207 protein-coding genes, 1 tRNA gene and 3 pseudogenes (1 of these 211 cut by a window edge) are annotated in these 229,233 nt (G+C 63.3%); 84 read left to right on the top strand and 127 right to left on the bottom strand.

The window, feature by feature from the left end; translation table 11 throughout:
* The 3 genes from typA to FCS99_RS05510 form a co-directional block, all read right to left on the bottom strand.
* Window positions 1-1,549, bottom strand: the 5' portion of a protein-coding gene (typA, locus tag FCS99_RS05520) for a translational GTPase TypA (RefSeq protein ID WP_138511074.1). It extends 278 nt beyond the left edge of the window; 1,549 of the gene's 1,827 nt are visible here — the first part of the coding sequence; it begins with the start codon at window positions 1,547-1,549; its stop codon lies beyond the left edge, outside the window.
* Window positions 1,550-1,636: 87 nt separating this feature from the next.
* Window positions 1,637-2,812: a cache domain-containing protein gene (locus tag FCS99_RS05515; protein ID WP_138511073.1), complete on the bottom strand. Its 1,176-nt coding sequence runs from the start codon at window positions 2,810-2,812 to the stop codon at window positions 1,637-1,639.
* 70 nt (window positions 2,813-2,882) lie between these two features.
* Window positions 2,883-3,368: a MarR family winged helix-turn-helix transcriptional regulator gene (locus tag FCS99_RS05510; RefSeq protein WP_138511072.1), complete on the bottom strand. Its 486-nt coding sequence runs from the start codon at window positions 3,366-3,368 to the stop codon at window positions 2,883-2,885.
* A 123-nt stretch (window positions 3,369-3,491) separates the two neighbouring features.
* Here FCS99_RS05510 and hppD point away from each other — a divergent pair, with 123 nt between their 5' ends.
* The 10 genes from hppD (at window position 3,492) to FCS99_RS05460 (ending at window position 10,561) form a co-directional block, all read left to right on the top strand.
* A complete protein-coding gene (gene hppD / locus FCS99_RS05505; RefSeq protein WP_138511071.1) occupies window positions 3,492-4,571 on the top strand; it encodes a 4-hydroxyphenylpyruvate dioxygenase in 1,080 nt (359 codons plus the stop codon).
* A gap of 9 nt (window positions 4,572-4,580) precedes the next feature.
* Window positions 4,581-5,114, top strand: a complete 534-nt coding sequence (locus tag FCS99_RS05500; protein ID WP_138511070.1) for a VOC family protein — start codon at window positions 4,581-4,583, stop codon at window positions 5,112-5,114.
* Between the two features lie 155 nt (window positions 5,115-5,269).
* Window positions 5,270-6,013 (top strand): hypothetical protein, encoded by a 744-nt coding sequence (locus FCS99_RS05495; protein WP_138511069.1) that lies wholly within the window; start codon window positions 5,270-5,272, stop codon window positions 6,011-6,013.
* On the top strand, window positions 6,010-6,777 hold the full coding sequence (locus FCS99_RS05490; protein ID WP_138511068.1) for a hypothetical protein: 768 nt from the start codon (window positions 6,010-6,012) through the stop codon (window positions 6,775-6,777). Before FCS99_RS05495 ends, FCS99_RS05490 begins: the two co-directional genes overlap by 4 nt.
* The gene (locus tag FCS99_RS05485; protein ID WP_138511067.1) at window positions 6,774-7,520 is read left to right on the top strand and encodes a hypothetical protein; all 747 of its coding nucleotides are present in this window, start codon (window positions 6,774-6,776) and stop codon (window positions 7,518-7,520) included. Before FCS99_RS05490 ends, FCS99_RS05485 begins: the two co-directional genes overlap by 4 nt.
* Window positions 7,517-8,254 carry a hypothetical protein gene (locus tag FCS99_RS05480; RefSeq protein WP_138511066.1) on the top strand — a complete coding sequence of 246 codons (738 nt, stop codon included), beginning with the start codon at window positions 7,517-7,519 and terminating at the stop codon, window positions 8,252-8,254. Before FCS99_RS05485 ends, FCS99_RS05480 begins: the two co-directional genes overlap by 4 nt.
* A complete protein-coding gene (locus FCS99_RS05475) occupies window positions 8,251-8,967 on the top strand; it encodes a hypothetical protein (protein ID WP_138511065.1) in 717 nt (238 codons plus the stop codon). The genes FCS99_RS05480 and FCS99_RS05475 overlap by 4 nt, the downstream gene beginning before the upstream one ends.
* On the top strand, window positions 8,967-9,458 hold the full coding sequence (locus tag FCS99_RS05470) for a response regulator transcription factor (protein ID WP_138511064.1): 492 nt from the start codon (window positions 8,967-8,969) through the stop codon (window positions 9,456-9,458). The genes FCS99_RS05475 and FCS99_RS05470 overlap by 1 nt, the downstream gene beginning before the upstream one ends.
* Window positions 9,459-9,546: 88 nt before the next feature.
* Window positions 9,547-10,077 (top strand): DUF4199 domain-containing protein, encoded by a 531-nt coding sequence (locus FCS99_RS05465; protein WP_138511063.1) that lies wholly within the window; start codon window positions 9,547-9,549, stop codon window positions 10,075-10,077.
* Between the two features lie 124 nt (window positions 10,078-10,201).
* Window positions 10,202-10,561, top strand: coding sequence for a BlaI/MecI/CopY family transcriptional regulator (locus tag FCS99_RS05460; protein WP_171036247.1), 360 nt, complete (start codon window positions 10,202-10,204; stop codon window positions 10,559-10,561).
* Here the strand turns inward: FCS99_RS05460 and FCS99_RS05455 are convergent.
* The 3 genes from FCS99_RS05455 to FCS99_RS05445 form a co-directional block, all read right to left on the bottom strand.
* Window positions 10,558-11,499: an alpha/beta fold hydrolase gene (locus tag FCS99_RS05455; RefSeq protein ID WP_138511061.1), complete on the bottom strand. Its 942-nt coding sequence runs from the start codon at window positions 11,497-11,499 to the stop codon at window positions 10,558-10,560. The genes FCS99_RS05460 and FCS99_RS05455 overlap by 4 nt on opposite strands.
* A 114-nt stretch (window positions 11,500-11,613) precedes the next feature.
* Window positions 11,614-13,920, bottom strand: coding sequence for a TonB-dependent receptor (locus FCS99_RS05450; RefSeq protein ID WP_138511060.1), 2,307 nt, complete (start codon window positions 13,918-13,920; stop codon window positions 11,614-11,616).
* Window positions 13,917-14,822, bottom strand: a complete 906-nt coding sequence (locus FCS99_RS05445; RefSeq protein WP_138511059.1) for an alpha/beta fold hydrolase — start codon at window positions 14,820-14,822, stop codon at window positions 13,917-13,919. The genes FCS99_RS05450 and FCS99_RS05445 overlap by 4 nt, the downstream gene beginning before the upstream one ends.
* A gap of 82 nt (window positions 14,823-14,904) precedes the next feature.
* Between FCS99_RS05445 and FCS99_RS16240 the strand changes: the two are divergent.
* The 4 genes and pseudogenes from FCS99_RS16240 to FCS99_RS05430 all read left to right on the top strand — a co-directional run.
* Window positions 14,905-15,105: pseudogene (locus FCS99_RS16240) on the top strand (TetR/AcrR family transcriptional regulator); the annotation flags it as partial.
* Window positions 15,106-15,135: 30 nt separating this feature from the next.
* Complete coding sequence (locus FCS99_RS16235; protein ID WP_233352686.1) at window positions 15,136-15,513, top strand: hypothetical protein; 378 nt, start codon at window positions 15,136-15,138, stop codon at window positions 15,511-15,513.
* 18 nt (window positions 15,514-15,531) lie between these two features.
* On the top strand, window positions 15,532-17,043 hold the full coding sequence (locus FCS99_RS05435; protein WP_138511057.1) for an acyl-CoA synthetase: 1,512 nt from the start codon (window positions 15,532-15,534) through the stop codon (window positions 17,041-17,043).
* A gap of 59 nt (window positions 17,044-17,102) precedes the next feature.
* Entirely contained in the window at window positions 17,103-18,734 is a 1,632-nt protein-coding gene (locus tag FCS99_RS05430; RefSeq protein WP_138511056.1) for a phytoene desaturase family protein, read from the top strand.
* 56 nt (window positions 18,735-18,790) lie between these two features.
* Here FCS99_RS05430 and kduD read toward each other — a convergent pair whose 3' ends face one another.
* From kduD to FCS99_RS05410, 4 genes are all read right to left on the bottom strand, one after another.
* The gene (gene kduD, locus FCS99_RS05425; protein ID WP_138511055.1) at window positions 18,791-19,546 is read right to left on the bottom strand and encodes a 2-dehydro-3-deoxy-D-gluconate 5-dehydrogenase KduD; all 756 of its coding nucleotides are present in this window, start codon (window positions 19,544-19,546) and stop codon (window positions 18,791-18,793) included.
* 41 nt (window positions 19,547-19,587) lie between these two features.
* Entirely contained in the window at window positions 19,588-20,226 is a 639-nt protein-coding gene (locus tag FCS99_RS05420; RefSeq protein WP_138511054.1) for an RpiB/LacA/LacB family sugar-phosphate isomerase, read from the bottom strand.
* Window positions 20,227-20,240: 14 nt separating this feature from the next.
* A complete protein-coding gene (uxaC, locus tag FCS99_RS05415; protein ID WP_138511053.1) occupies window positions 20,241-21,665 on the bottom strand; it encodes a glucuronate isomerase in 1,425 nt (474 codons plus the stop codon).
* 106 nt (window positions 21,666-21,771) lie between these two features.
* Window positions 21,772-22,857: a LacI family DNA-binding transcriptional regulator gene (locus FCS99_RS05410; RefSeq protein WP_138511052.1), complete on the bottom strand. Its 1,086-nt coding sequence runs from the start codon at window positions 22,855-22,857 to the stop codon at window positions 21,772-21,774.
* Between the two features lie 161 nt (window positions 22,858-23,018).
* Between FCS99_RS05410 and FCS99_RS05405 the strand changes: the two genes are divergently transcribed.
* From FCS99_RS05405 to FCS99_RS05395, 3 genes are read left to right on the top strand one after another with little or no spacing between them, the layout of a single operon-like run.
* Window positions 23,019-24,527: a UxaA family hydrolase gene (locus FCS99_RS05405; protein WP_138511051.1), complete on the top strand. Its 1,509-nt coding sequence runs from the start codon at window positions 23,019-23,021 to the stop codon at window positions 24,525-24,527.
* A gap of 9 nt (window positions 24,528-24,536) precedes the next feature.
* Window positions 24,537-25,601: a sugar kinase gene (locus tag FCS99_RS05400; protein ID WP_138511050.1), complete on the top strand. Its 1,065-nt coding sequence runs from the start codon at window positions 24,537-24,539 to the stop codon at window positions 25,599-25,601.
* Window positions 25,598-27,151, top strand: a complete 1,554-nt coding sequence (locus FCS99_RS05395; protein ID WP_138511049.1) for a carboxylesterase/lipase family protein — start codon at window positions 25,598-25,600, stop codon at window positions 27,149-27,151. The genes FCS99_RS05400 and FCS99_RS05395 overlap by 4 nt, the downstream gene beginning before the upstream one ends.
* 9 nt (window positions 27,152-27,160) lie before the next feature.
* Here FCS99_RS05395 and FCS99_RS05390 read toward each other — a convergent pair whose 3' ends face one another.
* The 10 genes from FCS99_RS05390 to FCS99_RS05345 form a co-directional block, all read right to left on the bottom strand.
* A complete protein-coding gene (locus FCS99_RS05390) occupies window positions 27,161-28,321 on the bottom strand; it encodes a dipeptidase (protein WP_138511048.1) in 1,161 nt (386 codons plus the stop codon).
* Window positions 28,322-28,436: 115 nt separating this feature from the next.
* On the bottom strand, window positions 28,437-29,780 hold the full coding sequence (locus tag FCS99_RS16230; protein WP_233352668.1) for a hypothetical protein: 1,344 nt from the start codon (window positions 29,778-29,780) through the stop codon (window positions 28,437-28,439).
* A gap of 126 nt (window positions 29,781-29,906) precedes the next feature.
* Window positions 29,907-31,400: an alkaline phosphatase gene (locus tag FCS99_RS05380; RefSeq protein ID WP_138511047.1), complete on the bottom strand. Its 1,494-nt coding sequence runs from the start codon at window positions 31,398-31,400 to the stop codon at window positions 29,907-29,909.
* An 86-nt stretch (window positions 31,401-31,486) separates the two neighbouring features.
* Complete coding sequence (locus tag FCS99_RS05375; RefSeq protein WP_138511046.1) at window positions 31,487-32,338, bottom strand: ATP-binding protein; 852 nt, start codon at window positions 32,336-32,338, stop codon at window positions 31,487-31,489.
* The gene (locus FCS99_RS05370; protein WP_171036246.1) at window positions 32,335-33,519 is read right to left on the bottom strand and encodes a PP2C family protein-serine/threonine phosphatase; all 1,185 of its coding nucleotides are present in this window, start codon (window positions 33,517-33,519) and stop codon (window positions 32,335-32,337) included. Before FCS99_RS05370 ends, FCS99_RS05375 begins: the two co-directional genes overlap by 4 nt.
* Before the next feature lies 1 nt (window position 33,520).
* On the bottom strand, window positions 33,521-33,823 hold the full coding sequence (locus FCS99_RS05365) for an STAS domain-containing protein (protein ID WP_138511044.1): 303 nt from the start codon (window positions 33,821-33,823) through the stop codon (window positions 33,521-33,523).
* Window positions 33,824-33,850: 27 nt separating this feature from the next.
* Window positions 33,851-34,177 carry an Hpt domain-containing protein gene (locus FCS99_RS05360; RefSeq protein ID WP_138511043.1) on the bottom strand — a complete coding sequence of 109 codons (327 nt, stop codon included), beginning with the start codon at window positions 34,175-34,177 and terminating at the stop codon, window positions 33,851-33,853.
* A gap of 95 nt (window positions 34,178-34,272) precedes the next feature.
* Complete coding sequence (locus tag FCS99_RS05355; protein WP_138511042.1) at window positions 34,273-35,340, bottom strand: LacI family DNA-binding transcriptional regulator; 1,068 nt, start codon at window positions 35,338-35,340, stop codon at window positions 34,273-34,275.
* Between the two features lie 113 nt (window positions 35,341-35,453).
* Window positions 35,454-36,119, bottom strand: a complete 666-nt coding sequence (locus tag FCS99_RS05350) for a ChrR family anti-sigma-E factor (RefSeq protein ID WP_138511041.1) — start codon at window positions 36,117-36,119, stop codon at window positions 35,454-35,456.
* On the bottom strand, window positions 36,116-36,700 hold the full coding sequence (locus FCS99_RS05345; RefSeq protein ID WP_171036245.1) for a sigma-70 family RNA polymerase sigma factor: 585 nt from the start codon (window positions 36,698-36,700) through the stop codon (window positions 36,116-36,118). The genes FCS99_RS05350 and FCS99_RS05345 overlap by 4 nt, the downstream gene beginning before the upstream one ends.
* 192 nt (window positions 36,701-36,892) lie before the next feature.
* Between FCS99_RS05345 and FCS99_RS05340 the strand changes: the two genes are divergently transcribed.
* The 7 genes from FCS99_RS05340 (at window position 36,893) to modC (ending at window position 45,075) form a co-directional block, all read left to right on the top strand.
* Entirely contained in the window at window positions 36,893-38,248 is a 1,356-nt protein-coding gene (locus FCS99_RS05340) for an NAD(P)/FAD-dependent oxidoreductase (RefSeq protein ID WP_138511040.1), read from the top strand.
* Window positions 38,245-39,015, top strand: a complete 771-nt coding sequence (locus FCS99_RS05335) for a DUF1365 domain-containing protein (protein WP_138511039.1) — start codon at window positions 38,245-38,247, stop codon at window positions 39,013-39,015. Before FCS99_RS05340 ends, FCS99_RS05335 begins: the two co-directional genes overlap by 4 nt.
* Window positions 39,015-40,247, top strand: coding sequence for an SAM-dependent methyltransferase (locus FCS99_RS05330; RefSeq protein ID WP_138511038.1), 1,233 nt, complete (start codon window positions 39,015-39,017; stop codon window positions 40,245-40,247). Before FCS99_RS05335 ends, FCS99_RS05330 begins: the two co-directional genes overlap by 1 nt.
* Before the next feature lie 149 nt (window positions 40,248-40,396).
* Window positions 40,397-42,526, top strand: a complete 2,130-nt coding sequence (locus FCS99_RS05325) for a putative bifunctional diguanylate cyclase/phosphodiesterase (RefSeq protein ID WP_138511037.1) — start codon at window positions 40,397-40,399, stop codon at window positions 42,524-42,526.
* A 65-nt stretch (window positions 42,527-42,591) separates the two neighbouring features.
* Window positions 42,592-43,338, top strand: a complete 747-nt coding sequence (gene modA, locus FCS99_RS05320; RefSeq protein WP_138511036.1) for a molybdate ABC transporter substrate-binding protein — start codon at window positions 42,592-42,594, stop codon at window positions 43,336-43,338.
* On the top strand, window positions 43,335-44,009 hold the full coding sequence (modB, locus tag FCS99_RS05315; RefSeq protein WP_138511035.1) for a molybdate ABC transporter permease subunit: 675 nt from the start codon (window positions 43,335-43,337) through the stop codon (window positions 44,007-44,009). The genes modA and modB overlap by 4 nt, the downstream gene beginning before the upstream one ends.
* Window positions 43,999-45,075: a molybdenum ABC transporter ATP-binding protein gene (modC, locus tag FCS99_RS05310; protein WP_138511034.1), complete on the top strand. Its 1,077-nt coding sequence runs from the start codon at window positions 43,999-44,001 to the stop codon at window positions 45,073-45,075. Before modB ends, modC begins: the two co-directional genes overlap by 11 nt.
* Here the strand turns inward: modC and FCS99_RS05305 are convergent.
* The 6 genes from FCS99_RS05305 to glk all read right to left on the bottom strand — a co-directional run bounded on the left by FCS99_RS05305 (window position 45,041) and on the right by glk (window position 53,994).
* Window positions 45,041-46,438, bottom strand: a complete 1,398-nt coding sequence (locus tag FCS99_RS05305; protein ID WP_138511033.1) for an efflux transporter outer membrane subunit — start codon at window positions 46,436-46,438, stop codon at window positions 45,041-45,043. The two genes, modC and FCS99_RS05305, sit on opposite strands and share 35 nt — an antisense overlap.
* On the bottom strand, window positions 46,435-49,548 hold the full coding sequence (locus FCS99_RS05300) for an efflux RND transporter permease subunit (protein ID WP_138511032.1): 3,114 nt from the start codon (window positions 49,546-49,548) through the stop codon (window positions 46,435-46,437). Before FCS99_RS05300 ends, FCS99_RS05305 begins: the two co-directional genes overlap by 4 nt.
* Window positions 49,545-50,651: an efflux RND transporter periplasmic adaptor subunit gene (locus FCS99_RS05295; protein WP_171036244.1), complete on the bottom strand. Its 1,107-nt coding sequence runs from the start codon at window positions 50,649-50,651 to the stop codon at window positions 49,545-49,547. Before FCS99_RS05295 ends, FCS99_RS05300 begins: the two co-directional genes overlap by 4 nt.
* Window positions 50,652-50,766: 115 nt before the next feature.
* Window positions 50,767-52,263, bottom strand: coding sequence for an MFS transporter (locus tag FCS99_RS05290; protein WP_233352667.1), 1,497 nt, complete (start codon window positions 52,261-52,263; stop codon window positions 50,767-50,769).
* Between the two features lie 128 nt (window positions 52,264-52,391).
* Window positions 52,392-53,018, bottom strand: a complete 627-nt coding sequence (eda, locus tag FCS99_RS05285) for a bifunctional 4-hydroxy-2-oxoglutarate aldolase/2-dehydro-3-deoxy-phosphogluconate aldolase (protein WP_138511029.1) — start codon at window positions 53,016-53,018, stop codon at window positions 52,392-52,394.
* A 1-nt stretch (window position 53,019) separates the two neighbouring features.
* Window positions 53,020-53,994 carry a glucokinase gene (gene glk / locus FCS99_RS05280; RefSeq protein WP_138511028.1) on the bottom strand — a complete coding sequence of 325 codons (975 nt, stop codon included), beginning with the start codon at window positions 53,992-53,994 and terminating at the stop codon, window positions 53,020-53,022.
* Window positions 53,995-54,177: 183 nt separating this feature from the next.
* On the opposite strand from glk, the gene FCS99_RS05275 reads away from it, so the two are divergent.
* A complete protein-coding gene (locus tag FCS99_RS05275; protein WP_138511027.1) occupies window positions 54,178-54,870 on the top strand; it encodes a FadR/GntR family transcriptional regulator in 693 nt (230 codons plus the stop codon).
* Here FCS99_RS05275 and FCS99_RS05270 read toward each other — a convergent pair.
* A complete protein-coding gene (locus FCS99_RS05270) occupies window positions 54,852-56,381 on the bottom strand; it encodes a mannitol dehydrogenase family protein (protein WP_233352666.1) in 1,530 nt (509 codons plus the stop codon). The genes FCS99_RS05275 and FCS99_RS05270 overlap by 19 nt on opposite strands.
* Window positions 56,382-56,495: 114 nt before the next feature.
* Between FCS99_RS05270 and FCS99_RS05265 the strand changes: the two genes are divergently transcribed.
* Window positions 56,496-57,428: a sugar kinase gene (locus tag FCS99_RS05265; RefSeq protein WP_138511026.1), complete on the top strand. Its 933-nt coding sequence runs from the start codon at window positions 56,496-56,498 to the stop codon at window positions 57,426-57,428.
* Here FCS99_RS05265 and FCS99_RS05260 read toward each other — a convergent pair whose 3' ends face one another.
* From FCS99_RS05260 to FCS99_RS05250, 3 genes are all read right to left on the bottom strand, one after another.
* A complete protein-coding gene (locus FCS99_RS05260) occupies window positions 57,429-58,316 on the bottom strand; it encodes an alpha/beta fold hydrolase (RefSeq protein ID WP_138511025.1) in 888 nt (295 codons plus the stop codon).
* A 150-nt stretch (window positions 58,317-58,466) separates the two neighbouring features.
* On the bottom strand, window positions 58,467-59,408 hold the full coding sequence (locus tag FCS99_RS05255) for a proline racemase family protein (protein ID WP_138511024.1): 942 nt from the start codon (window positions 59,406-59,408) through the stop codon (window positions 58,467-58,469).
* A 9-nt stretch (window positions 59,409-59,417) separates the two neighbouring features.
* Window positions 59,418-60,359, bottom strand: a complete 942-nt coding sequence (locus tag FCS99_RS05250; protein ID WP_138511023.1) for a dihydrodipicolinate synthase family protein — start codon at window positions 60,357-60,359, stop codon at window positions 59,418-59,420.
* A 179-nt stretch (window positions 60,360-60,538) separates the two neighbouring features.
* Here FCS99_RS05250 and egtB point away from each other — a divergent pair, with 179 nt between their 5' ends.
* Together egtB and egtD are read left to right on the top strand one after the other, a co-directional pair.
* The gene (gene egtB, locus FCS99_RS05245) at window positions 60,539-61,792 is read left to right on the top strand and encodes an ergothioneine biosynthesis protein EgtB (RefSeq protein WP_138511022.1); all 1,254 of its coding nucleotides are present in this window, start codon (window positions 60,539-60,541) and stop codon (window positions 61,790-61,792) included.
* Between the two features lies 1 nt (window position 61,793).
* Window positions 61,794-62,738 (top strand): L-histidine N(alpha)-methyltransferase, encoded by a 945-nt coding sequence (gene egtD / locus FCS99_RS05240; RefSeq protein WP_138511021.1) that lies wholly within the window; start codon window positions 61,794-61,796, stop codon window positions 62,736-62,738.
* Window positions 62,739-62,742: 4 nt separating this feature from the next.
* On the opposite strand, the gene FCS99_RS05235 is transcribed toward egtD, so the two are convergent.
* The 4 genes from FCS99_RS05235 to FCS99_RS05220 are packed head-to-tail and all read right to left on the bottom strand — an operon-like array spanning window position 62,743 to window position 67,539.
* Complete coding sequence (locus FCS99_RS05235; protein WP_138511020.1) at window positions 62,743-62,949, bottom strand: YgaP family membrane protein; 207 nt, start codon at window positions 62,947-62,949, stop codon at window positions 62,743-62,745.
* Entirely contained in the window at window positions 62,946-66,215 is a 3,270-nt protein-coding gene (locus tag FCS99_RS05230) for an efflux RND transporter permease subunit (protein ID WP_138511019.1), read from the bottom strand. The genes FCS99_RS05235 and FCS99_RS05230 overlap by 4 nt, the downstream gene beginning before the upstream one ends.
* Complete coding sequence (locus FCS99_RS05225) at window positions 66,212-67,180, bottom strand: efflux RND transporter periplasmic adaptor subunit (protein WP_138511018.1); 969 nt, start codon at window positions 67,178-67,180, stop codon at window positions 66,212-66,214. Before FCS99_RS05225 ends, FCS99_RS05230 begins: the two co-directional genes overlap by 4 nt.
* An 8-nt stretch (window positions 67,181-67,188) precedes the next feature.
* Window positions 67,189-67,539 (bottom strand): rhodanese-like domain-containing protein, encoded by a 351-nt coding sequence (locus FCS99_RS05220; protein WP_138511017.1) that lies wholly within the window; start codon window positions 67,537-67,539, stop codon window positions 67,189-67,191.
* Between the two features lie 79 nt (window positions 67,540-67,618).
* Here FCS99_RS05220 and FCS99_RS05215 point away from each other — a divergent pair, with 79 nt between their 5' ends.
* Both FCS99_RS05215 and FCS99_RS05210 read left to right on the top strand, forming a co-directional pair.
* Complete coding sequence (locus tag FCS99_RS05215) at window positions 67,619-67,960, top strand: ArsR/SmtB family transcription factor (RefSeq protein WP_407658274.1); 342 nt, start codon at window positions 67,619-67,621, stop codon at window positions 67,958-67,960.
* 48 nt (window positions 67,961-68,008) lie between these two features.
* Entirely contained in the window at window positions 68,009-69,289 is a 1,281-nt protein-coding gene (locus tag FCS99_RS05210) for an NAD(P)/FAD-dependent oxidoreductase (RefSeq protein ID WP_138511015.1), read from the top strand.
* A gap of 12 nt (window positions 69,290-69,301) precedes the next feature.
* On the opposite strand, the gene FCS99_RS05205 is transcribed toward FCS99_RS05210, so the two are convergent.
* The 6 genes from FCS99_RS05205 to ligK all read right to left on the bottom strand — a co-directional run bounded on the left by FCS99_RS05205 (window position 69,302) and on the right by ligK (window position 75,637).
* Entirely contained in the window at window positions 69,302-70,861 is a 1,560-nt protein-coding gene (locus tag FCS99_RS05205) for a S10 family peptidase (RefSeq protein ID WP_138511014.1), read from the bottom strand.
* Window positions 70,862-71,083: 222 nt separating this feature from the next.
* Window positions 71,084-72,424, bottom strand: a complete 1,341-nt coding sequence (locus FCS99_RS05200) for an MFS transporter (protein ID WP_138511013.1) — start codon at window positions 72,422-72,424, stop codon at window positions 71,084-71,086.
* Between the two features lie 127 nt (window positions 72,425-72,551).
* A complete protein-coding gene (locus tag FCS99_RS05195) occupies window positions 72,552-72,893 on the bottom strand; it encodes a hypothetical protein (protein WP_138511012.1) in 342 nt (113 codons plus the stop codon).
* 140 nt (window positions 72,894-73,033) lie between these two features.
* Window positions 73,034-73,918 (bottom strand): amidohydrolase family protein, encoded by an 885-nt coding sequence (locus FCS99_RS05190; protein ID WP_138511011.1) that lies wholly within the window; start codon window positions 73,916-73,918, stop codon window positions 73,034-73,036.
* The gene (locus tag FCS99_RS05185) at window positions 73,915-74,970 is read right to left on the bottom strand and encodes a 4-oxalomesaconate tautomerase (RefSeq protein WP_138511010.1); all 1,056 of its coding nucleotides are present in this window, start codon (window positions 74,968-74,970) and stop codon (window positions 73,915-73,917) included. Before FCS99_RS05185 ends, FCS99_RS05190 begins: the two co-directional genes overlap by 4 nt.
* Window positions 74,963-75,637: a 4-carboxy-4-hydroxy-2-oxoadipate aldolase/oxaloacetate decarboxylase gene (ligK, locus tag FCS99_RS05180; RefSeq protein ID WP_138511009.1), complete on the bottom strand. Its 675-nt coding sequence runs from the start codon at window positions 75,635-75,637 to the stop codon at window positions 74,963-74,965. Before ligK ends, FCS99_RS05185 begins: the two co-directional genes overlap by 8 nt.
* A 101-nt stretch (window positions 75,638-75,738) precedes the next feature.
* Here ligK and FCS99_RS05175 point away from each other — a divergent pair, with 101 nt between their 5' ends.
* The 9 genes from FCS99_RS05175 (at window position 75,739) to FCS99_RS05135 (ending at window position 84,049) form a co-directional block, all read left to right on the top strand.
* Entirely contained in the window at window positions 75,739-76,893 is a 1,155-nt protein-coding gene (locus tag FCS99_RS05175) for a LysR family transcriptional regulator (RefSeq protein WP_138511008.1), read from the top strand.
* A gap of 83 nt (window positions 76,894-76,976) precedes the next feature.
* On the top strand, window positions 76,977-77,843 hold the full coding sequence (locus tag FCS99_RS05170) for a DUF1932 domain-containing protein (RefSeq protein ID WP_138511007.1): 867 nt from the start codon (window positions 76,977-76,979) through the stop codon (window positions 77,841-77,843).
* Complete coding sequence (locus tag FCS99_RS05165) at window positions 77,840-78,865, top strand: amidohydrolase family protein (RefSeq protein ID WP_138511006.1); 1,026 nt, start codon at window positions 77,840-77,842, stop codon at window positions 78,863-78,865. Before FCS99_RS05170 ends, FCS99_RS05165 begins: the two co-directional genes overlap by 4 nt.
* Window positions 78,862-79,266 (top strand): protocatechuate 4,5-dioxygenase subunit alpha, encoded by a 405-nt coding sequence (gene ligA / locus FCS99_RS05160; protein WP_138511005.1) that lies wholly within the window; start codon window positions 78,862-78,864, stop codon window positions 79,264-79,266. The genes FCS99_RS05165 and ligA overlap by 4 nt, the downstream gene beginning before the upstream one ends.
* Window positions 79,266-80,108, top strand: a complete 843-nt coding sequence (locus FCS99_RS05155) for a class III extradiol dioxygenase subunit beta (RefSeq protein WP_138511004.1) — start codon at window positions 79,266-79,268, stop codon at window positions 80,106-80,108. Before ligA ends, FCS99_RS05155 begins: the two co-directional genes overlap by 1 nt.
* Window positions 80,105-81,046 carry a Gfo/Idh/MocA family oxidoreductase gene (locus FCS99_RS05150; RefSeq protein ID WP_138511003.1) on the top strand — a complete coding sequence of 314 codons (942 nt, stop codon included), beginning with the start codon at window positions 80,105-80,107 and terminating at the stop codon, window positions 81,044-81,046. The genes FCS99_RS05155 and FCS99_RS05150 overlap by 4 nt, the downstream gene beginning before the upstream one ends.
* The gene (gene pobA, locus FCS99_RS05145; protein WP_138511002.1) at window positions 81,046-82,215 is read left to right on the top strand and encodes a 4-hydroxybenzoate 3-monooxygenase; all 1,170 of its coding nucleotides are present in this window, start codon (window positions 81,046-81,048) and stop codon (window positions 82,213-82,215) included. The genes FCS99_RS05150 and pobA overlap by 1 nt, the downstream gene beginning before the upstream one ends.
* The gene (locus tag FCS99_RS05140; protein WP_138511001.1) at window positions 82,212-83,201 is read left to right on the top strand and encodes an aldo/keto reductase; all 990 of its coding nucleotides are present in this window, start codon (window positions 82,212-82,214) and stop codon (window positions 83,199-83,201) included. Before pobA ends, FCS99_RS05140 begins: the two co-directional genes overlap by 4 nt.
* An 89-nt stretch (window positions 83,202-83,290) precedes the next feature.
* Window positions 83,291-84,049, top strand: coding sequence for a GntR family transcriptional regulator (locus tag FCS99_RS05135; protein WP_233352665.1), 759 nt, complete (start codon window positions 83,291-83,293; stop codon window positions 84,047-84,049).
* A 7-nt stretch (window positions 84,050-84,056) separates the two neighbouring features.
* Here FCS99_RS05135 and FCS99_RS05130 read toward each other — a convergent pair whose 3' ends face one another.
* Both FCS99_RS05130 and ligM read right to left on the bottom strand, forming a co-directional pair.
* Entirely contained in the window at window positions 84,057-84,929 is an 873-nt protein-coding gene (locus tag FCS99_RS05130) for a methylenetetrahydrofolate reductase (protein ID WP_138511000.1), read from the bottom strand.
* A gap of 67 nt (window positions 84,930-84,996) precedes the next feature.
* Window positions 84,997-86,394, bottom strand: a complete 1,398-nt coding sequence (gene ligM / locus FCS99_RS05125) for a vanillate/3-O-methylgallate O-demethylase (protein ID WP_138510999.1) — start codon at window positions 86,392-86,394, stop codon at window positions 84,997-84,999.
* Between the two features lie 176 nt (window positions 86,395-86,570).
* Here ligM and purU point away from each other — a divergent pair, with 176 nt between their 5' ends.
* Window positions 86,571-87,431, top strand: a complete 861-nt coding sequence (gene purU / locus FCS99_RS05120; protein ID WP_138510998.1) for a formyltetrahydrofolate deformylase — start codon at window positions 86,571-86,573, stop codon at window positions 87,429-87,431.
* A 108-nt stretch (window positions 87,432-87,539) separates the two neighbouring features.
* Here the strand turns inward: purU and FCS99_RS05115 are convergent, their stop codons facing one another.
* The 4 genes from FCS99_RS05115 to FCS99_RS05100 all read right to left on the bottom strand — a co-directional run bounded on the left by FCS99_RS05115 (window position 87,540) and on the right by FCS99_RS05100 (window position 93,830).
* The gene (locus tag FCS99_RS05115; protein ID WP_138510997.1) at window positions 87,540-89,888 is read right to left on the bottom strand and encodes a TonB-dependent receptor; all 2,349 of its coding nucleotides are present in this window, start codon (window positions 89,886-89,888) and stop codon (window positions 87,540-87,542) included.
* Between the two features lie 159 nt (window positions 89,889-90,047).
* Window positions 90,048-91,535 (bottom strand): AMP-binding protein, encoded by a 1,488-nt coding sequence (locus FCS99_RS05110; RefSeq protein ID WP_138510996.1) that lies wholly within the window; start codon window positions 91,533-91,535, stop codon window positions 90,048-90,050.
* Between the two features lie 2 nt (window positions 91,536-91,537).
* Complete coding sequence (locus FCS99_RS05105; RefSeq protein ID WP_138510995.1) at window positions 91,538-92,413, bottom strand: p-hydroxycinnamoyl CoA hydratase/lyase; 876 nt, start codon at window positions 92,411-92,413, stop codon at window positions 91,538-91,540.
* 19 nt (window positions 92,414-92,432) lie between these two features.
* A complete protein-coding gene (locus FCS99_RS05100) occupies window positions 92,433-93,830 on the bottom strand; it encodes an aldehyde dehydrogenase (RefSeq protein ID WP_138510994.1) in 1,398 nt (465 codons plus the stop codon).
* A 92-nt stretch (window positions 93,831-93,922) separates the two neighbouring features.
* Between FCS99_RS05100 and FCS99_RS05095 the strand changes: the two genes are divergently transcribed.
* Window positions 93,923-94,348 carry a MarR family winged helix-turn-helix transcriptional regulator gene (locus FCS99_RS05095; RefSeq protein ID WP_171036243.1) on the top strand — a complete coding sequence of 142 codons (426 nt, stop codon included), beginning with the start codon at window positions 93,923-93,925 and terminating at the stop codon, window positions 94,346-94,348.
* Here the strand turns inward: FCS99_RS05095 and FCS99_RS05090 are convergent, their stop codons facing one another.
* The 19 genes from FCS99_RS05090 to FCS99_RS05000 all read right to left on the bottom strand — a co-directional run bounded on the left by FCS99_RS05090 (window position 94,349) and on the right by FCS99_RS05000 (window position 124,717).
* Window positions 94,349-95,083, bottom strand: coding sequence for a TVP38/TMEM64 family protein (locus tag FCS99_RS05090; RefSeq protein ID WP_138510992.1), 735 nt, complete (start codon window positions 95,081-95,083; stop codon window positions 94,349-94,351). It abuts the gene before it with no gap.
* 13 nt (window positions 95,084-95,096) lie between these two features.
* A complete protein-coding gene (locus tag FCS99_RS05085) occupies window positions 95,097-95,867 on the bottom strand; it encodes an SDR family NAD(P)-dependent oxidoreductase (RefSeq protein ID WP_138510991.1) in 771 nt (256 codons plus the stop codon).
* Window positions 95,864-97,201 (bottom strand): FAD-binding oxidoreductase, encoded by a 1,338-nt coding sequence (locus FCS99_RS05080; protein WP_138510990.1) that lies wholly within the window; start codon window positions 97,199-97,201, stop codon window positions 95,864-95,866. The genes FCS99_RS05085 and FCS99_RS05080 overlap by 4 nt, the downstream gene beginning before the upstream one ends.
* Window positions 97,198-98,640 (bottom strand): UbiA family prenyltransferase, encoded by a 1,443-nt coding sequence (locus FCS99_RS05075; RefSeq protein ID WP_171036242.1) that lies wholly within the window; start codon window positions 98,638-98,640, stop codon window positions 97,198-97,200. The genes FCS99_RS05080 and FCS99_RS05075 overlap by 4 nt, the downstream gene beginning before the upstream one ends.
* Before the next feature lie 22 nt (window positions 98,641-98,662).
* Window positions 98,663-99,322 (bottom strand): class I SAM-dependent methyltransferase, encoded by a 660-nt coding sequence (locus tag FCS99_RS05070; RefSeq protein WP_138510988.1) that lies wholly within the window; start codon window positions 99,320-99,322, stop codon window positions 98,663-98,665.
* Window positions 99,323-99,334: 12 nt separating this feature from the next.
* A complete protein-coding gene (locus tag FCS99_RS05065) occupies window positions 99,335-99,763 on the bottom strand; it encodes a GtrA family protein (protein WP_138510987.1) in 429 nt (142 codons plus the stop codon).
* On the bottom strand, window positions 99,760-101,043 hold the full coding sequence (locus FCS99_RS05060) for an NAD(P)/FAD-dependent oxidoreductase (RefSeq protein WP_138510986.1): 1,284 nt from the start codon (window positions 101,041-101,043) through the stop codon (window positions 99,760-99,762). Before FCS99_RS05060 ends, FCS99_RS05065 begins: the two co-directional genes overlap by 4 nt.
* Window positions 101,044-101,061: 18 nt before the next feature.
* Complete coding sequence (locus tag FCS99_RS05055; protein ID WP_138510985.1) at window positions 101,062-101,994, bottom strand: NAD-dependent epimerase/dehydratase family protein; 933 nt, start codon at window positions 101,992-101,994, stop codon at window positions 101,062-101,064.
* A gap of 55 nt (window positions 101,995-102,049) precedes the next feature.
* Window positions 102,050-103,633: a hypothetical protein gene (locus tag FCS99_RS05050; protein ID WP_138510984.1), complete on the bottom strand. Its 1,584-nt coding sequence runs from the start codon at window positions 103,631-103,633 to the stop codon at window positions 102,050-102,052.
* Between the two features lie 410 nt (window positions 103,634-104,043).
* Complete coding sequence (locus tag FCS99_RS05045; RefSeq protein ID WP_138510983.1) at window positions 104,044-105,693, bottom strand: sodium/sugar symporter; 1,650 nt, start codon at window positions 105,691-105,693, stop codon at window positions 104,044-104,046.
* Window positions 105,694-105,738: 45 nt separating this feature from the next.
* Window positions 105,739-107,292, bottom strand: a complete 1,554-nt coding sequence (locus FCS99_RS05040; protein ID WP_233352664.1) for an MFS transporter — start codon at window positions 107,290-107,292, stop codon at window positions 105,739-105,741.
* Between the two features lie 39 nt (window positions 107,293-107,331).
* Entirely contained in the window at window positions 107,332-109,878 is a 2,547-nt protein-coding gene (locus FCS99_RS05035; RefSeq protein WP_138510981.1) for a glycoside hydrolase family 3 protein, read from the bottom strand.
* Between the two features lie 13 nt (window positions 109,879-109,891).
* Window positions 109,892-110,845 carry a glycoside hydrolase family 16 protein gene (locus FCS99_RS05030; RefSeq protein WP_138510980.1) on the bottom strand — a complete coding sequence of 318 codons (954 nt, stop codon included), beginning with the start codon at window positions 110,843-110,845 and terminating at the stop codon, window positions 109,892-109,894.
* Between the two features lie 2 nt (window positions 110,846-110,847).
* Window positions 110,848-112,350, bottom strand: coding sequence for a tryptophan halogenase family protein (locus FCS99_RS05025; protein WP_138510979.1), 1,503 nt, complete (start codon window positions 112,348-112,350; stop codon window positions 110,848-110,850).
* Window positions 112,347-113,375 carry a cupin-like domain-containing protein gene (locus FCS99_RS05020; protein WP_138510978.1) on the bottom strand — a complete coding sequence of 343 codons (1,029 nt, stop codon included), beginning with the start codon at window positions 113,373-113,375 and terminating at the stop codon, window positions 112,347-112,349. The genes FCS99_RS05025 and FCS99_RS05020 overlap by 4 nt, the downstream gene beginning before the upstream one ends.
* Window positions 113,368-114,084, bottom strand: coding sequence for a SapC family protein (locus tag FCS99_RS05015; RefSeq protein ID WP_138510977.1), 717 nt, complete (start codon window positions 114,082-114,084; stop codon window positions 113,368-113,370). Before FCS99_RS05015 ends, FCS99_RS05020 begins: the two co-directional genes overlap by 8 nt.
* 143 nt (window positions 114,085-114,227) lie before the next feature.
* Complete coding sequence (locus tag FCS99_RS05010) at window positions 114,228-117,188, bottom strand: TonB-dependent receptor (RefSeq protein ID WP_138510976.1); 2,961 nt, start codon at window positions 117,186-117,188, stop codon at window positions 114,228-114,230.
* Window positions 117,189-117,352: 164 nt separating this feature from the next.
* Window positions 117,353-118,363: a LacI family DNA-binding transcriptional regulator gene (locus FCS99_RS05005; RefSeq protein WP_171036241.1), complete on the bottom strand. Its 1,011-nt coding sequence runs from the start codon at window positions 118,361-118,363 to the stop codon at window positions 117,353-117,355.
* A 177-nt stretch (window positions 118,364-118,540) separates the two neighbouring features.
* A complete protein-coding gene (locus FCS99_RS05000) occupies window positions 118,541-124,717 on the bottom strand; it encodes an Ig-like domain-containing protein (RefSeq protein WP_138510974.1) in 6,177 nt (2,058 codons plus the stop codon).
* A 181-nt stretch (window positions 124,718-124,898) separates the two neighbouring features.
* Between FCS99_RS05000 and FCS99_RS04995 the strand changes: the two genes are divergently transcribed.
* The gene (locus tag FCS99_RS04995) at window positions 124,899-126,269 is read left to right on the top strand and encodes an MFS transporter (RefSeq protein ID WP_138510973.1); all 1,371 of its coding nucleotides are present in this window, start codon (window positions 124,899-124,901) and stop codon (window positions 126,267-126,269) included.
* The gene (locus FCS99_RS04990) at window positions 126,266-128,080 is read left to right on the top strand and encodes a hybrid sensor histidine kinase/response regulator (RefSeq protein WP_138510972.1); all 1,815 of its coding nucleotides are present in this window, start codon (window positions 126,266-126,268) and stop codon (window positions 128,078-128,080) included. Before FCS99_RS04995 ends, FCS99_RS04990 begins: the two co-directional genes overlap by 4 nt.
* Here FCS99_RS04990 and FCS99_RS04985 read toward each other — a convergent pair.
* Window positions 128,056-128,706, bottom strand: a complete 651-nt coding sequence (locus FCS99_RS04985) for a response regulator (protein WP_138510971.1) — start codon at window positions 128,704-128,706, stop codon at window positions 128,056-128,058. The genes FCS99_RS04990 and FCS99_RS04985 overlap by 25 nt on opposite strands.
* 121 nt (window positions 128,707-128,827) lie before the next feature.
* Window positions 128,828-128,917: transfer RNA gene (locus tag FCS99_RS04980), tRNA-Ser, on the bottom strand.
* A gap of 292 nt (window positions 128,918-129,209) precedes the next feature.
* Between FCS99_RS04980 and FCS99_RS04975 the strand changes: the two genes are divergently transcribed.
* The 12 genes from FCS99_RS04975 (at window position 129,210) to FCS99_RS04920 (ending at window position 139,214) form a co-directional block, all read left to right on the top strand.
* Complete coding sequence (locus FCS99_RS04975; RefSeq protein WP_138510970.1) at window positions 129,210-129,878, top strand: 50S ribosomal protein L21; 669 nt, start codon at window positions 129,210-129,212, stop codon at window positions 129,876-129,878.
* A 16-nt stretch (window positions 129,879-129,894) separates the two neighbouring features.
* Complete coding sequence (gene rpmA, locus FCS99_RS04970; RefSeq protein ID WP_138510969.1) at window positions 129,895-130,164, top strand: 50S ribosomal protein L27; 270 nt, start codon at window positions 129,895-129,897, stop codon at window positions 130,162-130,164.
* Between the two features lie 120 nt (window positions 130,165-130,284).
* Window positions 130,285-130,809 carry a GNAT family N-acetyltransferase gene (locus FCS99_RS04965; RefSeq protein ID WP_138510968.1) on the top strand — a complete coding sequence of 175 codons (525 nt, stop codon included), beginning with the start codon at window positions 130,285-130,287 and terminating at the stop codon, window positions 130,807-130,809.
* Window positions 130,810-130,915: 106 nt separating this feature from the next.
* Window positions 130,916-131,962 (top strand): GTPase ObgE, encoded by a 1,047-nt coding sequence (gene obgE, locus FCS99_RS04960; RefSeq protein WP_138510967.1) that lies wholly within the window; start codon window positions 130,916-130,918, stop codon window positions 131,960-131,962.
* Window positions 131,959-133,068, top strand: coding sequence for a glutamate 5-kinase (gene proB, locus FCS99_RS04955; RefSeq protein WP_138510966.1), 1,110 nt, complete (start codon window positions 131,959-131,961; stop codon window positions 133,066-133,068). Before obgE ends, proB begins: the two co-directional genes overlap by 4 nt.
* A 1-nt stretch (window position 133,069) precedes the next feature.
* A complete protein-coding gene (locus FCS99_RS04950; RefSeq protein WP_138510965.1) occupies window positions 133,070-133,681 on the top strand; it encodes a nicotinate-nucleotide adenylyltransferase in 612 nt (203 codons plus the stop codon).
* 52 nt (window positions 133,682-133,733) lie between these two features.
* Window positions 133,734-134,165 (top strand): ribosome silencing factor, encoded by a 432-nt coding sequence (gene rsfS / locus FCS99_RS04945; protein WP_138510964.1) that lies wholly within the window; start codon window positions 133,734-133,736, stop codon window positions 134,163-134,165.
* Between the two features lie 22 nt (window positions 134,166-134,187).
* Entirely contained in the window at window positions 134,188-134,658 is a 471-nt protein-coding gene (gene rlmH / locus FCS99_RS04940; RefSeq protein WP_138510963.1) for a 23S rRNA (pseudouridine(1915)-N(3))-methyltransferase RlmH, read from the top strand.
* A 31-nt stretch (window positions 134,659-134,689) separates the two neighbouring features.
* Window positions 134,690-135,910: a murein hydrolase activator EnvC family protein gene (locus tag FCS99_RS04935; RefSeq protein WP_138510962.1), complete on the top strand. Its 1,221-nt coding sequence runs from the start codon at window positions 134,690-134,692 to the stop codon at window positions 135,908-135,910.
* 30 nt (window positions 135,911-135,940) lie between these two features.
* Window positions 135,941-137,254, top strand: a complete 1,314-nt coding sequence (locus tag FCS99_RS04930; protein WP_138510961.1) for a S41 family peptidase — start codon at window positions 135,941-135,943, stop codon at window positions 137,252-137,254.
* 119 nt (window positions 137,255-137,373) lie between these two features.
* Entirely contained in the window at window positions 137,374-138,717 is a 1,344-nt protein-coding gene (locus FCS99_RS04925) for a divergent polysaccharide deacetylase family protein (RefSeq protein WP_138510960.1), read from the top strand.
* Window positions 138,717-139,214 (top strand): RNA pyrophosphohydrolase, encoded by a 498-nt coding sequence (locus FCS99_RS04920; protein WP_138510959.1) that lies wholly within the window; start codon window positions 138,717-138,719, stop codon window positions 139,212-139,214. The genes FCS99_RS04925 and FCS99_RS04920 overlap by 1 nt, the downstream gene beginning before the upstream one ends.
* 57 nt (window positions 139,215-139,271) lie before the next feature.
* Here the strand turns inward: FCS99_RS04920 and FCS99_RS04915 are convergent, their stop codons facing one another.
* From FCS99_RS04915 to FCS99_RS04895, 5 genes are read right to left on the bottom strand one after another with little or no spacing between them, the layout of a single operon-like run.
* Window positions 139,272-139,673 (bottom strand): F0F1 ATP synthase subunit epsilon, encoded by a 402-nt coding sequence (locus FCS99_RS04915; RefSeq protein ID WP_138510958.1) that lies wholly within the window; start codon window positions 139,671-139,673, stop codon window positions 139,272-139,274.
* A 31-nt stretch (window positions 139,674-139,704) separates the two neighbouring features.
* On the bottom strand, window positions 139,705-141,144 hold the full coding sequence (gene atpD, locus FCS99_RS04910; RefSeq protein WP_138510957.1) for a F0F1 ATP synthase subunit beta: 1,440 nt from the start codon (window positions 141,142-141,144) through the stop codon (window positions 139,705-139,707).
* A 19-nt stretch (window positions 141,145-141,163) separates the two neighbouring features.
* Window positions 141,164-142,051, bottom strand: a complete 888-nt coding sequence (locus FCS99_RS04905) for a F0F1 ATP synthase subunit gamma (RefSeq protein WP_138510956.1) — start codon at window positions 142,049-142,051, stop codon at window positions 141,164-141,166.
* 33 nt (window positions 142,052-142,084) lie between these two features.
* Entirely contained in the window at window positions 142,085-143,617 is a 1,533-nt protein-coding gene (atpA, locus tag FCS99_RS04900; protein ID WP_138510955.1) for a F0F1 ATP synthase subunit alpha, read from the bottom strand.
* A 4-nt stretch (window positions 143,618-143,621) separates the two neighbouring features.
* Window positions 143,622-144,161, bottom strand: a complete 540-nt coding sequence (locus FCS99_RS04895; RefSeq protein ID WP_138510954.1) for a F0F1 ATP synthase subunit delta — start codon at window positions 144,159-144,161, stop codon at window positions 143,622-143,624.
* A 303-nt stretch (window positions 144,162-144,464) separates the two neighbouring features.
* Between FCS99_RS04895 and FCS99_RS04890 the strand changes: the two genes are divergently transcribed.
* Window positions 144,465-145,184: an NUDIX hydrolase gene (locus FCS99_RS04890; protein WP_138510953.1), complete on the top strand. Its 720-nt coding sequence runs from the start codon at window positions 144,465-144,467 to the stop codon at window positions 145,182-145,184.
* On the opposite strand, the gene FCS99_RS04885 is transcribed toward FCS99_RS04890, so the two are convergent.
* Both FCS99_RS04885 and FCS99_RS04880 read right to left on the bottom strand, forming a co-directional pair.
* The gene (locus FCS99_RS04885) at window positions 145,181-145,906 is read right to left on the bottom strand and encodes a TerC family protein (protein WP_138510952.1); all 726 of its coding nucleotides are present in this window, start codon (window positions 145,904-145,906) and stop codon (window positions 145,181-145,183) included. The genes FCS99_RS04890 and FCS99_RS04885 overlap by 4 nt on opposite strands.
* A 17-nt stretch (window positions 145,907-145,923) precedes the next feature.
* A complete protein-coding gene (locus FCS99_RS04880) occupies window positions 145,924-148,092 on the bottom strand; it encodes a primosomal protein N' (RefSeq protein ID WP_138510951.1) in 2,169 nt (722 codons plus the stop codon).
* A gap of 145 nt (window positions 148,093-148,237) precedes the next feature.
* Here FCS99_RS04880 and FCS99_RS04875 point away from each other — a divergent pair, with 145 nt between their 5' ends.
* The 4 genes from FCS99_RS04875 to FCS99_RS04860 all read left to right on the top strand — a co-directional run bounded on the left by FCS99_RS04875 (window position 148,238) and on the right by FCS99_RS04860 (window position 150,838).
* Window positions 148,238-148,897, top strand: coding sequence for a DUF484 family protein (locus FCS99_RS04875; RefSeq protein WP_171036240.1), 660 nt, complete (start codon window positions 148,238-148,240; stop codon window positions 148,895-148,897).
* A complete protein-coding gene (locus FCS99_RS04870; RefSeq protein ID WP_138510949.1) occupies window positions 148,879-149,814 on the top strand; it encodes a tyrosine recombinase XerC in 936 nt (311 codons plus the stop codon). Before FCS99_RS04875 ends, FCS99_RS04870 begins: the two co-directional genes overlap by 19 nt.
* 98 nt (window positions 149,815-149,912) lie before the next feature.
* On the top strand, window positions 149,913-150,527 hold the full coding sequence (locus tag FCS99_RS04865) for a hypothetical protein (RefSeq protein ID WP_138510948.1): 615 nt from the start codon (window positions 149,913-149,915) through the stop codon (window positions 150,525-150,527).
* On the top strand, window positions 150,524-150,838 hold the full coding sequence (locus FCS99_RS04860; protein ID WP_138510947.1) for a winged helix-turn-helix domain-containing protein: 315 nt from the start codon (window positions 150,524-150,526) through the stop codon (window positions 150,836-150,838). Before FCS99_RS04865 ends, FCS99_RS04860 begins: the two co-directional genes overlap by 4 nt.
* Window positions 150,839-150,842: 4 nt before the next feature.
* On the opposite strand, the gene FCS99_RS04855 is transcribed toward FCS99_RS04860, so the two are convergent.
* The 9 genes from FCS99_RS04855 to truB form a co-directional block, all read right to left on the bottom strand.
* On the bottom strand, window positions 150,843-151,397 hold the full coding sequence (locus FCS99_RS04855; RefSeq protein ID WP_171036239.1) for a GNAT family N-acetyltransferase: 555 nt from the start codon (window positions 151,395-151,397) through the stop codon (window positions 150,843-150,845).
* Between the two features lie 219 nt (window positions 151,398-151,616).
* Window positions 151,617-153,017: a dihydrolipoyl dehydrogenase gene (gene lpdA, locus FCS99_RS04850; RefSeq protein ID WP_138510945.1), complete on the bottom strand. Its 1,401-nt coding sequence runs from the start codon at window positions 153,015-153,017 to the stop codon at window positions 151,617-151,619.
* Window positions 153,018-153,162: 145 nt separating this feature from the next.
* A complete protein-coding gene (locus FCS99_RS04845) occupies window positions 153,163-153,606 on the bottom strand; it encodes a hypothetical protein (protein WP_138510944.1) in 444 nt (147 codons plus the stop codon).
* A gap of 72 nt (window positions 153,607-153,678) precedes the next feature.
* Window positions 153,679-154,119: a hypothetical protein gene (locus tag FCS99_RS04840; protein WP_138510943.1), complete on the bottom strand. Its 441-nt coding sequence runs from the start codon at window positions 154,117-154,119 to the stop codon at window positions 153,679-153,681.
* 139 nt (window positions 154,120-154,258) lie between these two features.
* Window positions 154,259-155,800 (bottom strand): 2-oxoglutarate dehydrogenase complex dihydrolipoyllysine-residue succinyltransferase, encoded by a 1,542-nt coding sequence (gene odhB / locus FCS99_RS04835; RefSeq protein WP_138510942.1) that lies wholly within the window; start codon window positions 155,798-155,800, stop codon window positions 154,259-154,261.
* 34 nt (window positions 155,801-155,834) lie between these two features.
* The gene (locus FCS99_RS04830) at window positions 155,835-158,810 is read right to left on the bottom strand and encodes a 2-oxoglutarate dehydrogenase E1 component (RefSeq protein ID WP_138510941.1); all 2,976 of its coding nucleotides are present in this window, start codon (window positions 158,808-158,810) and stop codon (window positions 155,835-155,837) included.
* A gap of 232 nt (window positions 158,811-159,042) precedes the next feature.
* Complete coding sequence (pnp, locus tag FCS99_RS04825) at window positions 159,043-161,178, bottom strand: polyribonucleotide nucleotidyltransferase (protein ID WP_138510940.1); 2,136 nt, start codon at window positions 161,176-161,178, stop codon at window positions 159,043-159,045.
* A gap of 29 nt (window positions 161,179-161,207) precedes the next feature.
* Window positions 161,208-161,477, bottom strand: coding sequence for a 30S ribosomal protein S15 (rpsO, locus tag FCS99_RS04820; RefSeq protein ID WP_138510939.1), 270 nt, complete (start codon window positions 161,475-161,477; stop codon window positions 161,208-161,210).
* Window positions 161,478-161,506: 29 nt separating this feature from the next.
* Window positions 161,507-162,463 carry a tRNA pseudouridine(55) synthase TruB gene (gene truB, locus FCS99_RS04815; RefSeq protein ID WP_138510938.1) on the bottom strand — a complete coding sequence of 319 codons (957 nt, stop codon included), beginning with the start codon at window positions 162,461-162,463 and terminating at the stop codon, window positions 161,507-161,509.
* Window positions 162,464-162,648: 185 nt separating this feature from the next.
* Between truB and FCS99_RS04810 the strand changes: the two genes are divergently transcribed.
* Window positions 162,649-163,962, top strand: coding sequence for a serine hydrolase domain-containing protein (locus FCS99_RS04810; protein WP_138510937.1), 1,314 nt, complete (start codon window positions 162,649-162,651; stop codon window positions 163,960-163,962).
* 6 nt (window positions 163,963-163,968) lie between these two features.
* On the opposite strand, the gene rbfA is transcribed toward FCS99_RS04810, so the two are convergent.
* The gene (gene rbfA, locus FCS99_RS04805; protein ID WP_138510936.1) at window positions 163,969-164,382 is read right to left on the bottom strand and encodes a 30S ribosome-binding factor RbfA; all 414 of its coding nucleotides are present in this window, start codon (window positions 164,380-164,382) and stop codon (window positions 163,969-163,971) included.
* A gap of 137 nt (window positions 164,383-164,519) precedes the next feature.
* On the opposite strand from rbfA, the gene FCS99_RS04800 reads away from it, so the two are divergent.
* Entirely contained in the window at window positions 164,520-164,987 is a 468-nt protein-coding gene (locus FCS99_RS04800; protein WP_138510935.1) for a nuclear transport factor 2 family protein, read from the top strand.
* A gap of 71 nt (window positions 164,988-165,058) precedes the next feature.
* Here FCS99_RS04800 and infB read toward each other — a convergent pair whose 3' ends face one another.
* The 4 genes from infB to rimP all read right to left on the bottom strand — a co-directional run bounded on the left by infB (window position 165,059) and on the right by rimP (window position 170,692).
* The gene (gene infB / locus FCS99_RS04795) at window positions 165,059-167,635 is read right to left on the bottom strand and encodes a translation initiation factor IF-2 (protein ID WP_138510934.1); all 2,577 of its coding nucleotides are present in this window, start codon (window positions 167,633-167,635) and stop codon (window positions 165,059-165,061) included.
* A gap of 139 nt (window positions 167,636-167,774) precedes the next feature.
* On the bottom strand, window positions 167,775-168,506 hold the full coding sequence (locus tag FCS99_RS04790) for an RNA-binding protein (RefSeq protein ID WP_267899608.1): 732 nt from the start codon (window positions 168,504-168,506) through the stop codon (window positions 167,775-167,777).
* The gene (gene nusA / locus FCS99_RS04785; protein WP_138510932.1) at window positions 168,409-170,121 is read right to left on the bottom strand and encodes a transcription termination factor NusA; all 1,713 of its coding nucleotides are present in this window, start codon (window positions 170,119-170,121) and stop codon (window positions 168,409-168,411) included. The genes FCS99_RS04790 and nusA overlap by 98 nt, the downstream gene beginning before the upstream one ends.
* 31 nt (window positions 170,122-170,152) lie before the next feature.
* The gene (gene rimP, locus FCS99_RS04780) at window positions 170,153-170,692 is read right to left on the bottom strand and encodes a ribosome maturation factor RimP (RefSeq protein WP_138510931.1); all 540 of its coding nucleotides are present in this window, start codon (window positions 170,690-170,692) and stop codon (window positions 170,153-170,155) included.
* A gap of 211 nt (window positions 170,693-170,903) precedes the next feature.
* On the opposite strand from rimP, the gene FCS99_RS04775 reads away from it, so the two are divergent.
* Window positions 170,904-171,584 (top strand): hypothetical protein, encoded by a 681-nt coding sequence (locus FCS99_RS04775; protein WP_138510930.1) that lies wholly within the window; start codon window positions 170,904-170,906, stop codon window positions 171,582-171,584.
* Here the strand turns inward: FCS99_RS04775 and trmB are convergent.
* The 14 genes from trmB to FCS99_RS04705 all read right to left on the bottom strand — a co-directional run bounded on the left by trmB (window position 171,581) and on the right by FCS99_RS04705 (window position 183,057).
* On the bottom strand, window positions 171,581-172,267 hold the full coding sequence (gene trmB, locus FCS99_RS04770; protein WP_138510929.1) for a tRNA (guanosine(46)-N7)-methyltransferase TrmB: 687 nt from the start codon (window positions 172,265-172,267) through the stop codon (window positions 171,581-171,583). The genes FCS99_RS04775 and trmB overlap by 4 nt on opposite strands.
* Before the next feature lie 54 nt (window positions 172,268-172,321).
* Window positions 172,322-172,747 carry a helix-turn-helix domain-containing protein gene (locus tag FCS99_RS04765; RefSeq protein WP_138510928.1) on the bottom strand — a complete coding sequence of 142 codons (426 nt, stop codon included), beginning with the start codon at window positions 172,745-172,747 and terminating at the stop codon, window positions 172,322-172,324.
* A gap of 87 nt (window positions 172,748-172,834) precedes the next feature.
* On the bottom strand, window positions 172,835-174,439 hold the full coding sequence (gene lnt / locus FCS99_RS04760; RefSeq protein ID WP_138510927.1) for an apolipoprotein N-acyltransferase: 1,605 nt from the start codon (window positions 174,437-174,439) through the stop codon (window positions 172,835-172,837).
* On the bottom strand, window positions 174,436-175,326 hold the full coding sequence (locus tag FCS99_RS04755; protein WP_138510926.1) for a transporter associated domain-containing protein: 891 nt from the start codon (window positions 175,324-175,326) through the stop codon (window positions 174,436-174,438). The genes lnt and FCS99_RS04755 overlap by 4 nt, the downstream gene beginning before the upstream one ends.
* A gap of 26 nt (window positions 175,327-175,352) precedes the next feature.
* Window positions 175,353-175,805, bottom strand: coding sequence for an rRNA maturation RNase YbeY (gene ybeY / locus FCS99_RS04750; RefSeq protein WP_138510925.1), 453 nt, complete (start codon window positions 175,803-175,805; stop codon window positions 175,353-175,355).
* Window positions 175,802-176,839 carry a PhoH family protein gene (locus FCS99_RS04745; protein ID WP_138510924.1) on the bottom strand — a complete coding sequence of 346 codons (1,038 nt, stop codon included), beginning with the start codon at window positions 176,837-176,839 and terminating at the stop codon, window positions 175,802-175,804. The genes ybeY and FCS99_RS04745 overlap by 4 nt, the downstream gene beginning before the upstream one ends.
* The gene (gene miaB, locus FCS99_RS04740) at window positions 176,836-178,206 is read right to left on the bottom strand and encodes a tRNA (N6-isopentenyl adenosine(37)-C2)-methylthiotransferase MiaB (protein WP_138510923.1); all 1,371 of its coding nucleotides are present in this window, start codon (window positions 178,204-178,206) and stop codon (window positions 176,836-176,838) included. Before miaB ends, FCS99_RS04745 begins: the two co-directional genes overlap by 4 nt.
* A gap of 109 nt (window positions 178,207-178,315) precedes the next feature.
* Window positions 178,316-179,602 (bottom strand): TCR/Tet family MFS transporter, encoded by a 1,287-nt coding sequence (locus tag FCS99_RS04735; RefSeq protein WP_138510922.1) that lies wholly within the window; start codon window positions 179,600-179,602, stop codon window positions 178,316-178,318.
* A 28-nt stretch (window positions 179,603-179,630) separates the two neighbouring features.
* Window positions 179,631-180,050, bottom strand: a complete 420-nt coding sequence (locus FCS99_RS04730; protein ID WP_138510921.1) for a Fur family transcriptional regulator — start codon at window positions 180,048-180,050, stop codon at window positions 179,631-179,633.
* 37 nt (window positions 180,051-180,087) lie between these two features.
* The gene (rimI, locus tag FCS99_RS04725) at window positions 180,088-180,549 is read right to left on the bottom strand and encodes a ribosomal protein S18-alanine N-acetyltransferase (protein ID WP_233352663.1); all 462 of its coding nucleotides are present in this window, start codon (window positions 180,547-180,549) and stop codon (window positions 180,088-180,090) included.
* Window positions 180,546-181,196, bottom strand: a complete 651-nt coding sequence (gene tsaB, locus FCS99_RS04720) for a tRNA (adenosine(37)-N6)-threonylcarbamoyltransferase complex dimerization subunit type 1 TsaB (RefSeq protein WP_138510920.1) — start codon at window positions 181,194-181,196, stop codon at window positions 180,546-180,548. Before tsaB ends, rimI begins: the two co-directional genes overlap by 4 nt.
* Before the next feature lie 9 nt (window positions 181,197-181,205).
* Entirely contained in the window at window positions 181,206-181,838 is a 633-nt protein-coding gene (locus FCS99_RS04715; RefSeq protein ID WP_138510919.1) for a malonic semialdehyde reductase, read from the bottom strand.
* A 102-nt stretch (window positions 181,839-181,940) separates the two neighbouring features.
* Window positions 181,941-182,510, bottom strand: a complete 570-nt coding sequence (locus FCS99_RS04710; protein ID WP_138510918.1) for a NifU family protein — start codon at window positions 182,508-182,510, stop codon at window positions 181,941-181,943.
* 70 nt (window positions 182,511-182,580) lie between these two features.
* Complete coding sequence (locus tag FCS99_RS04705) at window positions 182,581-183,057, bottom strand: universal stress protein (RefSeq protein ID WP_138510917.1); 477 nt, start codon at window positions 183,055-183,057, stop codon at window positions 182,581-182,583.
* Window positions 183,058-183,134: 77 nt separating this feature from the next.
* On the opposite strand from FCS99_RS04705, the gene FCS99_RS04700 reads away from it, so the two are divergent.
* Window positions 183,135-183,707, top strand: a complete 573-nt coding sequence (locus FCS99_RS04700; RefSeq protein WP_138510916.1) for a hypothetical protein — start codon at window positions 183,135-183,137, stop codon at window positions 183,705-183,707.
* Here the strand turns inward: FCS99_RS04700 and FCS99_RS04695 are convergent.
* The 5 genes from FCS99_RS04695 to mutS form a co-directional block, all read right to left on the bottom strand.
* Window positions 183,704-184,246 carry a copper chaperone PCu(A)C gene (locus FCS99_RS04695; protein ID WP_171036238.1) on the bottom strand — a complete coding sequence of 181 codons (543 nt, stop codon included), beginning with the start codon at window positions 184,244-184,246 and terminating at the stop codon, window positions 183,704-183,706. The genes FCS99_RS04700 and FCS99_RS04695 overlap by 4 nt on opposite strands.
* Window positions 184,247-184,312: 66 nt before the next feature.
* The gene (trpS, locus tag FCS99_RS04690; RefSeq protein ID WP_138510914.1) at window positions 184,313-185,353 is read right to left on the bottom strand and encodes a tryptophan--tRNA ligase; all 1,041 of its coding nucleotides are present in this window, start codon (window positions 185,351-185,353) and stop codon (window positions 184,313-184,315) included.
* A 58-nt stretch (window positions 185,354-185,411) separates the two neighbouring features.
* Window positions 185,412-186,956: a murein biosynthesis integral membrane protein MurJ gene (gene murJ, locus FCS99_RS04685; protein WP_138510913.1), complete on the bottom strand. Its 1,545-nt coding sequence runs from the start codon at window positions 186,954-186,956 to the stop codon at window positions 185,412-185,414.
* A gap of 2 nt (window positions 186,957-186,958) precedes the next feature.
* The gene (gene glnD, locus FCS99_RS04680) at window positions 186,959-189,769 is read right to left on the bottom strand and encodes a [protein-PII] uridylyltransferase (protein WP_138510912.1); all 2,811 of its coding nucleotides are present in this window, start codon (window positions 189,767-189,769) and stop codon (window positions 186,959-186,961) included.
* A 34-nt stretch (window positions 189,770-189,803) separates the two neighbouring features.
* Window positions 189,804-192,497 (bottom strand): DNA mismatch repair protein MutS, encoded by a 2,694-nt coding sequence (mutS, locus tag FCS99_RS04675; RefSeq protein ID WP_138510911.1) that lies wholly within the window; start codon window positions 192,495-192,497, stop codon window positions 189,804-189,806.
* 99 nt (window positions 192,498-192,596) lie between these two features.
* Here mutS and FCS99_RS04670 point away from each other — a divergent pair, with 99 nt between their 5' ends.
* A complete protein-coding gene (locus FCS99_RS04670) occupies window positions 192,597-194,885 on the top strand; it encodes an NADP-dependent malic enzyme (protein WP_138510910.1) in 2,289 nt (762 codons plus the stop codon).
* Between the two features lie 29 nt (window positions 194,886-194,914).
* On the opposite strand, the gene FCS99_RS04665 is transcribed toward FCS99_RS04670, so the two are convergent.
* The 3 genes and pseudogenes from FCS99_RS04665 to FCS99_RS04655 form a co-directional block, all read right to left on the bottom strand.
* Window positions 194,915-196,525, bottom strand: a complete 1,611-nt coding sequence (locus FCS99_RS04665; protein WP_138510909.1) for an MFS transporter — start codon at window positions 196,523-196,525, stop codon at window positions 194,915-194,917.
* A gap of 24 nt (window positions 196,526-196,549) precedes the next feature.
* On the bottom strand, window positions 196,550-198,412 hold the full coding sequence (locus FCS99_RS04660) for an ATP-binding protein (RefSeq protein WP_233352661.1): 1,863 nt from the start codon (window positions 198,410-198,412) through the stop codon (window positions 196,550-196,552).
* 192 nt (window positions 198,413-198,604) lie between these two features.
* Window positions 198,605-199,225, bottom strand: a pseudogene (locus FCS99_RS04655) (ATP-binding protein); the annotation flags it as partial.
* A gap of 62 nt (window positions 199,226-199,287) precedes the next feature.
* On the opposite strand from FCS99_RS04655, the gene FCS99_RS04650 reads away from it, so the two are divergent.
* On the top strand, window positions 199,288-199,752 hold the full coding sequence (locus FCS99_RS04650; RefSeq protein WP_138510907.1) for a hypothetical protein: 465 nt from the start codon (window positions 199,288-199,290) through the stop codon (window positions 199,750-199,752).
* Between the two features lie 5 nt (window positions 199,753-199,757).
* Here FCS99_RS04650 and FCS99_RS04645 read toward each other — a convergent pair whose 3' ends face one another.
* From FCS99_RS04645 to FCS99_RS04635, 3 genes are all read right to left on the bottom strand, one after another.
* Window positions 199,758-200,249, bottom strand: a complete 492-nt coding sequence (locus tag FCS99_RS04645) for a GIY-YIG nuclease family protein (RefSeq protein WP_138510906.1) — start codon at window positions 200,247-200,249, stop codon at window positions 199,758-199,760.
* A complete protein-coding gene (locus FCS99_RS04640; protein ID WP_233352659.1) occupies window positions 200,246-201,154 on the bottom strand; it encodes an IS1595 family transposase in 909 nt (302 codons plus the stop codon). Before FCS99_RS04640 ends, FCS99_RS04645 begins: the two co-directional genes overlap by 4 nt.
* Before the next feature lie 207 nt (window positions 201,155-201,361).
* Window positions 201,362-201,796 carry a hypothetical protein gene (locus tag FCS99_RS04635; protein WP_138510904.1) on the bottom strand — a complete coding sequence of 145 codons (435 nt, stop codon included), beginning with the start codon at window positions 201,794-201,796 and terminating at the stop codon, window positions 201,362-201,364.
* Between the two features lie 27 nt (window positions 201,797-201,823).
* Between FCS99_RS04635 and FCS99_RS04630 the strand changes: the two genes are divergently transcribed.
* Together FCS99_RS04630 and FCS99_RS04625 are read left to right on the top strand one after the other, a co-directional pair.
* Window positions 201,824-202,129 carry a hypothetical protein gene (locus FCS99_RS04630; RefSeq protein ID WP_138510903.1) on the top strand — a complete coding sequence of 102 codons (306 nt, stop codon included), beginning with the start codon at window positions 201,824-201,826 and terminating at the stop codon, window positions 202,127-202,129.
* The gene (locus FCS99_RS04625; protein ID WP_138510902.1) at window positions 202,122-202,331 is read left to right on the top strand and encodes a hypothetical protein; all 210 of its coding nucleotides are present in this window, start codon (window positions 202,122-202,124) and stop codon (window positions 202,329-202,331) included. Before FCS99_RS04630 ends, FCS99_RS04625 begins: the two co-directional genes overlap by 8 nt.
* 150 nt (window positions 202,332-202,481) lie before the next feature.
* Here the strand turns inward: FCS99_RS04625 and FCS99_RS04620 are convergent, their stop codons facing one another.
* Entirely contained in the window at window positions 202,482-203,231 is a 750-nt protein-coding gene (locus FCS99_RS04620) for a hypothetical protein (protein ID WP_138510901.1), read from the bottom strand.
* 12 nt (window positions 203,232-203,243) lie between these two features.
* The gene (locus tag FCS99_RS16385; protein WP_171036237.1) at window positions 203,244-203,501 is read right to left on the bottom strand and encodes a helix-turn-helix domain-containing protein; all 258 of its coding nucleotides are present in this window, start codon (window positions 203,499-203,501) and stop codon (window positions 203,244-203,246) included.
* A gap of 81 nt (window positions 203,502-203,582) precedes the next feature.
* On the opposite strand from FCS99_RS16385, the gene FCS99_RS16085 reads away from it, so the two are divergent.
* Window positions 203,583-203,882 (top strand): hypothetical protein, encoded by a 300-nt coding sequence (locus tag FCS99_RS16085; protein WP_171036236.1) that lies wholly within the window; start codon window positions 203,583-203,585, stop codon window positions 203,880-203,882.
* A 580-nt stretch (window positions 203,883-204,462) separates the two neighbouring features.
* Here the strand turns inward: FCS99_RS16085 and FCS99_RS04610 are convergent.
* Complete coding sequence (locus FCS99_RS04610) at window positions 204,463-204,801, bottom strand: hypothetical protein (protein WP_138510900.1); 339 nt, start codon at window positions 204,799-204,801, stop codon at window positions 204,463-204,465.
* Window positions 204,802-204,901: 100 nt separating this feature from the next.
* Here FCS99_RS04610 and FCS99_RS04605 point away from each other — a divergent pair, with 100 nt between their 5' ends.
* A complete protein-coding gene (locus FCS99_RS04605; RefSeq protein WP_138510899.1) occupies window positions 204,902-205,411 on the top strand; it encodes an SLATT domain-containing protein in 510 nt (169 codons plus the stop codon).
* Entirely contained in the window at window positions 205,408-206,175 is a 768-nt protein-coding gene (locus tag FCS99_RS04600; protein ID WP_138510898.1) for an SMODS domain-containing nucleotidyltransferase, read from the top strand. Before FCS99_RS04605 ends, FCS99_RS04600 begins: the two co-directional genes overlap by 4 nt.
* A 46-nt stretch (window positions 206,176-206,221) precedes the next feature.
* Here FCS99_RS04600 and FCS99_RS04595 read toward each other — a convergent pair whose 3' ends face one another.
* The 6 genes and pseudogenes from FCS99_RS04595 to rsmI form a co-directional block, all read right to left on the bottom strand.
* The gene (locus tag FCS99_RS04595) at window positions 206,222-206,476 is read right to left on the bottom strand and encodes a hypothetical protein (RefSeq protein WP_138510897.1); all 255 of its coding nucleotides are present in this window, start codon (window positions 206,474-206,476) and stop codon (window positions 206,222-206,224) included.
* An 878-nt stretch (window positions 206,477-207,354) separates the two neighbouring features.
* Window positions 207,355-208,275, bottom strand: a pseudogene (locus FCS99_RS04590) (YifB family Mg chelatase-like AAA ATPase); the annotation flags it as partial.
* A 207-nt stretch (window positions 208,276-208,482) separates the two neighbouring features.
* Window positions 208,483-209,430, bottom strand: coding sequence for a glutathione synthase (gene gshB, locus FCS99_RS04585; RefSeq protein WP_138510896.1), 948 nt, complete (start codon window positions 209,428-209,430; stop codon window positions 208,483-208,485).
* Complete coding sequence (locus tag FCS99_RS04580) at window positions 209,427-210,092, bottom strand: BON domain-containing protein (RefSeq protein ID WP_138510895.1); 666 nt, start codon at window positions 210,090-210,092, stop codon at window positions 209,427-209,429. The genes gshB and FCS99_RS04580 overlap by 4 nt, the downstream gene beginning before the upstream one ends.
* A gap of 32 nt (window positions 210,093-210,124) precedes the next feature.
* Window positions 210,125-210,508, bottom strand: a complete 384-nt coding sequence (locus tag FCS99_RS04575) for a YraN family protein (protein ID WP_138510894.1) — start codon at window positions 210,506-210,508, stop codon at window positions 210,125-210,127.
* A complete protein-coding gene (rsmI, locus tag FCS99_RS04570) occupies window positions 210,505-211,413 on the bottom strand; it encodes a 16S rRNA (cytidine(1402)-2'-O)-methyltransferase (protein ID WP_233352657.1) in 909 nt (302 codons plus the stop codon). The genes FCS99_RS04575 and rsmI overlap by 4 nt, the downstream gene beginning before the upstream one ends.
* Here rsmI and FCS99_RS04565 point away from each other — a divergent pair.
* The gene (locus FCS99_RS04565) at window positions 211,400-212,752 is read left to right on the top strand and encodes a penicillin-binding protein activator (protein WP_138510893.1); all 1,353 of its coding nucleotides are present in this window, start codon (window positions 211,400-211,402) and stop codon (window positions 212,750-212,752) included. The two genes, rsmI and FCS99_RS04565, sit on opposite strands and share 14 nt — an antisense overlap.
* Window positions 212,753-212,755: 3 nt before the next feature.
* Here FCS99_RS04565 and hemW read toward each other — a convergent pair whose 3' ends face one another.
* Together hemW and rdgB are read right to left on the bottom strand one after the other, a co-directional pair.
* Entirely contained in the window at window positions 212,756-213,910 is a 1,155-nt protein-coding gene (gene hemW, locus FCS99_RS04560; RefSeq protein ID WP_138510892.1) for a radical SAM family heme chaperone HemW, read from the bottom strand.
* Entirely contained in the window at window positions 213,910-214,500 is a 591-nt protein-coding gene (gene rdgB / locus FCS99_RS04555; RefSeq protein WP_138510891.1) for an RdgB/HAM1 family non-canonical purine NTP pyrophosphatase, read from the bottom strand. Before rdgB ends, hemW begins: the two co-directional genes overlap by 1 nt.
* 371 nt (window positions 214,501-214,871) lie before the next feature.
* Here rdgB and FCS99_RS04550 point away from each other — a divergent pair, with 371 nt between their 5' ends.
* Both FCS99_RS04550 and FCS99_RS04545 read left to right on the top strand, forming a co-directional pair.
* Window positions 214,872-215,420 carry a DUF2975 domain-containing protein gene (locus FCS99_RS04550; RefSeq protein ID WP_138510890.1) on the top strand — a complete coding sequence of 183 codons (549 nt, stop codon included), beginning with the start codon at window positions 214,872-214,874 and terminating at the stop codon, window positions 215,418-215,420.
* A 12-nt stretch (window positions 215,421-215,432) separates the two neighbouring features.
* Window positions 215,433-215,666 carry a helix-turn-helix domain-containing protein gene (locus FCS99_RS04545; RefSeq protein WP_138510889.1) on the top strand — a complete coding sequence of 78 codons (234 nt, stop codon included), beginning with the start codon at window positions 215,433-215,435 and terminating at the stop codon, window positions 215,664-215,666.
* Window positions 215,667-215,835: 169 nt separating this feature from the next.
* Here the strand turns inward: FCS99_RS04545 and rph are convergent, their stop codons facing one another.
* Entirely contained in the window at window positions 215,836-216,552 is a 717-nt protein-coding gene (gene rph / locus FCS99_RS04540) for a ribonuclease PH (protein WP_138510888.1), read from the bottom strand.
* 127 nt (window positions 216,553-216,679) lie between these two features.
* On the opposite strand from rph, the gene hrcA reads away from it, so the two are divergent.
* From hrcA to FCS99_RS04515, 5 genes are all read left to right on the top strand, one after another.
* On the top strand, window positions 216,680-217,753 hold the full coding sequence (gene hrcA / locus FCS99_RS04535) for a heat-inducible transcriptional repressor HrcA (protein WP_138510887.1): 1,074 nt from the start codon (window positions 216,680-216,682) through the stop codon (window positions 217,751-217,753).
* 8 nt (window positions 217,754-217,761) lie between these two features.
* The gene (locus tag FCS99_RS04530) at window positions 217,762-218,361 is read left to right on the top strand and encodes a nucleotide exchange factor GrpE (protein ID WP_138510886.1); all 600 of its coding nucleotides are present in this window, start codon (window positions 217,762-217,764) and stop codon (window positions 218,359-218,361) included.
* A 90-nt stretch (window positions 218,362-218,451) separates the two neighbouring features.
* The gene (locus tag FCS99_RS04525) at window positions 218,452-219,750 is read left to right on the top strand and encodes a M48 family metallopeptidase (protein WP_233352655.1); all 1,299 of its coding nucleotides are present in this window, start codon (window positions 218,452-218,454) and stop codon (window positions 219,748-219,750) included.
* Window positions 219,751-219,838: 88 nt separating this feature from the next.
* Window positions 219,839-221,362 (top strand): FMN-binding glutamate synthase family protein, encoded by a 1,524-nt coding sequence (locus FCS99_RS04520; protein ID WP_138510885.1) that lies wholly within the window; start codon window positions 219,839-219,841, stop codon window positions 221,360-221,362.
* The gene (locus FCS99_RS04515; RefSeq protein ID WP_138510884.1) at window positions 221,363-221,704 is read left to right on the top strand and encodes a hypothetical protein; all 342 of its coding nucleotides are present in this window, start codon (window positions 221,363-221,365) and stop codon (window positions 221,702-221,704) included. It begins immediately after the preceding gene.
* A 7-nt stretch (window positions 221,705-221,711) separates the two neighbouring features.
* Here FCS99_RS04515 and FCS99_RS04510 read toward each other — a convergent pair whose 3' ends face one another.
* Together FCS99_RS04510 and FCS99_RS04505 are read right to left on the bottom strand one after the other, a co-directional pair.
* The gene (locus tag FCS99_RS04510; protein WP_138510883.1) at window positions 221,712-222,059 is read right to left on the bottom strand and encodes a YMGG-like glycine zipper-containing protein; all 348 of its coding nucleotides are present in this window, start codon (window positions 222,057-222,059) and stop codon (window positions 221,712-221,714) included.
* A gap of 147 nt (window positions 222,060-222,206) precedes the next feature.
* Window positions 222,207-222,848 (bottom strand): alpha-ketoglutarate-dependent dioxygenase AlkB, encoded by a 642-nt coding sequence (locus tag FCS99_RS04505; protein ID WP_138510882.1) that lies wholly within the window; start codon window positions 222,846-222,848, stop codon window positions 222,207-222,209.
* Window positions 222,849-223,180: 332 nt separating this feature from the next.
* Between FCS99_RS04505 and dnaK the strand changes: the two genes are divergently transcribed.
* From dnaK to dapB, 5 genes are all read left to right on the top strand, one after another.
* Window positions 223,181-225,091, top strand: a complete 1,911-nt coding sequence (gene dnaK, locus FCS99_RS04500; RefSeq protein ID WP_138510881.1) for a molecular chaperone DnaK — start codon at window positions 223,181-223,183, stop codon at window positions 225,089-225,091.
* 64 nt (window positions 225,092-225,155) lie between these two features.
* Entirely contained in the window at window positions 225,156-226,019 is an 864-nt protein-coding gene (locus tag FCS99_RS04495) for an FkbM family methyltransferase (RefSeq protein ID WP_138510880.1), read from the top strand.
* Entirely contained in the window at window positions 226,019-227,200 is a 1,182-nt protein-coding gene (dnaJ, locus tag FCS99_RS04490) for a molecular chaperone DnaJ (RefSeq protein WP_138510879.1), read from the top strand. The genes FCS99_RS04495 and dnaJ overlap by 1 nt, the downstream gene beginning before the upstream one ends.
* Before the next feature lie 154 nt (window positions 227,201-227,354).
* A complete protein-coding gene (locus tag FCS99_RS04485) occupies window positions 227,355-228,407 on the top strand; it encodes a hypothetical protein (RefSeq protein ID WP_138510878.1) in 1,053 nt (350 codons plus the stop codon).
* Window positions 228,404-229,228: a 4-hydroxy-tetrahydrodipicolinate reductase gene (dapB, locus tag FCS99_RS04480; protein ID WP_138510877.1), complete on the top strand. Its 825-nt coding sequence runs from the start codon at window positions 228,404-228,406 to the stop codon at window positions 229,226-229,228. Before FCS99_RS04485 ends, dapB begins: the two co-directional genes overlap by 4 nt.
* Window positions 229,229-229,233: the final 5 nt, after the last annotated feature.

Raw genomic sequence — 229,233 nt, 5'->3', positions numbered from 1 at the left:
GACCGATGAAGAGCTTGCCGCGTTCCTGCAGGTTGAACAGGGCAAAGCCCAGCGCCTTGCCGTCGATCATGGAGATGATCGCGCCATTGTGGCGCTGGCCGATCTCGCCGGTCGTGCGCGGACCATAGTGGTCGAAGGTGTGGAACATCAGGCCCGTGCCCGAGGTCAGGGTCAGGAATTCGGAGCGGAAGCCGATCAGGCCGCGGGTCGGGATGACATAGTCGATCCGCACCCGGCCATGCCCGTCCGGCACCATGTTCTTCATCTCGGCCTTGCGCAGGCCGAGCTTTTCCATGACGCCGCCCTGGTGTTCCTCTTCCAGGTCCACGGTCAGGCTTTCAAACGGTTCCAGGATCTCGCCGTTTTCCTCTTTCAGGACCACGCGCGGACGGCCAACAGCCAGCTCGAAACCCTCGCGGCGCATGTTCTCGATCAGGATGGACAGGTGCAGCTCGCCGCGTCCGGAGACGGTGAACTTGTCCGCATCATCCTGCTGTTCCACGCGCAGGGCGACATTGTGGATCAGCTCGCGGTCGAGACGGTCCTTGATATTGCGCGAGGTGACGAACTTGCCCTCACGGCCGGCAAACGGGCTGTCATTGACCTGGAAGGTCATGGACAGGGTCGGTTCATCGACGGAGAGCGGCGGCAGGGCCTCGACATGATCCGGGTCGCAGACCGTGTCGGAAATCTTGAGATCCTCAATGCCAGTGAAGGTGATGATGTCACCGGCCTGGGCGCTGTCACGCTCGACCTTTTCCAGGCCATGGAAGCCGAAGATCTGAAGGATTTTGCCCTTCACCTTGCGGCCATCGGCCTTGGCGACGGTGACGGCCTGGTTCTTCTTCAGCTTGCCACGCGCGACCCGGCCAATGCCGATCACGCCGGTGAAGGAAGAATAGTCCAGCGCCGAGACCTGCAGCTGCAGCGGACCATCCCGGTCCACCGCCGGCTCCGGCGTGTGCTTCGTGATCATCTCGAAGAGCGGCTGCATGTCGGTGCCGATCTCGCCCGCCTCATTGGCCGCCCAGCCCTGAAGGGCGGAAGCATAAACGACCGGGAAGTCGAGCTGTTCCTCATTGGCGCCAAGTCGGTCGAACAGGTCAAAGGTCTGGTCCACCACCCAGTCCGGGCGGGCGGAGGGACGGTCAGCCTTGTTGATCACCACGATCGGCTTCAGCCCGCGCGCCAGCGCCTTCTTGGTCACGAAGGAGGTCTGCGGCATCGGGCCGTCGACCGCATCGACCAGGAGAAGAACGCCATCGACCATGGACAGGACCCGTTCCACCTCACCACCAAAGTCGGCGTGGCCGGGCGTATCGACGATATTGATCGCCCAGTCATTCCAGGTCACTGCCGTATTCTTGGCGAGAATGGTGATGCCGCGCTCTTTCTCCAGATCATTGGAGTCCATCATGCGCTCGGAGACATTGGCGCGCTCGCCGAGCGTACCGGATTGCTGCAGCAGCTGATCGACCAGTGTCGTCTTGCCGTGGTCGACGTGGGCCACAATGGCGATATTGCGCAGCTTATCGAGGGACGCGCTCATGGGCATGGATTCCTGTGGTGAAAGGGCGCGCCCTCATACGCTGCATGAGACGGCGTGGCCAGTGCTTATTCTGTGTGTGTTGCGGGCCTAGTCCGAGCCGGGAGCCTTGCGGGCCTCAAGAAACCGGCTCACCGGCTTCCAGCGGCGGATGCCGCCGCGCAGGGCCGCGCCGGCCAGGGTCACCAAGAAGGCCAGGATGAAGAGCTTGGCCGCCTGGTGCTGGGCGGACGCTTCCAGATCCGCCAGCGGCACCACGGACACGAAATACCAGTCCGGCCCCGCCACCCGGCTGAAGGCGATCAGATGCATGCGGTCGGGCGTTTCCACAATGCCGCGCGGACGCGGATCATCGGCCAGCAAATCCATGATCTCGGTCGGGCTGACATGGGTCCGGTCGCCGGACAGGCTGGTCGAGCCGCGGGCAATCACCGAGCCGTCACGGTCGAACATCATGTTGAGCCCCCCGGCCGGCGGGTTCTCCAGCGTCCCGGCGAGATAATCATTCATCATGATCGAAGTGCCGAAAGCGCCCAGAAGCGTATCTCCGTCCCGCACCGGACGGCGGCAGGCCGTGGCCGCACGCTCGCCACTGTCATTGTAGACAAAGCGCGACAGCCGGGTGCACTGCATCTCGGCATTGGGATTGGTGACCTCGGAAAAGAGGCGCGGGTCCTCGTCGGCCTGCAATTGGAAATCCGCGGGGGCCTCGCGCCGGTAGAACATCAACCGGTCTTCCCGCTCCGGCGCAAAGATCAGAACACGGCGGTCCGGGGTAAAATAATACAGGCTGGAGAACTCACCCAGATGCGCCTCACCGACCGCCCTCACGGCATGGAAGCTCGCCATGTAGCGGCGCTTTTCTTCCAGCGTCATCGCCTCGGAATCCGCGAGAAAGGCGCCCAGCCCGAACACATAATCCCCGCTGGCCAGCAGGGTACCGTCAAAGAGAGCGTCCACACTACGCCGGGTCCCGTCACCGTGTTCGGGGAAGAAGCGATCAAACTCCGCCTCGACCTGTTCCTGGGAAATCTGGTCCAGGCGGCGGCGGAAGGCTTGCTCGGCCGCATCGATGAACCCGCGCGCTTCATTGAACAGGTTTTGTTCGCGGTCAGCCCGGACACGGATATAGGATTGCAGGGTCTCGGCGCGGGCCGTGCGCAAGGAATGGTCCATGACTCCATAGGCCGACATCGCGACCACGGCAGCCACGAGCCCCGCGATCACGACATGCCATGTCGCGACGAACCAATAGTGCATCTTCACTGCGCACCCTCCAGCATTCCTCTTTGCACAAAGGGCCGCGAAACGCGCGTGATATTTGATGAATCCCGGCTCAGCCGTTCAGTTCGGTATCCGGCAAGGCGTCGGCCAGCTGTTTCAGGCGCGTGCAGAACGCGGCCTGGTCGGGGTCTGACAAGTGCAAATTCGCGCCCCTGGCCACCGCCTCGACCGAAGGTTTCAGCGCCGAATAAAGGTCGGCCCCGGCCTGGGTCAGGAAGAGATGGCTCACCCGTCCGTCCTGCTGAGAGGCCTCGCGCACCAGATAACCCCCTGACAGAAGCGCCTTGGTCGCACGGCTCACAATCCCCTTGTCCATCGGCGTCATCATCACCACTTCTGCAGCCGTCCGCCCGGGACATTCCGCGATTGCGGCGAGCACCCGCCATTGCGACAGGTTGAGCCCGGCCTCGCGCTTCACGATCGCCGCCGTGCGCCGGGAAATCCGGTCGGCCAGGACGGTCACCTGGTAAGGCCAGTATTCATCGAGACGAATGGCGTCGGGCGGCGTCTGCGCCGTGATGGATTTCGGTTCGGTCATGACGCCATAATAGTTGCAATCACAACTTGACGCAATAGCAACCAATATGATAGCGAAGCGTCAAAATCGGGGTCGTGCCCCCGCTGTCCGGGCGGCACTTCGAGACAATCCAGGAGACGAGACATGGCAGATCTGTTTGAAAATCCGATGGGCCTGTGCGGCTTTGAATTCGTGGAATTCGCCGCCCCGGAACGCGGCGTCATTGAACCCGTCTTCCAGACCATGGGCTTCACCCACATCGCCAACCACCGCTCCAAGGACATCGAGCTGTGGCGCCAGGGCGATATCAACTTCCTGATCAATTACGAGCCGGGCACGCCCGCCGCCTTCTTCGCCGCCGAACACGGCCCGTCCGCGTCGGGCATGGGCTTCCGCGTGAAGAATGCCAAACAGGCCTATTCCCTCGCCTTGGAAAAAGGCGCCCAGCCGGTCGAAACGGAAACCGGCGTCTCCGAACTGCGCCTGCCGGCCATCAAGGGCATTGGCGGCGCCACGGTCTATCTGATCGACCGTTTCGAGGACGGCCAGTCCATCTATGACATCGATTTCGAATATCTCGACGGTGTCGAGCGCCATCCGGAAGGCTGCGGCTTCAAGGTGATCGATCACCTGACGCACAATGTCTACAAGGGCCGCATGGACTATTGGGCCAAGTATTACGAGGACCTCTTCAACTTCCGTGAGATCCGCTATTTCGACATCAAGGGCGAGTATACCGGCCTTCTGTCGCGCGCCATGACGGCGCCGGACGGTCTGATCCGCATCCCGCTGAATGAAGAGAAATCCGACGGCGTCGGCCAGATCGAAGAATATCTGCGCGAGTACAAGGGCGAAGGCATCCAGCACATCGCCTTCTCCTGCGACAATCTCATCGAGTGCTGGGACCGGCTCAAGGAATGCGGCGTGAAATTCATGACCGCCCCGCCGGAAACCTATTACGAGATGCTGGACGAGCGTCTGCCGGGCCATGGTGAGCCGGTCGAGGAATTCCAGAAGCGTGGCATCCTGCTCGACGGCACAACCGAAGGCGGCCAGCCGCGTCTCCTGCTGCAGATCTTCGGCGAAAAGGCGATCGGTCCGATCTTCTTCGAATTCATTCAGCGCAAGGAAGACGAGGGCTTCGGCGAGGGCAATTTCAAGGCTCTGTTCGAAAGCATCGAACGCGACCAGATCAATCGCGGTGTCATCCAGGCAGCGGAATAAGAGGTCACCATGTCGGTCAATCTCAAGCGCATCCACCACGTCGCCTACCGGTGCAAGGACGCCAAGGAGACGGTCGATTTCTACAAGCGCGTGATGAACATGGACCTGGTCCTGGCCATCGCCGAAGACGAGGTGCCCTCAACCAAGGAACCGGATCCCTACATGCACATCTTCCTGGATGCAGGGATGGGCAATGTGCTGGCCTTCTTCGAACTGCCGAACTCGCCGGAAATGGGTCGCGACCCGCAAACCCCGGCCTGGGTTCAGCACATCGCCTTCGAGGTTGAAGACCTTGAAGCCCTAGAGAAGGCCAAGGCCCATATCGAAGGCGAAGGCCTCGATGTGCTCGGCCCGGTCAATCACGGCATCTTCAAGTCGATCTATTTCTTCGACCCGAATGGTCACCGTCTCGAACTGGCGGCCAATACGGGAACCCCGGATCAGATGAAGCAGCTCAATGAAGTTGCGCCTCTGATGATCGAAGAGTGGAGCCAGACCAAGCGTGCGCCCAAGCACGCCGCCTGGCTGCACGAACAGGACTGACGCATCTCCCCCAACCGGCCTCAGTTCCTGATCGCCCCGGCACCTCCCTGCCGGGGCGTTTTTCTTGGGCGGGACGCAGACTGACCGCTTTCCCCTTTTGCGACCTGCCGTTTTGTTGAACAGTGTCGCTCAACCGGCTGGGGAGGCGGTGATTCATGATCTTGGCCCGCATTTCAAAGGCCCTGCGCGAGCAGAACTGGCTCGCCATCGCGATCGAGTTCCTGATTGTCATCCTCGGTGTTCTGCTCGCTTTCCAGATCTCGCAATATGCCGAGAACCGGACGGAAATCCGGCGTGCCGAGGATCTTCTACAGCTGGTCGAAGCTGAAATGACCGAGAGCCTGTCCGATATTCGCCGGCATGCAGAAAGCCTGGAACGCCAGAGCGCCGAACTGCTCGAACTCCGCCAATCACTGGCCGGGTTTGGTCCGGACACCGATACGGCCCGTCTGGACTATCTGGCCACCCAGGCGTTCTCGGCACCAGAGCTCGAACTTTACCGGTCCGCGTCCCTGCAGCTGGACAACGCCGTGGTCCAGCGCCTGATCCAGGGCACGGAAGTCGACCAGGCCCTGCGCCTTTGGCAGCGGGAGTTGGCCAATCTGCGTGACACCGAACACAATATCGAAGCCGCCATGGGCGATGGGGATGGCCAGGTCCTGTTCCCGGGCCTGTCAAAAGAAAGCCTGGTCGCGGCCTTTCCCGATATCGGCTTGCTGGAAGACGTCCCCGTCCGCTTCCCGTCCGACTGGGAGGCCTTGTCCGAGGACGGGAATTTCGCCGGCCTCCTGGCGCTGGTTTCACTGAATATCGAATACGCCTGGTTTGTCACCAACCGGCTGGAAGCGCGGACACAAACCGTGGTGCAGGCCCTGCAAGACCGGGGGGCGTCACAATGATCCTGTCCCGCATCTCCCGCGCCCTGAAAGACCAGAACTGGCTCGCCGTCGGCATCGAATTCGTGATTGTCATTCTGGGTGTCGTGATCGGTTTCCAGATCAGCAACTGGAACCAGGTGCAAAGCGACCGGCGCGGCGAGACGGAGCTCTTGCGCCGGCTGCACAATGACCTTCTGGTGCTCGATGAGGGCCGTGACCAACTCAGCCCGCTCTATGCCAATCTTCTGGACCGGGTCCTGACGGCGCGGCGGGCCTTGCTCAGCGAGACACCCCCGCCCGGGCTGGAGACGCAGATCTGCGCAGGGCTCGCGGCGTCGCATGATTTTGATCAGCCGCCGGACTCGCTGCCAACCATCGAGGAATTGATCGCGACAGGTCGCATGGACCTGATCCGCGATAACGTGGTGCGGGAACAGGCCCTGTCCACCCTGCAGCTTCGCGACTTTGCCCGCAGCGTGCGCCAGAACCTGTTCGAGGCCCAGGTTTCGCTGATGAGCGCCCACCCGGAGCATTTCACACTGTCGCTCGAGACCCGGCCGGATGGTCGAGAAAGCGTACGGATCGAGTGCGACCTGGACAGCATGCGCGCTGACCCGGCCTTCCTCGCTGACACCGTCCTGAACACGCGCGGCCTGACGGATTTCGTGTCCTTCCCGCTCAGCTTCGTGGACACCCATCTGGACCGGCTGCATGCGGAAGTGGATGAAGCCCTGGGTCTGGAGACCGGTCATCCCGCCCGGAGCGAAGCGGAGACCCCGTCATGATCCTGTCCCGCCTCATGAAAGCCGTGCGCGAACAGAACTGGTTCGCCGTCGCGCTGGAATTCCTGATCGTGATCCTGGGGGTGGTGATCGGTTTCCAGGTCACCACCTGGAACGCGGAACGCACGGACCGGGAAACCGAGCAAATCTACCTCACGCGTCTACACCGGGACATGCAATTGTCGGTCTGCCGCATCCAGCGGGAGCGAGACAATGTCGCGGAATGGAATAATCGGGCCCAGTCCACGCTCGACGCCCTTCTGCTCCGGGATCCCGACGCCGTGACCGATAGCGGGTTTGAGCTGGTTGCATCCACCCGGGTCCAGACCGGCTCTCCGTTTCGGGCCACCCTGAACGAGCTGATCAATGGCGGCCGCGCCAATATCATCACCAATGAAACCCTGCGCGCCCAGATTGCCGAAACGGATGCTGAACTGACGTCCTATGACGAATACATCCAGATCCTGGTGAACGCCCAGGGATCCTTCCTCAACGAGGTCCATTCGCGCCTGCGTCCATCGCCCGGCTCGGTCTATCGCATCACCTATGATTTCGAAGCCCTGGCCGACGATGATGTCTTCCTCAATTCCCTCGGCCACGCCCTGCGCATCACCGACGCCAATTTGGCCTGGCTGGGTGACATGGCGGACGTGGCGGACAATCTGAGGATCGCCGTGGGCACGGAATTGGGCCTCGATGTGCCGGACGAGCTCGATTGCGGCACCCTCAGTGGAGGCACGGAATGATCCTGTCGCGTATCCGCAAGGCTTTGGCAGACCAGAACTGGCTCTCGGTGGGGATCGAATTTGTCATCGTGGTGGCCGGCGTTCTTCTGGCTTTCCAGGTCTCTGCCTGGAATGAGCGACGCATCGATACCGCCCGCGTCGGTCAGGCACTGGAACGCCTACAGCTGGAAAGCGAGCAGACCATCCAGGCCCTTCGCGGGCGGATTGCGACCGATGCCGAACGCCAGGCAGAACGGGCCTTGCTCGTCGAGATCGCCATGGGCGCAGCGCTGACAGAGAGAAACCAGCCGGACTTCGATCGCGCCGTCGCCCAACTCATGTATTTCACCCTGCCGCCCTTCCGGCAGAACACCTATGACGCGCTGGAGCAATCGGGTGATCTCGCCCTGATCAATGACCCCGATCTCATCACCGAACTGACCCGCTATCAGGGCCACATCGGTTGGGTCGAAAGCCAGCATGCGAGCTTTCGCAGCGGTTTGACGGAATTCTCCGAGCGCTTGAGCGAATTCGTCGCCCACCGCCCGACAGACGACCCGCGCGTGACCCGGGTCGAGGTGGACCTGGAACGCCTGCGCAGCGAGCCCCGGCTGACGAGCGCTGTCGTCCAGATCGCTCGCATGCATGCCATCTTCGCTCACTACATCGTCCAGCTGGAAGCCCACACGGTCGCGTTCTGCCAGCGCCTGTCCGAGGAAACCGGGCGCCCCTGTGACACGGGAGAGACGGAATGATCCTGGCCCGCATCACCCGAGCCCTGAAGGAACAAAACTGGTTCGCCGTCACGCTGGAATTCCTGATCGTGCTGGCCGGCGTGGGCATCGGTTTCCAGGTGTCCGCCTGGAATGAGGCCCGTCTGGACCGTGAGCGTGAAGCCCTAATTGTACAGCGGTTGCAGGCCGACTTCACGGACATCAGCCATCAGACGGCCCTGACAATTGAACAGTTGGAAGCCCGGATCACGGCAGGTGACGCCTTCGCGCGCTTCCTGCAGGACACACCCGACGGCACGGATACCGAGGCCTTCTTCGCAAGCCTCAACCAGGCTGTCGGCACACCCGTTCCCTTGGGACGCTCCGCCACCTATGCCGAACTCCTGGCCTCCGGCGAAATGCGGCTGATCCGGTCGGAAAGCCTGCGAACGGCTCTGGTCGAGTTCGATGAACAGGTGCGGCGGCAGGAGCTGGCCTATGCCTCGCTCGCCCGCCTGATCACGGACAATGCGGGCATTCTTGTCCAGGCACAGTCCTTCTCGCTCGACAGTCGCGGAGACCTGCCGCCCCACCTGTCCGACGCGATCGCCGAGATCCGGCGCTCACCGGACACGTTTGCTGCAGCGCGGCTCACCCAGAGGGTCAACCAGGTCAATCTATACTGGCATCGCGGCACGCTGGAGCGGGCAGAGAACGTGCTCGATGCCCTGCCGGCGTCCGGGGATGCAGCGTGATGGCCCGGTCCGCTCGCCCAGCCTGGCCGCGGTCCGGCTGGATTGCCATAACCGGCTTCGCCCTGGCGCTCGCCGCCGGGGTCTTCCTCCTGGAATGGCTGGAATACCGTTTCTGGGCCCGCACGCTGGGCCTGGAAGTCTTCGCGGGCCTGCTTGCCGTGCCCTTTGCCGGACTGGGCCTCTGGCTGGGCCTTCATCTGACCCGGCGCCAGGCCGCACCGGACGTCTTCGTCCGCAATGTCGCGGCCATCCGCGCGCTGGGCATTACACCGCGCGAATTGACGGTTCTGGAAGCCCTGGCAAGCGGCGGTTCCAACAGGGAGATCGCCGAGCAGCTCAGCGTCTCGGCCAACACGATCAAGACCCATATCGCCCGCATTTACGACAAGCTGGACGTCTCGGGCCGGGTCGCAGCCATTGAGCAGGCCCGGCACCTCCGACTGATCCCGACCCCCGGCTTGAACCGCGGTGGAGCGGACAATCGGGTGTGATTTCACGAAAATCACCTGATCGGGTGACGCCGAAATCGCAATCCGACGCCCCTCTGTGAGCCCTCACAACACGAAAAGGTGCCTCATCATGTCCCGCATCATCCTCATCTTCGGCAGCCTGTCCGGGCTGACCGTGTCTGCCCTCATGCTTCTGGGCTTCACTCTGATCCGTTCCGAGCATGGAAGCGGGTCCGAAGCCTTCGGCTATCTGACCATGCTGCTGGCCCTGTCCTTCATATTTCTGGCCATCAAACGCCATCGGGACATCAATCTGGGCGGCGTGATCAAGTTCTGGCAGGCGTTGGTTCTGGGTGCCGGCGTCGCAGCCCTGGCCGGCCTCTTTTACACGCTGACCTGGGAGATCTATTTCAACCTGTCTGGCGGGGGTTTCATGGACGCCTATATGGCCGGCCAGATCGAAGCCCAGCGCGAAGCCGGGGCCAGCGAGGCCGAGATTGAGGCTTTTCGCGAGCAGATGCACGGCTTTGCCGATCTGTATGCGAACTGGTGGTTCCGCCTGCCCATGACCTTCTCGGAGATTTTCCCGGTCGGGCTCCTGGTCAGTCTGGTTTCGGCCGCCCTGCTGCGGAATCCGCGCCTGCTGCCTCGCACAGCCTGATCTGGCCGGAAGGCTTGTCGCGGCGACGGTCGCCCCGTCGGCGCGACATTTGCTAATCATCTGTTAACAACAGACGTCTGTTGCAAAACGAGGCAATCGGATCAAGGCTGGGGAAATGGCAGACATGTCCGCACATCATTCGCTGACGGAAGACGAAAACAACGCCATGCGCATCCTGTGGGATCGCGGCGGGGCTTCCGTGGGCGAATTGGCCATGGCCACCCAGCGGCCGGCCGGCGAACTGCTCAACCTGTTGCGCCGCCTGCGAAACAAGGGTGCCGTTTCCCGGCACCAAACTGGCCGGGACGTGGTGTATCGCCCGCGTCTCAACCGCGAAACCGCCCGCACCCATACGCTGGGCCGCCTCCTCGCCGGAGACAGCCCGACGGGTGGGGCCGGTGTCGTGGTCCTGCGCGAGAGCGATGTCGACCCGCAGGACTGGGCCGACCTTCAGGCCGAGATCGCCGAACGCCGCAAGGGCTAGCGCTCCGCCAGGAAAGCCCTGACATCCTCCAGCGTCCGCGCCGGATCCTCCTCATGGGCGACATGGCCCAGATCCGGATAGGTCACGAGCCGCGCATCGCGCAGCGCCGTCTCGAAACGGGCCGCGTGTTCGACCGGCACCATGCTGTCCGCTTCCCCCCACAAGATCAGGACCGGAGCCTCGACCCGCGCCAGGTCCGCATCCGGGTCCGGCAGGGTGAACACTTCCAGCCGCTCCACCATGGCCTGGCCGACGCCCTCCCGGCGCATCAGCGCATGGACGCGTTCCGGCACGGCCGGATCAAGACGGGACGCATCGCCATAGAGCGCACCGGTCGCCGCGGCGACCATCGCTTGCGGCGCCTGAGTGAGATAGAAGCTCACGCCCACCGGCACCGGCACCGGATCTTCCGTCACCCCGTTGATGGAATAACCGCCCGGTGAGACCAGGACGAGGCTGTCCACGCGGTCGCCATGGTCGGCGGCATAGCGCCAGGCCACCAGCCCGCCCAGGGAATTGCCCGCCAGATGTGCCTGCTCGATATCCAGCGCGTCCATCAGCCCGGCCAGGAATTCGACGGTTTGCGGCACGGAATAGCGCTGCTGCGGGTCCGGACCGGTCAGGCCGTGCCCCGGCAAATCTATCCGGATCACGCGATAGTCCGATGACAGGTCTGCTGCCCAGCCATCCCAGCTTTCCAGCGAGTGGGAGAAGCCATGGACCAGGACCACGACCGGTGCATCCTGCGGTCCCTCGACCCGGACCCGGGCGAGGACGCCATCAATATCGATGCGCTGATCGGTTTCGCTGTTCCAATAAGGGGAGTCGACGGCGTCGACCGCCTCCTGGCCCGCATCATCGCCCGACCCGAAGACCAGCCAGGCGACCACACCGGCAACCAGGAGTACCAGGGCCAGAAGGCCGGCAAAAAACTTCATCGTTCAATCCTCAAGCATGGACCTGTCATGAAAAGACCGGCGCTTCATGACAAAGCGCCGGTCCAGTGTAGCCGTTTCGGGCGAGCCAGGGAGGGCCGGCTCGCCCGGGGCTGATCAGTAGCGGAACGCCGCCGTTGCCGTGATGGTGCGCGGATTGCCGTAATAGGCGACCAGCGTGCCTTCCAGGCCCAGCTCAGGCGCCAGGGTCTGGTTGTTCACGAAGTCATAGCCGGAGACCTTGTACTCGCGGTCCGTCAGGTTGCGGCCGTGCACGCCGAATTCCCAGCGATCATCCTCGCTGCTCCAGACAACCGACGCATTCCACAGCGTGTAGGCCGACTGGTCGAGCAGCGGGAAGGGGAATTCGAACTGGCTGGAGTCGCCGCGATAGCTGAGCGTGTTGAGCACGCGCAGATCACCGCCGGCCAGACCGGTCGAGTAGACCGCCGTCAGCGAGCCCGTCGCGTCCGGCGTGTTCTGGATCACGACATCATTGGAGACATCGACACCGAAGGCGTTGATGAACTGGTCGTACTCGCCGTCCAGCAGGCCAACGGCCCAGGAGAAGGACAGGTTGTCGGTGTCGTTGAAGAGACCGCTGACCAGGTCGAGATTACCTTCATACTCGATACCGCGAATGGTGGCGGCACCGGCATTGGTCGTGACACCGGTGAAGGTGTCATTGATGCCGTCATTGTCGGTATCCACACCCACGGAACCCGGCACCTGGATGTCGGTGTAATCCATGGCGAAGATCGCCAGGGCGTGACGGTAGCGGCCATTCTGGTAACGCCAGCCCAGCTCGAAGCTGTCCACCGTTTCCGGGTTGAACGCCATGAAGTTGAAGACGTCATCCGCGTCCACGGTGCCCGAACCGTCCAGGTCCGGGGCCGCGGAAGTCTGGCCGCGCGGGTCGAAACCGCCGCCCTTGAAGCCCTGGCTGAAGGTTGCATAGAAGTTGTGCTGGTCGCTCGGCTGCCAGGCCAGGGTCACCGTCGGGGAGAAGTCATCCCAGGAATTGGTGCCGTTGAAGTCCGACGTCGTCGCGATCGGGACACCCGCACCGCCGAAGAATTCCGAGAAGCCGCCGACATAAGTGCGGCGCAGGACCTGCGAGGTCCGCTCGTCTTCGGTGTAGCGGCCACCCAGGGTGATGCTCCACTCATCGGTCAGGTCATAGGTGAAGTTGGCAAAGACCGACCAGGTCTTGGTGTCGACATCACCGTAGGTCTGGGCGTTCAGGCCCGGCAGGCTGAGCAGGGCGCCGGTGTTTTCCAGCAGCACGTCAAACACCGTCAGGGCGTTCGCGTCCATGTAGAAATAGCCCATCACACCGCTCAGGCGGTCGCCGGTGTAGAGCAGCTGGAATTCTTCGGAGAACTGCTCGTTCTCGTAGATCGCCGGCACGTCCAGGTCGCCGGACGGCAGGTTGTCGAAGTCGATCGGCGTCACCGAGGTGTCGCTGCGGTCCGACAGGATGTTGCGGATCGTCCAGTTTTCGTTGAGCTGCCATTCGGCCATCAGCGACAGGCCTTCGGCCTCGATTTCCTGGTCGACCACATTCAGGCCGGCTCGGGTGTCGAAGACGTTGTCCAGGACCGGAGCGCCGGACAGGGCACCCGGGGTCAGACGATGGCCGCCGCGGGCCGTCGAGTCGTCCTGGATATTGTCATAGGACAAGCGGAAGAAGAGACCGTCGGTCGGCTCCCACTCGGCCGAAACGCGATAGCCCAGCAGGTCCTTGTTGGCATTGTCTTCGCCGGTGAAGAGATTGTCGCCGAAGCCATCGCGCTGCAGGTTCGCCACAGCGCCGCCAATGCGGAAGCTGTCGGTCACCGGCATGGAGCCGGAGACGATCTGGTCGAACTGGCCGTAGGAGCCGACATTGACCCGGGCGTTGAAGGTCGGCGCATCCGGGTCGAGGCGGCGGGTGACGTACTTCACGGCGCCACCGATCGTGTTCCGACCGTACAGCGTGCCTTGCGGGCCACGCAGGACTTCGATGCGCTCGACATCATAGATGTCCAGGACAGCAGCCTGCGGACGGTTGAGATAGACGTCATCGACATAGATGCCGACACCGGCTTCGAAACCAGCGACCGGATCCTGCTGGCCGACGCCACGGATGAAGGCGGACAGCGTGGAATTGGTGCCGCGCGAGACTTCCAGCGTCACGTTCGGCGTGGTCTCGGCGATGGCCGTGATGTCGACGGCGCCCATGTCTTCCAGCATGTCGCCAGACATGGCCGTCACCGACATCGGGACGTCCTGGATGGTTTCTTCGCGGCGGCGGGCCGTGACGGTGATGACGTCACGGGTTTCGTTGACGCCCTCGTCCTGAGCAAGAGCCGGCGCAGCGACAAGCGCCGTGCTGGCGACCGTGCTCAGAAGGAGCGCGGTTTTGGTCATGGTGCGGATCATGGTGAGAAACTCCCCTCGGTGTTTTGTTGTGGTTCCGCTCCGGCACACTGGCGGGAGACGAACTGGTCGACCGCACGGGCAAAGTCTTCAGCTTGCTCGAGGTGCGGCGTGTGCCCGGAATGGGCAAACTCTAGGCGGTCTGCCTGAGGCAGGGTGTCGACGAGATACCGGCTCGTCTCCGGTCCGTAAGCGGCGCTCTCGGCGCCATGGGCCACCAGGATGGGCAGGCGCATCTCGCCCAGCACCGGTCGCATGTCCTGTGATGTCATCGAGGTCCAAAGGGCCGCCATCGCCTCGCCATCGCGGCGCGACAATTCCTCGGCCGCTTCGCGGACCAGGGCGTGGTCGGCATGACGGGCCGCAAACAGGCGCGGCGCAAAGCCCGCGGCATAGGCGGGCCAGTCGGCCCGCATCAAATCCGTCGCGCGCACGCTGGAGGTTTCCGTCAGCCCGCGTGACATGCCCAGATCCCAATCGGCGTCATTGAGTACGCGCGGGGTCATGTCCTCGACCACCAGCCCGCTCAACCGGTCCGTCCCGTTCTGGCGGATCATGGCCCAGGCGACCATCGCGCCCATCGACCAGCCGATCAGCACCACCGGGTCCAGGTCGAGCTTGTCCATCAATTCGGTGATGTCGTCCGCCAGCGTATCCATGTCGAGCGGCAGGCTGCCGGCCGGCGTATCCCCGTGGGCGCGCAGGTCCGGTATGATCACTCGGTAGCGATCACCGAGCCGGTCCGCCAGGTCCGTAAAGAAGCCGCGGCTCGCGGCCCAACCGTGAATGGCCAGGATGACAGGACCGGCACCAGTGTCCGAAAAGGCCATGGGGGTTCCATCGCGAAGGACGACCTGTCCGACGCTGTCACGCTCCATCGCTCGGTCCTGTCGGACGTGCAACACGTGCTCTCTCCCCGATGGCCGTTTGTTTTCGGCCTTAGTGTGTCATATTGCTTTGACGGCAATCTTGTGAAAACTGAATCATATGTCAACTTTGGAAACACAACCGGCGTCTAAAAAGCCGAAAACGGCTCGTGGGGAGCGAACGCGGAACAAACTGCTGGAGGCGGCAGAAGGGGCGTTCGGCGAGAACGGATTCCACACCACTTCCATCGGCGATATTACCCGCCGCGCGTCTGTCGCTCTGGGCACATTCTACGTCTATTTCGATTCGAAAGATGAAATATTCCGGGCCCTTGTGGCCCATATGGGGGAGATGACCCGAAGCTGGATCGCGGACCGGGTCAAGACGGCAAACGACCGGCTGGATGCCGAATATCTCGGCCTTCTTGCCTATATCGAATTTGCCCGCGCCCACCCCAATCTCTACCGCATCATCGAGGAGTCGCAATTCGTGGCACCTGATGCGTATCGGCTACACTATGACAGTTTCGCCGCCCGTTATGAGCGCAATCTGTCCGATGCGGCCGGACGCGGCGAGATCAGCGAAGGCGACCAGTCGACCCGGGCCTGGGCCCTGATCGGGATGAGCGTCTTCCTGGGTCTTCGCTATGGCATCTGGGATCAGGAACGCAGTGCGGAAGAAGTGGCCCGAACCGCTGCCGACCTGATCGCCCGCGGCCTCAACCACTAGCGCGCGAACGGCAAGGCGATGGACATCATCACCGACATTACCGCGCGCCGAGCGGTGCTGACCCCCCGGCGGACCGCCTTGCACGATGTGCCAACCGGGCGGGCCCTGACCTATGCCCAACTGGACGAAAACAGCCGCAAGGCGGCCGGCTTCCTGGCCAGCGAGGGCATCCGCCCCGGCGACCGGATCGGGGTCCTGTGCCGGAACCGGATCGAGTTTTTCGAGCTTCTCTTCGCCTGCGCCAAGCTGGGCGCCATCCTGGTGCCTCTGAACTGGCGGATGACCGGCCGCGAGCTGCGAGAGCTGATTGAGGACTGCACGCCCCGCCTTTGCCTGACCGGCCAGGAGGATCGCGCCCTGGCCGAACAGGCCGTAGCCGGCAGTGAAACCCGGCTGGTCGACCTGGAAGAAGCCTACCCGACCGGTCGCGATACTGCCGATCCACACCCCGGCCGCCCGGCCTGGCCCGGGGACGAGACCTGGTATCTCATCTACACATCCGGCACGACGGGCCGCCCCAAGGGCGTGATCCAGACCTACCGCATGGCGATGGTGAACTATCTCAACATCACCCAGGCGACCGGTCTGTCCGCCCACGATTCCACGCTGAACTTCCTGCCGCTCTTCCATACGGCCGGCATCAATCTGCACACCCTGCCGACCCTGATCGCCGGCGGACGGGTGCACATTCTCCCCGGCTTCGACCCGGGCCCGCTTCTCGCCCTGGTCCAGTCCGGCGAGCTCGACATCCTTCTCGCCGTACCCTCCGTGTTCCGCGAACTGATCCTGCACCCGGACTTTGCCGCGACCGATCTGAACCGGACCCGCCACTGGGCCAGCGGCGGGGCGCCCTTGCCGGATGCCATCGTGACCGCCTTTGCGGAACGTGGCGCCCGGCTGTGCAATGGGTTCGGCATGACGGAAACCGGCCCCACGGCCTTTCTCGCCGATCCGGCAGACGCGCTCGACCATATCGGCTCGGTCGGCAAGACCCAGCTCCTTGTCGATGCCCGCATCGCCGCACCGGACGGCACCATCCTCCCGCCGGGCGAAGTTGGGGAAGTCCAGTTCTTCGGCCCCGGCCTGACGCCGGGCTATTGGCAACGCCCGGCCGAAACCGCCGCCCTCTTCACCCAGGATGGCTGGCTGCGCAGCGGCGATCTCGGCCGTATCGACGCCGACGGGCACGGCTATGTCGTAGGCCGGATCAAGGAGATGTACATCTCCGGTGGCGAGAATGTGTATCCGATCGAGGTCGAACAGGTTCTCGAATCCCATCCCGACATTCTGGAAGCCGCCGTGCGCGGGATCGAAGACGCCAAATGGGGTGAGGTCGGCTGTGCCTATCTCCGTATCCGGCCCGGCTCCGGTCTGACCAGCGACCAGGTCACGCGCTGGTGTCGCGACCGATTGGCGAGCTACAAGATTCCGCGGCACGTGCTGATCTGTGACGACCTGCCCCGCACTTCGGCCGGCAAGGTCCGCAAACACCTTCTGCCCTTGCCCCAAACGGCCAGCCGGTCGGAGTAGCGGCGCCCAAACGCTTGGGTTGATTGCCTTATTCGCGCTCCTGTGGACACTGGGAGACCATGACAACCCCGTTCAGGACCGCCCGTCAGGCGGTCGACACCGACATCATCCTCATCGGCGGCGGCCATAATGGCCTCGTCTGCGCGGCCTATCTGGCCAAGGCCGGCCTCTCGGTCACGCTGCTGGAAAAGCGACCGGTTCTCGGCGGCGCCGCCGTGACCGAGGAATTCCATCCCGGCTTCAGAAACTCCGTCGCCGCCTACACGGTTTCCCTGCTCAATCCGCAAGTCATCGCCGATCTCGATCTGGCCCGGCACGGGCTGAAAATCGTGGAGCGAAAGGTCGGCAATTTCCTGCCGCTGGAGGAGGATTACCTGCTGGCTGGCGAGGGACTGACCCGGTCGGAAGTGGCCCGCTTTTCAGCCCGCGACGCCGAACGCCTGGCCGACTATGAGGCACGCCTTGAGGCCGTTGCGGACACGCTGCGCCGCCTCGTCCTGGAGAGCCCGCCCAATCTGCACGAAGGCGGATGGGCCCGCGCCCTGCCCGACCTGCTCAAGACCGCCGGGCTGGGCTCGAAACTGGGCGGCCTCTCCATGACCGCCAAGCGCGACCTGCTGGACCTGTTCTCCAAATCCGCCGGCGACTGGCTGGACGGCTGGTTCGAGAGCGCGCCCATCAAGGCCCTGTTCGGCTTTGACAGTATCGTCGGCAATTATGCGAGCCCCTACACGCCCGGCAGCGCCTATGTCCTGCTGCACCATCTGTTTGGTGAGGTGAATGGCAAGAAGGGCGCCTGGGGACATGCCATCGGCGGAATGGGTGCCGTTACCCAGGCCATGGCTGCCGCCTGCCGCGAGGCTGGCGTCACTCTCAGGACCGACGCCCCTGTGCGTGAAGTCCTGACCGAAAAAGGGCGCGCCTGCGGCGTCACTCTGGAAGACGGCTCCACGCTGTCCGCACGGGCGGTCGTGTCCAACCTGAATCCGAAACTCCTCTTTTCCGGCCTGGTGGACCCGGGCGACCTGCCGGAGGATTTCCGCGAACGGATCGACCACTACCGTTGCGGGTCCGGTACTTTCCGGATGAATCTCGCCCTCAGGGACCTGCCCCGCTTCACCTGCAAGCCGGAACCGGGAGACCACCTCACTGCCGGCATCATCATCGGGCCCAGCCTTGACTATATGGACCGCGCCTGGCTCGACGCGCGGCGCGATGGCTGGTCGCGCGAGCCCATCATCGAAATGCTCATCCCCTCGACCCTGGACGACACCCTCGCCCCGCCAGGGCAGCACGTCGCCAGCCTGTTCTGCCAGCATGTCGCGCCAGAACTGCCCGATGGCCGGGATTGGGATGATCATCGCGAAGAGGTGGCCGACCTGATGATCGACACGGTGGATCATTGGGCGCCGGGCTTCCGGGACCTGGTTCTGGGCCGCCAGATCCACTCGCCCAAGGACTTGGAACGCAAATTTGGCCTGGTCGGCGGGGACATTTTCCACGGGGCTCTCAGCCTGGACCAGCTCTTCTCGGCCCGCCCCGTGCTCGGCCATGCCGACCACCGCTCGCCCATCAAGGGGCTCTACCAATGCGGTGCCGGCACCCATCCCGGCGGTGGGGTGACGGGCGCGCCCGGCCACAATGCCGCGCGGGAAATCCTGCGTGATTTCGGAAAGCGCTGGCGCCGGTAAAAAGAGGCCGGACAGGAAACCTGCCCGGCCATCAGGGGAAAGAAAGCTGTTTGCGTCTAGCGGGCCAGCCAGCCGCCATCGACGGCCAGAACCGTGCCCTGGACATAATCGGCAGCCGAAGACGCCAGGAAGACGGCAGCGCCGCCCAGATCCTTGGGATCGCCCCAGCGCCCGGCCGGGATTCGCTCTAGGATTTGCTTGTTGCGATCCTCATCCGCCTGCAGGGCCGCCGTGTTGTTGGTGGCGAAATAGCCGGGCGCAATGGCATTCACATTGATGCCCTTGGCGGCCCACTCATTCGCCAGCAGCTTGGTCAGACCGGCGATCGCGCTCTTGGACGAGGTGTAGGAGGCCACCCGGATACCGCCCTGGAAGGACAGCATGGACGCGATATTGATGATCTTGCCGCCGCCGGCCGGGATCATCCGCTTGGCCGCGGCCTGGCACAGGAAGAAGGCCGACTTGATATTCACGTCCATGACGCTGTCCCAGTCGTCTTCGGTGAAATCGATCGCGTCATTGCGGCGGATGATGCCGGCATTGTTGACGAGAATGTCGATGGAGCCCGCCTTCTCGACCGTCTCCGCGACCACACCGTCGACGCAGGACGGATCGGAAAAGTCAGCCTTCACTTCGAAGAAGCGACGGCCCAACGCCTCGACAGCCTTGCCCGTGTCAGCCGCGCTGGAGCGACCGGCCACGACGATGTCGGCACCGGCTTCCGCCAGCGCCACAGCCATGCCCTGGCCCAGCCCCGTATTGCCGCCAGTCACCAGGGCCACCTTGCCTTCAAGGTTGAATGGATTGCTCATGAATGTCTCCGTTTCAGCCTCTCGGCGCCTGTTCGTGCCGCTTAAGCCAGCACGCCGCGGATATAGTCGGCGATCGCCTCGTCCTGGCAGTTGGCGAAGAAGTATTCCTGGAACTTCTCACCCGCGATGGAGGCCTTGAGCAGGTCCTGGTCGACCGTCTTGAGGACCGTCAGCATGTCATGGCAGGTCACAGCCTTGAGCTCGGAAAGGATGCCGCGGTTCTTCGCCATGATCTCGGCGCGCTCCTTGGGATAGCCTTCGCCGGCCTTGTATTCGAAGATCTTGCGGTAGCAGTCCTGCAGGTTCAGCTCGGCAGCCCAGCCGAAGCCCTTGGCGTAGGGCATGGAGATGGCATTGCCGGCATTGATCTGGCCGAACAGGAAAGCATCGGTCGGATCGATGACGAGGCCGCAGAACACGTTCGGCATGGAGTTGGCGGCGAGGTTGGAACCCATCCCCGTGCCACAGCCCGTGACCACGAAATCGGCAGCCTTGGAATTGATCAGGAGGCCGGTCAGCAGGCCGTTCATGACATAGGTCAGGGAGGCTTTGTCGTCCGGCGTGTACATGCCGTAGTGGTGGACTTCATGGCCCAGCGGTTCGACCACGGTTTTCAGGGCGTCATGGACGATGTCGCTTTTGGCGGCCTGGCTGTTTTCGATGATGAGCGCGATCTTCATGGGAGTATCCTGTCTCAGTTTGCAGCGTCGAGTTTGTAGGCTTTTTTCGCCAGAGTGTAGGCGAGGTCGGTGGCGAGGTCGGCGGCTTCGTCTTCGGTAAGACGGTGCTCCGCGACCAGTCCGGCCAGGAAGGCGCAATCCACCCTCCGGGCCATGTCGTGCCGGGCCGGAATTGATAGGAAGGCGCGGGTGTCATCATTGAACCCGACCGTGTTGTAGAAGCCGGCTGTTTCCGTGGTCTGCTTGCGGAAACGCATCATGCCTTCCGGACTGTCATGGAACCACCAGGCCGGGCCCAGTTTCAGGACCGGGTAGTGACCCGCCAGCGGCGCGAGTTCACGCGTGTAGCTGGTCTCGTCCAGGGTGAAGAGGATGATATCGAGACCGCGTTCATTGCCGAACCGGTTCAGCAAGGGTTTCAGTGCATGGACATAGTCCGTGCGCGCCGGAATGTCGGCGCCCTTGTCGCGGCCGTGGGAGGCGAACAGGGCGGCATTGTGATTGCGGAAGGAGCCGGGATGGATCTGCATGACCAACCCGTCTTCCAGGCTCATCGCCGCCATTTCGGTCAACATTTGGGCCCGGAACAACTCCGCATCCCCCGCCCCGGCCTTGCCTGACACGATGCGGTCGAACAGAACTTCTGCCTCGCCCGGATCCAGGTCCGCCGTCGCCGCCGTGGGATGACCATGGTCCGTCGAAGTGGCCCCGGCGGCCATGAAGTCGACCCGGCGTTGACGGTGCGCGGCCAGATAGCCCCGCCAAGTGAAGGTGTCTTCGCCCGTCACATCGCCGAACTGTTCCAGCGCCGCGCGGAAATCCTCGTGATCCGCATCCACGACCGGGTCCGGCCGATAGGCCGTGACCACACGCCCCGACCAACCGCTGCTCGCAATGGCATGATGGTGGTCAAGTGTGTCGGTCGGCGATTCCGTTGTCGCCAACAGCTCAATATTGAACCGGTCAAACAGGGCGCGCGGACGGAAGCCCTCGGTCTTCAGTGCCGCATCGATGGCATCATAGATGGCGTCTGCCGTGTCTTCATTGAGCCGCTCGCCAATTCCGAACACATCGCCCAGCACGTGATTCATCCACATGGCAGAGGGGGTTCCGCGGAACAGGTAGAAATGCCGGGCGAACAGGCGCCAGGCCTCGCGAGGGTCGCAATCCGGCTTGCCGGCCTTGGATGGAACCCCCAGCGCATCGAGGCTTATCCCCTGGCTGTAAAGCATGCGGTACAAATAATGGTCCGGGGCCAGAAACAGATCGGCGGGACTGTCGAAGGCTTCATTCCCGGAGAACCAGCGCGGGTCCGTATGACCATGGGGCGAAATGATCGGCAGGGATTTCACGCCCGCATACAGGCTCCGCGCAATGGCACGGGTCGCCGGGTCGGCCGGGAATAACCGGTCTTCATGAAGCTGCGGGGTTGCAGGCATTGAAACGGACCGTTTCTGGCTAAATCCTGGCCGGAAGGTAACCGGTGTCATTTCGAACATCAACCGGTCCCGTCATGAATCCGGACCGGCTGTCCGATCTAAGGGTTCAGGAAACGGCGGGAGGCGGCGCGGAACTTTCCCGGATCACCAGGCTGGGCTTGGCGCGATCATCATCCGTGTCGATCTCGGCCGCATTGAACTGGTTGATCAGCTTTGTCGACGCCCGGCGCCCGACTTCCCGCGTCGGCGTGTTCACCGTGGTCAGTCGCGGCCAGAGACGCTCCGCCAGCTGGAAATTGTCATAACCCACAACGGAGAGTTCCGCAGGGACCGGGATATCCAGCGACCGAGCCGCCTGCAGGACGCCGGCCGCCATTTCATCATTGGCCGCAAAAATGCCCGTCGGCCGGTCCACCCGGCTCAGCAGTTCCCGTGCGCAGTCATATCCGGACTCGAACGTGTAGGCGCCCTGGGCCACATTGGCCTCGTCCAGCGTCACACCGGCACTGGCCAAACCGGCCTCGAAACCGCGCCGGCGTTCATGCGAGGACCGGAAGGTTGGTCGACCGGAAATGAAGCCGACCCGCTTGTGTCCCAACTCCGCCAGATGACGCCCGGCCGCTTCACCGCCCAAATGGTCGCGCGTGACAATCATGTGCTCGGGCTCGTCCAGCGAGACCGAGGCAATGCGGATGAATTCGCAACCGATCTCTCGCAGGACCGGCGGGATGCGCTCATCTTCCGATACGGACGGAGTCAGCACGACGCCATAGAGTTTCTGGCGTTCCACGAAATTGCGCAGATCGGTGAGGAAGGTCTCGCTGGCCCGGTCGCACGGATGCACCACCAGCTCGAACCCGGTGCCACGTATACCGTCCAGCAGGCCCTGCTGCATGTTCACGACATATTGCGGGTTGGGGTTGTCATAGATCATGCCGACCAGGAAGGACCGGCGGAAGGCCAGACCACGCGCCTGCGGATCCGGTGCATAGCCTATTTCGTGCATCACGCGGAGAATGGCTTCGCGCGTGTCTTCGCGCACCGCCGGCGATTTGTTGATCACCCGGGACACCGTCTTCTTGGAGACCCCGGTCAGGCGAGCGACATCATTGATCGTGGGGCGGCGGTTTCGGAACTCGTCGCGCAGAGACGATTTCGGCTCCGACTGTTCCGGATTTTCCTCGTCCGACATCCGCGACCATCCCCCGTTCGCGTTAACACGAAAAATGTCTCCTATAGGACATTTCCTTGCTTGTCATGCTTTTAGAGCGCTTGGACCCTGCGCGTGAATTTTCCCACTTGTCCAAAAAATGACACCGGTTACCATCAAGGCCAGAAAGACGAAGAGACCCCATGACCGTAGCCGAGAAAACGGCCGTCCAATCGGCCCTCATGCTTCACCCCGACGATGATGTCGCCGTGGCGCTGGCCCCCCTGACCGCCGGCACAATTCCCGGTCCCGGCTTTCCGGCCGTGCGATCCGACATCCCGCGTGGCCACAAGTTCGCGCTTTCGATCGTGTCGGCTGGCGCCCCTGTGACCAAGTACGGCGCACCGATTGGCCGGGCCCTGGCCCGTATCCAACCGGGCGATCATGTCCACAGCCACAATCTCGCCTCTGCACTGTCCGGTGAGGTCGACTATGCCGTGGCCCTGGACACGCCCACCCGCAACACCAAGCCGGGCCGGGCCGATGAATTCATGGGATATCGCCGCTTCAACGGCCGCGTCGGCATCCGCAATGAAATCTGGGTCGTGGCGACAGTGGGTTGCGTCAACCGGATCGCCGAGCGGATTGCCCGCATGGCCAGCAACCAGGTCCGGGGCCGGGTCGATGGAGTCCATGCCGTCACCCACCCGTTTGGTTGTTCGCAGCTGGGTGATGATCTGGAACGGACCCGGGCCATTCTGGCCGGCCTCGCCCAGAACCCGAATGCGGGCGGCGTCCTACTGGTCGGCTTGGGGTGTGAGTCCAACCAGTACCGCGCCCTGCTCGACGCCATGCCGGACACCGACCCGCTGCGCGTGCGTGCCTTTGCTTGCCAGGACATGGGTGATGAACTGGATGCCGGCATCGCTGCCGTGTCCGACATTGCCAGCCACATGGCCGACATGGACCGCCGCGAAGCCTGCCCGGTCTCCGATCTGGTCATCGGCCTGAAATGCGGCGGGTCCGACGCGTTCTCCGGCCTCACCGCCAACCCGCTGCTCGGCCGCATCACCGACCGTCTGACGGCGATGGGCGGCAGCGCCATTCTCACGGAAGTGCCGGAAATGTTCGGCGCCGAACATCTGCTCATGCAGCGGGCGGCCAATGAGGATGTCCAGTCCCGCATCGGTGTGATGATGAACCGGTTCAAGCGCTATTTCCTGGACCATGGCGAAGTCGTCCACGCCAATCCCTCACCCGGCAATATCACCGGCGGCATCACGACGCTGGAGGAGAAATCCCTCGGCGCCGTCCAAAAAGCAGGAACAGCTACGGTCACCGATGTGCTCAACTACGGTGACCGGGTCCGCACGACGGGGGTGAGCCTGCTGGAAGCACCTGGCAATGACGCCGTCTCGACAACAGCCATGGCAGCGGCAGGCACCCAGATGGTCCTTTTCACGACCGGACGCGGCACGCCCCTTGGGACCAGTGTGCCCACGCTGAAACTCTCGACCCATTCCGATCTGGCGAATCGCAAGCCGCACTGGATCGATTTCGATGCCGGCCCAGTGGCCGAAGGCGAAAGCCTGGATGCCGCGGCCGAGCGGCTCTGGCGCCTGATCCTGGACACGGCCTCGGGCCGCCATGCCCGCAACGAGCTTTATGATGAGCGTGAAATTGCCCTGTGGAAGGGCGGCGTGACGCTTTAGGCCGGTTTGATGAGCGAGACCCCACTCCCCTTCCGCCCGGAAGCCGACTGCCAATGGGATATCCTGGCCCTTGGTGAAGTCATGCTGCGCTTCGATCCCGGCGAGGGCCGGATCCGCAACAGCCGGACTTTCCAGGTCTGGGAGGGCGGCGGCGAATACAATCTCGCCCGGGCGGCCCGGAAATGCTTCGGCTTGCGCGCCAGTATCGCAACGGCTCTGCCGCGCAATGATATCGGTGCCCTGACCGAGGACCTGATCCTGCAGGGCGGGGTCGATACATCCAATATTCTCTGGCGGGAGTTCGACGGCATCGGACGCAATACCCGCGTCGGGCTGAATTTCGTGGAACGCGGCTTTGGCATCCGGCCGGCCCTGGGCGTGTCAGACCGGGGCCATTCAGCCGCCTCCCAAATGCGACCGGGTGACATCAACTGGGACCATGTTTTCGGCACCTGCGGTGTGCGCTGGTTCCACACCGGCGGGATTTTCGCGGCGCTGTCCGACAGCACCACCGAAATGACTCTCAACGCCATCGAAGCCGCCCGGCGACACGGAACGCTGGTGTCCTATGACCTCAATTACCGCCCCTCACTGTGGGCCGAGCGGGGCGGATCAGAGGGCGCGCGCGCGCTGAACCGGCGCATTGCCGCCCATGTCGACATCCTGTTCGGCGCCGACGGGCTGGGCACACCGGCACTGACCGGCACCCCGAAAGACGTCATCGAGAGTGTCCGGAACGATTTTCCCAATCTGAAAGTCATCGCGACCACGACCCGCAAGGCGCACACGGCCAACATCAATGACTGGCAAGGCTTTCTCTGGGCGGGCGGTGACCGCGTTCATGCCTCGCGGGCCTTTGACGGTCTCGATATCCTCGACCGTGTCGGAGGCGGCGACGCCTTCGCGTCGGGCATTGCCTACGGGCTCCTGACCGGCAAACCCCACTCTGCCACCGTGGAATACGGCACGGTGCATGGCGCGCTCGCCATGTCGACACCCGGCGACGCGTCCATGGCGTCGCTGGCCGAAGTCGAGCGGGCTCTCGAGAACCAGGACGCAGGAGTGATCCGATGACCCCAACCCGTCGCACCCTTCTCGCCGGCACAGGCGCCGCCTTGCTGGCCAGCTCCACGGCCCAGGCCCGCACGCAGGGATCTGACCCCGTGGTGCAGACGTCCAACGGACCGGTCAGTGGTGTCGTCGAAGGCGGCATCCATCGCTTCCTGGGTGTGCGCTTTGGCGCCGATACCGGCCGTGCCCGCTTCCGGGCCCCGCGGCGACCAGACGCCTGGACGGAGACACGCCCGGCGGTGGAATACGGTGCGGCCTGCCCGCAACGCGGCAGCGAGCCCAACACGTCGGAAGACTGCCTGTTTCTCAATGTCTGGACACCGGGCCTGGAGGAAGCGGCCCGCCGTCCGGTCATGGTCTATTTCCACGGCGGGGCCTATGCGACCGGCTCGGGTTCGCACCCCCTGTATGACGGGACGCGCCTGGCGACGCGGGGCGATGTCGTCGTCATCACGGTCAATCACCGGCTCAATGCCTTCGGCTATCTCTATCTGCAGCGCCTGCTCGGCCCGGACTTTGCCCAGTCGGGCAATGCCGGTCAGCTCGACCTCATCCTCGCCCTGCAATGGGTGCAGGAGAATGCCGCGCGCTTTGGCGGCGATCCGGACCGGGTCATGGTGTTCGGCCAGTCCGGCGGCGGCGCCAAGATCGCCAGCCTGATGGCCACGCCGGCCGCGGCGGGTCTCTTCCACCGCGCTGCCAGCATGAGCGGCCAGCAGGTCACCGCCTCCGGCCCGGCCAACGCCACCGCCCGCTCCCGCGCCTATCTCGCCGAACTGGGTCTGGATGATAGCCATGCCGCTTCCGTGCTCGACATGCCGGCTGAGACCCTGGTCGAGGCCTTGTCCGCCCCGGATCCGGTCCTGCCCTTTGGCTCGGTCTATTTCGGGCCGGTGAAGGATGATGCGGTGATGATGCGGCATCCGTTTTATCCGGATGCGGCGCCGCAATCGCTGCATATTCCGATGATTATCGGCAATACGCATGACGAAACCCGCGCCTTCCTGCGCGGCGAGCGGTATGAAAATATCAGCTGGGACAACCTGCCGGACCTGCTGATCCCCAACATGCGGGTCGATATCCGCCCGGAAACGGTCATCGCGCGCTATCGCGAACTCCATCCCGAGCGCTCGCCGGAAGAGGTTTTCTACACGGCGACCACGGCCGCGCGGTCCTGGCGGGCAGCGGTGATCGAGGCGGAGGAGCGGGCCAAGGCCGGAGCTCCGGCCTATGTCTACCAGATGGATTGGGGCAATCCTTACGCCCCGCATACCTTTGATATCCCGCTGGCTTTCGACAATACCGCCGTCGAGGGCAGCCTGACCGGCAATAGCGAGACGGCAAGGAACATGGCGGCCCTGCTGAGCGAAGCCTTCATCGCCCTGGCGCGGACCGGCACACCGCAGCACACGGCCCTGCCGGACTGGCAGCCCTATACGATGGAGAACCGGGAGACGATGGTCTTCGACTGGCCGCCGCGCCTGGAGAATGATCCGCGCGGCGAGGAGCGGGCCCTGTTCGCCACCGTGCCCTACGTCCAGCCAGGCACCTGACCGGAAAGACTATTCCGGCAGGTTCTCGCGAAAGAAGGTGATCAGGTTCTCGCCCATGACGGCGCGGATATCGGCTTCGCCGAGCCCGGCGTCGAGCAGGCGGTCCGTCAGCACGGCATATTCCGACGCATCGAACGTGGTCGTGATCGTGCCGTCATAGTCCGAACCCAGCGCCACATGTTCGACGCCGACCAGATCAATCGCCGCCAGGATGGCTGCGGCGACGCCTTCCGGACTGTCGTCGCAGGTGACGTCTTCCCAGAAGCCGATCCCGATCAATCCGCCTTCTGCGGCAATGGCTTGCATCAATTCGTCGGGAATATTGCGGGTCACCGGACAGTGCGAATGGATACCGGTATGGGACACGATGAGCGGCCGGTCCGTCATCGCCAGCACATCCCGCACGACTTGCGGCGAGGAGTGGGCGACATCGATGATGAAGCCCTGCTCGATCAGGGCCGGCACCGCTTCACGACCGAAGTCGGACAGGCCCGCCCCGCTGAGGCCATGAAGCGATCCACCGAGTTCATTGTCGAAGAAGTGCTGCAAACCGACCATGCGATATCCCGCATCCCACAGGGGGGCAATATTCGCGATATCCCCTTCCAGAGGGTGTGCGCCTTCGGTCGCCAACAGGCCCGCCAGGGCATCAGGATCGGACTCCCGTGCGGTCAGAACAGCATCAAGATCGGCCCGTGAGCGTATCACGGTGAAAGCATCGTCGCGCTGCGCCAACCGATTGAGACGATCCGCATGGTACAGCGCCCGGTTCCGGATCGATCCCCAGGTGTCGATCGGCCAGCGCTGCGCAATGGCAAGCGGGGTGATGTTGTCACTATCCGCCGAGTTGGCCTCGTAATTCATCGAAGACGGTGTCTTGGTTACGCTGGCGAACACCTGGAGCGCGACCCGGCCTTCGCGCAGGCGCGGCAGGTCGGTGTGCCCCCGGTCATTCCGGTGCGCCGGATTGCGCATCCAGAGCAGCATGTCGGAATGCAGATCACCGACGCGCAGATCATCGTGCAGGGCCCGGGCTTCAGCGGAGATCGCATAAGGCGCGTGCTCGACAACGACATTGCGTCCGGCATCGACGCGAACCGGGATGATGTAGAAGAAGGCGAGACCGGCGAGGGCCAGAACCGCCGCCAGGATACCCAGGAAAATTCGCATGTGACCGTCCCCGAAATCTTGTGATTATGCCAACAGGCTTAGCGCGCTTTCCGTCCATGAAAAAGGACCGCCGGCGCAAACCGGCGGTCCCGTTTCCTGTCAGGCCTGTGTCAGCCTATTCGCTGTAGATCTCGGAGATCGACAGGGTGGCACTTGGATTCTGGCCCTGGCGATAGGAACCGATCCAGATGTCATACGTACCCGAGGCCGGATTGTTGAAGGTCAGCGCCGGGTTCAGACCCGCATTGCCGCCATCATCATTGCAGTGCCAGTTGCCATTCGGGTCATTGACCAGAATGGTCGTGTCACTGCTGGACGCGGCCGAGAGGATTAGCGGCAGCGAGCCGGCGGTGAAGCTGAGTTCGAAGTCCGGGGCGGCCGACACCCAGCCAGCGCAACCACTGCGCACTTCGGAGGCCCGGTGGGTGCCCCCGGACACGATATCCACGCGATACGGGTCCGGCGTGAAGCCGCCGCGCAGGGAGACGCTGCCGAAATTGGCGGGCAGGGACCAGTCGATCTGGCCATAGGAGCCGCCGCCCCCGCCACCACCGCTGCTGCCGGCCGTGAGGCCCAGCTCGGAGAAGGACAAGGTGGCATTGATGTTTCGGCCTTCGCTGTAGGACCCGACCCAGATGTCATAGGTGCCCGAACGCGGATTGGAGAAGGTCAGCAGCGGGTTGAGCCCCTCACCGCCATCATCATTGCAATACCAGTTGCCGTTCGGGTCATTGACCAGAAGCGTGGTGTCACCACTGGCGACGGCTGCGATCGTCAGCGGCAAGGAACCCGCGGAGAAGCTCAACTCGAAGTCCGGAGCCCCCGAAACATAGCCCCGGCAGCTGCTGTCGACACTCGACGCCGCATACGCACCGCCGGACACGACATCAACCGTATAGGGATCCGGCGAGAAACCGCCGCGCAGGGAGGTGCTGCCAAAATTGGCCGGCAGGGACCAGTCGATCCCGCCATAGGAGCCACCGCCCCCGCCGCCGCTGGTCAGGCCCAGCTCGGAAATCGCCAGCGTGGCCGAAGCGTAATCGCCTTCGCGATAGGAGCCGACCCAAATGTCGTAACGGCCCGAGCTCGGATTGGCGAAGGTCAGAGAGGGATTGAGACCCTCACCGCTGTCATCATCGCAATACCAGCGGCCGGTCGGACCGTTCACCACGAGCGTGGTGTCGCTGTCCGACACGGCTCCGATGGTCAGGTCGAAAGTGGAGCCGGCCGAATAGGTCACCGAGAAATCGGGCGCATTGGCGATCCACCCCCGGCAGGACGAGGAGACATTGCTGGCGGGACGGGCCCCGCCCGAGGTCAGCTGGACCGTGTAGGGGTCCGGCGTGAAACCGGCATTGAGATTGACGCTGCCATAGGTTGGCGGGGCACTGTAATCCTGCGCCATGGCCGGCACGGACACGGCGGCCACAGACACCAGAGCTGCGAGTAGAGTTTTCATTTTCAGGACCCCTCCCAGAGCCTGCCTGGCCGGTCGGGAACGCCCCCTGCGCTCCCTCATTTCCGGTCAGTTTCCAGAAGATTAGACGAAGGGGCCGCTGAACCCTAGCTGAACAGCATAATAATTCTATTCCTGCGACGATCCGCCCCGACCTTCGGCATCATCCTCCCACCCCAGGGCAGCGGTGATCAGATGGAAGATCGTGTTCTGCTCCAGCGAGCCTGAAAACCAGTGCGCCCGGGGACCGGTTGCGTAAAGCGCGACATCGGCGCCGGAATGGGTCTCATCCTCCAGTTCGACCAGGACTTCCTGACGGTAATCAGGGTCCAGCGTGTCGGCCTCATCCAAGGCCGGACTGTCGGGCGTGCGCACATTTTGGCCATTGCGATAGCCGAGCGTCGTATAGGGGCGGCCGCTCTCGTCCAGGGTGAGGCTGGGGGCGCTGCCGGGCCGATAGGGGTCGGACCGGCGCACCAGGCCCAGAATCGGATTGCCACGGGCCGGATAGCCCGCAAAGGTCATGACGTGCCCGTGATCGGCCGTCACGATCACCAGAGTATTGTCCAGATCGACGCGGGCCAGAGCCGTTTCGATCGCGGCATCAAACGCCTCCATGTCGGTCAACGCCCGATAGGCATTGGTCGAGTGGTGGGCATGATCCACGCGCCCGGCCTCCACCATCAGCACATAACCGCCCTCATGGCGCGACAGACGGTCAATGGCAAAGCCCGTCATCTCGGCCAGGGACGGCTCATCCGTACCGGCCCGGTCCGCCTCATAGGACATATGGTCGTCATTGAAGAGGCCCAGAACAGGTTCCGGACCGTCAGCCGGCAGGGCGAGCAGGCTCGTCCGGTCCTGCACCACGACACCTTGCCACTCGGCCGTCAGGTCGCGGCCATCGGCTCGCTCACCCCCGGCGCCGTCCGGCAGGAAATTGCGGCGGCCGCCCCCCATGGCCAGGTCGATTCCCTCGTCCTGCGCAAAACTGATGAGCTGGGCGGCAATGTCCCGACAGCCGGCCGCCCGGGCCATGTCGGGCAGGTCCGCATCGCTTTCCCAATTCCGGCTGAGCGAATGGGCGTACATTGTTGCCGGCGTGGCGTGGGTCAGGCGGGCCGTGCTGACAATACCGGTCGCCTGTCCGTTGCGCCCGGCCAGTTCAGCCAGGGTCGCCGGAAACGTCGCGTCCGCCGCGCATGCTTCGAACCCCTGATTGGCCGCCACACTGATCGCACCGGTCCGCGTCTTGTAACCCGTGACCAGGGCGGTGGCCGTGCTGGCCGAGTCCGCAACCTGCGCATCGGTATTGTAGGTGCGCACCAGGGCGGTCTGGTCAAACCCTTCGAAGACATAGGTCTCGGTTTCACCTGCACCGGTCTGTTCGCCCTGGAAAATACGGCCCGCGGAAATGGTGGGGATGCTCATCCCGTCGGCAATGAAAAGGATGACATTGCGCGCCTCCTGAGGCCGCACTTCGACGGCCTGACGGCGAGCCGCCTCGGCCCGGGCCCGCGTCCAGCTGTCCTGGCTGGCCACCATCGGGTCCGGCTGGGCCAGCGCGGACGGAGACAGCAGCAATACGGTCAGGGCGGAAGTCAGGACAGACAGGGTTTTCATCGGGCGGATCCTCTTTGCAGTCAGCCTGCATGGCCTAATGGCGGCCGTTCGGGATTGCCAATGAAAGTTTCGCGTCGCCTGTCGGCTTATGCAGCCGCCGGGTCGAGCAGTAGGGTTGCCTCCACCAGATTGCCAGATCCCAGAAAGGTCACAGAGGCAAAGGACAGGGAGCGCGCCAGCGCGACGCCCCGCCCCCGATACCCGCTTCCGCCGCTGTCGTCCACGTCCAGGGCCGCATGGTCGAAACCGGCCCCGTCATCCTGGACCGTCAGGGAAATCATCCGGCGTCCGCGCTTGAAATTGACGATCACGCGGCGTTCGGAATAGCGCGGATCCTGCAGGCGTTTTTCGATCTCGGCCCGCCACTGGCCCGACAGGAGCAGGTCCTGCTTTTCCTGCGCGCCGATCTCCAGATTGCCGTGCTCCACCGCATTGACGAGCAATTCCTGCAGACCCACGGCCACGAGATCGGAATTGGGGCAGGCCAGGGCGAGCATGGTGGCGAGGTTTCGGGCCTCGTCCAGCGTCCGGAACTCGAACTGTCCCGACATGATCGTGCCGACCGCGGACCGGCGCGACGCCACATCGGCCCGCAAGCTGGCGACTTCCTCCTGGAAATCCCGGGCGATCCGGACAACCGCGACCAGCGTAGCCGTATCGGTATCGGGAGACAGGACATAGTCTGCCGGCTCCGCCTCATCCGGGCGATCGCCCAGCAGGACCGACTGAAAGGCATCGGAGGCGCGCGTCCGGGCCAGGGCAATGGCGTGGGCATGAGCCTGATCGGCCACAACAATCCCGATATCCCCCTCGACCGGCAGATCGGGGCCGCAGACCAGACGGTCTCCCGCCTCCAGCTCGAAGGCCGCGACCAGCGCGTCGGTCAGGCGACCGGGTGCCAGGGCCAGCCAGATCCTGTCCTTCTTGCGGCGGTTCATTCGCCCGCCTCCAGCATCACCCAGGTCAGGTCATCATGCGGATGCGCCTGGTCGGGACCGAAGACCCGGGACAGGAGCGCGGCCTGGAAATCATCCCGGGATTGCAGGGCAGCCTGGACATGGGCCGCCAGGTCCGGGGTCTCCAAGGACGCCTCCGGATCCCGGAAATTCTCGTACAGCGCATCACTGTAAATAAAGACCCGGTCTCCCGCCCCCAGCGGGCAGGTGCGGACCGGGTAGTCCGCCGCGGCATTGCAGCCCAGAAGCACGCCAGAGCCATCGAGGGCCGACCAGCTTCCATCAGCCCGGAAATGCAAGGGCGGCGGCGTGGCGGCTGACGCGTAGGTCAGCGTGCCCGCCGCCCGGTCGACCAGACCGTAGAAACCGGTGGCGAATTGCTCGACCGGCAACATGTCCACGAGGGCGCGATTGAGCGCCTGCATCCAGACACCGGGACGATCCGCCAGCGCCGTCATCCCGGTGACCAGCATGTGGACCCGAAAGGCGTTGATCGCCGCAGAAACGCCGTGCCCGGACAAATCCACCATGAAAATCCCGAACCGGGTCTCGTCGACGGCGAAGACCTGCCAGAGGTCTCCCCCCAGCGTGTTGGAGGCTTGGTAGAAAGTCGAAAGACGGGCCCCGCGCGGGCCGGCAATCGCGTCCACCTGCTCCGCGGACATCAGCAGGGAGTGCTGCATGGCCTGCGCCACGCGCAAATCCTCTTCCATGCGCTGCCGGTAGATCTGCAGGCTGGACATGAGCCGACGGCGTTCAAGGTGCAGGCGAACCCGTGACACCAGCTCGCCGGCATCGATGGGCTTGGAGACGATATCCGACGCGCCAGCGCGGAAGGCCCGCAGCCGGTAGTCATCCTCCTGCATGCCGGTCTGCATGAGGACCGGGACATCCGGGCTGAATTCGCTCCGGATCCGCTCGCAGACCTTGAACCCGTCCGGGCCGGGCATGACAATGTCGAGCACAACCATGTCCGGCTTGCAGGCCATGCGGGCCAGCGCGGCCTCACCGTCCGCCGCAAAGTCCAGATTGGTGAAGCCGGCGCTTTCCAGAACAGTCCCGATCAGGCGACGCGACGATTCCAGATCGTCCACGATCAGGATGCGGGCGGATGCGATACCCGCCTCGGGCGCCAGGTCCGCGACATGTGCCGGAGACATCATCTCAATCGATCGGGATGAGTTGTTCCAGCCGGGACAATTCCACGACCTTGGCCACATGACCGGTCACACCGCGGAGGCGCAATTGCTTGCCCTGTTTGGACGCCCGGTCATTGGCCAGCAGCAACATGCCGATTCCGGCACTGTCGATCATGGTCAGACCGGACAGGTCGAGCACCGTGGTAGGGGCCGGGCTGTCGACGATCGAGGTAACGACGCTGCGAAAGGTTTCGTGGTCGTCGAAAGTCAGCATGCCGGAGAATGACAATGTCAGCCGGTCGGCATCCTCATGCGTCTTGAATTCCATGGTCTTCTCCTGCCGGCCTGTCGGGGTTCAAGCGGCCTGCAAATGACGGACAGAGACATCCAGAACATCCGGCAGCGCGTCGGCATCGCCCAATTCGCCGCGCTCCAGATCCGCGGCCAGGGCTGACAGGCGCTTCAGGCCGATATTGGAGGCGGCCCCTTTCAGGGCGTGGGCCAGGGCCTTGGCTTCCTCGGAATCATTGCGGGCGCGCGCCTCACCATATTCGCTCACAAGGCGTTCCAGGTCGGACACGAACTGGCCCTTCATGTCGTCAAAAACCGGCTTGCCGACAGCGGCCACCAAAGTGGAAACCGCCACCATGTCCAGTTCAGGCTGACCTTGCCAATCGCTCATGCCCTCTCATCCCCGTCTGACGCGCATTCCCTGCGCGGATATTCTGATGGATGCCAATCTAGTCGTGCCCTTCGCACGGCGGCAAGGGCGGTCTGCTAGCGCCCTGCAGGCCCCGGCGCGGCCGAAGAATCCCGGACAATGATCTCCGAACCGATTTCCTGGCAGAGGCTGGCTTCGCCCGCCTCGCCCGTGCGGATCCGGTCGAGCCGGTCGGCCAGCATGTCGACCGCCTGTGCCGCCATGGTCGCGATCGGCTGGCGCACCGTGGTCAGTTGCGGCCAGATGGCCGTGGCGGTCTGGGTGTCATCGAAGCCGACGACGGTCAGATCGGTGGGAATATCGAGATGGTGGCGGTGTCCCATGGCAATGGCGGCCACGGCCATGTCATCATTGGAGGCGAAGATCGCCGTCGGACGCGGATCCGATTTCAGCAGGGTGTCGGCTGCCTCCAGGCCGGACCGGTAGGTGAATTCGCCCTCGGCGATCAGGTCAGGGTCCCGCGCCAGCCCGGCTGCCTCCATCGCCTGGCAATAGCCTTCGAAGCGCTTGCGGCTGGCTCCGTGGGATTCCGGGCCGCGGATGAAGGCGATGCGGCGATGCCCCAGTTCCAGCAGATATTCCGTCATCCGGCGCGCCGCTGCCCGGTCATCGGTCTCGATCCGCGGTGAGCCCGCCTTCTCCAGATCCGGAGAAATTCGCACATGCGGAAGGCTGGCCGCTTCGACCGCAGCCAGAACGGCTGCATTGTCACAGACTGGAGGCGGGATGATCACGCCGTCGAAATTCGACGTGCGCAGCATGTCGCCGATCGCGCTTTCCCAGTCCTGTTCGGCCGCGCCACAGCTTTCCACCACGAGATGGTAGCCCGCCTTGCGACAGCGATTGAGGGCCCCGATCAGGAGCTCGCTGATATAGCCCGCACTGGGATTATCGTAGAGCAGTCCGATGAAATACGTGTTGGCGCGCGCCAAGCTGCGGGCCGACAGGTTGGGCCGGTAGTTCAGCTCGCGGATCGCCGCCTGCACGCGTTCGCGGGTTTCCTCGCGGACATTCGGCTCGGCATTGAGCACCCGGGACACGGTCATCGCCGACACGCCAGCATGCTGGGCGACGTCCTTGATGGTGGCGCCTGTTTGCTTGTTGGCCCGTGTCTTCACACTCATGTCGAGGGGCGATCCGGTTGTTGACGACGCTTGGCTGCCGCGATGGTAGCGCAAACGCAGAATAGACGCATGGCGCTAGGGCACAACTGCGTCATGTCGCACCGGTCGGGATTCTACAGGCCTGTGAACAGCTGGAAGACCCTCAAGAGCGGATTATCGAAGCGCAACTTGCCTTCGGTCAGGGCCAGGCAGACACACTCCCCGGCCTCATCGATCCGGATGTCATGCGCCACACCGGCGTGGGCCTCTTCCAGATCGCCGGGCTTGTATTGCGTCTCACCGTCCCAGAAGGACCCTTTGAGTACGAGCGTCAGTTCGGAGCCGTTATGGCCGTGATGCGGGATCGACACGCCGGGCTGGGCCCGCAGCAGCCAGAGGCGCTGGCCGCGCGGACCGCGCCACAGGACGGCCTTGGACAGGCCCGGGCCGAGGAAGCTCCACTTCACCTTCGTTCCGGTCTCGCCCATCCAGTCGGTGAGCGGCGCCGGCAGCGGCAGGTCCGGGTCGGTGTCATTGGCCGGCACCGGCACAGCGTCCACGACCTCTTCCCAGTCCCGACGCAGAATGTCGTCCACGTCGAAGCCCAAGGTCTCGCCGGACGCGGTCTTCTGGCCCATCAGGGCAGCCCCGACGCGTTCAAGCGTGTCGACGCGCTGACGTGCCTCGTCAGACAATTCCACATGCGACGCCATGATCACATCATGCGCCTTGCTTTCCAGATTGCCGGCCGCGTAGTCCAGATACCAACTATCGTCCAGCACGTTTCCACGCCGGGTCATGCGTCATCTCCAAGGGATAGTCTCAGCTTGGTCATGGCCAGCCGGACACGGGATTTCACCGTGCCCAGTGGCAGATCCAAACGGGTTGATATTTCGCTGTGGGACAGGCCTTCCACGAAGGCCAATTCCAGCACGGATTTCTGATCGGCCGGCAAGCCGGCCAGCGCCCGGGCGACGGTGTCGACGTCTTCCGAACGGCTGACCAATTCCTCGGCTTCCGGGGCCGGTTCCGGCTGCAGGTAGGGATCCTGCTCATCCATCTTGCCGGCCCGCACCTGTTTGCGGAAATGGTCGATATGGAGGTTGCGGGCGATCGTGTAGACCCAGGTCGAAACGGCCGCCTTGGCCGGGTCGAAACTCGCCGCCCGGCGCCAGACTGCCAGCATCACATCCTGGGTGAGATCATCCGCAAGCGCCGGCGGAACCCGCCTGTTGATCAGGAAGGACCGGATGCGCGGCGCAAAATGCTCGAACAGGGCTGCAAAAGCCTCACGGTCGCGGTCAGCCCCGACCCGCCCCATCAGCGTGGCGAAGAGCCGGGCCTGTGTGTTCGGCCGTGCGCGCTCGCTGTCATGCGTCATTCGAGCCCTTCTGTTCTCGAGCAAATCCTCGCGGGCCCTAACGGGCAGGATGGAAGCGGCAGCGTACATGTTTGCTCCTACGACGCCAGTACCGGTCCGGATCAGTACACAGGTGAAATAAGTCTTGGGTGATCCGGCCCCGGCCCAGGGGCGTATCCCGTCCACAAGCCCACCATCCGGATCGGAGCCGCCATGTCACCTCTCGCCGTCCAGAAGATCGCCGTCATCGGCTCCGGCATCGCTGGCCTGTCAGCAGCCTGGCGCCTGTCCCAGACGCATGATGTGACGCTCTATGAAGCCGCACCGCGATTGGGCGGGCACGCCAATACGGTCTCGACCCGGATCGGTGGAACAGACGTCGATGTTGACACCGGCTTCATCGTCTTCAACCCGCCCAACTATCCCAATTTCACGCCCATGCTGGCGCATCTCGGTGTCGCCAGTGCGCCGTCGGACATGTCCTTCTCGGCCTCCCTGGATGGCGGCGCCTTCGAATACTCCTCCAATCCAAACGGCCTGTTCGCCCAGAAGCGCAATTTCGTCCGCCCCCGCATGTGGCGCATGCTCAGCGACCTTCTGCGCCTGCATGAGCAGGCCCGGCGCCTCGACCCGGAGACCGAGGTCCGCTCGCTCGACGAATTCCTGCGCGCCGAAGGCTATTCGGCGAGCTTCCGGGAAGACCATATCCTGCCGATGTGCGCCGCGATCTGGTCATCCCCCGTGGAACAGATGCGTGCCTATCCGGCCCGCGCCTTCTTCCGCTTCTTCGTCAATCACGGCCTGCTCCAGCTGACCAACCGCCCGCTCTGGCGCACCGTGCAGGGTGGCAGCCAGACCTATGTGAAGGCCCTCGCCGACCAGATCCGCGGCGAGATCCGGACCGGCACGCCAATCCGCAAGATCCGCCGCGACGACAGCGGCGCCACCGTTTTCACTGACCAGGATGAGACCAGGTTCGACCAGGTCGTGCTCGCCTGCCACAGCGATCAGGCCCTGGGATTGCTGGAGGATGCGGACGGGCTTGAGACCAGTCTGCTGGGCGCCATCCGCTATCGGCCGAACACGGCCGTGCTGCACACGGATACCCGTCTCATGCCCCGCCGCCGCAAGGCCTGGGCCGCCTGGAATTATCTGGAAGCCCGGCGCGAAGCCGACAAGACGGCCCGGATCAGCCTGACCTACTGGATGAATGTCCTCCAGCCGCTTCCGACGACGACCCCGGTCCTGGTGACCCTCAATCCGGAGGTCGAACCGGATCCGGCGCTGGTCCTGAAGACCGACCATTATGATCACCCGGTCTTCGACGCCGCCGCCGTGCAGGCGCAGCAGGAATTCGGCGCGCTGCAGGGTCATCGCAACACCTGGTATGCCGGGGCCTGGCTCGGGTCCGGCTTCCATGAAGACGGCATCCAGTCCGGCCTGGCCGTGGCTGAAGCCCTGGGCGCCCCGGAACGCCCCTGGGGCCGCGACGGGGCCACCGGCCGCATTCCTTGGTGCGATGAAGCCGCCGCCCCCCTGGTGAATTCGCTGCGCGTGGCGGCGGAATGACGCCACTTCCCGCCTCCCTTTATGTCGGTGATGTCGCTCACATGCGGCATCATCCGGTCCGCCATGCCCTGCGCTACCGCGTGATGAGCATCCTGGCTGACATTGACGGGCCTGCCCGCTTGGCGAAGGACAGTCGCCTGTTCGCCTTCGACCGGTTCAACCTGCTCAGCCATCATGTCCGCGACCATGGTGCCCGAAGCAATGACCTGCGCGCCTGGGTGAAAACCATCCTGGAGCGGGACGGGATCGCGCTGAATCCGGGCCGGATCCAGCTGCTGGCCGCGCCGCGCTGGCTCGGCCTCGTCTTCAATCCGGTCTGTGTCTATTTCTGCCATGACAGCGAAGACCGCCTGGCCGCCGTCCTGTTTGAAGTGTCCAATTTCCACAGCGGTCGCCACACCTACGCCTTTGCCGTTGATCCGGACGAGACCGGACCCTTGCGCTTTCGCTGCCCCAAAGCGTTTTTTGTCTCGCCCTTCAATCCGGTCGAGGGGGAGTATCGTTTCCGCCTGGAGCGCGACGAAACCCGCCTGCGGTTGGGCATCCAGCTCTACCGTGACGGTCAGTGCGTGATGGGCGCCGTTCACCTGGCCGAGGCCAAACCCTTGACCACGCAGGCCACATGTCAGGCCCTGCAAGCCATCCCGGCGAATACAATCAGTACAATTGGTGGTATACTCTTTGAGGCTATGCGCCTTCGACTGAAGGGCTTGCCCACATTCGCACCGCGCCGGGGAATTCCAGATACGATGCCGGAGAGTTTGTGATGACATACCAGTCCGGGGGGACGACCTCCATCCAGACAACGCCCAGCCGGCTGCAACGGTTCGCGGGTGACCGCCTGCGCTCTGCGCTAGCCTCGCTCACCCAGAGCCATTTGCGCATCACCCTGCCGGGAGGCTACCGGATCGAGTGCGGTCCGCGCGATGCGGAGCTTCGGGCCGACTGGACGATCCACAAATGGAATGCCCTGCTCCGGATCGCGAGTTCCGGCGCGCTCGGCTTTGCGGAGGGCTTTATCCACGCCGAATGGGACACCAAGGATCTTCGCACCCTGCTGACCGCACTGGCCCATGAACTGGACGATATCGATGCCGCCACTTCCAATCGCGGCCCCAGCCGGATCCTGGGCCGCGTCCAGCACTGGATGAACGCCAACACCCGCAAGGGAAGCAGGCGCAACATCGCCTTCCACTACGACTTGGGCAATGAGTTCTATGCCCAGTGGCTCGATCGCTCGATGACGTATTCGTCGGGCATTTTCGACCAGGCCGATGATGCGCTGGACGCCGCACAGAACCGCAAATACCGGCGCATTTGCGAGAATCTCGGCCTCAAACCGGGTGATCATGTGCTGGAAATCGGCTGCGGATGGGGCGGATTCGCGGAAATCGCCATCCGGGAATATGGCTGCCGCGTGACAGGCCTGACCCTGTCCCAGGAACAGCATGATTTCGCGGTCGAGCGTCTGCGCCGCGCCGGCCTTGCGGACCAAGCCGATATCCGGCTTCAGGACTATCGCGATGTGCGGGAAGAGTTCGATGCGATCGCCTCGATCGAGATGTTCGAGGCCGTGGGTGAGGCGCACTGGTCGATCTATTTCGACCAGCTCATGGCCTGCCTGAAACCGGGGGGGCGGGCTTCGCTCCAGGTCATCACCATTCGCGAGGATATTTTCGACCAGTATTACCGCTCCGTCGACTTCATCCAGAAATACGTTTTCCCGGGCGGAATCCTGCCGCCCCCCAGCCGTCTGGAGGCCGAAGCCCGGCGCGCCGGGCTGACACCGGCGGGCGTGCACATGTTCGGCAAGAGCTATGCCCGAACGCTGGAGGCCTGGCATGCCCGCTATGCCCGAGCCTGGCCAACCATCGAGCCCCTCGGTTTCGACAATCGTTTCGACCGGACCTGGCGCTTCTATCTGGCCTATTGCGAAGCCGGATTTGATACCGGCCGCATCGATGTAGGCCAATTCACCTATCAAAAGCCGGAAAGCTGACACCCAGTAAAATTCTATCCCATTGATTTAATTGGATACACAAGAAGAATTCCGTCTTCCATAAATTTTATACAGGCTTGCTGACGGCCTCTTTACCAACGTCTGCCATCGTCCCGGTTCGATCGAATTGAACCGGGACGACTGGCAGGATGCGTCGTACGCTCGACACACAATTGGGACGCTTCATCAATGTGGCAGCGCTGGTCAGCCTGATCGCGTCTGTCCTGATGATCTATTTCTTTGTCGGCGCCCTGAATCGCAATGCCGCGCAGAATGACCGCCAACTCCTGTCGGCCGGCATCGAGACCGCCATCCACCACAACGAAACCTGGGTCACCGACTATGGCTGGTGGGGCTATGCCCGGGACCTGCTGGAAGAGCGCGCTGTGGACGAGCTTTCGGTCAGCATGGCGTCTTCCTTCTCTGACCATCTGGGCTTCGACTTTGTTGTCATGGTGTCAAAGGACGATGCCTACTCCATCTCCTGGCACCGGGATAATGGGGAAACCCCCATCCCCAAGCTTCTGACGGAAGAGCAATTGCTCGCCATCCGGTCCGACCTCGCTTCGGCCTATGAGAATTCAGAATTCATCGGCAGCCACATGCTCGAACACAACGGATTTGCCTATATCGCCTCCGGCACGGTTGTCGGTGAATACGATGACCGAGCCGCGACAGATCCGATGAATGACCCACTCCTGATCATCGGCACACGGCTTGACCAAGCCTTCATGGATGACATGTCGTCCCGTTTTCTGGTCGATGCCATTACGCTCGTCGACGATAGTCACGAGTTCAGCGGACCGATCATGGAAGTGGGCGACCATTTCGGACACTCCGTTGCTGCCGTGACCTGGACGCCTTCTAGACCCGGCATGGATACGCTGCGCTTCACCTTCTTGCCGCTCATCCTTTACATCGCCGCCTTTTTCATCGCGGCACAGTTCATCGTCCACAAGGCGCGCTCTCTGGCGCGACGGGCAGAACGCAATGAGCAGCGGGCGGTGCATGCGGCCACGACGGACAGTCTGAGCGGCCTGCCCAACCGTTTGGGCTTCACGCGCTACACCGAAAGCCCGGCGGCCCGGCAGGCCGCCGACGAGGGCGCGGCCGCCATCATCTATATCGATCTGAACGGCTTCAAATCGGTCAATGACAAGGCCGGACATGATGCCGGGGATGCCGTGATCCGTGGGGTCGCCGAGAAATTCCAGGCCGCGCTGCCGGACGGTGTTCACATCGCCCGCATTGGCGGTGACGAGTTCGCCTGTGCCCTCATCGGACAGGCGCATGCCAGCCAGGCCCTGCCGATTGCGCGCGCCCTGACGGACAGTCTGGAAGAGCGGTTCGAATTCAATGGCCGCCAGTTCGAAATCGGCGCGGCGATCGGCATCGCCTGGTCACGGCCCGACGCCATCAAACCCTTCAGCGAACTAATCCGCGATGCCGACTTGGCCATGTACCGCGCCAAGTCCGATCAGCTCGATCACCCGCTGTGCTATGACGCCAGCCTGGGCCTGGAACAGGCCGAACACCAGGCGCTGGAAGCTGATATCGAAGCCGGGCTGGAACGCCGGGAATTCCGCGTTGTCTACCAGCCGATCGTCCGCGCCAACGATGGCAGTATCGCATCGGTCGAAGCCCTGCTGCGTTGGGAGCACCCGTCCCGCGGTGCTGTTCCGCCGGACGTCTTCATCAAAGTGGCCGAACGCTCCCACCTGATCCGGTCGCTTGGTGACTTCGTGGTTGAATCCGTGTGTGCCGATATCGGCCCAAGCGCGGACTATTCCGTCTCGATCAACCTGTCCCCGGTGCAATTGCATGATCCGGAATTGTGCGCGCGCTATCTGGAGAGCTTTGCCGCCGCCGGCATGAGCTCCAGCCAGATCGAACTGGAACTGACCGAAACCGTTCTGGTGGATGATTTCGAACAGGCCAAGCAGCGCCTGATGGAATTCCACGAGGCCGGCTTCCGCGTCAATCTGGATGATTTCGGGACCGGTTTCGCCTCCATGGGCTATCTGCACATGCTGCCCTTCTCCAAGATCAAGGTGGACCGGACCTTCGTCGCGTCGATCGGCAAGGGCGACGGCCCGAACAAGATGCTGCAGGCCCTCGCCCTTCTGGGCGATGCCCTCAATCTCGACATGGTCGCTGAGGGCGTGGAAACGGAGACCCAGGCCTCCATGCTCTGCCTGCTCGGCTTCGACTATCTGCAGGGCTGGTATTACGGGCCACCCATGACCGCCCGCGCCCTGCAAGACCGGATGGCCGCCTGACCCATCACATTTCCCGCACGATGTCGGGACTTGCACCGGTCTGACGACTGGGCTCATCTGCCCGCATGATCGCGCTTGCCCGCCTCCTTCTCGCCGCCGGCCTTGGCCTGACGGCTCCGGCCTCTGCAGCCGCAGAGGAGGCCCTCATCGCCGTGGCCGCGAACTTCACCCGTCCGGCCGAGGATCTGGCCGCAGCGTTCCAGGCCGAGACCGGTCACACAATCCGCATCGCCACCGGTTCCACGGGCGCCCTCTATGCCCAGATCCGGCAGGGCGCGCCCTATGATGTCTTTCTCGCCGCCGATACCGAGCGACCGGCCCGGCTTGTCGCGGATGGACTGGCCGATGCAGATACGCTGACCCCCTATGCCATGGGCCGGCTGGTCCTGGTTGGAGCCGACACCGCAGACCTGCCGCCATTGGACAGACTGCGCGCCGGCGATGTGCAAAGACTGGCGCTCGCCAATGCCGACCTGGCCCCTTATGGCCGCGCGGCAGAGCAGGTTCTGGACCGGCTCGATGTATGTCTGCCCGAACGCCAGCGCCTGCGCGGCCAGAATGTGGCGCAGACACTGGCCATGTTCACCACCGGCAATGCCGACCTCGCCTTCATTGCCCGCGCCCAACTCGGCGGGATCGGACCGTCCTCTGCGTCCTTGATCCCCGCTGACTGGCACGACCCGATCCGGCAGGATGCTGTGCTTCTGCTTCAGGCCCGGGACAATGAGGCGGCGCGGGCCTGGATGGATTTTCTGATCAGCCCGACAGCCACCGACATCCTCGACGCTTATGGCTATGGGGCGGCGGAATGAGCGGATCCGTTCCGGCCATTCTCCTCACCCTGAACCTGGCGGCCGTCACAACCCTGATCCTGTTTGTGCTGGGCACGCCGCTTGCCTGGTGGCTGGCCAATACGCGCAGCCGGGTCCGGCCTTTCATCGAGGCCATCACGGCCCTGCCCCTGATCCTGCCGCCAACCGTGATCGGTTTCTATCTTCTCATTCTGCTCAACCCGACCGCCCCGATCGGGCGGTTCTGGGTGACGGTGACCGGCGACACGCTGACCTTCTCCTTCGCGGGGCTCGTGATCGCTTCCATCCTCTATTCCCTGCCCTTCATGGTGCAGCCGCTCCAGACGGCCTTTGACCGGATCGGCCGGGACCAGATCGAGGCCGCGGCCAGTCTTGGCGCCTCGCCCCTGGACCGGTTCTTCAGCCTGGTCCTGCCACTGTCCGCGCGCGGCTTTCTGACGGCGGGCATTCTCACCTTCATCCACACGATCGGCGAGTTCGGCGTGGTCCTGATGGTCGGAGGCAATATTCCCGGCCGGACCCGAACCCTCTCCATCGCGCTCTACGACCATGTCGAGGCGCTGCGCTATGACCAGGCCCACGCCCTCGCCGCCGGACTGGTCATTCTCTCCCTCATCGTGCTCAGCCTGGTTTACTGGCTGAATCGCCGGAGCCCGCGCCATGACGGATAGCGGCCTGGAATTCGACCTCACGCGCCGGATCGGGGGCTTCATCCTGCGCGGCCGGGCCAGCCTCCCGGCCTGCGGCATTGTTTCGGTCAGCGGGTCATCCGGTGCCGGCAAGACCTCGCTCCTGCGGGCGATCGCAGGGCTGGATTCCGGCCTGTCCGGCCAGGTTCGTTTCGCTGGCGAAACCTGGCATGACGGGACCTGCCGCATGCCGGTGCACCGCCGCCGCATCGGCATCGCCTTCCAGGACACCCGGCTTTTCCCGCATCAAAGCGTCGCCGGCAATCTGGCCTATGGTGCGGCGCGGGCACCGGCCGGAACGCCCGGGCCGGACCGGGCCGAAATCATCGCGCTTCTGGACCTTCACCCCCTGCTCAAACGGGCGGTGGCGGGACTGTCCGGCGGTGAGCGCCAGCGGGTGTCTCTGGGGCGGGCTCTGTTGTCACGACCGCGCCTTCTCCTGCTGGACGAGCCCCTGTCGGCCGTCGATACAGCACGGCGAAACCGGCTTCTGCCTGACCTGCGCCAGCTCTTGCTGGACCACGGCATTCCCGCCCTGCATGTCAGTCATTCCAGGGCCGAGATCGCACAGCTTGCCGATCACGTCCTGCCGGTCCGGGACGGTCAATGCGGCGCGTGCCACCCCTTGAATGACTGGCTCGCGGCACAGGATGCGAGCCATCCGTTTTCGCTGCTGGAAGGACACCTGGCCGGCCATGACACGGAGAACGGGCTCAGCACGGTCCGACTGGGCGAAGCCAGCCTGGTTCTGCCTGGACTGGGTGAAGTGCCGGCGGGGGCGTCCCTTCGCCTGATCGTTCGGGCCCGCGATGTCGCCCTGGCCCTCGACCCCGTGCCCGGCCTGTCGATCCGCAACCAGATCCCGGTCCGGATCAAAGGGATCCGCCCGCAGCCCGGCACGGCCTATTGCGATCTGGATCTGGCTCTGGATGGGCAAGTCCTCACCGCACGGATCACCCGGGCCGCAGCCGACAGCCTGTCACTGGAGACGGGGCAGTCCGTGATCGCGCTGATCAAGTCGGCGACGCTGGATCCGGCGCAGGAGTGACCGGAGCGCCGAGCGCCCGGTACAGACCGATGATCGCCTTGGCATGATTGGCCCGGCTTTCCAGCTGCGATTGGCGACTGGAGATCAGGGTGCGTTGGGCGTCCAGGATGTCGATGAAGCTCGCCAGGCCTTCGCGGTACAGCGCGTTGAGCTGGTCAAAGGCCTGTTCCGACGCGGTGACGGCGGTCTGTAATTCAATGGATTGCGCTTCGATGGCGTCGATCGTGACCAGGGCGGTCTCGACCTCGCCCAGCGCATCCAGAAGCACGCCCTGATAGACGAGGGCGGCCTGACGGGCCCGGGCCTCGGCGGCCCGCACATTGGCGCGGCGTTCCCCGCCATCGGTGAGGCTCAGCGACAGGGCGATACCGAGCTGGTCCACGACATCGTCCACGATCCGGTCCGCCGCACCGATATCCCCGGTCAACCGTCCCGGGATGGAGAGCGCCGGATAGAGGTCCGCTTCCGCGACACCAATCCCGGCCGACGCCGCGGCCAGATCACGCTCGGCGGCCCGAAGATCCGCCCGCTGACGCACCAGGTCCGCCGGCACACCGCTCGCCGGTCCGCCCCTGAAATCTGGCAAGAGGACCGGTACGTCGTCCAGCGCCGCAAACCCGGTCGGGGCCTGTCCAGTCAGAATGGCGAGGTCGTGCCGGGCTGACGCCAGGGCGATGTCCAGATTGCCCTTCTGGGCACGCGTCGTTGCCAGATCGGCGGCGGCCCGCTGCACGTCCAGATCCGCCGACAGACCGGCTTCGGCCCGGCGCTCGACGATATCCAGTGTCTGCTGCTGCAGGGCCAGGGATGTATCCAGCAATTCGAGGCGGGCGCGGCTGCGCTGCCAGTCGATATAGCGTTCGGCAATCGTGGCGACGGTGGTGCGGCGGATATCGGTCTCGTCGAAAGCCACCGCGTCACGCTGCGCCTCGGCCCGCTCGATCCGGCGTCGCTGGCCACCGAAGAGATCCGGCACGAAGCCGAAGACCAGACCGGCCGAGGCCCCGGTTCCGGCATTGCCACTGCCGGAGATCACGCTGGTGCCGCTGGCGTCCAGCTCGGCACCCACCGAAGGACGCAGACCCGCCGCCTCTGCCTCGACCAGTGCATTCGCCTCGACCAGGCGTTCACGGGCAACCGCCAGATCGATGTTTCCGGAGAGCGCCTCGCCGATCAACCCGTCCAGCGCGGCATCCTCGAACCCCTGCCACCACAGCCCGCCTGAGACAGGCAGCGGCGAAGCCGGCGCGGAATAGGCGGCCGGAAGTACCGGGTCCGGAGCCACATGATCCGGACCGACCACACAGGCACCCAAGGCCAACAGGGGCAGGGCCAGACAGACACGCTTCATCATCGCACTCATTCCGCCGGATGTCCGGTTTCGGGATCGGCCTCGGCCCGCGCCAGCTCCGCTTCCAGCTCGGCCAGATTGACCGAGCGCGGCTTGCCGAAGCGGGCGATGCCCAAATAGATGACCGGCGTCAGGAACAGTGTGAACAGGCCCGACAGGGCCAGCCCGCCGAACACGGTCCAGCCAATCGAAGAGCGCGCCTCTGCCCCGGCACCGGAAGACAGGATCAGCGGCAAGGCGCCGAGAATGGTCGAGATCAGCGTCATCGTGATCGGGCGAAGGCGGATGATGGCCGCTTCCTCGATCGCCTGGCGTACCGACTTGCCCTCAGCCCGCAATTGGTCGGCGAACTCGACCACCAGGATCCCGTTCTTGGCCATCAGGCCGATCAGCATGACAAGGCCGATCTGGGAGAAGATGTTCAGCGACACACCCGTCAGGAAGAGCGCATAGACCGCCGCGGCCAGGCCGAAGGGAACGGTCAGCATGACCACGACCGGACTGGTCACACTCTCGAACTGGGCCGCCAGAACCAGGAAGACGATCACCAGGGCGAAGAGATAGGTGATGGTCATGTCTCGCGAGGTTTCGTTCAGCGTGCGGGCCTCGCCCTGCATGATGATCTCGATCCCCTCGGGCAGGATTTCATCCGCCAGTCTTTCCATCTCGAGCACGGCATCGGCCAGGGCCACATCCGGCGCGATATCGGCCTCCAACTCGATGGCCCGACGCTGTTCGGTCCGGTTCAGCTCCGCAGCGACACCTTCCTCGACAATCGTGGTCAGGGCGGACATCGGAATGAGTTCGCCATCATTCGACCGGACATAGAGGTTTTGCAGATCGGCCGGATCGGCGATCGCATCATTCATCGACTCAAGAAAGATCGGGATCGAGCGGTCCCCGACATTCAAATCAACCAGTTCATCCCCGCCGACCATCACCCGCAACGTCATCGACAGCTCGCTGAGCGGTACGCCCAAGTCGGCGGCACGGCGCCGGTCAATGCGGATCGACAATTGCGGCTGGGTCGGCTGGTAGGAGATTTCCGGATTCGCAAACACACGGGAATTCATGTCGATTTCCCGCTCCATCAGAAGCGCCGCCTCATAGATTTCCGAATAGTCCCGACCGGTCAGAGCGACCTGGATGCCCCCGCGGCTGCGACCGCGCATATTGAGGCTGCCGCGCCCGAACACCGAGGCGCGCACCCCGGGAATGTCCGACAGGGGGCCCCGCAATTCATTGATGATGTCCTGCTGGCTGCGCTCGCGTTCGGACCAGTCCGCCAGGGTCGCGGTCACGAAGATGCGGTTCGGATCCCAGCGCCCGACAATCGTTTCCAGCGAGGTGATCTCGCCACTATCCCGATAGGGCTGTAGCACGGCTTCGATATAGTCCGCCTGACGCTCCATGAAGTCGATGCCGACCCCGTCCGGTCCCGTGGCGAAAATGAGAACCCGGCCGCGGTCTTCCTGCGGCACCAATTCCTGTTCCAGCGCGGTGAAAGCCGCCACCGCGCCCAAAGCCGACAGGGCCATCAGGCCAGCCGATATCCAGGGATGGTTCAACGCCCAGCGCAAGGCCCCGGCATAAAGTGACGAAACGACCTTGCCGAACCGCTCCAGCGGTCCCGGCGCGGCGCCGTCATTATGCAGCCAGAGCCGCGCGGCCAGGGCCGGCACGATGGACAGCGCCACGAAGGACGAGATCACGACCGCCAGAGCCAGCACAAAGCCGAATTCCCGGAACAGACGGCCCGCCGTGGAGGGCAGGAAGGAGATCGGCACGAAGACCGAGACCAGAACCGCCGTGGTCGCCACAACGGCGAAGAAAACCTGCCGCGTTCCCAGAACGGCGGCGGCCCGACGACCCAAACCCTTCTTCTGCAGGCGCTGGATGTTCTCGATCACCACAATCGCGTCATCAACGATGAGGCCGGTGGCCAGGACCAGCGCCAGGAGGGTCAGGAGATTGATGGAAAATCCCAGAATCCAGATGCCGGCCAGAGCGCCGATCAGGGCGGCCGGAATGGCCGTGGACGGGATCAGCGAAGCGCGGAAACGGGCGAAGAACAGCCAGATCGTCGCGACCACGATGATCACGGTGATCATCAGGCTGGTCAGGACCTCCCGCACCGATCCCTGGATGAAGACGGCGTCGTCCGAGGTGATCCGGATTTCCAGATCATCGAACCGGTTGTTCAGTCGCTCCACCACTGCGCCGACACCGTCAGAGATCGACATCGTGTTGGACTGGGCCTGGCGGACAATGCCCAGCCCGATGATGGGCTGGCCGTCCAGCCGGACGAAACTCGTGGCATCCGCGGGCGCGAAATAGGCCTCGGCCACATCACCGACCCGGGTCGTGCCCGAGATGATCACGTCTTTCACGCCGTCCGGTGTCGCCGCCGTCGCTTCAGCACGCACGATCAATTGCTGCTCGTCGGAGCGGAAACTGCCGACCGGGACATCAAAGGGCGCCTGCGTGAGGGCATCGGCGACATCGCCGACCGTGAGACCGAACCGGCTCAGGCGGAGCGGGTCGATGACCACGCGCAAGAGGCGCTGACGCTCGCCGGACACATCGACACTGGCCACTCCGTCAATGGAGAGGAATTCGGGAATGATGTCATTTTCAACCCGCGCCGTGAGGCTTTCCTCGTCGAGCGTTTCGGACAGAACGGCCAGGCGGACGATCGGATCGGCATTGTCATCCGCCTTGACCACACGGACCTGCTCGACCCGGTCGGGCAGTTCCCGGGTGACCCGGCTGACGGCCTCGCGGACATCGGCTGCGGCGGAATCCAGATCGGTGCCCGGATTGAACTCGATCCGGACGCGCGAACCGTTTTCCTCGCTTTGCGCATCGATTTCCCGAACGCCTGAGACGCGGGCGACAGCGCCTTCTAGGATGGCGGTGACCTCCGCATCGACGGTTTCCGGCGCCGCGCCCGGGAATTGCGCGGTCACGGAGACGACCGGTCGGTCGACATCGGGCAGTTCGCGCACTTCGACCCCGAACAGGGCCGCCAGTCCACCGATAATGATAAGCAGGTTGAGCACGGCCACCAGGACCGGCCGTTTTACCGCCAGAGCCGGAAGGTCATTGCGCTCCAGGCTCATCGCGTTTCATCCGCCGAGATCGGTCCGCCGCCGGCACCGACCGAGGTCCGGTCCGATGACAGGTCCTGAAGCAGGCTGCCTTCGCGCACCTTCTGCACGCCTTCGGTGATGATGCGATCATCCGCATCGATCTCGGCACGGACCAGGACATGCCCGTCGACGCGGGAAATGATGTTGACCGGGACGCGGACAGCCCGATCATCGACGGCCGACCAGATATAGGAGCCAGACGACCCCCAAATGATCGCGGATTCCGGGATGCGCGGATAGGACTGGCCCTGCAGGGTGAAATTCACCCGGAAGCTCATGCCCGGACGCAACATGTCGGCCGCATTGTCCAGCTGGGCCCGCACGGTAAAGGTCCGGCGCGTCGGATTGATGTGACTGTCGACGGCGACGACTTCTGCCTCGACGGCGGCATCGGGATTGGCAAAGGGAGCTGCGAAAATCGTGTCGCCCTCGCGCAGGAAACCGAACACCTGTTCGGCGGCCTCGAAATCGACGTACAGCACGCTGCGATCATCGATCTGGGTAATGACGGTGGAGGCGGTGACGCGGGAGCCCGGATCGACATCCGTCAGACCGACATTGCCGGCGAAAGGCGCCCGCACGGCACGTTCTTCCAGGGCGATCTCGGCCTGTTCCAGCTGAATGCGCGCAGAGTCCAGGGCGGTCCGGGCCTCATCGATCTGGCTGGCGGAAATGGCCCCCGTATCCTCGATGCGGCGATAGCGGGCCAGCAATTGCTCGGCTTCCTGCACGGCGACCCGCGCCAGATTGACGGCCAGACGCTCTTCGCGGTCTTCCAACTGCAAAAGAAGGTCGCCTTCCTCAACTGCCTGTCCGGCGCTGAACGGAACGGCCGTAACGACACCGCCCGATTCCGGGAAAACCTGGGCTGTCGCGCGGGCCCGGGCCGTGCCGACGGATTCCACATCCGTGCGCTCGCGCTCGAACCGGACGGACTGGGTGACGACGCGGATCCGGTCTTCTCCGCCACGGGCACCCGCCCCCGATGCGGCCTCATCCGACCCGCAAGCAGACAGGACCAGAGCACAGGCACAGGTGAGCACGGCACCCCATTTGGACAATCGCAGCGTCACACAAGCCTCCCAGCGCACGGAAACACGGCGTTTCTAGCGTTTCCGTATCTTGCTTGCACGACTTAGGACAGAAAATCCGTCTTTCCAGACTGCGATAAATTCTCAATCACTTTTGTCAGGTTACCGGATGCCCGGCTTCGTCCTGTCCGGCCCGGGCCAGGCGGGCATTTTTCCGCTCCAGACGCTCATGCAGCCGGGCATGACGCAGGGGTGTCAGCGGGTAGGACCAGATCAGGGGGGCCGCGAGGCCGTAGAAGACAATCGGACCCAGACAATAGACCAGGCGAAGGGACAGAACCCCGATCTCGGTGGACCCGTCGACACCAGCCGATGCGTGATAACCGAGCAGGCCGACAATATTCAGGGCCACGCCCGTGAAGATCGCGACGGCGAGCTTTTCGGCCAGACCCAGAACCGCAAAATACGTCCCGGCCCGGCGCCCGCCGGACCGCGCACTGTCGATGTCCACCACATCAGCCAACATGGCCAGGGGCAGGAATTGCAGACCGCCGAAGGCAAAGCCCTTGAGCAGGAAAAGGCAGAAAAAGGCCAGATAATCCCCCCGGCCCAGAAGCAAATTGCAGGCGCTGACCAGGCTGACAAACCCCAGCGTCACCATGAAGGCGCGATGCTTGCCGACCTTTCGACCCAGCCAGAGCCAGAAGGGGATCGCGGCAATGCCGGAGATGAAATACAGGAAATAGGCCGCGCCAATGGTCGGTATGCCGATAATGTCGCGGATGAAGAAGAGAGACACGGCGTTGCGCAAACTCTCCCCGCCGATCACCAGAAAGGCGATGATCAGGACACGCCGCATCGGGCCATTGCGCCAGAGGTGCCGGAAACCCTCGATCATCGGCACCCGTTCACGCCGGGCGGGCGGCGGTTCCGAGACGCAGGTCACGATCAGGATGGTCAGCAAGGGCACGAGGACAGCGATCGTTACGGCCAGCCCCATCATGACCGGCCCCGTCAGCGCCGCCCGGTTGGACGGTGTCCGGTCCATGATGCCGCCGGTAAAGGCACCCGTTATATCGCGCCACATGGACGCGAATATCTGGCTGACCGCCCCGCCATCGGCGAGAATTTCGATCGCCATGGGGACGGCCGCAGCCAACAGGAGGCCGGCGAGATAGTAGAGCTCGCGCGCGGCCGTCACCTGACTGCGGGCGTGATAGTCGGACGACAATTCCGCGCCCCAGGCCCGGAACGGGATCTGGATCATGGTGGCGCTGGCAAAGAAGAGGGTCAGCCAGATCAGGAAATAGACCAGACCGGCGCCTTCCGGCGGCACGAACAGGAACCAGGTGGACGCCATCAAACAAGGCGCCCCGAGAACGATATAGGGTTTGCGACGGCCGAACCGGGTCCGGCCCCGGTCAGAGATTTCCCCCATCAGCGGGTCGGTAAACACGTCGGTGAAGCGGGCCAGCATGATGATCAGGCCGATCACCGACAGGGAGAGCCCCAGATGACCGGCGTAGTGGGCGGGCAGCCAGATCGCGAGAGGATAGCCGTACACGGCCAGCGGCAAGGCCAGGGATCCATGCAGGAAAATGGTCGACTGTTTCAGGCGCGGCGCCGTTGGCGCCACGTTCGCATCTGTCTGCAAGCTGTCCTCCCAGTATGGTTGCGCCAATTATTTTTGTGGGCGCGTTTCCAATACTGGGTATGCCGACTCAAGACTGTCAAATTAAACCGGTGGAAGAGTGACCGAAGCTCCGGTTCGAATTGAGCCGGTCAGCCCATGGCCGCGGCAAGCCGGGCATTTGCCTCAATCGTCGCCCAGTCACCCTCCTCGACCATGGCCTTGGTCGCGATCCAGGACCCGCCGACACAGACCACATTGGGCAGGGCCAGATAGTCCGTCGCCATTTCTGCCGAGATCGAGCCGGTCGGGCAGAACCGGATATCCGGTAGCGGGCCGTAGAGGGACTTCAGATAGGAGCGCCCGCCCGCCTGTTCGGCCGGGAAGAATTTCAGCACTTCGAAGCCGGCCTCCACCGCGGACATGGCTTCGCCGGCGGTCGCGACGCCCGGCAGGACCGGGACGCCACAGCTCGGCAGAAAGCTGGACAGGCTCGGCGTGAGGCCGGGCGAGACAAGGAAGTCCGCCCCGGCATCCATGCTGGCCCGGGCCTGGTCCGGCGTGCGGATTGTGCCCATGCCCACAATCAGGTCGGGCTCGGCCGATTTCATGGCCTGCATGACCTCCAGCGCCGCCTCGGTGCGCCAGGTCATTTCGACCACACGCAGACCGCCCGCCTTCAGCGCCTTGGCCAGCGGCGCCGCCTGGGAGACTTCGCCCACAGTGAGAACCGGGATCACGCTGGCCGCCTCGACCAGTTCCGTCATGCTAACAGCCATCTTACAGATATCCTTGTTCAGCCAGCGCGGCAGCCCCGCGCAGGGCAGCGCCATCGCTGCAGATGAGATGGACCGGAATCTTCCGGACATAGTCCGACATGGGTTCCCGGTCGGCAAACCGCTCCAGGAAACCGCTTTGCTCCAGCATGGGGCGGATTTTCGGCAGAATACCGCCGCCCAGATAGATTCCGCCGCGCGAACCGGTCAGCACGGCGACATCCCCGGCATAACCGCCCAGCAGCGTGCAGAAGAGTTCCACCACGCGGGCCGAAAGGGAGTCGGGGTTTTCGAGGGCGGTCTGGGTGATGTGTTCGGGACGTTCGCCGGTCCACTCCACACCCTCGATCCGGCACACGGCCCGGTGCAGGTTCAGCAGCCCCCGCCCGGACAGCAGACGCTCCCAGGACACGAAACCGTATTCGCGCTGGAGCTCTCGCAGGATCTCGATCTCCAGCGCCGTGCGCGGCGCAAAGCCGGCATGACCACCCTCAGTCGCCACGACCCGCAAGCGTTCGCCATCGGGCACCAGCAGTCCGAGCCCCAGCCCGGTTCCGGGCCCGAGCACTGCCTGGGGGGTTCCCGGCCGCGCATCGCCATCATTGATCAGGACCAGGTCTTCGGCCGGGGTCAAAGGCGCCCCCCGGGCCTGGGCCGCGAAATCATTCACGGCGAGCAGATCGTCCAGACCGAGAACGCCGGACAGGGTTTCCGGACTGAAACTCCAGGCCGAATTGGTCAGCTGGATCCGCCCAGGCGTGATCGGCGAGGCAATCGCGAAACAGGCCCGTTGCGGCGGGTTGGACGGGCAGGTTTCCAGATAGGCCAGGGCGGCATCGCGCAGCTGGTCGAAGTCCTCATTCCGGAAGCGGCGGACATGTTCCAGACGGAATCCCTCCGTCACCGATCCGCACGCCATCGCGAAACGGGCATTCGTGCCGCCAATGTCGGCGACCAGATAGCGCGGCGCGTCTGTCATGGCTCCCCATTCCCCGGCGGCCACCTGTTTGGCAGCCCTCACGGTTGTTTCATGTTACCCCTAACATGGATCGGAAATCCACCCCGTACGCCAGTCACGGCCTCACCTCAAGTGGACAGGCCTGTGCCCGGCCAGTAAACCCGGCCGATCAGCCGGATGAGGCTGGCTGTCCGGGAAGATTTCATGGCGCCCACGCCTCCAGCATCGCCGTCCGACACGTCGCAGCCGCATGGAACAAGGCGGCGCCAGACCGGTCTGGCGCGCGATCTGGGTCTCGCGATTGTCTCCGGCCGGTATCGACCCGGCGACCTCCTGCCCAATGAAATCGATCTGTCGCGCCGGCTCGATGTGTCGCGCAGCGCCCTGCGCGAAGCCATTCACACACTGTCCGCCAAGGGGCTGGTCGATGCCCGCCCCCGTGCTGGCACCCGGGTGCTGGAACCGCGCCACTGGACCCTGACAGATCCGGATGTGCTGGACTGGTGCCTGGAGGCGGGAGACGCCTCATCGGACCTGTTGCAGGCCCTGCAGTCTTTGCGGCTGATCATCGAACCGGCCGCCGCCGCCCTGGCCGCCGAACACCGCACTCCGGCCGATCTGACAGCGCTTCGGGAAGCCCTGATGGCCTCGGAGCGGGCCGGTGATGATGACGCCTTGCGGCTGACCGCGATCGGGCGCTTCCGGAGCACGCTGCTGGCCGCGACGCGCAATCCGGCCCTGGAGAGTCTGACAGCCTTGTGCGGCCTGTCCGACCGGTCACGACCGCTACCGGACTACTGGCCGGTCTTCGACGCCATCGCCGCCGGAGGCCCGGACGCTGCCCGCGAAGCGATGGGTCAGCTCATCCGTGAGACACTTCATCCGTCTTCGCGCTGACCGAAACGCCGCGCCAGGCAATTGCGTGCGCCGTTCTGCATCAAATCAGTCAGGTTCAGGGTCAGGCCCTCCACGATGGCCGGGTCGGCTTTCAGGTCCCGGCCGAATATGGCCTCGATCGACAAAAGTGCATTGACCCGATCCCCCGGTTTCGGCCCGGCATCGCGCAGCGCCGACGCGGTCATTTCGGCCAACGGGTCATCCACCGTGAAAGCCTCGCCCTGTTCGCTCTCTCCAAACTGCCAGCGTATCCAGGCGGCCACGGCCAGCAGGGTCGCGTCCATCGGCCGGCGGGCAGCCCGCTGGGCCCGCAAGCTGGCGAGCAGGCGTTGCGGCAGCTTCTGGGAGCCATCCATGGCGATCTGGACCAGGGAATGATTGAGCGCGGAATTGGCGTAGCGCCCTGTCAGAGCTCGCCGGTAGGCCTTGGCGTCAAACCCTGCCGGTGCCTCGATCACGGGCTCGACCTCATCCCAGAGCTGTTCGACAAATCCCGCATAGACCGGGTCGGCAATAGCTTCGTGGACATAGGCATAGCCGCCCAGCGCGCCCAGATAGGCCAGTGCCGAATGGGAGCCGTTGAGCAGGCGCAGCTTGGCCCGTTCCCAGCCGGCGACATCATCCGTCATCTGCACGCCGACCGTCTCCAGCGAAGGGCGGCGATGGCAGAAATGGTCCTCCACGACCCATTGCGTGAAGGGTTCGGTCTTGACCATGGCGGCGTCCCGATAGCCCGCCATTTCGGCCAGCGCGTCCACATCCTCCGGCGTGGTCGCCGGTACGATCCGGTCGACCATGGAGGCCGGGAAAGCCACACTGGCCTCGATCCAGTCGGCCAGGTCCGGATTGACCTCACGCGCAAAGCCCAGGACCGCCGCCCGCGTCCTTGGTCCATTGTCGGGAAGATTGTCACAGGACAGGACGGTGAAGGGTGGCAGTCCGGCCGCGCGCCGGGCCGCCAGACCGGCCACCAGGAAGCCCGGTGCCGTCGCCGGACGGGACGGATGCTGCAGATCGTCCGCAATGGCAGGATCATCCAGACGCAGGGCGCCCGTATCCGGATCGAGATGATAACCCTTTTCCGTGATGGTCAGCGTGACCACGGCGACCGAGGGCTCGGCCAATGCTTCGATGAGAGCCTGCGGATCTTCCGGCGCGACCAGCACATCGCACAGCGACCCGATCACCCGCAAATGCGTCGACGGCCCGTCGCGCTCCACCACGGTATAGAGCCCGCCCTGCGGATTGAGCTGCTCCGCCACGCGGGGGGATCGCAGGGACGCACCGCGGATCTGCCAGCCGGCCTCGCCCTGCGCCATGAGCTGGTCGAAATAGACCGCTTGGTGCGCCCGATGGAAGGCTCCCACGCCGAGATGGACAATCCCCGCCGCTGCGTCACGGGCATAGGCCGGACGCTGGATCGATGCGTCGAGCGCTTCAAGACAATCGGGAGACAGGCGGGGCAAGCTCATCGGGGCCATCACAAACACGAAGCAGATGCGGCGCAGCATGACATGGACGGCAGGCGAGTGAAGTCTTCACCTGCAATCACTGTCAGCCCGCTTCACGCCGGACGCGAAACCCGCCTAAAGTCCGCGCCGATCTGAAAACTGGAGCCACGCCCCATGTCCGGACCCCGTATCGTCATCCTCGGCGAAGCCATGCTGGAACTCTCCGGCCAGTCCGGAGTGTCGGCGCTCGGCTCCAGCTTCACGCTCCGCCAGGGCGGCGACACGCTGAATACGGCGGTCTATCTGAGCCGTCTGGGTCACGCACCGGCCTATTTCACCGCTCTGGGTCAGGATCCCTATTCCGAGGCGATGATCGAAGCCTGGCAGGCGGAAGGGATGAAAACAGACCTCGTCCTGCGCCACCCGGTGCGCATCCCCGGCCTCTACGCCATCGAGACCGATGCCAGCGGCGAGCGCAGCTTCCAGTATTGGCGCGGCGAATCCGCAGCGCGCGACATGTTCGCCCTGCCGGAAAGCGACGCCGCGATCGAGGCCGCCGCGTCCGCAGACTGGCTCTATTTCTCGGGGATCACCCTGTCGATCCTGGATGCCGCAGGGCGAGGCCGTCTGATCGATCTCATCGGCACCGTCCGGGCCCGGGGCGGCCAGATCGTGTTCGATCCCAATTTCCGCCCGCGCGGCTGGCCGGATCGCGACGAGGCCCGCCAGCTCTTCACCGCGCTCGCGCGCCAGATCGATCTCGTCCTGCCCTCGCTGGACGATGAAGATCTTCTGTTCGGCGCGGCGGAGCCTGAGGCGCATATCTCACGCTGGCACGAAGCCGGAACGCCGCATGTCATCGCCAAGCAGGGCGCGAAAGGCGGCTGGATTTCAAACGGCGAGACCTGCCAGGCCTTTCCGGTCACACCCGCCGAGCGGGTCGTCGACACGACCGGGGCGGGCGACAGTTTCAATGCCGGCGCCCTGGCGGGCCTGATCGAAGGGGCAAGCCTGGATGAAGCCGCGCGGCGGGGCGGCGAACTGGCGCGTCTCGTGGTCGGCCATCACGGCGCGATCATGCCGGCCGAGGCCATGCCGGAGGTTTAGCTAGAGCCCTGCAACCTGCGCAATGGCTGACGCGACCCGGTCATGCACTTGCGGCGGCAGGTCGTGCCCCATGCCCTCGATGATTTCCAGCGTGGATCCCGGGATCGAGGCAGCCGTGTCTTTTCCGCCCTCCACTGTGACCAGCGGATCATCCGCACCGTGCACAACCATCACCGGACAGGCGATGCCGGCCAGCTTCTTCCGGCGATCCGGCGCGGCCAGTATGGCGGCGTACTGCCGGGCAAAGCCGGCGGGATTGTAGCAGCGGTCTGCATCAGCCGCGGCGCGGGCCTTCAGGGTGTCCGCATCAATCGGATAGGCGGGCGATCCGATCACGCGGCTCGACTCCACCGCCCGTTCCAGGAAGGCCTCGCGGTCCGACACCGGATCCGGGGTCGGCGTGGCCAGCATGGCCTGGGCTTCCGGGGTGGAGCGCGGCAGGTCGGGATTGCCCGTCGTCGACATGATCGAGGTGAGGGACAGGGCCCGATGGCCATGATCCGCCGCGACGAGCTGACCGATCATGCCGCCCATGGAGGCTCCGGCCAGATGCGCCTTTTCCAGCCCCAGCGCATCCATCAAGCCCACGACATCCGCGGCCATGTCATCCAACCGGTAAGGCACGTCAGGCGTCTGCCCGCCGGCCGCCGTTTTCACGACCGCCTTGAAGTCGGGGATGCCCGCGGAGGTGAAATGCGTCGACAGCCCCATGTCGCGATTGTCGAAATAGACAATCCGGAAACCACGCTCTGCCAGTGCATCGAGAAAACTCAGGGGCCAGCGCGTCATTTGCGATCCCAGCCCGGTGATCAGAACCAGCGGAGCCCCATTGTCCGGCCCGTGAATGTCGTACTCGATCGTGATCCCGTTGGCGCTCGCCTGCGGCATACCCTGTCTCCCCGGCTTGTTTTATGGCGCGGATGATGCGCGTCCGCCGACCGGATTGGCAAGCCTCTTGAGCGGCCTTCCGCAATCCGGGTTCGCCCCGACGTCTCGCGATAGAGCCAACTTTCCTCGATTTTACGGTAGTCGGTATGGCTAGAGCGCCGGAATGCCCAGGCCGAAGGGGTCCGCAGGGTCCGACAGGATGTGCGCGTCGGCGAAGACATGGGCCCGCCCCGTAATGCTGGGAATGATCCCGCTCGCACCCGGCCGGTAGCGGGCCTGGAAACGGCTGCCGATTACGCTTTCCTGCACCCAGTCCTGGCCCGGTGCCAGCTGTCCCCGCGCGGCCAGGCAGGCCAGTTTGGCACTGGTGCCCGTGCCGCAGGGCGAGCGATCATAGGCCCCGCCCGGGCACAGGACGAAGTTCCGGCTGTTCGCCCCCGATCCAGCTCGCGCCGTGGTGATTTCGATATGATCGATCTCGGCCCCGTCACGCCCCGTGAAGCCCTGTTCAGCCAAAGCCCTGCGGATCGCCCAGCTCTTGCGGGCCAGGATGTCGATACGGGCCGGGTCCAGCCCGTCCTCGCCCAATTGGGCGGCGTCCACGAGAAAGAACCAGTTGCCGCCCCAGGCGATATCACCGATGACCCGCCCCAGATCCGGGACTTCCAGCGCCACATCGAGGGCCAGGCAGTCACTTGGAATATTCTCAAAGCGGACCGTGTTGGCATCCAGCAGGTCGAGGGCAACGGCCCCCACCGGTGTTTCCAGGACATGCGCGCCGGGTTTCATCAAGCCCAGCCACGCCAGCGTGACCCCCAGTCCGATCGTGCCGTGTCCACACATGCCCAGATAGCCGGACGTGTTGAAAAAGATGACGGCTGCTGCCGCCTCCGGATCGTCCGGCTCGCACAGAAGGGCCCCCACCATGGCGTCCGAGCATTTCGGCTCCAGAACACAGCGGCGTCGATAGGCATCAAAGCGTTCGGCAAAGATCCGGCGGCGCTCCCACAGGGGGCCGCGCCCCAGATCCGGACCGCCCTCTATGATCACCCGTGTCGGTTGGCCACCCGTATGGCTGTCGATGACCCGCATGACCGGGCCCTAGTCCTGCGCACCGGGCCAGCTGTCCCACCAGGCACGGAAGCGCCTCCAACTGTCATCCACGAAGGCCTGTTGGGACGGGGTCAGCGCATCGCTGGCGTAGAGCTGGTGGCGATAGGCCTCATGCCCTTCCAACACCATGAGCCGCTTGTAGTAGAGGACCAGGTCCGGGCCTTCATCGAAGGTCGCCAGCACCATCATCGCCTCACTCAGCTCCAGGGCCAGGCGCCGGGCCCCGGCATCGCCCGCCGCTGCCCGCTTTGACAATTCGACCAAGCGCAGGACTTCCCGCGGCAGGGCGTTTCCGACGCCGGTGATCGCGCCGGTCGCGCCGCAATTCACATAGCCATGGAAGACCTGGGTATCGACGCCCACCATGAGGGTCAGATTATCATCGCCACTGGTGATATGTTCGGCGGCATAGCTGAGCGACGAAGCGCCACCGAATTCCTTGAAACCGATCAGGTTGGGATGGTCCTTGCGCAGGTCGAAAAAGAGATCGGCCCGGGTCTCGAACCCGTAATAGGGCGAGTTGTAGATCACGGCCGGCAGGTCCGGCGCTGCACCGAGTACCGCGGCAAAATGGGCACGCTGGGCCGCCGGGGAAATCCCGCGCGACAGGACGCGGGGGATGACCATGAGACCGGCCGCACCGGCGCGGGCGGCATGCTCCACGATCGCCACAGCCCGCTGCGTGTTCTGGGCCCCGGTTCCCACCACGACCGGAATCCCGGCCGCACACAGGCGCGCCGTGCCTTCACATCGCTGCTCATCACTCAGGAGCGGCCAATCTCCCATGGACCCGCAATAGACAACGGCATCCATGCCGGCCGCAATGAGCGCTTGTGCGGTCTTCACCAATTGATCGAAGTCCGGCTTCCCGTCCGCATCGCAGGGCGTCATCAGGGCCGGCATGCAGCCGGAAAACACAGATCGGGTCATCGCGCCCTCCTCACACGGAGTTGAAACCGTTGCCCTGCATCTCAGGTCGACACACCGCCTGTGGCAAGCCATCTACTCAGACACTTGTCTCTTTTTTTGGTGAGAGAGGTTTCCCTCGGCAACGTTTCGCGTTGGAATGGGACTCCACCCTCTCATGGCAGCGACCCCGAGGATGATCCATGAGCTTGGCCGCCAGCCCCACCAGCCCGGCCCCGCAGGATGTCATTCCGCTTTTCCAGAACGTGCGTTCCAGAACCCTGGAGCTCGTGGCACCGCTGAACGCGGAAGACATGATGCTTCAGTCGATGGAGGATGCGAGCCCGGCCAAATGGCATCTGGCCCACACGACCTGGTTTTTCGAGGAGTTCATCCTGCGCCCGCATCAGCCGGGCTATGTCTCGCCGGATGAGCGCTTCGCCATCCTGTTCAACTCCTATTATGTCCAGGCCGGCCCCCGCCATGCCCGGGACAAGCGGGGCCTGATCTCCCGGCCGGACCTTCAGGCCGTACTGGATTACCGGCACCATGTGGAAGACGCGCTGATGGCGCTGCTGGATCAAACTCCGGCCAATCTGGACACCATCACCGCCCTGGTCGAACTGGGCTGTCACCACGAGATGCAGCACCAGGAACTCCTGGTGACCGACCTCCTGCACGGCCTGTCCTTCAATCCGCTCCTGCCAGCTTACAAGGACCCGGAACCGCTCCGGGTCACGCGCGCGCCGGAGCTGGACTTCGTCCGGCATGACGAACAACTCACCGAAATCGGCCATGACGGGCGCGGTTTTGCCTTCGATTGCGAGACGCCCCGGCACCGGGTCTTCCAGCCAGCCTTCCGGATGGCCAATCGGGCGGTGACCAATCGCGACTGGATCGAGTTCATGCGCGATGGCGGGTATGCCACGCCGGAGCTCTGGCTGATGGACGGGTGGGCCGTGCGCGAACGCGAAGCCTGGGACAGCCCGCTCTACTGGTGGCAACAGGATGACGAATACTGGTCCTATACGCTGCGCGGACCGCAACCGGTGGCGCTGGACGCGCCGGTGGTGCATGTCAGCTATTACGAGGCCGACGCCTATGCCCGCTGGGCGGGGGCCCGCCTGCCGACCGAAGCCGAGAACGAGATCGCTTTCCGCGATACGCCAATGTCCGGGAACTTTGCCGATAACGGCATGTTCCGGCCCTTGCCCGGCACGGGGGCTTGGGGCGATGTCTGGGAATGGACGCAGAGCGCCTATTCGCCCTATCCCGGCTTCCGGCCGAGCGCCGGTGCGATCGGCGAGTACAATGGCAAATTCATGATCAACCAGATGGTGCTGCGCGGGGGATCCTGCGCCACGCCGCAGGCGCAGATGCGCCCGAGCTACCGCACCTTCTTCTATCCCCACCAACGCTGGCAAATGCTGGGCCTTCGCCTGGCAAAGGATGTCTGAGATGGACAGCGCAATCATCCGCGACCGGGATTTTGCCGCCTCGGCCCTGGAGGGCCTGCAGGCCGACCCGAAATGGCTGGACAGCAAATGGCTCTATGATGCCGAAGGCAGCGCGATCTTCGAACAGATCACGCAATTGCCCGAATACTACCCGACCCGAACCGAGACCCGCATCCTCAAGGACGAGATCAGCGCGCTGAGCCAGGTTCTGGATCCCGGCACGGTTCTGGTGGAGCTGGGAAGTGGTGCCAGTGTGAAAACCCGCATCCTGCTGGATGCCGCCTCACAGCTGGGGGCCTATGTCCCGGTTGATATTTCTGCCGATTTCCTCGAGGAGACGGCCAAGGGACTCCGCGAGGCCTATCCCGGCACGCCGATCCGGCCGGTCGTCGGGGATTTCACGCAGGACATCCGCCTGCCGGCCGCACTTGATGCAGAGCCCAAGACGGCATTTTTCCCGGGGTCGACGATCGGCAACCTGCCGCATGACACGGCGGCGGCCATGCTGGACCGGCTGCGCCACTGGCCGGGGATCAAGGCGCTGATCCTGGGTCTGGATCTGGTCAAGGACACAACGACCCTGGTCGAGGCCTATGATGATGCTGCGGGGGTCACCGCCAACTTCAATCTCAACCTCCTGCGCCGGATGAATCGGGAAATCGGCGCGGATTTCGACCTGTCAGCCTTCCATCACGAGGCGCGCTGGAATGCCGAACTCAGCCGGATCGAGATGCATCTGGTCAGTGACAAGGACCAGACCGTGACCGTGGCGGGCACGCCCATCGCGTTTGCGGCGGGTGAGAGCATCCACACCGAGAACAGCCGCAAATACACGCGCGAAGCCTTTGCCGCGATCGCCGACCGGGGCGGGTGGGAAATCGCCGATTTCCTTACCGATGCCGGTCAGCTTTTCGCCGTCGCCGTGCTCAAACCCAAACAGGATTGAACGGTTAGCGGAAGTCGCAACGGCCTTCCTGCAGCCCCATCGCCTTGAAAATCATCGCGGCCGGACAGAAGCCGGTCACGCTGGTCTGCATCAGGTTGAGACCGACAAAGCCGGTCAGCAGCAGGAACCAGGGGCTCACGAGCCAGGCCAGGACCGCCGACAACATGGCCATGAAACCGGCAAACATCATTACAGCACGTCCGAGGGTCATGAGGGGTCTCCTTGCTCGGCTCCACCGGACGCCGTTTCGGTGTCCGAGGATTTGGGTTGATAAGGGGCATCACCGTCCTTGAAGACGATGTAGATGGCCGGGATGACGAGCACGGTCAGCAGGGTGGACGAGGCCAGCCCGAACAGGAGCGAGATGGCCAGCCCCTGGAAGATCGGGTCGCCCAGGATCACCGCCGCACCGATCATGGCCGCCAGGGCGGTCAGCAGGATCGGCTTGAAACGGATCGCCCCGGCATTCAGCAGGGTTTCCCGCAGGGGCTCGCCCGGACCGGCGCTGTGCCGGATGAAGTCCACCAGGAGGATGGAGTTCCGCACGATGATGCCGGCGAGGGCGATGAAGCCGATCATGGAGGTCGCCGTGAAGGCGGCCCCGAACATCCAGTGCCCCAGCATGATGCCGATGAAGGTCAGCGGGATCGGCGTCAGGATGATCAGCGGCACCCGGAAGGATCCGAACTGGGCCACGACCAGGACATAGATGCCCAACAGGGCCACCATGAAGGCGGCACCCATGTCACGGAACGTCACATAGGTGATCTCCCACTCGCCGTCCCAGAGCAGGGTGACATCTTCATCGCTCTCAGGCTGGCCATACATGCGGATCTGCGGCTGGGGCAGGTCACCCCAGTCATGCCCGGCAATGGCATCCTGGACAGCGAACATGCCATAGATCGGGGCTTCGAAGGCGCCCGCCAGTTCGCCCATCACCATTTCCAGTGAGCGGCCATCCCGGCGGAAGATCGGATAGGAGCCCGGCTCCTCGCTGACCGAGACAACATCGCCCAATTCGACCACGGTCCGGTTGCCCGGCAGCGTGTTCGCCGGCACCGGGGTCGAGGCCAGACGTTCGGTCCAGTTGCGGTCCCCGCGCGGCAGGGCCACGGCGATTTCGACCGGGTTACGGCCTTCACCGCGATGGGAATAGCCCACCGGCATGCCGCCGATCAGGGCCGCGATCGTGTCATAGACATCCGATTGCTGGACGCCGAAATATTCCAGACTGTCCTGGTCGATCGCGATCCGCAGGCGCGGACGTGGCTCGCCGAAACTGTCGTCAGTGTCGACGATGTAGTCGATCTCGTTGAACACGCCGCGCACTTCGCGGGCCACAGCCCGGCGGGTTTCCGCATCGGGACCATAGATTTCGGCGAGCAGGGTCGCGATCACGGGCGGGCCCGGCGGGATTTCCGCAATCCGGATACTGGTGCCCGCGGGCAGGTCGAGGTCGGCCAGCAGCTCGCGGGCTTCCAGCGCAATCTCGTGCGAGGACCGGTCCCGATGGTGCTTGGCCTCCAGATTGACCTGGAGATCGCCCTGTTCCGGGCGGCTGCGCAGATAATAGTGGCGCACCAGACCGTTGAAATTGAACGGGGCGGAGGTGCCGGAATAGGCTTGGATATGCGTGGCCTCGGGCAGTTCTGCCAGGCGGTCGGCGGCGGCCATCAGCACGCGCTCCGTCCGCTCCAGCGTGGCACCTTCCGGCAGGTCCACAATGACCTGGAATTCCGACTTGTTGTCGAACGGCAGGAGTTTCACCGTCACGGCCTGGAAGCCGAACAGGGACATGGATCCCAGGGTCAGCACCCCCACGCTCAGCAGCAGGATCCAGGCATTGCGCCGGGACTTCACGACCCAGCCAGCGACCTTGCGATAGGCCCTGCCCAAAGGACCCTCATGGCCCTCGGCATGGCCATGAACATCACCCTTGCGGCGTCCGGCAATGACCAGCATCAGCCAGGGCGTCAGCACCATGGCGACGAAGAAGGAAAAGATCATCGCGGCCGACGCATTGACCGGGATCGGCGCCATGTAGGGGCCCATCAGACCGGACACGAAAAGCATGGGCAGGAGGGCCGCCACCACAGTCAGCGTCGCAACAATGGTGGGATTGCCCACTTCGGCCACCGCCTCCACAGCTGCCTGCACGCGCGGGCGGCCATCCTTCATGCCCCAGTGGCGGGCAATATTCTCGATCACCACGATCGCGTCATCGACCAGGATACCGATCGAGAAGATCAGGGCGAACAGCGAGACCCGGTTGATCGTGTAGCCCATCAGATTGGAGGCAAACAGGGTCAGGAGAATGGTCGTGGGAATGACCACGAACACCACAAGGCCTTCCCGCCAACCGATCACGAAAGTGACCAGGAGAACGATCGACACGGTCGCCAGGGCGAGGTGGAAGAGAAGCTCATTGGCCTTCTCGTTCGCGGTCTCGCCGTAATTGCGCGTCACGGTCACATCGATCCCCTCCGGGATCAGGCCGCCGCGCAAGAGTTCGAGGCGTTCGATGATGTGCTCCGAAACGACGACCGCATTGGCCCCTTCGCGCTTGGCAATGGCAAGGGTCACGGCCGGGGTCCGCGTCCAGGCGCCTTCATGACCGTCACGGGTCAGCATCCAGGCGCGCGAGTCGGCCGGTTCCGGACCGATCACGACATCGGCCACATCCCGGACATAGACCGGCCGGCCATCGCGCGCGGTCAGCAGGAGAAGGCCTATATCAGGCTGGCCCTGAAGGGTCTGGCCGGCGACGACAGTCCGGGTCTGGTCGACCGCGGAAACACGCCCGGCCGGGAAGGCGCGGTTGGCCTCGGCAATGCGTCCGGCCAATTGCTGCAGGGTCACGCCATAAAGCGAAAGGCGCTCCGGATCCGGCTCGACGCGGATCTGGTCCGCCCGGCCGCCGGTGAGATAGGTCAGGCCGACATCCTCGACCGACATCAGCGCAGTCCGCAACTCCTCGGCGATATTGTAGAGCGCATTGTCATCCCAGCGGTCCGCCAGTTCGGGGCGCGGTGACAGGGTCAGGGCAACGATCGCCACATCATTGATACCCCGGCCGACGACCAGGGGTTCCGGAATACCCAGCGGCATCCGGTCCATATTGGCGCGAAGACGTTCATGCACGCGCAGGATCGCATCATCGGCATCCGTGCCGACCTCGAACCGCGCGGTGACCATGACCTGGTCATCCTCGGTCTGGGAATAGACATGTTCGACGGCGTTGATGGAGCGGACAATGGCTTCCAGCGGTTCCGTGATCAGCTCGACCGCATCCGTGGCGCGCAGGCCATCGGCCCGCACCATGACATCCACCATCGGCACGGAGATTTGCGGCTCTTCCTCACGCGGGATCACCATCAGGGCCAGGAAACCCATGGCCAGGGCAGCCATCAGGATGAGAGGCGTCAGCGGCGACCTGATGAAGGCGCGAGCGAGATTTCCCGACAGACCGAGCTTCATGGCTGCACCAGGACATCACCGGCGGAGAGGCCGGAAAGGATTTCCACGCCCCGCGCGGTTTCAAGGCCCCGCTGGACGACAATTTCCGTCACATGACCATTGCCCAGCTGAAGGCGGACATAGTCGACGCCATAGCGCGTATCGATGAAGTCGGCGGGGATCAGGATGGCATGGCGGGCATCCACGGTGACATGCACCCGCACACGCTCGCCCACGAAGAAATCACCCAGACCGTCCACAACGGCATCGGCCACAACCCGACCGTCCTCGATCCGCGGGTAGACCTGGCGGATCCGGCCCGTTGACGCGACTTCATTGCCAAGCGCGGACATGCCGATCTCGACCGGATCACCTTCGGAAATGCTCCGGGCATGGCGTTCGGGCAGGCGCAGGCGAAGCAGGTACAGCTCCGACGCGATTGTTGCGACGGCCTCACCCGGCATGATGACGCTGCCGGAGGTCACCGGTACGGCGAGAACGCGACCGCTGGCCGGCGCCAGCACATCGCCTTCCCGCGACTGCTGGACCAGCACGTCGCGGGACCGCCGGGCAGCGGCGAGCTGGCCTTCAACGACATCCACCTGCGTGCGCGCCTGATCGAGGCGGGCCTGCGGGTAAATCCCGCGCTCATAAAGGTCTTCAGCCCGCTCCAGGTCGGTTTCGGCCTGGGCATACTGGGCCGCCAGCGCATTGGCGGTGGCATTGGCCGCCGCAATCTGCGGGGCGAGACGGTCGTCCACGACAACGGCGAGGACATCACCGGCCTCAACGGAATCGCCCTCATCGACCTGCAATTGACCGATGGTGCCACCAATCCGTGCCCGCGCCGTGATCGTGTCGACACTTTCGACAGTCGCGAACACGGCCTTGCGGTCGGAAATTTCGGTCTGCTCTACCGTGTGGGTCTCGGCAGATTGCAGACTGGCCGTGGCCAGGACGAGGCTGAGGATGAGACCGGTCGCCATGAGATCACCTATTTCGGGTCAATGACCTGACCCGTTGCCGGGTCGATCGTGACGGTGGGAAGGCCGGCCGCTTTCCAAGCCATGAGTCCGCCCTTGAGATGGGCTGTGATCGCGACACCGGCCGCTTCACAACGCTGCAGGGCGTCCATGGAACGCTTGCCGGAGCCGCATTGCAAGATCACGTCTCGCGTCTTGTCGACGGGGATGGATTGGGGATCGAAGGTGGACAAGGGATGCAAAGACGCCCCGTGCAGCCGCTCTGTTGCAAACTCGCGCGGCTCACGCACGTCGATGATAACAGCACTCCCGGCCTGAACGGCGTCATGCACGGTTTTCGGATCAAGTTCGCGAAGGCTCATGGCTGGCTCCTGCCGTGTTCAACAATATGATTGACACCTAATATAGTAGAGACTAATTTAGTGTCAACTAATTCAGGAGGTGCGTTTGACCTCGCCCGACCCGCAAATCCAGGACCTCCAGTCCCAGGCTGGCGAAGCCGCCGGCTTTCTCAAACAGCTGGCGAATGAAAAACGCCTGCTCATCCTGTGCCGTCTCGCCATGGGCGAAACCACGGTGAGCGAATTGTGCGAGATTGCGGACCTGTCCCAGTCGGCGATGTCCCAGCACCTGGCCAAGATGCGGACCGAAGGCCTGGTCTCCGGCCGCAAGGATGGGCTCCAGGTCCACTATTCCATCGCGGACCCGCGCTGTGTCGGCATCCTGCATCACCTGAAATCGCAATTCTGTACGGCCGCTGATGCCCTGGAGGGCAAGGCCTGAACACAATCGGCGCCATCAGGAGACGCCGGACATAACGGGAGGAATGAAATGGCCCATATTGTTGTCCTCGGTGCCGGTCTCGGCGGCGTCCCCATGGCCCTTGAGGCCCGCAAGGAACTCCGGAAGGAAGACCGCATCACGGTCGTCTCGGATTCTGCGACTTTCCACTTCACCCCTTCCAACCCCTGGGTCGCGGTGGACTGGCGCAAGCCGGAGCAGATCAAGGTCGAACTGGCCCCGATGTTCAAGAAGAAGGGCATCGATTTCATCCACGCGGCTGCCACGAAAGTGGTGCCACAGGACAATGCCCTGGAACTCGATAACGGCGAGCGCCTGACCTATGACTATCTGGTCATCGCTACCGGCCCCCAACTCGCCTTTGACGAGATCGAGGGTCTCGGCCCGCATGGCGGCTTCACCGAATCCATCTGCCATGTCGACCATGCGGCCGACTCCAATACGCGCTGGCAGGACTTTGTGAAAAACCCGGGCCCGATCGTAGTCGGCGCCGTTCAGGGGGCGTCCTGTTTCGGTCCCGCCTACGAGTTCGCGATGATCCTGGAGACCGATCTGCGCAAGCGGAAAATCCGCGACAAGGTGCCGATGACCTTTGTCACGTCCGAACCCTATATCGGCCATCTGGGCCTGGATGGTGTGGGTGACACCAAGGGCTTGCTTGAAAGCGAAATGCGCAACCGGCACATCAAGTGGATCACCTCCGCCCGTGTCACCAAGGTCGAAGACGGGGTGATGCATGTCGAGGAAGTCGCCGAGGACGGTTCGGTCAAGAAGACCCATGAACTCCCCTTCGGCTATTCCATGATGCTGCCGGCCTTCCGGGGCATTGATGCCGTCCGTGACGTCGAAGGCCTGGTCAATCCGCGGGGCTTCATCCTGGTCGATGAGTACCAGCGCAATCCGAATTGGAAGAACATTTTCGGGATCGGCGTTTGTGTCGCCATTCCGCCGGTCGGGAATTACCCGGTCCCGGTGGGTGTGCCGAAAACCGGCTTCATGATCGAATCCATGGTGGTCGCCACGGCCCGCAATCTGCGTGCCGACTTCGATGGCAAGCCGGCGGAAAACCTGGCGACCTGGAACGCCGTCTGCCTGGCCGATTTCGGCGATGGCGGCGTGGCCTTCGTAGCCATGCCGCAAATCCCGCCCCGCAATGTGAACTGGTCCGCCGATGGCGGCTGGGTCCACATGGCGAAGGGGGCCTTCGAAAGCTATTTCCTCGGCAAGATCAAACGCGGTGTCGGCGAACCCTTCTACGAGAAGGCCGTTTTTGACATGCTCGGCATCCACAAGGTCAAAGCCAAGACCTGATCCGGACGGCCCTCAATCTTCTGTCAGGAATGCGCGCAGGTCGTCTGCAAAGGCCTGCGCCGTTCCGCCGAGATAGAGCATGTGCCCGGACGGGTAGTTCTCGAACCGGATCCGGTCTGCGGGCAGGCCCGCTGCTTCGATCTCCGCGCGCGCGTCAGCGGGCGTCGTGACGAGATCATAATAACCCGACGCCACAAAGACCCGCAGATCCCGGTTCCGGCGCATTGTCCAAGCCAGGTCGACAGCATAGGACTGGCCCGGTGCCACGCCCCGCCGCGCCCAGTTCCAACTGGCCAGGAGGTCACGCCAGCGGATCGCGGTATAGGCCCGGCCGGTCTCCACCCCCAGATCCTCGGACAGCATCCGGTTGAAGGCCGCCACGAAACCCGGGACATACTGCGCCATGGCCGGATCATCCGCGACCGGATCGCGGCCCGAGCCATCCAGCGGCAGGGTATAGCGGCTGTCATAGAGACCGGCTTCCAGCCCATCCGACGCCAGGAGTGCACGGGCCAGTTCGCGCTCGGAAACAAACAGGTCCCCGCCGATGGTTTCGGCATCCAGCCCCGTGAAAGCTTCCAATTGCGCCATGACCGCTGACCGGTCGGCGGCAGACAGCCGGCCCGCCTGCAAGGCCATCAATGCCTCACGATAGGGGCCCGCAGCATAGTCCGAAGCCGCCGCATAGGCCGCAACCGGGTCTGTCGCATCCGTGCGGCCCCGACCATGATAGGCGGCCGTAACGGCCAGTCCGGGCAGGCTGCGCGCCTGCGCTGCCGCAATGTCGGCGGCCGGGATTTCACCGCCCGCTCCACGACTGCCCAGTGTCGTGCCCAACAGGACGACCCCGTCCAGCGTGATGCCCCGCATTACCCCATTATAGATCGGACTGCCCATCAGGGCGCGCGGCAGCACCGCCGCCCGCACCGATCCATAGCTTTCACCCAGCACGTATTTCGGCGCATTCCAGCGCCCATGCTCGCTGAGCCAGAGCTCGATGAATTGCGCGATCGACTCGGCATCTTCATCCACCCCCCAGAAGCGGGCCGGATCGATACCGGGCGCAGGCCGGCTGAACCCGGTGCCCACCGGATCGATGAAGACCAGGTCGGCGACATCAAGAACGGAAAAAGGATTATCCGTGAGACCGAAGGGCGGCACGCTGGACGGGTTCACTTCCTGGTCGAGCACCAGGCGACGCGGACCGATCACACCCATATGCAGCCAGAGCGACGCCGAACCCGGCCCGCCATTGAACACAAACAGGACCGGGCGCTCCGGATCGCTGACATCACTGCGCAGATAGGAAAAGGCAAAGATCCGGCCGGTCTCGGCCCCGTCCATGTCACGCAGGACAGTTTCACCAGCGACCACCCGATAGCGGACGCGCTCACCGCGAATACGAACCTGATGCTCGGTTTCCTGCCGGTAGGCGGGCCCGACCGGACCGGTCGCCTGTACAAGTGAGGCGACAGAAGTGTCGGGAACCTGCGCCTGGGCCACACCGCCTGCCAGACTGCCCAGCGACAAGAGGGCGACCACCCATTTCAGCACTGTCCGCGACTGACCCATCACCGGCCTCCCTGAATCATGAGGGCCAGTCTAGGGGGTGGCGGCTTTCGGCTTTATGCGTTTTCAACGAAGACGGCGCATCACCCGCCCCCGCCACCGGCCGGCCGACAGCATTTCCGGCATGCCTATGCACCCGAAAAGGCCGTCCGGACCCGAACAGAAGAGCGGCCTGGCTCCACTGCCCAAGTCCGGAACGGCACGTCCCGATAGTCGGGATGACGATCAGGCCGCGTTCTTGTCGGCCTCGGAGGGAACCGCATCCGGCGCCCGATTGAGCCGCAGGAACAGCAGCGCGATGGCCGCCATCAGCGAGCCGGAGCCCATGATGATGGCCACGACCTGAAGGCCGGCGCCGGCTTCGAAGAGCAGTCCGGCAATGATCGGCCCCAGCGCAGCCCCGCCCCGGCCGACGCCGATGGCAAAACCTGTCCCGCCGGCCCGGACCTCGGTCGGAAAGCCTTGGGCAAAGAGGGCATAGAGTCCGACCACACCGGCATTGGTACAGAAGCCGGCGACAGCCGCGATCAGGGATAATTGCTGAAGGTCTTCCTGCCCGCGTCCGAACACGGCCACCATGATCGCCCCCAGCACCATGGCACCGATTACCAGCCCCTTCACGCCAAAGCGTTGGGACAGGATGCCGAGCAGGACCGCCCCCATGGCGCCGCCGACATTCGCCCAGACCAGGACACCACCGGCAAGCGGTGCGGCAAAGCCCATGTCGACGACGATTTTGGGGATCCATTTCAGGATGAAGTAGAAAGTCATGATATGGAAGAAATAGGCTAGGGTCAGGATCAGGGTGATCGAGATCAGGCGCGGCCCGAACAGGGTGCTCAACCCGGCCTTCGGCGCATTGTCCGCCGTCAGGTCCGGCAGGACCGAAACGGCTTCGCGGCCGAGGCGTTTGAGCACGGCATTGATCTTGTCCAGCGCCTTTTTGGGGCGGCGCGCCTCCAGGAAATAGACGGACTCAGGCAGCAGGGCGAGCACCAGCGGGATGCTGAGTGCCGTGACGGCACCGCCGAAGATGAAGATGGCGCGCCAGTGAAATTCGGTGAGCAGGAGCGAAGCGATGGAGCCGCCGACAATGGCGCCCATCGGATAGCCTGCCGCCATGATGGTGACGCACAGGGACCGGTTCTTCAGGTTGGAGAATTCGGCAACCATCGCATTGGTCGCGGCCAGCATGCCGCCAATGCCGAGGCCGGTGCCGAAACGAAAGGCCAGAAGCGTGTTCATGTCATGCGCGAAGGCCGCGGCGAACATGCCGGCCGCCATGATGACCAGACAGCCCAGAATGACCGGACGGCGTCCGATCCGGTCGGCCAGATTGCCGATGATGATGGAGCCGATCGCCATGCCGACAAGTTCCATGGCGAGCACCACGCCCAGCGCGGCCCGGTCGATACCCCAGTCAGCCGCAATTCCCGGTGACGCGAAGCTGATCGACAAGACGTCGAACCCGTCCAAAGCGTTCAGGAAGACGCACATGCTCACGGCGATGATCTGGGCCGTCACCATGGGTGACTGCTCGATCAGTTCTTTGGGATTCTGACTCATTTCTAGACCTCTCCATCAGCAGGACCACCACGCGCCGGCGTCCATGCATCTCCCCATTTTCAAGACAGGGCGCGCCCGGCGATGGATGTCACCGCCGGGCGCGCCGCGTCAGAGTTTGCCGCGACCGCTAGAAGTCGGTCTCCAGACCGATATACCAGGTCCGGCCGCGGTCGTAGGCGATTTCCGCGTAACCGCTACCGGTTCCAAGCGAGGAGTTACCCGCAATCGGATAGACCTCGTCCGTCGCATTATTAAAGATCTGCGCTTCTTCCAGCATGTCGCCGGTGAAGGCTGTCACGGATACCGGGGTATCCTGCAGGTTTTCCTCACGGCGACGCGCCGTAACGGTGATGACATCGGTGGACGCGGAGGCGCCCGTTTCAGACTGCGCATGAGCGGCCGTATTGATGCACAAGGCACCCATCATGGCCGCCCCACAGAGCAGCCAGATCTTGGTGGTTCTGGTCATTTTCACTCCCCTTGGCAAAAACCGGCCTTTGCCGGCCCGGTCTCTCATTATTCACTCCGGCTCTCTGGCCGGATTCAGGTGTCAGAGTTGAAGGAACCGCCTGTCGGGACTCTCTCCGGTCGCCGGTCAGGCAGCGGGTATCAGCCATCAACCTCCTCGGGCCAGTACAGCCGCACGGGATTGTCGATCAGCAGTTTGCGCAGCAGGTCATCGCCCGGCGCGAGCCGGGGCAGGATGTCGACCAGGCGGCCGTCATCGGGAATGTCATGCTGCATGTTCGGGTGGGGCCAATCCGTGCCCCACAGAACGCGGTCGGGATAACGCGCAACGATCGGTGCGATCACGGCGACGAAATCATCAAACGGAGGCCCCTGAAGGGAAAGCCGCTCTGCGCCTGACACCTTGGTCCAGAAATTCGGGTGGGCATCCATCAATGCCTTGAAGGCCGTGATGTCTGCCCCGTCGGGGCCCTGGCCGATATCGGGCCGGCCCAGATGATCGATGACGACCGTGGTCGGAATGGCCTCCAGGAAGGGTGTGAGTTCCTCCAGGAGGTCCGCCTCGAAATAGACGACCACATGCCAGCCCAGCGGTGCGATACGCTCCGCGATCTCGAGAAACTTGTCCTTCGGCGCATGGTCAACCAGGCGTTTGAGGAAATTGAACCGAACGCCGCGCATCCCACCTTGATGCAGGGCCTTGAGTTCGGCATCGGAAATATCCGGATCGACCACTGCCACACCGCGGGCGCGATCCTGGCCACAGGCCGCGATCGCCGCCAGGGTCGCGGAATTGTCGAAGCCGTGACAGCTGGCCTGGACAATGACATTGCGGGACAGGCCGAGATGGTCGCGCAGCGTGATGAGATCGTCCGCGCCCGCATCCTCGGGAATGTATTTCGCCTTCGGACTGAACGGGTAGAGCGCCTGGGGGCCGAACACATGACAGTGGGAATCCACGGCGCCCTGCGGCGGCACGAAGTGGGGCTTGCTCGGCGTGTCGGTCCAGCTCTTGATCCGGCTCATGCGAACACCTCGCCATCCATCAGCTTGCGCGCCGTGCGGATCAGGGCCGCACTGGCCACGGCGCCGGACTCATCCAGCTCCATGTCGCAGCTGATCGCTCCGGTCGGGTGTTCGATATCCAGCCGCTTGCGGTCCCCGGCCGGAACCCGGGCAAAGCGATGGGCCACGGACCCCTCCAGCAGGGCGGCCGTGGCGACGGTCACCGCACCCAGCACCCCGATCGAGGCGTGCGCCCGGTGCGGAATGAAACTCCGAACACAAATCGCGCCCTCGGCCTGCGGCATTGCGACCAGCATCATCTTGGGCACGGATTTCTCGCGCACATCGCCCAGATTCATCACCGGTCCCGCCTGCAGGCGGATGGATTCCAACCGCGCCTTCAGCTCGGTATCAGCGTCCAGCGTTTCACGATCCTCATAGCCTGTGATGCCGACATCCTCTGCCGCGAGCACCACGCAGGGCATGCCATTATCGATCAGGGTGACGGACACACCGTCAATCTCGTCCAATACCCGCTGGGTCGGCAGGAGCGCACCGCAACTGGAGCCGGCCGTATCGCGAAACTCGATCGGGATCGGCGCATGGCTTCCCGGCACGCCGTCAATCCGGGCCTCACCTGTGTAACTCACCTGCCCGCCCGGAGTCTGGATCCGGACAATGGCAATCTGGCGGGTGTTTTCCATGAAGATGGAGACGCGTGTCTCATCGTCCTCGGCGGCGACCAGGCCCCGCTCGATGGCAAACGGGCCGACGCCGGCCAGCATGTTTCCACAATTCTGGCTGTCCGAGACGATCGCCTCGTCTACGAAGACCTGCAGAAAAAGGTAGTCGACATCCACGCCGGGCCGGGATGAGGCTGAAACCACTGCCACCTTGCTGGTCAGCGGGTCGGCGCCGCCCATGCCGTCGATCTGGCGGTCATCGGGCGATCCCATGACCCGCAGCAGGAAATCATCGCGGGCCTGGGCCGCTTCCGGCAGGTCATCCCGCAGGAAGAACGCCCCCTTGGACGTTCCGCCGCGCATCCACATGCAGGGGGTCCCGTCAGACATAGCGCAATCCCATCTCCTTGAGACGGTCACGCATCTTGTAGATATCCAGTCCCAGCTCGCCGGAGGCCAAGCGTTCCCGCTTTTCGGTTTCTGCCGCTTCGCGGGCTTTTGCCTTTTCCAGAACGGCTTCCGCCTCGTCGCGCGCGACAACGCAGACGCCATCATCATCGGCGACGATGATGTCACCCGGATTGACGGCCGCACCGGCGCAGACGATCGGTACATTCACCGAACCGAGCGTGTTCTTCACCGTTCCCTGGGCGCAGATGGCGCGGGACCAGACCGGAAAGTCCATCTCCTTGAGGTCGGCCACATCGCGGACCCCGGCGTCAATAATCAGGCCCCGGCAACCACGAGCCTGGGCCGAAGTCGCGAGCAAGTCGCCAAAATACCCGTCCGTGCAGGGTGAGGTCGGTGCCAGGACGAGAATGTCACCCGCCTTCAACTGCTCGATCGCGACGTGCAGCATCCAGTTGTCGCCGGGCGGCGAGGAGATCGTGACAGCCGAAGCGCCTATTCGGGATCCCGAATAGATCGGGCGCATGTAGGAGGCCAGCAGGCCCTTGCGGCCCTGGGCTTCGTGGACCGTCGCAACGCCGCACGCACCGAGGGCTTCCACCACATCGGGATTGGCACGCTGGATATTCTGTACGACGACGCCGGTCATGAATCGGTCCTGATTTTTCGTGCCTAGAGCGGTAGGGCTTGCCTTCGCCATAACAAAATTCAAACTGTGGCCACGCTATAAGTTTAAGCTGACTGTGATCAATGGAACCCTGGGACCTCAACATCCGTCATTTGCGGGCTTTCATCCGCACGTTTGACCTTGGCACGGTAGCCGCCGCGGCCTCCGCTATTAATTTGTCGCAGCCCGCGGTGACGCAGGCGATCAACCGGCTGGAGAACCAGCTGGATGAAGTCCTGTTTGAAAGACAGTCCACCGGCATGCGGCCAACCGCTGCCGCCCAACTCATTTACCCCCGGATCTCGGCCGCACTGGAACGCCTGCAATCCCCGCATCTGACCAATGCACGGGCGCGGGCCTTCATCGCGCTGTCCACGACGGGCGGGTATGGATCGGCGGCCGCCCGTCTGGGCGTCTCCAAGGCCTCCCTGCACCGCGCCGTGAGTGATCTGGAATTGTCTTTGGGCCAATCCCTGGTGGCGCGGCGCGGTCGCGGGCTTGAGATCACCCGGCGCGGCCGCCTTCTGGCCCGAGCCCTGCGCTTGGCCCAGATCGAGATCGAATCCGCCCTCGTCGAACTTGCCGCCCTGCGCGGTCTGAGCCGCGGCAAAATCCGCGTGGGCTCCATGCCCCTGTCTCGGGCCCGCATCCTGCCAGACGCGGCTGTCGCGTTTCATGCCAGAGATCCGGATGTGGAGATTGCCATTACCGACGGGTCGCATGCCGAACTGATCGAACCCTTGCGCGATGGGGATCTGGACATGCTGCTCGGCGCCCTGCGTGACCCCGCTCCCGGTCCGGACGTGGCGCAACTTCCCCTGTTCGTCGACCGCCCGGTGGTCATGGCCCGCAGCGCGCACCCGATCTTTCACCTGGACAGGGCCATCACGGTCGCCGATCTCACGCCCTATCCCTGGGCCGCCCCCGGCCCGGGCATCCCCCTGCGGGAACAATTGGAGCTGTTTTTCGGGGAGGCCGGTCTCGAACCGCCCCGCGTCCCGGTGGAATGCGGATCCGTTATCACGATCCGGAACATGCTGCTCTCCACCGACTATCTCAGCCTGCTCTCGCCGGACCAGGTCAGCGTCGAGTTGGAAACCAATCGCCTGCGGATCGTCTGTACCGGACCGGAATGGATGAGCCGAACCATTGGCCTGACCCATCGAAAGGACTGGCGTCCGACGGCCATGGAAGCCCGCTTCATCGATTTGCTGAAGCGTGTCGCACCGACCCGGTAAAAATCACCAAAGTTCGAATTCACTTATGGAAGTACCGCGTTTCCGATTAGCGGCCTTCCGTCAAACCCACTAGCGAGGACGCCATGACTGCACAGATTGCTTTCATCGGATTTGGCGAGGCGGCCCGGGCTTTCACCGGCGCTTCGACCTGGACCGCAGCCAGCCGGGCTTATGACCGGCTGGTCGATACCGACGCGACCCGCGTCGGGCTGGAAGCTGCGTGTGAAACCCATTCCGTCACCTGCAGCCCGACGCTGGACGACGCCCTGACCCAGGCCGAAGCGGCGATCAGCGTGGTTACAGCCGACCAGGCGCTGACGGCCGCGATCAACGCCACCCAATACCTGAGCGCCGGAACGCTCTATCTCGATTTCAACTCGGTGGCCCCGGACACCAAGCGTGCGGCGGCACAAAAAATCGATGCATGCGGGGCCCACTATGTCGATGTCGCCGTGATGTCTCCCGTCCTGCCAAAGCGTCTGTCCACGCCGCTTCTGGTCAGTGGGCCACAGGCTGACCCCGCCGTGACCCTCCTCCGCTCGGCCGGCTTCACCGATGTGCGAAGCGTCGGAACCGAAGTCGGCCGGGCTTCCGCCATCAAGATGATCCGCTCGATCATGGTCAAAGGCCGCGAGGCGTTGAGCGCCTGCTGCGCCATGGCCGCCCACCAGGCCGGTGTCATGGACGAAATCCGCGCCTCGCTCGGCGAAGAGTGGGCCGAGCAGGCCGACTATAATCTCGACCGCATGCTGACGCATGGCAAACGCCGCGCGGCGGAGATGGACGAGGTCGCGGCCATGCTGACCGCCATGTCGATCAATCCGCTCCTCGCCAGCGCGACGGCCAGTTGGCAGCGCACGCTGGGAGAAAATCCGCCGGCCCATCTGCCGGACACGCTCGATGAAAAGCTCGACCTCATCGCTCAAGCCAGCAAGGCAGCCGCCGAATGACCCTGATCATTGATTGTCACGGCCACTACACGACCGCGCCCGCACCACACAATGACTGGCGGGAGGCCCAGAAAGCCGCCTTTGCAAAGGGCGAGGCACCACCGCCCTATCCGGACATCCCCGATGAGCTGATCCGGGAATCCGTCGAGGCGAACCAGTTGCGCCTGGTCCGCGAGCGCGGGGCCGACATGACCATTTTTTCGCCACGCGCGTCCGCCATGGCCCACCATGTCGGAGACCAGACGGTATCCCTGGAGTGGTCGCGCCGCTGCAATGACCTGATCAAGCGCGTGATCGACCTCTATCCCGAGACCTTCATCGGGGTCTGCCAGCTGCCGCAATCGCCGGAAGCCGACCTGAAAGCCTCGGTGGCCGAACTGGAGCGCTGCGTCACCGAGCTGGGCTTCGTCGGATGCAATCTCAATCCGGATCCCGGCGGTGGCCATTTCAAGCACCCGCCGCTGACGGACAAGTACTGGTATCCGATGTTCGAGAAGATGTGCGAGCTGGACGTTCCGGCCATGATCCACGTCTCGGGATCCTGCAATCCGGGCCTGCACGCGACGGGCGCCTTCTACATCGCGGCCGACACGATTGCCTTCATGCAATTCCTGCAAGGCGACCTGTTCCGGGATTTCCCGGATTTGCGACTGATCATTCCGCATGGCGGGGGCGGTGTGCCCTATCATTGGGGCCGGTATCGCGGCCTGGCGGACATGTTGTCCAAACCGCCGCTGGATGAACATGTCATGCGCAATGTCTATTTCGACACCTGCGTCTACCACCAGCCCGGCATCGATCTCCTGTTCGACGTGATCGATCACAAGAACATCCTGTTCGGGTCGGAAATGGTCGGAGCCGTACGCGGTATCGATCCGACCACGGGCCAGTATTTCGACGACACGAAACGCTATGTCGAAGCCCTCGATCTCTCACCGGAGACCCGGCACGCCATTTTCGAAGGCAATGCCCGCCGCGTCTATCCGCGTCTGGACGCACAATTGAAGGAGCGTGGCCTGTGACCCAGGACATCCATGAATACCTTGCCGAGTTTGACGACATCCCCGGCACGCGCGTCTACACGACCAAACGGGCCCGCGCCGGCTACTGGCTGAACCAGTTCGCGATGAGCCTGATGAAAGCGGAAAACCGCGAGAAATGGCTCGCCGACGAAAAGGCCTATCTTGAAGACTGGCCGATGACGGACGAGCAGAAACAGGCCGTCCTCGACCGCGACTATAACCGCCTGCTCGATCTGGGCGGCAATATCTATTTCCTCGCCAAGATCTTCTCCACCGATGGTCTCTCCTTCGTCCAGGCCGTGTCGACCATGAGCGGGATGAGTGAGGAAGACTACAAGGCCATGATGATGGCCGGCGGCCGGTCTCCCGAGGGCATGCGTTCGATCAAGGAGGGTCGCTGATGGCCAGAATTACCGCAGGCGTCGCCACCAGCCACGTCCCGCTGCTTGGGGTCGGGATCGACCAGGGCAAGATGGACGACCCGTATTTCAAGCCGATCTATGAAGGCTATGAATGGTCGAAAAAATGGATCGCCGAGGAAAAGCCCGACGTGATCATTCTGGTCTATAATGACCACGCCTCGGCCTTCGACATGAATCTGATCCCGACCTTCGCGATCGGTTGCGCGGACGAGTTCCAGCCCGCCGATGAAGGTTGGGGACCGCGCCCGGTTCCCCCGGTCAACAATCACGCGGACATGGCCTGGCACATTGCCCAGAGCCTGATCCTCGACGAATTCGACATGACCATCATCAACAAGATGGATGTCGATCACGGCCTGACGGTTCCCCTGTCCCTGCTCTTCGGTCAACCCGACGCCTGGCCGGTCAAGGTGATCCCGCTCGCGGTCAATGTCGTCACCTATCCGCCCCCCTCCGGCAATCGCTGCTGGATGCTGGGTGAAGCCATCGCGCGGGCCGTTGAGAGCTTTGATGAAGACCTCAACGTCCAGATCTGGGGCACGGGCGGCATGAGCCACCAGCTCCAGGGACCGCGGGCCGGCCTGATCAATGCCGAGTGGGACCAGAAATTCCTCGATGACCTGACCGCCGATCCGGAACGTCTGCGGCACATACCGCACATCGAATACCTGCGGGAAACCGGGTCGGAAGGCATCGAAATGGTGATGTGGCTGATCATGCGTGGCGCCCTGGGCCCGATGATCAAGGAACGTCACCGCCACTTCCATGTTCCCGCATCCAACACAGCAGTCGGACACATTGTCCTGGAGAAAGAGACATGAAAATCGCACTCGTCGGTGCCGGCGCATTCGGTGAAAAGCACCTGGACGGCCTCGCGAAGATTGATGGCGTTGAGGTGACCTGGGTCATCGGTCGCGAACTGGAACGCACCAAGGCCACCGCGGACAAGCATGGCGTTGCCAATGTCGGCACGGACCTGGCCGACGCACTGGCCGATCCGGACGTCGATGCCGCCATCCTGTGCACGCCCACGCAGATCCACGCCGAACAGGCCATAGCCTGCATGGATGCCGGAAAGCATGTCCAGGTGGAGATTCCGCTGGCTGACAGCTGGGCCGATGCCCAGGCCGTGATGGCCAAGCAGAAGGAAACCGGACTGGTCTGCATGGTCGGCCATACGCGGCGCTTCAACCCGTCGCACCAGTATGTGCACAACAAGATCAAGGCGGGCGAGCTGAACATCCAGCAGATGGACGTCCAGACCTATTTCTTCCGCCGCAAGAACATCAATGCCAAGGGCGAGCCGCGCTCCTGGACCGACCATCTTCTCTGGCACCACGCGGCCCACACGGTGGACCTGTTCCAGTACCAGACCGGCGAAAAAGTGGTTGTGGCCCAAGCCGTCGAAGGCCCGGAACATCCCGAACTCGGGATCGCCATGGACATGTCGATCCAGCTGAAGACGGAAACCGGGAAGATCTGCACGCTGTCCCTCAGCTTCAACAATGACGGACCGCTCGGCACCTTCTTCCGCTACATCTGCGACAACGGCACCTATATCGCCCGCTATGACGATCTCGTCACCGGCAAGGAAGAGCCGATCGACGTGTCCAAGGTCGATGTTTCCATGAACGGGATCGAGCTTCAGGACCGCGAATTCATTGCGGCCATCCGCGAAGGTCGCGAACCCAATTCCTCCGTTGCCCAGGTCCTGCCCTGTTACGATGTGCTCGGCCAACTGGAAAAAGGCATGCGCTGATGAAATGCGATGTTGCCATTGTCGGCGCCGGACCATCCGGCCTCATCCTGGCGCACTTGCTGCGCCAGGCCGGACTGGAACCGGTCGTTCTGGAACGCCGCTCCAAGGACTACGTGCTCAGCCGTATCCGGGCCGGGGTCCTGGAAAAGACCACGACCAATCTTCTGGAACGGCTGAACCTGGCCGACCGCATGCATGCGGAAGGCCTGGTCCACGAAGGCTTCCATCTGGCCGATGGCGAAAAACTGATCCGCATCGATTTGGCGGAGCTCACCGGCAGCAGCGTCATGGTCTACGGGCAGAGCGAGGTCCAGCGCGACCTGATCGATGCCATTCCCGCCCGAGGCGTGGAAGTCGTCTGGGAAGCCGATGATGTGGCGCTTCACGATGTCGACAGCGATGCACCGCGCATCACCTATTCCAAAAACGGGACGTCCCACACGCTGGAAGCGCGTTTCATTGCGGGCTGTGACGGGTTTCACGGCCCCTGTCGCAAGGCCATCCCGGAAACGGTTGGCGTGACGCACGAGCGCGTTTATCCGTTCGGCTGGCTCGGCATTCTGGCCGACGTCCCGCCCTGTGATGACGAGCTGATCTATGCCAACCATGCCAACGGGTTCGCCCTCGCCTCGATGCGCTCGGCGACCCGCAGCCGCTACTACATCCAGGCGCCGGTCGACACCAATCTCGATGAGTGGCCGGATGAGCGCATCTGGGATGAGCTGGCGGTCCGTCTGGGACCGGAGGCCGGTGGCCGCATCACGCGCGGAGCGTCGATCGAAAAGTCCATTGCGCCTCTGCGCTCCTTCGTGTTCGAGCCGATGCGTCATGGCTCGCTTTTCCTGGCTGGCGACAGCGCGCATATCGTTCCGCCAACCGGCGCGAAGGGCCTGAACCTCGCCGCTTCCGACGTAACCTATCTGTCCGATGCTCTCATCGCCTGGTTCAAGCAGGGCGACCAGAACGCGCTGGACGGCTATTCCAGCCGCGCGCTCGCCCGGATCTGGAAGTCGGAGCGGTTCAGCTGGTATCTCACCAGCCTGATGCATCAATTCCCGGAGCATTCCAGCTTTGAACGGGAGATGCAGCGGGCCGAACTCGACTACATTGCCAATTCCCGGGCGGCCCGCGAAAGTATCGCTGAGAACTATATAGGACTCCCGCTTTGACCTTACGCAGTATCGGTGACCGCCAGCTCAAACCCATCGGCCTGGGGTGTATGAGCCTGTCGCACGGCTATGGAACACCGCCGTCAGAGGCGGACAGCACGGCCCTGCTCAACCGGGCGCTGGATCTGGGCCATGACCATCTCGATACCGCCCGCCTCTACGGTCTGGGCCGCAATGAAACCCTCATCGGCAAGGCGCTGAAGCACCGACGCCAGGAATTCTTCCTGGCCTCCAAATGCGGCATCATCATTGACGGTCCGAAACGGCGGATCGATTGCCGGCCGGAGACGATACGGGACGCGGTCGAAACCTCGCTGACGCAGCTCCAGACGGATTTCATCGACCTCTACTATCTCCACCGGCGCGACTTCGAAACACCGATCGAGGACTCCGTGGGGGCTCTGGCGGACCTGATCAAGGCAGGCAAGATCGGTGCGATCGGCCTGTCCGAAATGTCGGCGGATACGCTGCGCCGCGCCCATGCGGAGCACCCGGTTGCAGCGATGCAGACCGAGTATTCCCTGTGGACCCGCAATGCAGAAATCGCGGTTCTGGACACTTGCCGCGAGCTGGGTGTTGCCTTTGTCGCCTTCTCTCCGGTCGGCCGGGGCGTCTTCGCGAACGGGCTGCGAGATCCGGAAACGCTGGAAGAGGGCGACCTTCGCCGGACCCAGCTGCGCTTCACACCGGAGCACTGGCCGGCCAATCTGGCCCTGGTGGACCAGTTCAACGCGATCGCGGCCGAGCTCGGCCTGCCGCCGGCACAGCTGGCGCTGGCTTGGGTCCTGTCGCGCGGGGATCATGTCCACGCCATTCCGGGTACGACCTCCATCGCGCACATGGAAGAGAATTTCGGTTCCCGCGACGTGACCGTCCCGCAAGCGGTGCTCGACCGCCTGGACGCGCTGATCAACCAGAACACCGTATCCGGTCCGCGCTATGGCGCTGCCATGCAGAAGACAATCGACACCGAGGAATTTGCCTGAGCCGCCGCATCGCTCCGGCTTCACGCGATTGTATACAATTTAGGCTCACCTCCATATCCTGACACGCGTCATCGTCAGGAGGACCGGGTTTGACCCTCGCACCACGTTCGAAACAGCAGATTCACGCCCTGATGAAACTGCGGGAGATGATCCTGGCAGGAGAGTTTGCGCCGGGCGAACGCGTGTCCGAACTAGCTGTGGTGGAGAAGCTGGGCATATCGCGGACCCCGGTTCGCCTTGCCCTCAATATTCTCCAACATGAAGGCTTCCTGCAGGGTCAGACGGGCGGTGGCTACCGGGTCCGTGAATTCTCCCAGCAGGATGTGCTCGACGCGATCGAAATCCGCGGTGTCCTCGAAGGCGCAGCCGCCCGCCTGGCGGCTGAGCGGCGCCCGTCCGAGGAGGAGTTGGACGCGCTGCGCCAGACCTGTCGGGAACTCGACACGGTCGTGAAACAGGACATGTCGCCGGACGTATTGCAGCGCTATTCCGACCTGAACGGACAGTTCCACGACCAATTGCTGGCCCTGAGCCGCAGCCCGATGCTCGCCCGCTCCCTGTCCCATGTGGAAGCCCTGCCCTTTGCCTCGCCCAACGCCTTCGTCTTTGTCGGGTTTGCGGACAATGAGCGGTCCGACATTCTGAAATTCGCCCAGCATCAGCATGCCGACATTGTCGAGGCGATCAGTCTGGGTGAAGGCGGGCGCGCGGAAGCGCTGACCCGGGAACATGCGCGCCTGGCCCGGCGCAACCTGGCCACGGCACAACAGCGCGTGGACCTGCTCAAGGAAGTTCCCGGCTCCTTCCTGTTCGCTGCGGATGCGGGCCCGGAAGAGGGCCGCGACTGACCCCGGCTCAGATCCGGGCGCCGGCCACCCAGTCGGCCGTCTGGCGCAGCGAGCTGAAGGTGAAGAAATGGATGCCGCTGATCCCCAGGCCGGGACGGTCATTGAGGCCGTCGGCCAGGTCCTGCAGCAGGCCCTGCGGGGTTTCACCGGACATGACATTTCGCGCCAGATCCTGTCGCTCCTTGAGGGCGCGCAAGGATGGTCCGACGCCGCAAATCATGGCGTATTTCAGAAGTGTCTTGCGATCCGCAGGACCGGCCACACCCACCCGGAATGGCGCAGTGACCCCCGCAGCCCGCAAAGCTTCGGCATAGTCGAGAACGGGTTGGGCTTCGAAACAGAACTGGCTCACCAATTCCACCTCAAGACCAGCCGCCTCCGCCGCCGCCAGCTTGTCGGCGCGGGCCTTGGTCAGAGCTTCGTCTGAAATGCGCGGATGTCCTTCCGGATAGGCCGACAGGCGGATCGAGCGGAGGCCATGCTCCTGGAAGCAGCCGCTTTGCAGCAGGTCCAGCGCGGCACTGTATTCACCCGCCGGGTCATCCCTGTCCCCGGCCAGAACGAGCGCCTGCGTTACACCGGCGCGCCGCACCAGATCTCCCAGCAGACTGTCCAGCGCAGCGCGGTCAGTGAGGTTCCGGGCCACGATATGCGGAACGGGGACCATGCCGGCATCGGCCAGCCGGACCGCAGCCTCGACCTGGCGCTCTGCCTTGTCCTTGGGAAGGGATGCGATGAAGACGTGCGAGCCCGGCTCCAGCGTCTTCGCGATGTCGCGAATGGATGCGTCGTCCCGGGTTGTCACCTCCGTCGTGAACCCGTCGAGCAGGCCGGAGAGGGTCAATCGGGGGGGGTGGGAACTGTTCACCGTGTCGAGCATGGACCGGTCTCCGCCTGCGCTTGAAGGATTGAGCGGCCCGGCCATCACAGCCGGGCCGCCGGGAGGATCAGGCCAGTTCCGTACGCCAGCCCTTGGCATAGGTCTCGCGAGCCACACGGGAGAAAGGCGCCGGGCTGACAATCGCTCGGATATCCATCTGCTTGTGGCGCTCGACCGTGGTCTTGCGGGTACCGCCGCCCGGCTCACCCCAGGTCACGGTCACTTCCTGACCGATCTCGACCCGCGGATCGATTGTCGCGAGGGACAGGGCGCAGCGCTCATTGAAGCTGTAGCCCGTGAACATGGAGAAGCCGACGGTTTCTCCGTCATAATTCACGGCGTCATAATTCGACGAGGCGTAGTTGGCGAGCGGCAGGTCAAAGAACTTGCCGGCTTCATCGCCCTGGAAGTAGGAGGCGAACAGCTTGGCCATGTCTTCGCCGTTCCAGGCGAGCGTCACCTTGCGGCGCTGGGTCTTCGGATCGATCTTCTCCAGCGCTTCGCGGCCGATGAAGTCATGGTCGAACTTGATGAAGGGTCCATAGCCCAGTTCGAACGGCGTGACGTAGTAGTCCTCGATATCGCGGGAGACAAAGCTACCCCCGAGCGATCCGGTCGCTTCATAGCCATTGGCCGGCAGCCATTCCCGGAAGGCCTTCATCTTCTCGCCGGTATAGACAGCCGGGAGCGGGGATGGAATCCAGCCGGATTCCAGCGTGTTGGTGGCATAGGTCCGCGATCCGACGGGAACGATGCCGAAATCGGCGCCCGCCTCCAGAATGGCCTCGCGGATTTCCGGGCCTTCCTCATAGGGCCCCCAGATTTCAAGTCCCGGGGCACCCGCCATACCGTGCCGCAGGGCCCGGACCTGACGGCCCTTGATATTGATATAGCCCATGTTGAAGAACTTGATATCCGGCATGGGTTCACCGGTCAGCTTCTCGATCACCTGCTGGGCGTTGGGCCCCTGGATCTGGTAGCGATAATGCTCGCGGCGAACGGCGCGGCCCATCGGCGCACCCGGCGAACGGTCATCCTTGCGCACCTGAACGTCATAGCCGCCGGTCTCCGCATGGAACATCAGCCAGTTGGCCGACGGGGCCCGTCCCACGAAGACGAAGCTGTTCTCGGCCAGATAGAACAGAATGCCGTCGCCAATGACATGACCACCATAGGAGCAGGGCACGTACTGCTTGGCGGTGTCGACCCGGAAATTCTTGAACGAGTTGATCGCCGTGTCCGACAGGAGCTTCAGCGCATCCGGACCCTCAATGAAGAGATCGACCATGTGATGGGACTGGTCGAACAGGACCGCGGTCTCGCGCCAGGCGCGTTGCTCGTCGCGCCAGTTGGAGAACTCGGTCGGCACGACCGGATAGACATAGGCGCCGATCTGGGAATTGCGGAGCAGCGATACCGTATTACCCGCATTCGAGAGTACGTCTTCGAGACTTTTCATCGTCATGGCTATTCCTCCGCCAATTGAATGTATGCAGTTTGAACCCAATCGGGCCCGTTCCTATTGCTTTTCGCATTTTTTGTATGCAATTTGGCAAAAGTCAATGCCCCAACCGGCCGGCAGCGACCCGCAGAGAGCCCATCCCTCTCCTGCAGGACCGCCCCAACAAGGAGCCCCCGAACATGTCCGATGTTTTTGTCCTGACCCTGACATGCGAGGACCGGCCCGGAATCGTGGCCGCGGTCAGCTCAACCCTGTGTGATGCCGGCGCGAACATCATGGCCGCGAGGCAATTCGAGGATTCCGAAAGTGGTCGCTTTTTCATGCGCTTGGAGTATGAGGCTGAAAAAGGCGACGCGCTGGAGACCCCGGTTCGCGCGGCGGTCGAGAGCTTGAACGGGATCGAGCCCTATGAGTTGCGGCTCCGGCGCAAGGACCAGCGCAAGCGGGTCCTGCTCCTGGTCTCCAAGTTCGACCATTGCCTGGGCGACCTTCTCTACCGTCACCGCATCGGCGAACTACCCATGGATGTGGTCGGAATTGTATCCAATCATCCGGCCGAGGCCCTGAACCTCACCCTGATCGGTGACATCCCCTATCATCACCTGCCGATCACGAAAGAAACCAAGCCCCGTCAGGAAGCCGCCATTCGCGCCCTGATCGAGGAGAATGACGTCGAGCTGGTGGTCCTGGCGCGCTACATGCAAATCCTGTCGGACGAGATGTCGGCCTTCCTGTCCGGCCGCTGCATCAATATCCACCACAGTTTCCTGCCTGGCTTCAAGGGGGCCAAACCCTACCATCAGGCCTTCGAACGCGGCGTGAAAATGATCGGGGCCACCGCCCACTATGTCACGGCCGACCTCGATGAGGGCCCGATCATTGTCCAGGATGTCGAGCCGATCAGCCATAGTGACAGGCCTGATGATCTCGTGCGCAAGGGCCGCGACATCGAGCGCCGTGTCCTGGCCCGCGCTGTCCACTATCAGCTGGAAGACCGGATCCTGCTGAACGGTTCCAAGACGGTCGTCTTCGTCGATTGACGAAAAAAGGCTCTCCGGACGGAGGGGTCCGGAGAGCCTGCAAAGACGACCATCTGATCAGGGGAGTTCGCAATGACTTGCGGACACGATCTCTCTGGTCGGAGAAGCCTAGAAGTCCTTCGTGAAGACGAGGCTGAAGCTGCGCGGGCGGGCATAGATCCCTTCCGAATACCCCGTGGCCGTGGAGGCCGACGTGGTACCCGAAACGAGATAGAGCTCGTCCGTGAGGTTGTCGCCGCGCAGGCTCAGACGCCAATCCTGGACAATATTGTCCAGCGTCAGCGATCCGTTCACGAGGGTCACAGCGCTTTCACCGATATCGTTCGACGCATCGAAGAAGATGGAGTCACGCCAGGTCACATCGATCCGAGGCGTCAGCTGGTAGTCATTGCTGATCTCAGCGATATAGGACACGCCGATATGGGCTTCCAGCTCAGGCGCGCGCGGCAGGCGGTCACCCGGAGCCGTCGTGGCCGTCGGGGTCTGTGACCCCAGATTGGGCACACTGCGAACGGTTTCGATCTCCGCGTCGAGATAGCCCAGGCTGGCATCGATGATCAGCTGGTCGCTCGGCGTATAGAACAGCTCGAGCTCGGCGCCATTGATGGTGGCTTCGCCCGCATTGAACAGCAGCGGGGCCGGCCCCACACGATAGGTGAGCTGGATGTCATCATAGGCGTTCGAGAAGATCGCACCGTTCAGACGCAGCGTCCGGTTGGGATTGTACTTGAAGCCGAGTTCAAAGGATTGCGCGGTTTCTTCGTCGAAGGACAACGGGCTGCCATCCGCATTCAGAAGCGCATTGTAACGTTGGTTGAAGCCACCCGACTTGAAGCCCTGGGCGAAGGAGCCATAGACCATGAGCGCATCATTGATGCGATAGGACAAATTGGCCGAAGCGGTCAGCGAGTCGAACGTCTCGCGATGCGTGTCCCGCGTCACGAAGAGGCAGCCGGGCACCGGCGCACCAACAACTGAGCAAAGCGAAGTAGGAATGGCCGGTTCAGGGCTGCCCGCAACAGGGACATTGAACCAGGCGCCCTGGATGCTCTTGTCTTCTTCTGTGTAGCGAAGACCGCCGGACAGGCTCACCGCATCGGTCAGGTCATAGGTCCACTCGGTGAAGAGCGCGATGGCCTCCGTGGTCATCTCGACACGGTTGGTGTCGTATGATGTTCCCGGCGTGCCAAGGTTGACAATCACGCGGTCATTGCTGGTCTCGTCGAAATAGTAGGCGCCGACGACACCGCTCAGACGCTCTCCGGAATACTGCATCTGGAATTCTTGCGAGAACTGATCGCTCTCCGATGCGTAATTCGTATAGAGAATCAAAAGCGGGGTGTTGTCCGCGTCACGGGCACCGGTCCATTGCAGGTTCCGGCCCGAAGTGATGGATTTCAGCGTGATGGTCTCGTTGACATCCCAGTTGGCGATCAGGGACAGACCGCGGGTCTGCGTGGTCGAGAACACCTCGCCGGTACCCCCGTTCCGGAACTCCCCTTCATACTGGAAGTCGTTGGCGCAACGCGGATCATCCACATTCGGCACCGGCACCGGCGGCGGGAAGGACGAGCCCGGACATCCGGCAAAGGCACTGGCGATCATCGGGAAAGCCGAGGTCTCATTGATGTCCAGAAAGACGAAGGGCGAGCCGTTTTCGTCTTCGTCGGAGAAGTCGGCACGCAGCAGAAGATTCACATCCGGCGTCGGGTCCAGCTCCAGCGAGATCTGGCCGGTCAGGCTGTTCTCATCACCCAGATCGGCGCCATCCACGACGCGCGTGACATAGCCGTCCCGCTGGCGCGCACCGAGAGAGGCACGCAGGCCGACCGTGTCCTCATTGACGACATCAAGCGCGACGAAACCTTCAAACAGATTGTCCTCACCCACACCCAGACGCAGCGTATTGCCCGCACCCGGACGGTTCGTGGTCAGGAGAACGGCACCGCCGATCGTGTTGCGGCCGAACAGCGTGCCTTGCGGGCCGCGAATGACCTGGGTCGACGCAATGTCCCGGAAGTCCATCGCCCCGCCGACCGAGCGGCCCATATAGACCTCATCGATATAGACGCCGACACCCGGATCAACGCCCGGCGTGGCATCCGTCTGGCCAATCCCGCGAATGAAGACCTGGGCAGCCGAGTTGTTCCCCGTCAGCGTGCCATAGGTCGCGAACTGAAGGTTCGGGACAATATTGGTGAGTTCAGTGGTCGCGGAAATGCCCTGGCGTTCCAGGTCCGCCGACGTTGCAACGCTGACGGAAACCGGTACGTCCTGGAGACTTTCCTCACGCCGGCGCGCCGTGACCACAATCACGTCCTCGGACGCGCTGGTCTGCCCGTCGGACGCTTGCTGCGCCACAACCGGTGTCGTGATCAGTGCCGCCGTTGCCAGAAGCCCTGCCTTGATAACAGGCGCGCCCCAGGCGCACCCCCCCTGATTGAAGAGTCGGACCATATTTACCTCCCTTGGACTGCCGGTCTTCTCCGAGACCGTGTCAGCGTGAATTGGCCATAATAGCTATAGCGTATAGTTATTAAACGCTATCGTATATAGCTTTATGCGAACTTTCGTTGTTGCGTCGCAGCAAAACCGGGGCGCGGCCCTCCCAAATGGTCAGCGACTGGCCCCGGGGATCGGGTAGGTCTGCAGTTCGCGCTTGAGGATTTTCCCCGCTCCATTGCGCGGCAGAGCCTCCAGAATGCTGACGTGGCGGGGTAATTTGTATCGGGCGATGCGGCCATCCAGCCAGGCGAGAACTGAGTCCGCATCGCAACCGCTTTCCGGGCGAAGCACCAGAAAGGCGTGCCCGACCTCGCCCCAGCGCTCATCCCCGACACCGACAATCGCGCATTCGGCGATGTCCGGATGCGCGACAAGCACCGACTCGACCTCGGCCGGGAAGACATTTTCACCCCCGGAAATATACATGTCCTTCTTGCGGTCCACGAGCCAGTGAAAGCCCTGGGCGTCGGCCCGGGCTATATCTCCGGTCCGGAACCAGCCATCGACGAAAGCCTCGGCATTGGCATCCGGCCGCTGCCAATAGCCGGAAAAAACGCCGGGCCCTTTGAGCCAAAGCTCTCCCGCCTCACCGACCGGGCAGTCCGCACCATCAGCACCCACAATCCGGCTGCGAATTCGCGGCGTGCCCTGACCGGCCGAGCCGGCCCGTTGCCGGATCAGTTCACGGTCGATCGGCATTCCGAACACTGTACCGGTCTCACTCATCCCGAAACCGTCCACGATGGAAATTCCGTCATCCAGCCAGGCTTCGATATTCGGGGCCGGGTGTGGCGCCCCGCCGGTGAACAGGCCGGTCAGCTTGCGAAGGGATGCCGGGTTGAAGTCCGGTTCGGCCCTCAGGGCGGCTGCCATCTGGGGAACGCAGAAATAGTGGGTCACCCCCAGATCGGGATCCCCCAACCGGGACAGGGTGCGAGCAGGGATGAAGGCATCAGAAACAAGGCAACATCCCCCTCGCATGAGGACCGGGCGGACATTGGTCACGAGACCGATGACATGGAACATTGGCGCGTCGCACAGGAAGACACTCGATGCGGTGACATCCCCGAGAATGGAAAAATTGATGGCTGTCTCAGTGAGGTTGGCCTCGGACAGCATCGCCCCCTTGGGGCGCCCCGACGTCCCCGACGTGTAGAGGATGAGGGAGACCCGGTCAGGGTCCGCCTCGCCACCGGCGACCGGAGCGAGTTCGGCGGAAGCCGCGATGAAATCGGCCAGATCACCGCCCTCCAGCCCCGCCGCGGCCAGCTGGTCATCGCCCAGCAAAAGGCCGGGCTGACAGTCCTCCACGAGGTCGGCCAATTCCGGTGCAGACAGGCGCCAGTTCAGCGGAACATAAATAACCCCGGTGCGCGCGCAGGCATGCTGGAGCGCGACCAGCTCGCCGCGGTTCCTGGCCAGCACGGCCAAACGGTCACCTGGCTCCAGTCCCCGGTCCAGGAGGGCTTGCGCGAGCTGTCCCGTCAAACGGTCCAGCCCCGCATAGGTCCAGGATTTCCCGCTTGCGAGGTCAGCGACAGCCGGTACATCCGGCCGCCGCATCGCCTGCAGCGCGATGAAGTCACTGATCGCCGTCATGGTCAGGACTGGCGGGACTTGTCATAGGCCCCCAGACCCGGCTTGTAGGACTTCTCGTCAATGAATTGACGGATGCCTTCCTTGCGACCGTCATTGTCGAAGGAATTGGCGGCTTCCTGTGCCCGGACCAGGAAGTCCTCAGCATTGTCATAGGTCATTTCGCGGACACGCCGGATGGCATCCTTGGTCGCCTTGAGCGCGACCGGATTTTTCTCCAGCAGGACCTTTGCAACTTCGGTCACGCGGGCTTCCAGCTGGTCGGCCGGAAGGGCTTCATTGACCAGCCCCCATTCGGCAGCCGTCTTGCCGTCCACATTCTCACCCATCATGGCGTGATACATGGCCTTGCGGAACGGCATCAGATCGGTGGCGACCTTGGTTGCGCCACCACCGGGGAGAATACCCCAATTGATCTCGGACAGTCCGAACTGCGCAGACTCGTCGGCAAACGCCAGGTCACAGGCATAGAGCGGACCATAGCCGCCGCCGAAACACCAGCCATTGACCATGGCGATCGTCGGTTTCTGGTACCAGCGAAGCGCACGCCACCAGCCATAGGATTCCCGCTGCGACTGACGAACAGCGCCCAGGCCCTTGGCTTCGTTCTCGCGGAAATATTCCTTGAGATCCATGCCGGCCGACCAGGCCGAGCCTTCGCCCGTCAGGACCAGAACCCCGACATCATCCCGGAATTCCAGAGCTTCCAGCACGCGCATCATCTGGCGGTTGAGCTTGGGGCTCATGCAGTTGCGCTTCTCAGGACGATTGAACTTCACCCAGGCAATCCCGTCACGGACGTCATAGGCAACGGTGTCTTCCTCGGCACGTTCCGCACCGGTATTGGCGGCTTTGGCGGCCGTCGCGGATTGTTTGCTCATTATCTTGTCCTTCTTGAAATCAGATCGGGAAGTGGCCGGGCTGGGTCTCGATGGTGATCCAGCGCAGCTCGGTGAAGGCATCGATGCCGGCCTTGCCGCCAAAGCGGCCATAGCCGGACGCCCGGACTCCCCCGAACGGCATTTGCGGCTCGTCGTGCACGGTCGGTCCGTTCACATGGCAGATGCCGGACTGGATCTGCCGGGCAACACCCAGACCGCGCGTCGCATCCCGCGTGAAAACGGCCGCCGAAAGGCCATACTCGCTGTCATTCGCGATCCGGATGGCATCGGCCTCGTCACGGGCACGGATCAGGGCCACCACCGGCCCGAAACTCTCATCGCGATACAGCGACATCGCGTCCGTGATGCCATCTACAATCGTCGCCGGCATGACAACACTGTCGGCGGGACCACCGGCAATGACCTTTGCGCCCTTGCCCGTTGCATCCGCGATCAGCCCGTTGACCTTGTCGACTGTCTTGGAGTCCACAACGGCGCCGAGGGGCGTGTTGCCATCCCGTGGATCGCCCGCCGCCATCGTCTTGGCCTTGGCGGCGAACTTCTCGGCGAAGGCGTCCGCCACGGCATCCACAACAATGATACGCTCGGTCGACATGCAGATCTGGCCCTGGTTCATGAAAGCACCGAAGGCGGCAGCCTTCACGGCCTCGTCCAGATCGGCATCTTCCAGCACCAGGAAGGGCGCCTTGCCCCCGAGTTCCAGCAGCACGGGTTTGAGATGTTCGGCCGCGCGCTTGGCGATGATCCGGCCCACAGCGGTCGAGCCGGTGAAATTGATGCGGCGGATGGACGGATGGTCGATCAGCGCCCCGACGATTTCGGCGGCATCCTCCGGCGCATTCGTCACCACGCTCAGCGTGCCCTCCGGCATGCCGGAGGCCGCGAAGGCCTCGACAATCAGCTCATGCGTGCGCGGGCAGGTTTCGGAGGCCTTGAGCACTACGGAATTACCGCAAGCCAAAGGCACGGCCACGGCGCGCACACCCAGAATGATGGGCGCATTCCAGGGCGCGATTCCAAGCAGAACACCCACTGGCTCGCGCAGGGCCATGGCGACGCAGCCCGGCTTGTCCGAAGGAATGACCTGGCCTTCGATCTGGGTGGTCAGGGCGGCTGCTTCACGGACCATGCCGGTTGCGAGCATCAGGTTGAAGCGCGCCCAGCCTTCCGTGGCCCCGATTTCACCCATCATGGCGGCAACGAAATCATCCGCGCGGGCATCCAGCTCGTCGGCCGCTTTCATCAGGACGGCGCGCCGCGCATTCGGCCCCATGGCGGACCAGGTCGGGAAGGCAGCCTGTGCCCGGTCAACGGCCTGACAGGCCTCTTCGACACTCATCGCCTTGGCCGAACTTGCGATTTCGCCAGTAATCGGATTGACGCGCTGAAAATTCATCGCCTATTTCCTCCCTGTCCGCTCTGGACTAATTGCTATATTATATAGCTGTTTATTCTTTAATGCCATATCTCAGTGTGGGAGCGCAAGGCTTGAAAGCGGACCCGTTCAAGAACAATCTCGGCTACAATCTCCGGCGCGCCTCCACGGCCGGCATGTCCCGGCTCGCCGGGCAGTTCGCCGCGCTGGACCTGCGGCCGACCGAAGCCTCCGTGCTTCTGGTGATCGAAGCCAATCCGGGCATTCGCCAAAGCGAGGTGGGCCGCATGCTCGACATCCGCAGCGCCAATATGGCCCCCCTGATCGGACGGCTTGATGACCGCGGGCTGATCGAGCGAGAGCCCGTGGACGGCCGGTCACACGGTCTGAGCGTGAACGCTTCGGGCGCTGAGACCGTTGCGGCGATCAAGACGGAGATCGAGTCTCACGAAGCCTTGATACGCAACGCGCTCGGGGATCTGCCCGAAGAGGTTTTCATGGCCGTGATGAAACGCATCTGGAAACAGCTGGAAGAATAATCAGCGGGATGGCGGTTCACGCTGCGGAAGCGGGCGCACGATGAGGTAGGCAGCAAGCGAGCTGAGACCCAGCGAAACCAGGGCCACCCACAGAACCGGCTGCGCCACTTCAGACATCAGACGCTCAGGCGCCAGTAGGGCGTGCCCGGCAGCCTGCCCGACCAAAGCAATCGAAACGGGCCGGGCCCAACCTGACAGCAGGGTCCCCACCGCCAGACGGCCGGACGCTCCCCCAATGGATCCCACAATCAGCGGGCTGATGGCCGACGGCGCGATTGGCAGGAGGCGTAGCATGACGGTGGTAGCGATGCCGCGGCGCTCTGCGCGCTCCATCAGACGCCACAACACACCGTGACGCAGCTTTTCCGGCAGCGCCCGGGCGAGGGCCTGGCGCGCGGCACCGCGGTCCTGCCGCGCCAGAAGATGGAGCAGCTGGCCGGAGAGGAACATGGCGACATAGTAAAGAAGCCCGACCCACCAGCCGAAAAGAGCGCCCGTCATCAGGATGGACAGGGTTCCTGAAGGCAGGATTACCAGTTGCGACACGAAGAACCAGACGAACACCGCAAGCAGCAGGACCGGATCCGGCGTTGCTTCGGCCCAGCCGCCAAGCAGATGGCCCGCGATCCAGTCACGGCGGACAAATCCGGCAAGGGCCACAAATATCAGGGTGCCCCAAAGGATCCAGACCTTGTTGCGTTCGAACCAGGTGAGCCAGTGATGTGCCCGCGCCATGCTGCCAACCGGCCTAGAGATTGACCTTGTTGAACACGAAGAACGGCGTCACGCGGATGGCCAACATGATGAAACGCCAGAACCAGGGTGCGTAGACATTCGGCCCACCCTTCACCAGGGCCCGCTCGGCGATGGCCGCGATATCGTCCGGCTTGGCCCAGAGCGGACCGCCCTTCTCGATCCCGTCCGTCATCGGCGTATCAACAAAACCCAGCTTCAGATTGACCGCACGCGGTGCGTTGTCCTGTGCCGCCCATTTGTGCGCCAACCCCTGCATCAGCACGGACAGGCCCGCCTTGGCCGAGCCATAGACGAAATTGGAACGTCGGCCGCGATCACCCGCCACCGAACTCGCCGTCAACAGCACGCCGGAAGACCCCGCATGAGCCTCGAGGGCCCGGGCGGCCGCCATGACCCAGTGTACCGCACTGGAATAATTCACGGCGATGATCCGCTCGGCTTCCTGCGGATCGGTCTCCGCCTGGGCCTGGTCGCCCAGAATGCCGTAGAAGACGAGGACCGTGTCCAGCCCCCCCATCGCCTCGACGGCCAGATCCATCACCGCATCACAGCGCGATGTCTCCAGCAGATCGATCACCTGGATGGACACGGACCCGGCACCGCGTGCCTTGAGATCATTTGCTTCACGTTCAAGGGCATCGGCCTTGCGACCCGTGAGGACAAATTCAGCGCCCTGGGCGGCCAGGCGCCGCGCCGTGGCCGCCGCCATCGCCGACAGGGCCCCCAGGATCAGAACTTTGCGGGGCGAACGGGTTTCGGTCATGAAGTCACTCTCCGCCAGAAGGCTGATGAAAGGGCCGGGTCACGCAGCGTCTCCACGCGCTCCCATTCGGGATAGCCCTGCTGGAACATGTCGGCCGATATCCGGCCATCCTTGGCCGGATAAAGCCGGCCGCCGGACGATTTCACGAGGGCGTCGAGCTCGGCCATCAATTGAAGCGTCTTGGTGCCGGCATTGGCAAAATCCAGCGCCAATGTCACCCCCGGCATGGGGAAGGACATCAGGCCCGGAGACGGACGATCGCCCAGGGTTTTCAGGACCGCAAGGAAGGACCCCTGTCCGGACCGGGCAATCCGGTCCAGCATTTCGCGCGTGGCCTCGCGGGCCGTGTCGAACGGGATCACGGATTGATACTGGTAGAAGCCGCGCGCGCCATAGAGCCGGTTCCAATCGCGGATGGAATCCAGCGGATGGAAGAAGCCGGCATAGTGGACCCGGGAATTTTGCGGTTTGAGCAATTGAACGCGCCGGTACACCATGTTGAACGCCCGCAGCGTCAGCGGATTGAGCGCAAACCCCGGGGCATCCACCGGCAGGGCCGGCCCGGCCTTGGCCGCATGCGGCTCCAGCCCGCCACTGGCCGCCCAGTTGCCGCTGGAAAACACGCCCTGGCCCAGGCGGTCGCCACGCGCCGTGCAATCGATCCAGGCAACCGTGTGCTCATAATCGGTCGCCCGGGCTTCGGCGATATCGAAGAAGGCGTCGACATTGCGCAAGGGCTCGACATGCTGGTCGATACAGGCCGAACGGATCGGCACGAGCTGGAGTTCCACATCCAGGATGAGGCCGGTCAGTCCGAGACCGCCGATCGTGGCGGCAAACAGGTCCGGTTCGCTGTCCGGCCTAATGTCCAACACGCCCCGATCCGAACGGGCCAGAGTAAAGCGGCGCAAATGACAGCCGAAACTGCCGGCCAGATGGTGGTTCTTGCCGTGAACGTCGTTGGCAATCGCACCGCCCAGCGTGACGTAGCGCGTGCCCGGTGTGGTCGGCAGGAACCAGCCCCGCGGCACGATAAGGCGCAGAATATCATCCAGGGACACGCCGGCCTCGGCCCGCAACACGCCGGCATCCGGATCGAATTCGATATAATGATCGAGCCGCGCGGTTTCGATCAGCGCACCGTCGGGATTGAGATTGCTGTCGCCATAGGAGCGGCCCAACCCGATCGGCAGCCCGGTCTCGCCCCTATCCTGGAGCACCGGCAAAAGCGCTGCAGCGGCCTCCGGCGACCCTGGTCGCGCGACATCATGATGCGCTTCGACCACGCGCCCCCAGGACCGTTTGGCGGTTTGAGGGTGGAAGTCAGACGTCATAGAAAACTCGCGGCCGCAAACATGGCCACCAGTATAACACCCAGACCGAGGCTGATCTTGTCCTTCACGGCAAAGCTCACCGGATCATCATCCAGCTCGCCACGATGCGCGAGCAGCCAGATGCGCAAGGTCCAGATGCCGATCATGGCCGGGGCCGCCATCAGGAATTCCGGAGCGCCGTAACGCCCGTCCGGGAAGGCATCCTCGATCACGTAGAGGCAGATGATGACAATGGCCGCCATGGCGCTGGACACGCCCAGTGATAGGGTCAGGGGCGCATCATCAGCCCGATAGCCCCGGCCCCGGATCGGTTGCCCGGGTTCGGCCGCGGCCACTTCCACATGCCGCTTCGCCAGCGACAGGGAGAGGAAGAAAAACATGGAGAAGGTGAAGAGCCAGTAGGAGGTCTCCGCCCCGATCGCCACGGCGCCGATGACCAGGCGCAGGGTGAACAGAACCGCCAGCAGGACAACGTCGAGCAGGGGTTTGCGCTTCAGGGAGAAGGAATAGGACAGGGTGACGGCCAGATAGCAGGCCAGGGCTGCAGCAGCCAAAGGACTGGCCAGAGCCGCCAGAACCAGTCCCAGAATGATCAGGACGGGGGCCACGAGAAGGCCGAGTTCGACACCCAGACGTCCCGACGCAAATGGCCGGAAACACTTCGACCGGTGGCAACGGTCCGCCGGCAGATCCGACAGATCGTTGAGGATATAAGTCCCCGACGCCGCCAGACCGAGCCCCACGAAGGCTTCGGCCGCCGCAATAATGGTCCGGGGATCGACATAGAGGCCGCTCAGCAGCAGCGGCACGAATACCAGGAGGTTCTTGGCCCACTGGTGCAGGCGCAAGGCCTTCACCCAAGCCCGCAGGACATTTCCGGCCTCGGAAAACTCGGCCAGGACCGGCGCGTCGAGTTTCTCGACCGACCGCCGTGTTGATGCCGAGACCCCCGCCAGAATGATCCCGTCCGCGTCCTTCCAGACGGGCAGGTCCGCCGAACTGTCGCCCGCATAGATATATCCGTCCGGAAAGCGCGCCTTCAGCCAGTCTCGCTTGTGGTCGCTCTTGAGGTTCTGCCCCGGCTCCGAGCCCTTGGCCTCGGCGAACAGCCCAAAACGTTGCGCCACGGCGTCCGCGATCGACTGATCCGCCGCCGTGACCAGATAGGTGGCTTGCCCCTCCGCCTTGGCAGTCTCCAGGAAGGCCATGAGGTCGGCCCGCACAGGCAGAGTGTCGACATCAAGCGTGACGGCCCGGGTCATGGCCTGCTTGAAATGGCTCCTCCCCTTGAACAGGGCAAACAGGGTAACCACCAGCTGCAGGGGAGACCGGAACAGCAAGGTGATCAGGCTTTCCACCAGCGTGTCCGTTTTCAGCAGCGTGTTGTCGAGATCGACAACAAGCGGATGAGACCGGAGATTGGCCGGTATCCTGTTCATGTCAGACGCCCCTGATGCCATCTCAGCTCGGCTTGCGCGCCGTGACCAGGAATTGCTTGCCGAAAAGCGGCCAGGCGAAGGGCAGCTTCAGATAAAGAGAAATGATCCAGCTCGCCTTCGGCAGGGCCGAACGCGTGCTGTAGGGCAAGAAGCGGCCGATGATGGTCTCGGTCTCGAAACCCGCCACGTTCAGCGCTTCGTCAATCGTCACATGCGACAGCGGCAAGTGGTGGTCCAGGAAATCCCAGTACTTGTCGTACACATAGCGGATGTTCGGACCCATGATGATGAAACGGCCACCCGGCTTGAGTACCCGCTTGATCTCCTTGAACGTTGCCATCAGCGCCGCTTTGGATTCCAGATGTTCCAGAAAGTTGGAGGTGAATACGACATCGACGCTGTCATCGGCCACACCGTCCAACTCGTCGGACCGGGCCCGCACGAAGGTGACGTCCTCATTGAGAAAGCCGGGACTGTCGGGATTGATGTCCACGCCCAGCTTTTTCTTCGCCTTGATATTGTTGATGAACTCGCCAAAACCGCAGGCAAGGTCGAGCACCGTATCATCCGGACCGACCAGTTTGTTGAAATATGAGCTGCACAGGACCGACCAGATCTTGTTCTTTTCCGGCAGATCGCTTTCCGCAAACCGGTGCCGGTACAAAATATCCAAATTTTCCATAGTCGTGATTTCCTAGTCGGACTTGAACGTAATCAATTTGTGCACGGCGAAATTCACCAGAACCGGGGACAGAACACCAATGCCATGACCGATGGCATGGGCCCACTCCGGTGGCAGAAACCCGGTCAGTACATACCGCCCCAATACAATCGAAATGACAATCACGAAGGGAAAGGCCGCGATGTTCACGATCGTGAACAGGGTCAGCTCCTGATGCATCGGACGGCTTGATTGGGGGAAGACGAAGAGGCGGTTCAGGGTGAAAGCCACCAGGATCCCGACCGCGTAGGCCAGAACAACGGCGATGGTGAAGCTGAAATAGACGTTGAATGCAAACCGGGCGAGCCAGTGCAACAAGGCGGCGATGCCGCCCACCGCCAGAAACTGCACGAACTGCCAGCTGACGTAGAGTTTTCGCAAACTGACAAACAGCTCGGTCATAGGACGTCGACCATCTTCTTCGCGAGTTTCGCGCTTTCCGACACGCCCCGATCTTCAGGATAATAGAAGCAGGTATCCGCGATCTGCAGGCCGGCGACCGGCGTGACATGATCCGGGATCATGTCCGCAAAGCCGACCTCGCAAACCGGCTGGGCATAGCGCAGCCGCGCGACATGAGAGGCCAGGAGATCATCCCGCTCAATCTCGGGATTGAGCGACTGCAGATATCCGAAACTCTGATTGATGAAGGCCTCGTCCGACCAACCGAACTTCTCGTTCGTTTGCGGCATGTAGTAGGGCACGTACACCACATGATCCTCGAGCGGCCGCAAATTGGAAAACTCGACGATCCCCGGGATCTCGAAATTCGCATCCGAGATGTTGACCCAGAAATTGTCGGTCACAGGCTTCTTCAGCTTGTGAAGCACACAGACCACGCCGACATTCCGGATCGCCTCATAAGGCGCGGCCAGATCGGCATGCGCCTCGCCGAACAGAGCCGGGACATAGGGCGTTGGGATGGTGGAGATCACATTCTCCGCCTCGAACACTTCGCCATCGGCAGCACGAACACCCTTGATGGCACCATCTTCGATGATGAATTCGGCTGCCGGCTTGGAATAGCGGATCGTGCCACCCTTTTCTTCGATCGCCGCGGCCAGGGCATTCATCAGGGTTTCCGTTCCACCCTCGATATAGCCCAGCTGCTCCTCGAAAAGGCTCTTGCGCGAATTGCCGATGCGTTTGATGCGCTGCCAAATCCAGGCCGCTGACACCTCGTCGGACAGTTCGTAGAATTTCAGCTCCATCAGACGCCGCCACAGACGGTCATAGGCCTTTTCGCCCGACCATCCGGTGAACCAGTCACGCGCGCTGATCTTGTCCAGGCGTTCCCAGTCCGACCGCTTGGTCGAGGTGAACATCTGGATGCCATAGCGCACCTTGGTCACGATATCGATGCCCGGGGCCAACAGGAGCGAGACCGGATCGCCCCAACGGATCAGGCGGCCGTCGAGATAATAGCCCATTTTGGTGGAGACCCATTTCATGGCCCCGTTCATGCCGAGCTCGTCCAGCAGCTCCAGCGTGTCCGTGTCGGACAGGCAGCAGAAATGGTAGAAGCGCTCCAGCGACAGACCGTCGAAGTCGAAATGCGCCGCCATGCCGCCGGGACGGTCATCGGCTTCAAGGACTTCGACCTGGTAGCCCTTCTTCACCGCCTGATAGGCTGCCGCCAGACCCATGGGGCCGGCTCCGAGGACAAGAAGTTTCTGGGTCATGAGCGGATTTGTCCGGGTCTAGAAGTCCAGTTCCACCTTGGAATAGGTGGGATCGAGGAAGGTTTCAGTGAGCGCGTCCTCGAGTGTGGTCGCCGGCACATTGAACAGGGTCGGCCAGTCGATCACTTCAAACACGTCCGGCGTCACCAAGGCTTCCAGCTGACTGGTCGTGAAGGGCGGATTCTTCGAGAACAGGGCATAGGTCTTCAGCAGGAGCCAGAAAACACCATAGGGGATTTTCAGGATCAGGGCGCCGGCGCCGGTGACCCGTTTGATCGCCCGGATCAGGTCGATGTAATCCACCGTTTCCTGTCCGGAAATATTGAACGCCCCGGTTTTCTGGGACGCAATGCTCGACGCAATGATGGCCGAAAAATCACCGGCATAGAGCGGCTGGCGCAGATATTTTCCATCCCCCGGGATCGGGAAAACCGGCATGCGCTCCATGAAGCGCTTCAGCCAGCCCAGATGCTTGCGGTCAAACCAGCCGAACATCAGCGTCGGACGCAGGATGATGTGCGGAATATCGGTCTTCGCCACGACCGCTTCCTGGGCCGTCTTGCTGCGCGTGTAGAAATCATCGGCCATCGAGTTCACAACCGATGAGGAGATATGGACCAGGTAACGTGTCTTGCCGGATTCCATGGCCGACAGACAGAGCTCGGTCGCCGTGACATTGTTGCGAATGAACTCGGCTTCATCCAGTCCGCCAATCTGGGCATGGAGGAAGACCGCCATGTCGCTGTCAGCCAGACGGGCCTGCCAGTCACCGGGCTCGGCCAGATCAGCCTGGATCACCTCGATATCGGGATGAAGCTCGGCCAGCTTCGCGGTATTGGTCGGGTGTTTGTCTGCGGCGACAATTTTGAGATCCGGATTGCGCTTGAGCACCGGGATCAGGTTTTGACCGACCAGGCCGGCCGCACCGGTAATGAAGACTTGCTGGCTCACTTCAGGCGTCTTTCTGTTCCGCAGGGGCGCAACACCCCGACGGGTTCAAGCGGATTTATGCGCCTTCGGGCGCATAGAAATTGCAGAAATTTACTCGTTCGAACTGGGCATAACCGCGCTCGGCAAATGCCGGATTCGCCAGGATTTCGGCCTCACGGTCACGTTCGCCCCGGCAGATCACCAGCAAGCCCGGTGCCGGTCCGTCGGTCTCGGCATAATCCAGGGCGATACTCCGCTGGTACCCCATCACCATCGGACGGTCAGACAAATACTGTACCACGGAATTCCAGCCGACACCGAAGATGTAGACGACATCGTCGGGCTCGGAATACTCGGCCACGGCGGCGCTGACCCGTTCCATCGCCGGCCAGCCCTGAAGGGATCGCTGGAAGAAGAAGGACTGCCAGGTCCAGGCGGCTCCACCCAGCAGCGCAACGGACACGACGACCGGCACGGCCCATGTCGTCAGCTTGACCGGAACACCCTTGCGGCCCGCCAACCAGGCAATGACCGCTTCCAGAGAGGCACTGATGCCAATCGCCAGAATGCCAAGCAGGAAGACGACATTGGCCACCCAGTAATAGTAGTGGTGCTCGTAGACGTTCGCGAAAATCATGAAGCCGCAGACGAAACCCGCAACGAGTGCGACCATCAGCCAGCCACGCCGACGCACTTCCAGCGCCAGCCCGGGCAGGGCCAGCACGACCGCCAGCCACCACATCTGACCGAGGGCCTGGGTCAGGATGGACGGGTTGTCGCCGCGGAACGGCATCAGGATGTAGGAGAAGGACTGGACGCGTTCGACATTCGAGCCGTAATTCCAATCATGCAGACGCTCGGACGTCAGGAATTCCGTGAGCGGATGCGCCGCTTTAATCGTGTCTGAAAAATCCACCCAGACGAATGTGATCAGGAGCGCCGGCCCCAGCAGGGCCAGACCATAGCTCATCCACTGCAGGCCCCGCTCGACCACGGCCCCGGGCTGGGTCCGCTTTTCCCAGGCGAAGCGCAGATAATGCAGGCCGAAACCCACAATGATGGCGACCGCAAACACCACAAAAGTAGTCGTCTTGGCGAGGGCCGCCAAAATGGCCAGAACCACACCCAGGCCGAGCGGCCACAAGCGGTCACGCTGAATGAATTCCAAAGCGCAAAGAGCCATACCCATCGCCAGGGCGAGACTGAACATCTCGATCATGACCGTATGCGACCAGTAGAAATACATCGGCGATGCCGCGAGGATCGCGACCAGTGCAATCTGCTGCAGCTTGGTGAAGTTCAGCAAAATCGTCGCGCGCCATGCCGCCACTAGCACTGCAATCCCCGACAGGACACTGACAACCCGGCCGCTGAGCTCCAGGGGCATGCCCGTCACGCCTGACAGTTTCGCAATGGCAATCTGGTAGAGCGGGAATTCCAGCGGTGCCGTCCACGGCGGGCCGAAAATCGGCATGCGGTAGTCCAGCCAAGGTCCACCGCGCGCAATTTCCCGAGCCACTGTTGCGACCTGGGTCTGCCGGAAAAGGTAGTGGTCCAGGATGGGCAGGTCGGCATAAACACCGAAGACAAGCCCGAAACTGATCACACTCCAGACAGCGATTATGGCGACGCAGACCGCCGGGCTCGTTAGATAGCGCATCGATTGTGGGCCGAAACCGGCCCTTCCCCCATGAAAGTCGACTGAAATTCCGCGCCAGGCGCGACCCGTGTCAGACGTCCGGATCATAGGAGGGGAAGGGTCAAAGTCAACGCAGAGCCACTCCTGCGCAGAGCCCTTCCAGGTCTTGGAATTTCACCGGTTTGCAGCGCAGATGTCCGGAGGTTTGCTGCAGCGCACGCAAGGGGCGCGCCACAGGCGGCTGCACGCAGCTTGCCACCCAATTCACGCCACCCTGAATGTGATCAGTTGAAACGGCTGCCGGTCTCGATCCGGGCCGACCCTATCTCGAACAACGAGACCCCCGGCACATCATCGCGCCGGGGGTCTGCTTGTCCACTCAGTTGGGCGGAGACGATCCGTCTGGTTGCCATCGCCCCCGGCGGCCGCCCTTACCAGAAGACCACATAGATCCCGACCAGGATCACGATGATCACGCCGGCGGCGATATTGAATCCGGTCCGGGTGGCAAAGCGCAGACCGGAGAGCTCCACCGGGCGCCCTTCCGCCGGCGGTGGCGTCAGCAGCGACACGACGACGCCGACGACCAGACAGGCCAGGAAGACAATCCAGATCCGTACCACGAAGGGCATGTCGAGCGCGTCGAGGCCAAGGGCCGCCAGCAAGCCGCCGCCTGCTCCGCCCAAGGCCGCCGGATTGGCCAGCAGCCAGAAGAAGAAGGACAGGCCGACCGAGGCAATCAGCAAGGCGAAGGCGCCCGGCGTATTGGCCCGTTTCCAGAAGAAGCCGAGCAGGAAGATCGCGACAATGCCCGGCGCGATGAAGCCGGTATATTCCTGGATCGTCTGAAAGGCGCTTTCAAACCCGCCCAGGAAGGGCTGGGCCAGCAGCAGGGCCGCGATCATCGCCGTCAGGGCCGTGATCCGACCGACGGTCACATAATGCCCGGTCTCGCCATCGGGTTTGATGAAGGTGCGATAGATGTCCATCGTGAAAATGGTCGAGATGGAGTTCACCATGGACGCCAGCGAAGAGACGATCGCCGCCACCAGGGCCGCGAAGACCAGACCGCGTGCGCCGGTCGGAACCAGGGTCATCAGGACGCCATAGGTGCTGTCAGCCCGGTCCGCGAGCTGGCTGCCATCCAGCAGACCATTCTGTGCCAGATAGAGTGCGGCAATACCCGGCACCACCACGATGACCGGGATCAGGAGTTTCAGCCCGGCGGCAAAGGCCAGGCCTTTCTGGGCCTCGGCCAGGTCTTTCGAGCCCAGGGCCCGCTGGATGATGTACTGGTTGAAACCCCAATAGGAGAAATGGAGGACCCAAAGTCCGCCCAGCAGGGTCCAGATGCCCGGCAGATCGCCATAGCTGGGATGGTCCGACGGCAGGATCATGTCGAAATGCCCCGGAATGTCCTGCATCAGGATGCCGAAGCCGGCGAGCGCACCCTCACCCTGCCCCACAAGATTCAAGGCCACGAAGGTGATCAACAGGCCACCGGCAATCAGGATCACGACCTGGATGATATCGGTCAGCGCCACAGCCTTCAGACCGCCATAGAGCGAATACAGGATGGCAAAGACGGCGAGCAGCGCCATGGCCGGCCAGACCGCCAGCCCCGTCACGGCCGCGATGGCCAGACCGCCGAGCCACAGCACGGCCGTCAGATTGACCGTGGTGTAGAGGGCAATCCAGAACAGGGCCATGATCGTCTTGACCCCGCCGCCGAAACGCTGGTCCAGGAATTGCGGCATCGTGTAGACACCGGACTTCAGGAAGATCGGCAGGAAATACTTGGCCACGAGCAGGAGCACGATGGCGGCCTGCCATTCATAGGCGGCAATCGCCAGGCCCACGACATAGCCCTGGGCCGATTGGCCGATGATCTGTTCGGCAGAAATGTTCGCGGCGATCAGCGAGGCGCCAACCGCCCACCAAGGCAGGGCCTTGCCGGCGAGGAAATAATCCTCGGCATCCTTCTTGTGACCCGCCTTGTCGCGGCTCACCAGATTGGCAACCGCGATCAGGGCGATCGCGTAGCCGATGACGATCACGAGATCGATTGTCGTCAGATTCATGGTCCTACCCCTGTGTCACGCGGCCTTCTGCGAGTGCTCGCGCGGTTACCCCTCATTGATGGATTCGAGATTCCGGCCCCGGGTTTCCGGGACAAGGACCGCGACGAGGATGAAGAAGAAAAGCGCGGCCGCCCCGTAGAAGAGAAAAGTCACGGACGCGCCGAATGTGGCCAGCTCGGCCGGAAAGACGAGCTGGACAGAAAAACTCACCAGCCCGTTCACGAAAGCGACCAGGGCGATGGCCGTGCCGCGAACGGCATTCGGGAAGATCTCGGACAGGAAGACCCAGGTGACAGGCCCCAGAGAGACCGCAAAACTGGCAACGAAGACGAGAATACCGGTCAGGATCAGGCCGGCATTCATCTCGATCCCGATGCGGAGCAGTTCGGACTGATGGGTCCGGTAAAGCTCGGCCCCCATCTCGCCGATCAGGGCATTCTTGAAATCGACATCGGACTGGAAATACTCGCCGTGCAAGGCGGACAGGTCGATGGCCTGCAAAGCCGGGCTGGCCCCCGCCAGGATCCCTGCATCGATATGGTAGGTGGCAAAGCTGAAGGCGAGCGCCACGATCGTTGTACTCAGCCCGACCCCGGCCAGCCCCAGTAGAAGCAACGGCTTGCGACCGATCCGGTCGACCAGGCTCATCGCGATAATGGTGAAGACCACATTGGTCAGGCCGATCAGGGCCGCCTGGAAAAGGGCGGCATTGGCGCCAACGCCGGTCTGTTCGAACACGACCGGGGCGTAGAAATAGATCGCGTTGACGCCCGTGATCTGCTGCGCGATCCCGACAATGAGGCCGATCAACAACGCCTTGCGCATGAGCGGCGAAGCCAGCCAGACCAGGCTGTTGCGCAGACGGGTCCGCGTCGTCACGGCCACATCATTGACCCGGTTGAGGATCTCGTCCGCCCGCTCGGATGGGTAAAGCCGGGACAGCACCCGCCGCGCTGCATCCGTGCGACCGGTCTGGACCAGCCAGCGCGGGCTCTCCGGCACCCAAAGCGACAGGGCCAGCAGCCAGGATACGGCCGGGATCAGTTCGATACCCAGCATCCAGCGCCAAGCCTCCCGGTCGATTCCGGCCCAAGCCACCCAGGCCTGATCGGACTCGCTGAGCGCCTGCAGGGATACATTGGAGAAATAGGCCGCCGACAGCCCCAACACGATCGCCAACTGGTGCATGGACACCACACGCCCGCGCGCTGCCGAGGGCGAGATTTCAGCCAGATAGACCGGCGCGATCACTAAAGAAGAAAAGGCAATTCCACCGATCGCACGCGCGATCGACAGGGACAGGAAACCACTCGCCAGCGCCGACAGGCAGGATGAAACGATGTAGAGCGCCGCCGCAAAGCGCAGCATGGTCCGGCGTCCGAACCGGTCACTGAGATAGCCCGCGGCGAGGCTGGCGAACATGGCCGAGAGCGTCGGCGCACTGACGATCCAGCCCATCTGCCAGTCGGTCAGACCGAACTGCGCAACCACGGCCGGCGCCGCGCCGGAGATCACCACGGCGTCGTATCCGAAGACAAACCCGCCCAGAGAGACGAGTGCGGCAAGCCGGAATACGGCATTGCTTTCGGCTCCGATCAAGCGTGCGCCTCCTGCCGCGAGTTCCATCCTGCGCCCCGACTAGAATTCGCAACCGGCACCGGGCGGCGCATCAACGATACGCACATCCGACAGGGAGAGCGAGGCCGGTCCGTCGGACTCGATCGACAGCGGCAGGCTGATCTGGCTCAGATCCGCACCGGCATCAGCAAAACAGCTGAGCGGCACGGACGCCTCCCGCCATCCCTTGCCCTCGGCCACGCGGAGCGACGCCGTGACATCCAGGCGGCCTTCACAGGCCTCACCGCAGCCCATCACGAAGGCGACTTCGCCTTGAGGGGCAAGCGGGACGGCGTAGACCAGGTGCAACGCCAGGCCGTCTGCGCTCAGATCCCGCAGACCTTCGCTGGCCAGTTCGAGGCGAACACTCCCTTCAGCACTCCACTCAAAGCGCTTGGTGTCTTCCTGGGCAAAACGGTCCTCGGCAACGGCCGACAGCGTCCCGTCACGGGTCTGCGTGCGCGGCCCTGAAACATCGACCGGTCCGGCGCCCGGGGTGGTCAGCACAAGACCGTATCCCGTGGCTGCGCGTCCTGAATTGATCAGCGTACTGCTGCCGGCGGCGGCCGCACCTACGGCCAGCGTCTCATCCAGCTCGCCCAGATCCGCCGGCGGTTCGGCATAGCTGCCGCCATAACCCATGGCGAAGAGCGGCGCATAGTCGGCATCACCCCAATTGAGCGGACTCTGGTCCGGGCGGGCCGGCCAGGAGAAGGACAGACGGCCGGTGAAATCATGACGCGGCGCGCCGGACGCATCGCCCACCAGGACATCCGCCACACCATTGCCTTCGGAACCCGGCAGCCAGGCCGCCACGAAGGCGTCGGCTGCATTGAGTTCCGGATTCATCCACATCGGCCGGCCGGACAGGAAAACCGCCACGGTCGGAATGCCGCGCGCCGACAGGCTGCGCAGCAGGTTGAGCCCGGTTTCATCGGCGAAATCGAGATGCGGGACATCGCCCTGGAATTCAGCGTAGGGCGTCTCACCGAACACGACGACGGCGACATCGAATTCGCCTTCGGCAGCCCCATCAGCCTGGTATGTGACGGTTCCGCCATCGGCTTCGACGGCTTCGCGGATGCCATCGAGAATGCTCGTCCCGTCGCCGAAGTGGGAATTCTCATTCCCCTCGCCCTGCCAGTTGATGGTCCAGCCACCTGATTGCTGGCCGATATGGTCGGCCGCTTCACCAGCGACGAGGACGCGGGCCGTGGACGCGATGGGCAGAACACCATTTCGGTTCTGCAGCAGAACCAGCGATTCCCGGACAGCCTGACGCGCCACAGCGCGGTGTTCCGGTGCGCCCAGCTGCGCGAACTCGCCAGTCAGCGGACGCTCGGACGGACGCGCCGCCTCCATCAGACCCATGCGGATTTTCACACGCAGGATGCGGGACACCGCCTCATCCAGGCGCTCCATCGACACCTCGCCGCTACGCACCTGTTCCAGCAGGGCGGCGTACAGATCCCGCCAGCTGTCCGGCGCCATATACATGTCGACACCGGCATTGAAGGCCTGGGCACAGGATGTGGATGTGCAACCTTCAATTTGGCCGTGACCATTCCAGTCACCCACGACAAAGCCGGTGAAGTCCAGACGCTCGACGAGGATGTCGGTCAGCAGGCCCTCATGCCCATGCAGTTTTTCGCCATGCCAGGAATTGAAGCTGGCCATGACCGAGAGCGCGCCGGCTTCGATCGCCGGCGGATAACCGCCGCCATGGATGCGGGCCAGTTCGGCCTCGCTGGCACGATTATCGCCCTGGTCAACACCACGATGCGTGCCGCCATCGCCAATGAAGTGCTTGGCGGTTGCCAAGACATGCTCGCCCTGCAGGAAGTCGGCATCACCGACTTCGCCCTGAAGACCTTGCATCATGGCCGTCGCATACGCCGCCACGATGGCCGGATCTTCCGAATAGCTCTCATAGGTCCGGCCCCAGCGGTCATCGCGGACCACGGCCAGGGTTGGCGCAAAGGTCCAGTCCTGCCCGGTGACACGGATTTCGCGGGCCGTGATCTCGCCGATCTGGCGGATCAGGTCCGGATTGTCGGCGGCGCCCAGGCCGATATTGTGCGGAAAGATGGTCGCGGTGCCGATATTATTGTGCCCGTGGACGGCATCCGTTCCCCACATGACCGGAATGCCAACCCCGCCATCCGACGTGTCCGTCGAGGCGTCCCAGAAGGCGTCGGCCAGTTCAACCCAGCCCGAGGGCGGGCCGTAATTGTCATTGCCCGGCGCGGAATTGCCGCCATTCAGCACGGAACCGAGATTGTATTCGCGCACCTCGTCCGGCGTGACCGATGCGATATCGGCCTGGATGACCTGGCCGACCTTCTCTTCCAGGGTCATGCGCGACAACAGCTCGGCCACACGGGCTTCGAGGGCATCATCCTGGACAAAGGGCGACTGAACGTCCGGCCAGACGTCCGGATTGACGCCAGACCCGGCTTCCTGGACAGGCTGAGCCGTTTCGACCGCCACCGGTGCCGGTTCGGTTTCACAGCCCGACACCAGGACAGACACAAGGCCAAGAAGAGAAAAAGCGTGCGTGAACTTCATGGTCCGTCTGCCCTCACTGACTGTCGGGGGAGCCGCCGGCAGGGCAGGTCCCGTCTGATTGAAATCCGTCGGCGCAGGCATAAACCCGCACCCAATCCACCCGCATCACCTTGGGAAATCCTTCATTGGACACACCGCCGAGATTGTTGTCCTCGGACAGGTGGCCGCCGATGGCGATGTTGAGAATGAGATGAAAGGCCTGGTCGAAAGGCGCTGCCGGCGTGGCCGTGGGCGCCTCGCCCCGGGTATGCCAGTCATCCGGCGTCTGGCGGGCGTAGGCCTCGCCATCGACAAACCAGGTGATCGCCGCCGGCGACCATTCAATGCCATAGATGTGGAAGCCTTCCGCGGCATTGGCGACGGAAACCGAACTGCCCGAATGGGCATTGTCCGGCCAGGCGCCGCCATAATGGAGCGTTCCCAGAACCCGGTCCTCGACCCCGCTGGCGCATTCTTCGCATGGCGTGCCCAGATTGACCGCTTCCATGATGTCGATTTCGCCGGACAGGGCCCAGCCGCCATAGACATTGTCTTCCGGCAGCATCCAGATCGCCGGCCAGACACCCTGACCGCGCGGCAGCTCGGCCCGGACTTCGATCCGGCCATAGCGCCAGGCAGCACGGTCGCGCGTGACCAGCCGAGCGGAGGAGTACTCGCGACGCACGATCTCCGGCTCTTCGCCATCGGCCAGCTGATCGGCCGGTCGGTCCGGCCCTTCAACAGTCTCGTGCCGGGCCGTAAGGACAAGGTTGCCGTCTTCGACCGAGGAATTCTCCGGCCAGGGCGTGTAGCACTGGCGCTCGGCATTGCCGCCACCCCAGCAATCCACGTCATGGCCCCAGCGCGACGGATCGATCGCCTCTCCGTCGAACTCGTCCTGCCAGACCAGTTGCCAACCGGTCTCCGGGCCAGCATCGCCCTGCGAAGCCTGCAGGGCTCCGGCCAGAATGAAGACGGAGAGAAACATCGTCAGACCGTCTCCCCGGCATCGCAATACTGGCGGACATAGTCCTCGTGCAGCGGCAGGCCGTCGACGGTCTGGCTGACGGATTGCCGGATCTGCTCGAGGAAGCGCTGGAGCTCCTCACGCGGCATCTTGTCCGCGATCGGGTGGTAGAAGTCCGGTTCCAGGCCCTGACCCAGCATCACCTGCAGCCAGGAGTTTTCGCGGAACAATTCATCCCCGGCGCAGTGGATCCGGCCGGTCTTCGAGAAGAGTTCAATCCGGTGGGCGAGACTGTCCGGGATCGGCAGGCGCCGGCACTGCCGCCAGAAGGCACTGTCGGTGCGCTCGGTGACATTGTAGTGCAGCACGAGAAAGTCGCGGATCGTGACGAAATCCTCGACCGTCTGCTCATTGAAGGCGTCCCGGTCGCACGCCATCACCCCGGCTACCGGGAACATCCGCAACAGACGCAGGACGGACCTCTGGATCAGGTGGATACTGGTGGATTCGAGCGGCTCCATGAAGCCACTGGCCAGTCCCACGGCAATGCAATTACGCTCCCAATGCTTGCGCCGCATCCCGGTGCGGAAGCGCAATTGATTGGGCTCGGTCAGGGTTTCGCCCTCGACCGTGGACAGGAGCCGTTCGCGTGCCGCGTCATCAGACAGGTGCTGACTGCAATAGACGATGCCATTGCCCATGCGGTGCTGCAGCGGAATGCGCCACTGCCAGCCGGCATCATGGGCGATGGAGCGTGTATAGGGTGCCGCGGCTCCCACGGCCCGGGTTTGGACCGCGATCGCGCGATCGCAGGGCAATAGATGCGTCCAGTCGTCATAGCCCGCCTGAAGCGCGCCCTCGATCAGAAGCGCCCGGAAGCCGGTACAATCGATGAAGAGGTCGCCCTCGACCCTCTGACCATTGTCCAGATCCAGGGCGGTGATGTCGCCGCTCTCCGGATCCAGCACGACTTCGTTGATCTTGCCCTCGATCCGGACGGCCCCGTGCTGTTCGGCGAAACCGCGCAGATATTTGGCATAAAGCGCAGAGTCCAAGTGATAGGCGTAATTCATGCCGTCATTGGGTAGCCGGGCGAATTTGCCTTCCAAAGCGGCCTTGTACTCCAGGCAATAATCGCTCAGCGGACCGGCCATGCCCTCGACCCGGCCGCGCTTCCAGAAATGCTGGAAGCCGCTGGTCCAGTGATCGCGGCCCGTCGTGCCGAAGGAGTGGATGTATCGGTCGGACCCGTCCGTCCAGCCTTCGAACTGGATGCCCAGTTTGAAGGTGGCCTTGGTCTCCCGCATGAACACGTCTTCGGGAATGTCCAGCAGGCGGTTGAAGGTGCGCAGCGGCGGAATGGTGGCCTCGCCGACCCCCACCGTGCCGATCATCTCGGACTCGACCAGGGTCAGATCGACGGTCGGGCCCATCGTCTTGGCGATCGCAGCGGCCGTCATCCAGCCCGCGGTTCCGCCCCCGGCAATCACGACGCGCCGAACGGCGCTCTGGCTCGCCTGCGTCATTGGTTCAGGATCCTCAGTAAATAGGCCCGGATGCGCCCCGCCATCTCCCGCGTCATCGGACCGAGAATGCCCCGGCCCTGTTCGGGAATGTGGGCCGTCACGGTCTCGTCAGCCTCGAAGACATAATGGTCGAACAAATCCCGCCAGAGCTGGCGGTCCGCGTCTGGCAGGTCCCGGATCGACATCATGGCCAGATTCAGCGCGTCCTGGGGCAGGCCCAGATGGGCCGGCGTGTCGCGCCACCAGAAATTCACCAGGATGTTGAACGCATCCAGCGCCTCGACATGGTGCCACCACATGGAGGGGATGAAGATCGCATCGCCCGGCCCCAGCTCTGCGACCTGCGCGGTTTCCAAAGCCTCCCGGAATTTGGAAAACCGGTCGAAGTCAGGCCTGTGGAAGTCGACCAGGCTGATCGGACGTCCCGCCGGCGTGTTATCGATGGGGCCGATATAGAGATTGCGGAACTGGTCCGGCGGAAACAGGACAAAGCGGCGGCGACCACCGACCACGCACGCCATGTTGTCCGGGAAATCATTGTGGGCGCTGACACGGGTCCGCGTACCGATCCAGATGCTCGCCAGCGGATCGCGATCGCCCAGGTCGAGCGAATGGTCGTCCGCCAGACCCCTGAAATAGGTGTGCATGTCCGTGGAGCTCAGATAGACCGTCGGCGACGGCGTCTCGGCCTCCGCCCGGGCCATGCGCTCCAGGCAGGCGTCCAGCGGGAGGCGCTCCGTGGTGATATTCACCGCCATGTTCTCGTCGTAGAAAATGTGGCCGGCCATGGAGGCCGGCCCCAGTGTCACAACGAAGGGGCGCTGCGTTTGCCGTTCGGACAGATAGGCCCTTGCGGCGGAGGAAGAGGTTTGGGCAGCCCGGGTCAGCGGCCAATCGGCGGCCAAACCCCGGACAATGAAAGGCTTGCGCGTGGCAAATCCGGCTTCAAGCGCGGACAGGTCACCGGCATCGCGCTCTGCGATGGGTTCCATCTCCGCGAATATGCCGGCGGCCTGATCAAGCATGGACCAGGCTCTCATTCTTGCGGCCGACCAGGTCGGCAAGGTTCGACAGGGAGGCGACCGCCATGAAGATCGGCATCAGATAGCCGGTTGCATGCAATTCGGCTGTCGCGGCCGCATCCAGTGACTGGAGGCGGGTTTCATTGATGGTCTGGAAGCCAACGAGCTGGTTCTGGCTGCCATCATCTAGGGAAATCTCGAGCGAGAAAGGCTCCAGCAACTCGTGGCGTTCCAGAGCGTCGAAGAAACCGCGGCTGGCCTGATAGCCTTCATGGAGGCGGCCCAGCTTGCCGGTCATCGCCTGCAGGAAGGGCGTGGGTTCGCCGGCTTCATCGAACACGCGCTCACCCGTTTTCGCCTCAGCGCGCGGATGGTCCAGGTCGATATGGACATGCGCCCCGGATCCACCGTCCCGGTCCAGTCCGACCAGGAAGGGACGGGTGTCCATGGCCAGCGGGACATAGCGGGCATCCCAGCCTCGGGCATTGAGAAAAAGGTTTTCACCCCGAGTGAAGCCGAACAGGGCGACGGCATTCATGCTGCCCTGGGACGGGTCTTTCTGGAAGACGATCGGATAGTGCGCCTGGACCTCCCGGAACTCCGCGGGAACAACGAGGCAGCACATCTCGGCATCACCCAATTCGGCCTTGCGGGCGCGGCTGACGCGGAGGGTTTTGTGCGTGTCGCTGGAGAGGGGGCTGTGGCGGCTCATCTTGATCGCTCCTGTGGCTGTCCAACCCGCAAAATAGCCGATTTTGGCCAGTTCCGGGGGCCGACAGGCCGGAAGGCGTCGTCCGGAAGAGGTCCGGGGGTTCAAAAAACCCCCGGACCCCGGAACAGACACCGGTCTCGGTGCTAGTATGTGTAGCGCGCACCGAACATGTAACGCGCACCACCCTGGGCCGCGAAGAAGGCGGTGTTCGGGTGACGGCGATGGCCACGCGTGGCCTCATCGGTCACATTGATGCCTTCCACGAAGACGGTCAGACCGTCGCGGATTTCATAACTGGCATTCATGTCGATCTGGCCATAGGCCTCGCGGTAGAAGGGATTGATCCCGTTACCGGCCAGGTATTCGTCACGCCAATTGTAGGCGATCCGGGCCTGGATACCGTCCTTGTCGTAAAAACCGATCAGGTTGGCGCTGTCACTCAGCCCCGTCAGCGTGAACTGGGTCACATTGTACGGCAGCGTATTGTCGTACTCCACGTCGCCCTCGACGATCGTGTAGTTGGCAATCATGCCGAACCCGCTATCCCCGAACGTATGCTGGAGCGCGATTTCCCAACCGGAAAGCTCGGCGGTTTCATCGCTGTTCACCGGCACATTCACTTCGAAGTTCACGAAGGGATCTTCGCCGTCCACGCCATAGATATTACCCGTGGTGTAGCCGAGGCTGTTCGTGCCCGTGACCATGAAGGTCGACGGATCCGCATTGTCGAAAATCCACTGGCGGATATCCGTGCTGGTCGCATTCGGACCCAGCGCGGCAATGGCAGCGGCTACACGATCGCCCTGGCCCGGGTGGGGCAGGTTGAAGGCAGTGACATCGACCACGTCGGAACTGATGAAGTTCTCGACGTTCTTGCGGAAGTAGCCGATCGAGAAATAGCTATCGTCGGCATAATACCATTCAGCCGAGAGATCGAAATTCTCGGACTCGAAGGGCAGAAGCCCCGGATCGCCCTGGCTGCCCGTACCGCCGGCAATGCGGAAGAGCTGATCCACGGTCTGACCACCTTGCAGCAGGTTGTAGGCCGGACGCGTGATGGACTGGCTGTAGGACGCCCGCAGCACCACATCGTCACGAACATCGACCCGGAAGTCGACAGCCGGCAGGAAGTGGTCGTACTCGCCCGTCAGTGTGGTGAAGTCCTGCGATCCGTCGAAGATCAGACCGTACTCATTGTCGGCGACCCATTGCGTCCCGATCGGGATCGGCACCAGGGCGGACGAGTCGATGCTGGTCTCTTCATAGCGCAGACCCATGACGAGCTGGGCCGGGCGCTGGAAGACGTCGAAGGCCATGTCGGCCTGGACATAGGCCGCGAGGCTTTCCTCACTGATCCGGCGGTCGGTCGTGTAGTCGGCCAGGCAATTGCCGTTACCGCCACAGGCGCCGTACAGACCATCGATCAGACCCACCATGCGCTCGAAATCGAACGTATAGAAGTTCTGGATCATGTTCGGATTGTCGCTGCCCGACAGGGTGTCGAAATGGTTCGGCAGGGAGCGCTGGACGAAGATGTCATCCGGAATGTCCGAGGCCGGACCGATACCGCCCCACCAGTCATTCTGCAGGAAGCCATAGGCCGAGCGGACGCGGTTCTCGGTGGCGCTGACGCCGAAGTCGAGGCTCTCCACGAAATCGATCTCGGGACGATAGCTGCCCCGCAGCTGGAACTGCTCGATGTCCGAACGCTGATAGGCGTTCCGGAAGGCGTTACCGGTCGCGAAAATGTTCGATGCATCGGCCGGGTCCATGCCCGGTGCCGCATCATAATAGAGGACCGGCAGCTCTTCGCTGAAGTCGAGACCCTGCATGGCCACACCGAAGACGGCGGTGCCGACAGACACGCTGGTGCCGTACGGGTTGGTCGGCTTCGATTCCGCTGAGGAGTCGTGATAGTCGAGCTCCAGGGACAGAGTGTCCGAGACATCCCATTCGACATTGAAACCGAGGCTGCGATTGATCGAGGCATTCTCGGTCAGGGCGCCGGAATAGGACAGGTCCGAATAGGCGGTGCCGAAGTCTTCGGAATAGAAGATCGGCCCGGCAACCGGTCCGTCCGTCCAGGCGCTGGACGTATCGGCATGGTTGAACCAGATGCCGACCATGCCCGTACGCACGGAGGATTCATTGCGCGAATAGGTGTAGTCCATCGTCGCGGTGACGGAATCGACCGGGCGGAATTGCAGGGTCAGCTGACCATTGATCCGCTCCCGCTGAATTTCCGACAGGGCGTATTCACCGTTCTGCGGAACCGCATAGACATCATCCGGCCCCGGGCGGTTGGTAATGTTGGCGAAGCCGGGCGTACCGGGCTGGGCCAGGGAGCCCCAATTGTTTTCCGAGCCCAGATAGCCGTCACGCCAGCCGACATTGGCCTGGGCATGACCGAATTGGCGGTCCTGATAGCTGGCAGACACCGCGACACCGACGCGGTCATCCGCGAAGGTGTTGGAATAGATGCCGGAGATCTCCGGCGTGATGCTGTCGCTGTAAAGCTCGGTCGAGTCGATGACGCCCTTGCCGCCGACCACGAACCGCATGCCCGGCGCTTCGAGCGGGCGCGTCGTGCGGATATTGATCACCGAGCCGATGCCGCCAGTGGGAACCGAGGCGCGGGACGTCTTGTAGACCTCGACCCCGGCAATGCCCTCGGAGGCCAGATTGCCGAAATCGAAGGAGCGGGAAGAGGGCGGGCTGGCGCCGTCGCCGAGCGACGAGGTCGGCATTTGCCGGCCATTGAGCGTCACCAGGTTGAATTCCGGACCAAAGCCGCGAACCGTGACGGTCGCGCCTTCACCATTATTGCGCTCGATCGAGACGCCGGTGATGCGCTGCAGGGATTCTGCGAGGTTGGTATCGGGGAAGTTACCGATATCGACGGCAGAAATGGCATCCACCACACCCTGGCCATCCCGCTTGATGTCCATGGATGCGGCCAGACTCTGGCGGATACCGCTGATGGTGATGACGTCGACATCATCGTTCTCGGCACCGTCCTGCGCGAAGGACGGGCTTGTCCCAGCGGACAAGGCCAAGATCGACGCGCCGAGCATGAGCACGCGCGAACGTAATTTCGTAGGCATTTTCTCTCCCCTGAACACCCCGGTTTTGACCGGGTTTGTCCGCTTATGCTCCACAAATTGTCTCTTTGTGTCAACTTTTGTCTTGTTTTCGCCCCATTATTGGGACAATTTTGGGACAATACTGTATTCTGAAGACGGCGGCATTCCCTGCAATGCTTGGCGATTCAGGCCTTTTCCGCGGTTGACCCCCGAACCACCAGTGTGTGGGGCAGAACCTGGATCCCGGCCGCCTGCCCGGCCTCCGAATCCGGCCTGGAAACCAGTTCGACCGCCATCCGGGCCATCGCCTCATAAGGCTGCCGCACCGTCGTGAGTTCCGGCCAGATCGTCTGGGAAATCTGCGACCCGTCGAAGCCGGCCACGGAAATGTCCGCCGGAATGGACAGGCCCAGATCATTGGCCACCATGATCACCGCAGCCGCCATCTCGTCATTGGAGGCAAATATGGCCGTCGGACGATCCGGCAAGGTCAGCAAGGAGCGCGCCGCGTCCATGGCGGGGTGGAAGGAAAAGTCCGCCGACCGGATCAGGCTTTCTTCCGGCAGGGGCAGACCCGCCAGGCCGAAGGCCTCGTCAAAACCCTGCCGGCGCAAGAGCGTCGCGACATGGCCCGGACGGCCACTAAGAAAACCGATCCGCCGATGCCCCAAACCAATGAGATGTTGAGTCATTTCCATCGCCGCCAGGCGATCGTCCATGGCGATGGAGTCCGCGCCGGACACCGGGCGTGACGGCGATATCAGGGCAAAGTGAACGCCCATCTGCTTGAGCAGGTTCTGGATTTCGAAGGAGTCGCAAAGCGGTGGCACCAGGATGACCCGGCGCACACCGGACCGTTCGATAAAGCCCCGGACCTGATCACCCCAGTCCTTGGCCGTCTCGTCAAACGCCTCGACCGCGAGGAAATACCCGCTGTCGCGGCAGGCGTCGAGCAAGGCCTGGTAGACACTGATCTGGTAGCCCGCATCCGGATCCCCGAACAGGACACCGATTCCGCGATGCCCGGCCCCGTTGAAACCGGCGGACGCAGCCCGCGGCTCATAGCCCAGCGCGGTGATGGCCTCTTCCACCTTGCGGCGGGTTTTCTCGCTGATATTGGGATGCCCGTTGAGGATCCGCGACACGGTCTTGGACGACACACCCGCCCGTTCCGCAATATCCGAAATCTTCCCCATGGCGCTCCCCGGCAAATCAGGACCCAAAATTGTCCTGTCCTGTTGGGACATTTGTCCCACACGGGACAATTGAGAGCAAGAGGGTTAGGAGCGCTGCCGCAGCGCGCGCTTGCGAGGCCATCGCGGAGGCCTTGCGGGACAGGTGTGGGCGGCGGGACCTGCCCGCCGCCAGCAAGCCTATTGCAGACCGATCCGGATTTCCAGACGGGCAGAATGCGCGTCAAAATCGCCGGTCCCGAGACCGGACACATCCGCGGTGAAGCGCAGGATGGCGCCGCCCCAGAATTCGCCCTGAACCCCGAGTCGGGCATCGGCCCGGACATCGCCAGTGCCCACGAGCCCGCCATTCTCGTCCAGAAGCGTGGCCGGATTATAGTCCCAGACCCCGGTCAGGCCGACCATGGGCTCCCACCAGCCGTCTGTGCCTCGATCGAACCGGTAAGCGACTTCCGGACCGGCCTCGAAACGGCCGACCGATACAGTCTGCTCCGGAATCACGATACCGAGACTGTCCGTGTAGGACGCCTGGGTTTCCTCGAAATGCGCGAGGCTGGCGGACGGGCGGACGCGCCAGCCTTCATGACTCCATTCTCCGGTCAGATTGACCCGCAGCATGTAACGCTCGGTCTCGAACTCGTCCTCGTAGAGCCCCAGCGGATCCACCGTATTGGTGGACGTCCCGTAGAGCGCCATGGCATCCAGCCAGACACCGTCACGGACCTGCTGGACCAGGTAGGGACCGGCCATCCAGCCAGACCCACTGACCCGGGCACCCCGGATGCCGCCGGCCCGGGCGGCGATGTCCTCGGACACATCATCCATCCAGTCCCGCTGAAGCATGATGCCAAAGAGACGGCCTTCTGAGGCCTGCCAGTCCGCGCCCATCTGCACGATGCCGAATGTGCTTTCGGACAGATCACCGGCCCGGTCATCACTCACTGCGCTGTAATTGGCCGAAAGCCAGGCATCCCAGTCCGTTGCCGTGTCCGTGTTCTGCGTATCCGGCATTTGCGGACGGCCCTGCTTGGCATGGTTGCGCAGGCCCGACAGGCTGGTGGACAGGCTCGCCAGACGGCTGTTGCGGGTGATGTCGACCGCCACATGTCCCGGCGACGTCGTGACGCGGTCCGTAAACCGGCGGGACAGATCGGGGCTCGCATCCAGGATCCGGTCAGCCCGGCGCACCATGAAGTTCCGGATCGCGCGCTGGGTGGCCAGCCGGATTTCCGCCTCATCACGCGTGTTGGCAAAGGTGCAGACAATGTCCTCTTCCGGGTCCAGGTCGATATCCACCCGGCCGGCCGCGACATCAATGACACTGCCACCATCCAGATCGCCGGAGCATTCCAGGCTGTCCAATCGCCAGCCCTGCGGCAGGGCCTGGGTGATGTCATAAGTGCCAAAAAGCTTGCGAACCGGTGCACTGGACGCCAGGCCGCCGGATGTCGTCAGGCTGAGCCCGTCGAGGTCGGGATCACCAGACTCGTAGGTGAAACTTTCATCCCGCTGCAGACCCCCCGGCGTGGTCGCCACAAGCTGGATCGTACCCCGGCGCTCGGCAATCGTGATGGTAAGCGGGATGGAGACCACAATGGATTCGCCTTCCGCGCCCAAGACACCGCGCTGACCGGCTGGAGCCGCACCGAGATTCACGACGGTGATCCGCCCGGTATAGGAGCCGGCGGCCAGGGCCTCGGCCTGGTCGTTGACGGCAATGACCAGATCGAGCGTATCCAGCCCCGCAATCGTGCCGGAGCGCGGCGTCACGTCGAACCAGTCCACATCCACATCAACGCGAAACTCGATCGCCTCACTGCCCGGATTGGAAATGCTCGCCGTGGTGACAATCTGCGTCACGTCGGCGACATCATCGCCGACCGTCAGATTCACCTCGACCGGCGGCGCGACGGCTTCAACCTCACCATTGGCCGGCTCGGACGGATTGCCCGCTTCGTCAGACGCGGCGCCTTCAGCAATGCTGATGCCGACCGTGCCCAGGGTCCGGGGCGTGATCGTGGCTGTGAATTGCGATGCGGATACGCTTGTAAAAGCGGACACATCACCATTGGACACACCGACATCCTCGATCGAGAAGCCGGTCACCGGTTCGGAGAAATCAAATGTCGCTTCGAACGGCCCTTCCACATCCGCACTCGGTAGACCGAGGGTCAGAACCGGCGGCACCGCATCGGTTTCCACCTCGAAAGTCTCGGCCGCGAGGCTGAAATTGCCCGCGCCATCAAGGGCGGCACCGGCCGCCAGCGCAATCGTCAGCGGATTGCCGCCCGTCGGCGTGACGGTCAGCGTGTAGACCGAGCCGCTTCCCGACAGCCCGGACGCCTCACCATTGGTGATGTCCAGGTCGTCAAGCGCAAAGCCCGTGACGTCCTCGGAGAAGGTCACCGTCAGGATGAAAGCGTCAACGGCCGCACCCTCCAGCGAGGTGCTGAGAACCACGCTCGGCGCTGTCAGGTCGGCGTCAACGCTCAGCGCCTCCGCCGCCGTGCTGGCATTGCCGGCCGCATCTTCAGCCGCGCCGCCCGGCAGTTCGATCGTGACCGGGCCATCATCAGCCGGCGTCACCAGGAAGCTGTAGTCCGCGCCGGATCCGCTGAGATCAGCGGCCGAACCATTGCCGATCACCAGATCATCCAGACCGAAACCTGTGACATCGCTGTCAAAAGCCGCATTCACACGGAAAGCACCGGAGACCGGACCGCCCGCAGCCGTTGTGAGGGCCACGGCCGGCGCAGTGAGATCCGCTTCACGCACCAGATCGCTGGCGGCCACACTGGCATTGCCGGCAGCATCCTCAGCGCCCCCGGCATCCAGGCTGACCGTGACAGTCCCGTCATCGGAGGGCGTGATGGTGGCCGTGTAGTCAGTCCCGGAGCCGGTGAAACTGGAGATCGATCCATTGGTCACGGACAGGTCGGCGACCGTGAAGCCTGTCACGGCCTCGTCGAAAACGATCGTGACCGGGAAGGCCGCCGAAACCGGACCGGCCGTGCTGCTTGCCAGAACGGGCGTTGGGGCGGTGAAGTCGGCAGAGCGCGTCAGCTCGGTCGAGACTTCATTGCCGTTGCCGGCCGCATCAGAGGCCGCGTCAGCCAAAAGGAGCACCGTGACATCGCCGTCCGAAGCCGGGGTGATGGTCACCGAATAGGCCGCCCCCGAACCGGTCAGATTCGTGGCCGCACCATTGGTCACGCTGAAACCGCCGATCGTCAGTCCGGCCACGGCCTCACTGAAGTCGACACCCACATCGAAGGCTCCGGCCACCGGCCCGCTCACCGAACTGCTCAGCGTCACGGTCGGTGCATCGACATCAACGTCTACCTCCAAAGAGGACGCTGCGAGACTTTCATTGCCCGCGACATCTGCCGCGGCGCCGGCAGCCAGCGCGATGCTGACCGTTCCACTGCCTGTAGGCGTAACATCGACCGTGTAGCTGGCCCCGGACCCCTGCAGGTTCGACGCGGTCGCGCCGTTCAGCGCCAGATCATCAATCGTGAAGCCTGTGACCGTCTCACTGAAGGTGACGTCCACACCGAAGGCACCGGACTCGGGTTCGCTGCCTTCATAGGCCAGGCTCGCCGTGGGCGCGGTGTTGTCGAGGACGAATGTATTGTCATTGGCCCCGCTCGGCGTGGTGCTGACCAGTGTATTCCCGATCTCGTCCGTCAGCGCGGCATTGGAAACCGTCAGCGCGATCTCACCATCCAGAGACGCCAGATCGCCGCCGGAAGCCGTGACGTTGAACCCGATGGAGAAACGCTCAACCGTCAGATCCGCTGTCGTGCCTGTGAGGGTGAAGTCTTCGGGTGCCATGCTGAAAGCCGGCGAGATTCGTGAAAACTGCACGGACCAGGTCACACTGTCGGCATTGGTCGTTTCATCACCCGGCGTCGAGCGCGTGATCGAGGCAATCTGGGGTCCGCCATTCTGGACGTCGTAGAATTCGTGCTCGCCCGTCGGGGACGTGGAGGCCAGCGCATTGCCGTGCAAGTCCCGGATGACCTCGCTGGAGGGATCAACGAAGAGTTCCACGCGCTCGGGAGCATCAAGGCCCAGATCGGCGAGATCGCCGCCGGATACGGTCACGATATAGCCAGGCGGGATACGGCCGGCACTCAGGGATGAATCATCCTTGTCGTTCGCGTCGCCAAAACCGCCCCCGGTGACACTGGTCACGGTCGCGGTTGTCCCGCTGACACCGAAATGGGCAGGCGTGACGTCTTGGATGGGCTCGTTGATCGAGACGATCCAGGTCAGGCTGTCGGCATTCGTGGCCTGGTCGGTCGGGTCGTAGCGGCGGATCGACTGGAGCACCGGGCTCGTATGATCGACGCCATAGCTGGACTCCCAAGTTCCGGACGGGGAGGTGGAACTCAGCGCGTTGCCCAGCACATCCGTGATCCCGTTTGTGCGGCTGATTTCCAGCCGCACACCGGCATTGTTGAGCGTGGAGAAATCGCCGCCGGAAACGGAAACCCGAACTTCATTGCCCTGGACATTCGGAGAGGCGCTGGCCGTGGTCCCGAACACGTCAAAATCCGATGCCGTCACATTGGACACGGGCTCGTCGAAGGTCAGAAGCCACTCAACCTGGGTGCCATTCGTGTAGTAACCGGTCGGGTCGGAGCGCTCGATCGACAGCAGGACCGGTCCTGCATTGTCGAGAACGACAGACCGCTCATCGAGGCGGGCTGGAACCAGGCTGGTGAGCCGATTGCCCGCCGCATCCACAATGTTCGAGGTTCCGGCTAGCGCGAGGGTCACGGTCCCGGTTGCGTCCGGAAGAAGGCCAGTATCCGTGGTCACCCGGTAGACGCTGGTGCTGAGCGCTGTCGCACTGGCGATCCCCAGCGAACTGCCTGTCAGCTCAAAATCATCCGCCGAGACATTGCTCACCGCTTCGGAGAAAATCACGTTCCAGGTGACCGCGTCCGCTTGTGCGGGGCTGGCGGATGGCGAAGTCCGATCGACATCGGATACGACAGGCGCGGTGCCATCGATTTCCAGGCTGAATTGGCTGGCAGCCGTATTTCCATTGCCGGCAGCATCCTGGACTTGATCAGCCGCCATGTTGACGGTCAGCGTGCCGGCTTGGGTCGTCAGAATGGTGGCGGTCGCCGTGTTGGTGCCGGTATTGACGGACTGAACGCTGCCACCGACCACCACAAGGTCCGAAGCCTCGAACCCGGAAACGGTCTCGGAAAATTGCAGATTCAGGTCGAAGGTCGCATTCAGGGCATAAGGGCTGCTGGCAGCGCTTGAAAAACTGACCGTGGGCGCGGAGCCGTCGTAGGTCATTTCGAAGGCTTCAGGTGCCAGATTGCCGTATCCGTCGGTATCGTTGGCTGCATTCGCCGCGACGCCGACATAGTGCGTCCCGTTTCCGGCCGGAGTGATCAAGACGCTGTAAGAGCTCGCGGACAGCACGGTGAAATCGGACACAAAAGCACCCGCCGCACCAATCGCACTCGCGGAGAAACCGGTCACATCCTCGCTGAAATTGATGATCAGCGTGTAGGGCGCATTCACCGGCGAAGAAGCGGTCGAGCTGAAGCTGATTTCCGGCTCGCCGGCCTCTGCCTGGATCGAGAATTCGGTGGACTCGGTATTGGGGTTGGACGCCTCGTCAAACAGACTGTTGGCAGGCAGGTTGACCGTGATCTCGCCCGATGCCTGCGGGCGGAGCGTGACCGAGCCCGGCGCTCCATTCAACGGGACGCTGAAGCTTTCGATCGACGCATTGGTCACATTCAAATCACTGCTGCTGAAGGAGTAGGTGGCAATGTAGTCCGCAAAACCATCCTGCGGCAGACAGGTGATATCGACCACGAACTCGCCGGAAACCGGAGCCGGCTCTGTCGTCGAAAAGGCGCAATTCGGCGGCGTATTGTTGACGACTGTCGGGTCACTCACCCCCGGGTCGAACGGGCCAAGGGGCGTACCGAGGAGGTTCTGGATATCGTTACTGTCGGCAATGCCGAGGCGAACCTCCCCGTTCAGGTCGGCCAGATCGCCGCCGGACACCGTCACAAGGAAGCCGCCACTCCCGGCGGGAATTATTGACGTGACGCCCGCCGTTGTGCCGGACACTTCAAAGTCCCCTGCATCAACATTGACCACCATTTGCGAGAAGTAGATCGTGAACTGGAGACTGTCGAGATTGGTGTAGGTGGCGCCGTTGATGTACTGGACGACCGGGGCCGGTGTGTCTGCCCGGGCCGGCTGGGCGAGCCCGCCCATACTCATCGCGGCCACAACCAGAACCGCCGCCCCCCGGCAGACAGCCGCCCTCACCGACGCCGCACTCGACGCCAAGTCCCGAACCCAAACACGCATGTCACTGTCCCCCTCGCCCTTTCCCGTCACGCAACAGGCACGAGCGCACGCTGCGCGCGCACGGCAAAAAGGCGTTAATTTTCAAGTTGATTGGGGTTCGTTTTAACGCAAGTATCAATCACCCGAATGGGTGGGTCGCGCAGATTTCATAAGAGCCGGCACAGGGTAGGGGGAAGGCCGAATGGCCAGTCACGAGCCGGAAAAGCCAGTCGCCAAGGTCAACACAAAGACCCGTCTGGGTTTCGGCCTGGGCGATTTCGGCTTTGTCATGCTGTGGCAGGGCTGCGCGCTTTTCTTGCTGTATTTCTATACGGAAATCGTGGGCCTTCCGGCGCTGCTTGCCGGTGGCATCTACATGGCCGGAATGATCTGGGATGCGATCTCCGACCCGTTCATTGCGACCTGGACGGAACGCAAGGCGCGAAAAATCGGACGCTATGGCGGGCTGGTCGGCGCGGCGGCGTTACCGCTGGCCCTTGCCTATCCACTTCTCTTCACCCAACCCTTTGATGGTCTTCTGCCCGCAGCCCTCTGGGCGCTGGCCACCCATGTCGGTTTCCGGACGGCCTACACATTTGCCAGCATGCCCTACAACACCATGCCGGCCCGGCTGACCCGGAACCCCGGAACCCGAAACACCCTGGCCGCCCTGCGCGTCATCGGGGCCGCCGCGGGCGGACTGATGGCGGCCTTGGCCACACCGGTCATGATCGACGTGCTCAACCTTCAAATGGAGGAGGGACCGGCCTACCTCATCGCCGCCCTGACGCTCGGCGCACTGGCGGGTTTCAGCCTCTGGTCCTGCTCCGGCCTCATGGCCGAACCCGCGCAGGAACCGGCCGGGGACGACAACAGCCAGGGCACGACGGGCTTTCACGCCGACCTGCTTCTCGCTCTGCGCCGCGCGGTGTCCGATCCACGCTTCTCGCGCCTCATGATCATCATGGCTCTGGCGACCCTCAGCTTTGGTCTCTACACCCAGACCGTGCTCTACCTCGTGTCCTATCATTTCCAGCGGCCAGACCTGACCCCGCTGGCCCTGGGCCTTCCCGCACTGATCATGATCCCGCTGGCCCCTGCCTGGGCGGCGCTGGCCCATCGCCTTTCCAAGCCCGCCACGCTCGCGGCCGGATTATTGCTGGCCGCACTCGGCTATGCCGGCCTGGGCCTCGTTCCGCGGGACGCCATCCCGATGGCGCTGGGTTTCATCGCCCTCGCCGCGGCGGGCAATGCCTGTCTGCCCGTCATGTTCTGGTCGCTCCTGCCTGACGCGATCGATGCCCATTCGGACAGGACCGGAACCCGGATCGAGGCCCGCATGTTCGGACTGGCGACCTTCGTCCAGAAAACCGTGTCCGGACTGACAGGACTCCTCATCGGCCTGGCCCTCTACCTTGCAGGACATGAAGCGGGCGGCAGCGAAAGCGTCTCCGAACCGGTCCGACACACCATCCGCCTTCTGTGCAGCGCCGGTCCCGCACTCTGCCTTCTGGCCCTCATCGGCGTGACCTATCGCTATGGGCGCATCCGCGACACGGTCGCCTCACAATGACGGCCGCCGGGACACAAGACCCTGCCGAGCACACATCGCGAGGCTTTGCCCCCGAAGACCTGGCCCAGGTCCGGCTGAGCCAGGCCCAGCTGCTGCGACGGCGGACCGGACAATCCTGCCTGATCATCCAGATCGTCATCATCTATCTGACCGCCCTGATCGCCCTGTCCGGCCAGCCGGGTTTCGCCCTGGTCTGGCTGTTGGTGACATCCGCAATGGTGGGCGTTGTCTACATCTATCCGCGCATCATGGTCCCCGAGGGTGTGACACCGGACCGGCTCAAACGATATCTGACCGGCCATGTCATTATTTCCGGGATCACCGGACTGATCTGGTCCGGTCTGGCGATCCGCTTTCTGGACACCAGCTCCGTCCTCAACCTATTCATCGCCATCAACATGGTCTTCTCGATCTCGGTCGGCGGCATGATGCCCAGTTCGGAATACCGGCCCAGCTTCGTCAGCCTGGCGACCGCGACCCTGGTCCCGTTCAGTGCCTATTGGCTGGTGGAAGTGGATGGCGGTATCCGCCTTATCGGGCTGGGCCTGTTGATCTATTACGGTTTCGGTCTTCTGGTCAGCGCCCGGGCCGAAGTGCAGACACTGGAAAGCCTGGCCGCCGAGCGCAATCGCCGCCTGTCCGAACAGCTGAAGGAACAGGCGGAGAAGCTCGCCCGGGTCAGCGCGGAAAAGACCCGCTTCCTGGCGGCCGCCAGCCATGACATGTCCCAGCCGCTGCAGGCCCAGGGATTTCTGATCGGGGCCCTGCGCAGCCAATTGTCCCAACCGGACCAGCGCGAACTGCTCGACCGGATCGAGGCCTGCTGGCGCAGTCAGCAAAGCCTGCTCCAGGGCTTGGTCGAAGCCGCCCGGATCGAAAGCGGTGGCATTGTGGTGAAACCCGCCATTTTCGATGTTGGCGAAACCCTGTCGCGCCTGGCCGCCGAGGTTTCCAAGACCGCGTCGAACCACCAGATCGATATTTCCGTGGAAGCCGAACCGGCAGCCGTCCGGGGCGATCCACTCCTGGTGGGCCGCATCCTGCGCAATTTCCTGTCCAACGCACTCAAATTCACGCCCGCTGGCGGGCAGATCAAACTCTGTGCCCGACCGTTTGAGCCCGACAGAATGCGCATCGAGATTACCGATACCGGCCCGGGCATCCCGCTCGAGGCCCAGGAGCGGATTTTCGAGGAATACGTCCAGCTCGACCCCGATGCCAGCGACACGCGGGGTCTGGGGCTGGGCCTGTCCATTGTCCGGCAGCTCGCTGACCGGATGGGCGTGGAGATCCTGTTCGACAGCCGGCCCGGAGCGGGGACGACTGCCGGCGTCATCCTGCCCACCGCCGACGCCGAGGCCCTGCCCGTGTCCGATGAGCAGGGCTTTGATGCCTTCCCCGCCCCTCCCTTCATCGTTCTGGTCGAGGATGACAAGGCCGTACGGGAAAGCCTCTCCATCCTGCTGACCGGTTGGTCCTGCCGGGTGATCGCGGCGGATTCCGGACGCGAGGCCCTGGAAGCCCTGTCCTGGGCGCCGGACACGCCCGACATCCTTCTGGTCGACAAACGCCTGAAACAGGGCGAGGACGGGCTCACCGTGATCGAGACCCTGCGGGCTGAAGTCGCCGAAACCGTGCCGGCCATTTTGATGTCCGGTGATATCGACCGGTTCAAGGGCCTGCCGGAGATGGAGGCCCTGGCCCTCCTGTCCAAGCCGGCCGATCCGTTCCAGCTGCGGCGCACCATGCTGGACCTGATGGATTCAGGGCGTGACGCCGCGCCGGATCAGCCGATCAGTCCGAGCGTCTGAGCCGTTCGCACACAGCCGGTCCGGGTGCGCTCGCCCAGGGCTTCGAAGATCGCCTTGAGGTGGGATTTGACGGTGTTTTCGGAGATCTGTAGCCGGTCCGCAATCGCCTTGTTGGTCTCTCCATTGGCGATCAGGTTGAGCACTTCCAGCTGACGGGGGGCCAGGCCCGGCAGGGTCCGGTCCGACGGCGTCAGATAGACCCTTTCCTCATCTGCATCCTCCGGATCCGCATCCAGACTGGGAAAACAGGTCTTGCCCGCGAGGATCGCATCAATGGCACCCAGCAGGACCTCGGAGTCATCGGACTTGTGGACGAACCCCTTGGCTCCCAGCCGCCGCATGTCCGAGATCGGTGGCTCCGTGCCCACACCGGACAGCATGAGCACCCGGCAGCGCGGCGCCTGTTGCCGCAGGCTCGCCAACAGGCTGAGCCCGTTCATGCGCTGCATCACCAGGTCCAGGATGAACAAATCATAGTCAGACGGATGGGCGTCCGATTTCAGGAAGGCAATCGGATCGTCGAACACATCGATCCGGCAATCCGGCCGCAACTGGCCCATCAGCGTCCCGAAAGCCGCCGAGAACAGCGTGTGGTCGTCGATCAAGGCAATGCGGCAAAGGCTCATTCCATCCCCCCGCTTCGTTCATAGCGCCAGCGTCCGGACATGGCCACTCGGCAAACACGCCCGGCCCGAACCAGCCAAGGATGACCAGCCGATCGGATCGCGCGAATTCCTGAAGGGGAAATGGCGGAGAGAGAGGGATTCGAACCCTCGGTACCCGTAAAGGTACAACGGTTTTCGAGACCGCCCCGTTCGACCACTCCGGCACCTCTCCGCACGGGGAAGCGGGGTTTTGGCCGAGGCCTGCGATAAAATCAAGGGGCGAACGCTGTACGACACCGCCGACCGGACAGCTGCCAAAACTCCCGCGCGACCCGCCTGGACAGGCCTGATCGCATTGACTCTGGCTCGCGCATGCGTATAACGCCCGCTCCTGCTCGCGCGGCTTGCCCGTGCGGGCCCATAATTGATGAACAACGCTCCGGGCATACGGAGTGAAGAAAAAGGACCTCGCCAAGCCTGTAAAACAAGGGCTGGACGGGATCGCAAAAAAGGATCGGACGATCATGTTTGCAGTGATCAAGACCGGCGGCAAGCAGTACCGCGTAGCCGCTGGCGACGAAATTCGGATTGAAAAGCTCGAAGGGGCTGCCGGCGACACGCTGGCCCTCGGCGATGTCCTCATGCTTGGCTCCGACGCCGGCGTCACGGTCGGTTCCCCGATCGTTGACGGCGCCCAGGTGATCGGCGAGCTGGTCGACACCAATCGCGCCAAGAAGGTCATCGTCTTCAAGAAGCGCCGCCGCCAGAACTACCGCCGCACCAAGGGCCACCGTCAGTGGGGTTCCCTGGTTCGCATCGCGGAGATCGTGGCCCCGGGCGAAACCGCCAAGACCAAGCTGAAGTCGACCACGGCCGCGCCGAAGTCGGACGCCAAGACCGAAGCCAAGAAGGCTCCGGCCAAGAAGGCCGCCGCTCCGAAGGCCGAGGCCAAGGCCGCGGCGCCGAAAAAGGCTGCTGCCCCGAAGGCCGCGTCGAATGACGACCTGACCCAGCTGACGGGTGTTGGCCCGGCGCTGGCGACCAAGCTGAACGAAGCCGGCATCACGTCCTTCGCCCAGATCGCGGCGTGGTCGGATGCTGACATGGAGACCCTCTCCGAGACCATTACCGGTCTCAAGGCCAAGGCCGAGAAGGGTGACTGGATCAACGCCGCGAAAGCGCTGGCGTCGTAATCGGAGGGCTTAACTCATGGCTCACAAAAAAGCAGGCGGTTCATCCCGTAACGGTCGCGACTCTGAAGGCCGGCGCCTTGGCGTCAAGAAGTTCGGCGGCCAGACGGTCATTCCGGGCAACATCATCGTGCGTCAGCGCGGCACCAAGGTGAATCCGGGTGCCAATGTCGGCATGGGCAAGGACCACACCCTCTTCGCCCTTACCGAAGGCCGCGTGAAGTTTGCCAAGAAATCTGGCGGCAAGGCATTCGTATCGGTCGAACCGATCGCCGACGCAGCCGAATAGGGCAGTCCATGATAGCCGGACTGCCCGCCTAGCGGGGTCCGGAGCGCATGATGCGTGAAAAGGGGAGACGGACCGCCGCCTCCCCTTTTTCTATGCCTTCTCCCCCGAAGGAGCCGGACCATGGGTCCCCGGATCGAGACTGAACGCTGCCTGTTGCGCCTGCCTGACATGGAAGATGCCCCGGCCGTCGCCCGCTATTGCGGAGATTACGATGTCGCCAAAAACACGGCCCGCATTCCCCACCCCTATCCCACGCTGGGCGCGGAAATGTGGGTGCTGATGACGCGGGCGAGCTGGAAACCGCAAGGCAATCAGTCCCTCACCGTGGAGCATGCGGGTGAGGTCATCGGCGGCGGCGGCGTATTCAAGCGTTCAGCAGCGGCCGAATGGGAAATCGGCTACTGGATCGGCAAGCCCTGGTGGGGCCAGGGATTCGCGACCGAGATCGGCCAGGCCCTGGTCGATCTGGGCACGAAAACCCTCGGCGCGACCACGCTGACCGCCGCCCATGCCGACGACAATCCGGCCTCCGGTCGTGTGCTGGAAAAGCTGGGCTTCGCCTATACCGGCAAGACCGGAGAACACTTTTCCATGGCCCGCATGGGGCCGACCCGCTGTTTGGACATGGTGTGGGGTGGGGTCTAAAACATCCCCGGCTCACAAGACCGAATAAACACACTGAACTTTGGCGCCATTCCCTGTATAGACAGGCGCTTCTTCTTGACGCACGCCTTTTGAAAAGACCGCAACGATGAAATTTCTCGACCAGGCCAAAGTCTATGTCCGCTCCGGAAACGGGGGAGGCGGCTGTGTCTCCTTCCGGCGCGAGGCCTATGTGGAATATGGCGGTCCCGATGGCGGCGATGGCGGCAAGGGCGGTGATGTCTGGGTGGAGGCCGTGGAAGGCCTCAACACGCTGATCGACTATCGCTACAAGCAGCACTTCAAAGCCCAGACCGGTCACCACGGCATGGGCCAGAACCGCACCGGTGCCGGTGGCGAGGACGTGACCCTGCTGGTGCCCGCCGGCACGCAAATCCTGGATGAGGACAAGGAAGAAGTCCTCGCCGACATGACCGAGATCGGCCAACGCGTCCTGCTGGCGCGCGGCGGCGATGGCGGCAAGGGCAATACCCGCTACAAATCCTCCACCAACCAGGCACCCCGCAAATCCACGCCGGGCTTTCCGGGCGAAGAACGCTGGATCTGGCTGCGCCTGAAACTGATCGCCGATGTCGGCCTGGTGGGCCTGCCGAACGCCGGCAAGTCGACCTTCCTGTCCGTCGTGTCGCGCGCCCACCCCAAGATCGCGGCCTATCCCTTCACCACGCTCTATCCCAATCTCGGCGTGGTCGATCTGGGTCCGGGATCACGCTTCATTGTGGCCGACATTCCCGGCCTGATCGAAGGCGCCCATGAAGGCGCCGGGATCGGGGACCGTTTCCTGGGCCATGTCGAACGCTGCGCCTCGCTGATCCATCTCGTGGACGGTACGCAGGAAGACGTCGCCGCCGCTTACCGGACGGTTCGCACTGAACTGGAAGCCTATGGCGCCGGGCTCGACACGAAGACCGAAATCCTCGCCCTCAACAAGACCGATGCGATGACCGAAGACGACATCGCCGAGAAGAAGGCCGCACTGGAAGCCGCGTCCGGCAAACCGGTCCGCCTCCTGTCCGGCGTGTCCGGTGACGGGATCAAGGATTTGTGCCGCGAAGCCTGGGATGTCGTCCTGGAGGACCGCGCCGCAGAAAAAGCCGCCGCAGAGGCGGAGGAAAACGGCGGCTGGACCCCGTGACACGCCCCGCCCTGGCCTCGCTGACATCCATTGTGATCAAGGCGGGCTCGGCGCTGGTGCAGGCCGGGCCGGAGGTGCTGTCAGCGATTGCCGCCGACATTGCCCATCTCCGCCAGGCCGGCGTGAATGTGGTTCTGGTCTCGTCCGGCGCCGTCGCCCTGGGCCGGGAAAGACTGGGGCTGACCCAACCCGTGCTCAGCCTGGAACAGAAACAGGCCGCCGCCGCGGCCGGACAACCCCGCCTGGCCGCCGCCTGGGAGGCGGCGTTCGAGCCACATGGGCTGGCCACCGCGCAGGCCCTGCTCACCCTGGATGTGACCGAAAACCGTCGATCCTGGCTCAATGCCCGCGCCACACTGCAAACCCTGGCCGAGCTGGGCGCCATCGCCATCGTCAATGAGAATGACACGATCGCCACCGACGAGATCCGCTATGGCGACAATGACCGCCTGGCCGCCCGCGTCGCCCAACTGATCGGCGCCGACCTCCTGGTCTTGCTGTCAGACATTGATGGCCTGTACGAGCAGGACCCGCGCCTGCATCCCGACGCCCGGTTCATTGCCGACATTCCGCGTATTGATGAGCGCATCCACGCCATGGCAGGCACCGCCAACGCGGCCGCAGCCGTGGGAACAGGTGGCATGCGGACCAAGATCCTTGCCGCCGAGCTGGCCGGCCGGTCGGGCTGCGCCACGGCCATCGCCTTGGGTCTGGCCCCCGAGCCGATCCTCAGCCTGGAAGATTTCGCGCACGGCTCCTGGTTCCACCCGGCCCGATCATCCGCCCGCGCCCGCGAAGCCTGGATCTCCGGATCGGTCAGTCCGGACGCTGCGGTCCGGATTGATGCGGGGGCCGTCTCTGCCCTTCGCGCCGGCAAATCCCTGCTTCCCGTCGGACTGACCGGTATCGAGGGCCGTTTCGAGCGCGGTGACACGATCCGCATTCTGGATTCCGACGGCCGGACCATCGGCCGCGGCGTCACGGCCTACGCTTCTGGCGATGCCGCCCGGATCGCCGGAGCCCGCACCGAAGACATTGAATCCCTTCTGGGATATCGTCGATCCAGCGCGCTGATCCATGTCGACGACCTGGTGCTGGATGACTAACATGCCTTCCTCTGTTCTGCACTCGGAAGCCTTGGCACCGGGACTGCGCGTCGGCCTGCTGGGGGGGACGTTCGATCCGCCGCACCACGGCCATCTCCACGCGGCCCGGACCGCCATGCGCCGGCTGAAACTGGACCGGGTCTGGTGGCTGGTCTCGCCGCAGAACCCGCTCAAGGCCCGTCAGGCGAGCGACCTGGACCGCCGCATGACGCTTGTGTCCGAACTGGCCCGCGATCCCGGCATGGTCGTCTCCGATATCGAGGCGCGGATCGGAACAACCCGGACCATCGACCTTCTGCACCATTTGCGAACCCGCAAGCCGGACGTGAAATTCGTCTGGCTGATGGGCGCGGACAATCTGTCCGGCATCCATCGCTGGGCGCATTGGCAGGGCGTGTTCGCATCATGCCCGGTCGCCGTGATTGCCCGCCCCACGGACGCTGTTCGCGCCCGCCTGTCCCCGGCAGCCCGCTATTTTGCCCATGCCCGCATCCCGGAGAGCGCGGCCGCCACCCTGGCAGACCAGGAGGCCCCGGCCTGGACCTATCTGACGGGACGCTTGCATCCCCATGCCTCATCCGATATTCGCCGGGCCCGCCAGCAAACCCGCTGAACATGTCTCGTCGAGAGACGCAAAGCGTGCTATGAATGGCGTATTGTTTTGGATGTCAGAGAGGACACCAGCCCTGTCTACGGAATTATCGCCCCGCAAGGAGCAGGAGTCGGCCGCCGCCGTTCGCGTCACCGGTGATGATACGCATGTCGAAGAACTGGAGACCCTGGTTCTCGATTCACTGGAAGACGACAAGGCCGAAGACATCGTCGCGATTGATCTGCGCGGCAAATCTTCCGTCACCGATATCATGATCGTCGCCTCCGGGCGGTCGGCCCGGCACGTGAACGCGCTGGCCGATCATCTTGTGCGCAAGCTCAAGGAACACGGTACCGGCAAGGCCCGGGTCGAAGGCATGCAGACCTGTGACTGGGTGCTGATCGATGCCGGTGATGTCATCGTCCACCTGTTCCGTCCGGAAGTGCGCGGTTTCTACAATCTGGAAAAGATGTGGTCGGTCGAGCCGGAAGCCACGGCGTCCTGACGCCGGCTTCGGGACCTGCCGCGTGAAACTGCGTATCGCCGCGCTCAGCCGGATCAAGTCCGGCCCCGAGCGCGAGCTCGTCGACACCTATATGGATCGCTGCACCGCCACCGGGCGCCCCATCGGGCTGGGCCCGCTCAGCGAGACCGAGATCGACAATCGCGCCCTCAAAACGTCCAGCGATGAAAGCCGGGCCCTGGCCCAGACCCTGGAGCCGGGCGCCAAGCTGATCCTGCTGGATGAGCGCGGCAAGGCCCTGTCCTCCCGCCAATTCGCCAGCCAGATCGAACGCTGGCGGGATGAGGGTGCACGCGAAGCCGTCTTCTGCATCGGGGGCGCTGACGGCCATGACCGCACTGCCCTGCCGCAACCGGATCTCATGCTGGCCTTCGGCCCTGCGGTCTGGCCGCACAAGCTGGTTCGGGTCATGCTGGCCGAACAACTCTATCGCGCCGTCTCGATATTGGCAGGCTCGCCCTATCATCGTGATTGAGCGTTAACCCACGCCGCTCTAGCTTGCCGTCATGCTCAGCCTGATCGCTGCCCTTGCCCTGGTTCAGACCCAGCCGGCTCCGCCTCCGGACCCGGAGGAAGCGGCGCGTCTGGAGCGCGAGGAACAGCAGGCCGCGGAACGCGCCGCCGCCATGCGCCGCCAGGCTGAGGAAATGGCACAGGAAATTGCGCTCATGCAGCGCCAGCTTGTCGAACTGGGCCAGCGGGTGGGGGCCAGTGAAAATGCCGCCCTTGAAACCGAACAGCGCTTGGCCGAACTGGGCCGCGAGGAAAACGAACTCCTGTCGCGCCTCAATGAGGACCGCGAGGCCCTGATGGCCTTGCTGGCGGCAATCCAGCGAATTGAAAGCCAGGCACCTCCGGCCATTCTGGCAGCCCCCGGCGATGCCGCCGATGCTGCCCGGGCCGCCGCGTTGATGGCCGATGTCGCGCCCGCCCTGCGCGAACGGGCCGATGCCCTGGCGGAACAATTAGCCCAATTGCGTACCCTGCGCGCCGACATCGAGGCCGAGCAGGCCAGACTGGCCTCCACCGAGGACACGCTGGCCGCCCAGCGGCTGGAGCTGGAAGTCCTGATCGCGGAACGCCGCGGGCTGGAGGCGCGTCGCCGCAATGAAGCCGTGGAATTGCTGGCCGTCGCCTCGTCAGCCGGAGAGCGCGCCCGCTCCATCCGCAGCCTGATCGGCGAATTGTCCCGCATGGCCGAGGTGACGCCCAATCTCAGTCCGCGCCGCCTGGAAGTCACCGATGCCATCCCGGCCCCGCGCATGCGGCCGCCGCGTGACATGGTCGCAGCACGGGCACCAACAGCGCCGCTGCAGACTTTGCGCTTTGCCGATGCGCGCGGCCGGCTCCAGGCTCCGGCGCGCGGGGAAATCACCCGGCGTTTCGGGCATGTGGCCGAAGATGGCACACGGTCTGACGGAATTTTCATTCGGACACGGCCCAGAGCGCAGGTAGTCTCGCCTTTCGATGCCCGCGTGGAGTTCGCGGGACCGTTCAACACCTACGGCGGTCTCTTGATACTGAATGTCGGGGATGACTACTATATCGTGCTGGCTGGCATGGCGGTGACCTATGCCTCTGTCGGTCAGAGCGTTTTGGCAGGGGAACCTGTCGGTGCCATGCCGGATCAGTCTCAACCGGCACCGGATTTGTATCTGGAACTGCGACGAGACGGCGATGCGATCGATCCGGCCCCTTGGATCCGGACAGGCGCAGAGGCCGGTTAAGGATATCGCGCTCAAAGGACGCGAGTACGCATGCGTATCAATGTCTTCGCTTCCATGGTCGCCTTTGCTGTCGGCGCCGTGGCCATTGCGGTGTCAGCCGAGGGTAGCCAGGAAGACCGGACGGAAACCTTCCGTCAGCTGGAACTCTTCGGCGATGTGCTCAGCCGGATCGAGTCGGACTATGTCACCGACACCGACCAGGCCGAGCTGATCGAAGCCGCGATCGAAGGCATGTTGACCTCGCTGGATCCGCACTCCGTCTACCACAATCCCGACAGCTACGAGGATCTGCGCGTCTCCACCCGCGGTGAATATGGCGGCCTGGGCATGGAAGTGACCCGCCGGGAAGACTTCATCACCGTCGTCTCCCCGATCAGCGAGACTCCGGCCGAGCGCGCCGGCCTGCGCACCAATGACCGCATCATCGCCGTCGATGGCGAGAGCATTATCGGCGTGTCCGTCGACGAAGCCGTGGAAATGATGCGCGGGGCCGTCGGCGAGCCGGTCACCATCACGATTTCCCGCTCTGACGAGGATCCGTTCGACGTCACCCTGGTCCGCGACACGATTCCGCTGCGCACCGTGGCCACCCGTATCGATGAGGGCGTGCCTTATATGCGGATCGCCGGCTTCAATGAGCGCACCACGGAAATGGTCCATGAAGGCATTACCGAGCTGCAGGAAGAATACGGCGCGGAGCTGCCGGGCCTGATCATCGACATGCGCTATAATCCGGGCGGTCTACTGGACCAGGCCATCGGAGTGACCGATGTCTTCCTGGATGGCGGCGAAGTCGTCTCCACCCGCACCCGCGATCCGCGCGAGACCCAGCGTTACAATGCCCGTCCGGGTGACCGGCTGAACGGCGCGCCGATCGTGATCCTGATCAATGAGGGCTCTGCCAGTGCGGCCGAGATCGTGGCCGGTGCCCTGCAGGACCGCGAGCGGGCCGAACTGGTCGGCATGACGAGTTTCGGCAAGGGCTCGGTCCAGACCATCATCCCGCTGCGCGGCGGCCGTGACGGCGCGCTGCGCCTGACCACGGGCCGCTACTACACGCCGGCCGGCCGCTCCATCCAGGCCACGGGCATCATCCCGGACCTGCAGATCTCGTCCTGGGAGCTGGAAGACAGCGATCCCGAGCACAGCGCACCGCAAGTCTCCTCCGAGGCCGACCTGCCGGGCGCTCTGGAGAATGAGAATGGCGAACATCGGGCGGATACGGATGTGGCCGCTGTGGAACAGCCGCCAGCCGACTGGCCCGAGGATGAGGATTACCAGCTCAGCCGGGCCCGGGAGGTCCTTCGCTCGATGATGGAGAGCCAGCAGGCCGCCCTGCAGTAAGGCGACAAATCGACAAACGGCGTTAACCGTTTCTTTCAGGGGTTTCGGCATGCTGGGGCGTGAGAGGGTGTGCCCGGACGGGCGCACCGACACGCCAATTGCCACAGGCCTGCGCCGCAATGCCCACCGCTGTCCTTCGACACGCCCAGCCGCTGCTGACCGTTCGCGCCCCGATTTTCGCCGGGATCGCGACCGCTGGCGTTCTGGCACTGATCCTGGCCGGTGTAGCCGTTTTTGGTGAAGCCAATACGGAATTGCCGGCAGCGCGCGGCCGTTTTGACCCGACGCCGATCATCACGGCAGAGGCCGGCCACGACACCGGCACCGGTCACGAAACCGCAGGCGCCCCGATCCGCTTCCTCGAACCGGACGAAGCCGACGACATCACGCTGGACGGCGTCGATGACGGGTTTGAAACCCCGGCCGCCCGGCCTGGGGCCGGCTCCGACCCGGCCGATGCCGAGGCGCGCAATGCGGCTGCCAGTCATGCCGCCCCCGCCGCCAATCCGAATGCCCTGCCCCGGGCACCGATGGCCGGCCTGACCGAACCGGGTCCCGGCGGTCCCCTGCCCAAAATTGGCCCGGACGGTACGCGGCCGTCACGGGCCTATGCCCGCCCCTTCCACGGGGATCCGAGCGCGCCGACGATCGCCGTCGTGATCGGCGGCATGGGTCTGAACACCGCCGTCACCCAGGCCGCGATCGACGAGCTGCCGCCGGAAGTGGCGCTGTCCTTCGCCCCCTACACACGCGACCTGCAGGCCTGGATCAACCGGGCACGCGAAGCCGGTCATGAAGTCCTGATCGAAGCGCCGATGGAGCCCTTCGACTATCCCAATAATGATCCGGGCCCCCACACCCTGTTGGCCGACGGCTCCTCCGAGGAGAATGCCCGCCGCCTCGCCTGGGTGCTCAGCCGCGCCACGGGGTATTTCGGGGTGACCAATTATCTCGGTGCCCGCTTCTCAGCCTCGCCCGATGCCCTGAGCGATGTCTTCGACCAGCTCGAACATCGCGGTGTGGCCTTCCTGCATGACGGCGCCGGACGCCGCGCCACCATCGAGGGCGCTGCCCGCTCGGCCGACCTCGAATACGCCATTGCCGACCGTATCCTGGACGAGGACCTCAGCCCCGACGCGATCGATGAGCGCCTGCTGGCCCTGGAAGCCCTCGCTCTGCAGAACGGGGCCGCCCTCGGGTCTGGCTTCGCCTATCCGGCCACGGTCGACCAGATCCGTGACTGGACCGCCGGCCTGGACCTGCGTGGCTATCAGCTGGCGCCGCCCTCCGCCGTGATGGCACGCCGCCGTCTGGAAGCGCGACTGGCGGATGAAGCCCGCGCCCATGAACCGCGTCAGGCCGAGCCCAACCGGGCGCCGGTGCGCACGAATGTCGGCCCGCAACACGGGGGCGGTGCCTCCGAGGATGACGGTCACGGTGCCGCGGCCTCCAGCGGCCACTGATGGCGGGCGAAGATCCATATCCGCACCATCGGCCGAATGTCGGCATCGCCCTGTTCAATGCCAAGGGTCAGGTCTGGCTCGGCCGGCGTGACGGCACGCCGGGCCCCTGGAACTGGCAATTGCCCCAGGGCGGCATTGATGCCGGCGAAGACGCCCGTGTCGCGGCCCTGCGCGAGCTCGAAGAAGAAACCGGCATTCCCGGCCGCTCCGTGGAGATCATTGACGAGATCCCCGGCTGGATTGCCTATGACTATCCGCCGGATGTCCGCGAGGACCCGCGCTTCCACAAGAAACGCCATCTCGGCCAGAAACAGCGATGGTTTGCCCTGCGCTTTCATGGCGAAGACAGTGAAATCGATCTCGCCTGCCATGCCGAGGTCGAATTTGATGCCTGGCGTTGGGGCGAGCTGGCCGAAATCCCCGACCTGATCATCCCCTGGAAGCGGGATGTCTATGTCCGGGTGGTCGAGGCGTTCCGGCCATGGGCCAAGTCCTGACCAACAAAAAGGCCGCACCGAAAGGAGCGGCCTCTTGTTTCGCGTCTGGCGTGAAGCCTAGTTGGCCAGGGCGGCCTGCATGGCTTCATACTTGGCCACCAGGCCTTCAGCGTGCTCGCGCTCTTCCTCATCCTTGGCCGCGGCCACGTCTTCACGGGCGTTGGACAGGTTTTCGGCCAGGGCGTCCGCGTCGATTTCCGACATCGGAATGGCTTCCTCGGCGAGGATGGTCAGGCCGGCGGGCGTCACCTCGGCGAAACCGCCATGGATGAAGGTGCGCTCAGTCGAGCCGTCATTCAGGACCGCGATCGCGCCCGGGCGGATGACGGACATGAAGGGGGCGTGGTTTGGCAGGACACCGAAATCACCCTCTTCACCCGGGACGACCACCTGGTCGACATCACCCGCGAACAGGCGGCGCTCCGGAGAGACGAGATCGAAATGGAGTTTGTCAGCCATCAGGCAGTGCTCCGGTTAGACCGGAAGCTGCTTACGCAGCTTCCGCGGCCAGTTTCTCGGCCTTCTTCACAGCGTCTTCGATCGTGCCGACCATGTAGAACGCCGCTTCCGGCAGGTGGTCATACTCACCGTCGCAGATCGCCTTGAAGCCCTTCACGGTCTCGGCGACCGGCACCTGGATGCCCGGGAAGCCGGTGAAGATTTCAGCCACGTCGAACGGCTGGGACAGGAAGCGCTCGACCTTACGGGCGCGGGCCACGACCAGCTTGTCCTCTTCGGACAGTTCGTCCATGCCCAGGATCGCGATGATGTCCTGCAGGGCCTTGTAGCGCTGAAGGATTTCCTGAACGCGACGCGCGGTGGCGTAGTGCTCGTCACCGACGATGCGCGGTTCCAGGATACGCGAGGTGGAGTCCAGCGGGTCCACAGCCGGGTAGATACCCTTTTCCGAGATGGCGCGGTTCAGAACCGTGGTCGCATCCAGGTGGGCGAAGGTGGTGGCCGGGGCCGGGTCGGTCAGGTCATCGGCCGGCACGTAAACGGCCTGCACCGAGGTGATCGAACCCTTGGTCGTGGAGGTAATGCGTTCCTGCAGCGCACCCATGTCGGTGGCCAGGGTCGGCTGGTAACCCACGGCGGACGGGATACGACCCAGCAGGGCGGACACTTCGGCGCCGGCCTGCGTGAAGCGGAAGATGTTGTCCACGAAGAACAGCACGTCCTTGCCTTCCTCGTCGCGGAAGTATTCCGCCTGGGCGAGACCGGACAGGGCGACGCGGGCGCGGGCGCCCGGCGGCTCGTTCATCTGGCCGAAGACGAGGGCGCAACGCGAACCTTCGGTGGAACCGTCGTTTTCCTTCGGATCCTTGTTCACACCGGATTCGATCATTTCCCAGTACAGGTCGTTACCCTCACGGGTCCGCTCACCCACACCGGCGAAGACCGAGTAGCCGCCGAACATCTTGGCGATATTGTTGATCAGTTCCTGGATCAGAACCGTCTTGCCGACGCCGGCACCGCCGAACAGGCCGATCTTGCCGCCCTTGGCGTACGGGCAGAGCAGGTCGACGACCTTGATACCCGTCGGCAGGATTTCAGCCGCCGTGGCCTGCTCGTCGAAGGACGGGGCCGGACGGTGGATCGGAGCGCGCTGCGTGTGGACCACGTCACCGGCTTCGTCGATGGCTTCGCCCGTGACCGACATGATGCGGCCGAGCGTGCCCGGCCCAACCGGAACCGTGATCGGCGAACCGGTGTCGCTCACCTCGGTGCCGCGCTGGAGGCCTTCAGTGGCGTCCATGGCGATCGTACGGACAGTGTTCTCGCCGAGGTGCTGGGCAACCTCGAGGACGAGCGTCTTGCCGTCATTGGTGGTTTCAAGGGCGTTGAGGATGTCCGGCAGACCGCCTTCGAATTCAACGTCCACAACAGCGCCCGTAACTTGGGCAATGCGGCCTTTAAGAGTGCTCATAGCGGGTCTTTCCTCTCGCCTAGAGGGCCTCGGCGCCGGAGATGATTTCAGTCAACTCCGTGGTGATCTGCGCCTGACGCGTGCGGTTATAAACAAGGTTCAGTTTGTCGATGAGTTCGCCGGCATTGCGCGTGGCGTTGTCCATCGCAGCCATTTTCGCGCCCATTTCGCCGGCGACATTTTCCAGCAGGGCCGAAAGAATGACGGTGTCGGCATAGCGCGGCAGAAGCGTATTCAGGATGACTTCCTCATCCGGCTCCGCTTCATAGACAGCACCGGCCAGGTCGGGACGCTCGACGCCTTCGTCGATCGCATCAATGGCCGGGATCAGGACTTTGGCGCGCGGCTTCTGCGAGATCACGGATTCGAATTCCGCCGACACGATTTCGCAAACGTCAAATTCGCCGTTTTCGAACATGAAGCGGATCTTGTCGCCGATCTTGCCGGAGGTGGCACCGGAAATCGTTTTCTCGCCGGACAGGTCCATGCGCTCGACAATCAGTTTGGCGAACTGGCGCTTGAGCTGTTCGCCGCCCTTCTTGCCGACACAGATCAGTTTCACGTCCTTGCCAGCGGCCTGGAGCGTGGTGATCCGTTCGCGGGCCTTCTTCACGATATTCGTGTTGAAGCCGCCGCACAGGCCCCGGTCTGCCGTCATGACGACGAGCAGATAGGTGTCCGACTTGCCGGTGCCCACCAGGAGCGGCGAGGCTCCGGGGGTGCCGGCCATGGCGGTGGAGAGGTTCGCCATCACGGCCGCCATGCGCTGGGCATAGGGACGCGCAGCTTCTGCCGCTTCCTGCGCACGGCGCAGTTTCGCGGCAGCAACCATCTGCATCGCCTTGGTGATCTTCTGCGTCGACTTGACGCTTTCGATCCGGTTTTTGAGATCCTTAAGGCTGGCCATTCGGCTCTCCTTGGCGGTTGGTCCCGATCAGGTTCACGCGAAGTGTTCGGTGAACTTTTCGAGGGCCGCTTTCAGCTTGCCTTCGGAGTCGTCGGTCAGTTTCTTCTCGTCGCGGATCGACGTCAGCAGCGCACCGTGCTCGGCATGGATGTGACGCAGCAGGTCCGCTTCATAGCGCTGGACGTCCGAGGTCGGAACATTGTCCAGATAGCCACGCGTACCGGCATAGATCACGCAGACCTGCTCTTCCATGGACAGCGGCGAGAATTGCGGCTGCTTGAGGAGCTCGGTCAGGCGCTGACCGCGGTTCAGAAGCTTTTGCGTTGCGGCGTCGAGGTCGGAACCGAACTGGGCAAAGGCCGCCATTTCGCGGTACTGGGCCAGTTCACCCTTCATCTTGCCGGCAACCTGCTTCATCGCCTTCGTCTGGGCGGCAGAGCCCACGCGCGACACCGACAGACCGACGTTCACGGCCGGGCGGATACCCTGGTAGAACAGGTCGGTTTCCAGGAAGATCTGGCCGTCGGTGATCGAGATCACGTTGGTCGGGATATAGGCCGACACGTCATTGGCCTGGGTTTCGATGATCGGCAGGGCCGTCATGGAACCGGAACCATTGGCTTCGTTCAGCTTCGCCGCACGCTCCAGCAGACGGGAGTGCAGGTAGAAGACGTCACCCGGATAGGCTTCGCGGCCCGGCGGGCGGCGCAGCAGCAGGGACATCTGACGATAGGCGACGGCCTGCTTGGACAAGTCATCATACACGATCAGGGCGTGCATGCCGTTATCGCGGAAGTATTCCGCCATGGCGCAAGCCGTGAACGGGGCCAGGAACTGCATCGGGGCCGGGTCGGACGCGGTCGCCGCAACGACGATCGTGTAGTCCAAGGCACCGTTTTCCTCGAGCGTCTTCACGATCTGGGCGACCGTGGAACGCTTCTGGCCGACGGCGACATAGATGCAGTAGAGCTTGGCGCTCTCATCATCGCCTTCGTTGATGGCTTTCTGGTTCAGGATGGTGTCCAGCGCAATCGCGGTCTTGCCGGTCTGGCGGTCACCAATGATCAGTTCGCGCTGGCCACGGCCAACCGGGATCATGGCGTCGATCGCCTTGATGCCCGTCGCCATCGGCTCGTGCACGGATTTCCGCGGGATGATGCCCGGGGCTTTCACGTCAACGCGGCGGCGCTCGGCGACATCGGTCAGCGGACCCTTGCCGTCGATCGGCTCACCCAGACCGTCCACGACACGACCCAGCAGGCCCTTGCCGACGGAGGTGTCCACGATGGAACCCAGGCGCTTGACGGTGTCGCCTTCCTTGATGCCCCGGTCATCGCCGAAGATCACGCAGCCGACATTGTCGCGCTCGAGGTTCAGGGCCATGCCCTTGATGCCGCCCGGGAACTCGACGAGCTCACCGGCCTTCACCTCATCGAGGCCATAGACACGGGCAATACCGTCACCGACGGACAGCACGCTACCAACGTCCGAAACTTTCGCTTCGGAGCCGTAATTCTTGATTTGATCCTTGAGGATCGCAGAGATTTCTGCGGCACGGATGTCCATGGACCTAGGCCTCTTTCATCGCGGTCTTCATCCCATCCAGCTTGGTGCGGAGGGAGGAGTCGAACATGCGGGAGCCGACCTTCACGATCAGCCCGCCCATCAATTCAGGCCGCACATCCGTGCGGACCTCGATTTCGCGCCCGAAGGCACCCTTCAGCGAAGCCGCCAGGGCCTCGGTCTGTTTCTTGGTCAGCGGGGCAGCCGTCTGCACATCCGCCGTCACCACACCCCGGTCGGCTGCGGCCAGGGCGGCGTAAACGCTCGCAACCTTGCCCAGATCACCGGCGCGACCATTGCGCGCGGCAACACCGAAAGTGTTGAGGGTCAATTCATTGAACTTGGCTTTCTCCGCCAGCGCCTTCAGGACAGAAACCTTGTCCTCGGCAGCATGAAGCGGCGAAGCCAGCGCCCCGGCCAGTTCGGGGGAGGAATCGAGCATCGCGCGGAAGGCCGAAAGGTCAGCCTCCACCGCATCTGCGGCGCCCGAAGATTTGGCCAGCTCGAACAGGGCGGTCGCATAGCGACCGGCTGCGTGGGCTGTCATGGCGTCTGCACCGGTGTTCACCGTGACGTCACTCTCTAGTTGGATCGGCACCTGGGCTCATCGGGACGATGCAAGTGCTTGTTATTCAACGACTAAAATAAACCCGAATTTTGTGCTGCGGCGCACGCCCCTCAAGGTTCGGCGCTGCGATAGCACAGGGGGCAGCGGGCAGCAAGCCAGATAGGCGGGCGGATTCAGCGCACGGACCAATCGCGGAGCACCCGGCCCGGGTGCCGCGACCACTAAAGCACATTTGACTTATAACATTTTAGATAATAACAAACAGATCATAAGGAGAGCGCCATGCCCGCCACCGCCCGCGACATCCGCCGCCACGACCAGCCCGCCCTCGCCGTCGATCTCGTCATCATGACGATCGAGAAAGGCCTCATCCTCACCCTTCTCCAGAAGCGCGAGGATGCCGGCAAGGTTGGCGGAACCCATGGCCTGCCCGGCAGCATTCTCCACATCGATGAAACCCTGGACCAATGCGCCCATCGCATCCTGCGTACCAAGGTCGGCATTGACGACGCCTTCTTCGAGCAATTGCGCACCTTCAGCGCCCTGGAGCGCGATCCGCGCGGCCGCGTCGTCTCGGTCGCCTATTTCGCCCTGGTCCCGCACGAGATCTTTCATCGCGCCGTCAAATCCCACCATTCGCTAGAAACAGGCGTCGTCCAATATCTCGGCCTGGACGATGAAGGCCCCGCTGCGGCCATCCGCACCCTCAAGGATGTGCCGATCCGCATGGCCTTCGACCATGGCCGCATCATCGCCACCACGATCCAGCGCCTGCGCGGCAAGTTGGACTATTCCGGAGTCGGCTTCGAACTCCTGCCCGCCCAGTTCACCCTGCGCGACCTGCAGGACATCCACGAGACCCTGCTCGCGGAAACCCTCTCCAAACCCGCCTTCCGCAAGAAGATGCGCGACCGCGGCCTCGTCCGCCCCACCGGCAAGCGTGAGCGCGGCAAGGCCTTCCGTCCGGCGGAACTCTATGAACGGGTGCGGGGCGGGAGTTAGTCCGACTTCCCCGCGCGCCGCGCCTTCTTGGCGAGAATGTTGAGCACTTCCACGAAGAGCGAGAAGGCGATGGCGAAGTAGAGATAGCCGCGCGGGATGTGGAAGCCGATCCCGTCAGCCACCAGCGCCACGCCGATCAGAAGCAGGAAGGACAGGGCCAGCATTTTCGTGGTCGGGTGCCGGGCGATGAACTCGGCTACGCTGGACGACGCCCACAGCATGATCGCCATGGCGATGGTCACTGCGGCGATCATCACGGGCAGATGGTCCGTCATCCCGACGGCCGTGATCACGCTGTCGAGCGAGAACACAATGTCGATGGCCACGATCTGGGTGACGACCATCCCGAAGGTCGCAGCGACGCGGCCCTCATGATGCTCCTCCTCACCCTCGACGGAATGGTGGATTTCCAGAGTACCCTTGCCCAGCAGGAAGAGACCGCCCCCGATCAGGATCAGATCGCGCCAGGAGACCTCATGGTCCAGCACGGTGAAGAGCGGCGCCTCCAGATGCGCAATCCAGACCAGGCCGAACAGCATGATGACCCGGAAGATGAGCGCCAGGCCGAGTCCCAGCGTCCGTGCCTTGCCCTGTTGCGCCTCCGGCAGGCGCGACGCCATCAGCGCCACGAAGATCACATTGTCGATCCCCAGCACGATCTCCAGGAAGGTGAGGGTCAGAAGCGACATCAGCACTTCCGGTGAGGCGAGGAGGTCGAGCATGGGCAGACGGGTCCGGATCAGATGAAGGAATAGGGTTCCACATCAATGGAAACACGGACCGAGCTCGGTGTCTTCACCCGGCTGGCCCAGCTTCGAAGATAGGCGGAAATGTCGATCGTCTTGTCGGCGCGGACGAGGAGGCGGCGGCGGTGCCAGCCGCGAACCATGGCACGCGGCGGTTCCGCCGGACCCCAGATTTCCACGCCATCGGTCACCGGCGCAGCGGCGGCCCAGTCATTCGCCGCCTTCTCGACATTCGCCGGGTCCTGGGACATCAGCCCGATCGCGGCGAGACGCCCGAAAGGCGGCAGGCCGAGCATTTCGCGGGCCATGAACTCCATGTCGAGGAAGGCATCGCGATCCCCGGCGACCAGCGCCTGGATGGCGTCATGTTCCGGCTGGTGGGTCTGCAGCAGGGCCCGGCCCGGACGCTCGGCCCGGCCGGCGCGGCCTGCCACCTGGACCAAGGTCTGATAGGTGCGCTCCCCGGCCCGCGGATCGCCGCCAGCCAGACCCAGATCCGCATCGATCACGCCGACCAAGGTGAGATTGGGGAAATTGTGGCCTTTCGCGGCGATCTGCGTGCCGACCAGAATGTCGATCTCGCCCCGCTCCATCGCCGCCACGATGTCCGCGCCGCGCTGGCTGTCGGAGGAATAGATCTCCACCCGCGCCTGCGGGAAGCGGCGCTTGGCCTCCTCGGCGACGCGTTCCACGCCCGGACCGACGCTGGTCAGACTGTCCTCCGCTCCGCATTCAGGACAGGTCTTCGGCTTGGGCATGGAAAAGCCCGTCACATGGCAGACGAGGCGGCCGGTATATTTGTGCTCGACCAGATAGGACTGCGTGTCCGGCGACACCATGCGATGCCCGCAGGCCCGGCACAGGACCAGCGGCGCATAGCCGCGCCGGTTGAGATAGAGCAGGGTCTGCTCACCCCGCGCCAGCGTCTCGGCCACCGCGCTCACCAGGGGCGGTGACATCCAGCAGCCGGCCTCCGCCGGGGTCTGGCGCAGATCGATGGTGGCAATCTCCGGCAGGATCGCCGTGCCGGGCCGGGCCGCCAGCCTCACATGGACATAGCGCCCGGCCTGGGCATTCGCGAGGCTCTCCAGCGAGGGTGTTGCGGAGGCCAGCACCACGACCGCCCCGTCCAGCTTCGCCCGCACCAAGGCCAGATCGCGGGCCTGATAGGCCAAGCCTTCATCCTGCTTGTAGGTCGGATCATGCTCCTCATCGACCACGATCATGCGCAAAGAGCGGAAGGGCAGGAAGAGTGCCGACCGCGCGCCCACCACGATCCGGGCCCGGCCCTCGGCCACTTCCCGCCAGGCCCGGCGCCGGTTCTTCGGCCCGGCGGCCGAGTGCCACAGGGCCGGCTCACAGCCGAAGCGCGCCTTGAAGCGCGACAGCACGGCCTCGGTGAGCGCGATCTCCGGCAGCATGATCAGGATCTGGGCGTCGGGATCCTGGCGCAACACCTCGGCCACTGCCTCGAAATAGACCTCGGTCTTGCCCGACCCGGTCACCCCGTCCAGCAAGGCCGCCTGGAAACCGCCGGCGCGAACCAGGCGCCGCAAAACGCCCGACGCCTCTGCCTGCATGGCGGTCAGTTCGACGCCCTCCAATTCCGGATCGGGCCGCTGATAGGGCGGATCCACATCGCGCGTGATCGCCGTCAGGGCGCCCGACTTGGCCAGCCCCTTCACCACCGAGGCCGTGACCCCGGCCTCGCGGGCGATATCCGCCGCCGAGGCTTCACCCAGAACCTCGACCGCGTCCAGCACGCGCTGGCGGGCGTCGGTCATCCGGTCCGGCTCGCCGCTCCCCCGCGCATACACGGTTTCCACCGGGGAGGGTTTCAGCGCATCCGTGGAGCGCAGGACCGAGCGCAGGATGATGCCCGGCGGCTGCACCAGATAGCGCGCCAGCCAGTCAACGAAGCGACGCGTGCCCTCCGGCAGGGGCGGACCGCCCGTGGCGGCTTCCACGGGTTTGAGCTTTGTGCGCTCGGGATCGCCCGGCTTGATCGCCCAGACCACGCCGCGGGCCGACCGTTTGCCCAGGGGCGCCAGGACATGATCGCCCGGGGCCAGTTCGACACCCTCCGGGATCACATAGTCGAAGGCTTCCGGCAGGGGCAGCGGAAACAGGATGGCAGCGATGGGGCGCACGGCCTCGGTCATGGGGGAGTGGTATCCTCGTCAGGGGCGAAACTTAGCCAGCGCCGCCCGGCCACGCCAAGCCCGCGCGCAGAACGGCCCTGTGGATTTGCCAAGCGCGCGGCGAATGCGCGACAACAGGGATGATTCGAGCTTCGGAGCGACCGGCATGACCCAACCCACACCCGAAGATGTCCGCGCCTTTCTTCTTGCCCATCCCGACTTTGTCCGGGAAGACGCGGAACTCCTGGCCGTGCTGGCCCGGGCCGGCGGTGAAGAGGATGTCATCGATCTGGGCACGGCAGCCCGGGACAAGCTTCTCGAGGAAGTCCGCCAGCTCAAGGCGCTCAATGAGGGCATTGTCGAAACCGCAAGGGCCAATCTGGCGACCCAGTCGCAGATCCACATGGCCGTCCTGGCCCTCCTGGAAGTGGACAGTCTGACGGCGCTCGACCGCAAGATTTCCAGCCGCCTGACCGGCACGCTGGGCGTCGATGTCTGCCGTATCCTGATCGAGGGCCATGCCCCGCTGCGCAAGGGTGAGAGCATTCTGGGCGCGTCGGAAGGCTTTGTGTCGGAAATCCTTGGGAAGAAGGTCGAGCGTCTCGGTCCGGTCGATCCAGACACCGCCCATGCCCTCTATGGCCAGCAGGGTGCCCGCGTGAAGAGCCAGGCCATCGTCCGGCTCGATTTCGGCGGTCATGACGGGCTGATGGCGCTGGCCGCCCGGGACACCCAGCTCTTTCAGTCCGGCCAGGGCACGGAATTGCTGAACTTCCTCGCCCGCGCCATCGAGCGCATGATTGTCCAATGGCTGCACGCGAGCTGAGGACGCCCCTGAACGAGGCACTGGCCGCCTTCTACGCCCATCTGGAAGGTGAGCGCCGGCTCGCACCCCGCACGCTGGACGCCTATCGCCGGGACCTCGACGGGTTTGCCGCCTTTCTTGCCGCCCATCTGGGTCAGATGATCACGCTGGCAGATCTTCCGGACCTCAAGGCGAGCGATTTTCGCGCCTGGATGGCCGATCGGAGACGGGACGGGCTGTCGCCCCGCTCACTGTCCCGCGAACTCTCCGCCGTGCGCACCCTGTTCGACTATCTCCAGCGCCGCTGGAAGATCGAAGTGGCCGCCCTGTCCCTGGTGGAAAGCCCGAAACACACACCCTCCAAGCCCAAACCCGTCAGCGAAACGGCCGCGCGGGCCCTGATCACCGAAGCCGGCGAGCGTGACGCGCCGGACTGGATCAAGGCTCGGGACGCGGCTCTTTTGATCCTGCTCTATGGCTGCGGTCTGCGGATTTCCGAAGCCCTGGCCCTGCGCCGGGCGGACCATCCCCTGTCGGACAGTCTTCGCGTGACCGGCAAGGGCAGCAAGACCCGGATCGTTCCCGTTCTGCCTGCCGTGCGGGAGGCCTGTGAAGCCTATGTCCGGCTTTGTCCCTTCCAGACAAATTCCGAGGACGCCCTGTTCCGGGGTGTGCGCGGCGGCCCTCTCGGTGCGCGAAGCGTTCAGGCCTTGATGCAGGATTTGCGCGCGCGCCTGGGTCTGGCCCCCAGCGCCACGCCCCACGCCCTGCGGCACGCCTTCGCCACCCATCTTCTGGCGAATGGCGGGGATTTGCGGGCCATCCAGGAATTGCTCGGCCATGCCAGCCTCTCGACTACCCAGGTCTATGCCGATGTCGAGACACAACGCCTGATGTCGATCTACGACCAAGCCCATCCCCGCGCCCGCAAGCGGTAGATCGCCCCCGGATCCGCCCGTCTGAACCCGCCTTCCGGCACCGGCTTGCGCCTGAGACCATTTCGTGTACTTTATTTTTTAAAGTACTTGGAGGAAACATGTCGCACACTGATGATCTTGCCTATCTGCGCTCCGTTGCCGAAGCCGGCCAGCAGGCCGCATCCCTGTCCGGGCGCTTCTTTCTGTGGTGGGGCGGCCTGGCCGCGCCGGCCCTTCTCGCCCACTGGGCTCTGGTCTCCGGGCTGACCGGACTGAACACGGCCTATGTCGGTTTCGTCTGGCTGGCCTATGGCCTCATCGGCATGGCGGGCAGCGTGGTGCTCGGCCGCAGCCTGCGAAACAAGCCCGGCTCCGGCGCGGTCAATAATCGCGGCGAAGGCGCGGTCTGGAATGGCGTCATGTGGATGATTGCGGCCTATGCCATCGGGATCGTCATCGCCGCCTTTGCGGGCCGGGCCGAAATGATCCTGTTCGACACCATCCCCCTCGTGGCCTTCGGCGGGTACGGCGTGTCCTTCTGGGTGGCCTCCAGCTTGGGCGGACCGAAATGGATGCGCCCCCTCTCAATCATTTCCTGGCTGGCAGCCGGCGGCGGCATGCTCCTGGTTGGCACGCCCGGCCTTTATCTCTACTGCACGGCGGCTGTCATCATCCTCGCCGTCCTGCCAGGCCTGACCCTGGTGCGCAATGAGCCGAAAACGTCCCAGGCATGAGTGATCCCGAATTCGACGCCTCCCGGATCGACGAGACCATTCATGGTCGGTTGAGGCTGGGGATTATGGCCTTCCTGTCGGCCCTGGACAGCGCCACCTTCGCCGAGATCAAGCAGAAAACCGGATCCAGCGACGGCAATCTGTCCGTCCATTTGAGAAAACTGGAAGAGGCCGGCTATGTCGCGATCGAGAAACGCTTCGTGGATCGCAAACCGCAAACGCGGGCCGCATTGACGGAGGCCGGCCGCCAGGCCTGGCTGGCCTATCTGGACCAGCTGCGCCAGCTGATCGGCGACCAGACCAGCACCTGATCCGTCAGGCGGCCGCCTGGCTCGGCCGATAGATCCAGCCGATCATGTCGGTATTGTCCGCCTCGTCCCGGAATGTCCCGGTCTGGACGAAACCGGCCTTCTCCAGCACGCGATGCGACGCATCCCGATCGGCGGGCGTATTGGCGATGACATGCTTGACGCGATAATCCTGATACGCCCAGCCGGTCAACGCATTGACCCCTTCCGTTGCCAGTCCCTGCTCGCGGTAGGAGGTCAGCATCGAATAGCCGATTTCCACGCGCCCCTCGGCATCCGGCGCACCCTTGAAACCGCCACACCCGAGCAAGCGATGCATCACGGGCGAGATGTAGACCCAGCTGTACCAGCCGGTATCGCCGGGATGGTTTGCCAACTCATCCGCCATGGTCTCGACATCGAACAATTCCGGAGGCCAGGACGGTTCCGGCTCGACTTCCAGGGCTTTGAAAAAAGCCATACGGTCGGATTTCTGAAGCGCCGCGAGTTCCGGCGTCAGTGCGATCAGTCGCAGACGCGACGAGACGAGTTCGATCGGCTTTTTCATCTTCGAACGATCCATGTCCCCAAACGCAATCCGGCCCGAAACCGACAGCCGCAATCCCGGCTTCTTATGCCCGAAACCGATCCGCTTGTCCGCCCCCATTCCGGCCGGAATGCTTCAACTTCCAGTGTTCGATCAATCGCGGTCAGTCCGCCTGCCCGAACGAGCACCTGACTGACCAAAGCCCCTCATAGTCCGGTTTGGCGTCGGAAATACGACAGCCTTTCCGGACTTTTGCTAGGACTGCATTGTCCAGCCCTCCACTCCCATGGCCGCCTGGCGGATGGCTTCCGTCAGGGTCGGGTGCGGGTGGCAGGTGCGGGCGACATCTTCCGACGCGGCCTGGAACTCCATGGCCAGGCAGAGCTCGCTGATCATCTCGCCGACATTGGCCCCGATCAGGTGGGCCCCGAGGATTTCATCCGTCTCGGCATCGGCCAGGATTTTAACAAACCCGTCCGTGGCATGATTGGTGCGCGCGCGGGAATTGGCCTGGAAGGGGAATTTGCCCTTCTTGTATTTGCGGCCTTCGGCCTTGAGCTCGTCTTCCGTCTGACCGACCGAGGCGATTTCCGGTGCCGTGTAGACCACGCCCGGAATGACGCCGTAATTCACATGGCCAGCCTTGCCCGCAATGCGTTCGGCGCAGGCCACGCCTTCATCCTCGGCCTTGTGGGCGAGCATCGGGCCATGAGTGCAATCACCGACGACCCAGACATTCTCCGCCGAGGTGCGGAAATGATCATTGGAAATGAAACCGCGCTGGTCGGGCTCGATGCCCACGGTCTCCAGGCCCAGACCCTTGGTGTAGGGGCGGCGTCCGATGCACACGATGACCGTGTCGGCGTCCAGCGCCTGGCCTTCTCCGCCCTCGGCCGGCTCGATCGAGACTTTCAGCGTCTCGCCGGACGTATCCACGCCCGTCACCTTGGTGGACAGGTGGAAATCCATGCCCTGTTTGGCAAAAATGCGCTGGGCCGTCTTGGCCAGTTCGCTGTCCATGCCCGGCAGGATGCGGTCGAGATACTCGACCACGGCCACTTCGGCACCCAGGCGGCGCCAGACTGAGCCGAGTTCCAGCCCGATCACGCCGGCGCCGATCACGACCAGCTTGCCCGGCACTTTCTCCAGCGACAGGGCGCCTGTTGAGGAGACGACGCGCTTTTCGTCGATCTCCACTCCCGGCAAGGGAGTCACTTCCGACCCTGTGGCAATGACGATGTTCTTGGTGTCCAGGGTCTGCGTGCCGTCCGCCGTTTCGGTCTCGACGGTTCCGGGACCCGTGATCCGGCCCTTGCCGACAATGTATTCGACCTTGTTCTTCTTGAAGAGGAACTCGATACCCTTGGTGAGACCGTCCACGGCCTCATCCTTCTGGGCCAGCATCTTGTCGAGGTCCAGCGACAGGCCTCCGGTCTGGATGCCCAGCGCTTCGAACTCGGTCCCGGCCGCTTCATAGAGCTCGGAAGCGTGCAGCAGGGCCTTGGACGGAATGCAGCCGACATTGAGGCAAGTGCCGCCCAGCGTGCCGCGCATTTCGATACAGGCGACCTTGAGGCCAAGCTGGCCGGCCCGGATTGCACAATTATAGCCGCCGGGGCCGCCGCCGATGATCACAACATCATAGGTCTCGGACATGGGTCGCCTCTCATCTCGCAGGTGATCGCTCTATGGGCCTATATGCCTATGAATGGCGCGTAAAGTAAGGGGGCAGGGCCGGGACAATTCAGTGACGTGCGACACCGGTGTCCGGCCAACCCCGAACATGCCGGAGTCTCGCGCATCAACCTTCGGTGCCGGCCCGGGCGGAGCGTTTGAAATGCCCACGCTGGCGCAAGGTGATCAGAGCCATCAGCGCGACCAGCAATCCGGTATTGATCAGCCAGTCGTAATTGGACTGGTTGGTCTGGTCATAGGCCGCGTTCATGGAGTAGCTCAGCCAACCGCCAAGGTCGAAAAGCAGGGCCAGGCCGAACACCGGCAGACAGACGGGATTCCGCAGGGCGATGAGGATTGTGGCCGCCAGGTAGAGCGGCGGATTGACCAGTGAGACCGCGACTTCCACCGGATGCAGGGAACGGATCACCTCGACATAGCTCCGGTCCAGGTCCAGGAAACCGTGCTGCCCGGTGAAGATCAGAATGGCATGCAGGAAATACTGAAGCTGGAGAAAGCTCCAGAATGCCACGCCGGCGGCAATGACCCAGCGGGCCCAACGATCCAGCACATGGCTCTCCCTTGCGAATCTCCGCGATGAGATTAGCCCAGCGCCCGCCCGGTCGCGAGCCCGCTTGAGCCGTCACCCGGTCGCGCGACGACCGAAAACCCAGCGGCCGGCCAGCAGCATGAGGCTGATCGAGGCCAGGTCGATCGTATTGAGCACCCATTCCACCAGATTGGCACTGCCATAATAGGCCCGGTCCATGGCGGGTTGCTGGAACCAGTAGAGCGACAGGATGAAATCGGTCGCAAAAGCGAGTCCATAGAAAACCAGCGCCAGCCGGATGCGCAGGATCAGCAAGAGGGCGGCCAGCGCATACAGCGTCACGAAACCCGCCCAGACCCCATAATACCAGAGCGGCATGTCCATCAGGACATGTCCCAGATTCTCCTCGATGGCGATGTAATTGCCATGGCCGAACCGGAAGACCAGCGTGCCACTGCACAGGAGAACCGCATAAAAGGCCCGCAGGGCCACCAGGGCCTGGAAGGCCCGTAACGCCAATCGACTCATACGCATGCCTGTCTCCTGAAGACCGGCATAACCCGTTCTGTCCGGGAAGGGATGCATAAATCGATTTTGGGCTGAACAAGCCGTGACCGGAACGCGAAGGGCCGCCCCGGTGGGGCGGCCCTGTCATGTTCGGATGAAGACCCGACTAGAGGTCGAACAGCATGCGCTGCGGGTCTTCCAGGTTTTCCTTCACGCGGACCAGGAAGGTCACCGCCTCCTTGCCGTCCACGATACGGTGGTCATAGGACAGGGCGAGATACATCATCGGCTTGATGACGACCTGGCCATTCTCGGCCATCGGACGCTCCTGGATCTTGTGCATGCCCAGAATGCCCGATTGCGGCGCATTCAGGATCGGCATGGACATCAGCGAGCCATACACACCGCCATTGGACAGGGTGAAGGTCGCGCCCTGCATGTCCTCGATGGACAGCTTGCCGTCGCGGGCCTTCTTGCCCAGACGGATGATGTCCTTCTCGATCTCGGCCAGCGACATCTGGTCGGCATCGCGTACCACCGGAACCACCAGACCCCGGTCCGTGCCGACGGCAACGCCCATGTCATAGTAATTCTTGTAGATGATGTCCGTGCCATCGATCTCGGCATTGACCGCCGGGATTTCCTTCAGCGCATTGACGCAGGCCTTGATGAAGAAGCTCATGAAGCCGAGCTTCACGCCATGCTTGGCGACAAAGGCTTCCTGGTGCGCCTTACGGGCGGCCATGATCGCCGACATGTCGGCTTCGTTATAGGTCGTCAGGATGGCCGCATTGTTCTGGGCATCCTTCAGGCGCTTCGCGATCGTCTGGCGCAGACGCGTCATCTTCACGCGCTCTTCGCGCGGCCCGGTTTCCCGCGGTGCCGACGGCGCGGCCGGAGCGGCAGACGGTGCCGGAGCCGAGGGCGCGGCGGACGGGGCCGGTGCAGAGGAAGCCGCCTTCAGCGCATCACCCTTGGTGATCCGGCCATCCTTGCCGGTGCCTTCGATCGAACCGGCATCCAGCTTGTTCTCCTCGATCACGCGCTGGGCCGACGGCATGGTCTTGGCATCGGACGAAGACGAGGACGGAGCCGATTCAGCCGCCGCCGGTTCGGACTTGGCGGCCGGCGCCGACCCACCCTCGGTGATCTTCGCCACGGCATCGCCCGGCGCCACCGTATCGCCTTCGCCCACCAGCAGCTCGGCCACGACACCGGCGACCGGCGAGGGCACTTCCACGGCGACCTTGTCGGTCTCGATCTCGACCAGGGCCTGGTCGATCTCGACCGTGTCACCCACGGCGACCAGCCAGGAACCGATCTGACCCTCGGTCACGCTCTCACCCATCTGGGGCACGGTGGCCTCGACCGCATCACCGCCCGACGGGGCCGGCGCGTTGTCGGACGTCTCCGGCTTTTCATTAATTTGCGCGGTGTCTTCGCTCTTTTCCGCATCCTTGGCGGGGGCTTCGCCGCCGGATTCCAGCGTGGCGAGCTTGGCGCCGATTTCGACGTTGTCGCCTTCCTGGGCGAAGATATCGCCAATGATTCCATCGGCTTCGGCGCGAACCTCCACGGCAACCTTGTCGGTTTCCAGCTCCACCAGGACATCATCCTTGGAAACGCTGTCACCCGGCTTCACCTGCCAGCTGCCAACGGTTGCTTCAGTCACGCTCTCACCGAGCTGGGGAACAATGATATCAGTCATTTAAGTCTCGTCCTTCGAACTGAAGTGTCCGGGGTCAGGCCAACGCCTCGTCGACCAGCGCGTCCTGTTGTTGCTTGTGCTTGGAAAGAATGCCGGTCGCCGTGGATGCGGTCGGAACCCGGCCCACATAGCGCGGACGCTCGGCTTTTTCTTCAATCTTTCCAAGAACATATTCGATGTTGGGCTCGACAAAGGTCCAATAGCCCATATTCCGCGGCTCTTCCTGGCACCACACCACGTCCGCATTCGGGAAGCGCGACAGCTCGGCCATCATCGCCTTGTACGGGAAGGGATAAAGCTGCTCGACCCGCATCAGGTAGACATCATCGATGCCCCGTTCTTCCCGGGTTTCGAGAAGATCATAATAGACCTTGCCCGTACACAGCACGACCTTGCGGATCTTGTCGTCAGGCTGAAGCTTGGTCGACGTCTGCTGGATCTCGCCTTCCGGCCGCGACTTGGCGTCGGCATCATCCCAGAGGATGCGGTGGAAGGAGGAGCCCGGCCCCATGGCCGCCAGCGTCGAGACGCAGCGCTTGTGACGCAGCAGGCTTTTCGGCGTCATGATCACCAGGGGCGAACGGAAGTTCCGGTGGATCTGGCGGCGCAGGATATGGAAATAGTTCGCTGGCGTGGAGCAGTTGGCGACCTGCATATTGTCCTCGGCGCACAATTGCAGGAAGCGTTCCGGGCGCGCAGACGAGTGTTCCGGACCCTGACCCTCATAGCCATGCGGCAGCAGCATCACCAGACCGGACATGCGCAGCCATTTGCGCTCACCGGACGAGATGAACTGGTCGATGATGACCTGGGCGCCGTTCACGAAGTCGCCGAACTGGGCTTCCCACATGACCAGCGTGTTCGGGGCCGAGAGCGAATAGCCGTACTCGAAGCCCAACACCGCCTCTTCCGACAGCATGGAGTCGATGACTTCATACTTCTTCTGGTCATCGGAGAGATTGTTGAGCGGCGTGTAGCGCTCCGCCGTCTCCTGGTCGATGATGTGCGAGTGGCGCTGCGAGAAGGTGCCGCGACCGCAATCCTGGCCGGACAGGCGGACTGGGAAACCCTCGGTGAGCAGCGTGCCGAAAGCAAGGTGCTCGGCCGTGGCCCAGTCGATCCCCTCACCCTTCTCGATCGCGTCACGACGGCTATTGAGGACACGTTTCAGCGTGCGGTGGATGTTGATGTCGTCGGGAATCTGCGTCATCGACAAGCCGACTTCGCGCAGGCTTTCCATCGGCGCGGACGTGTCGCCGCGGCGCTCGTCATCCTCCGGCAGACCCAGACCCGACCAGCGGCCATCCAGCCAGTCGGCCTTTTTCGGCTCGAACGCCTTGCCGTCCTCGAATTCCTTTTCGAGGAAGACGTCAAAATCATTCTCGATGGCTTCCGCTTCCGCAGCGGTCAGCACGCCTTCCGCGATCAGGCGCTCCTGATACTTTTTCCGGACCGGCGGCATATCCTTGATGATGCGGTACATGATCGGCTGGGTGAAGGTCGGATCATCGCCTTCATTGTGGCCGTAGCGGCGGTAGCAGATCATGTCGATGACCACGTCCTTGCCGAACAGCTGACGGTATTCCGTCGCGATCTTGGTGGCGTGGGTCACCGCTTCGGGGTCATCCCCGTTCACGTGGAAGATCGGCGCCTGCACCATCAGCGCCACATCGGACGGATAGGGGCTGGAGCGGCTGTCCTTCGGGTCGGTCGTGAAGCCGATCTGGTTGTTCACGATGAAGTGGATCGCGCCGCCCGTACGGTGACCGCGCAGGCCGGACAGGCCGAAGCATTCCGCCACCATGCCCTGACCGGCAAAAGCCGCATCACCGTGCAGCAGGAGCGGCAGGACCGAGGAGCGCGGCGTGCCCGGCTGTTTGCGGCAATTGTCTTCCTGCTTGGCGCGCGCCTTGCCCAGAACAACCGGATCGACCGCTTCCAGGTGGGACGGGTTGGCCGTCAGCGACAGGTGGACCTTGTTGCCGTCGAACTCGCGATCCGAGGAGGCGCCCAGATGATATTTCACGTCGCCGGAGCCGAACTCTTCCTCGCCCTGGGTATTGCCGCCCTGGAATTCATGAAAGATCTGGTGATAGGGCTTGCCCATCACGGCCGCCAGAATGTTCAGGCGTCCCCGGTGCGGCATGCCGATGATGATGTCCTCGACACCCATCGCACCACCGCGCTTGATGATCTGTTCCAGCGCCGGAACCATGGCTTCACCGCCATCGGCCCCGAAACGCTTCGTGCCCGGATAGCGCTTGTGCAGGAATTGCTCAAAGCGCTCGCACTCGATCAGTTTGGACAGGATGGCCTTCTTGCCTTCGGTGGTGAAGGTGATGTCCTTGTCCGGCCCTTCAAAGCGCGCCTGGAGCCAGGCTTTCTCTTCCGGGTTGGAGATGTGCATGAACTCCACACCCACCGGCCCGCAATAGGTGCGCTTGAGAATGTCCAGCATCTGGCGCGGCGTTGCCGTTTCCAGACCCAGATAGCCGTCGATGAAAACTTCCTCGTCCAGCGCTGCGCCGGTAAAGCCATAGGTCGCCGGATCAAGCTCGGCCTGGTAACCGAAATCCGTCAACCCCAGCGGATCGAGGTCCGCCGCCAGATGGCCCCGCATGCGATAGGCGCGGATCATCATGATGGCGCGAATGGAATTCTGCGTGGCCTGACGCACTTCAGCCGGGTCTGCACCCGCGCCAACATGCTCCGCGACCTTGTCGACCATGGCCGCTTCGTCCGGCCCGATATCGCCAAGGGCGGACACCATTTCGCCATTCGCCGAACGCGGCCAGTCGGCGCGCGTCCAAGCCGGTCCGCGGGCCGCATGGCTCACATCGCCGGCGGCATCGCCCATGGCATCAAAGAAGGATTTCCAGCTGGCAGGAACCGATGACGGGTCCTTGGCATAGGCCGCAGCCATCTGCTCAAGATACACCGCGTTGGCGCCTTGCAGGAAAGACGTATCCAGGAAGGACTGGTTTTCGGGGGATCGGTTTTGGTCAGACATTGAGGGGGGAGACCTGAGTCAGGAGTGTGTCTGTATGTGTCGCTACACAAGGAGGGTTAAGCAATCATCTAGTCCGAATGTCCACGACACAGTACCGTTTTGCACGGGTCTGCTGCCAAGATGCTGACAGAACAATCGGGGCGAAGATAGCCCCCTGCCGATCATGGCGCGCACGAAAAACCCCCGCGAACAAGGTCCGCGGGGGTCTTCATGTCTCAGCGTGTGAACCGGCTTATTCGGCCTGTTCCGCTTCTTCCTTGGTGACCTCTTCTCCGGTCTCCTGGTCGACGACTTTCATCGACAGGCGGACCTTGCCGCGGTCATCAAAGCCGAGGAGCTTCACGTAGACTTCCTGGCCTTCGGCCACGACGTCGGACGGATGCTTCACGCGCTCATTCTTCATCTGCGACACGTGGACGAGACCGTCCTTCGGGCCGAAGAAGTTCACGAAGGCACCGAAGTCCATGACCTTGACGACCTTGCCCTTGTAGATCTGGCCTTCTTCCGGCTCAGCCGTCAGACCGTGGATCCAGTCGAGCGCAGCCTTGATCGAAGCGGCGTCGGAGGACGACACCTTGATCACGCCATCATCATTGACGTCGACCTTGGCACCAGTGGTTTCGACGATCTCGCGGATCACCTTGCCGCCGGAACCGATCACGTCACGGATCTTGTCCGTGGGGATCTGGATGGTTTCGATGCGCGGGGCGAATTCGCCCAGCTCGGTGCGGGCTTCACCCAGCGCCTTGCCCATCTCTTCCAGGATGTGCATGCGGCCGCCCTTGGCCTGTTCCAGGGCCGTCTGCATGATGTCCTTGGTGATGCCGGCGATCTTGATGTCCATCTGCAGCGAGGTCACGCCTTCAGACGTACCCGCCACCTTGAAGTCCATGTCACCAAGGTGATCTTCATCACCCAGGATGTCGGACAGGACGGCCACGCCTTCCGGATCCTTGATCAGACCCATGGCGATACCCGACACCGGACGCGTGATCGGCACACCGGCATCCATCAGGGCCAGCGAGGAACCACAGACCGTCGCCATGGACGACGAACCATTGGACTCGGTGATCTCGGACACCAGGCGGATCGTGTACGGGAAGTCTTCATGCTTCGGCAGCACAGCGCGCACGGCCCGCCAGGCCAGCTTGCCGTGACCGATTTCCCGGCGCCCCGGAGCCAGACGGAAAGACGTCTCGCCGACCGAATAGGGCGGGAAGTTGTAGTGAAGCAGGAACTTCTCTTTGTAGGTCCCGGTCAGGTCGTCGATGAACTGCTCGTCTTCGCCGGTGCCCAGCGTGGCCACAACGAGGCCCTGGGTTTCACCGCGCGTGAACAGCGCCGAACCGTGCGTACGCGGCAGGATGCCGGCTTCCGACACGATCGGGCGAACCTGGTCGAGCGAACGGCCATCGATACGCTTGCCGGTCTTGATGATGCCACCGCGGACGATGGAGCTTTCCACCGACTTCAGGACATCCTTCAGGACCGTGCCCGGGATGCCGTCCGGACGCTCTTCGGTCAGGGCCAACTCGGCAACGGCTTTTTCCTTCGCCGCGCCAACCGCCGCATAACGCTCGGTCTTGTCGGTGATGGTGTAGGCGGCGGCCAGGTCGGCTTCGACCAGGGCGCGAACCTTGGCTTCTTCCGCGGAGTAGTCGGCCGGGGTGTAATCCCACGGTTCCTTGGCAGCGCGTTCGGCCAGCTTGATGATCATGTCGATGACCGGCTGGAAGGCCTCATGGCCTGCCACGACGGCACCGAGCATGACTTCCTCGGACAGCTCCTTGGCTTCCGATTCCACCATCATCACGGCGTCGGTCGTACCAGCGACGACCAGGTCCAGCGCGCTGTCTTCCATGTCGTCGACGGCCGGGTTGATGACGTATTCGCCATCGATATAGCCGACGCGGGCTGCCCCGATCGGACCCATGAAGGGCAGACCGGACAGGACCAGGGCGGCGGAAGCGCCGACCATGCCGACCACATCCGGGTCGTTTTCCATGTCGTGGGACAGAACGGTGATCATCACCTGGACTTCATTCTTGAAGCCCGGCGCGAACAGCGGACGGATCGGACGGTCAATGAGGCGCGAGGTCAGCGTCTCTTTTTCCGAAGGACGGCCTTCGCGCTTGAAGTAACCACCCGGGATCTTGCCGGCGGCAAAGGTCTTTTCCTGGTAGTTGACGGTGAGGGGGAAGAAGTCCTGCCCCTCTTTCGCGGCTTTGACGCCAACGGCGGTGGCGAGAACCGTGGTCTCGCCATAGGTCACCATGACCGCGCCGTCTGCTTGCCGGGCGACCCGCCCGGTTTCGATGGTGAGCGGGCGACCCGCCCACTCAATCGTTTCTTTTTGAATATCGAACATATCGTCTTTCGTACGGATAGCGTCGCGGATTAGCGGCGCAGGCCAAGCTTCTCGATCAGAGCCTGGTAACGGCTCTCGTCTTTCTTCTTGAGATAGTCGAGAAGACGGCGGCGCTGGGAAACCATCTTAAGAAGGCCGCGACGGGAGTGGTTGTCCTTCTTATGGGTCTTGAAGTGCTCGGTCAGGTTGGAGATCCGTTCGGTCAGAATGGCCACCTGAACTTCGGGCGAGCCCGTATCAACTTTACCACGGGCATTATCTTTGATCAGCGCGGATTTGCGCTCTTGCGTGATCGACATCGTGTTCTCCTAAAACTCTATGTCGCCCCTTACGGGGTCAGGTTGAAAACACGCCAGGGCTGGAACCGTCCGGCCCGGGCGTCACCGATCGCGACTGCCGTGTCTTTGCAAAGCGCCAAAGCCGAGAAAGAACAGTCCCGATCCGCTATGAAAAGCGGGCGTCGCTGCGATTTCAGCTCTTGCGCCTGACGCGGGAGCAGGACGATCGGTCGTCCTTGCTTCAATTGGAAGGCTTCCTCCTCGGTCACGGCCAGGGCCGGGATGTCGTCCAGCGCGGTCTGAACCGGGAGCAGAGCTTCCGAAGCGGCGCCCTTATGGGCCATTTCTTTCAACTCGTCCAGTCTTGTGGATTCCGCTTCTGCGAACCCGCCAACGCGGATTCGGCGCAAAGCGGCAACATGGCCTTCCGTGCCAAGAACTTGGGCGAGATCGCGGGCCAGGGAACGAACATAGGTCCCCTTGCCACACTGCATTTCCAACACCGCCATATCGGCCGTTGGACAGTCCAGCAGGCGCAGCGCATCAATGCAGACGGAACGCGCTTCCAGCTCGAAATCCTCACCATCCCGGGCGAGGTCATAGGCACGCTCGCCATCCACTTTGATCGCGGAATAGGTCGGCGGCACTTGCTGGATATCGCCGAGAAACTGTCCCAGCGCCGCTTCGATCGCTGCACGGTCGGGACGAACCGGGGAGGTGGCGATGATCTCACCCTCTGCATCCAGCGTATCGGTGCGCTCGCCCCATTTCACGGTGAAGCGGTAGACCTTGTCGCCATCCATGGTGAAGGGCACCGTCTTGGTGGCTTCGCCCAAGGCAATCGGCAGAATGCCCGAGGCCAGCGGATCCAGCGTGCCGGCATGTCCGGCCTTGCGGGCATTGAAGAGCCGGCGAACGGCGGAAACGGCCTGTGTGGACGTCATGTCGAGCGGCTTGTCCAGGATCACCCAGCCATGGATGTCCTCACCCTTCTTGCGGCGGCCCATGAAATTCTCCTTCTCTCTCGCCGGGGTTCGGACCCGGTCGCGAAAGGGCGCGCTGATAGACCAGAGCCCCGGCCTCTGCAAGAGGTGGGAGCGCCACGCAGTTTTAGCGGCATCTCCGCTCGAAGCCGATACCGGAATGACCTAGTCTGCTATCAACACTGATTGTCTTGCCCGGTCCCCGATCCATGCGTCGTCTTTTTGCCTGCCTTGTCCTGGTCCTGACCCCTTGCTCCGGACTGTTCACCGCACATGCCCAGATCGACCCGTCCACTCTTGCGGTCCGGCTCGAAAGCGCGCTGGCCCCCGTCACCGAAACCCACGATTTTTCGGGCGTGATCGCTTTTCGCATCGGAGACGGGCCAATCCAGCTGGTCAGTCTGGGCTATGCCGACTGGCAGAGCGGCGCCCGCTTCAGCGGAGAAACCCGTTTTCCTGCCGGCGCGATCACCCGGACCCTGACCCGGGCCATGGCTGACCGGATGCTGGAGGCTGGTACCCTCCATCCCGACACCCCGCTCTCCCGCTATCTGCCGGACCTCGCCGGCGCCGAAGCACTGGCCGTGGGCGACCTGCTCGACCGTACTGGCCGGATCGATCCGGCTGCGGCCGCGCGAACGGCCTGGCTGCCTGACGCAGCCGCCCAGGCCAGTCCGATTGAGCTCGATGAAGCCGCGCTGGCACGGGTAATCGAGATTGCCCGCAATGCCCGGTTCGAAACCCTGATCGCCTCCCGGTTTCTGGGGCCGCTGGATATGGACAACAGCCTCATCCTCGACCGGCATGCCGGGCTGAACGGCCTCGCCACCGGATACACTCCGGGCCCCAGACCCCTGGATCTCCGACCGGCGAGCGACCCGGTGGTCCTGCCCGGGCATGACGGCCTCTACGCGACGGCTCCGGACCTGGTACGGCTGGGCCAGGCGGTGCTGGAACGGCGGATCGACCTTTTCCAGGCCGATGGACGGATGCGCGCGGGCTGGCAAGCCGGTCAACGGGAGGGCTACGCCCATTACGCCATCAGCGTGGCGCCTTCGGGATACCGCACCGGCATTATCGCACTTTCGCCCGGCGAGTTTGTTCTGGCCTATGCCGTCAACATCGAATCCTACCCGGCCGAGGCCGTGCACACGCTGATCCTGGACCTGATCTTCAACGCCGACGCGGATCTGCCCGTCCGGCCGGCGACCGTCGCCCTTGATCCGTCACTCCTTCAGGCAGCCGGCCGCTATCACAGTGCCGTGCTGGGAAGTCTGGAGATGGTGCAAGGCGAAGGCGGCCTGGATATCATCCTGCCGCAATCGGGCCGGCGTGATTACCTGACGCCCGCCGGACCGGATCGCCTGTTCTGGCGCCGCATCGGGACCGAACTGGTTCTGGAACGCGATGAATCCGGACGCGTTGTCCGGCTGACAGGCCGGCGCCTGACGGATGCTGCGGGACGCGCGATCACGCTGGAACGGACAGACCTGCCGCCACTGGAAGCCGAACCGGCCGACTAACCGGGCCTAGTCCTCGTCCTCGCCATGATCCAGATCGCGCTGGACCTGAGGCCGGCGCAAAAGCTCATCGACATGGCTGGCCGTGTCGAAACTGTTGTCCGGATGGAAGTGAAGCTCCGGCGTGAACTTCATGTCGATTTCCCGGCCCAAGCGGCCGCGCAGGAAGCTGGACGCCCGGTTCAGCGCCGCCGCGACCTTGACCTGGTCGCCATGTCCAAGCGGGGCAACATACACCTTCGCCTGCCGCAGATCAGGGCTGGGCCGCACTTCCGTCACCGAGATCAGGACTCCTTCCAGATCCGGATCGCGCATTTCCTCACGCGCGAGAATGTCCACCAGCGCGTGCCGCAACAGCTCACCCGCGCGCAGCTGACGCTGCGACGGTCCTTTGGCGGAAGCAGATTTCTGACGGCGAGCCATGACGGTCTCCCAGGAAGCGGAGGCAGGGCGCGGGGGTGTACGCCCCTCCACAGGCAAAGGCAAGACCTGCCTCTCGCAAGCGTGATGTGCGGCGGGCGCAGGGATCTTCTAAGCCTGTTATCAGACCGGAGGTTCACATGATTGCCATTTTCGCCGCAATGCTGACCTGGCAGACCGACGCGCCCCCCGCACCCGACACAGTCCGCCCGGTCGCCGATGCCTATATGGAGGCCTATCAGGCCCAGGATTTCGAGGTTCTGTCGGGCCTCTATGCCGAAGACGCCATCTTCGTCGATCCGACCTCCTTCGATGTCGCCCCGATCACCTCGCCGATACGCTGGCAGGGCTCGGACGCGATCATTGACGGTATTCAAGGCTGGGGCGTCACCTCGATGCGCTACACGCTGGAGCGCACCTATGAGGCGTCCGGGCATGTGATTTATGACGGAATATCCGATGTAGAATTCGGAACGCCCGAAGGCGCCGTGACCTACCGCTTCCCGATCATCACCATCATCACCGTCGAAAACGGGCAAGTGACCGAGCATCGCGACTATACCGACTATGCCGGAATGCAGAGACAGCCGGACGACGGAACGCCCTAGCCTGACCCCGAACACAAGAAGGGCGGCCCGAGAGCCGCCCTTCCTGATAGTTCCGTTACGAGGCTGAAGACCTAGTCTTCCAGCTTGCGCGCCACTTCCACGACTTCGAAACACTCGATCATGTCGCCCGGCTGAATGTCTTCATAGCGCTCGAACGCCATGCCGCATTCCGTACCCGACTTCACTTCGGACACTTCGTCCTTGAAGCGTTTCAGCGTCTTCAGCTTGCCTTCGTGGATCACTGTGTCGTCGCGCAGCAGACGGACGCCACAGCCACGCTTCACCACGCCTTCGGTCACGCGGCAACCGCCGACCTTGCCGACCTTGGTGATGTTGAAGACTTCCAGGATTTCGGCGTAGCCGATGAAGTCCTCGCGTTTCTCCGGCGACAGCATGCCTTCGATCGTGTTCCGCACATCGTCGAGCACATCATAGATGATCGAGTAGTAGCGGATCTCCACGCCCTCGCGCTCGGCCAGTTCACGGGCCTGCTTGTTGGCACGGACGTTGAAGGCAAAGATCGGAGCGCCCGAGGATTTGGCGAGGAGCACATCGCTTTCATTGATCCCGCCCGGAGCGGCATGAATGACACGAGCCCGCACTTCCTCATTGCCGATCTGCTCGAGCGATTGCTTGATCGCCTCGGCCGAGCCTTGCACGTCGGCCTTGATCAGCAGCGGGAATTCCTTGGTCTCGTCCTGCTTGAGACGCGCCATCATCTGCTCGAGCGAAGCGCCGCCGCTGGCAACGACCCCGGCATCACGCTCCTTGCGCTGGCGGTAGTCGGCGATCTCGCGGGCGCGGCCCTCATTCTCGACGACAGCGAAGACCTCACCCGGATCCGGTGCCCCGTCGAGACCGAGGATCTCGGCCGGAACCGACGGGCCGGCTTCCGTGAGCTGCTGGCCGCGCTCATTGACGAGGGCACGGACACGGCCCCACTGGGCGCCAGCCACAACAATGTCACCGCGCTTCAGCGTGCCGCGGCGCACTAGAACCGTGGCGACCGGGCCACGGCCCTTGTCGACCTGGCTCTCGATCACGATGCCATCGGCTTCGCGATCCGGATTCGCCTTCAGGTCCAGAAGTTCGGCCTGCAGGGAAATCGCTTCGGTCAGGGCTTCAAGGCCTTCGCGCTTCTTCGCCGACACATTGACGGCCTGCACGTCGCCCGACATGGCTTCCACAACGATATTGTGCTGCAGAAGGTCGGTGAGGACCTTGTTCGGATCGGCACCCGGCTTGTCGCACTTGTTGACAGCGACAATGATCGGCGTCCCGGCAGCCTGGGCGTGATTGATCGCCTCAATGGTCTGCGGCATGACGGAGTCATCCGCAGCCACAACCAGGATCACGATATCGGTCGCCTGGGCACCGCGCGAACGCATGGCGGAGAAGGCGGCGTGACCGGGCGTGTCGAGGAAGGTGATCTTGTCACCATTCTTCACCTGGATCTGGTAGGCCCCGATATGCTGGGTGATACCACCGGCCTCGCCTGCGGCCACATCGGAAGACCGCAGCGCATCAAGCAGCGAGGTCTTGCCGTGGTCGACATGGCCCATGACAGCCACGACCGGAGCGCGCGTCTTCTGGTTTTCGACCGGATCATCATCCGCGATGAAGCCCTCTTCCACATCGGCCTCGGAGACGCGCTTCACGATGTGACCGAATTCCTCGACCACCAGTTCGGCAGTATCGGCATCCAGCACGTCATTCACGCGGACCATCTGGCCCTGCTTCATCAGGTATTTCACAACATCGACAGCCCGCTCAGCCATACGGTTGGCCAGGTCGGACACCGTGATGGCTTCCGGCACGATCACTTCACGCTGGAACTTGTCACGGCCACCCGTCGTATCCTGGCGGCGCTGTTTTTCCCGTTCACGGGCGCGGCGGACAGAGGCGAGGGAGCGCTGGCGCTCCTCATCCCCGTCCAGGATGTTCTGGATGGTCAGCTTGCCGCGACGGCGATTGTCCGTCTTGGCACGAGCCGGCTGGGCCTTGGGAGAGGCAGCACCGCCGCCCCCCTTGCGTTTGACCCGGCCGCCCATGGCTTCCAGAGCGGACGCCGCATCATCGGTATCCTTCGCCTTTTCGCGACGGGGCTCTTCCTTGGCCGGCGGAGCCTTGCGGCGCGGCTCGTCATCGCTTTGACGAGCAACTTCCGCTTCCTGCGCGGCACGAGCGGCATTCTCTTCCGCGATCCGGCGGGCTTCGTCCTCGGCCTTGCGGCGCTGTTCGTCCTCGGCTTCGCGGGCTTCACGCTCGCGCTGCTCTTCGAGTTGACGGCGCTCGTCCTCGGCCCGCTGCTCCCGCGCAGCGGCTTCCTCTTTCTGCTTGGCCTCACGGTCAGCGGATTCTGCCCGGGCCCGGGCAATCGCGCGCTGACGTGCGACCAGTTCCTCTTCGGACAAGCCCAGTTGGCGCGCCTTGGCTGCCAGGGCGCTTTCACCGCCCTTGCCGCCAGCCGCACCCGCCTTGCCGGCGGAAGCCCCATCCTTGCCCGGAGTCGCCACACGCTTGCGCTTCTTCTCAACCACCACAGCCTTGGAGCGGCCGCGCGCGAAGCTTTGCTGCACGGTGCCCGAACCGGATCGTTTCAAAGACAGCGGCCGGCGGCCGGACTTGTTGTCGTCTGCGTCGCTCATGCGAGCCTTCCAAATCGGCTTCGTTCCACGCTTCTTCCCGGTAGCCGAATGCCGGAAAGGCGCACTGTTCAAACCTCTACCCGGTTCGAAGGCTCGCTAAACTAGCCAGCTCCGCTCCGGACGCAACCGCTTGCACGGTTCATTCCGCATCTGGCAGGCCATCCTGACCGGCCGGATCGAGGACGCGAAAGCCGGAAAGCTTCCGCATCACCGTCGAGAAAGCCCGCGCCTGCGAGCCTTCCGCCATGCTGGCGTGGACCGTTGGTCCGCGCCCGATTGCCTGGCCGATATCCTCGGCCAGAAAACACCCGGCCACGGGCACATCATCGCCCCAGGCCGCAAAGGTCAGACGGTCCAGTTTCGACCGCCCGTCCCGCGCTGCGTCACTGGCCTCGATACGCCAGGCCGGCCGCGCTGCTTTCACGGCCAACCGGACAGCATCCTGTCCGGCGGCCAGTTCTCCGGCCCGTCGCGCCAGACCGATCAGGTTCAGCGCGCGCTGGGCCAGCAGGGCTTCGATCTGCCCCGCAAAATCATCCGGCACAACAACCGGAGCCCCGAAAGCCCGGTTGAAAGCCTTTTTCTTGACCGCCTGCTCGACCAGCGCCTTGCGGGCGCCGACCCAAGCGCCCCGCCCCGGCAAGCGAGCGGCCAGATCCGGCACGATCACATTGTCGGGGCCCAGGGCGATCCGGATGAGATCGGCTTCCTCGCCAACCTCACCCGTCGCGACGCATCGCCGCTCGCGGTCCTTTTTCATCGCGGATCCGGCTTTAGTCAGCCTCCTTCTCCGCTTCAGCAGCCTCGTCCAGGTCCAGACCCAGCGCTTCAGCTTCCGCTTCCAGCTCGGCCAGGTCCATGTTCGACACATCGAACGCGTCCTCGCCCTCGAGCTCGGCTTCGGTTTCCTCGACTTCCGGCTGCGGCAGGTCTTCCTCGGAAATCCAGCCCGCCGCCACGCGGGCCCGCATGATCATCATCTCGGCGTCTTCAGCCGAAAGATTGAACTCTTCCAGGATACCCGGTTCGCGAACCCGTTCGCCATTCTTGGTCTCGAACCAGCCACGCAGGTCATCCGTGACCAGGCCAGCCAGATCGTCGACCGTTTTGACGTCGTTCTCACCGAACTTCACGGCCATGGCGAGCTCGACACCTTCGATCTCGAGCACGTCATCCTCGACGCCCAGCTCCTTGCGCTTGGCGTCCTGTTCGGCGGCGAGGCGTTCCAGGTAGTCGCGGGCGCGGGCCTGGATTTCCTCGGCGGTATCCTCGTCGAAGCCTTCGATCACCGCGATCTCGCCGAGATCCACATAGGCGATCTCTTCGACATCGGTGAAGCCTTCAGTAGCCAGGAGTTGGGCAATCACTTCGTCAACATCAAGAGCCGCGATGAAGAGTTGCGTGCGCTCGGCGAATTCCTTCTGACGGCGCTCAGACTCCTCTTCCTCGGTCAGGATATCGATCGACCAGCCCGTCAGCTGCGAGGCCAGACGGACATTCTGGCCGCGGCGACCAATGGCGAGCGAGAGCTGCTCGTCCGGCACCACGACCTCGATACGCTGGTCTTCCTCGTCGAGCACGACCTTGGCCACTTCGGCCGGCTGCAGGGCGTTGACGATGAAGGTTGCCGGATCATCCGACCACGGGATGATGTCGATCTTCTCGCCGGCCAGTTCGGACACGACGGCCTGAACGCGCGAACCGCGCATGCCGACGCAGGCGCCGACCGGGTCGATGGAGCCGTCATTGGAGATCACGGCGATCTTGGCGCGCGAACCCGGATCCCGGGCCACGGACGGAATTTCGATAATGCCTTCGTAGACTTCCGGCACTTCCTGCGCGAACAGGGCAGCCATGAAGTCCGGATGGGCGCGCGACAGGAAAATCTGCGGACCGCGGACTTCCTCGCGAACATCATAGATGTAGGCGCGGACCCGCTCATTGTTCTGCAGGTTTTCCCGCGGAATGCCGTCAGCGCGACGGATAATGCCTTCGGCACGACCCAGATCGATGATGACATTGCCGTATTCGACGCGCTTGACGATGCCGTTGACGATCTCGCCGACACGGTCTTTGTACTCGTCGAACTGGCGCTGGCGCTCGGCTTCGCGAACCTTCTGCGTGATCACCTGTTTGGCGGTCTGCGAGGCCACGCGGCCAAATTCGATCGGCGGCAGTTCATCGGAGAAGACCGTGCCGATTTCGGCGGTCTTGTCGATCTTCTGCGCGTCGGCCAACGTGAGCTCCTGGCTCTCGTTCTCGACCTCTTCCACGACCGTCATGTTCCGGGTCAGCGACAGCTCGCCCGTCTTCGGATCGATCTTGGCGCGGATGTCGTTTTCGGCACCATAGCGCGAACGCGCAGCCTTCTGGATCGCCTCTTCGATAGCCTCGATGACGATGCTCTCATCAATCGATTTCTCGGCGGCGACCGCACGGGCGATCTGCAGCAATTCGAGCCGGTTGGCACTTACACCGATGCTCATCGGGCAATTCCTTCAAAAGCATAGAGCGACATCATTCGTCTCCTTCAGTCTGCGACGGGGCTGAACCACCCCGCGCTTTCAAATCCGCCTCGATCAAGGCGTCTGTCAAAACCAGTTTGGCATCCGCGATCCAGTCAAACGGGATCAGCGTCGTTTCGTCTTCGCCATCCATGTCGAGCAGGACGTTTCCGTCCTCGGTTCCCGCCAGCAAGCCCTTGAAGCGCTTGCGGCCCTCGGCCAGGCGATCCAGTTCGATCTTGGCCTCATACCCTTCCCAGCGGTCAAAGTGAGGCAGAGCCGTCAGCGGGCGATCAATCCCGGGCGAGGAAATCTCCAGATCATACTCACCGGAAACCGGATCCTCGACCTCGAACACATCGGACAGGGCCCGCGAAAGTCGTGCGCAATCATCCACATCCACGCCGACACCGTCGAGATGGTCGGTCATGATCTGCAGACGCGGCTTCTTGCCGGACATGACCCGGACCCGCACGATTTCCAGTCCCAGCTCGGCAGCGACCGGCTCGGCCAGGGCAAGGATGCGGTCATCCTGAGGCGTTTTTGTCTTCAAAGCGCTAGGCCCGTTTCAGCAACAAAAAAGAGCGGCCGCCGAAAGCGACCGCTCGATAGCATCATCCGATGCGATCGAACATGTAATGCCTGAGTTATACGCCGGATAAAGGGAGAAGGCAAGCTGCCGATCAGCGCCGCCTTCCTGACCAAATCGTCACTCAACACGCCGCGAAGCGACGCTAGAATAAGTGAAAAGGGTGCGCATTTTAATGAAACTTCACTCAATCAAGCCATCTGGTCTGTCGCTCGCCGCCCTGCTGGGCGTATCTCTCCTCATTCTGTCAGCTGCGCGGGCCCAGACGCCGTTCGACGCCCTGCCGGAAGTGACGCAGGCCGCCCTGATCGCCTGCGATGTGGATGCCGACGAAACCAACACGCTGCTCGCCCTTGATCCGCGCGCCTTCGACCAGGATTTCTCCGGGGGGTGGCGGCCGATCGGGAACAGGGACTGTCATGTCGCGGCGGCCGGGCTGATCCTGGGCTATATCGACCAGACAAGCTACGATCTCGGCGATCGCCAGATACGGCTGATGCGCTGGCATGCCGGCCAAATGATGGCCTATGCCGGTGACTACGCCTCGGCCATCGACCTTCTGGAGGACACCCATAACCCGGACAGCGACGATCCGAGCTGGAATCTCTATGTCGACGCCACGCTGGCCTTCCTGAGACGCGACCGGGATGCGATCCAGGCCGTCCGTGACCAATTGGCCGCCGTCCCCGTCTCAGAAGAAGAACAGGAGGCCCGCAGGCAGTTCCTGCGTGACAATCCACGCATCCGCATGCCCAGCGGCTTCGTGACCGAACCTGCGAACCTGCCCGTGGTGGACCGGCTGCTCGACTGTTTCGACGCCGATTACGGAACCGCCTATCAGGGCGAGTGCGACTAGACCCGGACCCAGTCCATGAAGACCGGTCGGCAATCGCCCAGGCCCTTGGTCTCGTAGCGCGTGGTGATGTGGTCGGCGGGCGGAATGCGCCAGTCATCGGCGGTCGACGCCTGCCAGGCAAAGCGGTCGTCAAACTCGAATTCGGCCATGCAGTGATCGGCGTAGGATTTCACATCCGTGGCGATCCGCAGTTTTCCCCCCGGCTTCAGAAGACGGGCAAAATCATCGCGGGTGTTCGGCTGGACGAAACGGCGCTTGGCGTGGCGTTTCTTGTGCCAGGGGTCCGGAAAGAGCAGGAATATCCGGTCCAGCACGCCATCGGCAAAGCGTGGCAGGGCCTCGCGGGCATCACCGCGCCACAGGCGGACATTCTCCAGATCCTTGTCCTCGACATAAGTCATCGCCTTGGCGACACCATTGAGGAAGGGCTCGATCCCGATATAGCCGGTCTTGCGATGGAGGTCCGCCTGGCCGGCGAGATGCTCGCCGCCGCCAAATCCGATTTCCAGGACACGGGCCTCGCTGTCGGGGAACAGGGCGACCGGATCGATCATACCCGTTTCCGGCAGGGTCATCTGCGGCAGACGATGGTCGACAAGCCCCTGTTGGCGCGCCGACAGGGGTTTGCCCTGGGAACGGCCAAAGAGGCGGAATTCGGGTCGGTCTTCAGGTGGCAGGCTCATGCGCCGCGATCTAGCCGCTCGCGACCGGCCTGAAAAGGCCGGACCTGCGCGAGATCAGCGCGCTGCGGCTTCCTCGGCCTCGGCGGCCAGGGTCCGAACCAGTTCCAGGACCCGGCGACGGACCTTGGAATCCTCGATGCGCGAGAACGCCTCCGCCAGGGAAACGCCGTCGGAACTCTGAATGAAATCATAGACAAGCGGTGTCTGGCCATTGTCAGCCACGCCCGTTTCAGCCACTTCCTCACCCAGGCCCTCAAAAAAGAATTGGACCGGGACATTGAGGACGCAGGACAGGCGATAGAGACGGCTGGCCCCGACCCGGTTGGCACCACGCTCATATTTCTGGACCTGCTGGAAGGTCACGCCGAGCTCATCGCCCAGCTTCTCCTGGCTCATCTTGAGCAATTGCCGCCGAAGGCGGATACGGGATCCGACATGAATATCAATCGGATTAGGGCCCCGGGGGTTGGGTCTGGTCATCGATACACCTCGAATCCAGTTTCTTAAAAGGACCTAACCCGCAAGACGCTACCACAACCATCGCGTGGGTCCATAATCACTTTCGATTCATGGCTGCGATTTCAGGCGCCGCAATTTCCGGCCATGGCGCTGGAGCGTGACCCCGGCCAGCACGATCAGGCTGATCAGCCAGGCCGGCCAGTCCCCCCAGCTCATATAGGGCGGGGCCTGGATCGGCAGGGGCAGGGAAACATCGGTCACCCCGGTCACCTCCGGTGCAAGCTCGACACGGGCGCGACCCGCCGCGTCGACAATCCCGGACACGCCGCGCGAGGCCGAGCGGACCATGGGCAGACCGGTCTCGATACTGCGATACCGGGCCTGGTTGAAATGCTGTTGCGGGCCCGCCGTCGCCCCGAACCAGGCATCATTGGACACATTCAGCATCCAGGCCGGGCGCTCCGGCATGGAGCGCACAAAGCCCGGGAAAATGGCCTCATAGCAGATCAGCGGCATCACTGGCGGCACGCCGGTCACGGTCAGGACCGAGGCGGCCGGTCCCGGCGTGAACTGGTAGCGGGTGAACTCGTCAAATCCGATCAGGCGCAGCAACCAGGACATCGGCACCATCTCGCCGAACGGGGTCAGCCGGACCTTGTCATACAAGCCCTCGATCCGCGGCGAACCGCCCGGGAAGCGCATCACGGCCAGCGCATTGTAATAGGCGGGTCCCGATTCCAGCCGCGCCCGCCGGTTGACCCCGGCGATCAGGATCTGCCCGCCGGACAGGGTCTCACCGATCCGGCCCAGCGTATCGCCATCATCCAGCATGAAGATCGGCAGCGCGCCTTCCGGCCAGACGACATGGGTCACCGCGTCCAGACCCGGTTCGGCGGTCAGGGCCAGATAGCGGTCACGCGCCAGATCGCCCCCGTCCGGCCCCCATTTTTCCGCCTGGCTCAAGCCGGCCTCAACCAGACGTATGCGGACATCCGGCTGCTCCCCATCCGGCATGCCGGACAGGCGCAGCGCGCCGAAACAGGCCAGGATGAGCGCCAGTATGGCCGCCGCCATCACCGGCATGAGCCGCGTGACCCGGAAACGCGAGCCGAAGGCCACGGCCGGCGAGGCCAGCATGTAGACGGTCAGGAAGGTCAGCCCGTACACGCCCGCCCAGGAGGCGGTCTGGCTGATCAGCCCACCGGCCTGCCACGTATAGGCCGGCAAATTCCAAGGCAGGCCGCCGAACAAGTGCCCGCGCACGCCTTCGGTCAGGGTGACAACCGCGGCGAACACCAGAATGCGCCATTCCGATCGCTGCGCCAGCAGCACATAGAGCACCCCCGCCAGTCCCCAGAACACGGCCAGCAGGGTCGCAAACCCAGGCAGGGCAATCGGCACCAGGGCGCCATAGCCGGGACCCCGGGTAAAGAAGGCGAAGGCAATCCAGAACGTGCCCGCCAGGAAAAAACCGAATCCGAACAGGAAGCCGCGCAGCAGAGCCGAACGCAGGGGCCGGTCGGTCCGCCGTGCGCCGTCCAGGCTCCACAGGAAGAGGCAGAGCCCGGCCGCCATTGCCGGCCAGAGATGGAGCGGAGCCATGGCCAGGGCCGAGCTCGCGCCGGCCAGAACCAGATAGAGCCGATGCCGCCAGCCCCGCCGCGCGGCCAGCCAGGCCCGCGGACGCATCACCGAGAGACGGCGCCAATTCATGATGCGGTTCCGGCTCCGTCACCCTCGTCCGGCGCGGCGGCCTTGGGCTTTTTCGACGGGGCGCGCACCCGCATGCGCTTGATGCGGCGGCTGTCGGCTTCCAGAACCTCGAATTCATAACCGGTCGGGTGACCGATCACCTCACCGCGTTCGGGCACGCGGCCGATCAGGGTAAATACCAGGCCGCCCAGACTGTCGACATCCTCGTCTTCGTCCTCGGCCGCGATCTCCTCGCCGACCACGCCTTCGAACACGTCGATCTCGGCCCGGGCATCGACATCCCAGACCCCCGGACCGCGGGCGCGGATCAGCGGGGAATCCTCGTCATCATGCTCATCCTCGATATCGCCGACGATGGGCTCGATCAGGTCTTCCAGCGTCACCAGCCCGTCCGTGCCGCCATATTCATCGACGACCAGGGCCAGATGCATGCGGCGGCCCTGCATGCGGCGCAAGAGGTCCATGGCCTTCATCGAGGGCGGGGCAAACAGGAGCGGGCGGGCAATGGAGGGCAGGACTTCCTTGGTCAGCCAACCGGCCGGACGGCGGCCCGAGGCGGGCGGCGCCAGATGGGCGATCACATCCTTGATGTGCACGACACCGACCGGATCATCCAGCGTTTCCCGGTAGATGGGCAGGCGCGAATGGGCGGCATCGGCGAAGATCTTGGCCAGTTCACCCAGCGGGGTGGAGACTTCCACGCCGACAATATCGGCGCGCGGCACCATGACATCGGCGACCCGCAATTGTTCCAGCGCATCGGCCTCGATGGAGGGGTGATGCGGAACCGGCGACGGCGCTGCGAGCGTCTCGGCCTCGCCCCGGCCCAACAAGCGGTCCAGGATAGAGCGACGCGGCGTTCCGTTGGCAGAATTGGTATCAGCCATGGTTCACCCCGCCGGGGCGTATTCGGTCATTCGGCATAGGGATCGCTGACACCCAGCCGGGCCAGCGCCCGGCGTTCAAGGTCTTCCATGTGTTCGGCTTCATCATCGTCCTGATGATCATAACCCTGCAAATGCAGGAATCCATGCACGATTAGGTGCCGCAAATGGTCTTCCACGGAAACCCGCTTGTCGGCGGCCTCCCGCTCGACCACGCCCCAGGCCAGGGCCACGTCACCGAGATGATTGTCGGCATGTTCGGAGGCAGGAAAGGAGAGGACATTGGTCGGCCCCTCCTTGCCGCGGAAACTCTTGTTGAGCTGGGCCACGGCATCATCGCCGGTCAGCAGGATCGCGATCACGCCGGGCAAAATATCATCAATCTCGCACTGGGCGGCGGCGATGGCGGTTTCAGCGAGGGCGGATTTGCCCTCCAGCCTGTCCCAGGCCTCGTCCTCGACGATCAAATCGACTGCGTTCATCGGTCCCGATCGGCACCCGCAGGCTTGCGGGCATCTTCCTCATAGGCTTCCACGATCCGGGCGACCAGATCATGCCGGACCACATCAACACGCGAAAAGCGTGTGATGGCAACACCTTTGGTGTTTTTGAGCAGGTCCAGCGCATGCGGCAGGCCGGACGGATCGCGCGGACCGAGGTCCACCTGGCTCGGGTCTCCGGTCACCGCCATGCGGGAGCCTTCCCCCAGACGGGTCAGCACCATCTGCATCTGCGCGCGCGACGCATTCTGGGCCTCATCGACCACGATGAAGGCCCGGTTGAGCGTACGGCCGCGCATGAAGGCGATCGGCGCCACCTCGATGCGGCCATCCTCGCGCATCTTCTCCAGCTGGTACCGCCCCAGAGTATCGGCGAGCGCATCCCAGACCGGCAGGAGATAGGGATCGACCTTCTCGTTCAGATCCCCCGGCAGGAAGCCCAGCTTCTCGCCCGCCTCGACGGCCGGACGGGTGATGATGAGTTTTTCCACCTTGTGCTGGACCAGAAGCGAGGCGCCATAGGCGACCGCCAGCAGGGTCTTGCCGGTGCCAGCCGGGCCGACGCCGAAGATCAGGTCATAGGCCTTCTCATTCTTGAGCTGGCGCACATATTCGCGCTGACCATCCGTACGGGCGATCAGGCTGGAGCCGCGCGGGACACGGATGACACCGTCATCGGGACCCGCATCCGGCTCGTCGCGGTCGCGCATGCGCAGGGCGGCGCGGACGGCGGCCTCATCGCAGGTCAGCCCGTGTTCCAGACTGTCATAGAGGCGCCGGATGACCCGCTTGGCATCATCGCGGGCGGCGACATCCTCGCCGGAAATCACGATCTGTCCGCCTCCGGGGGCCGACAGGCGCACGCCCAGCTCCTGCTCGATCATGATCAGGAAACGGTCGCCCGCCCCGGCCAGACCGCGCAGGCGTTCGGCATCATCAAAGAAGACGGTCTCGGCGGCTTGGCGTTTGGGCTTGGCCGCGCGGGAGCGGGAGGTCGGGGTTTTCGCTGCGGTCACGCGGCGCTCCTCTCCCCGTCCACAAGCTGGCCGGTGAGGGCGTTGCGCGAGGCTGCTTCGATGCGGACATCGGCAATCCGGCCGATCAGATGGTCCGGACCGTCGACATGGACGGACTGGAGATAGGGCGAACGGCCGTGAAGCTGGCCATCCTTGCGGCCAGCCTTCTCGAACAGGACCGGCAGGGTGCGCCCGATCTGGCTTTCATTGAATGCGACCTGCTGCTGGTTGAGCAGGTCCTGCAGGATTGCCAGGCGCTCGGTTTTCACCGCTTCATCCACCTGGTTGAACATGGCCGCGCCCGGTGTGCCCGGACGGCGCGAATACTTGAAGGAGAAGCAGGAGGCGTAATTGACCTGGCGGACCAGGTTCAGCGTGTCCTCGAAATCCTTGTCGGTCTCGCCCGGGAAGCCGACGATCATGTCGCCGGAAATGGCGATGTCGGACCGCGCCGCGCGCAGGCGCTCGATGATCGCCAGATACTCTTCGCCGGTATGCTGGCGGTTCATGGCTTTCAGGATCTTGTCCGAGCCCGACTGAACCGGCAGGTGGAAATAGGGCATCAGCTTGGGCGTGTCGGCGAAGGCCTGGATCAGGTCCTCTTCCATGTCGCGCGGATGCGAGGTGGTGAAGCGGATACGCTCGATCCCGCCGATCAGGGCGAGATGGCGGACCAGCTGGCCCAGCCCCCAGGGTCCGTCCGCTTCACGGCCGGCCGGCGGCTCGCCATGGAAGGCGTTGACGTTCTGGCCCAGCAGGGTCACCTCACGCACACCCTTGGCCGCCAGGGCGCGGACCTCGGCGACGATCTGGTCGACCGGGCGGGACCATTCCGCGCCGCGCGTATAGGGCACGACACAGAAGGTGCAGAACTTGTCGCAACCTTCCTGGACCGTCACGAAGGCCGTATGGCCGTCGACCTGGCGGTCATTGCCCAGCTTGTCGAACTTGTCCTCGACCTCGAACTCCGTATCCAGCGCCTCGCCGCGGGCGCGGTGGGTCTGGGCGATCAGTTCGGGGAGTTTGTGATAGGTCTGCGGGCCGACGACGAGATCGACGACCGGCGCGCGCTTCATGATTTCCGCGCCCTCGGCCTGGGCGACACAGCCGGCCACGGCAATCGTCATGCCGCCGGAGGCCGCCTTCTCATCCTTCAGCGGACGCAGACGGCCCAGCTCGGAATAGACTTTCTCGGCCGCCTTCTCGCGGATGTGGCAGGTATTGAGAATGACCAGATCGGCGCCATCGGGCTCCTCCGCCGGCTCATAGCCCAGCGGTGCCAGCACGTCCCGCATCCGTTCGGAGTCATAGACATTCATCTGGCAGCCATAGGTCTTGATAAACAGGCGTTTGCGCGTCGAACTCATGAAACCTTGCGGACCGCGGCGGCGATCCGTCCTTGCAGCCTCTCCCGATCAGTGTCCGGGAAGCCGGGCGTTATGATGGAAATGGGGCTTTCGCGCAAGGCCCGCAAGACTAGTCGGCCCGGGCCGTCGCCGGACGGGCTGACATGGCATGGGTCGGATCATCCCCCGCAGCCGGGCCGGGATCATGACGTCGCGCCGACAGGCCGATGACCAGAGCCAGAAGGGTGAGGCCGGACGCCAGGATGAAGGGCGCCCCCGGGAAGGTGACCGCAGCTTCTTCTTCGGAGAAATGCGAAAAGATGCGCGACATCACCAGCGGACCGATGATCATCGACAGGCTTTGCAAGGAGGTCATCGCGCCCTGCAGTTCGCCCTGCGCATTCGGCGGCACGATGCGGGACATGACCCCTTGAAGGGCCGGCTGGCCGATGCCGCCAAGGGCCGCAAACATGATGATGGCGTACACCATCCATCCGGCCGTCGCGAGACCGTACAGCGCATAAGCCGCAACGGCGAGAATGAGCGATAGCGTGATCGCGCGCCATTCACCCAGTTTCGGTACCAGGATGCGCGTCAGCCCACCCTGCACCAGGGCGGACGAGAAACCGACCGCCATCAGGGACAAACCGATCTCGCGCGGCCCCCAGCCGAATTTGAAATCCGTGTAGTAGGACCAGATGGCCGGGTAGACCGAGTGGCCCAGCAGCATCAGGAAAATGGCAAACATCAGCACCAGGACGGCCGGATATTTGCGCATTTGCATGAGCGAGCCGAGCGGATTGGCCCGCCGGATGTCAAACTTGCGACGGTTTTCCGGCTTGAGCGTCTCGGGCAGAACGATCAGGCCATAAACAAGATTGGCACCGGCCAGGATAGCGGCGGCGAAGAAGGGCGCTCGCGGGCCGAAATTATCGCCGAGGAATCCGCCGATGGCCGGTCCCAGCGTAAACCCGACCCCGAAGGCCGCACCGATCAGGCCGAAGCGCGCTGCCCGCTTCTCGATGGGCGTGATATCCGCCACAAAGGCGTTGGCCGTTGAGTAGCTGGCGCCGAACAGACCGGCGAGAATGCGGCCCACCAGCAGGAGCCAGAACTCCGGCGCGAAGCCCATGATGATGTAGTCGATGGTGAACCCGGTCAGTGCGGCCAGCAGGACGGGCTTTCGCCCGAACCGGTCGGACAGACCACCGACGATCGGCGCGAAGACAAATTGCATCCCCGCATAGGAGACCATCAGCCAGGCGCCGAGAATGGCGGCGTCGTCCGCCTGCAGTCCGGTCAGCTCCTCGATCAGTTCCGGCATGACCGGAATGATCAGGCCGAAGCCGATCATGTCGATCAACACCGTGACGAAGATGAATATGATCGCGTGCTTGCCGGGCTGGCGGGCAGACATGGCGGCTCCTCGGGGGAGGCCGGGACGCTCAGTCCTCGGCGCTCTTCAGGGGCACGCCGTAAAGCTCGAGGCGGTGATCGACAAGCTTGTAACCCAGCTTGCGGGCGATCGCTTCCTGGAGCGCTTCGATCTCTTCATTGACGAATTCGACGACTTCGCCTGATTTCAGGTCGATCAGATGGTCGTGATGCTCGTCGCCGACCTCTTCATAACGCGACCTTCCGTCGCGGAAGTCGTGACGCTCGATAATGCCGGCTTCCTCGAACAGGCGGACCGTGCGGTAGACCGTGGCGAGGGAAATCCGGGAATCCTCGGCCGCCGCGCGACGGTGCAATTCCTCGGCATCGGGATGGTCGTCCGAAGCCGACAGGACCCGGGCAATGACGCGACGCTGGTCGGTCATGCGAAGGCCTTTGGCGACACAGAGCTTCTCGATACGGTCCGGCATGGGCGTCTTCCTTGTCTATGCGTTCACAGATAGGCGGTCACGCCCCATCCTGTCCACTTCCCGGCAGTGTTTTTTCCAGCACGAGCGCGTCCGTGCCGTCGCCATAATAGCCCCGGCGCAGGCCCACCCGGCTGAAACCCTGCCGCTCATAGAGCGCCCGCGCGGCGGTGTTCTGTGTGGAGACCTCCAGAAACACACGCGACACGCCGCTGTCAGCAAGCGAAGCCTCCATCGCCGCCATCAGGGTCCGGCCGACGCCGGAGCGGCGGGCATCGGGGTTCACCGCAATGGTCAGGATTTCCGCCTCGTCGAGCGCGATGCGCACCAGGACGAAGCCGGCGAGCCCTGCACCGGTCGACACGGACAGGCCCAGTGTGGACGGCATGTGGAGCAGGGAGGCAAACTCCGCTTCCGGCCAGGGTCGATCGAAACTGCGAGCGTGCACACGCGCCAGCCGCGCCGCCGAAGCCACGCTGATGCGCTCGACTTGAAGGCTCACGCGGGCTCCAGCCCGCCCGGCAATTTCGCATCAGGCGGCCGGGCATAGAAGGGGGAGGGTTTGTCGGTCTGCGGATCTGCCAGACCGGCACAGTCGAGCAGAGCCGAGAGGTCAAGGCTTTCGATCCCGGTGCGGGACAGACCCGCCGGGGCCAGCAAGTCACTGGCCGATCCGGCGAGCCGGGCCTCGGCAGGGGCGAGTTCCGGCAGGCGGGTCAGGGCCTCGTCCAGAGGCAGGCGCTGAGGGTCGGAGGGCGTTTCACCATCACTCGCCCAAACCTGGAGCACGACTTCACCGCGCTTGGCATCATGGGCCACGATCAGCGGCGCATCGGTCCCGGCCTGGTGCGCCATCACGACGAGATTGGAGACGCCAACAGCCTCGGCCTGGCAGGCCAGGGCCAGACCCCGGGCGAAAGCGGTTGCCACCCTTGTGCCGGCAAAACTGCCCGGGCCCGTCGCCACGGCGATACGGTCCAGCTGAGCCGGGGCCAGCCCGGCCTCGGCCAGCAGGTCCCGGACCATGGGCGCCAGACGTTCCGCATGACCCCGCCCGATCCGCTCGCTGACCAGACGATCGGCCGCGCCCGGCTGGCGCAGGGCGACGGAACAGTCCGGACCGGTCGTATCGATGGCAAGCAGGTTCATGCCTGCCCTTTAGAGGATTTTCGCGGCCTCGTCGAAGTCCAGGCGCGGCAGGCGCGGGAAAAGCCGCGTTGTGGTGCCATAGCCCAGATTGATCAGGATATCGGACCGCCAGGTTTTCATGTCCGGTTCGTCCAGGAAGAAGGCCTCATCCACCTTGTCCGGGTCGAACCCGGTCATGGCGCCGGTATCCAGGCCCAGCGCGCGGGCGGCGATGATCAGATAGGCCGCCTGCAGAACCGAATTGCGCTTGCCATTGGCCAGCGTCGATTCCGGCGAAGTGAACCATTCACGCGCATCCGGATTGTGCGGCATGAGCTGCGGAACCTTGTCATAGAATTCCGTGTCCCAGGCCAGCACGACGGTGAGCGGGGCCTTCATCGTCTTCTCGCGATTGCCCTCGCTCAGCGACGGTTCCAGGCGCGCCTTGGCTTCCGGCGACTGCACGAAGAGGAAACGCGCTGGCGAAGAGTTGGCACTCGTCGGCCCCATGCGCAGCGTATTGTAGAGCGTCTTGATCGTGTCTTCGGATACGGGCGTGTCGGCAAAGTCGTTATAGGTCCGCGCTTCGGTCAGGATCTGCTTCAGCGCGTCCTGCGGAATGGGATCATTATGGGTCGGCTTTTCGGTGAGCTCTGCGGTCATCGCGGCCTCCATCAAAGGTGTTTCTGTTGCCAGAGGAGATAAAGCCTCGGCAATCCAAAGAGAATTGCTGATCTGGAAAAAGTCTTGAGCCGGGCGCGCCGCTTACTCGACGGCTTCCACGCCCCGGATTTCCGGAATGTAGTGCTTCAGCAGATTTTCGATCCCGGCCTTCAGCGTCATGGTCGAGGACGGGCAGCCGGCGCAGGCGCCGCGCATTTTCAGCCGCACCACTCCGCTGTCGGCGAGATAGGAATGGAAGAGAATGTCGCCGCCATCATTGGCCACGGCCGGGCGGACGCGCGTATCGATCAGGTCGATAATCTCGCGAATGACATCGGCATTGGCCCCGTCATCCTCGAAACCCGCATGCCCGCTTTCACCCGGACCATCCTCCACGATCGGCTGGCCGGACTGCAGACCATCCATGATGGCACCGAGCAGGAAGGGCTTGATATGGTCCCAGTCGAAATCATCGGTCTTGGTGACGGCGATGAAATCCTCGCCGAAAAACACACCACTCACCCCGTCGATCAGGAAGAGGTCGGCGGCCAGTGGGGATGCATCAGCATCCTCGGCGCTTTCGAACTCGCGCGGGGCGTTCGGCGAAATCTCCCGCCCGGGCAGGAATTTCAGCGTATTCGGATTGGGCGTGGCTTCGGTCTGGATAAACATGGATCGGGCCTCCTGATGCGCGATGTGGCGCGAGATGGCGGTCAGATCAACCTTTCACCGCGTGCGGGTATCAGACGAGGGCGTCGATTTCGTCCGTTTCCATGTCGCCGGGAACCACGGTGACCGGAACAGCGCGGCTGGAGAACAAGCCCTTGCCCCGGGCCAGCGCCGAGACCAGCGGTCCCGGCCCGTCACTGGCCTTGGCGGCGGCCAGGACCAGAAGGGAGATCAACGGATCCTCGTCCAGCAACTGGCTCAGCACATCCCGGATATCGCCCTCGCGGAGCAGCAGCTCCGGACGCTCTCCGGTGACGGCCTCGGCATCTTCCGCCATGGATTCCAGCAGGGTTTCAGCCGCCGTTTCCGCTTCGCGCTTGGCGGTTTCGGCCACGCCGATCCAGTGATTGAAGTCGGAGGGCTGGTGTGTGGCGAGGATCGACACATGCGCGCCGGTCGCCTGCGCCCGGCGGGCGGCGAAATAGAGCGCCGTGCGGCTCTCCGTGCTGTCGTCGGCAATGACGAGGAATTTGCGATTGCTCTGCGGCATGTGATCCGAGTTTGGCGACTTGCTGGCGACTCGTCCAGCAAATGCTGTTAAGCCGCCTGCGTTGGGGAGGCACAGATATGGTCACACACACGGATCGCCGCAATATCCGGTCCCGCACCTTGCAGTTCTCGATCACGGATGACGCCCTTGTCTGGCGCACCGAGGACGGCGAATGGGGCGGTGACATGCCGCTGGACCAGATCCGCCAGGTCCGTCTCCAGGTGGAGATGGCGGGCAAGGCCAGCCAGGTCGTCTGCCGGGTGAGTGATGCGGACGGCCAGGAAGCCGTGTTCGGCTCCATGTGCTTTGACCGCCCCGGCGTGTGGACCCCGACAGCCGACACATTTGCGCCCTTCCTGAAAGCCCTGCACACGGCCCTCGCCCCGCATGACCACCAGATCGCCTATCGCGAAGGCGCGTCTCTGGGCTTTCGCATCATCATGTTCGGTCTGGGCTTCATCCTGGCGGCGATCAGTGTGGCCGGACTGGCCATCATAGCGGGCAATCAGGAGAACCCGATGGGCCTGCTCCTGATCGGCGGCATCGGCGCCGGCGGCTGGCTGATGTGGATGTTCCTGCCCAAACGGCCCGCCCCCTATGATCCGGCGCTCTACCGGCCGGAAAAAGGGACTGAAACCGGACCGGGCTAGTCGACCTCGGGCGCGGACAGGCCGACAGCGAAGCGGACCGGAACCTCACCAGCGCGTTCAAACAACAGCACACCGTCCACGGTCTCGCCGGCAACTACCGGGTCGAGGCCGAACACCATCAGGTGCAGACCGCCCGGCGCAAAGACCAGCGTATCGCCGGCGTCCAGGCGCTGCGGCCCGACGGCGCGCATCTGCATCATGCCCTGATCATTCATCGTGTGACCGTGCAGCTCGACCGAGTCCGCCCCGGTGACGGAGGCCGAAACCAGCCGGTCCGCTGCGCCTTCGGCGAGCGTCGCCGTGAAATAGGCTGCGGTGACATCCCGGCCCTGCGGATGCGGACGCATCCAGGCCGCCGACACTGCGACCACCGGCATGACGCCATCATCGGGAAGCGGGGTCTGTTCGGTCTCGGCCATGTCATGGCCCATGGAGCCGTGATCCATGGTGCCGGTATCACCGGCCATCACGGCCTCGTCCTCGGTGCCGCCACAGGCGGTCAGGAACAGGGCGGCGGAAAGAAGCAGGGCTGTACGCATGTCAGTCTCCGGAATGGGGTGATGAGGCATAGCCCGGGCGGACCGACCGGGCCATGCGACATCGGGTCATGCGTGCCAGAAACCGATGGTCTTCTTGGTTTCCTCGACGATCGGGTCGGCCACCGCGCGGGCCCGTTCGCTGCCCTTGGCCAGGATGCGGTCGATCTCGGCCTTGTCGGAGATCAAGCGGCGGAACTCGTCGGAGATCGGCGCCAGATATTCCACGGCAACATCGGCCAGGGCCGGCTTGAAGGCCCCGAAACCCTGACCGCCGAACTCGGCGAGGACCTCGGCCTTCGTCTTGGAAGACAGGGCGGCATAAATGCCGACGAGGTTATTGGCTTCCGGACGATCGGCCAGACCGGCTTCCTCGGAGGGAAGCGGTTCCGGATCGGTCTTCGCCTTCTTAATCTTGCGGGCGATCGTGTCGGCATCATCTTCCAGATTGATGCGCGAATTGTCCGACACGTCCGACTTGGACATTTTCGACGACCCGTCCCGCAGGCTCATGATGCGCGCCCCCGGCCCCTGGATCACAGGATCGGTGAGCGGGAAGATCGCTTCGCCGTCGCCATAATCGCGGTTGAAGCGAGCCGCGATGTCCCGGCACAATTCCAGATGCTGTTTCTGGTCCTCGCCGACCGGCACATGGGTGGCCTTGTAGACCAGGATGTCCGCCGCCTGCAGGACCGGATAGGTGAACAGGCCGACCGAGGCGCGTTCCTTGTCCTTGCCCGCCTTGTCCTTGAACTGGGTCATGCGTTCCAGCCAGCCCAGACGCGCCACGCAGTTGAAGATCCAGGCCAGTTCGGCATGGGCCGGGACGGCAGACTGGGCGAAGATCGTGCTCTTCTCCGGATCAACACCGGCCGCAATGTAGGCGGCCGCCGCGGCGCGGACCGCATCCGGCAGGGTGGCCGGATCGTGCGGCATGGTGATCGCGTGCATGTCGACCACGCAGTAGAAGCAGTCCTGGCTGCCATCTTCCTGCAGCGACACCCAGTTCTTCAGCGCCCCGAGATAATTGCCGAGATGCAGGCGACCGGTCGGCTGCATGCCGGACAGGACGCGTTGCGGACCTTTGTAGTCGGTGGGCGTTTCACTCATGGGACAGGCCTTGCTGAATAAATGTGGAAAGGCGTGTTACCCAGCCCGGCGCTTGGCTTCAAGAGCGCTTGAGCGCGCCGCGCACCTCGGAAATCCGCAGGGCACCGGTCAGCAGGGAGGCGAGACCGAAGACGGCGAGGCCGGCCAGACAGGTCACAAGCAGGGTCACAAGCCGGGAATCGAGCAGGAAGGGCATGAGCTGATCGGCATGCCGGTCGGCGAAAAACAGGAAGACGCCCATGCCGACACAGGCCAGGGCAATCCGCGGCAAACGGCTGAGCAGGCGTGCATCCGGGTCCAGCAAGCCGCGCCGGCGCAGGGTGTAGGCGAGGAGCAGCGTATTCACCCAGCCGGCCACCGATGTGGCAATCGCCAGCCCGGCAAAGCCCAGCGGTCCGAAGAACAGGCCCAGGCCCAGCGCCAGATTGATCACCACGCCCACGGTCGCGAACTTCATCGGCGTCACCGTGTCCTCACGGGCAAAGAAGCCCGGCGACAAGACCTTGATCAGGACGAAGGCCGGCAGGCCCACGGCAAAGGCCGTCAACGCCTGACCCACCATCAGGGCGTCCGCATGGGTGAAGGCGTCCCGCTGATACACGCCTTCGGCAATGAAGACCGGGATCACACCCAACGCGACCGCCGCCGGCAGGGTCAGCGCCATGGAAATCTCCAACGCCCGGTTCATGGCATTGCTGGCCGCCTGCATGTCGCCGGCCTTGAGGCGTCCCGTCAGGGTCGGCAAAAGCACGACCCCCATGGCAATCCCCACCACGCCCAGCGGCAGCTGGTAGAGCCGGTCGGCGAAATAGAGCCAGGAACGCGCGCCGGCTTCGATCGTCGCGATCGAGGAGGTCACCAGGATGTTGATCTGGGTCACACCGGCCGCCAGGGCGCCGGGCACGCCCAGAACAATCAGCCGCCGGACATCCGGCGTCAGTCGGGGGAGCTGGAAGCGCAGCCGGATGCCGGTCGCCCGGCAGGCCGCGTAGAGCCAGAAAAGCTGGGCCAGGCCCGACACGGTAATGCCGACGGAAAGATGCAGCGTCAGGTCTTCCCCGGACGCCGGAGAGAACCAGAGCACACCAACCAGCGTGAGATTCAGCAACATCGGCGCGGCGGCCGCGACGGCGAATTTGCCATGCGAGTTCAGAACACCGCTGATCATGGCGCTGAGCGACATCATGAACAGATAGGGCATGGTGATCTGGGTCAGCAGTACGGCCAGCTGGAAAATGTCCGGCTCACCCACAAACCCCGGCCCCAGCAGATACATCAGCCACGGCATCACCAATTGCGCCCCGACGACCAGGACCAGCATGGCCGTCATCAGCATGGAGGCGACATCCCGGGCGAATTTCTGGGCGTCGGTCAGGCCCTCGCCTTCCAGCTTGCCGGCATAGAGCGGCACGAAGGCGGAGTTGAAAGCCCCCTCGGCGAAAATCCGGCGGAAGAGATTGGGAAACTGGAACGCCGTCAGGAAGGCGTCGGTAATGGGGCCTGCCCCCAGCGCCCGCGCCAGGAAAATCTCGCGCACAAGACCGAGAAGCCGGCTGCCCAGGGTCATGACGCCGACAACGGCCGAGGATCTCAAAAGACGCATACCTACCTCAGAACGCTGGCCTTGGCCCGCGCAATGCCGCGCTGGGCGGCTTTCTCGTCAAAGGCGGTCTCGCCTTCGCTGAACACGGCCAGAAGACCCGTCTTGATCCGCTCGGTGATGGTCTCATCCTCAAGCTTTTTCCCGTTATGGGTGACATAGAACACGTCCGTCGCGCGTTCACCATAGCCATCGATCTGGGCGGAGGTCAGGGCGACCCCTTCATCGGCCAGGACGTCGGCCAGATCGGCCAGCAGACCCGGCCGGTCGCGGCCCGAGGCCTCGATCACAGTGGCGTTCTCGGCAATCTCGTTGGACAGGGTCACGGCCGGGGTTACCCGGAAGGCGGCATCGCGGCGAGCCAGCGGACCGCCACCCCGGCGGCGGACGGCCAAATCGCCCGTCGCCACTTCGCGCAGATAGGCGACCAGGGCCTGGCGGCGGAGCTCATCCTGCTGGCCATAGGGCTGGCCGGCTGCGTCCTGGATATAAAACACGTCGAAGACCTGGCCGGAGACGGTCGTGTTGATGGTGGCGCCCACCACATCGGCGCCCATTTCCGCGAAGGCTGCCACCAGGTCGGCGAAGACCCGGTTCCGGTCCGGCGACCAGATCATGACCTCGGTCGCCGACCGGCGGCGGTCGACGCGCACCCCGGCCGAGGTGGTTTCGCCCTTTTCCCAGGCGTGGCGGACGAAGGCGGCGTGCCGGAACCGGTCTTCCGGGCCAAAGGAAACCCAGTATGTGTCCGGCAGTTCGGCGACCCACCAGGCGGCAAAATCCGGGTTCAGGCGTTCCAGGCGCGGCCGGATCCGGTCACGCTCGGCCTGGGCCTTGTCGGCCAGACCCTGGCGGGCCGCTTCCAAGGCATCACCATCTGTGGCCAGCACGGTTTCCGTGGCGGCATAAAGATCGCGGATCAGCTGCGCCTTCCAGCCATTCCAAACACCCGGCCCGACCGCCCGGATATCCACCACGGTCAGCACGGTGAGCAGACGCAGACGCTCCAGCGAGCCCATGGCGGCCGCAAAATCGGCGACGGTACGCGGATCGGACAGGTCACGGCGCTGGGCCGTGTCGCTGAGCAGGAGGTGCGAGCGGATCAGCCAGGCGACCAGCTCGCTCTCCTGATGGCCCAGACCGAGGCGTTCGCAGGCGGTCAGGGCCCGCAGCGCGCCTTCCACACACTGGTCGCCAGCGCCCTTGCCCGTGTCATGCAGCAGGACGGCCAGGTGCAGGGCGCGCCGGTTCTGGATCAGCGGCGTGATGCGGGTGGAGAGCGGGTGCTCCTCCGGGTGCAGCCCATCCTCGATCTCGCGCAGGAAGCCGAGCGCCTGCAGTGTGTGCTCATCCACCGTATAGCGGTGATACATGTTGAACTGGGTGCGCGCGACGATATCGCCGAATTCCGGGATATAGCGGCCCAGCACGCCCGCCTCGGTCATCATGCGCAGCACGGCCATCGGTGCCGGGGCGTCCAGAAGGACCGCGAAGAAGGCCCGCGCCGCCCGCGGGTCACGGCGGAAATCATCATCGATGAAGTGCAGGGTCCGGCCGATCCGCGCCACGGCTTCCGGATGCATGTCCAGCCGGCGCGAGGCGGCCACGTGGAAGAAGCGCATGATCCGCACCGGTTCTTCGCGGATCTGGGTGGCGTGGGCAAAGTCCAGCCGCCCGTCCCGCACGATGAATTCGGCCACATCAGCCTCTTCATCCGCTTCCATGCTCGGCGGCAGGAAACGGGCCAGGCCTTTCGGCTTGGACTTCCAGGCATCAGCTTCCAGCTTGGCGCAGACCAGGCGGGTCAGGGCGCCGACATCCATGGCGGTGCGAAAATAGCGGCGCATGAAGCGTTCGACACCGCTCTCGGACTCGCCATCCTCGAAGCCCATCCGCGCGGCGATTTCCGGCTGCAGGTCGAAGGCGAGCTTCTCATCCTTGCCGCCGGACAGCTCGTGCAGGTGGAAACGGACCGTCCAGAAGAAATCATCGGCTGCGACGTATTTGTCGACATCCTCGACCGAGAGCAGGCGTGTTCCGACCCAGCGCTCGAAGGCATCGGCACCGTAGAGGAATTGCGCCAGCCAGCGCATCAGCTGGAGGTCCCGCAAACCGCCCTTGCCGGACTTCAGATGCGGTTCGACCGTATAGCGTGAGCGGCCGGCCTTCTCGATACGGGCATCCCGTTCGCGCAGCTTGGCTTCCACGAAGCCCTGAAGGTCCCCGGCCACGACTTCCTCGCGGAAGCGCAGGGCCAGGGACTGGGTCTGCATTTCGTCACCGGCCAGATGCTTCAGGGAGAGCAGGGCCGTGCGTTCCGAGGCATCCTCACGCGTCAGGTCGAGGGTCTCGTCAATCGAACGGCAAGCCCCGCCGCCGACATCGATCTTGAGGTCCCACAGCGCGTAGAGAACCTGCTGCAGGAAGGCATCCGTCTTGGGATTCTCGCCATCCGGCTTGATCAGGAGAAGATCGACATCCGAGGACGGCGCCAACTCCCCCGCCCCGAAACCGCCCAGCGCACACAGCGCCACACCGGCGGAACCCTCCGGGTCCGATGAGGCCATGGAATCAAACAGGGCGTGCAGGCAGACACTCATCCCGTCGGCCAGGGTCTGGGCCGCGGCAGCGCCCCCGCCCTGTCCGGACAGGCGGGCAAAGGCCTGCTCGCGGAACCGGTCGAGCGACGCTTTCACCCGGCCGAGCCCGGCCTGGCGGGCGGCGGGCGATGACCAGCCATCCTGGGCCAGGACAGCGGCCAGTTCCGCCCTCAGTTTCAGGGCGTCGAGCGAGGCAGGCAGGACGGAGCGGGTCATATCGGGGCCAATCTAGTGTGGGCAGCTCAGTGCGTCACGTCTTCTTGGTCAGGCCTTTGAGCTCATAGACCAGGTCCAGGGCTTCGCGCGGCGACAGCCCGTCCGCATCAACATGGCCCAGCCTTTCCTCCACAGCGGAAACCAGCGGTTCCGGCTCCGGTTCGGCGACTGCGAAGAGCGGCAAGGTATCGAGGGCGGCGGAGGGCGCATTGTCCGATTCCAGCCGCTTCAGGATGGACTGGGCCCGGCTGACCGCCTTGCGTGGCAGCCCGGCCCGGCGCGCCACCTCGATCCCGTAGGACCGGTCGGCCGCGCCCGGCCCGACCTCGTGCAGGAAGACCAGCTCACCTTTCCACTCCTTGGCCTTGAGCGAGGCATTGCCCGCCGCATCCAGGTCCTCGGCCAACCGGGTCAGCTCGTGATAATGGGTCGCGAACAGGGCGCGGCACTGATTGATCTCATGGAGATGCTCCGCCGCCGCCCAGGCAATGGACAGCCCGTCAAACGTCGCCGTACCGCGGCCGATCTCGTCGAGAATGACAAAACTGCGCGGCGTGGCCTGGTTCAGGATCGCCGCCGTCTCGATCATCTCCGCCATGAAGGTGGACCGGCCGCGGGCCAGGTCGTCCGCCGCGCCAACGCGCGAATAGAGCCGGTCGGCAATACCGATTTCCGCCGCTTCGGCGGGCACATAGCAACCAGCTTGGGCCAGCATAAGAATGAGGGCGTTCTGACGCAGATAGGTCGACTTACCCGCCATGTTGGGACCCGTAATAAAGGTCAAACGGGGCGCATTTTCCCCCGATCCATCCAGTTGGCAGGAATTGGGCGTGAACCGGCCCTCACCGTTTCGCTCGAGCGAGCGCTCGACCACGGGATGGCGCCCGCCGGTGATCGAAAACGTAAATGAATCGTTAACTTGTGGCCGGCAGGCTTGGGTCTCCTCGGCCCATTCCGCCAGCGCCGCCGTGACATCAAATTCTGCCAAAGCCCGCGCTGCTGCCCGAATGGGCGCGGTTTGCGCTTCCACGCGATCGCGCAATTGGGCAAACGCCTCGATCTCCATCGCCAGAGCCCGTTCCGCGGCGCTCGCGATCTTGGATTCCAGCTCCGCCAGCTCGGTCGTAGTGAAACGCACGGCATTGGCCATGGTCTGACGGTGGATGAAGCTGTCATCCCCCATCAGCGTGTCGGCATGCTTGGCGGTCACTTCGACGAAATAGCCCAGCACATTATTGTGCTTCACCTTCAGCCCGGACACGCCGGAGGCTTCCGCGTAGGTCTGCTGCAGCCCGGCCACGATGCGGCGCGAGGCGTCGCGCAATTGCCGGGTCTCGTCGAGCGCCGGCAGCCAGCCCTCGGCGATGAAGCCGCCATCACGCGCCAGCAGGGGCGGCTCATCCACCACGGCGCGTTCCAGATCCTGGACCATTTCCGCCAGCTCGGCCTTGTCGGCCAGGGTCAGCGCCGCGAGCGCCGCCCGCATCAGCTCCGGTGGCGTATCCAGTTTCTCGTCCAGCAGGCGCGAGGCAATCGCCTCACCCTCCAGCAGCGCACCGGACAGGGATTTGAGATCCCGCGGACCACCCCGGCCCAGCAGGAGACGGGACAGGGCACGTTCCGCATCACCCGCCGTGCGCAAACGGTCCCGCAAGTCGCGGCGCGCCGGCGCCTCGCGTTCGAACCAGGCGATCGCGTCCAGTCGCGCCTCGATCTGTTTCGCATCGGTCAGCGGGCGGGCCAGGCGTTCCGCCAGTCCCCGTGCGCCCGGCGCTGTCACCGTGCGGTCGATCGCATCCAGCAGGGAGCCCTTCCGCTCTCCTGACAATGTCCTGTCAATTTCCAGACTGGCGCGGGTAGCGGGGTCAATCGCCAGAACACTGCCCTCGCGGGCCTGGCGCGGCGGGGCGAGCTTGGCCGGGGCCCCTGCCTGGGACAGGGCCAGATAGTCCAGCAAGGCCCCCAGCGCCGAGCGCTCCGCCTTGGAGAAATCGCCGAAGGCGGTGAGTTCCTGCACGCCGAACTGGGCTTTCAACTGCCGCTCGGCCGAGGCCACATCGAACTTGGCCCGGGGCAGGGGTGTCAGCGTGGTGCGCTGGGTGAAACCGGCGGCCTCACCGAACTGGCTTTCCTCGACCAAAAGCTCCGCCGGGCTCATCGCCGCCAGCTCGGCGGCCACGGTCTGGGCCGACACCGCCGACACCATGAATTCCCCGGTCGAGACCTCGGCCCAGGCAATGGCGGCCTCGCCACTGGCCAGACGGGCCAGGGCGGCAATCCGGTTGGAGGATCGCGGATCGAGCAGGCTGTCCTCGGTCAGCGTGCCGGGCGTGACCACACGCGTGATCTCGCGCCGGACCACGGCCTTGGACCCGCCGCGCGCCTTGGCCGCCTTGGGATCCTCGGTCTGCTCGCCGACCGCGACCTTGAAACCGGCCTTGATCAGACGGGCCAGATAGGCCTCCGCCGTCGCCGCGGGAACGCCGCACATGGGGATGGGTTCGCCCTGGTGCTCGCCCCGCTTGGTCAGGGCGATATCCAGTGCCGCCGCCGCCCGCACCGCATCGTCGAAGAAGAGCTCGTAGAAATCCCCCATGCGGTAGAAGAGCAGGGCATCCGCCGGAGCCTGGCCGCGCAGGTCGAGGAATTGCTCCATCATGGGCGTGGCCCCTTCCGCAGACGGAAAGGTGCGATCAGCCGGAATCGGGAGCGTGGTGTGGGCGTTCATGGCGCGGACGGTGGCGAGGTTTCGTGTTGCGTGCAAGGGTAGGAAGCGGCTAAGGCCCTAGACAACACATTCCTTCACGAAAAACGGGGAAATCCGGGGATGAACGACAGAACCAGCCCAGTCGAAGACCAAGAAGCGCTCGCCTTTCACAAGGACCCCGTGCCCGGCAAGCTGGCCCTCTCCCCGACCAAACCCATGGCCACCCAGCGTGACCTCTCCCTGGCCTACAGCCCGGGCGTGGCCGCACCGGTGAAAGCCATCGCCGAGAACCCGGACGCCGTCTACGACTATACGTCCAAGGGAAACATGGTCGCCGTGATCTCCAACGGCACCGCCATTCTGGGCCTGGGCAATCTGGGCGCCCCGGCCTCCAAGCCCGTGATGGAAGGCAAGGCCGTCCTGTTCAAACGCTTTGCCGATCTCGACGCGGTCGATATCGAGGTGGAAGAGGAAGACGCCGAGGCTTTCATCGAATGCGTCAAACGCATCGGCAACACGTTCGGTGGCATCAATCTGGAGGACATCAAGGCGCCGGAAAGCTTCATTGTCGAACAGCGTCTGCGTGAGCTCCTCGATGTGCCGGTTTTCCATGACGACCAGCACGGCACCGCCATCATCTCCGCTGCCGGCATCATCAATGCCTGCCATCTGACCAACCGAAAGATGGAAGACCTGCGTGTCGTTGTGAACGGCGCCGGCGCGGCCGGCATCGCGGTGCTGGAACTGCTCAAGGCCATGGGCGTGAAGCATGAGAACGCCCTCCTGTGCGACAGCAAGGGCGTCATCCATCCCGGCCGCGACGGGCTGAACCAGTGGAAGGCCGCCCACGCCGTGGAAACCGACCGCCGCACCCTGGCCGAAGCCGTGGACGGGGCGGACTGCTTTCTCGGCCTGTCGGTCGCCGGCGCCCTGAACCAGGACATGGTCAAGACGATGGCCAAGGACCCGATCATCTTCGCCATGGCCAATCCGGACCCGGAAATCTCGCCGGAAGATGCCCGCGCCGTGCGCGAGGACGCCATCATCGCCACGGGCCGGTCCGATTACCCCAACCAGGTCAACAACGTCCTCGGCTTCCCCTATATCTTCCGCGGTGCGCTGGATGTGCGCGCCCGGACCATCAATGAAGAGATGAAGATCGCCGCCGCCCAGGCCCTGGCGGCCCTGGCCAAGGAAGACGTGCCGGACGAGGTGGCCGCCGCCTATCACGGCAATCGCCCCAGTTTCGGCCGCGACTACATCATCCCCTCGCCCTTCGATCCGCGCCTGATCCATTTCGTGCCGCCCTATGTGGCCCAGGCCGCCATGGATACCGGTGTGGCGCGCAAGCCGATTGCCGACATGTCGGCCTATCGCGCCTCCCTGGCCCGTCGCCTCGATCCCACCGCCGCCCTGCTGCAGCGTATCCAGGGTGCGGTGATGGGCCATGGCCGCCGGATTGTCTTCGCCGAAGGTGAGGAACCCTCGGTGATCCGCGCCGCCTATGCCTTCCAGAACCAGGAATTGGGCAAGGCTGTCCTGGTGGGCCGCGAAGAGATCACGCGCGCCAACATGCACCTGGTCGGGGTGCCGGAAGATGCGATCGAGATCGTCAATGCACGCCTCTCCGACCGCAATGCGGACTATGCCGATTTCCTCTATGAGCGTCTGCAGCGTCAGGGCTATCTGCGCCGCGACGTGCAGCGCCTGGTCAATAATGACCGGAATGTCTTCTCCGCCTGCATGGTCAAGCTGGGCGATGCCGACGGCATGGTGACGGGCACCACCCGCTCCTACGCCGCGGCCCTGTCCGATGTCTCCCTCGTGCTCGACCCGGCCGAGGGTCAGCGCGTCATGGGCATGTCGATCGCCCTGGCCAAGAACCGCACCCTGTTCATCGCCGACACGAATATCGCGGAATTCCCGGACAGCGAGGCCCTGGCCGACATTGCCGAGGAAACCGCCGCAACCGCCAAGGGCTTCGGCTTCACCCCGCGCGTCGCCTTCCTGTCCTATTCCACCTTCGGCAATCCGTCCGGCCAGCGTTCGGAGAAACTCCAGGAGGCCGTGCGGCTGCTGGACGAGCGCAAGGTCGATTTCGAATATGAGGGCGAGATGAATGTCGATGTGGCGCTCGATCCGTCACACCGTTTCCTCTACCCCTTCTCGCGCCTGAAGGGCCCGGCCAATGTCCTGGTCATGCCGGCCATCCACGCCGCCTCCATCGCCACCAAACTGCTGCGCGTGGCGGGCGGGGCAACCGTGATCGGCCCGATGCTGGTTGGGGTGGAAAAGCCGGTCCAGATCGCCCGACTGGGCGCCTCGGTCAGCGAGATCACCACCCTCGCCGCCCTCGCCGCCTACGACCCGGAAAAACACGAGGTCGAAACGCCGATGGTGGCGGAGTAGGGGTCAGGCCCTGCGGGTCGGCCCGGTCGTCAGTCCACGGTTTCGCGTTCGGCGAATTTGAATTCGCCCTTCGCGGCCTTGGGGCCGAACAGGATCACCACGACCAGCAGAATGGCGGCCGGAATGGTCCAGGCTGCGGTGAGAACGAAGAACATCACCCAGCCGACCGCGTCCGCGAGCACGCCGGAGAATCCGGACAGGAATTTCGCGAACAGGGCGTAGAAGGAGCTGACCCAGGCATACTGGGTCGCCGCACTGGCCGGATCGACCAGGCTGGACAGATAGGCGATGAAGACCGTCGTCACGAATCCGCCGGCCAGATTGTCGCCCACGATTGCCACGAGCAGCTTCCAGCTCTCATCCGGCTGCGCCGTCGCGGCCAGCCAGGCATAGGCGCCATTGGTGACCAGCGTGATCACCAGCCCCACGATCAGCGCCCGCATCATGCCGATCCGCATCGCCGTCAGACCGCCGACGAACAGTCCGAACATGGTCGCGGCCAAGCCCGGACCGGCCTGGATGCCGCCGACCACAGCCCGGTCAAACTCCAGGTCGGAGTAGAGCGGCGAGGCCATGACACCCATGGTGAAGTCACTGATGCGATACAGCGAAATCAGCGCGACCACCGGGATGATCCACCAACCCAGTCGCGCGAAGAAATCCTTGAAGGGCTGCCAGACCGCCTTGGCGACCTTTACACCGAAACTGCCCTCCAGCGCGCGGCGCCCGGCCCCGGCCTTGGGTTCCTTCATGAAAAAGACGAGCACGGCGGAAATGGCCATGGCCGCCGCCATCACCAGGAATGAGACATGCCAGTTGGCCCATTCCGATATGGCCAGGCCCAGGCCCGACGTCATGTAGGCGACGCGATAGCCCAGCGAGTAGGCCGCCGCCATGTTCGCCTGGACATCATTGGGAGCCGATTCAATCCGCCAGGCATCAATGGCGACATCCAGCGTGGCCCCGGAATAGGCGAGCAGGAGCGCCGCAATGGCGATCGGCAAAAGGGTGAGAAGGGTTCGGTAGGCTGACAGGGCCTCGAAATGCTCGTCCTCATTCACGAGTGACAACAGGCGCCGGTATTCGGTTTCCGGGAGCTCGATCCGTTCCTCACCCTCAACCGTCATCACCGGGCTGACGGGATGAACCACTCCGGCCAGAACCTCGCCGGCATTCCGTTCCGGATCGGCTTCGGCCGCCGCGAGCGAGTCCAGCAGGACGTCATATTCCCCCGCTTCGATCTGCGCCAGACGGACACCGTTTTCGTCACGGCGATAGCTGGCCCCCGTCGGATCGGTCGTGGCCACGAAAACCAGCGCCAGAACAGTGCCGGTGATGGCAGTCACGATCCAGGATCGGCGCGCGCCGAGCAAACGGTGCAGGACCGGCAATTTCACCCGGTCAACGATCGGGGCCCACAGCCATTTCAACGTGTAGGCCAGCGTCACGAAATAGAAAAAGCCGATGGTGGACCGGTCAATACCGGCATCGCGGAGCCAGTAGGACAGTTTCTGGAACACCATGTAGAGCGGCAGGCCGGAGGCGAAACCGAGGATCAGCATGGAGAGCATGACCGGTGTGAAATAGACGGTCAGCGTCTGACGCCAGCTCGCGCCGCGCTGGGCAATACTATCGGCCATGTCCATGAAACTCCGGCGGGGCTGTTAAGACCCCATGCTGGCGCGGTTTTCCGTGCGGCACAAGTTAAGGAGAATTCGGGAAAGCTGGTCCGGGTCCAGGGGTTTGGAGAGGAATTCATCCATGCCTGCGTCCAGGCAGAGCTTGCGGTCGGCTTCCGACGCATTGGCAGTCAGCGCGATCAGGGGAAGGCGCAGGCCCTGACGGCGGGCTTCGCGGGCCACATCCGGACCATCCAGGCCGGGCATGCGCTGGTCCAGCAGTGCGGCATCGAATTCCTGCACGGCCAGGGCTTCCAGCGCGCTGTCGCCATCGGTCACCAGCATGACGGCGATGCCCAGATTTTCCAGGCACTTGCGGGCGATCAGGGCATTGACCGGATCATCCTCGGCGACCAGGAGGCACAGGCCCGACACATCCGGCTGGAAGGCCGGACGGCGTGTTGCTCCGGACTCCCGGTCTGCGGTTTCGACCGGCTCGGGCGCGCCCGGGGCCAGGCGTTCACACAGGGATTGGGCCCGTACGGGTTTGACGAACCAACCGTCTTCGGGGCGACGGCGGCGGGCCATGACTGCATCCTTCTCGGAGGGGCTGACCAAATGCCAGGTCCGCGCCGTATGGTCGTGCAGATCGACCCCGGTCCACCCGGAATCCATCAGGACATCCCGTTCGGCCAGATCCGCATCGCCCGGCTCGATCGCGTCATCGGGCCGGATCACCCGCACATCGGCGCCGAGTGCCTTCAATTGGTCGGTCAGACTCTGGCGCAGGATGCCGGACTCGGCCGCCACGGCCAGGCGGCGTCCGCGCAGCGCCTGCTCTTCGGCCTGGTCGAGAACCGGCAGGTCGAAGACGACCCAGAATTTCGCGCCGGCGCCCGGGCGGCTCTCCACGCCCATCTGGGATTCCATGGCTTCCACCAGGCGGCGGACCATGGCGAGGCCCAGACCGGCACCGCTTTCCGCGCCATTGCGCTCGGCGGCGCCGCGCTCGAAATGCTCGAAAAGCTTTTCCTGGTCGGCTTCGGAAATGCCCGGTCCGGTATCGCTGACCGAAATGGCCAGGCGGGGGCGGCCGTCCGGGGCCGGGGCGTCGGCCATATCAACGCGCACCCCGCCGGTGACGGTGAATTTGACGGCATTGCCGATCAGGTTGAACAGGATCTGCTTGATCCGGGCAGCATCGCCGCGGATGCGCCGGGGCGCCCCGCACGCCCGCACAACGCCCATTTCCAGTCCCTTCTCACGGGCGCGGGGGGCCGCCAGTTCGACCGTATCGCGCACCAGATCAAAAACATCGACCTCTTCCGGACGCAGATCCAGCTTTCCGGCTTCCAGACGGGATAGGTCGAGAATGTCATCCACCATCGCCAGGGCATGATCGGCCGAAACAGCGATGGAGCGGACATAGTCGGCCTGGTCCGGTCGCAGCGGTGTGGCATCCAGCAGGCGCGCCACGCCGAGCGTGCCGGCCAGCGGCGTGCGCAATTCATGGGTGACCGCGGCAAAGAAGAGGGATTTGGCCCTCTGGGAGGCCTCCAGATCTTCATGAGCTTCGCGGCGACGGGTGACATCGCGGCCGACGGAGATCACCCCGCCCTCATCCGGCAACAAGCGCTCATCCCATTCGATCCAGAGCGGGCCCGACCGGGTCCGCATCAGCATTTCATAGCGGCGCGAACCGGCCTCGCCGACGGGCGGCGCGACGGAGAACCAGCGCCCGATCCAATCGGTGCGTTCGCCGCCAAAGGCGGCAAGAAAGGCGGAATTGACGTATAGAACGCGGCCATTCTGCCCCCGGACCAGAATAAGCTCTCCGGTCGCATCCAGTGCAGTCAGCAGCCAGTCTTCCGGCCGCGCCGCCGGAGCGCCGTGCGGACGCAAGTGCACGGGTCCCGCCCGGCCTGCCCCCGGCGCGCCGTCCGCCCCGTCGCGTTTATCAAGATCATCCCGTGACATGTCAGGCATTTGTCTAGCAGACAGCCGTTAACGAAGCGTCGTTGCAGGCGGGGTCGGCCCGCACCGTTCAAGCCCCACCACTCAGGTCCCATTTCTCGGGCCCCAACACTCCGGCCCCTCCGCTCAGACCACCGGCTGACCCTGGCTGGAGGCGGTGGCGCTGACCAGACCGCGACGGCTGGCAAGGGCTTCGGCGATATGGATCCGGCGCACCGCATCCTGCCCCTCCAGATCGGCGATCGTGCGGGCGACGCGCAGGATGCGGTGATAGGAGCGGGCGGTGAGGTTCTGGGACAGGGCCGCCTCGCGCAGCAGGGCCTCCCCGGCCCGGTCCGGCGCGGCGACATGATCCAGCACATCCGTGGGCATGTGCGCATTGAGAAAGCCACGCTCCAATTGGCCTTCCCGCGCCCCGGCGATCCGCGCGGCCACCTCCGCCGAGCCCTCCACGGGCGGCGGCAGGGCCAGATCGGCGGGCGTCACCGGCGGCACATAGATTTGCAGATCAATCCGGTCGAGCATGGGCCCGGAAATCCGCGCCTGGTAGTCGCTGGCACATCGCGGCCCGCGTCGGCAGGACTGGCCATCCGTCCCGCCCCCGCCACAGCGGCAGGGATTCATCGCGGCAATGAGCTGGAAACGCGCCGGATAGGCGATATGGGCATTGGCCCGCGCCACGGTGATGGACCCGGTCTCCAGGGGCTGGCGCAAACTGTCGAGCACCTGGGGATGGAATTCCGGCATTATGTAGCATTTGCACAATAAAAAGAGTACAGAATCCCCTCTGTATTTGCTATTTACAGCGCATGGCAAACGCACTGATCTCGTCGGACACCGACAACCCAAATGTTCTTCACGCTCTTATTAGAAAGCGTGCGGAGATCGCTGGCAAAATTGAGCACAATCAGCAAGAGCTTCGGAATCTGGTCTCTGAACTGGATGCCGTAGACGCGACTCTTCGCATTTTCGATCCAGACATCGATGTATGCGATATCGACGCGAAACCGGTTCCTCCGCGTCATCAGGCGTTTCGCGGAGAAGTAACGCGGATTGTGCATTCAGTGCTGAGAAAAGCGGATAACTATGTGACCTCCACGGAGATCGCATTGGTCATGATGGAGAAGCGGAACTTGCCGATTGAGGATCGCTCACTCATCACGCTTATGACTAAGCGAGTTTCCGCATGTCTCACGAAGATGCGGAAAAATGGTCAGGTCGAAAAGAAGATTCTAGAGACTGGTCGCGCAGGATGGAAATCTGTGCACCGCTAGGTTCTTTAGCCGATCTGCCGTTTCAACTTCCGAAGCCGCTTTGCAAATGGCGACGGGCCTTTGCCTCGTAGGTTTAAGGGGCAAGCCGTTCTCTTGATCAGATCGCGTTCCACATCACCCATGAAGTCTACATAACGCCAACCGATTACGGCCTTTTCGAACAGAAAGCGCTTCGTTGCCGCGTCATCCATTCCAAGGACCATGGCTAAGGTGGTTCGGAAGTTTGATACTTCACCATCAAGGCCGAAGTGTTGACCCATACGGACCTTCAAAGAATAGGTTTCACCGACATAGACGTGGAAATGGCTACCAGTCCAAACTTCCGGCGCTTCCTTGATGTATCCAGCCCGAACTAGCACTTCGTGGATGCGTGTTAGGCCGATGGAATAAATGCCGCCAACATCATGCTGGGCCAATTTTTTAAAAAGCTCGTCTGGCGTGAACAGTTCAAATTTCAAATTGTGGTCTGGACACAAGCTTGGACAGAGATCGGTCACGCCGTCATCTCCCCGAATTGCCAATAACCACGAAACTTGTTCACCACATCTCGGATGTGGCTCACTACATCAAGAAATCGATCAAGGTTGGACCGCGCCAGTTTGGCAGTACGTCGCCAAACTTGCTCATTGATGTACGCGGTGAAGTAGCCACGACTTACGGAACGATAGACCTTCGATGCGACGCGGAAGGTGCTGAAAAAGCTCTCAGCCGCATTCGTATCGTTGTCACCAATCTTGTAGGCTTGCTTGTGATTAATGGTGTGGTGTTCGTGGGATGCTCCCAACGAATTCCAGTGATTAGCCTCGTCAGTGAAAATCTTTTTGTCCTTGGGAACACAACCGCGAACCCAATCAACCGCTTCCGCTTCAGACACAAATTCACGAGCAAGGATCGTGGAGTTTGTAATTCGTCCTTTGACGATCACAACCACCTTCTTCTTGTTCTGGTGCCGAAATTTTTTGAGACGATGATCGTTTCGATTTTTCTTGACGTTGATGTTTCGGAGCACGCCACCAAAGTAGGCACCGTCAACCGCAACATCTTCGGTAATCAAAATATTGGATCGAGCCGCGAACATGAGCTGGCGCACCTTATGTGCCATCACCCAAGCGGTTTTGTATGAAACGCCCATTTTTCGAGCGAAGGAATGCGCCGTACAGGCATCTTCCTCGTCTTGAAATTCAGCAATACCAAAAAGAATGTCTCGGATCGGCAGTTTCCGGCAGGCGAACATGGTGCCTGACGTGTTGCTATAGCGGTGCTCGCAATCCCGACAGCGGTATTGTTTCCGCGTCTTGATGTGCGTGTAGCGAACCGATCCGCAGCGCGGACAATATGGTTCTCCACCAGTCAGAGGAAACGCCAGCTTCATCCAAAGTTTATGGAGTTTCCGCTTGGGCATCGTAGCAATATCTACGGGCCGGAAATTCCGATAGGCCGATGCCATCCGATAGTGTTGACCTTTCCGCGTCGGGTTCCGAAGCGGGCGACTTTTAGTCTTTGCCGTGCATCCGTCATTGTTCAACTGCGCCTCCGTGTAGTTAACGAATCAATGCGCGCGTCGATATATACGGATTTCGTATATTGTCAACTAAAAAAGCAATGCAGGCTACTTTTTATTTATCTTTGTCCAAGTTTCAGGCCGTGTATTATTTGACACGACAAATTTACTCTCCAGTTTGCGCATTAAGTTGTGTGCGTTTATTTTAATATTTTCGATGGGCGGAATGGTCTCGCCTAGCGCTTCCAACCTGACAGATACGTATTCTGCCGCTTCCATAGCCGTGAAGCTTCCGGTTCGAGCGCCGATGAATTCAAAGAGAAGGCGGCTTTGAATGCCGTGCGTCGCGTAGGACTGTTTCGGTCTGATCGGCTTGATGTGATCCGGCAGCCAATCCGGTTCCCAAAGGCGGATGACGATCTGGATGGCGGCAAGGGCTTCCTTTAGGCTGTCGGCATTGTCGGCAGCGGGCGCCGCAACAAACTCGCCAAGAACAGCGGCGTACTTTCGCTCCAACGTTTTACAGACTTGCGCTCGGCTCATCTCCGCCTCAACAAATGCTACGGTCTTGTGTTTTTCGACAGCCCCGCAATACTCCACCTTGGTGGGACAAAACCCAAAGCACAACAATACGTGGAGCAAAATGACATGGTGGAAAATTTAGTATCGCATGAATTTGAATATGAGATTCAAGATGCTGAGTGGAAACGTGTTCTCGTTCTATACACCTCGCTCGAAATGCATTCCGCGAATGTCGAACAGATTGAAGCCATGGTTGGCGAAGCAATTAATGTGATCGGCAACGACGACAGCGACATCTCACTAGTGAAGGTGCGATCCGCGGACAAATCTAGGATGAATTTCAAAAATGGCTAAGCCAAAAGTAAAGTGTGAAGAATGTGGGTTTGAAATGGTATCCGTCACGCTACCTGACGGACGCGAGATTGAACAAGCAGATGCTTTCACTTGGAATACGATGTGCGTCGCGAAAGAACAAAATGATGATGGCGGAACTATCTTATTGTCTTGCAAGCATTTACGAGATGCTGGAACCCGCATCTTGCCATTAAAAGAATAGCTTTCCACCTTCTAATTTGTCGATATTCAATTGACCCATCAGTCTTAATTATTTGTTCGAAATAGTAGTACTTCCACATAACGGGCCCATTCAATATATGACAATCATATATTTAGTGTTCTCGCAGCGGAAATTGCAGCACGCAATTTTTTAGTTCTGATCTCCCTGAACTGATTGGACAAGCCGTTTAAGCGCAATTCGCTCGCTAATGTCCGGAAACATTACGCGCGCGACATAGGGCTGTCCCATTGGCGCACTTATCCGTCGCTCGCCGATGTAGTCAGCGATGATAGCCAAAGCTGGATTTAACCGGCGAGGCAACCAGCCGAAGTCTTCGGCTAGCTTGGACGCGGAAATCGCATCTTCTTCTTTTGTAAGATACCGCTGAACAATCTGAGCTGCGTCGCTACGTGGGTTAGCCTCGTCGAAAATTACCGGATCGAAAGTTTCAAACAGTTTGTGCGAGGGCCGGACGGAAGAGAACGGCTTGCCTAGACATTTGGAGACTCTCAGCATCCCTTCCAGTTCGAGTTCGCCAACGAGGTCAGAAAGAGAAGCGCCATTTGGGCACTCGAAATTCTCGACTAAATGATCATAGCTTAGAAGATCAAACCTACCGCCGGATTCTGATTGTTGCGCGATCCAAAGACCGAAGGATGCAGCCTCCTCAGATAGCGTGATGCTTTGTGATACGTATTTAATCGCCTGCTCTAGTGAATTCACGAGTGCGGTGATTTCGGTAACCCATTGATTAAACTGAATATCGCCCTTCGCGGGGTGAGTTACACTATAGAGCGCTGCCAAAGGGCCTCCGACTAGCGGTACCTCGCCAACCACCGCATCGAGCAGCTTTCTAGCGAGCAGTCGCTTTGTGGAGATTGCGGGAGGAGTAATCGGCATCGGCGGCCTCGTCTAAATCGAAATAGGCGGGGACAACCTATCTGATATTGTGGAGATGGTCGCATCAGGTTGGACGCGCAACACGTGGCAGATCGCTATGAACTCGATAACATCAACCCGCCTAATTCCGCGCTCGATGTTCGAAACCCATGGCTGAGGTTTGCCTAACCGTTCCGCCAGCTCGGCCTGCGTTACACCAGCATCCTTCCGCGCCTGAATCAGCACGTCCAAGAACGTCTTATACGCATCCGTGAAAACCGACTTCGGCATGATCGCTGGCCTCTGAAACCAGCGCTTGCATAAATACGATTTTGCGATATACGATCTTCTTATATTTACATGGAGATCGTGATGCGTGTGAAGCAGGTGTTCCTGCTGGCGGCTACGTGCGTGCTGGCTTCTGGTTGTGAGTTCAATCCTGAAATTGATGCCGCAGGCATTTGCAAAGAACACTTGCGAGAACGCCTTCGCGAACCGGCTGGTTCGCGTTTTGAAAACAGCTCGGTTCGATCAGCAAGCAATCATAGTTACATCGTCACGTGGGATGTCACGGCGCGTAACGGCTTCGGCGGAATGGGACAACAAACCATGCGTTGCGTTGTCCGCTACACCGCCGAACCGGATTGGGGGACGAGCTACTACGTTGATTAGGCAATCAGCCTGCCTAGTAGGTCTACGACTAGATGTGATAGAACGTTCCACACGAAAAGCGGGAGGTGATCGTGCGGCTTATCACAGTGACGTTTGCGGCCATTCTTTTGAGTGCGTGTTCTTACTATGGTCCCACAAGTCCGCTGATGGGGCCGCAGTCTGCTGCCTACATTGCCCAACAAAAAGGCCAAATCCCGCCAATCGAAGTGGTTCAGAACCCGCTGAGACGAGAGACAGGTGACGGGGCGTCTCTAGAATACCAAGACACCTGTCACTGTTATCGGCCTTCCGGCGCAAACGTTTCTAGTGACGGCATTCCGGCCTCATCGTTTTCACCTGTCTATGTTTTCAATGGCAATCAGTATGACTCTGTCGAGGAAGCCATCATTGCGCGAACTGACTATCTGAGTTCGTCGAGTGTCAATTCACCTACCGGCACTAGACCACACTGTGCTGAGAACGGGTCGTGTTATGGCGACATTAGCAGCCAGACCGGCAGGCCAAGAACTGTATACGTCCAAGGCTACTATCGATCTGATGGAACTTACGTTCGAGGGCATTACCGTAGTAGGCCTAGAAACTAGCGTTTCGCCGTATCTAAACACTTTGCCTTGTCGGTGATCGGTCCGGCGGCTCGCACTAGCAGATCGAATGCGTGGCGGTGATCGTAGCGCCGCGCTATCACGTTGGATGAAGAAAGCACTCTGAGAATGTTTGACACGACCGGGTCTCTTTCAAGAGAAGGGTCTAGTTCCATAGTGGCGACAGAGGCCAGCAATGCCTCGAACCCCATTTCTACCCGACGAAAGTCAAATTCACGTCCAGCAGCGTTGGCTCGCCAAGCCTCATCGGTTAGCGCCAGAGCGCGGCAGACAATCGTACTTTGAGACTGTGCCTGATCGGCATTGTTGTTTTCCATCTAGTACTTAGGCCCGTAATCCACAGCACTTTTACGTGACGAGGATCACACCTGCGGTTGGAACCCCCATGTAAGTTCCGAATGAAAAGGTTGGGGCGTTATGAACGAAGACACGAGATCGAGCATCGATGCGGAGCTTCGCAGGGTCGAAGAAGACTGCAAATACACGGGTAAAGCCCATTTCAACGCTACGGAACGGCTGACGTGGCAACATCGGATTCTGGGAAGTTGTGCCGTTATATCTAGCGCAGCCGCCGGAACAGCCATCTTCGCAGATTATCATGTAGTTGCGGGTGTTCTGTCACTGGCCGCAACGATCCTAACCGCTCTGCTAACTTTTCTAAAACCCGCCGAACAAGCCGCTGAGCACAAGGGTGCAGGCGATCAATACCTTGCACTCAAGGGCGATGTTAGGCGGTTCCGAACAATTCGTCTCCCAACAGCGGATGACGTTTCACTAACGTCTGACCTGCTGGACGTTCTTGTGAGCCGCCAAAAAGACCTAAACCGCGCTGCACCCACATTCTTGAACTCTGATTTTCAAAAAGCACGCAAAGGCATTGAAGAAGGTGAAGCACTTCATGAAGTTGATGATGGAGTAACAAAATGAGTGTTCTGGGCCATTTGCAGAGCAGGGCATCAGCCGCGATTCTATCGGGGCCGGAGCAAGCCTCCATAACGACTTCAATCAATACCATTTCAGCGCGGCTGGATTCTTATTTTGGAAACGACCTTGTTCGGCACTTCCGGTTCGGGTCGTCAACGCGCGGCACTATCTTACCGAGGTCATACGACTCGCGATCAGACATCGACTATATGGTGGTTTTCGCAGACGGAAGCTTTCAGCCACAAACCTATTTGGCCCGGCTGAAAAAATTCGCAGAGTATTACTACCCCAGTTCGTCCATAAAGCAGGACTCGCCTTCACTGGTTCTAGAGCTAAACCATATCAAATTTGATTTGGTACCAGCGATAACGTCTTTGTGGCGAGAGTATCAAATTCCAGATTTGGCTCTTGGTTGGCAGGGAACTTCGCCTCTTGAATTCAGCTCTCATTTATCAGAGCGGAATGGAGAGGAAGGCTCAAAGCTGAAACCAACAATTCGACTAGCAAAAATATGGAACGCCAACAGAAATCATGTTTTTGACAGTTTCAGATTTGAAAAATGGATCACGGACAGAAACTACTTCCTCTGCTCAAACTTGCGAGACTATGTGTTCCATGTCTTTGACAGTCTTAGCCCCAATGAATCCGCAGAGTGGCGGAACAATGAAATTCGGCGGGCGAAACGAATTGTGGATGAGGTGCGGAGCTACGAAAATGCCGGATATCCGGCATTGGCCGAGACGGAATTGTGCAAGCTCATACCGTGAGTGAATGAGTGGCCGAACGTCGTTCGGTGACATTCGGCCACCCGGACTATGCTGCGCGGTTCCAGCGCTTCCACGGCAGCCGCGAAATGGAAATCCTCGAAAGGAAATTCACCAGATCGCGACGCCCATAAAGCTTATGGTTCCTCGCCCCCATGATCACGGCGGGACAGCCAAACTCGTAGCTGAACGCTTCGACCGCCTTGTTGGACTCATGGGTGTTGTGAAGGATGTGGTCCTTGACCGAGACCACTGCGAAGGTGACGCCCTGTTCTTTAATCAGGGCTACATCATAGCTTGACATAACACTTGGCCTTTCTTGCCAAAATGCGTGGTCGAGCCTTGACACCAGAGTCAGATCGCGATTCCGTAGCCATCCGATTTCCGCACACGCCCCGCGCTCGACCACCAACAATGGTCACGGGGACGAAATCGATCTGGGCCGTACGGGTGTGGAAGACCCTGCGGCCCTTTTCGACTCCGCTCCACAAAATGAAATAGCGGAAACCATTCTTCGTCAAGTGGTGGCGGTCGTTCCTGTTTTATTCCTACCACATATAGTGTTTTTGCCATAACAAGTCAGAGTTTTGGAACTCTATACCGGAGTGCAATTGGTGCACTTTTAAGTCTCTGTTAATTGCTCATCGCTTACAGTTCCTGTGACACAGAATGTATGGGAGCGCGCGCTGATGTTTCAAATTATGAGCATAATCGCATCCATCGAGATGCTGTTCCTCATTCTAGATGATAGGATGCCAAACACGATGAAGCGATTTCCCTTCTATAACCAAAGTCTCCATCGTTTGGGGTTCATGTTTGTCTGCCTTTTCTTAATCTTTCAGGCGTCAGCGGCTGTAAAACTGCTCTGGATCAATAATTGGAGCCATCCATGAGTCAAACATCCAAGATCAAACGATTTTCACTTTCTCTCGATGAGGAAACATATAATCATTTGCATAATGCTGCATCTGGTCATGGGCTCACACTGTCGAAATTAGTGCGCGCAATATTGAATGAATATGTGGAATCGGATGGTGCTCGTCTTCACCTTGATAAGAACAAACAAATATTAGATGATTCACCTAAATCACGAGACCGAAAGACAGCTAAGATGGTCCAAGACCTCTCATAACAATACATCGTACGACCACTTTTTTTGTGCATTTGCTACATAATGCCGTGGAATTCCGGCAATTCGTCGAGAAAGAGCACCCCATGGTGCGCCAGGGAGGCCTCACCGGGCCGGGCCCGCGTACCGCCCCCGACCATGGCCGCCATAGAAGCGGAGTGGTGGGGCGAGCGGAAAGGGCGTGACCGGGTCAGACAGCCCCGTTCCAGCAGACCCGCCACGGAATGGATCATGGACACGTCCAGCAGTTCGGACGGGTCGAGCGGTGGCAAGAGCCCGGGCAGGCGTTCGGCCAGCATGGACTTGCCCGAACCGGGTGGGCCGACCATGAGGAGATTATGGTGTCCGGCCGCCGCGATCTCGACGGCCCGTTTGGCGCTTTCCTGACCCTTCACCTGGCGCAGATCCGGCAAGGCGTCGGTTTCGACGAGCTCACCCGGCGCCGGACGGGCCAGGACCTGGCTGCCCTTGAAGTGATTGATCAGCTGGATCAGCGTCGCCGGGGCCAGAATGGGCAGATCGCCACCCGCCCAGGCGGCTTCCGGACCACTGGCCTCCGGACAGATCAGCGACAATCCGGCGGCATTGGCTGCGACCGCTGCGGGCAGCGCTCCAGGCGCCGGACGGATACGGGCGTCGGCCCCCAGCTCCCCGAAGACGAGATAGTCCTCGGCAGCATCCTTGGGCAGAACGCCGAGCTCGGCGAGGACACCGATTGCGATGGGCAGATCGAAGTGCGCCCCCTCCTTGGGCCGGTCCGCCGGCGCCAGATTCACGATCAGGCGTTTCGACGGCAGGGACAGGCCGATCGCTGAGAAAGCCCCGCGCACCCGTTCCCGGCTTTCATTGACCGCCTTGTCGCCCAGACCCACGACGGAAAAGATCGGCTGGGACCCGCCTGCAATCTGGACTTGCACCTCAACCCGGCGGGCTTCGGCTCCCTCGAACGCTACTGAGCTTGTCCGTGCCGCCATGCTATTCCCCGACATACCGAAACATAGAAACCGTGTTCGGGCGTGTCGTGGCAGGAAACGACCGTCTGCCAAAAGGCCGGGGCGAATTTCTTAAGAAACCGCTAACCCGCCATCAGCATTGGGTTTTCCACAGGCTTAACCATCCCGAAGTCCAAATCGGGAACAAAGTTGGAACATTTTGGAACACACGTCAAGCGTGCAAATTGACTACCCGGCCAGACGCGCCTCAACGCAGTCCCAGAAGATCGCGCACGTATCGATTCCGGAGAAGCGTTTCAATTCCTGAACACCGGTCGGCGAGGTGACATTGATTTCGGTCATGCGGCCGCCGATCACATCAATCCCGACCAGGACCAGATCGCGTTCCTTCAGGACCGGACCGATCGCCTTGCAGATGGCCAGGTCGGCTTCGTCCAGCTCCGAGGCTTCGGCCACGCCACCAACATGCATGTTGGAGCGGGTTTCGCCCTTTTGCGGCACGCGGTTGATGGCACCAACCGGCTCACCATCAATGATCAGCACGCGCTTGTCGCCCTTGGAGACGGCCGGCAGGAAGGCTTGCGCAACAACGGGTTCGCGCGACTGGGCAAAGAACATTTCCAGCAGGGAGGAGAAATTTCCATCCCCCGGCTTGAGCCGGAACACACCGGCCCCGCCATTGCCGTAGAGCGGTTTGATGATGATGTCGGAATGGGTGTCGCGGAACGCCTTCAGGGCCCCCACGTCCCGGGTGATCAGGGTCGGCGGGATCAGGTTCGGGAAGAGCAGGGGCATGATCTTCTCCGGGCTCGACCGGACCCAGGCCGGGTCATTGAGCACCAGGGTCTGGCCCTTGAGGAATTCCAGAATGTGGGCAGCCGTCTGGTAAGCCATGTCGAAGGGCGGGTCCTGACGCATCAGGACGACATCGACATCCTCAGCCAGATCCAGCAGGACCGGCTCACCCAGATCCGCATGATGGCCCTGCTCATGGCGGACACGGACCGGCCGCGCCCGCGCCAGCACCCGGCCTTCCTGCCAGGCCAGGGAGTCTGGATGATAGACGAAGAGGTCCGCACCCCGGGCCTGCGCTTCTTCCATCAGGGCAAAGGTCGTGTCGGCATCGACATTGACCGTTTCGATCGGGTCCATCTGGACCGCTACGCGCAGGCTCATTGATTTGTCTCCGGGCCACCCAGCAATTGCGGACCGGAGTTAGGGGCTGAATTTCCCGGATCAAGAGAGGGCAGGGCTTCACCCGCACACGCGCTGGCCCGGCGCTCACCCCGGGCCGGCAGGTTGAGATCGGTGCCCGCCACGCGGACATAGGAAATCACCTCGCTGACACCCTCGACCAGTGAGGCATGTGAGGTTGCGCGTTCCAGCTCGCCGCGATTGCGCGCCACGCCCAGCAGATAAACCGTGCCGTCATGGGTCTCGACATTGAAATTGATCGAGCGGACATCCCGGTCCGAGACCAGGCGGGCATTCACCCGGGCCGTGATCTGCGTGTCACGTGTCCGGTCGCGGAAAGCCTGTCCCTCGCCGACCTCTAGCTCATTGGCGACATTGCGGATCGCCGGTGACGACCAGGCCAGGCATTCCGCCATCTGGCGATCATCCTCGCGCGGAACGCGGCCCGTCAGCAGGGCAATCCCCTCGGTCACTTCCACATCGACGCCGTCCAAGGCAAAGCCCTCAACCCGCAGCATTTGCGACTTGATCGCCACGGAGGCGTTCGTGTCATCAAAAGAGCGGCCAATGGAGCGTTCCGGCAGCACGGTCGAACAGGCACTTAACACGCCGACCATGAGCGGGATCAGCAAGAAACGGGACATGACTCTCTCCTGTCGAATCGACGGGGTGAACCCTAAAGCAGATTGCGGGCGCGATCATCCGGCACCCAGGCCGCGCGATGATGCACCGGCCAGCGCCAGGGCGCGACCAGAAACAGGTCGTAGCGGGGAAACAAGCCCGAAAAACGGCGATGACGGGCCATCCACACACTCGCAGCCCGGATGATCCGCTCGCGCTGCCGCGTCCCAAGCGCCGCCTGCGCCTCGTCCAGATCCGGACGCGCCTTCACCTCGATGAAAACCAGATACTCGCCCCGCTGCGCCACGAGATCGATCTCGCCGGCCCGGGTGCGGGCGCGATGGTCCAGCAGGCGGTAACCCTTGAGGGTGAGGATGAGCATGGCGAGCCGCTCGGCCCATCGGCCGCGCGCTTCTGCCGCCTGCCGCTTACCCCTCACCCGGCCGCATCCTTCAGCGCCTGGGCGCGGGCATAGACATCCCGGCGGGACCAACCCGACTGCGCCGCCACTTCGGCAGCAGCATCCTTCACCCGCAATCGCTTCATGGCCTCACCCAAGGCCGTGTCTATGCGGGTTTCATCCCAGTCCTGATCCTGTTTCGGACCAATCACGATGACAATTTCACCCCGTGGTGAACCGGTTTCGTCATAGTATTTGGCCAGTTCCGATAGACGGCCGCGCCGGGCTTCCTCGTGCAATTTGGTCAGCTCGCGGCACACGGCCGCCGGCCGGTCACCCAGTATCCTGGCCATCGAGGCGAGGCTGGCCGCGAGCCGGGAATTGCCCTCATAGATGACCAGGCTTCCCGGGACATCCACGAAGCCCTCCAGCCAGGTTTCCCGGGCGCCGGTCTTTTGCGGCGGGAAGCCGGCGAAGGTGAAACAGTCGGTCGGGAGTCCGGCGATCGACAGGGCGGCGAGCACGGCCGAAGCTCCGGGGATGGCGATCACGTTGATATCGCGGGCAATCGCCTCACGGGCCAGCTTGAACCCCGGATCGGACACCAAGGGCGTGCCGGCATCGGAGACCAGCGCGATCACCGCCCCGTCGGCCAGGGCGTCCAGAATGCCCGGCCGGACCTTCTCCCCGTTATGATCATGATAGGGCTGCAGCTCCGCCCTTATGCCATGGGCGTCGAGGAGGCGGCGGGTGACCCGTGTATCCTCGGCCAGGACCCGATCCGCCGCGCCCAGCACATCCAATGCCCGCAGGGTGATATCCCGCAGATTCCCGATCGGTGTCGCCACCAGGTAAAGCCCGGGGGCCAGCGCTTGCCCCGAGACGCGGTGGCGGCTAGCTTCGCCCTGAATTTCACTGGATGAACCGGTCATGCTGTCAGTCATTTCGTCGCGTCTTTTCGCCTGTCTCGCCACCATGGCACAAAGCGCGCGACCGCGCCTCCTTGCCGTCATCGGCGTCACCGGCCTGGTCCTGGCCGCCTGCAGCACACCCGCTCCGCCCCCACCGCAACAGCCAATCCCGCAGCAGCCCCTGCCGCAGCCCGAGCCCGAACCGGAACCCGAGCCAGAAGAGCCGACCCCCTCCCTGGAAACCGGCCTGATCCCGCCGCACATGCAGGGCCGCGACATTGCCCGCGTGGCGGTGCTCCTGCCCTTCTCCGCCGAAAATTCCGGCGCCCGCGGTGAAGCCCTGCGCCTGCTGCGCGCAGCCGAGCTGGCCCTGTTCGAACGCGCTGGCGGCAATCTTCTCATGATCCCCAAGGACACCCAGGGAACGCCGGAGGGTGCCCGTGCCGCAGCCCAGGCCGCTGCCGAGGATGGCGCCGACCTGATCATCGGCCCGCTGTTCGGAACCTCTGTTGAAGCGGCAGCAGACGTGGCCCGGCAGGCGGATATCCCCGTGATTGCCTTCACCACGGATACCAGCGTGGCCGGCAATGGCGTCTATCTTATGAGTTTCCCGCCGGAAATCGAGGTGAACCGCATCGTCGATTATGCGGCGCGCCAGGGTGTCGAGCGCTTTGCCTATCTGGGCCCGCAGGACCGCTATGGCCTGGCCGTCTACAATGCGCTGCAGAACACGACCAATCTGACGCTGGGCAGTGTCACCGCGGAATCCTTCTATACCGGTGATGTGGAAGCCATGGCGCGCGCTTCGGCCCGTCTCGCCGAAGGCGTTTTCGAACCGCTGACCCCGGAAGAGGCCGACGAGCTGCGCCAGACCGAATGGATGCCCGATCCGGAAGCGCCTTTCCAGGCCGTGATCCTGCCGGAAGGCGGGACCCGCCTCCGCGCGCTGGGGCCGCTCCTGATCTCCCAGAATGTCGACCCGCTGGTCGTGCGCTTCCTGGGCACCGGCCTGTGGAATGACCCGGACCTGTTGCGCGAACCAGCACTGCATGGCGGCTGGTTTGCCGGTCCCGACCAGTCGGCCCGGGTGAATTTCGAGACCAGTTATGAAGCCACCTATGGATCCGAACCGTCACGGATCGCCAGCCTGGCTTATGACGCCATGGCCCTGGCCGCCCATCTGGATGGCGGCGAGCTGGGCTTTTCCCCGGAAGCGATCGAGGAAGCCCAGGGCTTCATGGGTGCAGACGGGCTCTTCCGTTTCCATGCCGACGGTCTGATCGAGCGCGGCCTGGCGATCTATGAAATCCGGTCGCGCGGCCTGCGAGAAATCGAGCCGGCCCCGCTGAGCTTTGAACCGGAAGCTTTCTAGGCTCTAGGCCTCCATATCGGGCACGAGCTCGCCCGACACCCCGTCTGCCAGCAAGCGCCCGTCCCGCGTCAGCCGGATGCGTGACCCGTTCTGCTCGACGAAACCCTGCACCTTCATGCGCGCCAGCCCGTCCGCGTCCACGCTCATGCCGGTCGCCGCTGCCAGCCGGTTGAGATCGAGCCCCTCAACGACCCGCATGCCCATGAGAATGCGTTCCGCCGCGTCATCGGCCGGGCTCAGACAGCTCTCTTCATGGCGGACCGGCCCCGCGCGATAATCCGCCGGCCGGCGCAGTGCCTCGCTGGCAATCCGACCGGCATGCGTGCTGCGGCCCAGGCGTCCATGGGCGCCCGGACCCACACCGATCCAGTCGCCCCCCGCCCAATAGAGCGTGTTGTGAACCGAGCGGTCCCCGACTGAGCGGGCATGATTGGAAATCTCATAAGCCGGGAAGCCCGCCGCCTCGCACACGGATTGGGTCAGGTCGAACAGGTCCGCCCCCAGGTCCTCGGTCACGGAGAGTTCCTCGCCGCGGCTGGCCCGCTTTCCGAACGCGGTGGCGGGCTCGATCGTCAATTGATAGGGCGAAAGATGGCTGACCCCGCTGGCGAGAGCCTTCCTCAACTCCCCTTCCCAATGGGCCTCGGTCTGGCCGGCCCGGGCATAGATCAGGTCAAGAGAGACCCGGTCAAAGACGGACAGAGCCGCCTCGATCGAGGTCTCGCCCATGCGGGCATCATGATCCCGGCCCAGCGCGACCAGGGCGGCATCATCAAAGCTCTGAACCCCCAGGGAGAGCCGGTTGATCCCGGCCGACGCCATGCCGGCAAACCCGTCCTGGTCTTTCGGATTGGCCTCCAGGCCGATCTCCGCCCCGGTCTCCAGCCCCCACAAGCGGTCCGCCGCCTCGATCACCTGACCCAATTGGTCCGGTGTCATGAGCGAGGGCGTACCACCGCCGAAGTGCAGGCTCACCAGGGAGCGCGAGCCGGTCCGCGCGCGCCAGGCGGCCATGTCTTCGAGTATGGCAGCCAAAAGCGCGTCATCATCACCGCGCGGGCGGTAGACATTGAAATCACAATAAGGGCAGATCCGGGCGCAATAGGGCCAGTGAACATACAGTCCCAGCGCATCGCCCGGATGAGTCAGACCGTCCATCACGCGCCCAGTTCAGCGGCGGCCATCAAGGCGAGAGCCCGTCCGCGATGACTCAATGCCCGCTTTTCCGCGGCCGACATTTCCGCAAAAGTCCGCGTCTCGCCCTCCGGCTGAAAGATCGGATCATAGCCGAAACCGGCCTCGCCTCGTGGCGGCCAGACGATCTCACCCACCACTTCGCCGCGATAATGCGCCATCGATCCGTCCGGGCGGGCAAGGGCGATCACACAGACGAAGCGCGCGGTCCGGTCTGCCGCATCGCCCAATTCATCCTGCACCATCTGCATGGCCCGGCCGAAATCCCGGGGCTCGCCCGCCCAGCGGGCCGAATAAATGCCCGGCGCCCCGTCCAGCGCATCCACAGCCAAGCCGGAATCATCTGCCAGACACACCAGGCCCGTCGACTCGCAGGCCGCCCGGGCTTTCAACCCGGCATTGCCCTCGAAACTGTCTTCCGTCTCTTCCGGCTCCGGCAAATCCAGGTCCGCAGCGCTTTTCAGGGCGATTCCAAACGGTGCCAGAATATCACTCAACTCTTTGATTTTGCCCGCATTATGGCTGGCGAGCACCCATGTTTCAGTCCCTGCCATGAGGCTGTCTGGCTCCCGGTTTTTATCGCCTTTCGAAAAATTCATATCGAAAAACGATATTTTTTGCTTGCGCGTCCGAATGTTTCTGTTTATCGATAAACAACAAGGACGGGAGACACCGTCCCACACGCAAGACAGATAACGTGAATTGGTCAGATACAAGAGAAAGGAAACAGGAGATGGTCAGGTCCAACAATTCCAGCTTTCGCACGGTCGCGTCGATCGCGGTCAATGTGATGTTGCTGGTTTCGGTGGCTGCCGGTGCGTTCTACGCGATTGCCCCGGTTGCTGCATGATTGCTAAGGACGGGTGAGGCCTGACGAACGGAGCGCCGTTCACAGGCCTCATCTGCGACACGGGAAGGGGCGGGCATGAAAACACTGGGCCAAGGCTCAATTGCCTCCATCATCAAGGTGGTGCTCGATATTGTCTGGTATCTCGCCTGGATTCTCCTGGCGATTGCGGCGCTGGTCATCCTGGCAGCCGGGGCAACGCTGATCATGGATCTGTTGGGCTATTCGCCCGGTCCGGTCACCGTGTTGCTGGAAGATATCCGCGACAATGGCTGGCTGTTCCCGATCCTGGTGGCGGAAATCATCGCCGTGATGATCGTGATCGATCGTCTGCGCCGGATTTTCTCGACGCTGATCGCCGGCGATCCCTTTGTTCCGGAAAATGCCGGACATCTGCGGATCATTGCCCTGGCGATCGCGGGCTTCCAGATCCTGCGTCACGTCACGCAGGGGGCGGTGGCCATGCTGCTGACCATGCTCGGTCAGCCGGTCATCGGCGGACAGGAGCTGACAGCGAGCTGGAATGTCGACCTCGGGGCCTGGTTTGCAGTGGCCGCCCTGCTGGTCCTGGCGGAAGTCTTCCGCGAAGGTGCGAAAATGCGCCAAGAACAAAAACTGACGATTTAGGGGGACGCACACATGCCAATCCGCGTCACCCTCGACCGAATGCTCCTCGAGCGCCGCATGTCCCTGACAGAGCTGTGCGATCGCGTGGGTATCACCATGGCCAACCTGTCCATCCTGAAGACGGGCAAGGCCAAGGCCGTCCGCTTCTCCACCCTGGAAGCGCTCTGCCGCGAACTCGGCTGCCAGCCTGGCGATCTGCTGAGTTTCGATGATGAGGATGATGAGGACCAGGACGCCGCCGAATAGGCGTACAGGTCACAATGAAATCCGGCCGGGTCAAACCGGACGGGTCAGACGGCGGGGGCGGGCCTGCAAGGTCGCCCCTTCCCAAGAGTAGCCTTGCGGGCCGTTTTCAGCCCCCCAGCGCGCTCCCGCCGTCTGTCTTTATCGCCGGCGAACCGGCGATATCCGTGTCTCAGCCCTTCAGGGCTGCCATCTGCAAGGCGCAGAGATCCGCGACACCGGCCTTGGCCAGCGAGAACAATTCGGTGAAATCGCTCTCCGGGATCGGCTTGTCTTCCGCCGTTGCCTGAATTTCGACGATACCGCCATTATCCGTCAGCACAAAATTCGCATCCGCTTCGGCGCGGCGGTCTTCCTCATATTCCAGGTCCAGACGGGTTTCCCCGTCGATCACACCACAGGAAATCGCGGCGAGCTGGCCATAAACCGGATCGCTCTTGAGAACGCCTTCCTCGAGCAAATAGCCGGTGGCCTGTTTCAGGGCGACCCACGCGCCCGTGATCGCGGCGGTCCGGGTGCCGCCATCGGCCTGCAGCACGTCGCAGTCAATCGTGATCTGGCGTTCGCCCAGGGCTTTCAGATCGACCACGGCGCGCAGGGAGCGGCCGATCAGGCGCTGGATTTCCTGGGTCCGGCCGGACTGTTTGCCGGCTGCGGCTTCCCGGCGCGAACGCGTATGGGTCGAGCGCGGCAGCATGCCGTATTCCGCCGTGACCCAGCCCTTGCCACCGCCACGCAGCCAGGGCGGCACGCTTTCCTCGATCGAGGCCGTGCACAGGACATGCGTCCCGCCGAACCGGGCCAGGCAGGAGCCTTCCGCATACAGTGAGGCTCCGGCCTCCAGCGTTACAGCCCGCATCGCATCGCGCGCCCGTCCCATTGGTCTCATGGTCTCTCTCCGTCAGGTGTCTGGCTAGGCTGGTAGACGGATGCGCCGCCTGCTTCAAGCGCCGGCGACAAGACGCGGCGCATCAATAGGAATTGAACCTTGCGCCGGGCGCGACTAATTCAAGGGCATGAACCCGATACCGCACGCATCCGCGCTGTCCGCCCTGGATGACCGCATGCGCACGATCTTCCGCGAGATCGTGGAAGCCTATCTGCGCTCGGGCGAACCAGTGGGCTCACGCACCCTGTCCCAGACCGGCAATCTCTCCCTCTCCCCGGCCTCGATCCGCAACACAATGGCGGACCTCGCCCAGCTGGGCCTTCTGTCCGCGCCGCATTCCAGTGCCGGCCGCATGCCCACCCATGCGGGCCTGCGACTCTTTGTGGACGGTCTCCTGCAAGTCGGTGAGCTGACCGAGGACGAGCGCAAGGCGATCGAGGGCAAGGTCGTCCGCTCAGGCCGCACCACACAGGACCTGCTGTCCGAGGCTTCCGCCCTGCTCAGCGGGCTGGCCGGCGGAGCCGGCCTGGTGGTCACGCCGAAACGGGAAGCCCCGCTGCGCCATGTCGAATTCGTGCCCCTATCGGCCCAGGAAGTCCTCGGCATTCTCGTCTTCGAGGACGGCTCGGTGGAGAACCGCCTGATGCGCACGCCGGAGGGCATGTTTCCGGCCACACTGGTGGAAGCGGGCAATTACCTCTCCGCCCGCCTCAAGGGGCGCAGCCTGGACGAGGCGCGCAAGGCCATCGCCCAGGAAATCGACGAGCGCCGCGCCCAGCTGGATACGGCGGCGGAAACCCTGGTCAAACAGGGGCTCGCCGACTGGACGGGCCGCAAGAATGATCGCGCCCTGATCGTGCGCGGCCAGGCGCGCCTGCTGGAAAGCGTCGATGCCGCCGGCGATCTGGAACGCATCCGCATGCTGTTCGAGGATATCGAACGCAAGGAAGAACTGATCACCCTGCTGGACAAGGCGCGCGACGGGGACGGGGTCCGCCTCTTCATCGGCGCGGAAAACCCGCTCTTCAGCCTGTCGGGTTCAAGCGTGATCGTGGCTCCCTATATGAACTCGGAACAGGAAATCATCGGCGCGCTGGGTGTAATTGGCCCCACGCGTTTGAACTATGCCCGTGTTATTCCGCTGGTCGACTACACAGCCCGTGTCGTCGGCCAGATCCTGGACGGCACGCGACGAGAGTGAAGAACGATATGAGCGACAACGAAAACATCACGCCGGACACAGAAGCCGAAGAGACCGAAGCCCCGGCCGAAGACAATTCGCCGGAGGCCGTGATTGCCGAGCTGACGGCTGAACTGGACACGCTGCGCGACGATCGCCTGCGCGCCCTGGCGGATGCGCAGAACACGCGCCGCCGGGCTGAAAAGGAAGTGGCCGACGCCCGCGCCTATTCCGTGTCCAGCTTCGCCAAGGACATGCTGGACGTGGCCGACAATCTGTCCCGCGCCCTGGCCGCCCTTGAGCCCAGCCAGCTGGAGAACGCCTCGGACGCGCTGAAGAATTTGGTCGAAGGCATCGCCATGACCGAGAAATCGCTGCTCTCCAAGATGGAGCGTCACGGCGTGAAGATGATCGACCCGGCCCCGGGCGATGTGTTCGACCCGAACCGTCACCAGGCCGTGGCCCAAATCCCGTCGGACCAGCCTTCCGGCAAGATCGCCTCCGTCATGCAGACCGGTTTCGTGATTGGCGACCGCACCTTGCGGGCCGCCATGGTCGCCGTTTCGGCGGGCCAGCCCGGTGGCGGTTCGGCAGGTGATTCCGGCGGCAATGTCGACGTGAAGGCCTGACGAACCCGTTCCGGCGATCCTTGACTTGGGTCCGGGATCGCCGCCTCATGCTTTCCGACCGCGACGGCTGCGGGTCGGGGAGTTGATTTCATGACCATGATTGAACTGGCAGGGCTGACCACCTCTGCCGTGCCGGGTTTCGATGCGGATTCGGCCGTCTCGGCCTATCTGGCCACCCTGGACGGGGCAGCCCGCGAACGCTCTGATTCCTATTTCGAAGGCGGCTACTGGCTGATCCTCATCAATGCCGCCGTCGGCCTGGTCGTCGCCTTCATTCTTCTTCAGAGCGGGTTTGCCCGCACTGTGCGCGACAAGGCCGAGGCCTGGATGCCCTGGCGCTGGCTGGCCATCCCGCTTTTCGTCATCGCCTGGTCGCTGGCCACATCCGTCCTGACCTTCCCGCTGACCCTCTATGAAGGCTTCATCCGGGAGCATGCCTACAATCTCTCGACCATGACCCTGCCGGCCTGGTTGGGAGAATGGGCGATGCAGCTCCTGGTCAGCACGATCATGGGCGCGGTTTTCCTGACGGTCTTCTACGTCATGATCCGCGCCGCCAAGGCCGCCTGGTGGTTGTGGGGCGCCGGTATCGCCATCGTCTTCATGGCCTTCGCGCTCCTGATCGCCCCGGTCTATATCGAACCCTTGTTCAATGATTACACGCCGATGGAAGAGGGCGAGCTGCGCGACGACATCCTGGCCGTCGCCCACGCCAACGGCATTCCGGCCGATGATGTCTATGTCTTCGACGTTTCGCGCCAGTCCAACCGGATCACGGCCAATGTCTCCGGCCTGTTCGGCACCACACGGATCGCCCTGTCCGATACGCTGGTCGAACAAGCGGACGCGGATGAAGTCCTCGCCGTGATGGGCCATGAGATCGGCCATTACGTGCTCAATCACATCTGGGAAATGTTCATCTATTTCGGCGTCTTGCTGGCGCTGGGCCTGGCCTTTGCCGATGGTCTGTTCAAATGGGCCAACAAACGGTTCGGACAGCGCTGGGGGGTCAAGGATATCGGCGATATTGCCGGCCTGCCCCTGCTCAGCGCTTGCCTCACGATCTTCTTCCTGGTCACGACCCCGGTCTACAATCGCATCGTCTACACCAATGAGGCCGAGGCTGACATTTTCGGGTTGAATGCCGCCCGCGAACCGGACGGGTTCGCCACCGTGGCGCTGCGCCTGTCCTCCTATCGCAAGATCTCGCCTTCGGGCTGGGAGGAATTCATGTTCTTCGACCACCCCTCCGGCCAGTCCCGGGTTGCCATGGCCATGGACTGGAAAGCCGGCCAGCTGGAGATGGGCGCCGATGACCAGTCCAGCGATCTGCGCATCGACCGTGCCGAACAAATCTCGGCAGAGCTGGAAGCGGCGAATTCGGATTAAGAGATCAAGGCGATAGGCAGCGCCCTCTCGCCAGATCGGCCCGGCTCAGACATGATGCCGGTCTGCGCTTTGCGAAGGAAAGAGCATCATGCTGCCGAATTGGGCGATGCAGGCCATGAACCTTCTGACCCAGGGCTTCATCCTGACCCTGGGCGGCCTGGCGATAGTGGCGCTGGCCTTTTATATCGCCGATATCAGCCAGACGAGGGATGCGGTGCGGCGGAACTATCCGCTGGTCGGGCGCTTCCGGAACCTCTTCACGCATCTGGGCGAATTTTTCCGCCAGTATTTCTTCGCCCTGGACCGTGAGGAGCTGCCCTTCAACCGGGCTGAGAGGCAATGGATCTATCGCGCCGCGAACGGGCAGGGTGGCACCATTCCCTTCGGCTCCACAAAACCGATGGACAAGCCGGGCACGGCCATCTTTCTGAATCACCCCTTCCCGCCCCTGGACGATCACGCTGCCGAGACCCAGCCCTTGCGGATTGGTGCCGGCGCTCGCCAGCCCTTTGATGCGCCGTCCTTCTTCAATATCTCCGGGATGAGTTATGGAGCGCTCTCCAAACCGGCGGTCCGGGCCCTGTCCCGGGGTGCCGCCAAGGCCGGCATCTGGATGAATACGGGCGAGGGCGGTCTGTCCTCCATGCATCTGGAGGGCGGGTGCGACATCGTCTTCCAGATCGGAACAGCCAAATACGGGGTCCGCAACGGGACCGGCGGACTGAGCGATGACAAGCTGAAGGTCATCGCAGGCCATGACCAGGTCCGCATGTTCGAGCTGAAACTCGCCCAGGGCGCCAAACCGGGCAAGGGCGGTATCCTGCCCGGCGCCAAGGTCACCGAGGAAATTGCCGCCATTCGCGGGATCGAGCCCGGTCAGGCCTCCATCTCCCCCAACCGCCATCCCGAATTCGACGATGCCGACGGCCTGCTCGACATGATCGGCCATATCCGCGAGGTCACGGGAAAGCCTTGCGGTTTCAAAGGCGTGATCAGTGATCCGGCCTTCCTGGAGGAGCTTTTCGAGGCCGTGACACGGCGCGGGATCGAGCACGCTCCGGACTTCATCACGGTCGATGGCGGGGATGGGGGAACGGGCGCTGCGCCCATGGCCCTGATGGACAATGTCGGCCTGCCCCTGCGCGAAGCCCTGCCCATGCTGGTCGCACTACGCGATCAGTACGGGCTGAAGGACCGGATCCGGGTGATCGCTTCCGGCAAGCTTCTGGTCCCCGGACATGCCGCCTGGGCGATTGCCGCCGGCGCCGACTTCATCCAGTGCGCGCGCGGCTTCATGTTTTCCCTGGGCTGTATCCAGGCGCTCAAATGCCATCGCAATACCTGCCCGACCGGTGTGACCACGCATGACAAGCGGTTGCAGCGCGGCTTGGTCGTGAAGGACAAGGCGGAAAAGGTGGCGGAATATGCCCGGACCATCCGCGAACATGTTGAAATGATTGCCCACTCCTGTGGAGTGGCAGAGCCGCGCGAGCTGCGTCCACACCATGTCCGCATCGTGCTGGGCGATGGGCGGTCCGTTCCGATGGCCAGCCTGCCGCCCCTGCCGGCCCGCCCCGGCAATGCCTTTCTGGACCCGGAGAACACACCCTGAATGGCCGTCGCCCTGTTTGCCCTGCGGCTCGTGCATACGCTGATCGTCGTCGTCTGCATCGCCATGCTGGTGCCACTGGCACACTATGCCCTGACAGGAAACGGGGGCCGGTGGGCGGTGCTGGCCCTCCTGCCCCCGCTGGGGATATTGATCGGCATCCTGCTCAATCGCGGGACCTGCATCCTGCAGACCCTGGCCTGCCGCATGACCGGGCGGACCGAGGGCTGGGAGCGGGATGTCTTCTTCCTGCCGGAAAGCTGGGCCCTGAAGGTGATCCCCGTCATGGTCCCGGTGTTTTCCGTCGTCGTCCTGGGCGCCCTGGCCCGGCGATTGTTCGGCTGAACCCGGCCTAGCAGGCGCGGTATTCGCCATTGCGCCAATAGGTGCATCCATCGCGATTATTGACGTAATAATAGCGGTTTGCGCGTTCATCGAGATAGAGGCGCGACTGGTTCGGATTGTCCTCCGTCCAGCGGCAACCGCCCTCGGACCGGCAACCGGCATAGGCGCCGGCGGCCCCGCCGACCACACCACCGATGATGGCCCCGGACTCCGCATCGCCGGACCCGGTATTATTGCCGATGACAGCCCCCGCTGCCGCCCCCATGGCTGCGCCGGTGGCCGCGCCGCGCGTGGTGGCACCACAGGCGGTCAGGCTCACAGCGGCGATCGAGACGAGTATAACAGACTTGTACATGGCTACGTCTCCCATGCTGGTTGGACATGAAAGAGCAACGCGTGGGACCCAAAACCGTTCCGCCGGAGCACCACAATGGCATCAGGGCGGGCCCGGAACCGGCACAGAACAGACCCGAAACGGTATCAGGACAGGTTCAAGACGCGTTCAAGCCGGGATCGTGACCCGGCGCATGGTGAGATTGATGCGGCCGCCGCCGGAAAACGCGTCCGGGGGCAGAAGGGTCGAGGTGCCCGGATAGATCCGGTCGACACCGTGATAGCAGCGCCGGGCGGCACCGCCGAGCACGACGACATCACCGGATGACAGGACCAGCGACGAGGTCCGGCCCTTGCGTTCCGGTCCGCCGATGCGGAAGCGGGCCTTGTCCCCCAGCGAGACCGAGACGACCGCGGCGTCCGTGGCCTCTTCATCCCAGTCGACATGGAGACCCATCTTGCTGTCCGGCCCGTACCAGTTGACCAGACAGGCTTCCGGCGGAGCCGGGTAGTCCGCGACGGCGGTCCAGAGATCGAGCAGGGCCGGCGGCAAGTCGGGCCAGGCCGTGCCGGTTTCCGGATGGGCCGGCTCATAGCGATAGCCCTTGGCCTTGTCGGTCACCCAACCCAGCGGACCGAAATTCGTCATCTTCACCGACAGGGGCTGGCCCGTGCGCGGCATGGTGGGGCGCCAGAAGGGCGCGTCCTGCGTCGCCGCCATGACGGCCTCGATCAGAGCGGTCTGGGCAGCGCGGTCGAAATAGCCGGGCAGGAAACGGAAGCCGGACGGGGGAGGAACAGGGGTCGCCATGACGCGGAAGATGGGACAGACCCGGTCCCGCTTCCACCCGGAATCTGCGCAAATCCGGGGCATGAAGAGCCCGAAACCCGCCTATTTCGCGCCGAATGCACCGGAATCTGCATGTTATATGAAGCCGCCCTTGCGTCCTCACCCTCCCCTCCCTAAATCGCCTACCAAGCGCGGGGTTATTCCCTGCGAAACACCTGAACCACGCCGGCGGCGGCATCGCCGGTTTATCAATGACGATCCCGAAGGGGACGGAACGCGTCAGGCGCGGTGCTTTTGAAAAAGGCCGACCTCGACAGCCCCGGTCCCGCTTGGAAAAAACGGAGAGACGATCAATGAGCAAGGTCATCGGCATCGACCTGGGTACGACCAACTCCTGTGTGGCTGTTATGGAAAACGGCCAGCCGAAGGTCATCGAGAATTCCGAAGGTGTGCGGACCACCCCGTCCGTCGTCGCCTTCACCGAAGACGGCGAGCGCCTGATCGGCCAGCCGGCGAAACGCCAGGCCGTCACCAACCCCGACTACACGTTTTTTGCCATCAAGCGCCTGATCGGCCGCACGATGGACGACCCGACGGTCAAGAAGGACATCGACATGGTGCCCTATGCGATCGTCCCGTCCGACAAGAATGACGCCTGGGTCAAGGGTCGCGACAAGAAATACGCCCCGTCCGAGATTTCCGCTTTCACCCTTCAGAAGATGAAGGAAACCGCTGAATCCTATCTGGGTGAAACGGTCGAGAAAGCTGTCATCACGGTTCCGGCCTATTTCGACGACGCCCAGCGCCAGGCCACCAAGGACGCCGGCAAGATCGCCGGTCTGGAAGTCCTGCGCATCATCAACGAACCGACCGCTGCTGCCCTGGCCTATGGCCTGGACAAGGGCGAGAACAAGACGATCGCCGTGTTCGACCTCGGCGGTGGTACGTTCGACGTCTCCGTCCTGGAAATCGGCGATGGCGTGTTCGAGGTGAAGGCCACCAATGGTGACACCTTCCTCGGCGGTGAAGACTTCGACATGCGCATTGTCGAATACCTCGCGGACGAGTTCAAAAAGGAAAACGGTATCGACCTGAAGGCCGACAAGCTGGCTCTCCAGCGCCTGAAGGAAGAAGCCGAGAAGGCCAAGAAGGAACTCTCCTCGGCCACCTCCTATGAAGTGAACCTGCCCTTCATCACGGCCGATGCCTCGGGTCCGAAACACCTGAACATCAAACTGTCCCGCGCCAAGCTGGAAGCCCTGGTGGAAGACCTGGTCAAGCGCACGCTGGATCCGTGCAAGAAAGCCCTCAAGGATGCCGGTCTGAGCGCCTCCGACATTGACGATATCGTCCTCGTCGGCGGCATGACCCGCATGCCCAAGGTGCAGGAAGCCGTGAAAGGCTTCTTCGGCAAGGACCCGCACAAGGGTGTGAACCCGGACGAAGTCGTCGCCATGGGTGCCGCCATCCAGGCCGGAGTTCTGCAAGGTGACGTGAAAGACGTCCTGCTGCTCGACGTGACCCCGCTGTCGCTGGGCATCGAGACGCTGGGCGGTGTCTTCACCCGCCTGATCGATCGCAACACCACGATCCCGACCAAGAAGTCGCAAACCTTTTCGACCGCGGACGACAACCAGACCGCCGTGACCATCCGGGTCTCCCAGGGTGAACGCGAAATGGCGGCCGACAACAAGCTGCTCGGCCAGTTCGACCTGGTCGGCATCCCGCCGGCCCCGCGCGGTCTGCCGCAGATCGAGGTGACCTTCGACATCGACGCCAACGGTATCGTCAACGTGTCCGCCAAGGACAAGGCGACCGGCAAGGAGCAGGCGATCCGCATCCAGGCCTCCGGTGGTCTGTCGGATGACGAGATCGACAACATGGTCAAGGACGCCGAGGCGAATGCCGACGCGGACAAGAAGCGCAAGGAACTGGTCGAGGCCCGCAATGGTGCCGAAGCCATGGTCCACCAGACCGAGAAACAGCTCGAAGAGTTCGGCGACAAGGTGCCGGGCGAGGACAAGGACGCCATCGAGGCAGCCCTGACCGAGCTGAAAGAGGTCAAGGATGGCGAAGATCTCGAAGCCATCCAGCAGAAGACCCAGGCCCTGGTCCAGGCCGCGATGAAGCTCGGTGAAGCCATGTATGCCGCCCAGCAGACCGAAGCGGCTGAAGGCGACGCCAAGGCGGATGCCGAGGGCGATGATGACGTGGTCGACGCGGAATTCTCCGAAGTCGACGACGAAAACAAGAAGGACGGCTAAGGTCCGGAAATGCGGGGCGGTTGCACAGCAGCCGCCCCCTCTCTTCCGGCCTTGAGGTGTCCAAATGGACCGTCCCGATCCGATCTCCGCTCCGTTTGGAGCCTTTGCGCTTTCCGCCTTTCCGGAACGCCTGCGGCGACTCCCCATGTCGCTGCCGCTGAATGGGCTGCGCCGCGCTGCCGAGACGGTCGTGCGGCGGGTCCTGATGGCCGGCGGACGCGAGATCGCGGATATCGAGGTCTTCCCGGGCCAGTTTGCCCGCCTCCATCTGCGCGATAACCGGTGCGAAAAGCGCGTCTTTGCCGGGTCGAGGACCTGGGATGATGCCGAGCGGGCGGAAATCCGCCAACGCATTGCGGCCCATGCGGGCGATACGCCGTTTGTCTTCGTCGATGCCGGCGCCAATGCGGGGCTTTACACCCTGTCCGTACTGGCTGACGCGCAAACCCTGGGCAAGCCGGTCACGGTGATCGCGGTGGAACCGGATCCGGAAAACCGGCGGCGGCTGGAATTCAATCTGACCGCCTCGACCGCGAAGGATGTGACCGTCGCCCCGGTCGCCCTTGGCGCCGAGGCCGGCGAGGCCCATCTGTCGGTCAGTGGCCGCAATCGCGGCGAGGTCCATGTCGAGCAGGATGGCGATGGGGTCACGGTACCGCTGCGCCCCCTGCGCCAAGTCCTGGCCGAGAACGGAATTGACCGCGTCGATGTCATGAAAATCGACATCGAAGGCTATGAAGCGCCCGTGCTTGACGCGTTTTTTGCGGAAGCTCCGCGAAACCTGTGGCCGGGCATGATCTTGATCGAGACGCGGCACGACGCCGCGATCGAGGACAGCGCCGCCGGACTGTGCCTGAAGCATGGTTATGGCGTCGCGCAACAAATGCGGCAGAACGCGGTTCTGGTTCTGCAAAACGGTGAAGTTTGATGAGCAAGCGTGATTTCTACGAAGTCCTGGGTGTCGACCGCGGTGTCGACGAGAAGGCGCTGAAGAGCGCCTATCGCAAGCTCGCCATGCAATACCACCCGGACCGGAATCCGGGTGATGCGGAGGCGGAAGCCAAGTTCAAGGAAGTCGGCGAGGCCTATGCGGTCCTGTCCGACGCCGACAAGCGCGCCGCCTATGACCGGATGGGCCATGCCGCCTTTGAACAGGGCGGAATGGGCGGCGGTCAGGGTCCGTTTGGCGGCGGGGCCGGCGCGGCCGACTTTGCCGATATTTTCGAACAGGTCTTCGGCGAAGCCTTTAATATGGGCGGCGGCCGCCGGGGTGGCGGACGCGCCCGCTCCGGCCCGGCCCGCGGCGCCGATCTGCGCTTCGACATGGAAATCTCGCTGGAAGAGGCCTTCAACGGCAAGGATGCCACCATCACCGTGCCGACCGCCATGCATTGCGAACGCTGTGACGGGCAGGGCAATGAGCCGGGCACGGATCTGGAGACCTGCGGCACCTGTCACGGCGCCGGGCGCATCCGCCGCTCCCAGGGCTTTTTCACGATGGAACAGACCTGTCCGCAATGCGGTGGCCGGGGCCAGTATGTCAAAACCCCCTGCCAGGACTGTGACGGCGTCGGCCGGGTGCGCAAGAACCGCACGCTGAACGTTACCGTGCCCGCCGGTGTCGAGGACGGTACCCGCATCCGTCTGGCCGGGGAAGGCGAAGCCGGCGCCCGCGGCGGCCCGCGCGGCGATCTCTACATCTTCATTTCCGTCACCCCGCACGAGATTTTCGAGCGCGACGGACCCAATCTCTATTGCCGCGCCCCGGCCTCCATGGTGCAGGCCGCGCTGGGCTGTTCCATGCAGGTGCCGACCATCGAAGGCGGCAAGGCCGAGATGAAAATCCCCGAAGGCGCCCAGACCGGACGCCGCATGCGCCTGCGCGGCAAGGGCATGCCCCGCCTGCGCGGCGGCCCGCGCGGCGACATGGTGGTGGAGCTCTTCGTCGAGACACCCCGCAATCTGTGCGACCGTCAGAAAGAGATCCTGAAGGAATTCTGCGACCTGTCCGGCGAGGGCTGCAATCCGGACAGCGCCGGCTTCTTCAACAAGGTCAAACAATTCTGGGACGACGTCACCACAGATGACGGCCGCCCCAACGCGAATTGATCCCATCGCTTTTTGCAAGCCGGCGACCGGGTTCGGGATGACAGATCAGGGGGATACGCGTACCAATCCCTGAATGGACGCGACACCTGATACCCGTTCGGACCCGGCTCCCGCGCCAGGGCCCGGCAGACCCGGCTTTTTCCAGCCGGCGGAAGTGCATTTTTTCCGCTGGTCACCACTGGGCTTTTTGCCGACCACGCTGATCCTGTTCGCGCTGGTCTATGGCGGTTATGTCCTGATTGCCGAGACCACGAACGGGCCGGGCCTGTTCGAATTCACCGAAACCGGGCAGGCCCTGCTGACGCGTGTCGCCTGGATCGCTTTTGTCCTCTCCCTGATCTTCACGGCCGGTGTCGCCTTCAGCGAGACCGGGCGCCGGCTGTGGGCCGCCGAGGCTGCCGATCTGGCAGCAGCCCTGGGCCAGGCGGATGGCGGCGAAGACGCGCTGGCGCTGGCGGACGGGATTCCGGACACTTGGCGGCGACGCTATCTGACGGCCTTCATCATCGGTGCGGTGGCCGGGCTGGGCTTCAATATCTTCATGATCCTGGCCAATGGCTTCACCCTGCCGGACTATGTCAATTCGGTCGGGCTCTGGTTCCTGATTGTCTCGCCCTTCCTCTACGGGATCGGGTTTCGCGCCGGCGTCGACGTGGCCCGGGAGAGCCGCACGATCAAGGCGCTGATCCGCAATCATCTGAGCGTCGACCTGTTCGAGCTGGACCGGCTGCAAGTGTTCGGCCGGATCGGGCTGCGGGCGGCCCGGACCTGGATGATCATGGCCGCCATCATCCTGCTTTTCCTGATCAATCCGAACGCGCCGGACCAATTGTTCGCCGCCGACCAGTTGGGCATGACCATTCCGGTGGTCGGTGCGTCGATTGTCGGCGGTCTCTTCCTGCTGACCAGCGCGCTGCATCCCGTCCACCTGAAGATCCGTGCCGCCAAACAGGCCGAACTCGACCGCGTGCATGCGCAAATGGCCGAGATGCGGGACAAGGCGCTGGCCGGGGATGCCGACGCCGCCTCGGCCCTGGCCGGCTATACCGATTACGAGATCTGGGTGAACAATCTGCGCGAATGGCCGGTCTCGGCCGGGATCACGACGCGGTTTTCGCTCTATATCCTGCTGCCGGTCATTCCCATCATCGGCTCCTATGTGTTTGAAAACCTGGCAGACCAATTCATCAGCGGAGGCGGGCTATGAGCCGTGACATCCAGATCGCCCTGCTGGGCCTGACCGGCCGTCTGGGCGGCGCCATCGGCCGGACCATCCTCGCCACGCCCGGCTTTGCGCTGAGCGGCGCAGCCGTGCGCGCCGGCTCACCCGTCGAGGGCGGGGATATCGGTCGCTATCTGACCGGGGAATCCAATGGCGTCACCGCTGTAGTCTCCCTCGAGGACGCGATGTCCGACTGTGACATTGTCATTGATGCCAGTCTGCCCGAACTGACGGAAGCCGCCGCCAAGATATTGGCTGAAAAGGGAAATATCCCGTTTGTCAGTGGTGTGACAGGATTGAATTCCAAACAGCAGGACGGGCTGGTCAAGGCGGCCGGAACCATCCCCGTCTTACAGGCCGGGAATTTTTCCCTGGGCGTGGCCATGGCCGAACGCCTGGTGCGCATGGCCGCCAGCCTGCCGGCTGCCGATTGGGATATCGAGATCGAGGAAAGCCATCACCGGATGAAGGCCGATGCCCCGTCCGGCACGGCCCTCATGCTGGGCCAGGCCGCTGCGCAGGGCCGCGGTGAGGCGTTGGACGATGTCGCCGATTGGGCCCGTCACGGCCATACCGGTGCCCGCGAGACGGGCCGGATCGGGTTTGCCGTCACACGGGGCGGCGGCATCATCGGTGAGCACGCCGTGCGCTTCCTGGCCGAACTGGAAGACATCACCATTGCCCACCGCGCCCATGACCGCGACGTGTTCGCCCGCGGTGCCGTGGAAGCGGCCCGTTGGATACTGAATGAGGGCGAGCCCCGACCCGCCGGCCTCTATTCCATGCAGGATGTGGTCAGGGGCTGATCCCC

It is taken from the genome of Maricaulis alexandrii (assembly GCF_005871165.1).
Lineage (GTDB): Bacteria > Pseudomonadota > Alphaproteobacteria > Caulobacterales > Maricaulaceae > Maricaulis > Maricaulis alexandrii.
The sequence above is the reverse complement of the archived record's forward strand: the minus strand, read 5'-3'. Positions and strand labels throughout refer to the sequence as shown.

Bases quoted from the DNA above. Each gene is read 5' to 3' on its own strand.
- FCS99_RS05250 (WP_138511023.1), bottom strand. From the start codon at position 60,359: ATGACCCGATCTGTGTTTTCCGGCTGCATGCCGGCCCTGATGACGCCC.
- FCS99_RS05420 (WP_138511054.1), bottom strand. From the start codon at position 20,226: ATGAAGATCGCGCTCATCATCGAAAACAGCCAGGCCGCCAAAAGCGAC.
- murJ (WP_138510913.1), bottom strand. From the start codon at position 186,956: ATGCGTCTTTTGAGATCCTCGGCCGTTGTCGGCGTCATGACCCTGGGC.
- FCS99_RS04525 (WP_233352655.1), top strand. From the start codon at position 218,452: ATGACCATGATTGAACTGGCAGGGCTGACCACCTCTGCCGTGCCGGGT.
- glnD (WP_138510912.1), bottom strand. From the start codon at position 189,769: ATGACCCGCTCCGTCCTGCCTGCCTCGCTCGACGCCCTGAAACTGAGG.
- FCS99_RS05025 (WP_138510979.1), bottom strand. From the start codon at position 112,350: ATGACGCAGGCGAGCCAGAGCGCCGTTCGGCGCGTCGTGATTGCCGGG.
- FCS99_RS05080 (WP_138510990.1), bottom strand. From the start codon at position 97,201: ATGACGTCTGACTTCCACCCTCAAACCGCCAAACGGTCCTGGGGGCGC.
- FCS99_RS04865 (WP_138510948.1), top strand. From the start codon at position 149,913: ATGTCGCACACTGATGATCTTGCCTATCTGCGCTCCGTTGCCGAAGCC.
- FCS99_RS04700 (WP_138510916.1), top strand. From the start codon at position 183,135: ATGGTCACACACACGGATCGCCGCAATATCCGGTCCCGCACCTTGCAG.
- FCS99_RS05205 (WP_138511014.1), bottom strand. From the start codon at position 70,861: ATGGGTCAGTCGCGGACAGTGCTGAAATGGGTGGTCGCCCTCTTGTCG.
- FCS99_RS05060 (WP_138510986.1), bottom strand. From the start codon at position 101,043: ATGACCCAGAAACTTCTTGTCCTCGGAGCCGGCCCCATGGGTCTGGCG.
- FCS99_RS04975 (WP_138510970.1), top strand. From the start codon at position 129,210: ATGTTTGCAGTGATCAAGACCGGCGGCAAGCAGTACCGCGTAGCCGCT.
- rph (WP_138510888.1), bottom strand. From the start codon at position 216,552: ATGAGACCAATGGGACGGGCGCGCGATGCGATGCGGGCTGTAACGCTG.
- FCS99_RS04625 (WP_138510902.1), top strand. From the start codon at position 202,122: ATGGCTAAGCCAAAAGTAAAGTGTGAAGAATGTGGGTTTGAAATGGTA.
- glk (WP_138511028.1), bottom strand. From the start codon at position 53,994: ATGACAGACGCGCCGCGCTATCTGGTCGCCGACATTGGCGGCACGAAT.
- miaB (WP_138510923.1), bottom strand. From the start codon at position 178,206: ATGAGTTCGACGCGCAAACGCCTGTTTATCAAGACCTATGGCTGCCAG.
- FCS99_RS04895 (WP_138510954.1), bottom strand. From the start codon at position 144,161: ATGACAGCCCACGCAGCCGGTCGCTATGCGACCGCCCTGTTCGAGCTG.
- uxaC (WP_138511053.1), bottom strand. From the start codon at position 21,665: ATGCCTGCAACCCCGCAGCTTCATGAAGACCGGTTATTCCCGGCCGAC.
- FCS99_RS05510 (WP_138511072.1), bottom strand. From the start codon at position 3,368: ATGACCGAACCGAAATCCATCACGGCGCAGACGCCGCCCGACGCCATT.
- lpdA (WP_138510945.1), bottom strand. From the start codon at position 153,017: ATGTCCGAGACCTATGATGTTGTGATCATCGGCGGCGGCCCCGGCGGC.
- FCS99_RS04890 (WP_138510953.1), top strand. From the start codon at position 144,465: ATGCCCGCCACCGCCCGCGACATCCGCCGCCACGACCAGCCCGCCCTC.
- FCS99_RS05495 (WP_138511069.1), top strand. From the start codon at position 5,270: ATGATCTTGGCCCGCATTTCAAAGGCCCTGCGCGAGCAGAACTGGCTC.
- hppD (WP_138511071.1), top strand. From the start codon at position 3,492: ATGGCAGATCTGTTTGAAAATCCGATGGGCCTGTGCGGCTTTGAATTC.
- FCS99_RS05175 (WP_138511008.1), top strand. From the start codon at position 75,739: ATGGAACCCTGGGACCTCAACATCCGTCATTTGCGGGCTTTCATCCGC.
- FCS99_RS04620 (WP_138510901.1), bottom strand. From the start codon at position 203,231: ATGCCGATTACTCCTCCCGCAATCTCCACAAAGCGACTGCTCGCTAGA.
- FCS99_RS05335 (WP_138511039.1), top strand. From the start codon at position 38,245: ATGACGCCACTTCCCGCCTCCCTTTATGTCGGTGATGTCGCTCACATG.
- FCS99_RS05230 (WP_138511019.1), bottom strand. From the start codon at position 66,215: ATGAAGCTCGGTCTGTCGGGAAATCTCGCTCGCGCCTTCATCAGGTCG.
- FCS99_RS04520 (WP_138510885.1), top strand. From the start codon at position 219,839: ATGCTGCCGAATTGGGCGATGCAGGCCATGAACCTTCTGACCCAGGGC.
- FCS99_RS04925 (WP_138510960.1), top strand. From the start codon at position 137,374: ATGCCCACCGCTGTCCTTCGACACGCCCAGCCGCTGCTGACCGTTCGC.
- FCS99_RS05490 (WP_138511068.1), top strand. From the start codon at position 6,010: ATGATCCTGTCCCGCATCTCCCGCGCCCTGAAAGACCAGAACTGGCTC.
- obgE (WP_138510967.1), top strand. From the start codon at position 130,916: ATGAAATTTCTCGACCAGGCCAAAGTCTATGTCCGCTCCGGAAACGGG.
- FCS99_RS05190 (WP_138511011.1), bottom strand. From the start codon at position 73,918: ATGAGCCGGATCAAGAGCTGGACCGACACGCCGAGCAAGCCCCACTTC.
- eda (WP_138511029.1), bottom strand. From the start codon at position 53,018: ATGGCTGTTAGCATGACGGAACTGGTCGAGGCGGCCAGCGTGATCCCG.
- gshB (WP_138510896.1), bottom strand. From the start codon at position 209,430: ATGAGCCTGCGCGTAGCGGTCCAGATGGACCCGATCGAAACGGTCAAT.
- FCS99_RS04830 (WP_138510941.1), bottom strand. From the start codon at position 158,810: ATGTCTGACCAAAACCGATCCCCCGAAAACCAGTCCTTCCTGGATACG.
- rpmA (WP_138510969.1), top strand. From the start codon at position 129,895: ATGGCTCACAAAAAAGCAGGCGGTTCATCCCGTAACGGTCGCGACTCT.
- FCS99_RS04605 (WP_138510899.1), top strand. From the start codon at position 204,902: ATGAACGAAGACACGAGATCGAGCATCGATGCGGAGCTTCGCAGGGTC.
- FCS99_RS04885 (WP_138510952.1), bottom strand. From the start codon at position 145,906: ATGCTCGACCTCCTCGCCTCACCGGAAGTGCTGATGTCGCTTCTGACC.
- FCS99_RS16385 (WP_171036237.1), bottom strand. From the start codon at position 203,501: ATGCCGAAGTCGGTTTTCACGGATGCGTATAAGACGTTCTTGGACGTG.
- FCS99_RS04550 (WP_138510890.1), top strand. From the start codon at position 214,872: ATGAAAACACTGGGCCAAGGCTCAATTGCCTCCATCATCAAGGTGGTG.
- FCS99_RS16085 (WP_171036236.1), top strand. From the start codon at position 203,583: ATGCGTGTGAAGCAGGTGTTCCTGCTGGCGGCTACGTGCGTGCTGGCT.
- modA (WP_138511036.1), top strand. From the start codon at position 42,592: ATGATCGCGCTTGCCCGCCTCCTTCTCGCCGCCGGCCTTGGCCTGACG.
- FCS99_RS04920 (WP_138510959.1), top strand. From the start codon at position 138,717: ATGGCGGGCGAAGATCCATATCCGCACCATCGGCCGAATGTCGGCATC.
- purU (WP_138510998.1), top strand. From the start codon at position 86,571: ATGTCCGATGTTTTTGTCCTGACCCTGACATGCGAGGACCGGCCCGGA.
- tsaB (WP_138510920.1), bottom strand. From the start codon at position 181,196: ATGAACCTGCTTGCCATCGATACGACCGGTCCGGACTGTTCCGTCGCC.
- rdgB (WP_138510891.1), bottom strand. From the start codon at position 214,500: ATGGCAGGGACTGAAACATGGGTGCTCGCCAGCCATAATGCGGGCAAA.
- FCS99_RS04790 (WP_267899608.1), bottom strand. From the start codon at position 168,506: ATGTGTCGAACATGGACCTGGCCGAGCTGGAAGCGGAAGCTGAAGCGC.
- hrcA (WP_138510887.1), top strand. From the start codon at position 216,680: ATGAACCCGATACCGCACGCATCCGCGCTGTCCGCCCTGGATGACCGC.
- FCS99_RS05370 (WP_171036246.1), bottom strand. From the start codon at position 33,519: ATGATGTCTCCGGCACATGTCGCGGACCTGGCGCCCGAGGCGGGTATC.
- FCS99_RS05270 (WP_233352666.1), bottom strand. From the start codon at position 56,381: ATGCTGCGCCGCATCTGCTTCGTGTTTGTGATGGCCCCGATGAGCTTG.
- FCS99_RS05485 (WP_138511067.1), top strand. From the start codon at position 6,774: ATGATCCTGTCCCGCCTCATGAAAGCCGTGCGCGAACAGAACTGGTTC.
- FCS99_RS05050 (WP_138510984.1), bottom strand. From the start codon at position 103,633: ATGCGCTATCTAACGAGCCCGGCGGTCTGCGTCGCCATAATCGCTGTC.
- egtB (WP_138511022.1), top strand. From the start codon at position 60,539: ATGAGCTTGGCCGCCAGCCCCACCAGCCCGGCCCCGCAGGATGTCATT.
- hemW (WP_138510892.1), bottom strand. From the start codon at position 213,910: ATGGACGGTCTGACTCATCCGGGCGATGCGCTGGGACTGTATGTTCAC.
- FCS99_RS05475 (WP_138511065.1), top strand. From the start codon at position 8,251: ATGATCCTGGCCCGCATCACCCGAGCCCTGAAGGAACAAAACTGGTTC.
- FCS99_RS04670 (WP_138510910.1), top strand. From the start codon at position 192,597: ATGAACGACAGAACCAGCCCAGTCGAAGACCAAGAAGCGCTCGCCTTT.
- FCS99_RS05170 (WP_138511007.1), top strand. From the start codon at position 76,977: ATGACTGCACAGATTGCTTTCATCGGATTTGGCGAGGCGGCCCGGGCT.
- pnp (WP_138510940.1), bottom strand. From the start codon at position 161,178: ATGTTCGATATTCAAAAAGAAACGATTGAGTGGGCGGGTCGCCCGCTC.
- FCS99_RS05100 (WP_138510994.1), bottom strand. From the start codon at position 93,830: ATGAATTTTCAGCGCGTCAATCCGATTACTGGCGAAATCGCAAGTTCG.
- FCS99_RS05070 (WP_138510988.1), bottom strand. From the start codon at position 99,322: ATGGAAAATTTGGATATTTTGTACCGGCACCGGTTTGCGGAAAGCGAT.
- kduD (WP_138511055.1), bottom strand. From the start codon at position 19,546: ATGAGCAATCCATTCAACCTTGAAGGCAAGGTGGCCCTGGTGACTGGC.
- FCS99_RS05390 (WP_138511048.1), bottom strand. From the start codon at position 28,321: ATGCGAATTTTCCTGGGTATCCTGGCGGCGGTTCTGGCCCTCGCCGGT.
- FCS99_RS04640 (WP_233352659.1), bottom strand. From the start codon at position 201,154: ATGCCCAAGCGGAAACTCCATAAACTTTGGATGAAGCTGGCGTTTCCT.
- FCS99_RS05200 (WP_138511013.1), bottom strand. From the start codon at position 72,424: ATGAGTCAGAATCCCAAAGAACTGATCGAGCAGTCACCCATGGTGACG.
- FCS99_RS04800 (WP_138510935.1), top strand. From the start codon at position 164,520: ATGATTGCCATTTTCGCCGCAATGCTGACCTGGCAGACCGACGCGCCC.
- FCS99_RS05035 (WP_138510981.1), bottom strand. From the start codon at position 109,878: ATGAAGTTCACGCACGCTTTTTCTCTTCTTGGCCTTGTGTCTGTCCTG.
- FCS99_RS04580 (WP_138510895.1), bottom strand. From the start codon at position 210,092: ATGTCCCGTTTCTTGCTGATCCCGCTCATGGTCGGCGTGTTAAGTGCC.
- FCS99_RS05435 (WP_138511057.1), top strand. From the start codon at position 15,532: ATGGACATCATCACCGACATTACCGCGCGCCGAGCGGTGCTGACCCCC.
- ybeY (WP_138510925.1), bottom strand. From the start codon at position 175,805: ATGAACGCAGTCGATTTGATCGTCGAGGACGAGGCCTGGGACAGGCTG.
- FCS99_RS05075 (WP_171036242.1), bottom strand. From the start codon at position 98,640: ATGAACAGGATACCGGCCAATCTCCGGTCTCATCCGCTTGTTGTCGAT.
- FCS99_RS05130 (WP_138511000.1), bottom strand. From the start codon at position 84,929: ATGCTCGACACGGTGAACAGTTCCCACCCCCCCCGATTGACCCTCTCC.
- FCS99_RS04935 (WP_138510962.1), top strand. From the start codon at position 134,690: ATGCTCAGCCTGATCGCTGCCCTTGCCCTGGTTCAGACCCAGCCGGCT.
- FCS99_RS05005 (WP_171036241.1), bottom strand. From the start codon at position 118,363: ATGGGGAAGATTTCGGATATTGCGGAACGGGCGGGTGTGTCGTCCAAG.
- FCS99_RS05395 (WP_138511049.1), top strand. From the start codon at position 25,598: ATGACCCCAACCCGTCGCACCCTTCTCGCCGGCACAGGCGCCGCCTTG.
- FCS99_RS05470 (WP_138511064.1), top strand. From the start codon at position 8,967: ATGGCCCGGTCCGCTCGCCCAGCCTGGCCGCGGTCCGGCTGGATTGCC.
- FCS99_RS04950 (WP_138510965.1), top strand. From the start codon at position 133,070: ATGCCTTCCTCTGTTCTGCACTCGGAAGCCTTGGCACCGGGACTGCGC.
- infB (WP_138510934.1), bottom strand. From the start codon at position 167,635: ATGAGCGACGCAGACGACAACAAGTCCGGCCGCCGGCCGCTGTCTTTG.
- FCS99_RS05405 (WP_138511051.1), top strand. From the start codon at position 23,019: ATGACCGTAGCCGAGAAAACGGCCGTCCAATCGGCCCTCATGCTTCAC.
- FCS99_RS04710 (WP_138510918.1), bottom strand. From the start codon at position 182,510: ATGTTTATCCAGACCGAAGCCACGCCCAATCCGAATACGCTGAAATTC.
- FCS99_RS05090 (WP_138510992.1), bottom strand. From the start codon at position 95,083: ATGGCGCGGGCACATCACTGGCTCACCTGGTTCGAACGCAACAAGGTC.
- rbfA (WP_138510936.1), bottom strand. From the start codon at position 164,382: ATGGCTCGCCGTCAGAAATCTGCTTCCGCCAAAGGACCGTCGCAGCGT.
- pobA (WP_138511002.1), top strand. From the start codon at position 81,046: ATGAAATGCGATGTTGCCATTGTCGGCGCCGGACCATCCGGCCTCATC.
- FCS99_RS05340 (WP_138511040.1), top strand. From the start codon at position 36,893: ATGTCACCTCTCGCCGTCCAGAAGATCGCCGTCATCGGCTCCGGCATC.
- FCS99_RS04505 (WP_138510882.1), bottom strand. From the start codon at position 222,848: ATGGCGACCCCTGTTCCTCCCCCGTCCGGCTTCCGTTTCCTGCCCGGC.
- FCS99_RS04985 (WP_138510971.1), bottom strand. From the start codon at position 128,706: ATGAGCCTTTGCCGCATTGCCTTGATCGACGACCACACGCTGTTCTCG.
- nusA (WP_138510932.1), bottom strand. From the start codon at position 170,121: ATGAGCATCGGTGTAAGTGCCAACCGGCTCGAATTGCTGCAGATCGCC.
- FCS99_RS04495 (WP_138510880.1), top strand. From the start codon at position 225,156: ATGGACCGTCCCGATCCGATCTCCGCTCCGTTTGGAGCCTTTGCGCTT.
- FCS99_RS04965 (WP_138510968.1), top strand. From the start codon at position 130,285: ATGGGTCCCCGGATCGAGACTGAACGCTGCCTGTTGCGCCTGCCTGAC.
- FCS99_RS04880 (WP_138510951.1), bottom strand. From the start codon at position 148,092: ATGACCGAGGCCGTGCGCCCCATCGCTGCCATCCTGTTTCCGCTGCCC.
- FCS99_RS05450 (WP_138511060.1), bottom strand. From the start codon at position 13,920: ATGATCCGCACCATGACCAAAACCGCGCTCCTTCTGAGCACGGTCGCC.
- FCS99_RS05165 (WP_138511006.1), top strand. From the start codon at position 77,840: ATGACCCTGATCATTGATTGTCACGGCCACTACACGACCGCGCCCGCA.
- FCS99_RS05150 (WP_138511003.1), top strand. From the start codon at position 80,105: ATGAAAATCGCACTCGTCGGTGCCGGCGCATTCGGTGAAAAGCACCTG.
- FCS99_RS16235 (WP_233352686.1), top strand. From the start codon at position 15,136: ATGACCCGAAGCTGGATCGCGGACCGGGTCAAGACGGCAAACGACCGG.
- FCS99_RS04735 (WP_138510922.1), bottom strand. From the start codon at position 179,602: ATGTCTGCCCGCCAGCCCGGCAAGCACGCGATCATATTCATCTTCGTC.
- dnaK (WP_138510881.1), top strand. From the start codon at position 223,181: ATGAGCAAGGTCATCGGCATCGACCTGGGTACGACCAACTCCTGTGTG.
- FCS99_RS04730 (WP_138510921.1), bottom strand. From the start codon at position 180,050: ATGCCGGACCGTATCGAGAAGCTCTGTGTCGCCAAAGGCCTTCGCATG.
- FCS99_RS05110 (WP_138510996.1), bottom strand. From the start codon at position 91,535: ATGACGGCGATCAGTGACTTCATCGCGCTGCAGGCGATGCGGCGGCCG.
- modC (WP_138511034.1), top strand. From the start codon at position 43,999: ATGACGGATAGCGGCCTGGAATTCGACCTCACGCGCCGGATCGGGGGC.
- FCS99_RS04695 (WP_171036238.1), bottom strand. From the start codon at position 184,246: ATGCGTACAGCCCTGCTTCTTTCCGCCGCCCTGTTCCTGACCGCCTGT.
- FCS99_RS05155 (WP_138511004.1), top strand. From the start codon at position 79,266: ATGGCCAGAATTACCGCAGGCGTCGCCACCAGCCACGTCCCGCTGCTT.
- FCS99_RS05345 (WP_171036245.1), bottom strand. From the start codon at position 36,700: ATGACGCATGACAGCGAGCGCGCACGGCCGAACACACAGGCCCGGCTC.
- FCS99_RS04515 (WP_138510884.1), top strand. From the start codon at position 221,363: ATGGCCGTCGCCCTGTTTGCCCTGCGGCTCGTGCATACGCTGATCGTC.
- FCS99_RS05015 (WP_138510977.1), bottom strand. From the start codon at position 114,084: ATGAGCCGCCACAGCCCCCTCTCCAGCGACACGCACAAAACCCTCCGC.
- rpsO (WP_138510939.1), bottom strand. From the start codon at position 161,477: ATGTCGATCACGCAAGAGCGCAAATCCGCGCTGATCAAAGATAATGCC.
- FCS99_RS04755 (WP_138510926.1), bottom strand. From the start codon at position 175,326: ATGGCTGATACCAATTCTGCCAACGGAACGCCGCGTCGCTCTATCCTG.
- trpS (WP_138510914.1), bottom strand. From the start codon at position 185,353: ATGAGTGAAACGCCCACCGACTACAAAGGTCCGCAACGCGTCCTGTCC.
- truB (WP_138510938.1), bottom strand. From the start codon at position 162,463: ATGGGCCGCCGCAAGAAGGGTGAGGACATCCATGGCTGGGTGATCCTG.
- mutS (WP_138510911.1), bottom strand. From the start codon at position 192,497: ATGAACGCCCACACCACGCTCCCGATTCCGGCTGATCGCACCTTTCCG.
- FCS99_RS05380 (WP_138511047.1), bottom strand. From the start codon at position 31,400: ATGAAAACCCTGTCTGTCCTGACTTCCGCCCTGACCGTATTGCTGCTG.
- FCS99_RS05360 (WP_138511043.1), bottom strand. From the start codon at position 34,177: ATGAGCGATTGGCAAGGTCAGCCTGAACTGGACATGGTGGCGGTTTCC.
- FCS99_RS04775 (WP_138510930.1), top strand. From the start codon at position 170,904: ATGAAACTTCACTCAATCAAGCCATCTGGTCTGTCGCTCGCCGCCCTG.
- odhB (WP_138510942.1), bottom strand. From the start codon at position 155,800: ATGACTGATATCATTGTTCCCCAGCTCGGTGAGAGCGTGACTGAAGCA.
- FCS99_RS05085 (WP_138510991.1), bottom strand. From the start codon at position 95,867: ATGACCGAAACCCGTTCGCCCCGCAAAGTTCTGATCCTGGGGGCCCTG.
- FCS99_RS05330 (WP_138511038.1), top strand. From the start codon at position 39,015: ATGACATACCAGTCCGGGGGGACGACCTCCATCCAGACAACGCCCAGC.
- rsmI (WP_233352657.1), bottom strand. From the start codon at position 211,413: ATGACTGACAGCATGACCGGTTCATCCAGTGAAATTCAGGGCGAAGCT.
- FCS99_RS04990 (WP_138510972.1), top strand. From the start codon at position 126,266: ATGACGGCCGCCGGGACACAAGACCCTGCCGAGCACACATCGCGAGGC.
- FCS99_RS05500 (WP_138511070.1), top strand. From the start codon at position 4,581: ATGTCGGTCAATCTCAAGCGCATCCACCACGTCGCCTACCGGTGCAAG.
- FCS99_RS05480 (WP_138511066.1), top strand. From the start codon at position 7,517: ATGATCCTGTCGCGTATCCGCAAGGCTTTGGCAGACCAGAACTGGCTC.
- FCS99_RS04870 (WP_138510949.1), top strand. From the start codon at position 148,879: ATGGCTGCACGCGAGCTGAGGACGCCCCTGAACGAGGCACTGGCCGCC.
- FCS99_RS05265 (WP_138511026.1), top strand. From the start codon at position 56,496: ATGTCCGGACCCCGTATCGTCATCCTCGGCGAAGCCATGCTGGAACTC.
- FCS99_RS05030 (WP_138510980.1), bottom strand. From the start codon at position 110,845: ATGTTTCTCTCCGTCTTCATTCTGGCCGGAGCCCTGCAGGCTTCGCAG.
- FCS99_RS04995 (WP_138510973.1), top strand. From the start codon at position 124,899: ATGGCCAGTCACGAGCCGGAAAAGCCAGTCGCCAAGGTCAACACAAAG.
- atpD (WP_138510957.1), bottom strand. From the start codon at position 141,144: ATGAGCACTCTTAAAGGCCGCATTGCCCAAGTTACGGGCGCTGTTGTG.
- FCS99_RS05045 (WP_138510983.1), bottom strand. From the start codon at position 105,693: ATGAATCTGACGACAATCGATCTCGTGATCGTCATCGGCTACGCGATC.
- FCS99_RS04610 (WP_138510900.1), bottom strand. From the start codon at position 204,801: ATGGAAAACAACAATGCCGATCAGGCACAGTCTCAAAGTACGATTGTC.
- FCS99_RS04715 (WP_138510919.1), bottom strand. From the start codon at position 181,838: ATGACCGCAGAGCTCACCGAAAAGCCGACCCATAATGATCCCATTCCG.
- FCS99_RS05065 (WP_138510987.1), bottom strand. From the start codon at position 99,763: ATGACCGAGCTGTTTGTCAGTTTGCGAAAACTCTACGTCAGCTGGCAG.
- FCS99_RS04705 (WP_138510917.1), bottom strand. From the start codon at position 183,057: ATGCCGCAGAGCAATCGCAAATTCCTCGTCATTGCCGACGACAGCACG.
- FCS99_RS05225 (WP_138511018.1), bottom strand. From the start codon at position 67,180: ATGGCGACCGGTCTCATCCTCAGCCTCGTCCTGGCCACGGCCAGTCTG.
- ligM (WP_138510999.1), bottom strand. From the start codon at position 86,394: ATGACGATGAAAAGTCTCGAAGACGTACTCTCGAATGCGGGTAATACG.
- FCS99_RS05375 (WP_138511046.1), bottom strand. From the start codon at position 32,338: ATGAACCGCCGCAAGAAGGACAGGATCTGGCTGGCCCTGGCACCCGGT.
- FCS99_RS04530 (WP_138510886.1), top strand. From the start codon at position 217,762: ATGAGCGACAACGAAAACATCACGCCGGACACAGAAGCCGAAGAGACC.
- FCS99_RS05185 (WP_138511010.1), bottom strand. From the start codon at position 74,970: ATGTCTGACGGGACCCCCTGCATGTGGATGCGCGGCGGAACGTCCAAG.
- FCS99_RS04635 (WP_138510904.1), bottom strand. From the start codon at position 201,796: ATGAGCCGAGCGCAAGTCTGTAAAACGTTGGAGCGAAAGTACGCCGCT.
- FCS99_RS04810 (WP_138510937.1), top strand. From the start codon at position 162,649: ATGCGTCGTCTTTTTGCCTGCCTTGTCCTGGTCCTGACCCCTTGCTCC.
- FCS99_RS05460 (WP_171036247.1), top strand. From the start codon at position 10,202: ATGTCCGCACATCATTCGCTGACGGAAGACGAAAACAACGCCATGCGC.
- FCS99_RS05020 (WP_138510978.1), bottom strand. From the start codon at position 113,375: ATGCTTGATCAGGCCGCCGGCATATTCGCGGAGATGGAACCCATCGCA.
- FCS99_RS05010 (WP_138510976.1), bottom strand. From the start codon at position 117,188: ATGCCTACGAAATTACGTTCGCGCGTGCTCATGCTCGGCGCGTCGATC.
- FCS99_RS04665 (WP_138510909.1), bottom strand. From the start codon at position 196,525: ATGGCCGATAGTATTGCCCAGCGCGGCGCGAGCTGGCGTCAGACGCTG.
- FCS99_RS05465 (WP_138511063.1), top strand. From the start codon at position 9,547: ATGTCCCGCATCATCCTCATCTTCGGCAGCCTGTCCGGGCTGACCGTG.
- FCS99_RS05430 (WP_138511056.1), top strand. From the start codon at position 17,103: ATGACAACCCCGTTCAGGACCGCCCGTCAGGCGGTCGACACCGACATC.
- FCS99_RS04600 (WP_138510898.1), top strand. From the start codon at position 205,408: ATGAGTGTTCTGGGCCATTTGCAGAGCAGGGCATCAGCCGCGATTCTA.
- FCS99_RS05105 (WP_138510995.1), bottom strand. From the start codon at position 92,413: ATGAGCAAACAATCCGCGACGGCCGCCAAAGCCGCCAATACCGGTGCG.
- FCS99_RS04840 (WP_138510943.1), bottom strand. From the start codon at position 154,119: ATGCGTATGAGTCGATTGGCGTTACGGGCCTTCCAGGCCCTGGTGGCC.
- atpA (WP_138510955.1), bottom strand. From the start codon at position 143,617: ATGGACATCCGTGCCGCAGAAATCTCTGCGATCCTCAAGGATCAAATC.
- FCS99_RS05275 (WP_138511027.1), top strand. From the start codon at position 54,178: ATGGCGCCCACGCCTCCAGCATCGCCGTCCGACACGTCGCAGCCGCAT.
- FCS99_RS05115 (WP_138510997.1), bottom strand. From the start codon at position 89,888: ATGGTCCGACTCTTCAATCAGGGGGGGTGCGCCTGGGGCGCGCCTGTT.
- FCS99_RS04855 (WP_171036239.1), bottom strand. From the start codon at position 151,397: ATGGATCGTTCGAAGATGAAAAAGCCGATCGAACTCGTCTCGTCGCGT.
- ligK (WP_138511009.1), bottom strand. From the start codon at position 75,637: ATGACCGGCGTCGTCGTACAGAATATCCAGCGTGCCAATCCCGATGTG.
- FCS99_RS05325 (WP_138511037.1), top strand. From the start codon at position 40,397: ATGCGTCGTACGCTCGACACACAATTGGGACGCTTCATCAATGTGGCA.
- FCS99_RS04930 (WP_138510961.1), top strand. From the start codon at position 135,941: ATGCGTATCAATGTCTTCGCTTCCATGGTCGCCTTTGCTGTCGGCGCC.
- FCS99_RS04545 (WP_138510889.1), top strand. From the start codon at position 215,433: ATGCCAATCCGCGTCACCCTCGACCGAATGCTCCTCGAGCGCCGCATG.
- FCS99_RS05355 (WP_138511042.1), bottom strand. From the start codon at position 35,340: ATGAGTGTGAAGACACGGGCCAACAAGCAAACAGGCGCCACCATCAAG.
- FCS99_RS04510 (WP_138510883.1), bottom strand. From the start codon at position 222,059: ATGTACAAGTCTGTTATACTCGTCTCGATCGCCGCTGTGAGCCTGACC.
- FCS99_RS04875 (WP_171036240.1), top strand. From the start codon at position 148,238: ATGACCCAACCCACACCCGAAGATGTCCGCGCCTTTCTTCTTGCCCAT.
- FCS99_RS05260 (WP_138511025.1), bottom strand. From the start codon at position 58,316: ATGCCGCAGGCGAGCGCCAACGGGATCACGATCGAGTACGACATTCAC.
- FCS99_RS05210 (WP_138511015.1), top strand. From the start codon at position 68,009: ATGGCCCATATTGTTGTCCTCGGTGCCGGTCTCGGCGGCGTCCCCATG.
- FCS99_RS04650 (WP_138510907.1), top strand. From the start codon at position 199,288: ATGGCAAACGCACTGATCTCGTCGGACACCGACAACCCAAATGTTCTT.
- FCS99_RS16230 (WP_233352668.1), bottom strand. From the start codon at position 29,780: ATGAAAACTCTACTCGCAGCTCTGGTGTCTGTGGCCGCCGTGTCCGTG.
- FCS99_RS04915 (WP_138510958.1), bottom strand. From the start codon at position 139,673: ATGGCTGACAAACTCCATTTCGATCTCGTCTCTCCGGAGCGCCGCCTG.
- rsfS (WP_138510964.1), top strand. From the start codon at position 133,734: ATGTCAGAGAGGACACCAGCCCTGTCTACGGAATTATCGCCCCGCAAG.
- lnt (WP_138510927.1), bottom strand. From the start codon at position 174,439: ATGAATTGGCGCCGTCTCTCGGTGATGCGTCCGCGGGCCTGGCTGGCC.
- FCS99_RS05235 (WP_138511020.1), bottom strand. From the start codon at position 62,949: ATGACCCTCGGACGTGCTGTAATGATGTTTGCCGGTTTCATGGCCATG.
- FCS99_RS05410 (WP_138511052.1), bottom strand. From the start codon at position 22,857: ATGTCGGACGAGGAAAATCCGGAACAGTCGGAGCCGAAATCGTCTCTG.
- FCS99_RS05195 (WP_138511012.1), bottom strand. From the start codon at position 72,893: ATGACCAGAACCACCAAGATCTGGCTGCTCTGTGGGGCGGCCATGATG.
- FCS99_RS05455 (WP_138511061.1), bottom strand. From the start codon at position 11,499: ATGAAGTTTTTTGCCGGCCTTCTGGCCCTGGTACTCCTGGTTGCCGGT.
- FCS99_RS05255 (WP_138511024.1), bottom strand. From the start codon at position 59,408: ATGCGGGTCATCGACAGCCATACGGGTGGCCAACCGACACGGGTGATC.
- FCS99_RS05220 (WP_138511017.1), bottom strand. From the start codon at position 67,539: ATGAGCCTTCGCGAACTTGATCCGAAAACCGTGCATGACGCCGTTCAG.
- dapB (WP_138510877.1), top strand. From the start codon at position 228,404: ATGAGCCGTGACATCCAGATCGCCCTGCTGGGCCTGACCGGCCGTCTG.
- FCS99_RS04565 (WP_138510893.1), top strand. From the start codon at position 211,400: ATGCTGTCAGTCATTTCGTCGCGTCTTTTCGCCTGTCTCGCCACCATG.
- FCS99_RS05365 (WP_138511044.1), bottom strand. From the start codon at position 33,823: ATGGAATTCAAGACGCATGAGGATGCCGACCGGCTGACATTGTCATTC.
- FCS99_RS04905 (WP_138510956.1), bottom strand. From the start codon at position 142,051: ATGGCCAGCCTTAAGGATCTCAAAAACCGGATCGAAAGCGTCAAGTCG.
- FCS99_RS04860 (WP_138510947.1), top strand. From the start codon at position 150,524: ATGAGTGATCCCGAATTCGACGCCTCCCGGATCGACGAGACCATTCAT.
- FCS99_RS05000 (WP_138510974.1), bottom strand. From the start codon at position 124,717: ATGCGTGTTTGGGTTCGGGACTTGGCGTCGAGTGCGGCGTCGGTGAGG.
- FCS99_RS04765 (WP_138510928.1), bottom strand. From the start codon at position 172,747: ATGACCAGACCCAACCCCCGGGGCCCTAATCCGATTGATATTCATGTC.
- FCS99_RS04595 (WP_138510897.1), bottom strand. From the start codon at position 206,476: ATGTCAAGCTATGATGTAGCCCTGATTAAAGAACAGGGCGTCACCTTC.
- FCS99_RS05400 (WP_138511050.1), top strand. From the start codon at position 24,537: ATGAGCGAGACCCCACTCCCCTTCCGCCCGGAAGCCGACTGCCAATGG.
- egtD (WP_138511021.1), top strand. From the start codon at position 61,794: ATGGACAGCGCAATCATCCGCGACCGGGATTTTGCCGCCTCGGCCCTG.
- trmB (WP_138510929.1), bottom strand. From the start codon at position 172,267: ATGAGCCTGCCACCTGAAGACCGACCCGAATTCCGCCTCTTTGGCCGT.
- modB (WP_138511035.1), top strand. From the start codon at position 43,335: ATGAGCGGATCCGTTCCGGCCATTCTCCTCACCCTGAACCTGGCGGCC.
- FCS99_RS05350 (WP_138511041.1), bottom strand. From the start codon at position 36,119: ATGACCCGGCGTGGAAACGTGCTGGACGATAGTTGGTATCTGGACTAC.
- FCS99_RS05305 (WP_138511033.1), bottom strand. From the start codon at position 46,438: ATGAGTGCGATGATGAAGCGTGTCTGTCTGGCCCTGCCCCTGTTGGCC.
- FCS99_RS05300 (WP_138511032.1), bottom strand. From the start codon at position 49,548: ATGAGCCTGGAGCGCAATGACCTTCCGGCTCTGGCGGTAAAACGGCCG.
- dnaJ (WP_138510879.1), top strand. From the start codon at position 226,019: ATGAGCAAGCGTGATTTCTACGAAGTCCTGGGTGTCGACCGCGGTGTC.